The organism is Marvinbryantia sp. (genome assembly GCF_047017445.1).
Taxonomy (GTDB): domain Bacteria; phylum Bacillota; class Clostridia; order Lachnospirales; family Lachnospiraceae; genus Marvinbryantia.
Genome location: NZ_JBKXTT010000008.1, coordinates 22,773 through 192,087 on the forward strand (window position 1 = coordinate 22,773; position 169,315 = coordinate 192,087).

155 protein-coding genes and 5 pseudogenes are annotated in these 169,315 nt (G+C 49.0%); 143 read left to right on the top strand and 17 right to left on the bottom strand.

Translation table 11 applies throughout. From position 1 onward, the window contains the following. Nucleotides 1-275 precede the first annotated feature (275 nt). The 24 genes and pseudogenes from ACLU9Q_RS10695 (at nt 276) to ACLU9Q_RS10810 (ending at nt 21,140) form a co-directional block, all read left to right on the top strand. Complete coding sequence (locus tag ACLU9Q_RS10695; RefSeq protein ID WP_412625224.1) at nt 276-710, top strand: RNA polymerase sigma factor; 435 nt, start codon at nt 276-278, stop codon at nt 708-710. Further along, a complete protein-coding gene (locus ACLU9Q_RS10700; protein ID WP_412625225.1) occupies nt 697-945 on the top strand; it encodes a helix-turn-helix domain-containing protein in 249 nt (82 codons plus the stop codon). The genes ACLU9Q_RS10695 and ACLU9Q_RS10700 overlap by 14 nt, the downstream gene beginning before the upstream one ends. Further along, nucleotides 923-1,732 carry a DUF3825 domain-containing protein gene (locus ACLU9Q_RS10705; protein ID WP_412625226.1) on the top strand — a complete coding sequence of 270 codons (810 nt, stop codon included), beginning with the start codon at nt 923-925 and terminating at the stop codon, nt 1,730-1,732. Before ACLU9Q_RS10700 ends, ACLU9Q_RS10705 begins: the two co-directional genes overlap by 23 nt. Before the next feature lie 543 nt (nt 1,733-2,275). After that, the gene (locus tag ACLU9Q_RS10710; protein ID WP_412625227.1) at nt 2,276-2,917 is read left to right on the top strand and encodes a sigma-70 family RNA polymerase sigma factor; all 642 of its coding nucleotides are present in this window, start codon (nt 2,276-2,278) and stop codon (nt 2,915-2,917) included. A 109-nt stretch (nt 2,918-3,026) separates the two neighbouring features. Continuing rightward, the gene (locus tag ACLU9Q_RS10715) at nt 3,027-3,242 is read left to right on the top strand and encodes a hypothetical protein (protein WP_343840031.1); all 216 of its coding nucleotides are present in this window, start codon (nt 3,027-3,029) and stop codon (nt 3,240-3,242) included. After that, nucleotides 3,232-3,714 carry a hypothetical protein gene (locus tag ACLU9Q_RS10720; protein ID WP_412625229.1) on the top strand — a complete coding sequence of 161 codons (483 nt, stop codon included), beginning with the start codon at nt 3,232-3,234 and terminating at the stop codon, nt 3,712-3,714. The genes ACLU9Q_RS10715 and ACLU9Q_RS10720 overlap by 11 nt, the downstream gene beginning before the upstream one ends. Continuing rightward, entirely contained in the window at nt 3,707-4,228 is a 522-nt protein-coding gene (locus tag ACLU9Q_RS10725; RefSeq protein WP_412625230.1) for a hypothetical protein, read from the top strand. Before ACLU9Q_RS10720 ends, ACLU9Q_RS10725 begins: the two co-directional genes overlap by 8 nt. Further along, a complete protein-coding gene (locus tag ACLU9Q_RS10730; RefSeq protein ID WP_412625231.1) occupies nt 4,209-4,706 on the top strand; it encodes a hypothetical protein in 498 nt (165 codons plus the stop codon). Before ACLU9Q_RS10725 ends, ACLU9Q_RS10730 begins: the two co-directional genes overlap by 20 nt. 12 nt (nt 4,707-4,718) lie before the next feature. Beyond that, nucleotides 4,719-5,942 (top strand): DUF2800 domain-containing protein, encoded by a 1,224-nt coding sequence (locus ACLU9Q_RS10735; protein ID WP_412625232.1) that lies wholly within the window; start codon nt 4,719-4,721, stop codon nt 5,940-5,942. Between the two features lie 35 nt (nt 5,943-5,977). Then, complete coding sequence (locus ACLU9Q_RS10740; RefSeq protein WP_412625233.1) at nt 5,978-6,553, top strand: DUF2815 family protein; 576 nt, start codon at nt 5,978-5,980, stop codon at nt 6,551-6,553. 796 nt (nt 6,554-7,349) lie between these two features. Further along, a pseudogene (locus ACLU9Q_RS10745) lies at nt 7,350-8,012 on the top strand (DNA polymerase); the annotation flags it as partial. Between the two features lie 2,094 nt (nt 8,013-10,106). Then, nucleotides 10,107-10,445: a hypothetical protein gene (locus tag ACLU9Q_RS10750; protein ID WP_412625235.1), complete on the top strand. Its 339-nt coding sequence runs from the start codon at nt 10,107-10,109 to the stop codon at nt 10,443-10,445. An 18-nt stretch (nt 10,446-10,463) separates the two neighbouring features. Beyond that, nucleotides 10,464-11,567 (top strand): DUF932 domain-containing protein, encoded by a 1,104-nt coding sequence (locus ACLU9Q_RS10755; protein ID WP_412625236.1) that lies wholly within the window; start codon nt 10,464-10,466, stop codon nt 11,565-11,567. A gap of 213 nt (nt 11,568-11,780) precedes the next feature. Next, complete coding sequence (locus ACLU9Q_RS10760) at nt 11,781-12,149, top strand: VRR-NUC domain-containing protein (RefSeq protein WP_412625237.1); 369 nt, start codon at nt 11,781-11,783, stop codon at nt 12,147-12,149. After that, nucleotides 12,146-13,528: pseudogene (locus ACLU9Q_RS10765) on the top strand (SNF2-related protein). The gene ACLU9Q_RS10760 and the pseudogene ACLU9Q_RS10765 overlap by 4 nt, the downstream one beginning before the upstream one ends. A gap of 56 nt (nt 13,529-13,584) precedes the next feature. Next, on the top strand, nt 13,585-14,148 hold the full coding sequence (locus ACLU9Q_RS10770) for a hypothetical protein (RefSeq protein ID WP_412625238.1): 564 nt from the start codon (nt 13,585-13,587) through the stop codon (nt 14,146-14,148). Between the two features lie 5 nt (nt 14,149-14,153). Next, a complete protein-coding gene (locus ACLU9Q_RS10775; protein WP_343840010.1) occupies nt 14,154-14,642 on the top strand; it encodes a hypothetical protein in 489 nt (162 codons plus the stop codon). A gap of 36 nt (nt 14,643-14,678) precedes the next feature. Beyond that, nucleotides 14,679-15,017, top strand: a complete 339-nt coding sequence (locus ACLU9Q_RS10780; RefSeq protein ID WP_412625240.1) for a hypothetical protein — start codon at nt 14,679-14,681, stop codon at nt 15,015-15,017. After that, nucleotides 14,965-15,387 (top strand): type II toxin-antitoxin system PemK/MazF family toxin, encoded by a 423-nt coding sequence (locus ACLU9Q_RS10785; protein ID WP_412625241.1) that lies wholly within the window; start codon nt 14,965-14,967, stop codon nt 15,385-15,387. The genes ACLU9Q_RS10780 and ACLU9Q_RS10785 overlap by 53 nt, the downstream gene beginning before the upstream one ends. 67 nt (nt 15,388-15,454) lie before the next feature. After that, nucleotides 15,455-17,896, top strand: coding sequence for a phage/plasmid primase, P4 family (locus ACLU9Q_RS10790; RefSeq protein WP_412625242.1), 2,442 nt, complete (start codon nt 15,455-15,457; stop codon nt 17,894-17,896). A 508-nt stretch (nt 17,897-18,404) separates the two neighbouring features. Then, nucleotides 18,405-19,481, top strand: coding sequence for a methionine adenosyltransferase (gene metK / locus ACLU9Q_RS10795; RefSeq protein ID WP_412625243.1), 1,077 nt, complete (start codon nt 18,405-18,407; stop codon nt 19,479-19,481). Between the two features lie 75 nt (nt 19,482-19,556). Continuing rightward, nucleotides 19,557-19,799 (top strand): type II toxin-antitoxin system Phd/YefM family antitoxin, encoded by a 243-nt coding sequence (locus tag ACLU9Q_RS10800; RefSeq protein ID WP_412625244.1) that lies wholly within the window; start codon nt 19,557-19,559, stop codon nt 19,797-19,799. Next, nucleotides 19,783-20,190 carry a type II toxin-antitoxin system VapC family toxin gene (locus ACLU9Q_RS10805; protein ID WP_412625245.1) on the top strand — a complete coding sequence of 136 codons (408 nt, stop codon included), beginning with the start codon at nt 19,783-19,785 and terminating at the stop codon, nt 20,188-20,190. Before ACLU9Q_RS10800 ends, ACLU9Q_RS10805 begins: the two co-directional genes overlap by 17 nt. Nucleotides 20,191-20,774: 584 nt before the next feature. Continuing rightward, nucleotides 20,775-21,140 carry an HNH endonuclease gene (locus tag ACLU9Q_RS10810; RefSeq protein ID WP_158370136.1) on the top strand — a complete coding sequence of 122 codons (366 nt, stop codon included), beginning with the start codon at nt 20,775-20,777 and terminating at the stop codon, nt 21,138-21,140. Here ACLU9Q_RS10810 and ACLU9Q_RS10815 read toward each other — a convergent pair. Then, nucleotides 21,134-21,319, bottom strand: coding sequence for a SymE family type I addiction module toxin (locus tag ACLU9Q_RS10815; protein WP_158370134.1), 186 nt, complete (start codon nt 21,317-21,319; stop codon nt 21,134-21,136). The genes ACLU9Q_RS10810 and ACLU9Q_RS10815 overlap by 7 nt on opposite strands. 546 nt (nt 21,320-21,865) lie before the next feature. On the opposite strand from ACLU9Q_RS10815, the gene ACLU9Q_RS10820 reads away from it, so the two are divergent. The 38 genes from ACLU9Q_RS10820 (at nt 21,866) to ACLU9Q_RS11005 (ending at nt 58,470) form a co-directional block, all read left to right on the top strand. Further along, complete coding sequence (locus tag ACLU9Q_RS10820; protein WP_158370132.1) at nt 21,866-22,177, top strand: hypothetical protein; 312 nt, start codon at nt 21,866-21,868, stop codon at nt 22,175-22,177. After that, the gene (locus ACLU9Q_RS10825) at nt 22,167-22,394 is read left to right on the top strand and encodes a hypothetical protein (protein ID WP_158370130.1); all 228 of its coding nucleotides are present in this window, start codon (nt 22,167-22,169) and stop codon (nt 22,392-22,394) included. The genes ACLU9Q_RS10820 and ACLU9Q_RS10825 overlap by 11 nt, the downstream gene beginning before the upstream one ends. Nucleotides 22,395-22,412: 18 nt before the next feature. After that, nucleotides 22,413-23,750 (top strand): site-specific DNA-methyltransferase, encoded by a 1,338-nt coding sequence (locus tag ACLU9Q_RS10830; protein ID WP_158370128.1) that lies wholly within the window; start codon nt 22,413-22,415, stop codon nt 23,748-23,750. Next, nucleotides 23,692-24,648, top strand: a complete 957-nt coding sequence (locus tag ACLU9Q_RS10835) for a hypothetical protein (protein WP_262575299.1) — start codon at nt 23,692-23,694, stop codon at nt 24,646-24,648. The genes ACLU9Q_RS10830 and ACLU9Q_RS10835 overlap by 59 nt, the downstream gene beginning before the upstream one ends. Before the next feature lie 9 nt (nt 24,649-24,657). Beyond that, nucleotides 24,658-26,874, top strand: a complete 2,217-nt coding sequence (locus ACLU9Q_RS10840; protein WP_158370124.1) for a DNA cytosine methyltransferase — start codon at nt 24,658-24,660, stop codon at nt 26,872-26,874. A gap of 86 nt (nt 26,875-26,960) precedes the next feature. Next, nucleotides 26,961-27,134 (top strand): hypothetical protein, encoded by a 174-nt coding sequence (locus ACLU9Q_RS10845; protein ID WP_178670045.1) that lies wholly within the window; start codon nt 26,961-26,963, stop codon nt 27,132-27,134. A gap of 149 nt (nt 27,135-27,283) precedes the next feature. Next, entirely contained in the window at nt 27,284-28,327 is a 1,044-nt protein-coding gene (locus ACLU9Q_RS10850) for a hypothetical protein (protein ID WP_178670042.1), read from the top strand. A gap of 253 nt (nt 28,328-28,580) precedes the next feature. Further along, entirely contained in the window at nt 28,581-29,516 is a 936-nt protein-coding gene (locus ACLU9Q_RS10855; protein WP_412625246.1) for an amidoligase family protein, read from the top strand. Next, the gene (locus ACLU9Q_RS10860; RefSeq protein WP_412625247.1) at nt 29,503-29,856 is read left to right on the top strand and encodes a hypothetical protein; all 354 of its coding nucleotides are present in this window, start codon (nt 29,503-29,505) and stop codon (nt 29,854-29,856) included. Before ACLU9Q_RS10855 ends, ACLU9Q_RS10860 begins: the two co-directional genes overlap by 14 nt. Nucleotides 29,857-29,858: 2 nt before the next feature. Then, nucleotides 29,859-30,407: a gamma-glutamylcyclotransferase family protein gene (locus tag ACLU9Q_RS10865; protein WP_262575297.1), complete on the top strand. Its 549-nt coding sequence runs from the start codon at nt 29,859-29,861 to the stop codon at nt 30,405-30,407. A gap of 124 nt (nt 30,408-30,531) precedes the next feature. After that, complete coding sequence (locus ACLU9Q_RS10870) at nt 30,532-31,026, top strand: gamma-glutamylcyclotransferase (RefSeq protein WP_178670034.1); 495 nt, start codon at nt 30,532-30,534, stop codon at nt 31,024-31,026. A 3-nt stretch (nt 31,027-31,029) separates the two neighbouring features. Next, complete coding sequence (locus ACLU9Q_RS10875) at nt 31,030-31,665, top strand: hypothetical protein (protein ID WP_412625248.1); 636 nt, start codon at nt 31,030-31,032, stop codon at nt 31,663-31,665. A gap of 139 nt (nt 31,666-31,804) precedes the next feature. Beyond that, a complete protein-coding gene (locus ACLU9Q_RS10880) occupies nt 31,805-32,269 on the top strand; it encodes a hypothetical protein (RefSeq protein ID WP_412625249.1) in 465 nt (154 codons plus the stop codon). A 312-nt stretch (nt 32,270-32,581) separates the two neighbouring features. Further along, nucleotides 32,582-32,953, top strand: a complete 372-nt coding sequence (locus ACLU9Q_RS10885) for a hypothetical protein (RefSeq protein ID WP_412625250.1) — start codon at nt 32,582-32,584, stop codon at nt 32,951-32,953. A 137-nt stretch (nt 32,954-33,090) separates the two neighbouring features. After that, entirely contained in the window at nt 33,091-33,567 is a 477-nt protein-coding gene (locus tag ACLU9Q_RS10890; protein ID WP_412625252.1) for a phage terminase small subunit P27 family, read from the top strand. Next, nucleotides 33,567-36,224: a terminase TerL endonuclease subunit gene (locus ACLU9Q_RS10895; protein ID WP_412625253.1), complete on the top strand. Its 2,658-nt coding sequence runs from the start codon at nt 33,567-33,569 to the stop codon at nt 36,222-36,224. The genes ACLU9Q_RS10890 and ACLU9Q_RS10895 overlap by 1 nt, the downstream gene beginning before the upstream one ends. An 89-nt stretch (nt 36,225-36,313) precedes the next feature. Then, nucleotides 36,314-36,682: a hypothetical protein gene (locus ACLU9Q_RS10900; protein WP_178670025.1), complete on the top strand. Its 369-nt coding sequence runs from the start codon at nt 36,314-36,316 to the stop codon at nt 36,680-36,682. A gap of 104 nt (nt 36,683-36,786) precedes the next feature. Beyond that, nucleotides 36,787-38,211: a phage portal protein gene (locus ACLU9Q_RS10905; protein ID WP_412625254.1), complete on the top strand. Its 1,425-nt coding sequence runs from the start codon at nt 36,787-36,789 to the stop codon at nt 38,209-38,211. Beyond that, complete coding sequence (locus ACLU9Q_RS10910; RefSeq protein WP_412625255.1) at nt 38,208-39,047, top strand: head maturation protease, ClpP-related; 840 nt, start codon at nt 38,208-38,210, stop codon at nt 39,045-39,047. Before ACLU9Q_RS10905 ends, ACLU9Q_RS10910 begins: the two co-directional genes overlap by 4 nt. Nucleotides 39,048-39,119: 72 nt before the next feature. Further along, complete coding sequence (locus ACLU9Q_RS10915) at nt 39,120-40,340, top strand: phage major capsid protein (RefSeq protein ID WP_178670020.1); 1,221 nt, start codon at nt 39,120-39,122, stop codon at nt 40,338-40,340. A gap of 79 nt (nt 40,341-40,419) precedes the next feature. Further along, on the top strand, nt 40,420-40,755 hold the full coding sequence (locus tag ACLU9Q_RS10920; RefSeq protein ID WP_158370082.1) for a head-tail connector protein: 336 nt from the start codon (nt 40,420-40,422) through the stop codon (nt 40,753-40,755). Nucleotides 40,756-40,769: 14 nt separating this feature from the next. After that, the gene (locus ACLU9Q_RS10925) at nt 40,770-41,102 is read left to right on the top strand and encodes a phage head closure protein (protein WP_158370080.1); all 333 of its coding nucleotides are present in this window, start codon (nt 40,770-40,772) and stop codon (nt 41,100-41,102) included. 10 nt (nt 41,103-41,112) lie between these two features. Then, nucleotides 41,113-41,490, top strand: coding sequence for an HK97 gp10 family phage protein (locus ACLU9Q_RS10930; RefSeq protein ID WP_158370078.1), 378 nt, complete (start codon nt 41,113-41,115; stop codon nt 41,488-41,490). Then, nucleotides 41,490-41,807, top strand: a complete 318-nt coding sequence (locus ACLU9Q_RS10935) for a hypothetical protein (RefSeq protein ID WP_158370076.1) — start codon at nt 41,490-41,492, stop codon at nt 41,805-41,807. Before ACLU9Q_RS10930 ends, ACLU9Q_RS10935 begins: the two co-directional genes overlap by 1 nt. Before the next feature lie 5 nt (nt 41,808-41,812). Next, the gene (locus ACLU9Q_RS10940; RefSeq protein ID WP_158370074.1) at nt 41,813-42,406 is read left to right on the top strand and encodes a major tail protein; all 594 of its coding nucleotides are present in this window, start codon (nt 41,813-41,815) and stop codon (nt 42,404-42,406) included. A 3-nt stretch (nt 42,407-42,409) separates the two neighbouring features. After that, complete coding sequence (locus tag ACLU9Q_RS10945; protein ID WP_158370072.1) at nt 42,410-42,784, top strand: hypothetical protein; 375 nt, start codon at nt 42,410-42,412, stop codon at nt 42,782-42,784. After that, nucleotides 42,781-42,954, top strand: a complete 174-nt coding sequence (locus tag ACLU9Q_RS10950; protein WP_178670016.1) for a hypothetical protein — start codon at nt 42,781-42,783, stop codon at nt 42,952-42,954. The genes ACLU9Q_RS10945 and ACLU9Q_RS10950 overlap by 4 nt, the downstream gene beginning before the upstream one ends. A gap of 53 nt (nt 42,955-43,007) precedes the next feature. Then, nucleotides 43,008-46,160 carry a phage tail tape measure protein gene (locus ACLU9Q_RS10955; protein ID WP_178670014.1) on the top strand — a complete coding sequence of 1,051 codons (3,153 nt, stop codon included), beginning with the start codon at nt 43,008-43,010 and terminating at the stop codon, nt 46,158-46,160. After that, nucleotides 46,157-46,807, top strand: coding sequence for a hypothetical protein (locus ACLU9Q_RS10960; protein WP_158369673.1), 651 nt, complete (start codon nt 46,157-46,159; stop codon nt 46,805-46,807). The genes ACLU9Q_RS10955 and ACLU9Q_RS10960 overlap by 4 nt, the downstream gene beginning before the upstream one ends. Beyond that, nucleotides 46,804-48,261, top strand: coding sequence for a phage tail spike protein (locus tag ACLU9Q_RS10965; RefSeq protein ID WP_412625257.1), 1,458 nt, complete (start codon nt 46,804-46,806; stop codon nt 48,259-48,261). The genes ACLU9Q_RS10960 and ACLU9Q_RS10965 overlap by 4 nt, the downstream gene beginning before the upstream one ends. Before the next feature lie 18 nt (nt 48,262-48,279). Further along, the gene (locus ACLU9Q_RS10970) at nt 48,280-50,088 is read left to right on the top strand and encodes a hypothetical protein (protein WP_412625258.1); all 1,809 of its coding nucleotides are present in this window, start codon (nt 48,280-48,282) and stop codon (nt 50,086-50,088) included. 13 nt (nt 50,089-50,101) lie between these two features. Beyond that, nucleotides 50,102-50,659 carry a hypothetical protein gene (locus ACLU9Q_RS10975; protein ID WP_158369679.1) on the top strand — a complete coding sequence of 186 codons (558 nt, stop codon included), beginning with the start codon at nt 50,102-50,104 and terminating at the stop codon, nt 50,657-50,659. A gap of 39 nt (nt 50,660-50,698) precedes the next feature. Beyond that, nucleotides 50,699-52,612 carry a DUF859 family phage minor structural protein gene (locus ACLU9Q_RS10980; RefSeq protein WP_412625259.1) on the top strand — a complete coding sequence of 638 codons (1,914 nt, stop codon included), beginning with the start codon at nt 50,699-50,701 and terminating at the stop codon, nt 52,610-52,612. Between the two features lie 96 nt (nt 52,613-52,708). Beyond that, nucleotides 52,709-53,116, top strand: coding sequence for a holin family protein (locus ACLU9Q_RS10985; protein WP_158369683.1), 408 nt, complete (start codon nt 52,709-52,711; stop codon nt 53,114-53,116). A 47-nt stretch (nt 53,117-53,163) separates the two neighbouring features. Then, on the top strand, nt 53,164-54,690 hold the full coding sequence (locus ACLU9Q_RS10990) for a glucosaminidase domain-containing protein (protein ID WP_158369685.1): 1,527 nt from the start codon (nt 53,164-53,166) through the stop codon (nt 54,688-54,690). Nucleotides 54,691-54,774: 84 nt separating this feature from the next. Beyond that, a complete protein-coding gene (locus ACLU9Q_RS10995) occupies nt 54,775-55,173 on the top strand; it encodes an RNA polymerase subunit sigma-70 (RefSeq protein WP_373216963.1) in 399 nt (132 codons plus the stop codon). Nucleotides 55,174-55,391: 218 nt separating this feature from the next. Further along, nucleotides 55,392-56,897 (top strand): recombinase family protein, encoded by a 1,506-nt coding sequence (locus ACLU9Q_RS11000; protein ID WP_178670008.1) that lies wholly within the window; start codon nt 55,392-55,394, stop codon nt 56,895-56,897. After that, nucleotides 56,890-58,470: a recombinase family protein gene (locus tag ACLU9Q_RS11005; protein ID WP_373216966.1), complete on the top strand. Its 1,581-nt coding sequence runs from the start codon at nt 56,890-56,892 to the stop codon at nt 58,468-58,470. Before ACLU9Q_RS11000 ends, ACLU9Q_RS11005 begins: the two co-directional genes overlap by 8 nt. Nucleotides 58,471-58,545: 75 nt before the next feature. On the opposite strand, the gene ACLU9Q_RS11010 is transcribed toward ACLU9Q_RS11005, so the two are convergent. From ACLU9Q_RS11010 to ACLU9Q_RS11025, 4 genes are all read right to left on the bottom strand, one after another. Beyond that, nucleotides 58,546-59,184 carry a hypothetical protein gene (locus tag ACLU9Q_RS11010; RefSeq protein WP_158369692.1) on the bottom strand — a complete coding sequence of 213 codons (639 nt, stop codon included), beginning with the start codon at nt 59,182-59,184 and terminating at the stop codon, nt 58,546-58,548. 2 nt (nt 59,185-59,186) lie between these two features. Next, nucleotides 59,187-59,642: an RNA polymerase sigma factor gene (locus ACLU9Q_RS11015; RefSeq protein WP_262575231.1), complete on the bottom strand. Its 456-nt coding sequence runs from the start codon at nt 59,640-59,642 to the stop codon at nt 59,187-59,189. A gap of 350 nt (nt 59,643-59,992) precedes the next feature. Continuing rightward, entirely contained in the window at nt 59,993-60,172 is a 180-nt protein-coding gene (locus tag ACLU9Q_RS11020; RefSeq protein ID WP_158369694.1) for a hypothetical protein, read from the bottom strand. A gap of 129 nt (nt 60,173-60,301) precedes the next feature. Then, nucleotides 60,302-60,475 carry a hypothetical protein gene (locus ACLU9Q_RS11025; RefSeq protein ID WP_178670005.1) on the bottom strand — a complete coding sequence of 58 codons (174 nt, stop codon included), beginning with the start codon at nt 60,473-60,475 and terminating at the stop codon, nt 60,302-60,304. Nucleotides 60,476-60,633: 158 nt separating this feature from the next. On the opposite strand from ACLU9Q_RS11025, the gene ACLU9Q_RS11030 reads away from it, so the two are divergent. The 4 genes from ACLU9Q_RS11030 (at nt 60,634) to ACLU9Q_RS11045 (ending at nt 63,227) form a co-directional block, all read left to right on the top strand. Then, nucleotides 60,634-61,449, top strand: a complete 816-nt coding sequence (locus tag ACLU9Q_RS11030) for a hypothetical protein (protein WP_158369867.1) — start codon at nt 60,634-60,636, stop codon at nt 61,447-61,449. A 248-nt stretch (nt 61,450-61,697) separates the two neighbouring features. After that, nucleotides 61,698-62,174 (top strand): Hsp20/alpha crystallin family protein, encoded by a 477-nt coding sequence (locus tag ACLU9Q_RS11035; RefSeq protein ID WP_158369696.1) that lies wholly within the window; start codon nt 61,698-61,700, stop codon nt 62,172-62,174. A gap of 149 nt (nt 62,175-62,323) precedes the next feature. Further along, complete coding sequence (locus ACLU9Q_RS11040) at nt 62,324-62,743, top strand: DUF1810 domain-containing protein (RefSeq protein ID WP_373216969.1); 420 nt, start codon at nt 62,324-62,326, stop codon at nt 62,741-62,743. Nucleotides 62,744-62,798: 55 nt separating this feature from the next. Further along, nucleotides 62,799-63,227, top strand: a complete 429-nt coding sequence (locus tag ACLU9Q_RS11045; protein WP_373216970.1) for a DUF2500 domain-containing protein — start codon at nt 62,799-62,801, stop codon at nt 63,225-63,227. 391 nt (nt 63,228-63,618) lie between these two features. Here the strand turns inward: ACLU9Q_RS11045 and ACLU9Q_RS11050 are convergent, their stop codons facing one another. Continuing rightward, nucleotides 63,619-64,791, bottom strand: a complete 1,173-nt coding sequence (locus tag ACLU9Q_RS11050) for a M20 family metallopeptidase (RefSeq protein WP_343839908.1) — start codon at nt 64,789-64,791, stop codon at nt 63,619-63,621. A gap of 463 nt (nt 64,792-65,254) precedes the next feature. On the opposite strand from ACLU9Q_RS11050, the gene hcp reads away from it, so the two are divergent. The 8 genes and pseudogenes from hcp (at nt 65,255) to ACLU9Q_RS11090 (ending at nt 75,282) form a co-directional block, all read left to right on the top strand. Continuing rightward, nucleotides 65,255-66,928, top strand: coding sequence for a hydroxylamine reductase (hcp, locus tag ACLU9Q_RS11055; protein ID WP_373216971.1), 1,674 nt, complete (start codon nt 65,255-65,257; stop codon nt 66,926-66,928). A gap of 57 nt (nt 66,929-66,985) precedes the next feature. Then, nucleotides 66,986-67,201, top strand: a pseudogene (locus tag ACLU9Q_RS11060) (cupin domain-containing protein); the annotation flags it as partial. Between the two features lie 375 nt (nt 67,202-67,576). Then, nucleotides 67,577-67,822, top strand: a pseudogene (locus tag ACLU9Q_RS11065) (flavodoxin); the annotation flags it as partial. A 43-nt stretch (nt 67,823-67,865) separates the two neighbouring features. Further along, the gene (locus tag ACLU9Q_RS11070; RefSeq protein ID WP_296831900.1) at nt 67,866-68,564 is read left to right on the top strand and encodes a DUF4405 domain-containing protein; all 699 of its coding nucleotides are present in this window, start codon (nt 67,866-67,868) and stop codon (nt 68,562-68,564) included. Between the two features lie 133 nt (nt 68,565-68,697). Beyond that, nucleotides 68,698-70,041, top strand: a complete 1,344-nt coding sequence (locus tag ACLU9Q_RS11075) for an MATE family efflux transporter (RefSeq protein WP_296831902.1) — start codon at nt 68,698-68,700, stop codon at nt 70,039-70,041. Between the two features lie 137 nt (nt 70,042-70,178). Beyond that, a complete protein-coding gene (locus tag ACLU9Q_RS11080) occupies nt 70,179-70,886 on the top strand; it encodes a LytR/AlgR family response regulator transcription factor (protein WP_296831904.1) in 708 nt (235 codons plus the stop codon). Further along, nucleotides 70,886-72,193, top strand: coding sequence for a GHKL domain-containing protein (locus tag ACLU9Q_RS11085; protein WP_296831906.1), 1,308 nt, complete (start codon nt 70,886-70,888; stop codon nt 72,191-72,193). The genes ACLU9Q_RS11080 and ACLU9Q_RS11085 overlap by 1 nt, the downstream gene beginning before the upstream one ends. A 155-nt stretch (nt 72,194-72,348) precedes the next feature. Next, nucleotides 72,349-75,282, top strand: a complete 2,934-nt coding sequence (locus tag ACLU9Q_RS11090) for a beta-glucosidase (protein WP_296831908.1) — start codon at nt 72,349-72,351, stop codon at nt 75,280-75,282. 95 nt (nt 75,283-75,377) lie between these two features. Here the strand turns inward: ACLU9Q_RS11090 and ACLU9Q_RS11095 are convergent, their stop codons facing one another. Further along, a complete protein-coding gene (locus ACLU9Q_RS11095) occupies nt 75,378-75,776 on the bottom strand; it encodes a MerR family transcriptional regulator (protein ID WP_296831910.1) in 399 nt (132 codons plus the stop codon). Between the two features lie 218 nt (nt 75,777-75,994). On the opposite strand from ACLU9Q_RS11095, the gene ACLU9Q_RS11100 reads away from it, so the two are divergent. From ACLU9Q_RS11100 to ACLU9Q_RS11130, 7 genes are all read left to right on the top strand, one after another. After that, nucleotides 75,995-76,741: a carboxymuconolactone decarboxylase family protein gene (locus tag ACLU9Q_RS11100; RefSeq protein ID WP_296831912.1), complete on the top strand. Its 747-nt coding sequence runs from the start codon at nt 75,995-75,997 to the stop codon at nt 76,739-76,741. A gap of 72 nt (nt 76,742-76,813) precedes the next feature. Further along, nucleotides 76,814-77,959 (top strand): iron-containing alcohol dehydrogenase, encoded by a 1,146-nt coding sequence (locus ACLU9Q_RS11105; protein ID WP_296831914.1) that lies wholly within the window; start codon nt 76,814-76,816, stop codon nt 77,957-77,959. Nucleotides 77,960-77,973: 14 nt separating this feature from the next. Beyond that, nucleotides 77,974-78,684 carry a RibD family protein gene (locus ACLU9Q_RS11110; protein ID WP_296831916.1) on the top strand — a complete coding sequence of 237 codons (711 nt, stop codon included), beginning with the start codon at nt 77,974-77,976 and terminating at the stop codon, nt 78,682-78,684. A gap of 84 nt (nt 78,685-78,768) precedes the next feature. Continuing rightward, nucleotides 78,769-79,452, top strand: a complete 684-nt coding sequence (locus ACLU9Q_RS11115) for a flavodoxin (RefSeq protein WP_296831918.1) — start codon at nt 78,769-78,771, stop codon at nt 79,450-79,452. Nucleotides 79,453-79,465: 13 nt separating this feature from the next. Beyond that, on the top strand, nt 79,466-79,594 hold the full coding sequence (locus ACLU9Q_RS11120; RefSeq protein ID WP_296831920.1) for a hypothetical protein: 129 nt from the start codon (nt 79,466-79,468) through the stop codon (nt 79,592-79,594). A 14-nt stretch (nt 79,595-79,608) separates the two neighbouring features. Then, nucleotides 79,609-80,394: a flavodoxin gene (locus ACLU9Q_RS11125; RefSeq protein ID WP_296831922.1), complete on the top strand. Its 786-nt coding sequence runs from the start codon at nt 79,609-79,611 to the stop codon at nt 80,392-80,394. Nucleotides 80,395-80,523: 129 nt separating this feature from the next. Beyond that, complete coding sequence (locus ACLU9Q_RS11130) at nt 80,524-81,201, top strand: DUF4405 domain-containing protein (RefSeq protein WP_296831924.1); 678 nt, start codon at nt 80,524-80,526, stop codon at nt 81,199-81,201. A gap of 18 nt (nt 81,202-81,219) precedes the next feature. Here the strand turns inward: ACLU9Q_RS11130 and ACLU9Q_RS11135 are convergent, their stop codons facing one another. Beyond that, nucleotides 81,220-82,446, bottom strand: coding sequence for an ATP-binding protein (locus ACLU9Q_RS11135; protein WP_296831926.1), 1,227 nt, complete (start codon nt 82,444-82,446; stop codon nt 81,220-81,222). Nucleotides 82,447-82,676: 230 nt separating this feature from the next. On the opposite strand from ACLU9Q_RS11135, the gene ACLU9Q_RS11140 reads away from it, so the two are divergent. The 12 genes from ACLU9Q_RS11140 (at nt 82,677) to ACLU9Q_RS11195 (ending at nt 94,756) form a co-directional block, all read left to right on the top strand. Further along, entirely contained in the window at nt 82,677-83,354 is a 678-nt protein-coding gene (locus ACLU9Q_RS11140) for a response regulator transcription factor (protein WP_296831928.1), read from the top strand. Continuing rightward, nucleotides 83,347-84,381, top strand: a complete 1,035-nt coding sequence (locus ACLU9Q_RS11145; protein WP_296831930.1) for a sensor histidine kinase — start codon at nt 83,347-83,349, stop codon at nt 84,379-84,381. Before ACLU9Q_RS11140 ends, ACLU9Q_RS11145 begins: the two co-directional genes overlap by 8 nt. 82 nt (nt 84,382-84,463) lie before the next feature. Continuing rightward, entirely contained in the window at nt 84,464-85,207 is a 744-nt protein-coding gene (locus ACLU9Q_RS11150) for an EFR1 family ferrodoxin (protein WP_296831932.1), read from the top strand. Between the two features lie 187 nt (nt 85,208-85,394). Beyond that, complete coding sequence (locus ACLU9Q_RS11155) at nt 85,395-85,763, top strand: hypothetical protein (RefSeq protein WP_296831934.1); 369 nt, start codon at nt 85,395-85,397, stop codon at nt 85,761-85,763. Between the two features lie 136 nt (nt 85,764-85,899). Continuing rightward, entirely contained in the window at nt 85,900-86,793 is an 894-nt protein-coding gene (locus ACLU9Q_RS11160; protein WP_296831936.1) for a LysR family transcriptional regulator, read from the top strand. 259 nt (nt 86,794-87,052) lie between these two features. Further along, nucleotides 87,053-88,351, top strand: coding sequence for a phosphopyruvate hydratase (gene eno, locus ACLU9Q_RS11165; RefSeq protein WP_296831938.1), 1,299 nt, complete (start codon nt 87,053-87,055; stop codon nt 88,349-88,351). Nucleotides 88,352-88,378: 27 nt separating this feature from the next. Next, a complete protein-coding gene (ahpC, locus tag ACLU9Q_RS11170) occupies nt 88,379-88,942 on the top strand; it encodes an alkyl hydroperoxide reductase subunit C (protein WP_296831939.1) in 564 nt (187 codons plus the stop codon). Continuing rightward, complete coding sequence (locus ACLU9Q_RS11175; protein ID WP_296831941.1) at nt 88,942-90,627, top strand: FAD-dependent oxidoreductase; 1,686 nt, start codon at nt 88,942-88,944, stop codon at nt 90,625-90,627. Before ahpC ends, ACLU9Q_RS11175 begins: the two co-directional genes overlap by 1 nt. A 123-nt stretch (nt 90,628-90,750) precedes the next feature. Next, a complete protein-coding gene (locus tag ACLU9Q_RS11180) occupies nt 90,751-91,920 on the top strand; it encodes an iron-containing alcohol dehydrogenase (protein WP_296831943.1) in 1,170 nt (389 codons plus the stop codon). A gap of 245 nt (nt 91,921-92,165) precedes the next feature. Continuing rightward, nucleotides 92,166-93,167, top strand: a complete 1,002-nt coding sequence (locus tag ACLU9Q_RS11185; protein ID WP_296831945.1) for an aldo/keto reductase — start codon at nt 92,166-92,168, stop codon at nt 93,165-93,167. Between the two features lie 170 nt (nt 93,168-93,337). Then, nucleotides 93,338-93,724: a hypothetical protein gene (locus ACLU9Q_RS11190; RefSeq protein ID WP_296831947.1), complete on the top strand. Its 387-nt coding sequence runs from the start codon at nt 93,338-93,340 to the stop codon at nt 93,722-93,724. Between the two features lie 21 nt (nt 93,725-93,745). Continuing rightward, nucleotides 93,746-94,756, top strand: coding sequence for a Panacea domain-containing protein (locus ACLU9Q_RS11195; RefSeq protein ID WP_296831949.1), 1,011 nt, complete (start codon nt 93,746-93,748; stop codon nt 94,754-94,756). 331 nt (nt 94,757-95,087) lie between these two features. Here the strand turns inward: ACLU9Q_RS11195 and ACLU9Q_RS11200 are convergent, their stop codons facing one another. Genes ACLU9Q_RS11200 through ACLU9Q_RS11210 form a run of 3 tightly spaced genes read right to left on the bottom strand, consistent with a single transcriptional unit; the run spans nt 95,088 to nt 97,942 of the window. Continuing rightward, nucleotides 95,088-95,897, bottom strand: coding sequence for a hypothetical protein (locus ACLU9Q_RS11200; RefSeq protein ID WP_298512604.1), 810 nt, complete (start codon nt 95,895-95,897; stop codon nt 95,088-95,090). Nucleotides 95,898-95,919: 22 nt separating this feature from the next. Next, nucleotides 95,920-96,816 (bottom strand): hypothetical protein, encoded by an 897-nt coding sequence (locus tag ACLU9Q_RS11205; RefSeq protein ID WP_298512611.1) that lies wholly within the window; start codon nt 96,814-96,816, stop codon nt 95,920-95,922. 28 nt (nt 96,817-96,844) lie between these two features. Further along, nucleotides 96,845-97,942 (bottom strand): DUF5050 domain-containing protein, encoded by a 1,098-nt coding sequence (locus tag ACLU9Q_RS11210; RefSeq protein ID WP_296831956.1) that lies wholly within the window; start codon nt 97,940-97,942, stop codon nt 96,845-96,847. Nucleotides 97,943-98,089: 147 nt separating this feature from the next. On the opposite strand from ACLU9Q_RS11210, the gene ACLU9Q_RS11215 reads away from it, so the two are divergent. The 32 genes and pseudogenes from ACLU9Q_RS11215 to ACLU9Q_RS11370 all read left to right on the top strand — a co-directional run bounded on the left by ACLU9Q_RS11215 (nt 98,090) and on the right by ACLU9Q_RS11370 (nt 138,947). After that, nucleotides 98,090-98,320, top strand: coding sequence for a helix-turn-helix domain-containing protein (locus ACLU9Q_RS11215; protein WP_296831958.1), 231 nt, complete (start codon nt 98,090-98,092; stop codon nt 98,318-98,320). Nucleotides 98,321-98,322: 2 nt separating this feature from the next. Further along, nucleotides 98,323-98,574: a nucleotidyltransferase domain-containing protein gene (locus tag ACLU9Q_RS11220; protein WP_296831960.1), complete on the top strand. Its 252-nt coding sequence runs from the start codon at nt 98,323-98,325 to the stop codon at nt 98,572-98,574. A 690-nt stretch (nt 98,575-99,264) separates the two neighbouring features. Beyond that, a complete protein-coding gene (locus ACLU9Q_RS11225) occupies nt 99,265-99,549 on the top strand; it encodes an MATE family efflux transporter (protein ID WP_412625269.1) in 285 nt (94 codons plus the stop codon). A 39-nt stretch (nt 99,550-99,588) separates the two neighbouring features. Continuing rightward, entirely contained in the window at nt 99,589-100,635 is a 1,047-nt protein-coding gene (locus tag ACLU9Q_RS11230) for an alpha/beta hydrolase (protein ID WP_296831961.1), read from the top strand. Nucleotides 100,636-100,705: 70 nt separating this feature from the next. Next, the gene (locus ACLU9Q_RS11235) at nt 100,706-101,266 is read left to right on the top strand and encodes a flavodoxin family protein (protein WP_296831963.1); all 561 of its coding nucleotides are present in this window, start codon (nt 100,706-100,708) and stop codon (nt 101,264-101,266) included. Nucleotides 101,267-101,298: 32 nt separating this feature from the next. Next, the gene (locus tag ACLU9Q_RS11240; protein WP_296831965.1) at nt 101,299-102,144 is read left to right on the top strand and encodes an aldo/keto reductase; all 846 of its coding nucleotides are present in this window, start codon (nt 101,299-101,301) and stop codon (nt 102,142-102,144) included. A gap of 282 nt (nt 102,145-102,426) precedes the next feature. Beyond that, nucleotides 102,427-103,146, top strand: coding sequence for a LytR/AlgR family response regulator transcription factor (locus ACLU9Q_RS11245; protein ID WP_296907347.1), 720 nt, complete (start codon nt 102,427-102,429; stop codon nt 103,144-103,146). After that, nucleotides 103,122-104,471 (top strand): GHKL domain-containing protein, encoded by a 1,350-nt coding sequence (locus ACLU9Q_RS11250; RefSeq protein WP_296831967.1) that lies wholly within the window; start codon nt 103,122-103,124, stop codon nt 104,469-104,471. The genes ACLU9Q_RS11245 and ACLU9Q_RS11250 overlap by 25 nt, the downstream gene beginning before the upstream one ends. A gap of 109 nt (nt 104,472-104,580) precedes the next feature. Next, nucleotides 104,581-107,469 (top strand): glycoside hydrolase family 3 C-terminal domain-containing protein, encoded by a 2,889-nt coding sequence (locus tag ACLU9Q_RS11255; protein WP_296831969.1) that lies wholly within the window; start codon nt 104,581-104,583, stop codon nt 107,467-107,469. A gap of 72 nt (nt 107,470-107,541) precedes the next feature. Then, nucleotides 107,542-109,971, top strand: coding sequence for a beta-glucosidase family protein (locus tag ACLU9Q_RS11260; protein ID WP_298512804.1), 2,430 nt, complete (start codon nt 107,542-107,544; stop codon nt 109,969-109,971). A gap of 25 nt (nt 109,972-109,996) precedes the next feature. Next, on the top strand, nt 109,997-110,617 hold the full coding sequence (locus ACLU9Q_RS11265) for a hypothetical protein (RefSeq protein WP_296831972.1): 621 nt from the start codon (nt 109,997-109,999) through the stop codon (nt 110,615-110,617). Between the two features lie 53 nt (nt 110,618-110,670). Continuing rightward, a complete protein-coding gene (locus ACLU9Q_RS11270) occupies nt 110,671-112,257 on the top strand; it encodes a carboxylesterase/lipase family protein (protein ID WP_302227266.1) in 1,587 nt (528 codons plus the stop codon). Between the two features lie 453 nt (nt 112,258-112,710). Beyond that, nucleotides 112,711-112,983, top strand: coding sequence for a hypothetical protein (locus ACLU9Q_RS11275; RefSeq protein ID WP_296831976.1), 273 nt, complete (start codon nt 112,711-112,713; stop codon nt 112,981-112,983). A 30-nt stretch (nt 112,984-113,013) separates the two neighbouring features. Continuing rightward, nucleotides 113,014-113,448 (top strand): hypothetical protein, encoded by a 435-nt coding sequence (locus ACLU9Q_RS11280; RefSeq protein WP_296831978.1) that lies wholly within the window; start codon nt 113,014-113,016, stop codon nt 113,446-113,448. Nucleotides 113,449-113,983: 535 nt separating this feature from the next. Further along, nucleotides 113,984-115,906: pseudogene (locus tag ACLU9Q_RS11285) on the top strand (endo-beta-N-acetylglucosaminidase); the annotation flags it as partial. Next, nucleotides 115,907-116,653, top strand: coding sequence for a discoidin domain-containing protein (locus ACLU9Q_RS11290; RefSeq protein ID WP_412625270.1), 747 nt, complete (start codon nt 115,907-115,909; stop codon nt 116,651-116,653). Nucleotides 116,654-116,705: 52 nt separating this feature from the next. Next, nucleotides 116,706-118,013, top strand: a complete 1,308-nt coding sequence (locus ACLU9Q_RS11295; protein ID WP_412625260.1) for a glycoside hydrolase family 125 protein — start codon at nt 116,706-116,708, stop codon at nt 118,011-118,013. A gap of 18 nt (nt 118,014-118,031) precedes the next feature. Continuing rightward, nucleotides 118,032-121,151: an alpha-mannosidase gene (locus ACLU9Q_RS11300; protein ID WP_412625261.1), complete on the top strand. Its 3,120-nt coding sequence runs from the start codon at nt 118,032-118,034 to the stop codon at nt 121,149-121,151. 167 nt (nt 121,152-121,318) lie between these two features. Beyond that, nucleotides 121,319-123,073, top strand: coding sequence for a sensor histidine kinase (locus tag ACLU9Q_RS11305; protein WP_412625262.1), 1,755 nt, complete (start codon nt 121,319-121,321; stop codon nt 123,071-123,073). After that, entirely contained in the window at nt 123,045-124,562 is a 1,518-nt protein-coding gene (locus ACLU9Q_RS11310) for a response regulator (protein ID WP_296835316.1), read from the top strand. Before ACLU9Q_RS11305 ends, ACLU9Q_RS11310 begins: the two co-directional genes overlap by 29 nt. A 354-nt stretch (nt 124,563-124,916) precedes the next feature. Next, the gene (locus tag ACLU9Q_RS11315; protein WP_296835318.1) at nt 124,917-126,404 is read left to right on the top strand and encodes an ABC transporter substrate-binding protein; all 1,488 of its coding nucleotides are present in this window, start codon (nt 124,917-124,919) and stop codon (nt 126,402-126,404) included. A 49-nt stretch (nt 126,405-126,453) separates the two neighbouring features. Then, a complete protein-coding gene (locus tag ACLU9Q_RS11320; protein WP_296835320.1) occupies nt 126,454-127,425 on the top strand; it encodes an ABC transporter permease in 972 nt (323 codons plus the stop codon). An 18-nt stretch (nt 127,426-127,443) separates the two neighbouring features. Continuing rightward, nucleotides 127,444-128,370, top strand: a complete 927-nt coding sequence (locus ACLU9Q_RS11325; protein ID WP_296835323.1) for a carbohydrate ABC transporter permease — start codon at nt 127,444-127,446, stop codon at nt 128,368-128,370. A gap of 58 nt (nt 128,371-128,428) precedes the next feature. Further along, nucleotides 128,429-130,072 carry an ABC transporter substrate-binding protein gene (locus tag ACLU9Q_RS11330; protein ID WP_296835325.1) on the top strand — a complete coding sequence of 548 codons (1,644 nt, stop codon included), beginning with the start codon at nt 128,429-128,431 and terminating at the stop codon, nt 130,070-130,072. A gap of 82 nt (nt 130,073-130,154) precedes the next feature. After that, on the top strand, nt 130,155-132,461 hold the full coding sequence (locus tag ACLU9Q_RS11335; RefSeq protein WP_296835327.1) for a hypothetical protein: 2,307 nt from the start codon (nt 130,155-130,157) through the stop codon (nt 132,459-132,461). Nucleotides 132,462-132,481: 20 nt separating this feature from the next. After that, entirely contained in the window at nt 132,482-134,917 is a 2,436-nt protein-coding gene (locus ACLU9Q_RS11340; protein ID WP_296835329.1) for a beta-mannosidase, read from the top strand. A 994-nt stretch (nt 134,918-135,911) separates the two neighbouring features. Beyond that, nucleotides 135,912-136,103 carry a hypothetical protein gene (locus tag ACLU9Q_RS11345; protein WP_296907366.1) on the top strand — a complete coding sequence of 64 codons (192 nt, stop codon included), beginning with the start codon at nt 135,912-135,914 and terminating at the stop codon, nt 136,101-136,103. Between the two features lie 140 nt (nt 136,104-136,243). Beyond that, nucleotides 136,244-136,552, top strand: coding sequence for a hypothetical protein (locus ACLU9Q_RS11350; RefSeq protein ID WP_296835333.1), 309 nt, complete (start codon nt 136,244-136,246; stop codon nt 136,550-136,552). 315 nt (nt 136,553-136,867) lie between these two features. Then, nucleotides 136,868-137,836: an alpha/beta hydrolase gene (locus ACLU9Q_RS11355; protein ID WP_296835336.1), complete on the top strand. Its 969-nt coding sequence runs from the start codon at nt 136,868-136,870 to the stop codon at nt 137,834-137,836. A gap of 146 nt (nt 137,837-137,982) precedes the next feature. Further along, a complete protein-coding gene (locus ACLU9Q_RS11360; RefSeq protein WP_330490515.1) occupies nt 137,983-138,270 on the top strand; it encodes a metallophosphoesterase in 288 nt (95 codons plus the stop codon). A 42-nt stretch (nt 138,271-138,312) separates the two neighbouring features. Continuing rightward, nucleotides 138,313-138,621 carry a hypothetical protein gene (locus ACLU9Q_RS11365; protein ID WP_330490516.1) on the top strand — a complete coding sequence of 103 codons (309 nt, stop codon included), beginning with the start codon at nt 138,313-138,315 and terminating at the stop codon, nt 138,619-138,621. Between the two features lie 68 nt (nt 138,622-138,689). Then, entirely contained in the window at nt 138,690-138,947 is a 258-nt protein-coding gene (locus ACLU9Q_RS11370) for an AbrB/MazE/SpoVT family DNA-binding domain-containing protein (protein ID WP_412625263.1), read from the top strand. Between the two features lie 335 nt (nt 138,948-139,282). Here ACLU9Q_RS11370 and ACLU9Q_RS11375 read toward each other — a convergent pair whose 3' ends face one another. Next, on the bottom strand, nt 139,283-139,585 hold the full coding sequence (locus ACLU9Q_RS11375; protein ID WP_296928017.1) for a hypothetical protein: 303 nt from the start codon (nt 139,583-139,585) through the stop codon (nt 139,283-139,285). After that, nucleotides 139,575-140,813 carry an IS110 family transposase gene (locus ACLU9Q_RS11380; RefSeq protein WP_412624635.1) on the bottom strand — a complete coding sequence of 413 codons (1,239 nt, stop codon included), beginning with the start codon at nt 140,811-140,813 and terminating at the stop codon, nt 139,575-139,577. The genes ACLU9Q_RS11375 and ACLU9Q_RS11380 overlap by 11 nt, the downstream gene beginning before the upstream one ends. Before the next feature lie 353 nt (nt 140,814-141,166). Between ACLU9Q_RS11380 and ACLU9Q_RS11385 the strand changes: the two genes are divergently transcribed. The 15 genes from ACLU9Q_RS11385 (at nt 141,167) to ACLU9Q_RS11455 (ending at nt 161,625) form a co-directional block, all read left to right on the top strand. Beyond that, the gene (locus ACLU9Q_RS11385) at nt 141,167-141,550 is read left to right on the top strand and encodes a hypothetical protein (RefSeq protein WP_296837795.1); all 384 of its coding nucleotides are present in this window, start codon (nt 141,167-141,169) and stop codon (nt 141,548-141,550) included. Nucleotides 141,551-141,572: 22 nt separating this feature from the next. Further along, complete coding sequence (locus tag ACLU9Q_RS11390; protein ID WP_296837792.1) at nt 141,573-143,345, top strand: sensor histidine kinase; 1,773 nt, start codon at nt 141,573-141,575, stop codon at nt 143,343-143,345. Further along, nucleotides 143,338-144,888, top strand: coding sequence for a response regulator transcription factor (locus ACLU9Q_RS11395; protein WP_296837789.1), 1,551 nt, complete (start codon nt 143,338-143,340; stop codon nt 144,886-144,888). Before ACLU9Q_RS11390 ends, ACLU9Q_RS11395 begins: the two co-directional genes overlap by 8 nt. Nucleotides 144,889-144,970: 82 nt before the next feature. After that, complete coding sequence (locus ACLU9Q_RS11400; RefSeq protein WP_412625264.1) at nt 144,971-146,209, top strand: ABC transporter substrate-binding protein; 1,239 nt, start codon at nt 144,971-144,973, stop codon at nt 146,207-146,209. 205 nt (nt 146,210-146,414) lie between these two features. Continuing rightward, on the top strand, nt 146,415-147,035 hold the full coding sequence (locus ACLU9Q_RS11405) for a carbohydrate ABC transporter permease (protein ID WP_412625271.1): 621 nt from the start codon (nt 146,415-146,417) through the stop codon (nt 147,033-147,035). A 5-nt stretch (nt 147,036-147,040) separates the two neighbouring features. Beyond that, the gene (locus ACLU9Q_RS11410; RefSeq protein WP_157200770.1) at nt 147,041-147,865 is read left to right on the top strand and encodes a carbohydrate ABC transporter permease; all 825 of its coding nucleotides are present in this window, start codon (nt 147,041-147,043) and stop codon (nt 147,863-147,865) included. Nucleotides 147,866-147,891: 26 nt separating this feature from the next. Next, nucleotides 147,892-149,484, top strand: a complete 1,593-nt coding sequence (locus ACLU9Q_RS11415; protein ID WP_296837774.1) for a hypothetical protein — start codon at nt 147,892-147,894, stop codon at nt 149,482-149,484. Nucleotides 149,485-149,743: 259 nt separating this feature from the next. Next, on the top strand, nt 149,744-151,882 hold the full coding sequence (locus ACLU9Q_RS11420; protein ID WP_296837771.1) for a hypothetical protein: 2,139 nt from the start codon (nt 149,744-149,746) through the stop codon (nt 151,880-151,882). Nucleotides 151,883-151,969: 87 nt separating this feature from the next. Further along, on the top strand, nt 151,970-153,805 hold the full coding sequence (locus ACLU9Q_RS11425; RefSeq protein ID WP_296837767.1) for a glycoside hydrolase family 43 protein: 1,836 nt from the start codon (nt 151,970-151,972) through the stop codon (nt 153,803-153,805). A gap of 180 nt (nt 153,806-153,985) precedes the next feature. Further along, nucleotides 153,986-155,284, top strand: coding sequence for an ABC transporter substrate-binding protein (locus ACLU9Q_RS11430; RefSeq protein ID WP_296837764.1), 1,299 nt, complete (start codon nt 153,986-153,988; stop codon nt 155,282-155,284). Nucleotides 155,285-155,372: 88 nt separating this feature from the next. Next, nucleotides 155,373-156,260 (top strand): carbohydrate ABC transporter permease, encoded by an 888-nt coding sequence (locus ACLU9Q_RS11435; RefSeq protein ID WP_296837759.1) that lies wholly within the window; start codon nt 155,373-155,375, stop codon nt 156,258-156,260. Then, nucleotides 156,260-157,099, top strand: coding sequence for a carbohydrate ABC transporter permease (locus tag ACLU9Q_RS11440; RefSeq protein ID WP_296908437.1), 840 nt, complete (start codon nt 156,260-156,262; stop codon nt 157,097-157,099). Before ACLU9Q_RS11435 ends, ACLU9Q_RS11440 begins: the two co-directional genes overlap by 1 nt. Nucleotides 157,100-157,160: 61 nt before the next feature. Beyond that, on the top strand, nt 157,161-159,005 hold the full coding sequence (locus ACLU9Q_RS11445; protein WP_296831877.1) for a sensor histidine kinase: 1,845 nt from the start codon (nt 157,161-157,163) through the stop codon (nt 159,003-159,005). Next, complete coding sequence (locus ACLU9Q_RS11450; protein ID WP_296831875.1) at nt 158,983-160,428, top strand: response regulator transcription factor; 1,446 nt, start codon at nt 158,983-158,985, stop codon at nt 160,426-160,428. The genes ACLU9Q_RS11445 and ACLU9Q_RS11450 overlap by 23 nt, the downstream gene beginning before the upstream one ends. Nucleotides 160,429-160,470: 42 nt before the next feature. After that, nucleotides 160,471-161,625 (top strand): glycoside hydrolase family 88 protein, encoded by a 1,155-nt coding sequence (locus ACLU9Q_RS11455; RefSeq protein ID WP_296831873.1) that lies wholly within the window; start codon nt 160,471-160,473, stop codon nt 161,623-161,625. 80 nt (nt 161,626-161,705) lie between these two features. Here ACLU9Q_RS11455 and ACLU9Q_RS11460 read toward each other — a convergent pair whose 3' ends face one another. The 3 genes from ACLU9Q_RS11460 to ACLU9Q_RS11470 are packed head-to-tail and all read right to left on the bottom strand — an operon-like array spanning nt 161,706 to nt 164,486. Next, nucleotides 161,706-162,902: an ATP-grasp domain-containing protein gene (locus ACLU9Q_RS11460; RefSeq protein ID WP_296831871.1), complete on the bottom strand. Its 1,197-nt coding sequence runs from the start codon at nt 162,900-162,902 to the stop codon at nt 161,706-161,708. Between the two features lie 15 nt (nt 162,903-162,917). Next, the gene (locus tag ACLU9Q_RS11465) at nt 162,918-163,697 is read right to left on the bottom strand and encodes an esterase family protein (protein WP_296831869.1); all 780 of its coding nucleotides are present in this window, start codon (nt 163,695-163,697) and stop codon (nt 162,918-162,920) included. Beyond that, nucleotides 163,698-164,486 carry an alpha/beta hydrolase gene (locus tag ACLU9Q_RS11470; RefSeq protein WP_296831867.1) on the bottom strand — a complete coding sequence of 263 codons (789 nt, stop codon included), beginning with the start codon at nt 164,484-164,486 and terminating at the stop codon, nt 163,698-163,700. It abuts the gene before it with no gap. A gap of 442 nt (nt 164,487-164,928) precedes the next feature. On the opposite strand from ACLU9Q_RS11470, the gene ACLU9Q_RS11475 reads away from it, so the two are divergent. Both ACLU9Q_RS11475 and ACLU9Q_RS11480 read left to right on the top strand, forming a co-directional pair. Next, complete coding sequence (locus ACLU9Q_RS11475; protein WP_296831866.1) at nt 164,929-166,728, top strand: D-alanyl-D-alanine carboxypeptidase family protein; 1,800 nt, start codon at nt 164,929-164,931, stop codon at nt 166,726-166,728. Nucleotides 166,729-166,775: 47 nt separating this feature from the next. Next, complete coding sequence (locus tag ACLU9Q_RS11480) at nt 166,776-167,513, top strand: tyrosine-type recombinase/integrase (RefSeq protein WP_296831864.1); 738 nt, start codon at nt 166,776-166,778, stop codon at nt 167,511-167,513. Nucleotides 167,514-167,647: 134 nt separating this feature from the next. Here ACLU9Q_RS11480 and ACLU9Q_RS11485 read toward each other — a convergent pair whose 3' ends face one another. Beyond that, the gene (locus ACLU9Q_RS11485; RefSeq protein ID WP_296831862.1) at nt 167,648-168,589 is read right to left on the bottom strand and encodes a 3'-5' exonuclease; all 942 of its coding nucleotides are present in this window, start codon (nt 168,587-168,589) and stop codon (nt 167,648-167,650) included. 279 nt (nt 168,590-168,868) lie between these two features. Here ACLU9Q_RS11485 and ACLU9Q_RS11490 point away from each other — a divergent pair. After that, nucleotides 168,869-169,315 (top strand): ABC transporter ATP-binding protein (locus ACLU9Q_RS11490; RefSeq protein WP_412625265.1); only part of this gene is annotated, 447 nt, incomplete at its 3' end.

Consider the following 169,315-nt stretch of genomic DNA (forward strand, 5'->3'; position numbering starts at 1 on the left):
GGGTGGGCAGATCTGTCTTAGTAGTTAAAGGGGACAAAAGGACAGTTCTGCCACTCGGAAAAATTTTTTGAAAAAATTTTGAAAAACCTTTCCGGTTTGGGGTGGGCAGATCTGTCTTAGTAGTTAAAGGGGACAAAAGGACAGTTCTGCCACTTGGAAAAATTTTTTGAGAAATTCTGAAAAATCTTTCCGGTTTTGCATGGGCAGATTCGTCTTAGTAGTTCAAAGGAGGCGATAAGGACCACTCAAAACTGCATAAGAAAGGGGGAACGATCATGTCGGCTCCCTTAAAAGACAAGGACTGCATCATTGCCATATTTGACAGTTTTGCCAAGACTGTGATGAAGAACGAGTGCAGGAATGCAGTGGATGAAGAAAAAAGAAAACGAGAAAGAGAACAGGCGGTAACAGAGAAGCTGCAGTATCTGTTTGAAACACAGGTGCAGGATGATGTCTATCCGTCCGAGCATCTGGTTCTGCAGGGGAAATCCCACATCTGTGTGATTACCAGCGAATGGCTTTACAATGCCATGCTGAAATTATCAGAAACACAGAGGGAGGTGTTGATCCTGGATTTCTGGTATGGGTACACAGATATTGAAATAGCTGCACAGTTTGCTGTTACGCCAAGGACAATCTACAACTGGCGGCAGAAAGCGTTTGCTGCCATACGAAACTATCATGAAAGGAACCATTATGAAAGAAAATGAACTTACATATGAGCTGATCTGTGCCGCTGTAAAAGGCGACCGGGAGGCTCTCGATCAAATTTTAATTTACTATGATGATTATGTCAACACATTAGCGACAGTGAAGGCCGAGGACGCGCAGGGCAATGAGTACCAGTATGTTGACGGCGATCTAAAGACACGGATTCAGATGAAACTGGTTGATGCGATACCGAAGTGGAGGGGATTAAGAAATGTTGACGACAGATTTATTTAGTTTTGCCTTTGTGCCGGACTGGTACGGGCAGTTGGATGAATTAGCGCAAATGGCCCTCCCGGAGCCGTGGCGGTTCAGGAAACCAACCAATGTGACGAAGAACCAGGACACACCTATTCTGGAACGCTATATACATATGATTTTTCGCAAACAATGCATTGAGTTTAATTCAGCAGAAGATGCCAGAAAAGCAGCACAGTTTTTCCATGTGGAGAACGAGAGGGCCTGTTTCCATACCGGGCTTTACAACAGCCGGTATAAGGGGATTTACGCTTTCTTTGACCGGAACCACAAGAAGGACTCCATGCTGGAATGGTATTTCCGGGGGTTCTGTGACGAGCTGTCACCATGGCTGAGATACATACAGCCCCTTCCTTTGAAACCTTCCTACTACACAGCGAAACGGGGAGCAGGATTTAATCCGGACTGGCCGATCAGGGTAAACGTAGAACACATATTAGGGGATACAGAAAATCTGGAGAGGATTCCGGCGAAAATCCGCAAGGCGAAGAACCTGCCGCTTTTATTTGAAACAGCGGTGGAGCTTGGCAGACGGCGGGCCGTGGTGGAACCGGGGCTTGTTGTTCCGCAGGGATACCAGGGGAAGATACAGTACCTTCTCCCGGTTTATCTGACGAACATGAAAAAGCCAGACCTCGTGATGACGCTGGAAGTGATGGATGGATATTACATGGGACACACCTGCCTGACTCTGGAGATGGCTTACCTAAACGCTAGAGTGGTTGCAAGGCCGTTAGTCCCGTGGCTGACAGAACTTGTGAAATAGGGATAAAAGAATAAAGATAGAGAGACGCCCGACAAAGAAATGCACATGGATTGTGCCTTGTCGGGTGTTTCTGCCCTATAGGGGCTGTGACAGGGTTCGGGGATTTATAACATTTCTCGCTGTGGCGGCAGGGTATCTTGCATATAAATAAAATAAGCCTGTCGAAAGACGGCTTGGAAAGGAGGTGGTGCGTATCCATGCGGCTCCGGCTGTGCCGCATGGAACAGGGGAACAGCCAGCATCCCTGCAGATAGCAGGGGCAACGAAAAATACATATATCAAATGCCTGGTTCGCGAGAAGGCAAAGGATATTTCATAAGGCGGTTTTACAGATGTTCCGGCAGCGTGTCGGAAGGTATCGAAAAAAATCGCTGTGAAGTACCCTATGGTCTTGCTGCGCTTTTTTCAGGCATCCGGGCGGATTTGGGTGTACTTCCGGCACTCAGGTCCGCCTTTTTCTATGTCTTTTGCCGCCCGCTATGGCTATCACAGCCTGTCTGTGAATAACCACAGCATCTCGTGTCCGGGCGGAAAGGACACGACATGGAAAGAAAAAAAGAAAAGTCCGGGCTTACGTTCCGGCAGTTACGGGAGATAGTTGGAAACGGTGCAGGGTATAAAACTCCGACCGCAAGGCAGTTAAGGGAATCCGGGGAAGAACCTGTGGCGGTCCGGGAGATCGGGCCGGACGGGAGCCTGAGTGTGTATCCGGGTGGTTATGCTGTCTACTCCAATGGCAGCGGCACCACCGTGGTCAGTATTGGTGAGTGCGGTGAGTATACATACCAGTTCCACGACGGGGAGGATGGTCTGCCCACAGAGAGCAGACTCCTTCTGGATGGAGATGACTGGAGCATAGCGGTGGCCTTAAAAGGAGAGGAGCAGATCGAGGCGAACCTTATGAACCGGAAAGGTGACCGTAAGGGGAGCAGGCAGTATGAGGATGATTGGGAGCATATCCGGGTGGAAGAGGAAGTGCCGGATGTGCTGGATGCGATCATTCAGATGGACATGCTGTCTGAATTGTTAGCTTGTCTGACTGAGCGGCAGCGTGAAGTTGTTACGGCATACTTTTTTGATGGACTTACACAGCAGCAGATTGCGGACAAGCTGGGAGTCAGTCATCAGGCAGTAGACAACATCCTGAAGCAAGCTCTGAAAAAAATTAAAAAAAATTTTGCATGATGGTTGCAAAACCCTTTCTCCCACGACAACAGGTGAAGGGGTTCATAGAAAACTCCTTCCCGGAGGCACAGCCGCCGGAAACAGATTTGACTGGAAGGAGGATAAGTCAATGGATGCAGCAAAGAGATTCACGATGGACATCGGCACCAGAGATATGGGCAGGCCCATCTGTGACGTACACAAAAGGGGAATCCGTAACCGGGTTCTGGATGCGCTCTTTGGCAGGGAGAACCGTGTGCTGATCATCATGCCCAGTGGATGTGTGGACAGCGTTTCATTCCACCCCGTGGAAGCGCCTGCAGAGGAGGACACTGATGGGAGTTAAAGTTACAGAAAGCACGGCAAAGACCATTTACGTTTGTTCCCCGTATAAGGCAGCTTCCCTTTCAGAAGCGGACCGGGAGTGGGAAATGAAAGAGAACGTAAAAAGGGCAAAACTGGCCTGCCGGATATTAGTGAAGCTGGGGTATCTGCCTCTTGCACCGCATCTGTATTTTACTCAGTTCCTTGAGGATGGTGATGAAAAGGAACGGGAGGAAGGTATAGCGCTTGGGATGCGGTGGCTGGCAGTTTCAGACGAACTGTGGGTATTCGGGGAGCGGATCTCTGACGGCATGAGCCGGGAGATCAGTTATGCCAGGGAACTTGGCATCCCGGTACGGTGCCTGCCGGGACCGGGCAGGCTGATCGAGTGCATCGTGAATGCGTGGAAACAGAGACAGGAAGAACACACGGAGAGCTGCCGGGAGCAGGGCAGCCGAGATCAGGAAGAAAGTGAGGACACGAACCATGAGTAAAAAGGATATGAAAAAAGAAGCAGTCATTTTGAGAGTGAGAAATCTGCACATCCATTTGGACGAGCATATGGAGACCACGAATCATTTTGAAAAGGAAGATACACCATGCTGCTGTGGATGCCAGGGAGAAGATGTGGAAATCGATCTGGATGAGCTGGCAGCGGAGATTGCCGGGGAGACCGATATCGAGATGAGCATCGTGAAAGAGGTGCTGGAGGCAGAAGAACGCATCCTGGAGAAGATGGGCGTTGTTGAGGTTGTGGAAGAAGAAACCACAGAGGATGATCCGCAGGAGGCCGGCAGTGCAGCACAGGAGGAGCATATGGCACAGGAGAGCCGTAAGCCGGAAGGCAGTGCATCTGATTTCCTGGAGAACGAGTTCCCTGAGATGTTGGGGCAGCTTCTGGGCGGGGCTATCCTCATGGGTATTATGGAGTCCGTGCTGCCGGAGGGAATGCGTCCGGGAAAGAAATCTGAAACAGGAGGGTTAGGCCATGGCAAAGACCGAAAGTAAAGGAAAGGCAGCAGGCAGCGCTCTGCTTCCGGCAGTCAGCCCGGAGAAGATCGTGAAAGGCATGACTACCATCTTTCAGGGGTTCTCCATTATGTTTGATGGAATGGCAGAGCAGATGCGGCAGATGGAAGGGCTGGCAGAGCAGATCGGGAACGGTCAGCAGATTTCTGAGGAATACCGGGATGAAAAATCGGCCGGGAAGAATGAAGCATCTACCGAAACGGAATCAAAGAGCGTAGATACAGCAGACAGCGGCAACTCAGAAGATGCGCCGCCATGGGAGGAAGAAGATGGAAAGAAAGCACCAGCCGCAATTACCGTGGATGACCTTTTAAAAGTTGCAGCACAGAAGATCACTACGAACCGGAAGAACAGCCCGAAGATAAAGGCATTGCTTACTTCCTATGGCTGCGGCGCAATCAGTGAACTTCCAGAAGATAGGCGGGAGGCGTTCTTAAACGACCTCGCACAGCTGTGATAGTGGATGCCTATGGGAGTACACGCATTATTATCCGCATCCAGTTCCAAGCGTTGGCTGAACTGCCCGCCATCCGCAAGGCTGGAGGAGAACTTCCCGAATGAGAGTTCCTCTTATGCAGAGGAAGGGACGTGGGCGCATGAACTGTGTGAGTACAAGGTAAAGAAGTATCTGCACCGGCGGATGAAACGTCCGCAGTCAGAGTATCTGACCGAGGAGATTGAAAATATCACAGACATTTATGCGGAGTTTGTGATCTCCACGATTGAGGAGCTGAAGGCACAGGGACTTTCTGTGCTGGCACTGGTGGAAGAAAAACTGGATTACAGCCATATTGCACCGAGCGGTTTTGGTACCGGGGATATGGTGATCCTGGCTCCCGGCCTGCTCCATGTCTGTGATTTCAAGACAGGTTCCGGTGTGTTCGTTGATGCAGACCACAATACGCAGATGATGCTGTATGCACTTGGTGCACTGCATGCCTATGACTATCTGTTTGACATCCAGACTGTTTCCATGACCATCATCCAGCCACGGCTTGAGAATATCAGTACGTTTACCTGTACGAAACAGGAACTTCTGGATTGGGCTGAGAGCATCCGGCCGGTGGCAAAGATGGCATTTGAGGGAAAAGGCGAGCAGAAACCGGGTGACTGGTGCAGGTTCTGTCGGGCAAAAGCTATGTGCCGCGCAAGGGCAGAGGAAGCCCTGGCACTGGCGAGAGAGGAATTTCTTGACCTGGATCATGGGGCGCTGGCGGATGAAGTGGAACTGACCGATGCCACGGCACCTTACAGCCCGGACACAGAAGCCCCCACCTTCAAGTCTCCGGCCTTGGTCTCCCAACAGGAGATTGAAGCCATCCTTCCGACACTGAACCGCATATCCGAGTGGATCACCGTCGTATTTGCTTATGTTTCCAGCGAGGCGATCAACCACGGTGTTGTCTGGTCCGGCTATAAGGTAGTGGAGGGCAGGAGCAAGCGGCAGTTTACAGACACAAAGGCAGTAGTGGATGCCGCAGCGAAGGAAGGCTTTACGGATGTGTATAAGCAGGAGCTTATCTCGCTTACGGAATTTGAGAAGATGATGGGCAAAAAACGGTTTGCACAGATACTGGGTGAGTTTGTGGTCAAGCCGCCCGGTAAGCTGGCGCTGGTACCGGAAACAGACCCTCGTCCGGCAGTGGACTTAAACGGGACTGCCGAAGATGAATTTGAAGTGCTGGATCAGTGATCCAGTTAAGAAATGAATATAGGAGGACAACGACTATGGCAACTAATACAAACCCTACGAAAGTGATCATTCCCTGCCGGATTTCCTTTGCAAACATCTGGGAGCCGAAGGCAATCAATGGCGGTGATGAGAAATATTCCGTTTCCTGTGTCATTCCAAAGAGTGACAAGAAAACCCTGGCCCGTATCCAGAAAGCAGTGGAGGCGGCAAAAGAGGATGGCAAGACACGCAAGTGGAGCGGAAAAATCCCGCCGAACCTGAAGCTGCCCCTGCGTGACGGGGATATCGACCGTCCGGATGATGAGACCTATCAGGACTGCATGTTCGTCAATGCCACATCGAAAGATGCACCGGGTATTGTTGACCGCCGGGTACAGCCTGTGACTGACCCGATGCTGGTTTATTCCGGGTGTTACTGCAACGTCAGCGTAAATTTCTATCCGTTCAATGCCAATGGCAACCGCGGTGTGGCGGCCGGACTTTCCAATATCCAGTTCGTGAAAGACGGGGAACGTCTATCCGGCAGGGCATCTGCGGAAAGCGAATTTGATGCACTGGAAACGGAAGAGGAAGAGGTTCTGGGCGAAGATATGCCGGATTTCCTGAAATAAAGCAACACAGCAATGAAATGATGGGAGCCGGGAAGGAGGCGGATGCCTTCTCCCGGAGTTCCCATTACATGGGGTGATGAACATGAATGAGATTTATACAGACAGCAGACCGCCGGACAGTCCGCAGGTGCTTTCCATTGACCTGGAGACCTACAGCAGTGCAGACCTTTCCAAGTGTGGTGTGTACCGGTATGTGGAGGCAGATGATTTTGAAATCCTGCTGCTGGCATACGCCTTTGACGAGGATGAAGTGCGGATTGTGGATATGGCATGTGGGGAAAGTGTGCCGCAGGAGATATGGGATGCCATTGACAATCCCGGCATTATCAAAGCGGCATGGAACGCACAGTTTGAGCGTACCTGCATCGGACATTACCTGGGGCGGGTACTCTCCCCGGACGGCTGGCAGTGTTCCATGATACACGCGGCATCCCTTTCCCTTCCACTTGCACTGAGGAATGCAGCATTGGTGTTAAAGACCGGGGAGCAGAAAGATCGGGCGGGGGAGAACTTAATCAAATATTTTTCTGTGCCGTGTAAGCCGACAAAATCAAATGGAGGGCGCACACGGAACCTTCCGCAGCATGATCCGGAAGGGTGGCGGAAGTTTAAGGATTACTGCCTGCAGGATGTCCGTACTGAGCGGGATATCCGCAAACGGTTAGAGGCATTCCCGATGCCGGAGGCTGAATGGAACTACTATCACATGGATCAGCGGATCAATGACCGGGGTGTCAGGATCGACACGGTACTGGTGGAGCAGGCGATTGCCTGTGACCTGATGCTGTCGGATGAGATGACAAAAAAAGCCTATGAACTGACTGGCCTTGAGAACCCGAACAGCGTCAGCCAGCTAAAACAGTGGCTGGAGGAAAAAGGCATCCCGATGGAGAGTCTTGGTAAAAAGGATGTGGCGGCAATGATCGCAGAACTGGATAAGAACGGATGTGACCAGGAAGCACTGGATATGCTGAAACTCCGGTTGCAGATGGCGAAAAGTTCTGTGAAGAAATACCAGGCGGCGGAGCGGTATGTCAATCAGGATGGCAGGGCAAAGGGATTGTTCCAGTTCTACGGGGCCAACCGCACGGGCCGCTTCTCAGGCAGGGGGATTCAATTGCAAAATCTTCCCCAGAACCACATTTCCACACTGGATGAAGCAAGGGAACTTGTGAAGATGGGATGTTTTGAAGAGGTGGAAATGCTCTACGGCAATACGCCGGATGTGCTGTCCCAGCTGATCCGTACTATGCTGGTTCCAAAAGAAGGCTGTGAGTTTATTGTTGCGGACTTCTCAGCGATTGAAGCCAGAGTACTTGCATGGGAAGCGGACGAACAGTGGCGGCTGGATGCATTTGAAAAGGGGGCAGACATCTACTGTGAGTCTGCCAGCCAGATGTTCCATGTGCCGGTAGTAAAACATGGCGTGAATGGTGACCTCCGGCAGAAGGGTAAAGTAGCGGAATTAGCCTGCATTGCGCGTAACAGCATGGTGCTGACGAGTCAGGGGCTTGTTCCTATTCAGGAGGTAACTATAGGGCATCTGGTATGGGATGGTGTGGAATGGGTACACCACCAGGGACTGATTTTGAAAGGTCAACGGCCAATCCTACATTATGATGGCTTATCAGCTACCCCGGAACATCTAGTGTATGTTGAAGGTAAAGATAAACCGGTACCTTTTTCTTACGCAGCGGTGCAGCATCTCCCGCTTCAGCGGATAGACAGGCACGGTTATTCCGAAGATGTGTACTACGGATTTACGGTTGTTTATGACCTCCTTAATGCAGGTCCCCGGCATCGGTTCACTGTAGACGGCTGTCTGGTGCATAACTGTGGTTACGGCGGCTCCGTGGGCGCACTGATTTCCATGGGTGCGTTGGATATGGGGCTGAAAGAATCAGAGCTGCCGGACCTGATCCAGAACTGGCGAGAGGCAAACCCGAAAATCGTGCAGTATTGGTGGGACGTGGAGAAAGCGGCGGTGGAAACCGTAAAAACCCATGAAGAACACAGTATCAAGAGAATCCGTTTCCAGTATTATTCCGGTACGCTGTGGATGGTGCTGCCATCGGGCAGGAAACTGGCATATCTCCAGCCGAAGCTCCAGCCGAACCGGTTCGGGCGGATGAGCCTGACTTTCTGTGGGACAGGGGCAAATAACAAGTGGCAGAGGCAGGAGACGTATTCTGGAAAACTCGTGGAGAACTGTATTGCCGCAGGGACGGAAGTTCTAACGGATAGAGGGGTTATCGCTATTGAGAAAGTTATGCCGGGTGACCTGCTGTGGGATGGTGTGGAATGGGTGCCGCATGAGGGGCTGATTGATAAAGGAATGCAGGAAACAGTAATTGTCAGTACCGGATGTGGCAGCGGACTGCATATGACGGCCGGACACAAAATCCTGACGGAGAAAGGATGGTGCGAATGTGGGAAAAGTGATGGACTTAGTTGGGCAGAAGTTTGGACGCCTCACTGTATTGGAAAGGGCAGAAAACGACAGGCACCACAAAACACGCTGGCTGTGCCAGTGCGAATGCGGAAACCAGAAGGTCATTTCCGGGGATTTATTACGGAATGGAAAAACCACTTCCTGCGGATGTTTCCGTTTCCACGATTTAACAGGGCAGACCTTTCATTTCCTGACGGTATTGAAACGGGCAGAGAACACAAAGCAGGGGAAAACGCAATGGCTGTGCAGATGTGTATGCGGAAAAGAAACCATTGTTCCGGCGGGCGATCTGACCAGAAAAAAATATCCAACAAAGTCATGCGGCTGTATGTCAAAGCACCTGATCTCAGAGCATCAAAAGACACATGGGATGAGCAGCCATCCAGCATGGGCGGTTTGGCATTCGATGAAACAGCGGTGCCTGGACCCGAACCATCCTGCTTATCACAATTACGGCGGGCGTGGAATTACAGTGTGCCGGGAGTGGCAGGACAGTTTCGAGCGTTTCTGGGCAGATATGGGTTCTTCATATCATCCCGGATTGGAAATCGACCGGATAGACAACAGCAGGGGATATTGTGCGGAAAACTGCCGATGGACAACCAGAAAGATCAATTCCAGAAACAAGAGGACCAATCGTGTGATCGATACGCCATATGGAAAAATGACCGTAGCAGCACTGGCGGAACTGACAGGAATCGGGGTAACGACTCTGCTGTACCGTCTGGATCACGGCTGGCCGGCAGAATATCTGTGCGTCCCTCCGGATTTCAAGAACGAGTATACGACATCAGGAATTGCGGTCCGAGGCACAGATTTTGTGTATTTGACAGAGGAACAGGAAAGCTGCGTATCGTGAGCAACTGCACACAGGCAATCGCCAGGGATATCCTGACGGAAGCGATGTGGCGGCTTGAGAAAGCCGGATTTGAGATCGTGGGCCATGTGCATGACGAAGTCATTATTGAAGCACCCATCGGGAAGTACACACCGGAAGATATCTGTAAGATCATGGCGGCTAATCCCCGCTGGTGTATGGACTTACCGCTGGCGGCGGCCGGGTATCGCGGCGATTATTATTTTAAGGATTGAGGTGGCAGCATGGCTCATGTGATGGAAATGAAAGACGGAAAAACAGCCACGATATTTGGATTTAGGGATGTGCTGGAGATGATCGAAGAATATGCCGGACCGGAACCAAGACGTTTTATTGAGGAGCATGTATCTGAGATTGAACAGGATGGGGTGGACTTTCAGGAACAGGAGAAATACTACGAGGACAGGATTGAGAGACTGGAAGACCACCAGAGGGCGCTTCTGAATGATGTGAAAGAAGAAGTGGAAGCTATGGAGCGGCTTTTGGATGCGCCGCGTTTAAACCGTGCAAAGCTGTATGCGGCTGTGAGAAACATCCAGAAGATGGTCTGTGCTGAACTTTAGGGGTACGGCATATACCAAATGGCATCGGAGGATGCGGAAAGCGAGGATTTTGATATGAAAACAGGCAGAAGTTTAAAAGAAGTCATGGCGGAACTGGACCGCCAGAGCAGGGCGAAGAGGGATTATATCGGGCCGGCGGAGGCATTCCTTCTCAGGGATGACGGCCGGACGTTTGAGATCAACCATGTGGTTTCCGGGCAGCAGGAAATTTTTGGTACCAGCCAGCTCTTCCACAGGCAGGTGGCATCGGCGCTTGGCATCCCGGCAAAGTATTATGACATGATGTCGGCGCGGAAACCGGAACTGCTGGCAGAAAATGTAAACGCATGGTTTGCGGATAAGACAGGCAGCTATATGATCCGCTCCATGGATTATGGCAGCGGTCCGGTGGCAAGGGCGCTCCTTTCAGAACGGTACCGCCGAATTGACAATATGGAGATCGCCACGGCAGTCCTTCCGTTATTTGCAGGACAGGAACAGTATGAAGTGGTTTCCTGCGAAGTGACGGAGAATCGGCTGTATTTAAAAATCGTGAATCATCGGCTGGAGATGGCCGTTGTTCCGGGAGACTATGTGCAGGCCGGCGTGGTGATCTCAAACTCAGAGGTCGGACTTGGCTCCGTTTCCGTACAGCCGCTGGTCTACCGACTTGTGTGTACGAATGGGATGGTCGTCAATGACATGGGTGAAAGGAAGAACCATGTAGGGAGGGCAGCCAGGGCATTAGAGGACAGCTTTCACATTTATTCGGATGAGACCATCGAAGCAGAGGACAAGGCATTTCTTCTGAAACTCCGGGATGTGACGGCTGCGGCGATTGAGGAGAGCCGTTTTGCACAGGTGGTCGGCAGATTAAAAGAGGCGGCTGGTGTGCCGATTACAGGAAAAGTGTCGGAGGTGGTGGAACTTACCGGCCGCAGCTATGGGCTGAACCAGGACGAGCAGGACAACATCCTGCAGTATCTGATTTCCGGCGGTGACCTTTCACAGTATGGTTTATCCAATGCCATCACGCGGGCAAGCCAGGATGTAGAGTCTTACGACCGGGCGACTGCGTTGGAGGCCATCGGCTGGCAGGTTGCTGCCATGGCGCGGCAGCAGTGGAAGGAGATGAATGGGTAATGCCAGAGAGAGATTTTGGCTTCCGTTGGGTGACACACTCATCTGAAACCACTGCCGGTCATTCGTCCAGGCATTCCCACTCTGATCCGACCGCAGACGCAGCTATTGGCAACCTTATGCGGGAGGAAAGAAAAAAGCATCCGTCCAACGGGCATGGGAAATCCAGGCGGAAGAAAAACAGCAGCCGGCGGATACCAGGAGGAGGAAGAAGAAGTGAGGGAAAATGAAGTAGAAAAGGCATTTGTGGATGCAGTCAAAGAGGCCGGAGGTAAAGCGGTGAAGTTTACCAGCCAGACGATGAACGGGGTGCCGGACAGACTGGTTCTGTTGCCCTGCGGCAAGTGCGCTTTTGTAGAGCTGAAAGCTCCCGGAAAACAGATGCGGAGGCTGCAAAGAAAACGGAGGGAGCAGTTACTGACGCTTGGATTTCCTGTGTTCTGCGTAGACCGACTAGAACAGATACAACCGGTCATGAAAGCGCTTGGGGAGTGGGAACCGGGAGAACCGGTCCCAACAGGAGTAGGGGCAGAAATCCCGGAACTGATAAATATGATACTGCCGGGAGGAGGTGATGCCGAATGAAGTTCATACCGCATGATTATCAGAGTTATTGCACGGAGTATATCAAAACCCATCCTGTTGCAGCTTTGTTTCTCGATATGGGCTTGGGTTGAGGTAAGACAGCCATCACTCTGACGGCTGTGAATGACTTAATGTTGGATACCTTTGACGTGAGCAAGGTGCTGGTAGTGGCTCCCCTCAGAGTAGCACGGGATACATGGCCGGCAGAAGTTGAAAAGTGGGAACATCTGAAGTTCCTTTCCATTTCTGTCATCGTTGGGGACGTAAAGACACGGATCGGGGCACTGAACCATCCGTCTCTGGTGTATGTCATCAACCGGGAGACGGTCAAATGGCTGGTGGAGTATTACGAGAAAAATGGTCTGCGGTGGGATTTTGATATGGTGGTGATTGATGAACTTTCCTCCTTCAAAAACCATCAAAGTCAGAGGTTCCGTTTCCTCCGGAAGATCCGTCCGTTTGTAAAGCGGTTTGTTGGCCTGACTGGTACGCCGACTTCCAACGGTCTTATGGACTTATGGGCAGAGATTGGGATTTTAGATGGAGGACAGCGTCTGGGGAAATTTATCGGTCGGTACCGGGAAGCCTACTTCAAAGCCGGCAGTATGAATCCGCAGACTGGTGTGGTGTTCCAGTATGTTCCAAGAGAGGGAGCAGAAGAACAGATCTACGAAAAGATTTCAGACATCACGATCTCAATGAAGGCCCTGGATTATCTCAACATGCCAGAGTGTGTGATGGCTTCCCATGAAGTGGAGATGAGCACGCAGGAAAAGAAACTCTACGATATGCTGGCAAAAGACCTGCTGATCCCGTTGGAAGATGGTGATATAGACGCTGTCAATGCCGCAGCTCTTTCCGGGAAACTCCTGCAGATGGCAAACGGCGCTGTGTATGATGAGAATGGCACGGTCCGCAGGATTCACAACCACAAGCTGGAAGCATTGGAGGATTTGATCGAAGCCGCCAATGGGCAGAGCGTTCTGGTAGCGTACTGGTTCAAGCATGATAAGAAACGTATTGAAGAACATCTCACAAAGATGGGATGCTCTCCGAGGGACATCAAGAACAGTGAGGATATCCGGGATTGGAATGCAGGGAATATCCCGGTTGCACTGATCCATCCGGCAAGTGCCGGACATGGTCTGAACATTCAGCAGGGAGGGCACATCCTGATCTGGTTCGGACTGACCTGGAGCCTGGAACTTTACCAGCAGACCAATGCCCGACTCTGGCGGCAGGGGCAGACAGATGTGGTGACAATCCATCACATCATTACGAAAGGCACAGTGGATGAAGATGTGATGGCGGCACTGGAAGAAAAGGACGTGACGCAGGAAAAGCTGATCGCTGCGGTCAAGGTCAGACTTGGCCGGTAAGGGCATAGTGCCCGTTAAGACAAAAACACACGATTCGGACGGAAGGAGGACGATTCATGGGACGACCGAAGAAAGAAAAATATGAAATAGAGGAGCGGTTCCTGACGGAAGCCCTCCTTCTGGCCGGATCATATTCGGATGCCGTAAAGGAAAAGAAACAGCTTCAGGATTTGATGACGGGGGAGTTTGAATATACCGAGGACATGGCAATCCAGGATTTGATCGGAGGAGGGCAGCAGGAAGGGGAGCGGGTACAGACCAGCAATATTTCCAATATCCCGGAAAGGGCGGCAATCCTGCTGGCGGATGGGTATGTGGAGAAACAGAAATACCGGATGCAAAAAGAAGCGCAGAGGAGGATGGATGAATACCGGAAACTCTGTGGGCAGGTGGAGATTGTGGAAACTGCCATGAATGAGCGGATGGATGACAGGACAAGGGCTGTATTTGTACAGTTCTATGTGGAGCATCGAAAGAAATGTCAAATTGTCGATGAATACAGTTGCCAGTTATACAGGTCACAGGTGGAACGTGCGATGTCAGATGCCATTGACAGTATTGCGGAAGAACTGGCATATCGTGAGTTTATTGATTCATGCGAGAGGGAAGAAGGAGTGTGAATGGGATGGGAAGGCCGAAGAAACCAGTATATACAGCAAGTGAAGATTATTTGTCATTCACTGAAGAACTGATACACAGTTATCCATCTATCAAGGAGTACTGCCTTCGTTATGAGCAATCACACAAAGGGCTGCTGGAAAAACTGAGCCTGCAGGAAGTCTATGCTTCAGAAAGATATGGGTATGATGAACCCTTCATTCAGTACAGTGCGGCGGAAGGAAGAGAGAAAGATGCACTGGAAGAATATCTTGACGCTAAGAAAAAAATATTTTTTCTGGAGCATCATATTGAAAATATGGAGGACGTCCAGATGAAAGCGGTAGCGTCTGTGTTATTTTTGGAGCAGGAACCACAGAAAAGTGCGGTCGTTTCAGTGGAGGGGCATGTTATTTCCCAACGGACTGTTTGCAGGGAAAAGCAGAGGGCGATTGCTTATATCGCGTGGTGTATCGAGGGGTATTCTAAGTGGGAAGCCAATGCACTGTTTGGATGAGATGATAAAAAACGGAGGCTCGGATGTCATTATTTGATGTCCGGGCTGATTTTGTGCGTTAAAATGAATTTTTTTGTATTTGGCATGACGGGTGCGGTATTTGGCATTTTCTTCTTCATAAATGGCGTTCAAACAGGGTGTTTTTGTTACGTTTTCTCTGGTATTATTTATAATGCCGAGAGGCGGAGGATAGAGATGTCCTCCAAACATAAAGCTGGAGCAGGAGCGATTCTGTTTCCAGCTTTTTCTTTTGCAGACACCACGGGAGGTGAGAGGGTTGGGCAGGAAAAACAGGAGGAAGGAATCAGCGTATTCCCGGAAGATGAGAAATCCGGAGAAACTGATATCCAAACCGCAAACAGACATCGTACATAACGGCGCGGCTCCGGTCAGAGGCGACATTTGGTTTGCAGAGCTTGGGAAGCATCCGGGGACGAGTGTCCAGGAAGGATGCCGACCGGTGTTTATTATGAGCAATGATACGGCAAACGGGCATTCCGGCACTGTGACAGTCGTGCCGATGACTTCCAAGAAGAAAAAAGCATATCTTCCAACGCATGTTTTGACGGGAGCATCTGACTGCCCCAATCTGGAACCTTCCATGGTGCTGGCGGAGCAGGTGACTACCATTGGCAAGTGCGCCCTCAAAAGTTTTGTAGGGCATGTTGGAGAGGACAGAATACATGAGATTGAAAAGGCTGTGGAAATACATCTCGGTCTGGGTGGAAAGATTCGGGATAAATGAGCGCAGTCTTTTATGTCCGGATTTTACATTCAGCAAGATTTCTAACCAGGATGGGAGATGATAAATTGTGGGAACTACCAGTAACGGCCGTGCGCCGGTGAATTTTGTAAACATCCCGGCGGATCTGAAAGCGTCCTGCCGGTTCTGTGTATGGAAGATGGAGAAAGGAAAAGGCAGGTCGGCAAGGCTTACCAAGGTACCCTATGACCCGGCAACCGGGAGAAAGGCGCAGAGCAATAACGCTGCAACATTCTCGGATTTCAACACAGTCATTAAAACTTATGCAATGGGCGGGTATGACGGCATCGGTATCCGGGTAGATAACGGCATCGGTGCTTTTGACATCGACCACTGTATCCGTGAGGACGGGAGCCTCAACGATGTGGCAGCTTCCGTGCTTGGAATCTTCAAAGAAGCTTATGTTGAACGATCCCCGTCCGGAACCGGCCTGCGCGGGTTCTTCCATGTGGATGTGGATTTTAATTTTGACAAAACCATTTATTACATCAATAACCGTACCCTTGGCTTGGAGGTTTATCTTGCCGGGGCGACAAACCGTTTCGTGACGGTGACAGGAAATAAGTACCGGGAAGGAACCGTCCCAACAGATATGCCTGCACTTCAGACTTTGCTGGATACGCTGATGAAACGAAAGAGCCAGGTGGTGAACACACACATTGAACCGTGTTCCTATCTGTCCGATCAGGAAGTGCTGGAACACGCAGGGAAGTCTGCCAATGGGGAACGCTTCATGGATTACTACGAGGGTAACTGGCAGAAATATTTTGATAACCAGTCTGATGCGGATATGGGTTTCCTTTCCATGCTGGCGTTCTGGTGCGGCTGTGACGAGGAGCAGATTGACCGTATTTTCCGTACCTCCGGCATGATGCGCCCCAAATGGGACCGGCAGCAGGCCGGCACTACTTATGGGGCAATCTCCATCCGGAATGCTGTGTCCACCTGCCGTGCGATCTATCTTCCGGTCGATCCGCAAGACATCACGGACGCAGGGGATGAGTTTCAGAACCTTGACGGGGAAGAGGTGGATTATAACCCGGACTTTTCCCAGATCAAGATCACTCTGGATGAGATGCAGCCGCAGTCCAATCCCCGCTATGGCCGGGATGAGATCGGAGTCGGAAATATGTTCGCAGACTACTTCAAAGGCGTGGCGCGTTATAACCGTGACCGGGGCATCTGGTATGTGTATGACGGGACGGTCTGGCGGGCAGACACGGGAGGGCTGAAAGTTGCGGAACTGGCAAAACTCTTAGCGGACCGACTTTTGACGTATGCGATCAAGATCAAGGAGGAGGATACCAGAAAGCGGTTCATCGACCGCATCCGCAAGCTACAGCAGAGGAAACACCGGGAAACCATGTTAAAAGATGCGAAATCCGTGTATCCTCTGGCGATGTCCTTTTTTGACCGGGACATTTACCTGTTCAACCTTGCCAATGGGACGCTGAATTTGAGAACACTGGAATTTAGGGAACACCGGGCGGAAGACTACCTGACGAAGATTTCCCCGGTCGTTTACGATCCGGAAGCAGACTGCCCGCGATGGACACAGTTCATGGAGGAGGTCATGCAGGGGGATGAAGAACGCATCCGGTATATCCGGAAGGCACTGGGATATGCACTGTCCGGTGATACAAGGATGGAGTGTCTGTTTATTCTCTACGGTGCGACTTCCCGTAACGGCAAAGGTACCATGATGGAGACGTTCCTGCGGATCATGGGCGACTACGGCCGCAACGCCGATCCCGCCCTTCTTGCCATGAAGTTCAACGCACAGAGCAACGGCCCTACAGAGGAAGTGGCGCGGCTTGCCGGCTCCCGGTTCGTGAACATCTCGGAGCCGGAAAAGAAGCTCACCATGGACGCAGCCTTTACCAAGCGTATGACGGGTAATGATTCCATCACGGCACGTTTCCTGCATGAGAACAGTTTTGAGTTCCGGCCGAATTTTAAGATATTCATCAACACGAACCATTTGCCGAACATCACAGACCTTACGTTGTTTGATTCCGGCCGTATCAAGATCATCCCGTTCAACCGTCATTTTGAGGAGGAAGAACAGGACAAGGGATTGAAGGCTTTTTTTGCAGAGGAAGAAAATATGTCCGGCATCTTTAACTGGCTACTGGAAGGGCACAGGCTTTTTGAAAGAGAGGGGCTTGCTATGCCAAAATCCGTGCTGGAGGCGACCGATGCTTACCACAAGGAATCAGACCGGATCAGCATGTTTTCAACGGAGTGCCTGGTTACTGAGTATGGGAATAAGCTGGCAAGTAAGGCGGTTTATACGAGGTATGTGGACTGGTGCCGGGATAACGGCTATAAGCCGGAAAATATGAAAAATTTCCGAAAGGGCATGGAAGTGCATTACACATACAACAACAGCGGAAGACCGACAGGCGGAGGAAATCCAACGACTGTTGTTGAGAATGTGAAATTTGCCACGGGTGAGGAACCGGAATTTGAGGTGATTCCGGATGCTTAAAGACGGTTGTTATTTCCACAATGTGAGGTTACTCAAATCCAAAAGAACAGTATTTTGTAGGAATAACGTTTTTTTCATCTCCTACAACCTCCTACAATTCTTGGGACGTGAGATTCAAGAAAACCCTTATTTTACGCTACTTTTTAGCACCTCAAGATGGGATGTAGGAAATGTAGGAAGAAAATAGGTTATTATTTTTTATTGTTTCTTTTATAGAGGATTTATATTTTATCTCCTACATCTCCTACAAAAGAGTAAAAACAGAAAAAGAAAATCAGGAAAATGGCTTGTTTTCAAGGAAAATCGGGGTTTGAAGATTGTAGGAGATGCGGATTTTTGGATGCGTTCATCTCCTACAATCTCCTACATTAGGCTTCATTGTGGCAGATAATAAATCATATCAGGCATCTTTTGCGCCAGCTTACTTTGTGGGAATCCCCTACAGGGTGAGCAGCGGCAAAGGGTGCCTGCTTTGATACATAAACCAAACGAGAGGAGAATTAAAACTATGAGCAGGATTTTAACATGCGAACAGGTGTCAGACGGGCATCCCGATAAAATCTGTGACCAGGTTGCGGATGCCATTGTGACGGACTGTCTGGTACATGACAAGGAAAGCAGGGTAGCGATTGAGTGTCTGTTAAAGGACAGCCGCCTGATCATTGCCGGGGAACTGACCAGTAAGCACCAGCCGGATTACCGGAAACTGGTGGATGATGTGCTGGATCGTATCGGGAAGGGAAAGACGGAATACGGCAGGATGGAGATCGTCAGTCCGCTGGATGTTGCCCTTATGGTAAGGGAGCAGTCCCCGGACATCGCCCTTGGTGTGGATAAGGGCGGAGCCGGAGACCAGGGCATCATGTTCGGGTATGCCACCAATGAAACACCGGAGCTCCTTCCGGTTCCGTTTGCTGTGGCGACCAAGTTCCTGCGGCTTCTGAAGAACCACCCGTCAAAGATGTTCCGGGCGGATGCCAAGGCGCAGGTCAGTTTTGATTACAGCAGCGGACGGATCACCGCTTTCCTCTGCTCCGTGCAGCACAGCCCGGATGTGGAGGTCAGCGATTTCCGCCACATCATCGAGGGAATGATGGTGCTGGCTGCCTGTGAGTACGGGCTGAATGGTGACTTCGTGAAACTGGTCAATCCGACCGGACGGTTTGTGGTCGGCGGCTCGTTTGCTGACTGCGGCGTGACAGGAAGGAAACTTGCCTGTGATACCTATGGCGGCATCGGCAGGCTTGGCGGTGGTGCGCTGTCCGGGAAAGATCCAAGTAAGGTAGACCGCTCGGCAGCGTATATGGCACGGAAGATTGCCCGTGACATTGTGCAGGCCGGATATGCGGAGCAGTGTGAGGTACAGATTGCTTATGCCATCGGGATGGAACATCCGGTGTCAGTCAATGTGGACTGTTTCGGTACAGAGTTCCAGCCGCTGGATTTTATCCAGGCTTATGTGGGTGACAGTTATGATCTGACACCGAGGGGGATTATTAAATGGTTGGGGTTGTTAGATGTGGACTATAACCTGGTATCCGCCTACGGGCACTTCGGGAAGCCCGGACTTCCATGGGAGGAATAACAATAAAAATTGTAACACCTATTGATAAAATGGCTAATATTTGATATACTAAAATTAGCTAAAGGAGGTGTTGATATGATTACTGCAACCGCAACTGCAACAGAAATGCAGAACAATTTTGGAAGATACCTGAATCTTGTTATGTCCGGGCAGGAAATTATTGTAACGAAGAATGGTCGGGAGGTAGGGCGTTTTATTCCGAAGGATGCTGCTGTATCGTACCTGACAGACTCATTGACCGGCATTCTGAAAGGGAACTATGACCTTGATGAAGTAAAGGCAGAAAGGTTGAAGGAAAAGTATGAAGCTATTGATTGATGCGAACATTCTGTTGGATGTCCTTCAGAACCGTGAGCCGCATGTTCAGGCTTCCTCTGTTGTCTGGAAATTGTGTGAAACAGAAAAGGCAAAAGGTTATGTTTCAGCATTAACATTTGCTAATCTGGTTTATATTATGCGGAAAGAACTTGACCCGAAGAAGATAGAGGAGACTTTAAAGGCGTTGTCATTGATCTTTGAATTTGCTGATTTCAATGTTTCAGACCTTACCCATGCTGCAGAGTTGGAATGGGATGATTTTGAGGATGCTGTTCAGAGCGTGACGGCCGAACGTGTACACGCAGATTATATTATTACGAGAAATGTAAGGGATTTTGCGAAGAGCAAAGTGGTGGCATTTACTCCGTCTGAGCTGATCGTACGGATTTAAAACCAACAGAATAAAAGTGGAAGAGCCGAGGTGTTTTATTCGCCCCGGCTTTTCTTATACATGGATATTAGCCTATTTATCTAGTGATACACAATAAAAAACTGACTGGTTAAAGTCAGTTTTCAGACCATTACTTCGCCCGGTCAATTATTATTTTACCGATGTGTCAGAACCGTCACACATCATCTTCGCTCGGTCAGTTTTTATATTACCGACGAGTCAGAACCGTCACTCGTCATCATTTAGTGAAGTTTGAATACAAGTAAGCGATATTCTACGCTTTGCAGCACCCCGTCGCTTGCGGAAGCTAAACACATACGTTCATGATATTCTTGCCGTCATGAACGGAATCTGTTAAGCAATGTTTCTGTGCCGCACATTGCGAAGCGTTTTTGTAAAAACAGTGGATGAGATGCACACTGTAAAGAATGTCGAGCATCTAACTCATTGTTATTATAAAGAGCAAGGAACGAAATGGCAATAGTTTAGTTGCTTATTTGTTTAAAAATGGAATCGTCCAGTTTGAAAGAAAAAATGGACGAAAAAAGAAAAAAGTGGACGATTTTTGATTGGAGGTGATAATAATGCCATATAGACCAAACACACCGTGCAGACATCCCGGATGTGCGGCTCTTGTCCCCTACGGACAGAAATATTGTGAAAAGCACAAAGCACTGCACCCGGAAGAAGTGCGGTCAGCTGCAAAGCGCGGGTACGGAAAGAGATGGCAGAAAGCCAGCAGGGAATACCTGCAGGCGCATCCGCTGTGTGTGCTGTGTATGAAGAAACAGCCGCCACGGTATGTGAAGGCGACAGTGGTTGACCACATCACCCCACACCGTGGCGACCAAAAGCTGTTCTGGGACCGGAGCAACTGGAGGAGTTTATGTAAGCAGTGTCATGATAAAAAGACGCGGGCGGAAGACAACAACCCGACCTACACCTATTGAGCAGTGTCTTTCTTAATCACCAGCCGTCCTTCCTCACACTGGATGGACACGAAGCTGCCGGCTGTGAAGCCAAGCTGCTCCAGCCACTTCCCTTCCAGACGTATTTGTGGAGAAAGGTTCCTGCCCTGGTAAGTGTAATAGACTTTCCTGCGGCGGTTCCTTTTCTGTTTCTCTTTCAAAGGTTCATGCCTCCTTTCTTTGCGGTACGGTCATGTTACCTCTGAAAGCAGAATATATCCAGCAAATCCGAGGCCATAATCTACACAGATTTTCGTGGTTTTTCTTGTGTACATTATGGCAGAAAGGGCCCGCCGGGGGCCGGGTTTACTTCTCTGTGGTGAAGTGCCACGGAGACCGCCGCCCCCTCAAACGTAAAAAACCGCGAATTTGATAGGCCGGGGGTCTGGCAGTTACGGCGCAAAATGAAACCAGCAGACGAAGAGGCACGGCAGCACTGCCAGCCCCCATCTTATAAATATCCGAAATGAACCAAAACACATGAAATCCCTTGATAGAATGGGAACTTTTGTGTGTTTTTGTTTGTTCCGGTGGAACATGAAAATCTGGAATGAAACAGGAACGACCCATGCGGCATCCATGCTGACAGGAGGAAAATTTACCTCACTGTTTTTTATGTGTTTTTTGGGATTTTTCCGCAAAATGGGCGGGGTTACGGCGCAGCATGGAAACGGTGCAGCATGAACCACATAGGAGGAGGGGCAACGATGGAAGCAAATACAGAAGCACAGATGCTGGAGGATATGGCGAAACGGTTCTGCCCCAACTGCGGTGCGGCGGTCACGCCAAACGGCAGAGGCCGTCCAAGGATATTCTGCTCGGAACCCTGCAGGTATGCGTGGAAGAACAGAAACCCGCACCCGGAAAACTGGAAATCCACCCGGACGGCTATTTGCCCGGAGTGCGGAAAACCATTTCTGGCAAGCCGGGAGTATGGGAGAGTGAGGAAATATTGCAGCCATGCCTGTGCCAACAGAGGACGGGCGAAACGAAGGGAGCGTGAGGGAAATGAAGGATAAGATTGAAACCATCGGTGTGTACTGCGTCTGCAATACGATGGGTATCTGCGTACATGAGATTGACTACTGTGAGGACAGGGTGCTTGCATCCGCAAATGGAGAAAACCTGCAGTGGTGTCCCATGAATGAACAGACGCCGGAGGGCGGAAAAGAGGCGGAGCCGGGATTCTTATTCGGCTCTTTTTTCGTGCCGTTCTCAGAGGTCATGCGCGTCTGAGTAAAGGAGGACGCATGGATGCAGAAAACTGCACAACTTAAAGTGCTGCCGGTGGGCGTACTCAGGCCGGCCGCATACAATCCCCGTAAGAAACTGAAACCGGGGGATAAGGAGTACGAGAAGATCAAAAATTCCATTATGGAGTTTGGCTTTGCAGACCCGCTTGTGGTCAATTCCGATATGACAATCGTGGGAGGGCACCAGAGATTGGCTGTTGCCATGGAACTTGGCTATACGGAAGTACCGTGTGCGGTGGTTGATGTCGATAAAGTCCGGGAGAAGGCGCTGAACATTGCCCTCAATAAGATCACGGGTGCGTGGGACGATTCCCTGCTGGCTGATCTGCTGAAGGATTTGGAAGACAGCGAATTTGATCTGGGAAAGACAGGATTCGAGCCGCCGGAGATTTCTGAAATCTTCAATAATGTACATGACAAAAATGTGCAGGAAGATGATTTTGATACGGAAAAGGCGGCAGAAGCAGAGGCTTTTGTGGAACCGGGGGATATCTGGATTCTTGGACGGCACCGGCTGATGTGCGGCGACTCCACAAAACCGGAGGACGTAGCGGTTCTGATGGATGGGAAGAAAGCAAACCTGTGTATCACGGACCCGCCGTATAACTGTTCTTATGAGGGTGGTACTGGAATGACCATCATGAATGACCAGTGGACAGATGGTGAGAAGTTCTACCAATTCCTGCTGGATGCGTTCAGAAATGTGTATGAGAACCTGACGGACGGCGGGGCGGTTTATATTTTCCATTCGGATGCGGAGAAGGTGAATTTCTTCAATGCTACGGTTGCGGCAGGCTTCCATTATTCTACAACCTGTATCTGGGTGAAAAATGCGCTGGTGATCGGACGGATGGATTATCAGATGCGCCATGAGCCGGTAATCTATGCGTTTAAGGATACCGCACGGCATAATTTTTACGGTGACCGTAAACAGACCACTATCTGGGAGTTTGACCGGCCAACGAAATCCAAGCTGCATCCGACCAGCAAGCCCCTTCCCTTGATCGCATATCCAATGAGGAATTCATCCCAGGCAAACGGAATTGTACTGGATCTGTTCGGTGGTTCCGGTTCCACCCTTATGGCGGCGGAGCAGCTTGACCGCATTGCCTGTCTGATGGAGCTTGATCCAAAGTATGCATCTGCGATTGTCCGCAGGTATGCAGCGTATAAAGGAGAAACAGTGGATATCACGGTAATCCGCAACGGGCAGAAACTCCGGTGCGATGAAATTTATATCCTGGAGAATGAAGATTTTTCCTTTAAAGAAGGCAGCGTGGATGAGAAACAAAAGGGCTGTAAGAAGAAAGCGGGTAGGGAAAATGGAGCATCCGTCTAATTTTGTGGATTTGACAGGGAGAAAATTCCAGTCATGGACAGTGGAAAGCCTATCTCATACAAAAGGCTGGCGGCTCTATTGGAACTGCCGGTGCGATTGTGGAAACCAAAAAGTGATGCGCGGCGACAGTATCCAGAAAATACAAGTACCTTATTGCAGCCAGTGCAAGCCGAGGAATGCCGTGCTGGACATTGACGCAATCCCCGATGGTGTAGCAGCGCAGGTGAGGGAACGTAAGAGCGGAATATTTCAGAATACCTTTATCGTGGACGGACCGGTTGTGTATGGTTATACGTCCAATGCTGAGTGCTTTTTGTTTGATACGGCTGATATTGAGAAGACAAAGAAGCACACATGGAGCAGGAAGCATATGCGGGATGGCTGGTATGTGTATACGGTCGTTAAACAGAAATTCACTTATTTTCACACTTTGATTCTGGATAATCTGGAGTGCAGGAAAAGAATAGACCATATCAATAGGGATAAACTTGACAACCGCAGGGAAAACCTGCGGTTTTGCTGTGACCAGCAGAATGCATTTAATCAGGGGATGCCAAAGACGAATACACTTGGGTACAAAGGTCTGGCGAAACATACAAGCGGAAGATGGAACGCTGTCATTACTTTTTGCCAAAAGAAGATCAGTCTTGGCCTTTATGACACAAAGGTTGAAGCGGCAGCAGTATATGACGCGGCGGCAGAGCTGCTTTTTGGTGAATTTTGCAGGCTGAACAGGGAGTGTGTTGCCGGCGTCCCTCACGCGACACCGGATCAGAGATCTTATGTGGTATACCGTTGTCTGAAAAGGCTGGAAGGAATCCAATGGGCGCAAAATCCGGAACTTTTGGATGCCGCGTTTAGACGTTTGCACCGGGAACAGGAGGGGCTGGCAGCATAGGAGGAAATCATGATAAAAAATAAAAATGAACTGACTCTCGGCAGCCTGTTTGACGGTTCCGGGGGTTTTCCACTGGCCGGCATCCTTGCCGGGGTGACGCCTCTGTGGGCATCCGAGATTGAGCCATTTGCTGTACGTGTAACTACTGCAAGGCTTCCGCAGATGAAACACTATGGAGATGTTTCGGGTATCAGCGGGGCAGACCTCCCGCCTGTAGATATCATCACTTTTGGGAGTCCGTGCCAGGATATGTCTATCGCCGGGAAAAGGGACGGTCTGGACGGCTCACGTTCCAGCCTGTTTTATGAGGCGATCCGGATCGTGAAAGAAATGAGGGAGAAGACCAATGGAGAGAAACCAAGATTTATCTGCTGGGAGAATGTCCCCGGCGCTTTCTCCAGCAACAAAGGAGAAGATTTCAGGGCGGTCCTTGAAGCCGTCATCGGCATTAAAGAACCGTCCGCCCAGGTGCCTGCGCCTGGTAAAAAAGGCTGGCCCTACGCCGACTATTATGTGGGAGACGGATGGTCAGCCGCATACAGAGTCCTTGATGCACAGTGGTGGGGAGTGCCCCAGAGAAGAAAACGTATCTTCCTTGTCGCAGATTTTGCAGGGGAACGTGCCCCGGAGATATTATTTGAGTCCGAAGGCGTGTCGGGGTATTCTGCGGAGGGCTTCCGTGCGTGGCAAAGAGCTGCCGGAGATCTTGCGGATCGCGCTGGAGAGGCAGGCTGCGGAGGAACCGGAAGGATCGTCCTGAATGACCAGGGCGGGAGCCGTATGGATGTGACCGAGGAGGTCGCCTGTACCCTGCGGGCCGAGGCACACCATCCCCCATGCGTGATGGAGGCGGCCGGGTTCTGTACGGAGCATTCCGCACAGTCGGGGGGCATCGGGTATGAAGAAGAAACCTCCCCAACGCTCCGGGCCGGAGTCGTCCCGGCGGCGGTCGCATTGGAGAACCATCCGGCGGACAGCCGTGTGAAGATTTCTGAGGACGATAAGGTACAGACACTGACTGGCCGGATGGGGACTGGCGGCGGGAACGTGCCGCTGGTCATGGCTGAGTCAGGGAAACCGCCAGAAGCCGTGATGTATGAGAACCACTCACAGGATACCCGGTATAAAGGACCGCTGGACACAGCACCTACGGTCAATGCCGCTTATGGCATGGGCGGCAATAACCAGCCTTTTATAGTTGAAAAACCAAAGACAATGAAAATCCGCAGCGGATGTGACGGTGGGGGAAAAGGCATTTTATTACAGGATGATAAATCAGCAACCCTCGGATGCAACAACGACCAGACTGTATTCGTGCCTTTCTGCAAAGGGATGCGCCCGCATTCATCTGAGGAAGGCCAGGTCTGGAAAGAAGGGGATGTAGCAAATACGCTGAATACTTTTGATGTCGGGGAAACCCGGTGCAGCGAACTGGTGGTAGGTGCGTTCGGCATCTGTTCCAAGGACAGCAACGCCATGAAATCCGATAATCCGAAGGCAGGGTTTTATGAAGCGCAGACCAGCCGGACACTGGATGCCAATGGCGGGAATCCGGGATGCAACCAGGGTGGGATCGCCATTGTTGCTTTCACGCAGAACCAGAGGGACGAGGTACGGGCGCTTGGAGATAAGTCCGGCGCACTTGCGGCGGAACCGGGAATGAAACAGCAGACCTATGTCCTGCAGGGCAGCATGATCGGCAGGGAGGATAAGAACGGACCGCAGGGCAGCGGTATCAATGAGGATGTGTCCTTTACGCTGGATGCGGCCGACCGCCATGCTGTGGCTTATTGCATGACTACCGGGGAATATTCCCAGGTGGTAAAGGAAAAAGCACCGACTTTGATGGCGAGGGATTATAAAGACCCGCCAGTGGTAAACGATAAGCCTGCACCCGAACCGTACTATATTGTGCGCCGCCTGACTCCGACCGAGTGTGCAAGGCTCCAGGGTTTCCCGGACTGGTGGTGTGCCGGCCTGGGAATCGAGGAACCGACCGCAGAGGAAATAGCGTTCTGGACGGAAGTGTGGGAAACACACCGGAAGGTCATGGGGACATCGAAAAAGCCGAAGACGGAGAAACAGATCCGGAAATGGCTGGCAGATCCATACTCGGACTCCGCTGAGTATAAACTTTGGGGGAATGGGATCGCGCTGCCGTGCGCTTATTTCGTACTGGCCGGTATTGCCTGGGCTGCACAGAACGGGGCGGAAACAGAGGAATGAACGATGGCAGAGGATGCCTTTGCTTCTGATGGGAGACCATAAGGAGCAGGGCAGGCCCCTGCCATAGTACATAGGAGGGATGCTTTATGGGATGGCTGATTGCTATCGGAGCCATTGTTTTTCTTGCGGCCGCATTTTTCGCTGCGTTTTCACTCTGTATGGCTGCCGGGGACGAGGACGATGATGCGGAGCAGATGAAATGGATACAGGATATGGAAGAAAAGCGCAGAAAACGGGAGGATGACCGGAACTTACATTAATGCACAATTCCTTCCCCTGGATTTGTGCATTAGGTCAATTCTGCACATTTGCGTGGATATCCGTTGACTTATACCGGCTTTAGAGTGATTAATACCATACGCCAAAGAATACCGGTGAAAGAACCGGAAAAGGAAAGGAGCAGCAGGTTATGATGAGATTTAAGTTGAACATAGCAGACAGGAAAGAGCTGGTAAAAAGGCTTGGGGAACTTACGGGGACTGCCCCGCATTACACAAGGATGCCAAGATGTGCCTATGAGATTGGAGTTTATACGGTGGAGCGTGACGGCAGCCTTACGGTCGGAGAGGAAGCGGCAGAGCCTGGAATCCTGACCACGTTAAAAGACGAGGGGCTGATCAGGGATGCAGAGGGAATCCTCGAAGCGGCAGCGGAACAACCAGAGCAGGCAGAGACAGAGCCCATCCCGGACAGCGAATACGAGTCAGAGGTGCGGGAAGAGGCAGCAGGTCAGGAAGAAACAGCCGCCCAGGAAGGAATGGAACCGTTGGATCTGGCACTCAGCTTTCCGATGGGAGAACATACAGGAGTTTCCCTAAGAAACCTTGTGAACATGGTCTACAGCAGGGGCCCGCTTCTTAGCAAAGCATCCGGCGGGAACTTCCGTGTGGAAAAGGAGCTGGCAGAGAGACTGCGGGATGATGCCTGCACTGCCACAGTCCAGACCTTTTTGAAAGCGCTGGCAGATTACATGGAAGCACATGGCGGTATGGAGGGGCTTCAGATCACAGAACAGCAGATTTCTTTCACAGGATTTCCAGTTCCGGCAGACCAGCCACACGCTGATGCATTCCTCCAGCTTGCAGCCATGATGAATGCCATGGCGCTTTCCCAGAAACGCATTCAGGCAAAAGAGGTCAGCACGGATAATGAAAAATACGCATTCCGCATCTGGCTCCTCCGGCTTGGGATGAACGGGGATGCCTACAAATCTACCAGAAAGGTGCTGATGGAGAACCTCGGCGGCCACGCCGCATTCCGGACACCGGAGGAAGCGGAAAAGGCAAAAGCGAAAAATAAAGCGAAGCGTGAGGCAAAGAAAATAGAACTTGCGGAGCTGGAAGCAGATACCCGTCCGAATGCGGAATTGAATGGTCTGGATGAGGCACAGACGGAGGAGGCTGTGGCGGATGCCGCCTACATTGCCGCAGTCAACGCCAGCTTTGAGGAATAAGCCTTTACTCCCGGTCAGTAACCGGGGCCGGGAAATGATAAGGCGCCTTCTCCATTGTAAGTGATATTACCTCTGAAAATGTGCATTATCAAGCATTTCCCCCGCCATAAAATACACACATTTTTCCTTTGATCTTTGGTACATTTATGCCCGTTATCAACTTGCTATTATCTGCGTTCAGAGTGATATATAGACACAACAAAAGAGCAGAAAACACCGCAGACAGGCGGCTTTAGCAAAGGAGATAACGAACATGAACGAAAAGACAAGGGCACAGATTGAGGCAATGAAAAATCAGACCATCGGGGTTGAGGTAGAAATGAACAACATCACCAGAGAAAAGGCAGCGAAGAAAGCGGCAGAATTCTTTGGAACCGGAAGGTATGAATACACAGCAGGCCGGAACGGATACTGCACCTGGTCGGCATGGGACGCACAGGGAAGGGAATGGAAATTCCAGAGGGATGTGAGCATCGAGGGATCGGACAGCGAAAAATGCGAGATGGTCACCCCGGTCCTTACATACGGCGACATCGGGATGCTCCAGCAGCTTATCCGGGTTCTCCGCAGGGCAGGGGGACGCAGTTCGGCAAGCCGGGGCTGCGGAGTCCACATCCATATCTCAGGGCAGGGACATACTCCCCAAACCATCCGGAACCTGGTCAACATCATGGCGGCTCATGAGGAACAGCTGACACAGGCGGTCCGGATTGACCGCTGGAGGCAGAGCCGGTATTGCCGGACGGTAGACCCGGCTTTTCTGGAGCGTTTGAACCGGAATAAACCGAAGACTATGGAGGCACTCAGCTGGTGCTGGTACAACGGGGCGAGGGACACTTCACACTATTCGTCAACCCGGTACAGAATGCTCAATCTCCACAGCTTTTTCAATCGCTACCATACCATCGAATTCCGGCTTTTCCAGTTTGATGAACCGGGAGACGGCAGACAGGGAGGGCTTCATGCGGGCCAGCTGAAATCCATGATCCAGCTCTGCCTTGCGATGAGCGAACTTGCGAAAGAACTGCGGTACGCAAGCCCGAAGAAACAGCAGGACGAAAACGTGGCCTATGCCTTACGGTGCTGGATGCTCCGGCTGGGATTCATCGGGGACGAGTTCAAAACCGCAAGGGAGTATTTCATGCGGAACGCAGAAGGAAACTGCGCATGGAGGCATGGCAGACCGTAAAAAACCGGGCACGGCATACACAGGCACTTCCGGGCGGGAAACCGCCCTTGGGGTGGTAGAAGGAGGCGAAGATATCATGAAAAACGAAAACAGGGTGAAACATATGGATGCTGCCCCAAGAGGCAGGGCATTTAAGGTGACGGTGTCGGAACTTTACCAGAGGGAGATCACCGTGTACGAATCAGAAATGAAGGAGGCAACACCGGAGGAAGCACTCCGCATGGTGGAGAACTGGTGGCAGGACAGCCAGATCGATTTAAACGAAGCGGATTTCCAGGGCGTGGACTATTCCCTGACCGGAATAATGGATGCACCGGAAGAAATGGAAGGCGGTGAGTGACAATGGCAGGAATGTTCTCCCTGGGGCTTAGCACAGGGGCAGCGAGGAAACCGAACCGTTTTTATCTGGCCTACGGTTCCAACCTTTCCCTAGAGCGGATGAAAAGCCGCTGCCCGGATGCCGTGGCGCTTGGCACAGCTGTCATTCCCGGCTACCGTCTCCTGTTCAAAAAGAGCAAGACCGGAAGCTACGCAACCATTGAGCAGGATGCCAACTGCTGTGTACCCGCGTTGGTCTACAGGATTTCAGAACTGGATGAAGCCCTGCTTGACCGGTATGAAGGGTATCCCCGGTATTATTATAAGCGGAATTTCCGGCTTTCTGTCACGAGGCTGGATTCCGGCAGGCGGATGAAAGAAAGGAAATGGTGCATGGCTTATGTGATGCACGAGGAACGCACCCTTGGGGAACCGGACATGGAGTATTTCCGGCTCTTGGATGAAGGGTACGGTGAGTGGAATTTTGATACCGATATTCTGGATAAGGGGCTGGCGGACAGTATCGGGATCAGGGCTGCGGGAGAATACATAGAACGCTGCCAGCGAGGGTAAAGTACACAATCTGCGGCCGGTACATTTGGTAAGTTTATAGCGCAGAAACTGCTTGCTATTACCGGCAAAAAGAGTGATTAATACCATACCGCCGGAGAATGGCGGAAGAAAGGAGAGAAAGTAAATGGGCAGGAAAAAATACTACATAGCATACGGGAGCAACTTATCGGTGGAACAGATGGTCTGCCGCTGCCCGGATGCGAAAGTCATCGGGACTGCGGTCATTGAGGATTACGCGCTGCTTTTTAAGGGCTGCGCCACCATTGAACAGAGGAAAGGAAAAAAGGTGCCAGTACTCATCTGGGAGATTTCCCCCAGTGACGAAAAAAACCTTGACCGCTATGAGGGCTATCCCAACTTTTACTACAAAAAGGATTTGACATTGACAGTCCAAATGACCGGAACGGATGCCAGCCAGGAACTGACCGCAATGGTCTATATCATGGATGAACGCCGCCGCCTCGCCAGTCCAACAGGCTATTACTACAAGGTGCTGGCAGACGGTTATGAGGACTTCGGGTTTGATAAAGCAATCCTGGAGCAGGCACTTGTGGACAGCGTTGGGAAACGCACAGCCAGAGTATTTTTGAACGGATATCAGGACGATTGCAGGGGGTAGCAGATGGGGAAAAAGAATTTGAATATCAGACTGCCGGAGCCCTTACTGGATGAACTGGAAACCATCCGGAAAGAGCGGAGCCGGCAGGAAGGGTGCAGGGTTTCCAGAAACAGCCTGATCGAAGAAGCAATAGAAAAATACGTTACGGCGGCGGAGGAATACCTGGAGGGATTGTTTCAGGAAGGAAATTTAAAGCCGGATCAGCCATACCAGATTTCCGTGCGGGAGTTCCTTGGCAGGCACACGGATGACAGGATATCCATGATGACACCGGGAGGGTATGTGGATTTGGATAAAGCGCAGACAGAACTGCTTCTTTCCGGCCAGACGGTAAAAGCCCATCCCGGATGCAGGGAGGATTTCAGAGACATCCCTTCGGAGGAACTGCTACCGCAGAGCGTCCTGTCGGCGCATTTCCGGGATGGGGTATGGCGGCTTCTGACAGACACCGAACGTGGTACAGAGACGATTCGAACCGTTTGCTACGATACAGAGGATATCTGGAAAAGCCGTTATCAGGCAAAGCAGTTCTTCCTGCGGGCAATGGCAGCCTGTGAGGGCAGTGAGAAAGAACGCTACACAAATATTTACATGAAACTGATGATGGGAATGACAGACTGTGATGATTCGGAGGTGTGAGCATGGGATAAAATGCACAGTTTTTCTTTGAAATGATTGTGTACATTATAGTTCAGATATAAGTTGCCATTATCTGTACCTGACGGTAATATGTGTCACACCAAAGGGGAACACCCAAAAGTCAAGGAGGACACAGAACATGAAGAAAAATAATTTTGCAGAAGAATACGCACGGGAGGCGGCAATCAAAGCACAGTACCATGAGGCTGAAAAGGCAGGCAGCAAGGAAGGGCAGGAAGCTTCGCGGGATGCTTACCATGAACTGGAGGAGCAGATCGCGGCAAAGGGAAATTCCTACGCAAGAATCTACCGGCTATACAGCGAGGCACAGGATCGGGGCAATGAGTATATTGATTTAAACGATACCATTTGGGATGAACAGGTAAAGCCGCTGATCGGCAGCCTCCGGGAATACGGCATTGAAAAATTCACCTTTTCCTCCACCTGGTCTTCCGCAGTGGAAACCGCATGGCTTTTCACACAGAACGGATGCGGGCTGGAGGGACTGGTGGAGATTAACAGCCGGCACAAAGCATTTATGAGTGAGGAATACGAGAAAGCCCATGGCTACCTTTTTTCCATCGGGGATGCGGAAGAGAAATAAAGAAAAGCGTAATCGGCCGGGAGAGGGGCGGTAAGCCCCTCAAAAGCCGTTCGCCGGGTTTTGTCCGGCCTTCTGGGAAAAAGGCGGACATGGCCGGCTGTGGCGGCACTGTAGGCGTATTAGTCAAACAGAAAAGTGCAGCATTGGCAGGCGCTCCACGGGCAGATATAAGAGGGGCGAAGGAATAAAATGAACAATTTTCCCACCGTATCTTTGGTACATTCATGGCCCAGAATTGACTGGATAATGTGCAAAACCAGAGGTAATATGCTACTACCGAAAGGGAAAACAGAGAAAGCGGAGGAAACAGCGATGACAAGATTTCAAAAGGAACTGAGCGGGGAACTTGGAGCATATTGGGAAAAGGAAGCACAGAAAGAACTGGAGAGGGTGAAAGCAGACCTGCAGGCCGGCAAGATTACCATTGATGAAAACGGGGTTGCCCGCAACTGCATCGGCAGGGTGCTGATGAGCGACATGCTGGAGAAGCTGGCGATGGTCACTGACAAGGTCAGTGTGGAGGCAACCACAGCGGCCAGGGACAAAGAGGTTTCTGAATCCCTCGCGGAATACCGGAAAAGCGTAAGGCCAGCAACCGGAGAGGAGCGCATGGAGATGCAGGCTGCTTTTGGAAAAGGAACCACAGTGGTCAACATCCTGACCGGAGAAAAAACTAAACTTTAAAATTACAACGAAGCTACAGGCATACCCCCCCAAAGGGGCTGTGTCTCGTTATCCCCGATTTTATATAGATTGATTTTACTTGAGGACTTCTTTGGAGGTCCTTTTTGTTTGCCTTTTGAGGAAAGGAGGGATGCCGGATGGCGACAAGGGGAAGAAAACCGACACCTACAGCAGTGAAAGAGCTGGAGGGGAATCCGGGCAAGCGTCCATTGAATGCGAAAGAACCGAAACCAGCCAAGAAGGCTCCGTCCTGCCCGAAGTGGCTGGAGCCGGAGGCAAAGAAGGAGTGGCGGCGTTTGGCAAAGCAGATGGAGCAGATCGGCATCCTGACGGAAGTAGATATGGCCGCTTTTGCCGGATATTGTCAGGCGTATGCCCGGTGGAAAGAGGCGGAGGAATTCATCACGCAGCATGGCTCTATCGTAAAGACTCCATCTGGTTACTGGCAGCAGGTGCCGCAGGTAAGCATTGCCCAGACCTATCTGAAAATCATGAACCGCTTTGCCGAGCAGTTTGGTCTGACGCCTTCCTCCCGGAGCCGGATCATTGCGGATACAGACAGCCGGGGTGGTGCTGTGGATGAAATGGAGGAACTGTTGGGAGGTGGAAGCTGATGGCAGAGACAAGACCAAAGGATTACCCCAAACTCAAAAACTATCAGCCGACAAAATTTATGCTGCCGGATTCCCATTATGAGAAAGTGAAAGCAGACCGGGCAGTGAAGTTCATAGAAAACTTAAGACACACCAAAGGAAAATGGGCAGGGAAACGCTTCTGGCTGCTACCTTGGCAGGAGCAGATCATCCGTGACGTTTTTGGTGTGGTGAAAGAGGACGGGAACCGGCAGTTTCTGACTGCTTTTGTTGAAATCGGAAAAAAGAATGGAAAAGAACTGGCGCTTGATACTCCAATTCCAACACCGGAGGGTTTCACTTCGATGGGGGACCTGCAGGTTGGGGATATTGTCTTTGACGAAATGGGGAAGCCGTGCCATGTGGTCGCAAAAAGCGAGGTCGATGACAAGGAACAGGCATACCGGATCACATTTAAGGATGGAAGTTCGATTGTTGCGGGGGAAAGGCATCTGTGGAATGCAGAATATATTTATGGGAAGCGGAAAGCCGTGCAGTGGACAACGGGTGAAATTTACAAAAGGACGATGCGATACCGGCAGAGGTTTTCTGACCGGCCGGAGGCACAGCGGGAATCGCTGATACGCATTCCGGTGTGTGGCGCGCTTCAAACGCAGGAGGCAGAAATTCCGGTTGATCCGTATCTATATGGCTATTGGCTTGGGAATGGCAGTGCGAACCGGCCGGAAATAACGGTACGGAACTGTGATGTAGATGACTTAATCGCATTTATTCCATACCAGCTGCACAACAGGTATCCCCAAGTTTGTGGGGGAAGTGAGAGACTGGTGTATTTTGAGCTTAAGAAGATACTTGTCCCGAGTTTCCGGGATAAAGTCATCCGGCCGGAATACCTCCGTGCGTCGGAAACACAGCGGTGGGAATTGCTGCAGGGACTTATGGATTCGGATGGGTGCATCGGAGATAGGAAAGCACAGAGTGTATATGTCAGTACGATCCGGCAGCTTGCGGAATCTGTCCGGGAACTGTTATGGAGTCTTGGTATTAAAAATGCCATGACGACCACGCCTTCGACCAGAAGAGGGGTTCCGACAGGGGAAACTTTGTATCAGATCCGATTTACCACATTTGATGACCAGCCAACATCAAGATTAAGACGAAAGAGTGAAAGAAGCAGGGAACGTGTCAAACGAACGCGTTCCTGTTTTCATTATCTGGAAGATATACAGCCACTCAGCCGTCCGGTGAAGATGCAGTGTATCCAGGTAGACAGCCCAAGCCACCAGTACCTTGCAGGACGGAGCATGGTTCCTACCCATAACAGTGAACTTGCAGCGGCGGTTGCCCTTTACCTTCTGTATGCGGATAATGAGCCGTCAGCGGAGGTTTATGGGGCAGCAGCAGACCGTCAGCAGGCATCCATTGTCTTTGACGTGGCAAACCAGATGGTACGGATGACGCCTGCGCTGATGAAGCGGAGCAAGATCATGGGAGCCACCAAGCGGATCGTGAATTATGCGAATGCCGGGTTCTATCAAGTGCTTTCCGCAGAGGTCGGCACCAAGCATGGCTTGAATGTGAGCGGGCTGGTGCTGGATGAAGTGCATGCTCAACCGAACCGGAAATTATATGATGTCCTGACAAAAGGCTCCGGCGATGCCAGGGAACAGCCTTTGTTCTTTCTGATCACCACGGCCGGGACGGAAAAAAAATCCATCTGTTATGAACTGCACACGAAGGCTGTAGATATCCTTGCCGGCCGGAAGATCGATCCTACTTTCTACCCCGTGGTGTTCGGCTTGACAGATGAGGATGACTGGCATGATGAGAAAAACTGGTATAAGGCGAATCCATCCCTTGGACAGACAATCCAGATTGACCGTGTCCGGGAAGCATACCGGGAGGCACTGCAGAACCCGGCAGAGGAAAATGTGTTCAAACAGCTGCGTTTGAACATGTGGGTGTCCAGTCTGACTCGTTTTATTCCCGAACAGATTTTTGACCTGGGGAACATCCCAATCGATATGGAGGCATTGAAAGGACGTGATTGTTACGGCGGGCTGGATTTATCCAGCACCGGTGACATCACAGCATTTGTCCTGATATTCCCGCCGAGAAATGAGTACGAGAAATACATTCTGCTCCCGTTTTTCTGGATACCGGAGGAAACCATCCCCCTGCGTGTGCGGCGCGGCAGTGTTCCCTATGATGTCTGGCAGAAACAGGGATATCTTCTGGCAACGGAGGGGAATGTCATCCATTATGGGTTCATTGAGAAATTCATCGAGAAACTGGGGGAAACCTACCACATTTTAGAGATTGCCTTTGACCGTTGGGGAGCGGTGCAGATGGTACAGAACCTTGAAGGGATGGGATTTACAGTTGTTCCATTCGGCCAGGGGTTCAAAGACATGTCTCCCCCTACCAAGGAATTTTATAAGCTGCTGATGGAAGGGAAGATCATCCATGGCGGCAACCCGGTCCTGAGGTGGATGGCTGGCAATGTAGTGGTGGAAACAGACCCGGCAGAGAATATCAAGCCGACAAAGGTAAAATCACCGGAGAAGATCGATGGCATTGTTGCATCCATTATGGCCCTTGACCGCTGTATCCGTAACGCCGGAGAACAGCAGGGCAGCATCTATGATGATCCTGACCGAGGTCTGCTTGTTTTTTAGATGGTCTTCATAGGATGAAAATAAGAACTTGACTTTCCGCCCATCCAGAGTGATAGATAGGCTACCCTAAAGAGAAAGGAGCCTTTTAGATGGAAAATAACAGGGTAAAGCTAATCATGGAAACGATGTGGAACACGGAATGGCAGGGGGCAGACCGGGATACCGGGCTTCTGCAAAGTGCCATCCTGAGTCTTTGCGCCATCGGGAAGATCACCAAAGAGGAGGCGGTCTATGCGAGGGACACGCTGGAGGCGGAACTGCCGCATATAGGAAAAGAAATGAGGAAAGCGGTATTCGTAACAGCAACACCTGAACTTGCGGATGATACGGTGCTTTGGATGAGAAACAGCGCGGCGGAGGCAGAAGAACCATATGCCACGGTGATCCAGCAGGCGGCGGAATACCTGCACGATTTCTGGTCGGAGCTTATCGATGCACTGCCTGTGGAGGCGGAATAAGAACAATTTAGAATGAGAACAGTTTATTGACAGGAAATGCAGAAACACTCTGGTCCTTATGGACTGGGGTGTTTCTGCGTTTCCCGTATGGGAGGAATAATCCAATGGGATTTTTAGAATGGATGGGTTTTTCAAAACCCAGGGATGCGCCAGAGGAAGACAGACCGGAGGAGAACAGAACAAAGGAAAATCTGCCGGAGGTGACGGACAGCGTCCGTGATTCCGGGCAGATTTTTTCTTTTGGGACTGCAAGCAGCGGGGAAAAGGTGGATGAGCAGTCTGCCATGCAGATTTCCACGGTATATGCCTGTGTGAGAGTTCTGGCAGAAACAGTGGCAGCATTGCCGCTGCATCTGTACCGGTACACGGATGATGGGAAAGGCAAGGAAAGAGCCGCAGACCATCCGCTTTACCGGATTTTATACCGGCAGCCCAATGATGAGATGAGCAGCTTTACCTGGCGGGAAACGCTGATGACACATCTGCTTTTGTGGGGGAATGCTTACTGCCAGATCATCCGGGATGGCAGGAATCAGGTCCTTGGGCTGTATCCGCTGCTCCCGGAGAATGTGGAGGTAGACCGTGACGAACAGGGGCAGCTTTACTATATTTACCACGCTTACACGGATGAAGTGCCGGGGGAAAAGAACCAGGATATCTATTTTAGAAAAGATGAAATCCTACACATTCCCGGACTTGGGTTTAATGGACTCGTGGGATTTTCCCCGATTGCCATGATGAAGAACAGCCTCGGAACCACGCTGGCTGTAGAGAAGTATGGTTCCTCTTTCTTCAAAAACGGGGCACAGCCAAGCGGTGTGCTGGAGCATCCGGGTGTCTTAAAAGACCCGCAGAAGATCCGGGATAACTGGACATCGGTATATGGCGGTACAAATAACGCCCATAAGGTCGCTGTGCTCGAAGAGGGGATGCAGTATAAGTCTATTTCATTACCGCCAGAGGATAGCCAGTTCCTTTCCACCCGGCAGTTTGGCGTGGAAGAAATCTGCCGTATCTTCCGGGTGCCGCCGCATATGGTCCAGGACTTACAGAGAGCGACTTTCTCTAATATTGAGAACCAGTCACTGAATTTTGTGGTACACACACTGACTCCTTGGCTGGTGCGGTTCGAGCAGGCAATCATCAAAGACCTTCTACTTACCGAGGAACAGGATGTGCTGTTTCCTAAGTTTAACGTGGATGGATTGCTGCGTGGCGATTACCAGAGCAGGATGAACGGTTACGCCACCGGCATCAGTAACGGTTTCTTAAGCCCTAATGACATCCATCGCCTAGAGAATATGGACCTGATCCCGGCAGAAGAGGGAGGAGACGACTATTACCTGAACGGCGGTTATGTGAAACTACGGGACGCTGGAAAATATGCCCAGGTGAAGCAGGCAGCTGTGGAGCAGAACCGGCAGAAGGCCGAGCCAAAGGAACAGCCGGAGGAAGAGACACCTGACAGTGAGAACAGGCGGAGTGAGAGTACGCCGCAAAAACCGAAAGAAAGGAAACGGAAACGATGAAGAAATTCTGGAACTGGATTCATAATGAAGCCGGCGGCAGGGTGCTCCGTCTGGAAGGACCGATTGATGAGGAATCCTTCTGGGGGGATGAGGCAACACCAAAGGCATTCCGGGAGGAACTGGAATCAGGAGAGGGCGATATTACCATCTGGATCAACAGCCCCGGCGGAAATGTGTTCGCGGCAGCGGAGATTTATACGATGCTCCGGGACTATAAAGGCGCGGTTACCGTCAAGATTGACGCCATTGCCGCTTCTGCTGCCTCTGTGGTAGCGATGGCTGGAAGTAGAGTGCTGATGTCCCCTGTGGCAATGCTGATGCTCCATGATCCCAGCACCATCGCTTATGGCAATACCAAAGACATGGAGCGGGCAATTCATACGCTCAATGAAGTGAAGGAGAGTATCATTAACGCCTATGCTGCCAAGAGCGGATTGTCCCACAGCCGCATTTCCAACCTGATGTCCAATGAGACGTGGATGAATGCGAAAAAGGCAGTGGAACTGGGGTTCGCGGATGAAATCCTCTTTGATGCGGAAGAACCGGAAAAAGAGGAAGAAGGCGGGGAGGAAGAAACAGAGGAGGAAGAGGAAAAGCCGGGCATCCATCTGGAGGCACAGCTTTATTCCACCAGACAGATGGGGCTGACGATCCTGAACCGCCTCGGGGTGAACAGTGGGAAACCTCCTGAGAATTCGCCTGTGGATACACACCCGGAACCTCTGGGGCCGGAGGATGGGAAACCGCCCGCACCGGCTATCCGCATGGACGGTACAACGGAAGATGGCAGTGTGCCATACCTGATCTTAGAAAAACAGCTGGAGTGTTTGAAGTAAGGCAAAAGCCTGAAACAGACATATCCGGCTCTTTTTATACCCAAAATCACATTTTTTATGGAGGAAATGACAATGAGTAAGATTCTTGAACTGAGAAGCAAGCGCAATACCCTCTGGGAGCAGACCAAGGCATTCCTGGAGCAGCACCGCGGGGAGAACGGCCTTGTAGCCGCCGATGCGGTGGAGCAGTACAACAAAATGGCCCAGGAGGTCAAAGACCTGGGTGCGGAGATCGAGCGTCTGGAGCAGCAGGCGGAGTTTGACGCCAAGCTGTCGGCCCCGACCTCTAATCCGGTGCATGGAAATCCGAAGAACGGCAGCCCGAAGGATAAGAACACCAGCCCGACCGGGACGGAGGAGTATAAGAATGCATTCTGGGACATGATCCGCAACCGTGGCAACTACGGCGAGGTGCGCAACGCCCTGTCTGTCGGTGTCGATACGGAAGGCGGATACACCGTGCCGGATGAGTTTGAAAAGAAACTGGTGGAGGCACTGGAGGAGAATAACATCTTCCGAAGCATGGCGAATGTGATCCGTACCAGTTCCGGCACCCGTAAGATTCCGATTGCGGAGGACACCGGGGAGGCCAGCTGGATCGATGAAGGGGAGGAAATCCCGGAGAGTGACACCACGTTTGGACAGACCATGCTGTCGGCTTATAAGCTGGGCACCATGATCAAGGTTTCCAATGAGCTTCTGAACGATTCCGCGTTTGACCTTGCGACCTATATCGCCCGCCGTTTTGGTGTGCGTATGGGCAACGCGGAGGAGAAGGCATTCATTACCGGGGACGGTGTGGGCAAGCCGCTGGGCATCCTGGATGATGCCGGGGCGAAGGTGGGCGTAACCGCAGGAACGCAGACCAAGCTGACCTTTGATGAAATCTTCCAGCTGTACTATGCGCTGAAAGCACCATACCGCAAGAAAGCGGAGTTCCTGTGCAACGAGGCGGTGGTGCTGCAGCTGATGACCTTAAAAGACAACAATGGCAACTATATCTGGAAGCCGGGCCTTGAGATCGGCAAGCCGGATACACTCCTGAACCGTCCGCTGAAGACCTCTGCCTTTATGCCCGCCGTGGCAGCGGGAAACAAGGTGCTGGCCTTTGGCGATTACAGCTACTACTGGATCGCAGACCGCCAGAGCAGAACCTTCCGCCGCCTGAATGAGCTGTATGCCCGCACGGACCAGGTAGGTTTCCTTTCCACGCAGCGTGTGGACGGCAAGCTGATCCTGCCGGAAGCGGTGCAGGTGCTCCAGATGAAGGGCAGCGCATCCAGCGGTTCCTGATAAGGCGGAAAGATTATGGCAGATGGTGGTTATATGTATATGCCTGCCATCTGCTGATGAGAGAGAGGAGGATGCAGCCGTGGCATTGGTAACCTTGGAAGAAGCGAAGACCTATCTGCGTGTGGATTCATCGGATGAGGATGCCGTGGTCGGCATCCTCTTAACTTCTGCCGGGAAACTGTGTGCGGATGTGGCGAGGCTTACGGATGAACAGTGGGCAGCAGTAGATGCGGATGAAACAGAGGATACGGCATCGTACACGGAAGAAGAACTTTCCCGGATACGGGAAGTGATGAAAGTGGCGGTGCTGTATGCCCTCGCCTATCTGTATGAACACCGGGAGGAAGCGGACCATCATGGGCTTACCCTGACGCTCCGCTCCCTTTTGTTTTCCATCCGGGAAGGTGTTCTTTGAAAGGAGAGGCAGGCATGGAGATTTCAAAGCTGAATGAGCGGATAACGATTGAGAAGAATGCAGTCGTTACGGATGCCATTGGGAATCATAAGAACACATGGACCCACTACTTTTCCTGTTATGCCTATGCTTCCACCTATCAGGCAGAGGAGAAGGAAAGCGAGGTATCCAGCGAGGAGCGCTCCGTCACCTTTACGGTGCGCTGGTGCAGTGAGACCGCCGCTGTCACTTCCACAGGCTTCCGTGTGAGGTTCCGGGGAGAAGTTTATGACATTGAGTCGGTGGACCTGATGAATTACCGGAAGAAGGAGATCCGGTTCAAATGCCGGAGGGAACCAAGGCAGTGAGGAGGCAGCGATGGCAAAGAAAATATCGGTAGACCAGCTCTCCAGCGAGATCATGTCCGCATTGGATGAGTATAAAAAGGTCACGGATGAAGTGGTGAAAACCGCGGTGAATTCTGTATCAAAAGAGACGAAGGCAATGGCGCAGGCCGGCTCCCCGGTCAAGTCCGGCGGTTATCAAAAGGGATGGGCGGTCAAAAAGACCTCGGAGAAAACCGGGCAGGTCAGTATCACGGTCTATAACCGTACCAAGCCGGGGCTGACACACCTTCTGGAAAAGGGCCATGCCAAGCGCGGCGGCGGCCGGGTGGCGGGAAAACCACATATCGCCCCGGCAGAGGAATATGCCGTGAATGAACTGGAAGCAGCGATTAAAAGGGGGCTTTCGTGATGGATTATGAAGAGATTGCAAACATGTTAGGCGGCACGGGGCTGCCCTTCGCATACCACCATTTTGCGGAAGGGGAGTCACCACAGCCGCCTTTTATCTGCTACCTGACACCCGGCAGCAACAACTTTGCGGCAGACGGGAAGGTCTACTTCAAAGCAAAGCAGCTGGATGTAGAGCTGTATACGGACGAGAAGGCACCGGAATTGGAAGAACGGCTGGAAGCCGCCTTTGATGCTTACGGGCTGTTCTATGAGAAATCGGAAACCTACATCGAGTCCGAGAAACTGTATGAAGTGATTTATGAAATGGAGGTATGAAGGCTATGGGAAACAAAGTCAAATATAACCTGAAAAATGTCCATGCCGCAAAGCTGACAGAAACTGTGGCAGACGGCGTGACCGCATTTACCTATGCCGCACCGAAGGCGATCCCCGGAGCGGTGAGTATCAGCCTGGATGCGGAGGGCGAATCCAGCCCGTTCTATGCGGATGGTATTGTATATTTCCGTTCCGTGACCAACAACGGATACAGCGGTGATCTGGAAATCGCATTGATCCCGGAGTGGTTCCGCACGGAGATTTTGCAGGAGGAACTGGATGGCAAGGGTGTCCTGGTGGAAAACAGCGGGGTTGGCGAGAGCGTGAAGTTTGCCCTGCTCTTTGAGTTTGACGGGGATGTGAATGCCATCCGCCATGTGCTGTATAACTGTTCGGCATCCCGTCCGTCCATTGAATCGGAGACGAAAGAGGACACCATTGAGCCTGGAACGGAAACCCTGTCGATCACGGCAGACCCCCGCTCGGATGGGCTTGTAAAAGCCAGGACGGGCGATAGCACGGACAAGGAGGCATATACGAACTGGTATAAATCGGTGTATCTGCCGACGGAAAAAGAGTCAGGGCAGGAAGGAGCGTAAAAAATGCTGAAACGTGAGATTGAAATCTGTGGGAAAAAGGTGGCGTTCCGTTCCTCGGCCACCATTCCCCGACTGTACCGGGCGAAGTTTAAGAGGGACATCTTCAAAGACCTCTCCAAGCTGGAGAAATCCTATAAAGGCAAGACCGAGGACGGGGAGGAATTCCAGATCGAGGACTTGGAGATATTCGAGAACGTGGCTTATATCATGGCTTATCATGCGGACAATTCCATTCCTCCGACCATTGAGGAATGGCTGGACCAGTTTGATATGTTCTCCATCTATGAGGTCCTGCCGCAGATTCTGGAACTGTGGGGACAGAACATGATGGTGGAGGTGCAGGCAAAAAAAGAGTTGGCAGGAGTACAAGGGAAATGACCACGCCCCTGTTCCTCCTGCGTTGTGTGGAGCTTGGCATTGCGATCTCTGACCTGGATCTTCTTACGATTGGTCTCGTCATTGATATGTGGACGGAAAAAGGAAACGATGATGTGAAATACAAAAAAGTGGCCCGTGAAGCCACGCAGGAAGATTTCGATAAATTTTAGCTTTGGCGCATCCGGTTCGGGTGCGCCATTTACATGCTTGGAGGTGAGGAACAGTGGCGAGCAGGATCAAAGGCATCACGATTGAGATTGGCGGCGATACCACAGGCTTAGACAAGGCCCTGAAAAGTGTCAATTCTTCTATCACGCATACGCAGAGTGCCCTAAAAGATGTCAATAAGCTGCTGAAGCTGGACCCCGCCAACACAGAACTTCTCACACAGAAACAGAAGTTACTGAAGGATGCGATTTCATCCACAAAGGAAAAGCTGGATGCCTTAAAACAGGCGCAGGCACAGGCAAAGGAGCAGCTGGAGAACGGTGACTTGGGGCAGGACAAATACGATGCCCTCCAGCGTGAGATCATCGAAACTGAGCAGGAATTAAAGCGGCTCCAGCAGGAGGCTGCAACCACCAGTACAGCCCTTGCCAAGATCGACGAGATCGGCGGCAAGATGGAGAACCTGGGAAACTCTATCGCCGGTGTCGGAAAAACGATTATGCCGATCTCCACGGCAGTCGGCGGCCTGGGCATTGCGGCGGTGAAAACGGCTGCGGACTTTGACTCTGCCATGAGCCAGGTGGCAGCGGTATCCGGCGCGACCGGGAACGACCTGCAGTCTCTCCGGGATAAGGCCCGCGAGATGGGTGAGAAAACGAAGTTCTCCGCATCCGAGGCAGCGCAGGCCATGAATTACATGGCCATGGCCGGATGGAAGTCAAAAGACATGATCTCCGGTATTGACGGTATCATGAACCTCGCTGCTGCCAGTGGTGAAGACCTGGCGACCACATCGGACATTGTAACGGATGCCTTGACTGCCTTTGGACTGTCGGCTGCGGATTCCGGGCATTTTGCGGATATTCTGGCGGCGGCATCCTCTAATGCCAATACGAATGTCAGCATGATGGGCGAGACGTTCAAATACTGTGCGCCGATTGCAGGAGCACTTGGTTTCTCCGCGGAGGATACGGCGGAAGCCATCGGCCTGATGGCGAATGCGGGTATCAAGTCCTCCCAGGCAGGTACGGCACTTCGTACTATCATGAACAATCTTGCCGGGGAAGTGAAGATCAGCGGGCAGGCCATCGGGGATGTGACGATTGCCACAACAAATGCGGATGGCAGCATGAGAAGCCTGTCGGATATCCTTGCAGACTGCCGGGTTGCGTTTGGAGGATTGACCGAATCTGAGAAGGCGCAGGCGGCAGAATCCCTTGTGGGCAAGAATGCCATGAGCGGTTTCCTTGCTTTGATGAATGCCGCCCCTGCGGATATTGAAAAGTTAAGCGGTGCTATTGATAACTGTGACGGAACTGCGGAAAAGATGGCTGCCACCATGCAGGATAACCTGATGGGGCAGCTTACCATCTTAAAGAGCCAGCTGGAGGAGCTCGCTATTTCCTTTGGTGAGATGCTGATGCCTGCCATCCGTAACATTGTGACGAAAATCCAGGAGTTCGTGGATAAGTTAAACGGCATGGATGAGGGCACCCGTGAGATGGTCTTAAAGATCGGCCTTTTGGTAGCGGCGCTTGGGCCGTTCCTGGTGATCCTCGGAACCACGATAGCCAAGATCGGCACGGCTATGAAAGGGTTTGTACAGCTGGTGAACGGCTTTAACAAACTGAAAGTGGCGGTGCAGGGCGGCACAGGGCTGTTTGGAAAAATGGGAGCTGCCATTGGCGGTATCTCTGCCCCTGTTGTGGCGGTGGTGGCAGTCATCGGGACACTGGTGGCTGCATTTTTGCATCTGTGGAATACCAATGAGGGATTCCGGGAGGCCATCATTGGGACGTGGAATACCATCAAAGAGACCGTCAGTACCTTCTGCCAGGGAATCGTTGACCGGCTGAATGCTTTGGGATTTAGTTTCCAGGACATCACACAGGTGCTCTCGGCAGTGTGGAACGGTTTCTGTTCCCTGCTTGCCCCGGTCTTTGAAGGTGCGTTTCAGGCGATTGCTGCGGTACTCTCTACGGTGCTGAACGTGCTCACTGGCATTCTGGATGTATTTATCGGACTGTTTACCGGAAACTGGTCGCAGATGTGGTCTGGCATCCAGACAATCTTCTCCGGGGTATGGGAGGGAATCAAGGGTGTCCTTTCGGCAGCGGTCGGCATCATCCAGGGCATTGTCGACGTGTTCCTCGGCTGGTTCGGCACGAGCTGGAGTGAGGTCTGGACGAATATCAAGACTTTCTTCGAGGGTATCTGGAACGGCATTGTAGCTTTCTTCTCTGGTATTTGGGAGACCATCACAAATGTGGTGCAGACAGGAATCATGCTGATCGGCTCCATTTTAAGTGCTGCCTTCGACATTATCACGCTGCCTTTCCAGTTTATCTGGGAGAACTGTAAGGAAATCATTATATCTGCCTGGAACGCCATTAAATCGGTGGTATCTTCCGCAATCGGTGCGGTTTCCAGCGTGATCTCGTCCGTAATGTCCGTGATCCAGAATGTCATTTCGGCTATCTGGACGGCGATCAGCACGAAAATTTCAACGGTGCTGAACACGATAAAATCCGTGGTGACTACCGTATTCAATGCCATTAAGTCGGTGGCGTCCAGTGTCTGGAACGGAATCAAATCCGCCATTTCGACCGTGGTGGATGGCATCAAGAGCAAAGTTTCCTCTGTATTTAACTCGGTCAAGAGTACGGTGACTTCCGTATTTAATGGCATCAAGAGTACCACCACTTCCGTCTGGAACGGCATCAAGACTGCCATTATTACTCCGATTGAGGCAGCGAAAAACACCATCAAGGGTATTGTGGATAAGATCACCGGATTCTTCTCCAGCATGAAGATTTCCCTGCCGCACATCAAGCTGCCGCATTTCAGGATTTCCGGCAGCCTGTCTATTGCACCGCCGAGCGTGCCTCACCTGTCTATTGACTGGTACAAAGAGGGCGGTATCATGACACGCCCGACTCTGTTTGGGATGAACGGTACGAACCTGATGGCAGGCGGAGAAGCTGGGGCAGAAGCGATCCTGCCATTGAAAGGTTTCTACAGTCAGCTGGAGAGTATCCTTTCAAACCGGATGGATACCAGCACGATGGAACGCTATCTGTCTGTCATTGCGGCAAACAGCAGCAAGGGCATTTATCTGGAGGACGGAACTTTGGTAGGGCATCTGCTTCCGGCCATTGACAGTAAGCTGGGGCAGATGCAGAAGTTGAACAGGAGGTTGAGTTTATGAGGCCGGATATAAAACTGGATAGCGTGTGGATGTCTGGCCTTGGGTGGCTGCGGGAGAGCATCAGCTTTCCGACGCCCCAGTCACAGACCAATACCATTGTAGTGCCGGGACGGAATTCCCCCATCCGGTACACGGAAGCATTGGGGCGGGTATCCTACCAGCCCAGGAGTTTTGAAATCATACTTTCCATGCTTGGAACCAGGGAGCAGTTTAATCAAAAGGTCAGTGCGGTGGTGAACCCGTTTGCAGGGCATCTGGTGAAAGTGGTTTGCAGTGAGGAACCGGGGCTGTATGCCATCGGCACACTGGAAATGTCCCCGGCTTATGATCCGCTAACGAGGAAGGGGCAGCTTACCGTTTCCTGCTCCGATGGGGATTCCTACCGCTACCATGTGAATGAAACGGTGGTGACAGTTACGGGCGGAGGGAATGTCATTCTGGATAATGATTATATGCCTGTGGTCCCGGTCATCACAGCCACGGCGGAAACGGCACTGGGCTGGCAGATCGGCACAGACACCTTCCAAAAATCTGTCAGCCCCGGTACTTGGGAATTTCCTGAAATGGAATTGCAGGCCGGAAGAAATGTAGTGTCCGTCACTGGAAATGGAACCGTGACCTTCCGGTACCGGGAGGGATGCCTATGAGATTATTCCGTATCTATGTGGACGGGGCATTGTTTTACCATCCGCAGTTATCGAAACTGGCAGTCACGGAGGCGAAGGTGGAAGAGGATGCGGAGAACATTGACAGCCTGACGCTGTCGGCTCCCTATAACCACCCCTATCTAAATGCAATTAAGCCAATGGCTTCTGTGATCGTTTGCAAGAAAGGAAATGAAACGGTCTTTGAGGGGCGGGCGCTGGATGACGGCAGTGATTTTTATAACACCCACACATGGACCTGTGAATCGGCTCTTTCCTATTTAAAAGACAGCCAGCAGCCGCCCTATAACTACAAAGGGAGCTTAAGAGGGCTTTTCGAGTATTTCATAACCGAACACAACAAAACCGTGGAGGAGCAGAAGCAGTTCACGGTGGGGGAAGTAACGGTAGCCGATAACAATGATTATGTGGCTTACAGCTGTTCTGAGTATTCCATGACGATGGATGCCATTAAGGATAAGCTCATGAAAACACACGGAGGGTATCTGCGGCTCCGGTATACAGCCGATGGAAAAGTCTTGGACTACCTGGCGGACTTTACAGAGGCGTCACTTCAAAAAGTGGAGTACGGGAAAAACCTGACCGATGTAAAAATCAACCAGGATCATACGGAACGGGTGACAGCACTCATTCCCCTTGGGGCAAAGGTCAAGACCACGGATGAGGAAGGCAATGAGGTGGAAACGGATGAGCGCGTCACCATTGAAGCTGCCAACGACGGGAAGAATTATGTGTTCGATGAAGATGCGGTCAAGGAGATCGGCTGGATATGGGCAACGGAAGTGTGGGAGGATGTAACGCTTTCTTCCAACCTTCTCAGGAAGGCGAAAGCGAGGATTTCTGAACTGGCGAAGGGCATCACCAGCATGGAGCTGACTATCGTGGATGAATCCGATACCGGGGCAGATATCGCGGATATCCATGCAAGGCAGTATGTGTACTGTTCTTCCCCGCCCCATGGGATCGACGGAAGGTATCTGTGCATCCAGAGGACGCGGGATTATCTGAATCCTTCCGGCAACACCATTAGCATCGGGGCAAGCGGTATCCGGCTGACTGCCATCAGTGCGAAGCAGAACCAGAACTTAAGCACACTGGAACAGGATATCCTGGGGCAGACGGAGAAGATCGAGAACATCTTCGGGAAAGTCGAGGATATCACCACAGCGAAAATGTACCGGACAGAACTGGTGGTGGAAGGCACGAGCATCTTCCGGGATAAGGGGCAGATGAGCAGGCTTTCCTGTAGGGTGCTATCCTGGGACAAGGATATCACAGATACCCTTCCCAAATCTTCTTTTAACTGGCACCGGAAGTCCGGCAATGTGGAAACGGATGCCGATTGGGATGGGTTGCATAAAGGAATGAAAAGCGTAACCATATCAACCGAGGACGTGTTCGATAATGCGTCCTTTTATTGTGAAGTCACCATTTAATTTGAAGGAGGAACACAAATGCCTACTATCTTAACATCCAGCCAGCAGACTTTCGTGGACATCACAGATCAGCGGAAACTGTCGGCTTATATCACATCCAATTTACCGAAGACGCAGAGTGAGGACCCGAACACCCTGCCCCACGCCTATGCGCCGAACTGGGAAACATCCCATCTGGTGCTGACCCCGGTGATCTTCTTAGACCAGACCAACGTGGCGCTGGACGCATCCGGGCTGACCATTTCATGGAAACGCAAAGACGGAACGGGGGCAGAGAGCGCCCTGTCATCGGGAGAAACGGTGTCCGGCGGCATCCTGACGGTCAGCCAGAACAAGCTCTCCGCATCTTCCTCCGGGATGATCACTTATATCTGCTATATCAGTTACTATGATTCGGAAACGAAGAATACGGTCAATATTTCTTCTGACATTACCTATACGTTGGTAAAGAATGCGGAGAACGCAAAACTGGCCTATGTGACGGCGGATACCTATGTGTTCAAATACAATACCAGTTCTGCATTGGTAGGGGCAACGCAGGCGACTTTGTCTGCACAGGTCCAGGGGGTAACGGTCAGCAAGTGGCAGTATCTGAACAGTTCCGGTGTGTGGACGGATTATCCGACCACTTCGGACAATACCAGTATTACCGGCGGGACGCTGGTAGTAAAGCCCGCACACGCAGTGTTCTTCAACAACGTGGCGCAGATCAAGCTGGTGACCGATGATGCGGATGTGTTCGACACCATTTCCATCACGAAGATGTATGACGGGGAGCAGGGACAGCCGGGGCAGGCAGGCGCGGGAGGTTTGTCCGTCATCCTTGGAAATGAGGCGCAGAACATTGCCTGCACCACGGGAGGTGCGGTACAGGCTGCCGTGGATGTGACGATTCCCTTTACCGGGTATGTAGGCATTACGCAGACCCCATGTACCTGTACAGTGGGAACCCTGCCCACCGGAGTGACCGTAAAATCCAATACGGCAGCCACGGCGTCTGCTTCAGGTTCCGTAGTGCTTACCTTTGCCGCCAATGCCACCCTGGGCGGGGCATCGGTGCTGACTGGAACCATTGACCTGACCTTTACGATTTCAGGAAAGAGCGTGGTGAAGAAGTTTGCCTGGACGAAATCCAATAAGGGAAGCAACGGGGCCAGTGCGGTGGTGTTCTCTGTTTACGCACCAAACGGGACTATCGTACAAAACCAGTCCGGTTCCCTGGTACTGGCAACATCCGCCTACAGCGGCACAACGGAGATCACCACAGGTGCGACTTACCAGTGGTCGAAATACACAGCCGGAAAATGGACAGATATCAGCGGGGCAACGTCTGATACGCTGATGGTTTCCGGCGCGGATATCGTGAATATCCAGTCTTACCGGTGCACCATGAATTATGGCGGCAAGTCCTATGTGGATGTGATCACGGTGGAGGATAAGTCGGATCCCTATGTATCGGAGATGCTCTCCATCGGCGGCTTTACCGTAAAAAATAACCTGGGCGGTCTGGTTCCCTATGTGATCGTCCGTACCAACCAGAAGGAAGTGGATGCACTGCTCGGCAATATCAGCGAGACAGCCCCTTCCACGCCTACAAACGGGATGTTCTGGTACAAGATCGACCATACAGCGAAAACAGTCACGCTGATGAAGTATAACGGGACTACGTGGGCAGCGGCAACAGAAAAGCAGAGTCTTACCTACACCTGGTATAAGCAGGATAAGGACGGCAGGGAGGCTGCCTTTGGAAAGACTGGAAAAGTCATTTATTTATCTGCGGATGACATTGACAGCATCGCCACCCTACAGTGTGATGTGTCTAATTAGGGGGGTGGCGGGCATGGCGCTTTTAACGGTCTGCCAGCATACGTTCCAGAACGTGCAGGCGTATGACGACGCGGTGGAGGGCGTGGAAGCCTTAAAGGTCAACGTGCGGGAGTGCTACTCGGAGATCACAAAGACCTCCGAGCAGATTCAGAGTTCTGTCCGGGAGATGTACCTGTCAAAGTCTGAGCTGGAAAGCATCCAGCAGGACTTCCAGGCGAGCATCACCCAGAACAGCAGCGAGATCCGCATGGATTTTACCGCTATCACCAATGAGATCATCAACAATGTGTCTGCAAACCAGACGCTTCTGGAGGAGTATATCCGGTTTAAAGGGGCGCTGATCGAGCTTGGGAAGGTCGGGAATGCGTTCACGGCGGAGCTTTCCAACGAGGAGCTGGCCTTTAAGGAGAACGGACAGAAGATTGCCTACATTTCCAATCAGAGCCTTGTGATCACCAATGCGGAGATACGGAACAAGCTGTCCCTGGGTAATGAGAGCCGGGGATGGTTTGATTTTATCCCAAGAGCCAACGGGAACCTGTCTATCAAATGGCGTGACCCGGCGGGATAACAGCAGTTTTTATTTTTGTGGGGAAGGAGGAAAAGCAAAATGGCATCCAGCGGCAGCTTTTCCGGTTCCATCCACAGCGGGCATTATGTGCTGCGGGTGGACTGGACGCAGACAAAAAATATATCTGCCAATACCAGCACGGTCACAGCGAAAGCCTATCTGGTCAATGACTGGAGTCTGTCTATTTATGGCCGTTCGGACAATTCCATAACGATCAACGGAACCGCACAGATTTATGAGTCACCAGCAGTCAACGGTACAGGCACGCACCTTCTGGGAACTGTAACACAGACCGTGAACCATAACAGTGACGGCACAAAAAGCCTGACCATGAGCGCGGTGTTCTATATCCGGGCGACGTTAAGCGGGACGTATTATGAGTCGATTACCGCAAGCGCCAATATTACGCTGGATTCCATTGCAAGGGCGTCCAGTGTTTCTACCCCTAATGCAACGATGGGGTCTGCTACGGCCATTGCCATCAGCCGTGCCTCTTCTTCCTTTACCCACACGCTGACCTATACCTTCGGCACGGCTGCCGGGACGATAGCCACAAAGACCACGTCCACATCGGTATCCTGGACACCGCCCCTTTCACTGGCAAGCCAGATACCCAAAGCGGTGACCGGAACCTGCACGGTCACCTGTACGACTTATAACGGCAGTACGAAGATTGGAAGTAAGACGTGTACGCTGACACTGACCGTCCCGGCTTCAATAAAACCTACCATTACCAGTTTGACTGCTGCCAGGGTGGACGGGGCGGTGCCGGGTACCTGGGGGATCTATGTGCAGACGAAGTCCAAAGCAACGCTTACCATTAACGGGGCGGCGGGAAGCTACGGCTCCACGATTTCTTCCTATTCCATTACGGGCGGCGGCTACACCAGTACGGCGTCCAGTTTTACAACGGGGTTCCTGAATACTTCCGGCATGGTTACTTTTACGGCGACGGTGACGGATTCCAGGGGGCGGGTGTCAGCAGCGGCCACGGTGAGCATTTCGGTGGTGGCCTATTCCCCGCCGTCCTTTGCCAGCTACCTCTCACAGCGGTGCTTAAGCAATGGAACTGTTAATGATGACGGGACGTATATCCGGGGACTGGTTTCCTACAGTTATGCGTCATGCAGCAGTAAAAACACCATTACCCGCGCCACCTATTACAAAAAGGCATCGGATACCGCGTGGACGAATGCCAATGCCGCTTTCAGTTCCGGTACGGCGTTTACTTTTGGCGGCGGAAACATCTCCACGGAGACCTCCTATGACATCAAATATACGCTGACAGATGCCTTTACCACCATTGCTATCCAGGACATCGTTTCTACGGCAGCCGTGGTCATGGATTTTAAGAGAGGCGGTAAGGGAGTGGCTGTTGGGAAGGTATCGGAGAAGGATAATACCTTCGAGGTTGCGGAGGATTGGGATGTCCGGGTGTATGGGAAACTTTTAAAAGATTATATCCAGTCCTTCATTAAGACGCTGTATCCGGTGGGCAGTATCTATATGAGCGTCAATGCCACTAACCCGTCCGCTTACTTTGGCGGAACATGGGTAGCCTGGGGCGCAGGGCGGGTACCTGTGGGTATCAATACCGCAGACGGGAATTTCAATACAGTGGAAAAGACCGGTGGTGCGGCAACGGTTACACTGACAACTGCACAGATGCCTGCACATACCCATACGTTTACCGGAAGTTCCGCTACTACAAGCAGCAAAGGGGCGCATACCCACAATGTCGGTCGTGACGGGGATGGTGCATCAGGCTCAAGCACGTATACTGTCCACAGCGCGGGAGTGTCCGGCGCAGGGGGAACATCCCCAACAAACAGCGCGGGCGCGCATACCCATACACTTACCGCGAAAGGCACGAATGCCAATACGGGAGGCGGTGGGGCGCATTCAAACCTTCAGCCGTATATCGTCTGCTATATGTGGAAACGGACGGCTTAATATAAAAAAATAAAACGAATGTGGAAAACAGGCAGTTCATCCTTCGGGACGGCTGCCTTTTTCAATACAAAAATCAAAGAAAGAGAGGAACGGAGCATGAAAAATTTTATTGAAGCGGCACAGTACGCATTCGCGGCACTTGGAGGGGCGGTGGGCGCTGTCATGGGAGGTTTTGACGGATTCCTGTACGCCCTGATTGTGTTCGTGGTGGTGGACTACCTGACGGGCGTCATGGCTGCGGTTCTGAATAAGAAGCTGTCCAGCGAGGTGGGTTTCCACGGGATTTTTAAGAAAGTGGTTATCTTCGCACTGGTGGCGGTGGGGCATATCGTGGATGCCTATGTCATTCAAAACGGGAGCGTCATCCGTACGGCGGTGATTTTCTTTTATTTATCCAATGAAGGGATCAGCATCCTGGAGAACGCATCGGTCCTTGGGCTACCCGTGCCGCAGAAGTTAAAGGATGTATTGGAACAGTTGAAAGATGGGAAAGAGGGAGAGTAAGCATCGGGTTTCCGGTGCTTTTTCCTTTGGAAAGAGAGGACAGGATTATGAAATTAGTACAGAGTATTTTGACTAAAAACCCCTGTTATACGGCAGGGAGAAAGATCACGGTCAAGGGGCTGATGCTCCATTCCGTAGGATGCCCGCAGCCCAAGGCATCGGTGTTTATCAATTCGTGGAACAGCCCGTCTTATAATAATGCCTGTGTGCATGGTTTTATTGACGGCAACGACGGCACGGTGTATCAGACGCTTCCATGGAATCATCGTGGCTGGCACTGTGGTTCCGGCAGTAAGGGAAGCGGAAACAATACCCATATCGGAGTGGAAATGTGCGAACCGGCGTGCATCAAGTACACATCGGGCAGTAACTTTACCTGCTCGGATAAAGCAACGGCAAAGGCTGTGGCAAAGAGAACGTATGAGGCGGCGGTGGAACTGTTTGCTATGCTTTGTAAGCAGTACAACTTAAACCCGACCGCTGATGGCGTCATCATCAGCCACAGGGAGGGGCACAGCCGGGGCATTGCTTCTAACCACGGAGACCCGGAGCATCTGTGGAATGGACTCGGCATGGGCTACACCATGGATGGATTCCGCAAAGCAGTAAAGGCGAAGATGAATGGCTCTGGCAGTTCTGGCAGCAGCACTGGAACTTCCGGCCTGCAGGCGTCTGCCCTTAAAAATCTCTCTGAGGCAGATGTGATCGCCAAGGTGGGGCCGCTGTTTACCGCAGACCAGAAGACAAGCGGTATTCTGGCATCGGTATCCCTGGCACAGTTTATTCTGGAGAGCGGATACGGGAAGAGTGAACTGGCACAGAACGCCAACAACTGCTTTGGCATGAAGAAGTCCCTGTCCGGGAATACCTGGAGTGGTTCCACCTGGGACGGCACTTCCATCTACACCAAGAAAACACAGGAATACGAGAATGGTGCATATATGACGGTAACGGCAGATTTCCGCAAATATCCGTCCGTGGAGAAATCCATTGCAGACCATTCCGCGTATCTTTTGGGAGCGAAGAATGGTGCGAAACTGCGTTATGATGGCTTGAAAGGCTGCACGGACTATAAGAAAGCGGTGCAGATCATCAAGGATGGCGGATATGCAACTTCCCCGACCTATGTGGAGAACCTCTGCTCCATCATTGAGAAGTGGAAGCTGACACAGTATGACGTGGCAAATGCCGGAACTGCGGAAGTCTGGTACCGTGTGCGTAAAACCTGGGCAGACGCAGCATCCCAGAAAGGCGCATTCCACAGCCTTGCCAATGCGAAGAAGTGTGCAGATGAGAATGCGGGGTATTCCGTGTTCGATGAATCCGGCAGGAATATCTATACCGGAAAACAGGCTGCCTTTCAGCCGTATCTGGTGAAGGTGTCAGCCTCTGACCTGCGTATTCGCAAAGGCCCCGGCATCGATAAGGCCAAGACCGGGAAGTACACGGGAAAGGGTATCTTTACGATTGTAGAGGAAGCGGACGGCCCCGGCGCATCCAAGTGGGGGCTTTTGAAAGCGTACCAGAAGAACCGTGATGGCTGGATTTCGCTGGACCATGCACAGAAGGTATAAGTAAAAAGTAATAAAAACGGTGCCCACTGAGGAAGATTTCCTTAGCGGGCATCATTTTTACATGGGCTTTTGTAGTGGAGGGGTATGATGAAGAACCAGGATATTATAAAACTGAATGATTTGAGACAGCAGGGCAAGGGCGCGGCGGAAATCGCGGAAACGCTAAACTTGCCATTGAACACAGTAAAATCTTATCTGCGCCGGCACCCGGAAGCAGACACCTCCCGTGTCTGCCCGCAGTGTGGGAAACCAGTGGTGCAGAAGGAAGGGCGGAAGGAGAAGAAGTTCTGTTCGGATAAATGCCGTAACCAATGGTGGAACAGCCACCAGTCGGAGATCAAAAAAGAGGCATATTACACGCTGGTGTGCCAGTTTTGCGGAAAGGAGTTTGAGAGCTATGGGAATCAGAGAAGGAAGTTCTGCAGCAGGAAATGTTACGGAAACCACAGAAAAAAACTCGCAGGAAAAGTATTCAGCGGATAACCTGATGGTCTACCGGGTGTCCCTTTCCCTGATTGACAGCCTGTATTCGGGCGGGCATCTTACGGCAGCAGACCGGAGGAAAGCATACACAATCATTGCCAGACGCCACGGCTTATCTTTGGATAGTATTTTCGCGGAAACCGCTTGATATATCTCCGCTTTAGAGTGATGAATATGGTACGCCAAAGATGGCGGAAATTGATACAAGGAGGGATAACATGGGCAGAAAAGTGACACGGGTGGCTTTTAACGTACCGGAGATTCCAAAAAAGAAAAACGTGGCGGCTTACTGCCGTGTGTCATCCGGAAAGGACGCCATGCTCCATTCGCTGGCGGCGCAGGTCAGTTATTACAGTGAGCTGATCCAGAGCCATGGGGAATGGGAATATGCCGGGGTCTATGCGGATGAGGCAAAAACCGGAACCAAGGACACCAGGGAAAATTTTGTGCGGCTGCTTTCCGACTGCCGTGCGGGGAAGATTGACTTGATACTGACCAAGTCGATTTCCCGGTTTGCCAGAAATACGGTAACGCTGCTGGAGACGGTGCGGGAGCTGAAGCTGATGGGCGTAGATGTTTACTTTGAAGAGCAGAACATCCATTCCATGAGCACAGACGGGGAGTTCATGCTGACCATCCTGGCATCCTATGCACAGGAGGAGAGCCGGTCGGCAAGCGAGAACCAGAAATGGCGCATCAAGAAGAATTTTGAGGAAGGGAAGCCATGGAGCAGTACGCTTCTTGGTTACCGCAACGTGAACGGGCGCTTTGAGATCGTGCCGGAAGAAGCACAAACCGTGCGGATGATTTTTGACTGGTATCTGGAGGGGCTTGGGGCAACCGCTATCCGGGACCGGCTGAATGCCATGGGAATCAAGACGAGGCTGGGGAATCAGTGGAACAGGAGCCCGATCTTAAAGCTGCTCCGTAATTACACCTATACCGGAAACCTTCTCCAGCAGAGGACCTACCGTGAGAACCACATCACGAAAAAGTGCATCATCAACCAGGGTGAAAAACCGATGTACCTTGCGGAAGGCACCCATGAGGCGATCATTGACATGGATACCTTCAACCAGGTGCAGGAAGAGATCAAACGCAGAGCGGAGAGATATAAAAGCCCGGAAGGAAAAAAGTGTGAGACATATCCCTTCACTGGCATGGTCCGGTGCGGCTGCTGCGGGAAAAATTATGTGAGGTCAGGTACACAAAGTTACCGGACATGGACCTGCAGGACCCGGAGAAAAGAGGGGCTGAAACATTGTGACGCAGAGATCATCCCGGAGGAAGAACTGATACGGCTTACCGCAGAGATACTCAGTGGGGAAGTTACTGAGGATGCCGTCAGGGATAAAATAACGGTTATCCGGGCAGAGAAAGACCGCACCCTGGTATTCTGTTTCAAGAATGGCAAGGAAACCGTTAAACAGTGGCGGGAGCATGAAACCGTGCATGTCTGCACAGAGGAGCAGAAGAGGCAGATCAGCCGGAAAAATTCTGGCAGGAAACGGACAGAGGAACAGCGCAGGCAGCAAAGTGAGCGGATGAAGGAATACTGGAAAGACCGCGAGTTCCCGGAGGAGCAGCGCAGACGGCAGAGTGAGCAGATGAAAGCATATTGGAATGACCGGGAAGCATCAGAGGGGCACAGGCAGACGGTGAGCCGCCTGATGAAAGAAATGCGGGCAAAGGAAACAGGAAAGGGGGCGCAGAACGATGGCTAATGTGACAGTGATCCCGGCAACCAGGAATTTCCACACCGGAATAAGGAAAGATGCCGTGGTCCAGAAAAAGACCGCCGGATATGCCCGTGTCAGCACGGACAGTGAGGAGCAGCAGACCAGCTACGAGGCGCAGGTGGATTATTACACTAACTACATTAAAAATAACCCGGAATGGGAGTTTGTCGGCGTGTATACCGATGAGGGTATCAGCGCAACCGGCACCAAGCACCGGGACGGCTTTAACCAGATGATACAGGATGCGCTGGACGGAAAGATCGATTTGATCGTCACCAAGTCGGTATCCCGGTTTGCAAGGAACACGGTGGACAGCCTTACCACGGTGCGGAAACTAAAGGAAAAGGGCGTGGAGGTGTACTTCCAGAAAGAAAACATTTACACTCTGGACTCCAAAGGGGAACTGCTGATCACCATCATGTCCTCCCTGGCGCAGGAAGAATCCCGGTCCATTTCAGAGAATGTGACCTGGGGCCAGAGAAAGCGGTTTGCAGACGGCAAAGTCAGCATCGCCTACAGCTCTTTCCTCGGCTACCAGAAAGGGGAGGACGGGCAGATGGAGATCGTGCCGGAGGAGGCAGAAATTGTAAGGCTTATTTACCGGATGTTCATGCAGGGAAAGACGCCTTACGCCATTGCAAAGTACCTGATGGAAAAGAAGGTCCCCACACCGACCGGGAAACAGCGGTGGCAGCACCGGACGATTGAGAACATACTGACCAATGAAAAGTACAAGGGCGATGCCAGGCTCCAGAAGTGCTATACGGTGGACTTCCTTTCCAAGAAGCGGAAAGTGAATGAGGGCGAGGTTCCGCAGTATTATGTGGAAGGCAGCCATGACGCCATCATCGCACCTGCAGAGTGGCAGATGGTACAGCTGGAGATGGAACGCAGGAGGAACATGGGGCGGAGCCATAACTGCTGCGGAACGTTTTCTGCAAAGCTGAAATGCGGAGACTGCGGGGAATTCTTCGGTTCCAAGGTCTGGCACTCTAACAGCAAGTATAAACGCACCATCTGGCAGTGCAACGCCAAGTTTAAGGGAGAGAGCAAGTGTACTACGCCGCATCTGTACGAACAGCGGATACAGGAGTTATTTCTGGAGGCGCTGGGGCGGCTACTGGAAAACCGGGAGACGGTCATGGATGACTGCCGTGCAGTGATGGATGTACTTGGGGATTGCAGCACCATTGAGAAGGAACTGGAATCCGTCAGTAGCGAGATGGAGGTAGTCACCGGGCTGATCCAGAAGCTGATTGTGGAAAACGCAACCCGGAAACTGGATCAGAACGATTACCGCAGGAAGTATGAGGGATATGTGAATAAGTACGCAGCTTTAGAGAGCCGGATGGACAGCCTGAAAAAAGACCGGGAGAGCCGGGAAATCAAGTTTGACATTTTCAGCGGGTTCCTGTTTGAACTGAGTGAACTGGAGGAACTGCCGCTGGAATTCGAAGTGAAGCTGTTCCACAGCCTGGTGGATTATGCAACAGTGTACCATGACGGGAGGGTGGTGTTTGCCTTTCGGAATGGCGCGGAGGTTGAGACAAGAATATAGGAAAAGAGGGATGCCCCGGAATTCAGTGTGGAGATGCTGGTTCCGGGGCTTATTTTTGTTAATGTATAGCACAGTTTATTCTGTTTTCAGTTCTGGATAACTTACCAAGCTAAGAATTTCTCCCTTTCCTACCCCATCTATTTCACGGAGTGAAACGGTCATCTGAAACTGCAAGCTGTCACGTTCATTATATACACAATAAGTAATGGTTGCTGTTTGATCTGAAACTGAAAACAAATCCTGCGGATCTAATATATTTCCTTCTGCATCGTAAATCCTCATATCCTTATTTTTCCAATAATCAGGAATCCAGTATATATAATCTTCGTCTGAAAAAATCTGTTCTAAGCCATCGTCTGAGTCATTACAGATGGTTTCACAATAATAACCGTCGTTTGCCGATATATAGAGAGAATATCCTTCACCTAAAGGCGTTTGTATTTTTTCAAGCGTAAATGTTTTATCCGGTATTAAGTCAATCTCGCTGGCTCCGGATAGATCCTGGGCATATACTTTAATCGGATACTCATCCATTATCCCGTAATGCCCATTCGCAAAAAATCCTGTTATTCCAATGATAAGCAATAAAAAAACAGCACTGCAATAACGCAATTTTAATGCCTTCTTCCTTTGCTTGGCAATTTGGTGTGCATTTTCAATAATCTGGACTTTTTTCTTTTCACTTAGCATGATTTCAGTTTTCAATTCATTCATTGTCATTCTCCTATTTTTAATTTTAATTGCTCACGAGCCCGCTGTAGCCGTTTTTTTACCGCAGCATCAGATATTTTTAATATGTTTGAAATTTCCTTTACCGAATAACCTTCTATGGAATGTAAAATGATAACGGATTTATATTTTGTGGGTAATAAGGAAATCTCCCTCAAAATTTCCTGTTCACCTAAAGTGGTTTCAGATATATCCGTTTCACTAATAGGGGAAGAAGGATGACGTTTCCAGTATCGGATTTGGTTTTTGCATATATTGATGCAGACGCGCATTAACCACGCTTTTGCATGCTCTTCATCTTTCAACTTTGGTTTTTTTAATAAATATCTCACATAGGTTTCCTGAACGGCATCTTCAGCGTCATGGGTATTTGATAGCATGAATAGCGCCATTCGATAAAGAAGATCCATATGCTCAGTAAATAATGTTTCTGCTCTCATCATCTTTACCTCTTTATATAGAACACACCATAGAGCTTAATGCGGTGACATTATTATTTTATAAAATTTCAAATAGCTGAACTATAAATTGAAATGCCGTCTTGTTTATTATTATCGATAAAGGAATATGTGTCCATATGAAAATGTGGAAAGGGGCTGGAGAAGGTGGCAGTTGATTAGCCAGATACTCAGAAAAATGGGAAATGAATAAATACAACATAAAGACCGTTGGTGGGTACGGATATAGTTTTGAAACGTGAAAAAACCGGCAGTTGCAACTATGAAGTAACTGCCAGTTTTTTTTCAATAAAAATAACCAGGTATATCAAACTGACCTGGTTATCTTAATTTTGTTATTGTATCTGGTCTGTCTTGATCTCCCCGCGTTCTTTTTCTATCTGCTCCAGATGCTGGATCAGTACATATTCAATGTAATTCGTCATAGAGCGGTGTTCATCTGTAGCAAGAATCCCGATTTTGTCAAACACTTCGTCCGACAGACGCAGAGTAAATACACGCTTGTTGGTTGCCATTTCCCTTGCCCTCCGTTCCGGGTATGAATTTATGGTATACCAATATGCGGTAAATTTATACGTTCACTAGACAGCTAAGTGATAGCACTTTACATCAAAAAGTGAAAAAGTAGACACAGATGGCAGTCTTTATTCTTCCATTTTAATTTCTCCATGCTCTTTTTCCACATCTTCTAAATGTTTGATCAGTATGTATTCAATATAGTTGGTTAAGGAGCGGTGTTCGCTGGTAGCCAGAATGCCGATTTTATCGAATACTTCATCTGACAAACGTAAAGTAAATACTCTTTTATTGGTTGCCATATTCCCTGTCCTCCAATTTTAGTATAGGTAAATGGTAATCGAAATTGGATGTGAAATATACAGTCACTTGATAGGTAAGTGATAGCACTTTATATTGTAAGAGTAGTGAAAACAAAAGAAAGAGTGATAAGAGTGAAGAAAGTGATAAGGTGTGGAGTATGAAAAGGTTGTGCCAATGGATAAAGGCAAAATGGAGGAAATTCTGGAGGGATGATGAGTATGATCCTTATGTGAAGCATTTGAGCCAGTCGGATAAAAGGGAACTGTGGTATGGAGCTTTTATGGTCTGCATGTCCGTGGTCGCCCTTTGCAGTTTTTCGATTGCGTTCAGTAACATCCGGGTGAGCCGCCAGAACAGCGAAGATATGGAAGAACTTATGGAAATGGTAGCCACATATATGGGTTCTGCCACGAAGGATGAATATGAGGAGATTGCAAAGACCATACGGCATGATCTGGTGTTTTCTGAATATGGGCAGGAAATAGAGAACTATATCCGTTATATTCCCAATACGGCAGACATCTGCCGGACATGCGGAGAAGGGTTCCCGTCACAGGTGTACCTTGTGTGTACCAATACGGGAGAACTGTATGACCTAGATTTATTTGAAAAAGGGGCGAATCCGGACGCTGGCGAATATGGTTACATGAGCATGAGCTTTGGATATGATGAGGTAAGCCAGACAAGTCTGCATATCACAAAAACTCCGGAGAATAAGGAAGGAACTGTGACAGTGCAGAGGGGACGAGGGATTGTCAGCGTCCAGAGAATGAAATCGTTATTTTGTGATGACTGTATCCGGGAGATGTTAGAAACAGTTGAAAACCAGCTGGTAGAAGAATTCGTGATCTTTGACGCAGAAGGACAGAAGTTTTACGCTGTGGATGACGGAAGTGTGCAGATCGGGGATTATGAACTGCAGGTGGAGTATGACGAGGGAGATTATGAAATAGAAGTGCGGTATGCGAAATAGGTGGGAAAAAGCATGGATATAAAAGCAGATAGTTTTTGGGTTAATTACATACGTGTGAATAACAGTTCACAGAAAATTCACAAAAATTATTAGCACTCACTCTTGACGAGCGCTAATAAAAGTGTTATAACACAGATAGAACAAAGGAGAAGGAAAGAAAGGAACCAGAAAAGGGTTCCGGTTTCTTCCCAATCATCCCCAGTTCCAATTAACAAGATGTTTTTAATTAGGAAAAGGAGCGATGACTTATGATGACACCTAGTATTTTTGGAGAGAACTTATTTGACGATTTCTTTGATGACTTTTTTGATTTCCCGTCCTTTGACGATAAGGCGATGCGTAAAGCGGAGCGGAAACTGTATGGACGCCATGCGGCGAATATGATGAAGACCGATGTGCAGGAACATGACGACCACTATGAGGTGGACATTGATCTGCCAGGCTTTAAGAAAGACGAACTTTCCCTGGAGCTGAAAGATGGCTATCTGGTAATCAGCGCGGCGAAGGGGCTTGACAAGGACGAGAAGGAAAAGAAAACAGGCAGATTTGTCCGCCGGGAGCGTTATGCAGGCAGCATGAGCCGGTCTTTCTATGTCGGGGAGGATGTAAAGCAGGAAGATATTCATGCGAAATATGAAAGCGGGGTATTGAAACTGAGCATTCCGAAGGCAGAAACAAGGAAGCCGGAGGTTGAAGAAAAGAAATATATTGCCATCGAGGGATAACGGCACCTCTTAATATAAATTAAAACCAGGCAGCCCGGAGTTCGGCGCGGTGTGTGTGAAACCGTCCGGCTCCGGGCTTTTTTTTGTTTGTGGTAGGAAAAAAGCCTGACCTGTGGTAGAATAATGGCAAACAGAGGAGGCAACAGAGAATGGATAACAATTTAGAGCGATTTTTAATCGCACAGCAGACTTATTATCAAACTGCCTTGCAGGAGATAAAATCCGGGAAGAAGCGCAGCCATTGGATGTGGTTTATTTTTCCGCAGATAGCGGGGCTTGGCTACAGTGAGACTGCCCGGTATTATGCTATTAAGAATATGGAAGAAGCGAAAGCATATATGGAAGATTACACGCTTGGAACGAATCTGATTGAAATATCTCAGGCACTTCTGGAGATAAAATCCAATGATGCGGACGAAGTGATGGGCCGGCCGGATAACTTGAAACTGAAATCTTCCATGACCTTATTTGCTCTGGCAAAACCGGAATGTGAAGTATTCCAGAAGGTATTGGACAAGTTCTTCCATGGGGAACGGGATCAGAGAACTGTGGAGATTTTGAGAGGATAATTTTTGAAACTAATAAATGTGTATGGTTTCCAGATACAAATAGGGAGGAACTGAAATGAGATTTGGTTATGGCGGATTTGACATGGGTTTCGGTGCATTTGAAATCATGTTTACTATAGTATTTGTAATCGTCATTGGAACCTTTATTGTAACGGCTGTGAAAGGAATCAGTACGTGGAATAAAAATAATCAGTCTCCGCATTTGTCTGTATCGGCAGTGATTGTATCCAAACGAACAGAGGTTACGCACCACAGTCATGCAAATGCTGGTGATGCGACGGGAGTGCATGGATATAGTACATCTTCTTCTACGTGGTACTATGTGACATTTCAGGTTGAAAGTGGAGACCGGATGGAGTTTTCTGTTAACAGCTCAGAGTATGGTATGTTAGCGGAGGGAGATTGTGGAAAGCTGTCCTTGCAGGGGACAAGGTATTTATCTTTTGAACGTAATGAAGGATGTGATTTTAGCAAAATTCGATGAGGAAGATGTTATTTAGATCTTATTTGTGTCAAAGAAACATTCAATTTCTATAAAAAATGAGTATCTGCATATGGTAATACGTTGCCCCGACTATTGTGAAGTCTGGTGATATGGAAATCACTTTTTAGATTCACATTTGTGCATACTGAATTATAATTTCTACGAGAATATTCGTAAAGGCTGCTGCGTACCGCAGATGCGGCAAGGCCTTGACGAATATTCTCATAGAAACGAACACGTAATCAAGCACAAAAAGGCGATTTCCGAGTACTGGAACTCTGATTTCCAAATTTCCAGATTCGAGATTTCGAGCCGCAAGAATATTCATCTCGGTCGCATATTCAGGATATTCGGAAAAATACCAGTCTTCAACAGGATGTCCTTATCTTATTTATTGGTGTTCTTCCAGCCAGCGGACTGCACAGTGCGCCAAACAAGCGGAGCCGATTGGACAAACATCCTCATTGAACCGAACTTTCGGATTGTGTGCAGGAGCATCTCCCCGTTCATCCATATATCCTGCCGAAAGATACATGTATACGCTGGGGACTCTCTCTGCAATATTCGCAAAGTCCTCAGAAGCACTGGCTGATGTGTCAGGAACAGGAGTCAGACCAGGGATTGGCAGTTCTTTCATATAGTCCACTATTTCGTTCGTCATATCAGGATCACATACTAACGGCGGCACCTCAGAAATCATCTCAATCTCTGCCGATCCTCCAAATACCTCCGCAGTCTTGTGAACAACCTCCTTCAGCCGCCGAAGCAGTTTCTCGCGGCTGGCACTGTCATTGGTGCGCAAGGTTCCTTGGAGGACGGCAGTATCCGGGATGATGTTGGGTGCTGAACCTGCGGAAAAATTGCCGATGGTTAGCACACAGGATTTGCTGGGATCTGCTTCCCGCGCAATCAACGATTCAAAGGCAAGGTACATATGAACACCGATATTGATTGGATCGATGGAACTGTGCGGATATGCGCCGTGAGCACCCCGTCCATGGATTGTGATTCGGAAACCATCCACAGAGTACATCATGGTTCCGCCGCTGTTGTACATGAATAAGCCCACAGGCATCCTGCCAGAACCGACATGATAGGCTAGAGCTGCATCCACACCCTCCAGTATCCCATGCGCCAGCATATCTTTCGCACCCTCAAAGGTTTCTTCCGCAGGCTGGAACATAAACCGGACCCTGCCAGCCAGCATGGATTCATTTTCTTTCAGCATCTTTGCCGCTGTCAGCAGCATGGCTGCATGGAAATCATGGCCGCAGGTATGAGCCTCTGTGCCGGTTGGACAGGAAAAGGGTTCGCCGCTTTCCTCCGGCATAGGCAGTGCATCCATATCCGCTCGGAGCAGGATTGTTCTGCCCCCTTCCTTGCCCAACTCCGCAGTCACTCCATGCCCGCAGGGATGTGGAGCCAATCCATGTCCTCTCAACTGATCCATAATATAGGCTTGTCCTTTTGGCATATGAAGGCCCACTTCTGCGTTGCGGTGCAGCCAACGGCGGTGAGAGATAGTTTCTTCACGCAGTGCCAGCGCCCGTTTATAAAAATCCATAATCATACCTCCTTAATTTGCTGCGAAAAATTAATAAACATATATTGAGAAAATTATAGCAATCGGCGTTGATAACGTCAACAATGTTTATAGTTTGCCCACTATTTACAAAAAAGACGCATCTGGGCATCACAAAAGTTTTAGCAAGCCGCATGGGTAGACGTAACAAAAGCCGGTGTTACATGGAATGGGGATGCTTCAGAATGGTGTGTTGAGCCATATAACACAGTAGTATAGCATACAGACCTTGGGGAAAGTCTATAAACACTACTGTTTTATAATACGGGGGATGTTTTATTTCTGGCGGAGCGAAATTATGTTGCGTGTATGGGCTGTTCTACAAGAGATAAAGCCCGGGCAGAAGAGAGAGTTGCTATATGGGAAGTTTTTCCTGTGATAAGTATATTTTTTTTATGCTGGCTAATACTATATCACAAAAATGAATGATAAGGAAGGTCAGTATATGAGCAATAACATGGATTTAGGTTATGAGATGTTTTGTTATCAGTGTGAACAGACAGCGAATGGAAAGGGCTGTACAAAGTTAGGCGTTTGTGGAAAAACACCGGAAATTGCCAATCTGCAGGATTTATTGATTTTTCAGATCAAAGGGATCAGCTGTTTTGGAAAATCACTGGCGGCAGCTGGACAGGAGATTGAAAAAAGCGTGATAAGTTTTATTGAAAACATTCTTTTCACCACGCTTACAAATGTCAATTTTGATGCTAAGGAACATGTGAAATTGCTGAGAAAATCACAGGAAATCAAAGAAAATTTAAGGGAAAGGGCAGGGGAGATTAAAAATCATACTGCCCATGCTTCTTATGATCTTCCGGAAACAAAGACGGAGATGTTAAAGGATGCGCATCTGGCAGGAATTATGTATGATAAATCCTTAGATCCGGATATTCGTTCTTTGAGGCAAACGATTTTATACGGACTAAAAGGTATCAGCGCATACGGGCATCAGGCGAGAGAACTGGGCTATTACAGTGACCAGGTAGATGATTTTTATATTCAGGCATTGGAGGCTCTCACAGACGATAGCCTTACAGTAGAAGAACTGATCCGGATGACCATGCGTACCGGAGAAATGGCAATTGCGGTCATGAAAAAACTGGATGAAGCAAATACGGAGGTTTACGGAAATCCAGCTCCGCACAAGGTCAATATCCATATGAAGAAGGGGCCTTTTATTATTGTTTCAGGTCATGATCTCAAGGATCTGGAAATGCTGCTGGAACAGACAAAGGGGAAAGGAGTCAATATTTATACGCATGGAGAAATGCTGCCATGTCATGGGTATGAGGGATTAAAAAAATATCCTCATCTTGTGGGAAATTTCGGAGGGGCATGGCAGGATCAGCAAAAGCAGTTTGACAACCTTCCGGGATGTATTTTGATGACCACGAACTGCCTGATGCGGCCAAGGGAGAGTTATAAAGACCGGATCTACAGCACGAATGTGGTAGGATGGGAAGGAGTAAAGCACATCGGCAGAAAAGAAAACGGGGACAAGGATTTTAGTGAAATCATTCAACAGGCAATAGAACTGGGCGGTTATCCGGAAGATCAGGAGCCGCAGGAGATATTGGTTGGATTTGGGCATCATGCCGCATTAAGTTATGCTGAAAAAATCGTGGAGGCTGTAAAGGCGGGAAAAATCAGGCATTTCTTTCTGATTGGCGGTTGTGACGGAGCAAGACCCGGACGAAATTATTATACAGAGTTTGCAAAGCTGGTTCCGGAAGACTGCATGATTTTAACGCTGGCATGTGGAAAATACAGATTTAATAAACTGGAATTTGGAGAAGTAGCGGGCTTGCCCAGGCTTCTGGATGTCGGGCAGTGCAATGATGTATATTCTGCAATACAGATTGCGACAGCCCTGGCAGATGCTTTTGATACCGATGTAAATGGGCTGCCGCTGTCATTGATCTTATCCTGGTATGAGCAAAAGGCAGTTGCTGATTTGCTGGCGCTACTGAGTCTGGGAATAAAAGGTATTTATCTGGGTCCAACCCTGCCGGCATTTTTGAGTCCGAATGTGCTGCAGTATCTGGTGGACACTTTTGATTTGCGGCTGATCAGTAATGCGGAGGATGATATTAAGAACTGCCTGAAACAGAATATTTAAGGAATTTGCATCAGGGGGTGAGGGCTGCCTCTCCAGCCGTTTATGATGGTATAGGAGATAACGCTGTTTTCCTTCGATAAAGGAGAAGAAATTTCCACCCATGCATCCGGTGGGGATGCGATGGTAACTGTGCTGGAAGGCATAGGGAAATTCACCGTAGGGGGCAAAATATTTATTCTTAATGAGGGAGAAACGCTCATTATGCCTAAGGATGTTCCGCATGCAGTGTACGGAGAGGAACGGTTCAAAATGCAATTGACGGTTTCTTTTTGAATATCCTGTCAGGTTGATAATTTAACAATAGGGAAATTTTCAGGTAAAAGGCTCAAATTTAACGATAGCAGACATGAAAAGGCGCTATCGTTAAATTTTTATATAGGCAGTCGCAAAAAAGGAACAATATCTACTCAAAAAACGATAGGGTGCATTTTCAAACCCAAGGGTGCAAATTTAACGATTCCTACTCAGAAAACGATAGTATCGTTAAATTATACCCTCAAGGCTCACGAAAAAGATACAATCCCTACTCGAAAAACGATAACAGCACCTACGAGGGTGCATCCGACATTACAGAAAACGCCCTAACCATGGGCGTTTTCGTATACTCAAAAAACGATAGCTCCGATTTTGGAATTGTATCAATTTGATTACGCAATATGGTGGGGAGAGGCACCGAGAATCGTCAGCACCTTTATGGAAAGCTATGATTTTTCCGGTAAGACCATTGTTCCTTTCTGCACTTCCGGCGGCAGCGGCATTGGCTCCAGCGCTTCCAATCTGGAACAGCTTACCAGTGGCGCCACATGGCTGGAAGGAAGACGTCTGAATGGCAGCGATTCCCAGGATACCGTCATGGAATGGGTAAACGGTCTTGGTCTGAATCTGGGAGAATAATCAGATAAAGAAATTTTAAGTGATGTGAAAGGATGAATGACTCATGAAACCCAAAATGAAAATCAAGATGGGAATTGATCTCCTGATGACAGCGCTGCTGCTCTGCCTGATGGCATATCAAATCATCGGGGAAGCGCTTCATGAGTGGTTTGGCGCCGGGATGCTGCTTTTGTTTATCGCACATCATATCCTCAATATCCGGTGGTATGGCAATCTGTTCAAGGGGAAATACAAGCCTCTGCGCATGGTACAGACAATCGTTAATTTCAGTGTGCTCATTTCTATGATTTGCCTTGGATATAGCGGAATCGTCATGTCCCGCCATGTGTTTGCAGCGCTTCCTATAAGCGGGCCGATGGCGACTGCAAGAAGTATGCACATGGCAGCCGCCTACTGGGGGATTGTGCTGATGAGCATCCATTTGGGAATGCACTGGGGAATGATCGTGGGAATGTTTAAGAGGCTCCTGAAAGGCAGGAAATTGCCGGGTACGGCGGTGTGGGGGCTGCGGCTGGCCGCCGCCGTAATTGCCGGATATGGGCTGTTCTGCTTTATCCAAAAGGACATTGTTTCTTATATGCTCCTGAAAAATCAGTTTGTATTTTTTGATTTTGAACAGAGCGCAATATCCGTATTCGCAGAGTACATTGCGATGATGGGATTCTGGATTTTTGTCAGCTTTTATATAGTCCGGGGAATTGGAAGGATTTCCGGCAAACACTCGAAAGACCGGATGCCCTGATGGGAGAAGCATTATCGGTACATTACTCAGGTGGAGACAGCCTGCCTGATGATATAACAAAATGGCTGGAAACAAATCAAATTTTGCCGGCAGATGAAGGCAGGGATTTTCTTATATAGAGGGAGGAAACAGCATGAATCAGCAGACGGAGCTATTTTCAAATAAAGCATTAAAGGATATGATTATCCCGCTATTTTTAGAGCAGCTGCTGGTTATGCTTGTGGGCATGGCGGATACCCTGGTCGTCAGCTATGCCGGAGAAGCGGCGGTTTCCGGCGTTTCTCTGGTAAATCAGTTTAACACGATTTTTATTTATCTGTTTACGGCGCTGGCATCCGGTGGAGCGGTGGTAATCAGCCAGTACATTGGCAGAAAGAGGGCGGATGCTGCAGGGGAATCTGCGAGCCAGCTCCTGTTGTTCTCTGTGATTTTTTCCGCATTGGTTTCGGCACTTGTGCTGATTGGGAATGAGGGAATGCTCCGTCTGATGTTTGGAAAAGTAGAAGACGATGTAATGCAGGCGTGTATTACCTACCTGCGTATTTCCGCCTATTCTTATCCGGCTCTGGCGGTTTATAATTCCGGCGCAGCTCTTTTTAGGAGTATTGGGAAAACAAGCGTAACCATGTATTTGTCCGTAGTTTCTAATATCATCAATGTGATTGGGAATCTGATCGGAGTGTTTGTGCTTCACGCAGGTGTTGCAGGCGTTGCGTATCCGTCTCTGATCTCCCGGACATTCTCTGCCGTTGCAATCACATTTCTTTGTTTTCAAAGGAAGAATGGCGTCACCTATGCACGGAGATGGATTTTTCAGTGGAACGTGGAGCTTATGCGGAATATTTTAAAGATTGCCATTCCAAATGGGCTGGAAAACGGCGTTTTCCAGTTGGTAAAGGTGGCTTTAAGCAGTATTGTGGCGCTTTTTGGTACTTATCAGATTGCCGCAAACGGCGTGGCGCAAAGTATCTGGTCTTTGGCTGCACTGGCCGGTGTTGCTATGGGGCCGGTGTTTATCACCGTCATTGGACAGTGTATGGGAAACCGGGATATACAGGCCGCAGAAATTTATTTTAAGAAATTGACAAAGATCACGCTGTTGCTTTCGTCGGTATGGAATTTTCTGATTTTCCTGTTGACCCCCTTATTTATGAGATTCTATGCGTTGGAGCCGGATACAAAGCAGCTTGTGATCTGGCTGGTTCTGATCCACAATCTGTTCAACGCCATCGCCTATCCCTTTTCCGGTGCGCTCAGCAACGGACTGCGGGCTGCAGGTGATGTGAAGTTCACCATGTATGTTTCGGTCATATCCACCATAGCAGTGCGTTTGCTGCTGTCCTGGCTTTTAGGGGTTGTCCTGCAAATGGGCGTCATAGGAATTGCGATTGCAATGGTCAGTGACTGGGTCGTCCGGGCGGTTATTTTCTTCTGGAGACAGAAGTCCGGGAAGTGGAAAACTTTTCAGGTAATATAACTATATTGATAAAATGGTTGACCGGTTCATACTAACGTTTGATATAATCTATATATGGAGGGAAAAAGAATATCCAGAATAAAAATGGATCTTTTAGAAATTCGATATTTTCTAAAGTGTCAGGGGGAGGAAGGAGCATGATCAGGATCGCGTTAGTAGACGATGACCGGGAGCATCTGAAATTAATGAAATCTTATCTGGAAAGGTATGCGGCAGAGGAGCATATTCCGGTTTCTGCAAAGGAATTTTGTAATGGGCTGAATTTTGTGGAGGATTATGATGGGAGCTTTGACGTCGTATTTCTGGATATTGAAATGCCGCATCTGGATGGGCTGGAAGCAGCACGCCGTATCAGGCGGATCGATCAGTCGGTTGGGATTATTTTTGTAACGAATATGGCACAGTATGCGATAAAAGGGTATGAGGTGAATGCAATAGATTTCATTGTTAAACCAGTGAAATACTACATATTTACAGACAAACTTAAAAAAGCGATACGCTTTTCGCAGAAGAATACGGAAAAGGAAATCGTTATTGATACAGGAGACACGGTTATTAAGCTCAGAACATCTATGATCACTTATATAGAAAAAGATAAAAATTATCTTGTATATCATACAAAAGGCGAATCATTCCGGATAAGGGGGACTTTGGCAGATGCAGAGGATGTATTGAAAGGGGAAGGCTTTTCAAAAAGTATCAGCGGATGCCTTGTGAACCTGAAATATGTAACAAGGGCTTCCAAAGATACGGTATGGCTGGAAGATGTGCAGCTTCCGATCAGCAGGCAGAGAAGAAAAGAATTTAAAGAGGAGCTTATGAAATACATGGGAGGAATGTACTAATGGAAGGAATGCATTTTATATCCTGTGTCCGGTTTTCAATGCAGCTTATCATGGCGGAGGCTTTTTTTGAACGGGCATGGAAACGGAAGAAAAATTTTCCGATAAGGATAATATTTGGAATCGCCGGTTATTTTTTCGCGGCATGGCTGGCGTTTCAGCTATTTACCAGTATTCCGGGCAGCAATCCGGTCGTATATACCATTTATTATATTAGCCTGTTCTGCCTTTCTTTAGTACTGATGTGGGGGATCTTTCAGGTTTCAAAGAAAGAAATCCTTTTTGCAGGTGTATGCGGGTATGCATCACAGCATATCGGGTTTGCGGTATCCATGATTTTTCAGGAACTGACGGGACTGGAGTTTGGAAATCTGGGGGATTTTATTTTCATTCGTTTTTTACCGTATCTGCTGGTTGATCTGCTGGTTTATTTTATTCTGATCAAACGGTATGAGGGAAAAAGCGAACTGAAAGACAGGGATATCCGCATGGAGATGGTGGCACTGGTAATTTTGCTGACGGTTGTATTTTTAAGCGTGCTGGTAGACAGCCAGATGTTCCGCGAAGCGCCGGGGCTGCTGCGCAATGTATTATGCAAGTTATATGCGATCTTTTGCTGCGCTCTTTCCATGTTTGTTGCATTCAGCCTGTCAAGGGAGAACCGGATCCTGCATGAGAACGAGATAATGGAAAATATGCTGCACAGTCTTAAAGAACAGCAGAAGCTTTCACAGGAGAATATTAATATCATCAATATTAAATGCCACGACTTGAAATACCGGATTTCCAAAATATCGCGCATAGAAGATTCGAAAGATCAAAAAGAATATATTGAAAGTATAAAAAATGCAGTGGCAATTTATGACAACATTTATCAGACGGGAAATGACGCATTGGATCTGGTGCTTACGGAGAAAAGCCTGCTGTGTGATGAGTACAATATTAAACTGAGCAGTATGATAGACGGAGCTGCCCTGGACTTTATGAACACAACCGATGTATATGCGCTTTTTGGAAATCTTCTTGATAATGCCATTGAAAGTGTTATGAAGGAGCCGGATGAAGAAAAACGAATCATCAGCGTCCAGATGGCCAAAAAAGTTCAGGGATATCATATTCATATAGATAATTATTGCAGTGCCAGAGTTGTCTTCGAGGATGGACTTCCGGTCACGACAAAGGATGATAAAGCATATCATGGTTTTGGTGTGCGGAGCATCCGGTATATTGTTGACAAATATAAAGGCGATATGTTGATGCGCGCGGAAGAACAGAGCTTCCAGGTGGATATCTTATTTTATACATCTTAACAGCTGAACCGGCAGACGAAAAAAGTCTGCCGGTTTTTTACCAGTTTTACCTCGTACAAAACCAAATATACCAGAAAAATTTTTCGACCTTCTTTTATGCTATTGTTTTTTTACAAGATAAAAACACTCAGAGAAAGAGAATGGAGGAAAAGAGTATGGGAAATGTGGAAGTTGCATATGAGGACGTCATCAGTGTCATCCAACTGGTGAGAAATCATATCATTGTGATTGCGGCGGCGCTGGTCGTCATGATCGCAGTGATGATTTTCGCACGGAAATTCAAAAAACCGGCAAAGGGATTTATCAGATGGCAGTCACTGATCGCATTTGTGGTAGTGACGGCGCTGACAGTGAACAATATGTTATCCGGCGCATTGTATAATACGATCAATGTAGTGCTGGCGGATAAAGGGGAACTGTCACAGGAGAATGCAGACAATTCCAGGCAGATTATCGAGGAAATCACCAATGAAGGCATTGTAATGACCAAAAATGAGGATAGTTTTCTGCCGATCGCACCGGAAAAAATCAACGTGTTTGGCTGGGCGTCCACCAATCCGATCTACGGCGGAACCGGTTCGGGAACCGTAGATGCAAGTACGGCAGTTGGTATCCTGGAAGGATTGGAAAATGCCGGATTTGAGACGAACAAAGAATTATCTGATATGTATGTGGAATACCGGGCGGACCGTCCGCTGATCAGCATCAACGACGGACAGGACTGGACGCTGCCGGAGGTGCCGGTTGCACAGTATTCCGAAGAAATGATTGAGAATGCAAAAGCGTTTTCCGATACGGCGGTTATTGTGATTGCGCGTACCGGCGGCGAGGGAGCGGACCTTCCCCATGATATGGGAAGTGTGATGGATGGCTCCACACTGGAAATCGGAACAAAGTATGTGAGGGGAACCTACACAAATAATGGGGACTATGACGATTTTGAGGATGGGCAGTCTTATCTGGAGCTGAGTCGCACAGAGGCGGATCTGGTAGAGATGGTCTGCAGTGAGTTTGACAATGTCATTGTCGTATATAACGGCGCAAATGCGCTGGAGCTTGGCTGGACAGAGGATTATGAGCAGATTAAGAGCGTCCTGCTCTGTGCAGGCGCCGGAGCGACAGGATTTAATGCACTTGGAAATATTATTTCCGGCGAAGTGAATCCGTCCGGAAAGACGGCGGATACCTGGGTAAAGGATCTTCACCAGACACCGTATATCAATAATATCGGACATTTTGCTTATACCAATACGCAGGAAGTATCAGACGCAGCGCTGGCGGCATGGGAAAGAGCAGACGGCATTGTATCTTTTGTAAACTATACGGAGGGAATTTATACCGGATATCGTTTCTATGAGACAGCGGCAGAAGAAGAACTGATTGATTATGATGAGCTTGTTATGTATCCGTTCGGGTATGGATTAAGCTACACGACCTTCGAGCAGGAAATGGGAGAGCTGGAGGTTACGGATGATACCATCAGTGTGGATGTTACGGTTACAAACACCGGCAGCGTGGCAGGTAAAGAAGTTGCAGAGCTTTATTATAATCCGCCGTATACAAACGGAGGAATTGAAAAATCCAGCGTAAATCTGGCGGCATTTGATAAGACGGACCTGCTGGAGCCGGGACAGTCGCAGACGCTGACACTTGCGTTTAATATTGAGGATATGGCTTCCTATGATACGTATGGCAATGGCGCATGGGTACTGGAGGAAGGAACATATGAGATCAGTCTCCGTTCTGACAGCCACACGGTGATTGATACAAAGGAATACGAGCTTGCGGATGAGATTGTATATGATGAATCCAATCCTCATGCAGGCGATGTGACTGCGGCGGCAAATAAACTGGATTTTGCGGAAGGAAATGTTACATATCTTTCAAGAGCAGATGGATTTGCAAATTATGAGGACGCTGTAAAGGGACCGGAAAGCTACGAGCTGGACGGCGAGGTCAAAGGAAATGGAACCTGGAATCCGGAGGATTACAATAATCCGGAAGATGAAATGCCTGTGACAGGCGCAGATAATGGACTGGAGCTCTATGATCTGCGGGGAGCAGCGTACGACGACCCGCGCTGGGAGGAGCTGCTGGATGAAGTAACCATAGATGAGATGGTGGAGCTTATCGCGTATGGCGGACATCAGACGGCATCCGTGGAGTCGGTAAATAAACTCCGGACGCTGGATACAGATGGACCTGCCGGGCTTAATTCCAGAACGATCAATGCCTTTGGTACCGGCTATTGCTCTGAGATTCTGATTGCGCAGACCTGGAATGAAGACCTGGCTGCAAAAGCGGGCGAAGGAATCTGCAGGGAATTTACAGATTTTCATATTGTGGGATGGTATGCGCCGTCCATGAACCTGCACAGAAGTGCGTTCGGCGGACGTAATTTTGAATACTATTCAGAGGACAGCCTGCTGAGCAGCAGGATGGCACTGGCAGAAGTAACGGCAGCAGTGGAGCAGGGAGTTTATCCGTATATCAAGCATCTGGTGATGAATGAGCAGGAAACCAACCGGAACGCGCTTCTGTGCACCTGGTTTACGGAACAGAGCGCAAGAGAGCTTTATCTGAAACCGTTTGAATACTGTGTAAAGAATACCCCAAGCGGAAAACTGGCAGTGATGTCTTCTTATAACTTCCTTGGTACAGAATGGGCAGGCGGATGCTCCGCACTTCTGAAAGATATTCTGAGGGAAGAATGGGGATTTGAAGGAATGGTAATCTCCGATTACTTTGGAAATTATGGATATATGGACGCAGACCGGGCAGTCAGAGGCGGAACAGATATGATGCTGGGAACCTCCGGAAACGAAGCAATTATGACCGATTTGAGTGCAACCTCCGTAATTGCAATGAGAGAAGCCACGAAAAATATTTTCTACGTAGTAGTAAACAGCAACGCATATGAGGAGTATGTGCCGGGTGCAATTCCATCCTGGATGCAGATTGTATACATTGTAGATGCAGTGATTGCGGCATTGCTTATCCTGGCAGAGGTTTTACTGATCAGAAGATATTTAAAGAAGAAAAAATGCATGATCACTTTAGAGAATGTAACTCCGGAAGACAGAAAATAATAGGAAAAGATGAAGATTTTGCTGTTGACGATGTAAGAAATTAATTGAAAAATAACCGTGTATCATGGATGCTTACCATAGATACACGGTTGTTTTTAGTCCTCTGTCCTGATTAAATTGCTGACATAAGGCCGTTTGCCGGAAAGTACCTCATCGTAGAAATTCTGCTTCCAGTCGATGTAGGCGAGACTATCCTCCAATTCCTGAATGGAAGTACGCAAAGCTTCCTGCTTTCGGGCGAGCATTTCTTTCCTTTTTGGAATCGTGGACTCACCCTGCAGGCAAAGAGCCAGGTAGTCCTTCATTTCCTGGATGCTCATGTCGCATTTTTTCAGACAGGTAAGATCTTTGATCCATTTTACATCTTTTTCATCAAAAATTCGTCGGTTGTTGGCGTCTCTTTTGACGTTGGGGATCAGTCCCTCATTGCAATAGTATTTTAAGGTCTGGTAGGTCATATCCAGTTCCCGGCAGACCTGCATCATCGTATACATCTTGATTGCCTCCTCTGCTGTTCACAAATAATTCACGAAAAATTTGCAAATCAGTATTGACCGGTAGTAACTACCGTAATCTATAATCGGTTATGACAATCGGTTCAAACAAACGTATCTTAGCACAAAAACAGTAAAATTGCAAGGGTAAGGAGTGATACATCCTAACAATGAAAAAGTTTTGACAAATTTTACAAGATAGGGAGGTTTTGAGTAATATGGATACAGAAAAAAGAATGCAAAAATTATTTGCAGGAGTCTCATCAGATTTAAGAAAGACAGATCCCGAATTTGCAGAGATCATTGCAAATTTCTCTCAGGGAGAAGTAGCAGAGAAAAACAAACTAACGGAAAGGGAGCAGATGCTTTGCATCCTGTCCGCATTGCTCGGCTGCCAGGGAATGGGAGAATTTCGGAATATGCTCCATGCGGCGCTGAGTGCAGGAATTGATCCTGTTGCGATAAAAGAGGTTATCTATCAGGCGACAGCCTATCTTGGAATTGGACGTACTTATGATTTCCTTCTGGCGGCAAACCAGATTATGGAGCAGCATGGGATCGATCTGCCGCTCGCACCGCAGGGGACTACAAACGAAAAGACCAGATTCGGAGACGGGCTTACAAAACAGATGGCGCTATTTGGGGAGGGTATGGCGAAACGGCAGACGGATGGACCTGTTCTTCGCCGGAATATCAACCGATGGCTGGCGGATAACTGTTTCGGTGATTACTATACCCGGAACGGCCTGAACGATCAGGAGCGCGAAATGATCACATTCTGCTTTATCCTCGCACAGGGCGGCTGTGAAAACCAGCTTCGCGGACATACGGCGGGAAATTTTGGAGTGGGCAATGATAAAGAAAAGCTTTACAGTGTTGTGGAGCAGTGTATGCCGTATATTGGCTATCCCCGCAGCCTGAACGCTATGAACATAATAGATGAAGTATCAAAATCTGCTGACTGATAGCAACAACCGAAAAATATAAGCGGTTATAACAAGCGTATAAAAGATTGAAATCATAGGAGGCATTTTACGATGAACAAATTTACATTTTCTTACCCCACAAAAGTTTATTTTGGAGAAAGGAGCGCCATGCAGGCACTTCAGGCAGAGCTTGGAAAAGTTGGCGAAAACGTGATGCTGGCGTATGGCGGCGGTTCCATAAAAAAGAACGGAGTTTACGATGAGATGCGAGCTCTGCTTACCCAGGCGGGCAAAAAGGTGGTGGACTTCTCTGGAATTATGTCAAATCCAACCTATACAAAGGTGCAGGAAGGTGCTGCGCTGGTTAGGGAACAGCATGTGGACTTTATTCTGGCTGTCGGCGGAGGCAGCGTGATTGACTGCTGCAAGGTGATTTCCGCACAGGCGGTACTGGATGAAGATATCTGGGACATGGAGTATGGCAAGGGAAAATTTCCGACAGCGGGGATTCCGATGGGTGCGGTTGTGACGGCATCCGGAACCGGTGCGGAAATGAACGCAGGAGCAGTCATCACTTACGAAGAAAAGAAATGGAAAGGCCCCATCTTTGGAACTGCAGCATCCTTTGCCGTTCTTGATCCGGCGTATACCATGTCGGTTCCGGCTATGCAGGTAATTTCCGGTGCTTTTGATACGTTGAGTCATGCAATGGAAACCTATCTGGGCACTTCCGATGAAGATAATGTATCGGACGATCTGGCGCTGGCGGTTATGAAAAATACGGTAGTCAATATGCGTCGTTTGCTGAAGGATATTAATGATCGTCAGGCAAGAAGCAATCTGATGTGGGATTCGGCGATGGCAGAAAACGGGATTTTAAAATGTGGACGCCTGACTGATTTTCAGGCACATCAGATCGAACACCAGCTTGGAGCCTATACGGACTGCAATCACGGGCAGGGACTTGCGGTGATCCAGCCAGTCTATTACCGGCATATCGTGAAAGATGCACCGGAAAAATTCACCCGGTTTGCAAAAGTGGTATTTGGTGTGGATACCCCGGAGGCCGGTGTGGATGCTCTGGAAAACTTTATTAAAGAGTGTGGCCTTCCTGTGAAAATGAATCAGTTGAAATCCACGGTTGAAATTACTCCGGAGGTGCTGCGTCAGGTGGCGGATACCTGCAACATTATTAAATGTAATCCACGTCAGCTTGAACGGGAAGAGGTTTATCAGATTCTCCTGGAATGTATGTAAGGGAGGGAAAACAGATGGAAAGACCATACACCATATGTCATATATTAAGTGCACTGGATGGAAAAATTACCGGGGCATTTATGGGAACAGAAGCTGCCGGAACGGTAAGCGGGGAATATGCCCGTATCCGTTCCGAATATCAGGCGGATGCATGGCTTTACGGAACGGTAACAACAAAGGAATTTACAGGAAACCGTAAACCGGAGCCTGATCCGGGGGAAAAGGTTCCTGACGGTGATTTTGTGGCAGAAGATCATGCTGCACTCTACTATGTTTCAGTGGATACACAGGGAGAGATCGGTTGGGAATCGGGGACCTTTTGTAAACCGGGGAGACCGGATGCTCATGTGATTGAAGTCCTGACGGAGCAGACACCGGCAGCTTACAGAGCTTATCTTCGCAGGCACGGCGTATCCTATATTCTGGCCGGTTCGAAAATGCTGGATGGCAGACTGGCTTTGGAAAAGTTATATCAGTTATTCGGGATCGGCACGCTGCTGATCTGCGGCGGAGGCACGATTAACTGGACATTCCTGCAGCAGGGTGTGGTGGATGAACTGAGTCTTTTGCTTGCCCCCGTTGCGGATGGAAATCCGGATTCTGTTACCGTATTTGAAAAATCGGCGCTGCTTCCGCCCGGTGAACCGGCTGCTTTCCGTCTGAAAAATATAGAACGGCTGAAAGGCGATGGAGTCCGGCTGGTATATACGGTAACTGGCAGGTAACAGGAGGAAGAAAACTACCAGAAAGCGTTACAGCCCGGATTTTTTGGTATTGTATTAATATAGAACAAACGAGGAGGAAATACAATGAAAGCAAAAAGAATGTTTGGAATAGTTGTGGTGATAGCGCTGCTTATGTTTGCATTAACAGCTTGCGGCAACAGCAGTACTTCTGCAAGCAACTTATCTGCTGAAAAGGAAACGGAAACGTCTGCAGAGACGTCGCAGATGGAACAGGCAGAAGAAGCATCCGGAACGGAAATGGCAGAAACATCGGAGAAAGCAGCGGAATCGGGTATAGAAAATGCGGCTGTGGACGGCAGAAAGATTCTGGTCGCATATTTTTCTCATACGGGAAATACGGAGGAAGTAGCACAGATAATCGCAGATTATACAGGCGGTGATTTGGCAGAAATTCAGAGAGCAGAGGAATATGGCGATTTAGAGGAAGAGGCTGAAGCAGAAATTCTGAATGGCGTACAACCGGAGATTACCGTATCTGTGGACAGCATTGCGGAGTATGATACCGTGTTTGTGGGGTATCCCATCTGGTGGGATGAAGCACCGGCTATGATTGCCACCTTCCTTGCAGACAATGATTTTTCCGGCAAAACAATCATTCCTTTCTGCACCAGTGCAAGCGATGACATAGGAAACAGCCTTCATATTTTCAGTGAGCTTTGCCCGGATGCGGAGATTGCGGAGGGACTAACCGCAAATGATCTGGATGATATTGAACCCTGGATACAGAGACTTGGGATCATGGAATAGAAGGAGAAGACTTATGCAAAGGAAATGTTTTCGGGCAGGACTGCTGTTGCTCATGGCGGCTGCTCTGACAGGATGCGGGACTGGCAGGCAGCTTACCAGATGGGGAAAAGCGTCTGTTGACATAGATCACGATAAAAAGTAAAGGAGCGAAATTCTATGAAAAAAATAACAGCCATACTTCTTTCCGCGCTGCTGGTTCTTTCTCTGGCGGGCTGTGGAAATAATAGTCAGAATACAGCAGGGGATGTATCGACGGAGACAGAAACGGCGGCTTTGGCAATGGAATCCGGTGACGGCGGTACAAAAGAAAGCACAGAGGAATCAGCGGATGCTGAAACAACAAACAATGGAACGGAGAATACTGAAGCTCCGGGGACAGCGGATGCCGGAAACGGTAATATTCTGATCGCGTATTTTTCCGTTATGGAAACGGACGGTGTGGATACCGTAGCCAGTGCGAGCCGTGTGGCAGTGGAAGGCGAGGTTTTGGGAAATAACCAGTACATTGCTCAGATCATTCAGCGTGAAACGGGCGGCGATCTGTTTTCCATCGAAACAGTGCAGGATTATCCGACAACGCATGATCCTCTCCTGGAGTTTGCTTATAATGAAAAAGCAGATAACGCAAGACCGGAGCTTGCGACGAAGATTGAAAATCCCGACAGCTATGATGTGATTTTCCTGGGTTATCCGAACTGGAACGCTGATCTGCCAATGCCGCTCTACACATTCCTTGAGGAATATGATTTCAGCGGAAAAACCATTATTCCGTTTACTACCCACGGCGGAAGCGGATTTTCCAGAACCATTCAGACGATTTCGGAATTGCAGCCGAACGCAACGGTTATTTCTGATGGGCTTTCTATTTCCCGAAACAGTGTCGCGGGAGCAGAAAACGAGGTTGTAAATTGGGTCAATGGGCTGAATTTGAACGCGGAATGAGATTCTGCGTTCATGAGAAAGTAGCAAAGCGGATTCCGAATATCCGCTGATTGAGTAACAATAACAGGTAAGGGCCTGCCCGTGGGTTAACAGGCAGGCGCTTATCTGTAAATGGGAGGAATGTTTCTGATGAAGAAAAAATTTATATGTAAAATCGTCATTGATATGATTATGACAGTATTGTTGCTGTTTTTAATGGCGCGGCAGCTCACCGGAGATTCCGCCCATGAATGGCTTGGTGCAGCTATGCTGATCTTGTGGATTGCCCATCATATTTTGAACCGGAGCTGGTACAGCCATCTTTTCAAAGGAAAATATACGCCTGTACGCATTTTTCAGACCGTGATAAACTTTGCTGTGTTACTTTCCATGCTCGGTTTAATGGTAAGCGGGATCATACTTTCCAGAGAAGTTTTTGCTTTCCTGCCGATTCACGGAGGGATCGCTCTGGCAAGGCAATTACATGTGCTTTCCGCATTTTGGGGATTTGTGCTGATGGCTCTGCATCTCGGCCTGCACTGGAATATGATCCTGGGCATGGTGCGCAAAGCTGCCGGACCGGTTTCTTCCAAACCGCTGCGAATACTTCTGCGTATTGCTGCGGTCCTGGTTGCCGGATATGGGTTTTATGCTTTCCTGAAAAATCAATTTCTATCCTATATGTTTTTGACATCTTCCTTTGTGTTCTTTGATTTTGAAAGACCCGTTCTGCTCTTTTTTACAGAGTATCTCGCTATCATGGGCCTGTTTATTTTTCTGGCACATTATGCTTCCAGGGGAATTCAAAAGCTGACCGGAAGGAGATGAACACATACCTTATCTTTTTCAGATTAAGTTACAGGGAATGAAACAGTTTTTGGCATCGATCGGAATGACTTCCTCACACATGCAGATAATACCACCGCTCCCGCGTTCCAGATTTACCTTGTCAAGCAGTTCATATTTTTTGACTTCCCGCCGGTCAGGGTTTGCGGATTTTTTGATTTCCAGCGGATGGATCACGCCATTTTGCTCCACAAACACGTCAATCTCTTTTGCATTGGAATCCCGGTAATAGGTCAGGTTGGCTTTAGTGGGCGCATAAGCAAAATTTTTGACCAGTTCAATTACTACATAGTTTTCAAAGTAATGTCCGCTGGCCGCCCCGTTCATCAAAGTGTCCCTGGTAAGCCACATGGACAGATACGCGCACAAGCCCGTATCGCAAAAATACAGCTTTGGTGTTTTGGTAAGACGTTTCAGTTCGTTGTTGGCATAAGGCGGCAGCAGATAGATAATACCTAATCCTTGCAGAAGACGTAACCATTCTTTTGCTGTTGGCTGTGATATTTCCGCTGCATCTGCCAGAGTCTTATAATTAACCTGTTCTGCTACCAGGGCAGCACAGGCATTCAGAAATTTACGGAAGCGGATTGTATCCGTAATGCCACCTTCTTCGGAAACATCCCGCATGAGATAGGTTTCAATATAGGAATTAAAATATTCCTGCCTTTGCTCCGCATCTGCCAGTAACGCATCCGGCATACCTCCGCGCCAGATATGTTCAAATACATCTACAATGTCATTCTTTTTTGTGAGAGACTGTCTTTGCAGAAAACAGGGGAGTGAAAAATCCAGCTCATTAGGAAAAACCAGTCCTTCCACCTCATTTTTTGACAGGCTGTAAAGTTCCAGAATCCCAATTCTTCCTGCCAGCGTTTCACGAATATTTTTCATCGTCTTGTATTGCTGCGATCCGGTCAGCCAGAACAATCCCCGTTCTTCGCTTTCGTCACACATGATCTTGATCTGCCCGAACAGCTCTGGCGCCTTTTGTATTTCGTCAATAATAATCGGCGGTTTATAGGTCTGAAAAAACAACACAGGGTCAGATTTTGCAAGTGCCCGCGCCATTGTGTTGTCCATAGAAACATAAGTGCGCTTTTGCTCCGCGGCCAGGTGCTTTAGCATAGTTGTCTTTCCAACCTGTCTTGCGCCTGTTACAAGAACCGCCTTAAAAAAAGAGCTCATGTGTAAAAATTTGCGCTCCAATGCGCGTTCCAGGTATTTCATTACGCATCCCTCTTTTATGAAAATATAAAGTATACTTTATTTTATCCTAAATATTAGCATCGGTCAACCATCCTGAAAAAAATTTTTAATAGTAATATATACCTGAAAGCACCCTCCTATACAGACAGAGAGACAAATTTTTTGCCGCAGTTTATCCTGGCGTGATTTATTGCTGTTATACTGAATCATATATGATACAATGTTGTTATTGGATTTTAGGAGGTAGAAATATGTTTAATATCCTCATTGTAGAAGATAACGCCGATATGCGGGAACTTTTTTGTACGGTTTTGTCTGACAGCGGTTATCACTGCATCCCGGCTGCAGACGGTCTGGATGCCCTGGAGATCATGGACAAGGAATATATTGATCTGATCGTGGCGGATATCATGATGCCGGGAATGGACGGTTATGAACTGACCAAAACACTGCGGGACGCCAAATGTGAAATTCCCATTCTAATGGTGACTGCCAAAGATCAGTTTGACGATATGCAGCGGGGATTTCGGGCCGGAACGGATGACTACATGATCAAGCCCATCAATGTCAAAGAAATGGTGCTGCGGGTCGAAGCACTGCTGCGCCGGGCAAAAATCTCGATCGACAAAAGAATCGTGGTTGGCTCCACGGTATTGGATTATGATGCTCTGACAGTAACGATCCACGGACAGGAAACAATCCTGCCCCAGAAAGAGTTTTATTTACTTTACAAGCTTCTTTCCTATCCAAATAAAATTTTCACCCGACCCCAGCTTATGGATGAAATCTGGGGTATGCTCTCAGAAACGGATGAGCGAACGGTGAATACTCACATCAACCGGCTGCGGGATCGTTTTGCAGACTGCGACGATTTTGAGATCGTGACGGTACGGGGACTTGGCTATAAGGCGGTGAAGAAAGTTGAGTAAAAAGAAGCATTCAAAGCTTTGGCTGTATTTCGCCGGAATTATCTTTGCAACGATTTTTGCTGTCTTTGTTTTAATTACAATCGTATTGTTTGCGTTGTATTGGATCAATCTGATTCAGATTGATCCCACAGCCAGACCTGTACCGATTGTTGTGTTTTTACTGGGCAGCATCCTGCTGGGAACAATTATTGCGCTGTTTGTCGGAAAATCGATGATCCGGCCAATTCAGAATATGTGTGATGCGTTTGACGAGCTTTCTAAGGGGAATTTTTCCGTCAAAATCCCGACAGACGCAAAAATTGCGGAGATCCGGGAAATGGCAGGGCGTTTTAATGCGATGACCCATGACCTGTCCCATATGGAAACCATGCGAAGCGATTTTGTGGCCAATGTATCCCACGAGTTCAAAACGCCTATTGCGGTCATTGAAGGGTATGCGACCTTGCTGCAAAATCCAAACCTGACACGGGAAAAACACGACCATTACGTAGAGATTATTTTGGATAATTCCCGGCGTCTTTCCAATATGTCTGCCAATATTCTGACATTATCCAAACTGGAAAATCAGGAAATGATTGTAGATAACCGGGAGTTCCGGCTGGATGAGCAGATCAGAAAATCCATTCTGCTATTGGAAGGAAAGTGGTCTGCCAAAAACATAGAATTTGATATGGATCTGCCCAAACAGATGTATTATGGAAGTGAACCGCTGCTGGCCCAGGTATGGAGCAATATCCTGGACAATGCCATCAAGCATGCCCCGGCAGACAGTGTGATCCATGTAAATATTCAGGAGGCGGACAAAAGGCTTACTGTCTCCATTACTGATCACGGAGACGGCATGACAGAGGAAGTTCAGAAGCATATTTTTGAAAAATTCTATCAGGGCGACAATTCCCGCAAGGCAGAAGGAAATGGGCTGGGTCTGTCATTGGTGAAGCGAATTGTTGAGCTTTGCAACGGCACCGTCTCTGTTCAAAGTATGCCTGGTCAGGGCGCAGCATTTTCCGTCACTTTGCCGTTGTAGTTTACCGTGAGTTGTCCTAACTGTGCTATATTTCTCCTAAAAGCATAATACAAGGTGCTTTCAATAACAGGAGGTCAATGCTATGGTTTTATATTTCAGCGGAACAGGCAACAGCCGGTATGTTGCCCAAAAAATTGCAGAAATATCCTGCGATGATGTTATTTCCATCAACCAGCGGCTCAAGGCCCAGGACTATGGTAGGATTTCTTCGGATAAACCGTTGGTTTTTGTCGGACCGGTCTACGCCGGAAGACTGCCCCGCGTCATGGACGAATACATCAAGAAGGTAAATTTCACGGGAACGAAATGCGCTTATTTCATCGGAACATGCGCGCAAACCCCATGGATGACAGTAGAGTATGTGGAAAAGCTATGCAAAGAGAAAGCGTTTTCGCTGCTTGGATTCAATTCTGTTGTTATGCCCCAGGGTTATATTGCCGGCGGCGGCACGAAACCCAAAGAAGTCAATGATAAGATTCTGAAAGAAGCAGAGCCAAAGATCATAAAGATTGCGGAAACGATTCGGGATATGAAGATGCTGCCAAAGGAACAGCCTGGCAAGGCTATGATGTCCAAAATTCTGAATCCCATGATGTATGCCATGATGATCAGCGCAAAAGGTTTTACTGCGACAGATAAATGCATCGGCTGCGGCAAATGCGAGACTCGCTGCCCGTTAAACAATGTGAAGCTGGTCAACGGGAAACCTACATGGGGGAAGGAGTGCACCCACTGTATGGCCTGTATCGCAGGATGTCCCGCAGAAGCCATTGAATACGGGAAAAAAACGCAGGGAAAGCCAAGATATTTTCTGGGAGAAAAGTAAAATAAAAAATAAAAACGGCGGTAGGAAAAATTCTTCTTACCGCCGTTTTTATTGTTCTGAAAGGAGGATTTCAGACTGTACTGTAAAATTAATAATTTTCAAATAATTCTCAAACACAGTATAAATAAATCAGTAATATAATGCCTGCATAAAAAATAATTAATATCAGATCAGGAGGATTAGAGTAATGAAAAAAAGCAGTTTTGTAGCAACGATTTTGGGAACGATCAGTGTCATTTTCTTTGCACTGGGAATGTGCATGGCAATGGTTGAAGAGTGGAACGCCTTTAAACCGGGAATTGTTGTAGGATGTGTCGGGCTGGTCTTTGCGCTGATCACTGTTTTTGTCTGGAGAAAAATGGAGCATAAAGCTCCGATCAAAATCACAGGAAAAGCAGTGCTGACGGCAGTAATAGGCATAGTGGGAGCGCTTGCTTTAGGTGTTGGAATGTGCTTCTGCATGGTGTGGAACAACATGATCCTTGGAATTGTTATCGGACTGGCAGGTATTGTGATTTTGCTGTGCCTGATCCCCTTATGTAAGGGATTAAAATAAGATTGTCTGTGACTGGATATTTTATGAAAGGAAAACAGTAAATGCATAAAAACTTTGGTACCGCTTATCTTGCGTTTATTTGGATATCCACGTATAATAAAAGCGTAAGATCTGATAAGGAAGAGAGGCGATATTGGTGTACAATCATCAACTTGAAACATTTCTTCGGGTAGCGGATGCCGGAAGTTTTAACAAAGCTGCGGAGCAATCCTTTATTACACCTACGGCAGTGATCAAACAGATTAATCTTCTGGAGGCGGATCTGGATGTAAAGCTCTTTGAGCGTACTCATCGCGGGCTAACGCTGACAAAAGCCGGGATGTCTCTGTATAATGACGCAAAATATGTGATCCAATATTGCAAGGATTCTGTCATTCGGGCAAAGAATGCCATGCAGGAGGGAGAGAATGTGATCCGCATTGGTACATCCCCTATGACTCCTGCCGGGGTTTTGGTGGAACTTTGGCCCAAAATCCATGAATTATGCCCGGAGATTAAATTCCAGCTTATCCCCTATGAAAACACGCCGGAGAATGCCAGGGAAATTTTGAAAAATCTGGGGCAGAACATTGACGTAGTTGCAGGGATTTTTGATGACACGATGCTGAATCTGCGAAGCTGTGCAGGATTTGAAATTTCCAGACAGCCGATCTGCTGCGCGGTATCCATCCATCATCGTCTTGCCGGTAAAAACCGGTTGACTGTTCAGGATCTGTATGGCGAGCGGCTGATGCTGATGCACCGGAACTGGAGTCATTATGTGGATGTGCTTCGGGATGACATCTGGCAGAATCATAATCAGATCCAGATCGTGGATTTTGACTTTTACAGTGTGGATGTGTTTAACCGCTGCGAAAACAGTAATGATGTGCTGATGGCAGTTCAGGCATGGGACAATGTGCATCCTTTATTAAAAGTCATCCCTGTGGAATGGAATCATTCGATTCCCTATGGTCTGCTCCATTCCCATACGCCATCGGAAACGGTAAAACGCTTCCTGTCGGCAATTCAGATGGTATTGCACCAATAGAATATATAGAACCTTTAGACGAAGGAATCGAGACTTCTGTGGAGGCCTCGATTTTTTTATACGATAGCGGCGAAGAATAAGGAATTAATCTCTTGACTTTTGCGATGCGTTATGTTAGTCTGACTGTAGTTAGTTAAAACTAACTAAGCGCGAATAAATCATGCAGACTCCTCAGAGAATAAAAGAAGCTCTGTTTCCCCGGAAATACTGCTGACTTTCCGGGGAGGATGTTCTGCAAAGCAAGAAAGGGGACATATCTATGGATTATTTAGAGATTGAAAAAGTGACAGGCAGGGAGATTCTGGATTCCAGAGGAAATCCCACCGTTGAGGCGGAGGTTACATTAGCGGATGGAACAGTCGGAAGAGGAATGGCTCCCAGCGGCGCTTCTACCGGTGAGTTTGAGGCCCTGGAGCTGCGGGATGGCGACAAGGCAAGATATCTTGGTAAAGGCGTGCAGAAGGCTGTTGAGAATATAAACACAAAAATCAGCGAGGTTCTCCTGGGAATGGATGCCTCGGACACCTATGCAGTGGATAAGGCGATGATCGACGCAGACGGAACCAGGGACAAATCCAATTTTGGCGCAAACGCCATCCTGGCAGTTTCCATCGCTGCGGCAAGAGCTGCTGCAGATTCGCTGGGCGTACCTCTTTATCGTTTCCTGGGCGGTGTTTCCGGAAACCGTTTGCCGGTTCCTATGATGAACATTGTAAACGGCGGCTGCCATGCCCTGTCCTCCGGTCTGGATGTGCAGGAATTTATGGTGATGCCGGTGGGAGCTCCCTCTTTTAAAGAAGGGCTTCGCTGGTGTGCGGAAGTGTTCCATGCCCTGGCTGCAATTTTAAAATCCAGAGGACTGGCAACCTCTGTAGGTGATGAGGGCGGTTTTGCACCGGCTCTGGCATCGGACGAGGAAGCTATTGAAACCATTCTGGAGGCGGTAAAGAACGCAGGTTATGAGCCGGGCAGGGATTTTATGATCGCCATGGACGCGGCATCTTCCGAATGGAAGACCGGCAAAACCGGCGAGTACAAGCTGCCGAAGGCAGGAACGGTCTACACCTCCGAGGAGCTGATCGCCCACTGGAAAAAACTTGTGGAGAAATATCCCATCATTTCCATTGAGGATGCTCTGGACGAGGAAGACTGGGAAGGCTGGAAAAAGCTGACTGCAGAGCTGGGCGATAAGGTGCAGCTTGTGGGAGACGACCTGTTTGTGACAAACACGGAACGTCTGTCCAAGGGAATTGCACAGGGATGCGGCAACTCCATTCTCATTAAACTGAATCAGATCGGCTCCGTTTCTGAGACGCTGGAGGCGATCAAGATGGCCCATAAGGCAGGCTACACAGCCGTGACTTCCCATCGTTCCGGAGAGACGGAGGATACCACCATTGCGGATCTTGCCGTAGCTCTCAACACCTGCCAGATCAAGACGGGAGCGCCCAGCCGGACCGAGCGGGTGGCAAAATACAATCAGCTTCTCCGAATTGAGGAGGAACTGGGTGCAAGCGCCATTTATCCGGGAATGAATGCCTTTAACGTATCAAGATAAGTAAAAATCAAGAAGGAGGGATGTATTATGTCTATGATTCATAAAGAAGTGGCAGATTTTTCTGTCCAGGCTTACCAGAACGGAGAATTTAAGACCGTGACAAAAGAGGATATCCTTGGAAAATGGAGCGTATTCTTCTTCTATCCGGCAGATTTTACCTTTGTGTGCCCCACAGAGCTGGAAGATCTTCAGAACAAATATGCGGATTTCCAGGCGGCGGGCTGCGAAGTATATTCCGTGTCTACGGATACCCATTTTGTTCACAAAGCATGGCACGATGCTTCCGAGCGCGTCGGAAAGATCACATATCCCATGCTTGCCGATCCCACCCATGCGCTGTGCAGGGATTTTGAAGTGCTGATTGAAAGCGACGGACTGGCGGAGCGGGGAAGCTTTATTGTGAACCCGGAAGGAAAGATTGTGGTGTATGAGGTAAATGCAGGCAATGTGGGCCGCAATGCCGACGAGCTTTTCCGCCGCCTCCAGGCAAGCCAGTTTGTGGCGGAGCACGGCGATCAGGTTTGCCCGGCCAAGTGGCAGCCAGGAGCGGAAACGCTGAAACCCAGCCTGGATCTTGTGGGTATGCTGTGATGGACCGGGAGCGGTTTTATGATGTGATTGTAATCGGAGGAGGGCCGGCCGGATTAACGGCGGCCCTTTATCTGTCCAGAGCCTGCTACAGGACCCTTGTCATTGAAAAAGAGCAGTTTGGCGGACAGATTACGATCACGGAGGAAGTTGTGAATTATCCCGGAGTGAATAAGACCAGCGGACGGGCGCTGACGGAGACTATGCGAAAACAGGCGGAAGGGTTTGGCGCCGAGTTTTTGCTGGCGGAGGTGACGGAAGTTTTCCTGGACGAGGATATCAAAGAGATCCGTACGGAAAAAGGGACTTACAGTTGCTTTGGCGTGGTCCTTGCCACCGGAGCTCATCCCAGAATGGTGGGTTTCCCCGGCGAGGCGGAATTTCGCGGACGGGGCGTGGCCTACTGCGCCACCTGCGACGGAGAGTTCTTTACCGGGAAAGAGGTTTTTGTTGTGGGAGGCGGCTTTGTGGCGGCGGAAGAGAGCGTGTTCCTGACGAAATACGCCAGCCACGTGACCATTTTGATTCGTGGAGAAGATTTTTCCTGTGCTGAAGCGGTGGCGCAGGCGGCCAGAAACCATCCGAAGATTACTGTGCGGACAAATACCCAGGTGCTGGAGGTGACGGGAGAGAACGCTCTTAGAAGCATCCGGTACCAGAACACGAAAACCGGGGAAGAATCGGTGTTTGCTCCGGAAGGGGATACCTTCGGCGTGTTTGTATTTGCAGGCTATGCTCCGGATACGGAGCTGGTAAAGGGAAAGATCGAACTGGACGAAAGAGGATATGTGTGTACGGACCGGAACCGGAAAACGAATCTTCCGGGGGTTTATGCCGCCGGAGACGTATGCCAGAAGAACCTGCGTCAGGTAGTGACGGCAGTGGGCGACGGGGCAACGGCAGCAACGGAACTGGAAAAATATGCTTCCGTTATGCAGGAGAAGACGGGAATTCGTCCGCAGCGACCCAGTAAAAAGGACAACGGACAGACAGGCGTGCAGGCGGAAGGAAACGGAAAGGCGGAAACGGCGCAGGCAGCGGAAGAGCAGCAAAGGTCGGGTGGCTTGTTTCCAAAGGAAATGCTGGCGCAGCTTTCGACAGTTTTTACCAGAATGGAGGCGCCTTTGATCCTCTCTCTGCACCTGGATGAAAGGCCTGTATCTCAGGAACTAAAATATTATATGGAGGAGCTGGCGAAACAGACGGACAAGCTTTCGGTAAGTCTTTCGGAGGAGGGCGGCAGCCATCTTCCTTTTGTGGAGGTGCTTCGCGGGGATGGAACAAAAACCGGACTGAGATTTCACGGCGTACCGGGAGGCCACGAGTTTACCTCTTTCGTGCTGGGATTGTATAACGCCGCCGGCCCCGGGCAGCCTCTGGATGAGGAGACAAAGCAAAGCATCCGCAAGCTGGATGTTCCGGTGCGTATGCAGATTTTCGTATCTCTTTCCTGCACCATGTGTCCGGAGCTTGTAACTGCCGCCCAGCGGATTGCTTCACTGAATCCGGACGTGGAAGCGGAGGTATACGATCTGAATCATTTTCCGGAATTAAAGGAGCAGTATCATGTAATGAGTGTTCCCTGTCTGGTGCTGAATGAAGAAAAGACGCTGTTTGGAAAGAAAAACATCAGTCGGCTTTTGGAAGAGATCAAAAATATGGGATCTCCTGATTTTGCCCGGAGATGAAATTTCAGCTTGTCACCTTTGGGTTTAAACTGATGAACGAATCGAGACTTCTGCGGAAGCCTCGATTTTTTTATACTATAGATAACAAAAACAACCGAAGCGAAGACATAAAGGAGAACAAAGATGAACAACTTTATTTTTGAAAACGCAACGAAGGTCTATTTCGGAAAGGGCTGTGTTAAGGAGTACCTGGCCTGCCTTTGCGGTCAATACGGACAGACCGTCATGCTTTGCTTTGGCGGCGGGTCTGTTAAGAAAAACGGCATCTATGACGAGGTAACGGCCTGTCTGCAAAAAGCCGGTCAGACCATCGTGGAATTTTCCGGTATCGGGGCAAATCCCACCTATGCCAAGGTGCTGGAGGGCGCGAAGCTGGCACGGGAAAACCATGCAGATCTGATCCTTGCTGTGGGCGGAGGCAGCGTTATGGACTGCTGCAAGGCTGTCTCCATGGCGGCGGTGTATGACGGCGACATCTGGACGGACTTCTGGGCAAGACCGGGCGTCATTGATTTTGAGCCGCTTCCCCTGGGCGTTATCGTCACGGTGGCAGGAACCGGCAGTGAGATGAACGGAGGAGCAGTCATTACCAACGAGAAACTGAAAATTAAGACCGGACGGGACTATCCGAAATGCAATGCCAGATTTGCTCTGCTGGATCCCACTTATACTTACAGCGTTCCGAAAAAGCAGATGGTGTCAGGCGGATTCGACATTTTATCCCACATCATGGAGACTTATTTCAGTGAGCCGGACGGGGACAATGTGTCTGATGACATTTCGGAGGCGCTTATGCGAGGCGTCATCCGGGATCTGCGGGCAGCAATTCAAAACCCGGAGGACTATACCGCCCGGAGCAATCTGATGTGGGAGTCCACCATGGCGGAAAACCGCATCATCAAGCTGGGCAAGCGGATGGATTTTGAGTGCCACCAGATGGAACATCAGCTTGGAGCTTATACCAACTGTAATCACGGCGCGGGGCTGGCGGTGCTGCATCCTGTTTATTACCGGCATATCTACAGGGACGGGCTTGCGAAATTCCAGAAGTTTGCCGTGAATGTATGGGGAATTTCCCCAGAGGGCAAAACAGGGGAAGAACTGGCCCGTGCCGGCGTGGAGGCACTGGCGGACTTCATCAGGGAGATCGGCCTGCCCACTACGCTGCGGGAACTGGGTGTGAATGAATCCACTGACCTGAAAGCAATTGCAGATTCCTGTAACCTGGCTCCCGGCAGCTATAAGAAAATGACCCATGAAGAGATCCTGAAGATTTTCCAGGAATGCTATTAATTACTGTTCACGCCAGCCTCAAACACCTGCTGTTTGAGGCGTGAGAACGTGATTCAGGCGTGAGCAAATCCCATTCGCGAAGCGAATTTTAAATGGATTTGCGAAGGTGACTGTGAACGGAGTGAACAGTTACTGCTATTAAGAAATACTGCAAGGGGATACCATGATGTCTTGAAAAGACAGATAAAAATTAGGAAAGGACAACAGGCAGGAAGAGCTGGGACTGTAAAGAAAGGAAGAATTTTATGAACACAAGAATTCTGGGAAAAGATTTGAAAGTATCTGCTGTCGGATTAGGCTGCATGGGTATGACACATGCCTACGGAGCGCCGGCAGACAAACGGGAGATGACAGAGCTGATTGCACAGGCCGTGGATCAGGGCTGCACCTTTTTTGACACGGCGGAAACCTATGGGACAAGGGAGTGTCCCCATGACAATGAGGAACTGGTGGGAGCGGCTCTGAAGCCCTACCGGGATAAGGTGATCATTGCCACCAAGTTTGGCATTCACTTTGATTGGAGCAGCGATGCGGTCAATCTGCCGGTCGTGGCGGATTCCCGTCCGGAAGTGATTCGCTCTTCGGTAGAGGGTTCCCTGAAGCGGCTGCAGACAGACCACATTGACCTTTACTATCAGCACAGGCCTGACCCGAAGATTCCCATTGAGGAAGTGGCTGGGGTCATGGCAGAACTGATCCGGGAGGGAAAAATCATCCATTGGGGTCTGTCCGAGGCGAAAGAAGATACCATCCGTCGCGCGCACGCCGTTTGCCCTGTGACTGCGATTCAGAACCGGTATTCCATGATGGCAAGATGGTATGAAGAACTGTTCCCGGTGCTGGAGGAACTGGGGATCGGCTACGTGGCCTTCTCCCCTATGGCAAACGGTCTTCTCAGCGGAAAGTACGGAAAGGATACGGTATTTGGCGGTCATGAGGATTACCGCAGCGTAATGCCCCAGTATCAGCCGGAAAATATCGAACGCAACCGGGAGCTTTTGGAACTGCTGCGGAATACGGCGGCGGCAAAGAATGCTACGCCTGCGCAGATCTCGCTGGCGTGGATGCTGTGCAAAAAACCTTACATTGTACCGATTCCCGGTACCCGCAAGCCGGAGCGCCTGACGGAGAATCTGGGAGCCGCAAATGTAGAATTGACCGACGCAGAGGTAGCTGCGCTGGATGCCGCACTGGATCGGATCCCCATGTCTGCGGTATATGGCGGCGCTCCTGTAATGCAGAAGTAACCACTTCATCAATGAGTTTTCTTTTTACTACAAATGTTATGCTTCTATTCCTCAACAGAGAAAAAACTGCTGTCCCAGATGATTGGATATTGACAAAAAGCAATCATGGGAGTTATACTAATGATGGAAAATAAAAAAAATACATCATAGAATCTGCAGAGGATGAAGTATTGAATATAGAGAAAAAACATATAGAGCAGTATCTTTCCGAAGTAAAGGAAGCCGTTGGGAATGATAGATACCGGCTTGACAGGAATGCGAAACGGCAGGATAATATCAATCTGTTTCTGGATTATATTATTGATGAAGCAAAAGCAAAGGATATCATAATGGGCCTGACTGTAATGGATTTTTCAGAGATTCTGCAGAATAAACATAAAGGCTTTGAGCATGAAAGACTGTATGTATTTGGTAAGGATGTTACTCTTTTGGAGAGAAATGGAACAGAAGAAAAAATAGTATCTCTTTATATCAAATTCAACAAGCTGGAGAACTGTTTTGTGATTGTGATTTCGTTCCATGAGCAAAAACATCCGCTTACATACTATTTCAAATAATCAGAAAAAGAGGTGGCCATTATGACAGAGAAGGGAAGAAGAGACTTTTGCATAGAGTGCAGGAAAGAGACAGAGTACCTTTTACAGAAGAAGGATATCATAAAAACTATAAGGGATAAGGCTTACACATTTGGCATCACCGTGGCTGTATGTGCAGAATGTGGAGAGGAAATGAGTATACCCGGACTCATTGATAAGAACATTCAGGAAATAGATGAGCAGTATAGAGCAGAGGAAGGTCTTGTATCGATCGAAGATATTGAAAGACTTATGAAGATTTATAAGATTGGCAAGGCACCGCTTTCCCTTGCGCTTGGATTCGGAGAGGTGACAATACCGAGATATCTGGAAGGACAGGTGCCATCTAAGGAGTATTCCGATATTGTTAAAGCAGCATTGGCTTCCCCTGCGTATATGAAGGAGAAACTTATTGAAAACCGGGATAAGCTGACAGATGCGGCATATAAAAAAGCGATGACTGCAGCAGACAGCATAGAAAGCCTTTTTTCCGTCTCAGATAAGATGCTCAGGGTGATCGCATATGTCTTTGAAAAACTGGAAGAGGTAACTCCGCTCATGCTGCAGAAATTGCTATACTTTATTCAGGGTGTTTATTCTGCATTGTATGGAAAGCCTGTCTTTGTGGAAGATTGCAGGGCGTGGATACATGGTCCGGTTTATCCGGAGGTATATGAGCTGTTCAGAGACTTTAAGTATAATCCGATCGATGATGCACGCTTCGCACTTCTGGAAGGAAATGAAGATGCGCTGACAGATGATGAGAAGAAGGTAATTGATCTTGTCGTAAATACATTTGGAATGTATGGAGGGAAAGTACTGGAGAAAATTACCCATAATGAAGATCCATGGATGGAGGCCAGGAAAGGATATGGGGACAGTATTCCATCCAGTGAGCTTCTGCCGAAGGACAGGATAATGAAATACTATATTATGGTAAATCAGAAGTATGGTATAGATACGGAAGCTGGCTTGCGGACATATATCCATGATATGCTTATTAAAGCATCATGATCTAAGACAACTAAGCTTAACTTATAAGCACAGAGTATATATAGGACTCGGAAGATTTTATTCTTTCGGGTCTTTTTTTCGAAAAAGGGGGTTTAAAATGCTCTTCTTTCTTTACACCATCATAAATTGGTCATAATTTCAGAATTCTGTCAGAACACATCCAAACGAAACAATTTGGTAATCACTTTTAACACCCGAATCTTCATAATGAAAAAAGACAGCTCTGCAGCGACGAATGTTTTAAAAAAGCCCGTACTCTACAAAACTGTCTTATTATTTTACTGTAAACCCCAGGATTCTGCCTGGCACAAAATCTTCCCAAATCAACTACTCACGATTCTTCCTCAATTTCCTGTGCCTGGTCTTTTTGAAGCCGTTCTCCTAATCTCAACTGATAAGGCCCGCATCCGGTTTCCGTATATATTGTTGTCATATCAATATAATACGTCCCTGCATCCAGTGTTTTTTCATAAACATATGTCTTTTTTTCTGCAAACGCAACGCCATCATACACTTCATCCAAGAGAATCATATCTTCATTATATAGTTTTAAATGGGTTTTGGAGCTATCTTCAACGCTTACTGTCAATTTTACATCTTTTTTCTTATCCACAACAAACTGATAAAAATCATGCTCATCATTTTTTGTTTGAATTCCCTTGATCTCTTCCCCTTCCTGAATGATTTGTGCCGACTGATAATCGTTATTTGGTTCTTCTTCCGTAGATTCTATCTCTTCAAAGTTAGCCTTTAATCTATAGGCTCCTTCTCTTTGCGCTTCCCCTGTACAGCGAATATAATAAACGCCTTTTTCCAAATAAAACTCAAAGTCAACCGTTTTAGGATCGCCGGCCGTTCCATTTATGTATTGCTCCGTTGCAAAGGATACTAAGTCTTCATCCAGAATATCCACTCTGAAATAATCAAAAAAAGTCTGCGCTCTAACATTTAACTTACCGGTTCCGGTCAGCTCCATGGGATAGTAATGATACTCGTCTATTCTCAATTCCCCATCCACCCATGTGTCCGTAGTTGGAAGCATGTCAAAATCTATACGGACAGAGTCATCTGCGCTTACCGTACTTCCGCAAATCATTATGATCATCAATAAACAACATATCCAGCCCAAGCTTTTTTTCATCTTCTCCCACCTCTTACTACGATTAGTTGTCATATACTGTCAATGATAATTCATACGGCGTTTCATTATCCCCGTAACCTTTCCAGTCAAACAAATAATATATTTTTGTATCTCCGTACGGTTGATAAACAGATTTTACATCCGACATTGTCTCTATTGATTCATTTTGTGAATCACAGTATTCCCGCCTCACACTCGTGCATTGAATGCCGACAGGTTCCAATTTTTCTCCAAGATGACAATACAATTCATCCGCTGCTTTTTTAGTTTCTTCCACCGCATCTCCTTCTCTGTCAAAAGTAACTTCAAAATCTTCGCTTGCGTAATACCGTTGTCCGCAAAGGAATCCATCCAATTCAATACCCCCACTATAATATCCAATAGTCAGCCGAATATTTAAACTCGCCAAAATGTCTTCATCTTCCACATCATCCTGCTCAAAAGAGTGAAGTTCGAGCTCATCTGTCCAACTGCCATCATTTGCTTTATCCCCGGAATCCACTGCAAAAGTAACCTTCTCTCCGTTGTCTGCAAAAAAACATCCCAAATGTTTTATCCCAACATTTTCACCGAAAAACCCTATAGAAAGCGCTCCATCATCTGTAAAAATCACTTCCCCCTTTGAACTGATTTCATAAGTCCATACATCGAACCATTCATTGCTATAATAAAAAACCCACAGCTCCGGCATTTCATCCTTATTTGTATCCAACATGATATGCGTTACAATCCCTGATTCCCCTTCCAGAGAGGTCAGGTTTTCCACCGGAAGTTCTCCCTCTTTTGGCACTAATACCGTATTGTAATATTCTTCCAGTTTTTCTTCCGGTGTTGTTTCCGCAAAACAGATGCTATTCATACCGAAGCAGAGCATCCCTGCAGAAATAATAGCCAGCAGTAATTTCCCTGTCTTTTTCATCACTCTTTTCCCCCGTCTCTTCTGCTCATTACAAGTCTTCTTCACCCGCATAACAAATTGCCCGCAACTCTTTATCAATAAGCTCATACAATAGTTGTTCCTGCCCGGTTTCTATATCTACAGTATACAAATATCGTATGTCATCCTGCTTTCTCATATAATACGGTCTTGTAGCTTCCGGTATATCACACAATTCATACAGCGTTCCGTCATCCTCTACCAATAAATTATTTTCCCCGGTGTCCATATTATATGTCCAAAGGCCTTCTCCACTTTGATACAAAAGTTGATTATCAAACATTACACCGCCCATTTCTTTAAAGTCCGCTAATTCCAGTTCACTTGTTTCTCCGTTAAGGCAGTCAAAGCATCTGAAAGATACACTATCCAACCGTTTTCCATTTTCGTAGGAATAATAGATTTTATTATCCCGCATTCCAATCCAGCTTCCGGGAATGCCGTCCCTGTTTAAAATCTCCTGATCGGTTCCGTCCATATTCATTCGATATAAAGTGTTATCCTGATATTCTCTAAAATAAATAGATTCCTCACAAATATCATAGATGTCAACCCATCCCCACTCAGTATCTGTCAATTCTGAATTGCCATCCACCTTGCCGCAGAATGTGCTATACGCATATTCTATATAAATATAGAGCAAACCATTGTAAAAACAGATATTGCTCAAAGTATCTCCCAGTAAAAACCTACACCCGTCTTGACCATTCAGATTATATTGTGCTATCCAATCCACACGATTTCCAAATTTCACATAAAGATATTGTTCCGTAACAATAATTCCTTCGATATATTCCCCCTCAGCATCAACGATCGTTTGTCTGTCGCTCCCGTCGTAGTTAATCGTATTTACCGTATTTTTTTCATCATCAACATAGTAAAACTTATCCCCCGCATCCACAAACGTATCTAGCTTAAAGAATCCTTCTGTCGTATCCTGGCGCAAGTTTTCCGATATCCAAAGATAGCTTCCATCCGACCGCCAAGCCAGATCCCATTCCTCTTCGCTTGGCGGAGCAAGCTGTTCCTGTGCTCTTACGGTATCAGTACTTTCAAAAATCTTCAAAACCAACATGCCGATTAACAATAGATATACGATCTTTTTCATCTTCTCTTTACCACCCTTCTCCGTCGCTGTTTTGCACCTATATAGGTGCAAAATAATTATATCCCACTTTTAAAATGAAGTCAACAAAATGCTGCACTCAAATAGGTGCATCATATTTTACTTTTTCTGAAATGGGAGATTGATGATATGAATACAGAATATGAAAAACGGCTTGGCGCTCGAATACGTCAGATACGCGAGCAGCGCAATCTAACTCAGGAGCAATTATCTGCCAAGCTTCAATTATGCGGATGCGATATCACCAGAAGCGCTTTAGCAAAGATCGAAGTCGGCCAGCGGCATGTTTACCCTGATGAAATTAAGCTTATCAAAGAAATATTGCGCGTCACTTTCGATGAATTATTTCCGCCCATCTGATTATGCCGAAACGGATCTATCTGTTCGGTTCCTTTGCAAAAGATGCCTATGATGAGGACAATGATTATGACTTTTATGTTGTTGTTCCTGATGATGCTGGGAATAAAATTGAACTGTCCCAGAAAGCATATAAATCCCTCTGCGGGGTACGTAAACGTCCGGTAGACATTGCTGTGGGTTATGAATCGTCTTTTGATGAAAGGGCGAAGGAAAAGGTTGTAAAGCAGGAGGGTGTGCTGTTATACGAAAAATGAAAAAATTTTGAAGGAGTTTGCCAAGATGGATTTTCTTACGGCTAAACATCTGTATGAGCATATGTATCCAAAACCGTTATGTGATAGTAAAAGCCGGATTGTATTTTCATAAATCTCCTTAATAAAAATCCCCACCACGAAGGTGGGGATAAGATGTTCATACCGAATAATTTATAATCGCACCATCGGTAAGCGAAAACATTTAACGCACTGAATAATTTATACCCCGCACCATCAGTAAGCGGCAACATTTTCTGTACTTTTATTATATGCAATATCCCCAAAAAGTACAATAGGAATTTTGTTAAAAATTGGTGAAAAAATTATTGGCGGTTTTAAGCTGTTACATAACACTTGTCATAGCGGCAGGTGTTTTTTCATGTTGTACGGGAGCCAGAGATGGATCTTTTTTTCGTGGGAGAAAGGCAGGTTGTTTCATCCGCATGGAGTGGTCTCTTTTAAGAGGCAGTCAAGTATCAAAGGTTGCTTAGACACCGCCTATAGGCGGCACCGAAAAGTGCCATGATTTTTTTCTTTGACTGGGACATGTAAGGGAGAGAGTGGAAATTAAAATAGAGTAAGCACCTTTGGGTATATACTGCATAACAAAGTGAGACTTCATTCGGGGTCTTGCCTGACTTATAATAAAAGGAAAAGAGAATCACATAGAAATATTTACAGCGGCTCTGCCTGGCCGCTGGGATGATTGGGGCAATACTGGTTAGCTTTGGCTTTATCCTCACACGCAATACTGTAATCCGTATTTTTACAGTTAACCCTGCAGAAATCGAGTATGCCATGGCAAGGTTACGGTACGCTATTCCCTTCCTGTTTTTGATAAGCACTTATGAAGTGGTTGGCTCTGCTTTAAGAGGAATGGGAAGGTCAACGCTTCCGGCAATCGTTATTTATTATTTTTTGCAGCGGAGAAAGCTGTTTGGAAAGGATTCGGAAAGATCAGCTCTGCCAGGATAACCCGGAGTATGGGAGGAAAATATAAGGAGGCATGAGACTATGAAAAAGCACAGGATGCCGGCAATAATGCTGGCGTTGACGTTCATATTGGCAGGGGGTAATTCCAATAAGGCCGTGGGCAGTGCCGGTGAAATACCGGAAACCGGAGTGGAAGAAACCTCTGCTGACACAGAGATAACAGAAAGGGATGAGAAAACCGTGACAACGGCCACGCTTCCAAAAGAACTGGTACAGATACCGGAGGACTATTTTGAAGAATCTGATTATCCGGGCACGCTGGTGGAGCTGGAATACGATACCTATGAATCCATGGCATATGAAGAGCAGAGCCAAATGCTGCATAAGCGAGCAATCGTATATCTGCCTTATGACTATTCAGAGGAAGAAAAGTATAACGTATTCTATCTGATGCACGGAGGCTGGAGCGATGAGACGGTGTATCTTGGAACACCAGATCGTCCTGCTGCATTTAAGAATGTTCTGGACAATGGGATGGCAGATGGAGCGATTCAGCCCATGATCGTAGTGTGTCCTACCTACAATAATACCAGCCCGGATGACAGCGGAGATTACAGTTTGGCAATTCGGCTGACAGAGAATTATCACAGGGAGCTGATGAATGATCTGATACCAGCAGTTGAGGGAACTTACAGCACCTATGCGGAGGATACGACGCCGGAAGGGATTCGGGCTTCAAGAGATCACCGTGCTTTTGCCGGATTTTCCATGGGATCGGTGGCAACCTGGAGAACCTTTCAATATTGTCTGGACTATTTCCGTTATTTTATGCCGTCCAGCGGAAATCTGACATCTGATGGAGAATATATGGCGTCCCTGGTAACGGATTCCGGGCATACATGGAGCGATTTCTTTATCTTTGCAGCATCCGGTACGGATGATTTTGCCTACGCCTCTTTCAAATATCAGATCGAAGCGATGGCCGATGTGAGTGACGGTACCTTTCGCTATGCCGATAATGAAAGAGATGGAAACCTGTATTTTTTGGAGCAGGAGGGCGGCACTCACAGTGGAGAGTACGCAATGGAATATTTCTACAATGGGCTGCTTTGGATATGGCAGTCATAAAAAATAAAAAGCGTACCTGGAAAGGAACGGCACATTTCTGCTGATTCAGAAATTGAGAGGGGGAAAAGAAATGAAGAACATATTATTTCTGACAACAACGCCAACTGTGGGAGGGAATGGGGATGCTTTAATCAGCGCAGCGATGGAGGAAGCAAAGTCCAACGGAGCGGATGTACATATCGTTCATATCAGGGAAAAGCAGATTGGATTTTGCCAGGCCTGTTACGGTTGCGCGAAAACCGGTGTCTGCGTGCAGAAGGACGATTTCATGGACATTCTGCATCTGGCTCACGAAGCGGATGCCATTATTGCGGAAGCCCCGATATATTATAACTGTATGGCGGCACAGATGATGACCGTCATCAACCGGCTGTGCTGTACCTTCGCCTGCAAGACTTACCAGACCGGGCCGAAAAAGCGGGTCGGCATCTTCCTGACCTGCACCGGCTCGGAACCGGAGGAAATGAAGCGCCATGTACGCAATATTCTGACTTTGCCCAGCGTCAGCCGTGCAATTTCAGAATATCGGACGGAAGTATTTACCCAGTGTGTTTCGGATTCGACCTGCCATGACCGGGCAGATTATCTGGAACGGGCAAAAGAAATTTCCTGTTGGGCAGCAGGGGTGTAGATAATCAAAAATAAAAGAATGGAGGAATCACTATGCAGTATGTAACTTTGAACAATGGAATAAAAATGCCAATGGCAGGGATCGGGACCTTCCAGCTCAGCCCGGATGAAGCGGAGGCTTCCGTAACCAGTGCTCTGCAATGCGGTTATCGACTGATCGACACGGCAAATGCCTATGTGAATGAAAAAGCGGTTGGCCGCGCAATCAAGAAATCCGGCGTTGACCGCAAAGAGATTTTTCTGGAAACGAAGCTGTGGCCGTCCTTCTATGAACAGGCGGATGCAGTGGAAAAGACGCTGGAGCGTCTGGATACTGATTACATTGATCTGCTGTTGATCCACCAGCCGGCCGGTAATTATGTGGCTGGGTATAAGATGATGGAGAAAGCCTGCAAGGAAGGCAAAGTCCGGGCAATCGGTTTGTCCAATTTCACAGCCGCTCAGATTCAGGAGATCTTAGATATTTGCGAAGTGAGGCCTGCTATTTTGCAGACGGAGGTGCATCCTTATTCTCAGGAGCAGGAACTGAAAAAATTTCTGGAAAAAGAAAATATGGTCATTCAGGCGTGGTATCCCCTGGGGCATGGAGATAAGGCGTTGATGGAGGAACCGGTATTCTCCAGACTGGCCAGGAAATATGGAAAGAGCAACGCGCAGATCATTCTGCGCTGGCACATTCAGGCCGGAAATGTGGTCATTCCGGGGTCAAAGAATCCGGATCATATCCGTGCGAATTTCGATCTGTTTGATTTCAGCCTGGATGATGCGGAGATGGCGGAAATCGCAGCGCTGAACAAAAATAAGCGCTACTATAAAAATTCCTGGCTCAAGCTGCAGGCTTATGCCAGAATGCGCCCGCCGGTAGACGAGCAGAAATAAAAGCAGGATGCCTGAAAAACCAGATATTGCCCGCTGCCCGGTTCTTGTAACTTTGGACGGCGGGTATTTTATATAAAATTCTGAAACTCTCCCACGGACATTTGATGAAGTAACCGCCTGCTCATACAGTATGCATATAGATTATACTATATTGCCGTTTCGGTATTGTACTTTTTTTTCTTCCCGTTTTACAATAAATATGAAAACAAGGAGCAAATTTCTGTGAGACAGTGGAAGTAATACCTGCAGCGGGGCTTTGATTTACGGAGAATATCAGAAAAAATGGGGGAAATGGAAATGAAGCTGGCGATTGTTGAGGATGAAAAAGTATATGTGGACAAGCTGAGAGAATACCTGAATAAATATCAAAGGGAGTCCGCTGTTGAAGTGCGATCGGTCTGGTTTAGCGACGGCAGTGAGATAGCAGAGGATTACTCCGGTGACTATGATATTATTCTGATGGATATCCAGATGAAATTTATGGATGGAATATCTGCAGCCAGAAAGATCAGAGAAATGGACCAGGAAGTGATCATCATATTCATTACCAATATGACAAACTATGCGATCCGGGGCTATGAAGTAGATGCGATGGACTATATTGTAAAACCGGTGGAATATTTTGCTTTTTCCCATAAGCTTGACAGAGCGGTAAAAAGAATCCGGAAAAAAGAGAAGCATTATATATCCATACCGATGGAAAATGGCGTGCGGAAAATGGACATCGCGGGGATCTATTACATTGAGAGCCATGGACATATGCTGCAGTACAAGACCGATGAAGGTGCATGGGAGTGCAGGGGAACGCTGCAGCAGATGGAAAGCCTGCTGATGCCATATGGTTTTTTCAGAAACAGTAAAAGCTATCTTGTGAATATACAGCATGTAGATGCGATCCGGGAAAACGAATGTATGGTGCAGGGAGAACGGCTTCCTGTCGGCAGGGCAAAGAAGAAGGAATTTATGCAGAAAATGCTATGCTATATGAGCGGGGAAATGTGATGATGGCGGCTGTCTATGCGGATATTCCAAGAATCCATACGGCATTGGCAGAATGGGCTGCCTGTATGGTCTATGTGCTGATCCTGGAGAAACGATTTTCAAAAAAACAGACGATTTTACTCAGTATGGGAGCATTGCTGTGCCAGATACTGGTGCTTGCGGCAACGGATGACGTACCTCTGATGTTCTGGATTCCCTGTATGCTTATAGCGGCCGGAGCTATGTATTTATTTTTATACTGCTGCTGCAGGATCACAATGTTTCAGGCAGCATATTGCTGTACAGCAGCTTTTATCATTGCGGAGTTTGAAGCATCCCTGGAGTGGCAGCTTTTCGCTTATCTGGACCTGGCAGGTGTCGGATTTTTGGGAATGGGAAGCTGTATCCTGATACTTACCTATAGTGTGGTTTTTACTGCAGCGGTTCGATTAGAACAAGGGATATTAAAAAAAGAATACCTGGAGCATCTGTCGAAATGGGAACTGATTTCTACGGTTGCGCTTGTGGTACTGACCTTTGCGGCCAGCAATGTCCGTTTCCTTCTGTCAGATGCAGAGGCCGATGTTTCAGTGTGTCTTGACATTTTAAAGATGCGTACTCTGATCGATTTTTCCGGGCTGGCTGTTCTGTATGCGTTTCAAAGCAGGGTCAGTGAATATTTGTCAGAAAAAGAAATAGAAGCTATCCGAACCATGCTGAAAAGCCAGTATGACCAATATCGGAGCTATCAGGAGAGCATCGAATTGCTCCGTATTCAAAGACATGATCTGAAGCATCACATTGCAGTCCTCAGAGCTGAAACAAATGCAGAAAAACGTGAGGAATGGCTGGACCGGCTGGAGGAAGAGCTGAATGCAAGTGAGATCGCAGCGCCTACCGGAAACAGGGTGCTGGATATTATGCTGACAGTGAAGCAGGGAGTGATAAAAAAGAACGGGATTCATTTTACCTGGGTGGCAGACGGTACGCTGCTTGATTTTATGCACGTGACGGATATCTGCACAATTTTGGGAAATGCCCTGGATAACGCGATAGAAAACGTTGTTATTCTGGATGATCCGAAAAAACGTCTGATACATTTATCCATATCTTTGAAAAAGGATTTTGTTTTTATCCAGATGCGTAATTACTGTGAACGGGAGCCTGACTGGGATGGGAAAGGAAGCATCCGCACCACAAAAGCGGATAAAGAAAATCACGGTTATGGGATCAGGAGCATTCGATATACAGTAGAAAAGTATGGAGGGAGTACCCAGGTCAGCTGGAAGGATGAATGGTTTGAACTGGGGCTGCTGATTCCCAGACCTGCAGGTTGGGACAAATAGCTGCATGTTGTGCCAAAAACGAGCACCGTAAAATAATTATGATACAATGATAATACAAAGAAATGAAACGGCCGTACATTTAGAAAATTGAGAAAAGGGAGAAGAAAAAATGCTGGAATTAAACTGGAGTGATGTGATAAGCACACTCACACAGATCAGGGGATACCTGATCGCGATAGGCGCTATTATTGCTGTGGCAGTCATTGTAATGATTGCCTGCCTGAAGCTCGCCGCACATAAGAAATATGTGATACGTACCCAGGCATTCGTTGCCATGATCGTGGGAATTGCCATTGTTGCAAACTTAATCTGCACCGGCCCGATGTACACAATTCTGTCACTGGCATCCGGTACGGGCACGCTTACGGAGGAAAGCATTGCAGGGGCAGAGGAGCTGGCACAGCAGATCGCGGAAGAAGGAATCGTTCTGCTGCAGAATGATGACCAGACGCTTCCGCTGGCAGATAATAAAAACATTAATGTGTTCGGATGGGCATCTACAGCGCCCTGCTACGGCGGAACCGGTTCCGGAGCACTCAATGACAGCTACCACATTGTAGACCTGCTGGAGGGTCTTTCCAACGCAGGATTTAACACGAACACCGAGCTTTCTGATTTTTACAGGGCATATGCGCAGAGCAGACCGGAAATCGGCATGTTTGCGCAGGACTGGACACTTCCGGAGCCGCCGGCAGAAACCTACTCAGATGAGATGATGGAAAATGCCAGAGAGTTCTCTGAAAATGCAATGATCGTTCTCACGCGTGCAGGCGGAGAGCAGACAGACCTGCCGAGAACGCTGACAGGAGTTACATACAACAACAATTCGGAAGATTATGAAGATTTCCCGGAAGGCACGCATTATCTGGAGCCAAGCCAGAGCGAGCGCAACATGATCGATCTTGTATGCAGGAATTTTGATAACGTTATTCTGGTATACAACGGCGCCAATACAATGGAGCTGCAGATCGCGGATGAATATGAGCAGATCAAGAGTGTGCTCTGGGTTCCCGGAACCGGTCAGAACGGTTTTAACGCTCTGGGAGAAATTCTTTCCGGCGAGGTGAATCCATCTGCAAAGACAGCCGATACGTTTGTAAGGGATCTGACAGCGACTCCGAACTGGAACAATTTTGGAGATTATGAGTATGACAATATGGATGAATTCGTCATTTCCGAAAGTGATCCGTATGTTCCGGGAGCATTACCACATTTTGTAAATTATACAGATGGGATCTACGTTGGATATAAGTTCTATGAAACAGCGGCGGAGGAAGGGCTGATCGATTACGAAGAGCTTGTTCAGTACCCGTTCGGCTATGGCCTGAGCTATACAGACTTTACGCAGGAAATGGGCGAGATGGTTACGGGTGAGGACGGAACGATCAGTTTTGATGTGACCGTTACCAACACAGGAGATGTGGCAGGCAAGGATGTGGTGGAGGTTTACTATAATCCGCCCTATACCAACGGAGGAATCGAAAAAGCATCTGCAAACCTGATCGCATACGATAAGACGGATATGCTGGAGCCGGGCGCTTCCCAGACATTGAGCATTTCAATATCCGCGGAGGATATGGCATCCTATGATGACGAGGAGAACGGCTGCTACGTACTGGAAGAGGGCGAATATGTGATTTCCATCAATTCGGATTCCCACACGGTCATCGACTCCCAGACATATGAAGTGGAGAGCACGATTGTTTACGATGAAAACAATGCAAGAAGCACCGACCTGGTGGCAGCGCAGAACCAGTTTGACTTTGCAAAAGGCGAGCTGACCTACCTGTCAAGGGAAAACGGATTTGAAAACTATGAAGAAGCAGTGGCTGCGCCGGCAACCTACAGTATGCCGGAGGCGGACAAAGCCGGATTTGTAAACAATTCCAATTTTGAACCGGAGGAGGACCCGGATGCCCAGATGCCGACGACCGGGGCAAAAAATAATATTTCGATCCTGGATCTCAGGGGAGCGGATTACGATGATGAGAAATGGGAAATGCTCCTTGATAATCTGACCATTGACGAAATGGTGGAAATGATCGCCCTGGGCGGTTATCAGACAGCTCCGGCAAAAAGTATCGACAAGATCGCAACCACGGACTGTGACGGTCCGGCGGCGCTGAATAATAACTTTACCGGCGTTGGCTCTATCGGATTCCCGGCAGGGGTGATGCTTGCAAACTGCTGGAACGAAGACCTGGCGTACGCCTTTGGTGAAAATATCGGCCTGATGGCAGACGATATGAATGTATCCGGCTGGTATGCACCGGCGATGAATATTCACCGCTCCGCTTTTGCAGGACGTAACTTTGAGTATTATTCCGAAGATGCCCTCCTTTCCGGAAAATGTGCGGTAAATGCCGTATCCGGGGCATGGAGCCAGGGCGTATATGCTTACATCAAGCATTTTGCGCTGAATGACCAGGAGACAAACCGTTGGGAAATGCTCTGTGTGTGGGCTGATGAACAGGCTATCCGTGAGATTTATCTGAAGCCGTTTGAGATGTGCGTAAAGGATGGAGATGCGACAGCAGTCATGTCCTCCTACAACTACATTGGCAACCAGTGGGCAGGCGCATGCAGTCCGTTGCTGATCAATGTACTCAGAAACGAATGGGGCTTCAGGGGTTCGGTACTGACGGACTACTTTGCAGACTTCGGCTATATGGATGCAGAGCGCGCGATTTATAACGGCGGTTCCACCTGCCTGATTAACAGGGATGTAAATACAAACTACATCAAAAATACCGATAATCCGACGACCGTTCAGCATATGAGAGAAGCGTGCCACGATGTCCTTTATACGGCTGTCAACAGCAGAGGATTTGAGGAAGAAAATCTGTCCGCAGGTCTGATGACATGGCAGATCATTATGATCGCAGCGGATGTTGTGATCGCAGTCCTTCTGCTTGCATTTGAGTTCTTTATTGTGCGCAAAGGTTATCAGAAGCGGAAAAAGAACGCTGTAAAAATTGAAACGGTAAAAGAAGAATAACAAAGATCATGTAAGAGGGGCTGAGGGCTGTCTGGTCCGCAGCTCCTCATCTTATACAGGGAGCGTAATTTTATGAAACATAAAGATATCATTGATAAGATGACAATAGAAGAAAAAGCGGCGCTTCTGAGCGGTAAAGGAGAATGGCAGACATGGGATTTTGAACGGCTGGGAATCCCATCCATTTTCTGCTCCGACGGACCGCACGGAATCCGCAAGCAGGCAGGAGCAGGTGATCATCTGGGGCTGAATCCGTCGCTGCCGGCGACCTGTTTTCCTACGGCAGCGACTATGGCAAACAGCTGGGATCCTGTCCTGGGAGAAGAGATCGGCAGGGCGCTTGGAGAGGAAGCGGCGGTGCAGGGTGTGGATATCGTTCTGGGACCGGGACTGAATATCAAAAGAAGTCCTCTGTGCGGAAGAAACTTTGAGTATTTTTCAGAGGATCCCTATCTTGCAGGAAAGATGGCGGCGGGCTATGTGCGCGGGATCCAGAGCAGCGGACGGTATGCCTGCCCGAAACACTTTGCGGTAAACAGCCAGGAGCTTCGCAGGATGGCGATGAACGCGGTAGTGGATGAAAGGACCCTCAGGGAGATCTATCTGACAGGGTTTGAAATTGTTGTAAAAGAGGGCAAAGCAAAGGCGCTTATGACCAGCTACAATCAGGTAAACGGTACATATGCGAATGAAAATACACATTTACTCAAAGAGATACTGAGAGAGGAATGGGGATACAACGGCATCGTGATCACGGACTGGGGCGGCTCCAACGACCATATCAGGGGCGTGGCAGCAGGTTCGGATCTGGAAATGCCTACGCCGGGCATGGATTCTGCGCGGCAGCTTGTGAAAGCAATGCAGGATGGAAAGCTTTCCGAAGAGGCGGCAGACGCCTGCGTGGACCGGATGCTGGAAGCAGTGACGGCGCTGACAAAACACGCTGACGGAGGGTCAAAGCCGGAGGATTTTGACAAAGAAGCCCATCATGCACTGGCAAAGAAAGCGGCGGCGGAGAGCGCGGTGCTTCTGAAAAACGAGGAGAAGATCCTTCCGCTGAAGACGGGAACTCATGTGGCGCTGATCGGAGATTTTGCATTTGATCCAAGATACCAGGGAGCCGGCTCTTCCATGGTGAATACAATAAAACTGGATAAGATGTCAGAACGGATCGGAGAATACGACCTGACGGTTGTCGGGATGGCAAGGGGGTATAAACGGGACGGCACGGCAGATGCAGTGATGGAAAAAGAAGCGGTGGATCTTGCGCGGTCCGCAGACGTAGTGCTGTACTGCTTTGGGCTGGATGAAATGAGTGAATCCGAGGGGATTGACCGTACCCATATGAGGATCCCGCAAAACCAGATCACGCTCCTGGAGTCCATTGCACGGGTAAATGAAAATATCGTTGGTATTTTAAGTGCCGGTGCCGCCGTGGAAATGCCCTGGCATGTCAGTTTAAAAGCACTGCTTCACGGATATCTGTACGGACAGGCAGGGGCAGGCGCTATGCTGGATATCATTACCGGAAAGGTAAATCCGTCCGGCAGGCTGAATGAGACGTATCCCATCAGCTATGAGGACACCCCGGCGTTTAAATATTTCCCGAGTGAGGAAAGAAACTCCGAATATCGGGAAGCGCTGTATGTGGGATATCGTTACTATGACACGGCGGGGATGCCGGTGCTGTATCCTTTCGGGTTCGGGCTGTCCTATACAGAATTTAAATACAGAGATCTGACGATAGACCGGGATGGTGCAGAATTTACCCTGCAGAATGCTGGAAAACAGGATGGCGCAGAAGTAGTGCAGCTATATGTTGCCATGAAGGAGGGCAGAGTATTCCGTCCTGCGAAAGAACTGAAAGGATTTCAGAAGATATATCTAAAAGCAGGAGAAAGCAGAAGGGTACGTATTCCCTTTGATGATAAAACCTTCCGCTATTGGAATGTCCGCACAAACTGCTGGGAAGTTGAGGGCGGCATATATACGATTATGATCGGCGCGAACTGTCAGGATATCCGGCTCAGCGCAGAAACAAAGGTGGCGGGAACAACGGAAACCTATCCTTACTATACGAACCGGATGCCTTCTTATTATTCCGGTTATATCAGCCAGGTAGAAGATAAGGAGTTTGAAGAACTCTTAGGATATCCGATCCCGAGCGGGAAGTGGAGAGGAGATCTGACCGTGAATGATGCTATCTGCCAGATGTATTATGCGAAGAGTCCGATTGCGCGGTTTGCCTATCATAAGCTGACAAACATGAAAAAGAAAAGTGAGGATGCGGGAAAACCGGATCTGAATATTCTCTTCATTTATAACATGCCGTTCCGCGCCATTGCGAAGATGACCGGCGGCATGGTAAGCATGGAGATGGCAGAGGGAATTGTGACTATGGTAAACGGACATTTCTTCCGGGGTTTGGGGCGTACGATTTCAGGCTTCTTCCGGAATAAGAGGCAGAACCGGAAGTATTTAAAGCAGATCACCGGGAAGTAAAGCTATTTTAGGAGGGAAAATTTGTATGGCAGATGTAAATACAGAAACAGGAAATACAGGCTGGGCGAAAGTATGGGGCGGCTTTGAAAAGAATCATCCGAAGCTGGCGAAATGGCTCTATCAGATTTTTTACTTTTTTGTGTTCAGCATGGGTGTAACGATTATACAGTATCTTTTCTTTACGTTCCTTCCGGGAATTCTTGGAGAAGGGCTGGCAGGAACGGAATTCATGTGGCCGCAGGTACATATGAGTTTATTTGGCGTAGAGTTTACCTGGAGCCTTCTGGGTTATAATGTCCTCTATGATGCGGCGGGAGAGGTTGTCATTGGCGGAGGCCTGGGATACTTTATCAGCTATGAAGTTGGTTCTTTTGTAGCGCAGTGCATTAATTTTCCATTGCAGAGGAACATCACGTTCAAGAGTCATGGAAATCCTGTTTATCAGGCGATGTGGTACCTGATCGCATGGATCGTGATCTCCCTGATCTGCAATGGCTTCAATAATCTGTGGATGCCGATTGCAGCGGCATATGTGGCGCCGGCAATTTATAATATCCTTGTGACATTCATCACGGGCGGCGTATCCATGATCATCTTCTTCTTCGTATTTAAGATTATTTTCCCGGAAGGGGAAGCAAAGAAATAAGAGAAGGAAAGAATTAAGCATAAAAACAATCCGCATTGATGAGGAGGCAGAAAATGAAAAGAGAACCGAAGAAGAAACGGAGAAAAAAATATATATTGGTGATCCTGTTGATTCTGGCAGTTATTCTGGTGGCTGCATTTTTGATGATCCGTAACTTTTTTCATCGCCCGCAGATCGCACCTGCAACACCCTCTGACAGTGCGGTGGTGGAAACGGCAAAGGGAAGGATAAGGGGGAGCGAGGAGAACGGAATATATCAGTATCTGGGTGTACCCTATGCGCAGGCGGAGGAGCGGTTTGTACCGGCAGTGGAAGTACAGGAATGGGAAGGCATTCTGGATGCATCGGAGGTAGGACCGATGTCGCCTCAGAGCTCCATGCTCGGCATGTCTGGCGGCGGGCAGGAAGGAACGGATAATAACTGCCAGAACCTGAATATCTGGACGCCGGGAACAAACGATGGAGAAAAACGTGCGGTGATGGTATGGCTCCACGGCGGAGGTTTTTCTACCGGATCTGCCAACGATGCGGATTATAACGGAGCAGATTTAAGCAGGAGCGGCGATGTGGTGGTCGTTTCCATCAATCATCGCCTGGGAGTATCTGGTTTTCTGGATCTCTCTGCATATGGAGAGAAATACGAATATTCTGCAAATGTCGGTCTGACGGATATTGTCAGTGCGCTGCAGTGGATACAGGAGAATATCGAATCTTTTGGAGGAGATCCCGACAACGTGACATTGTTCGGGCAGTCCGGCGGCGGAGCGAAGGTTCTCGCCCTGATGACCACTCCTTATGCAAAGGGATTGTTTCGGAGGGGAATCGTCCAGAGCGGCGCAACGGAGACTATGGGAGTAACCTTTACCAGTCAGGAGGCAAGCACAAGCCTGACGGAACGGATCCTGGAACGGTTGGGGATCACGGCGGATCATATCGAGGATATCCAGAATGTGTCCCTGGAAGATCTGGAAAAGGCGTCTGAGGAGGCACTGCAGGAAACGGCAGAAGAGTATCGGATTCCGGCTCCACTATCGGACGGGTATGCGATGGAATGGGGCCCGGTCGTTGATGGGGATTATATGCCGACCGATCCTGTGACGGAAGATTCTTTTGCGGAGAACGGGAAGGGAATCGATCTGCTGATCGGCAGTAATCTCAACGAATGGACGATGCTGATGGGAGGAGATCAGGGGGAACTGACGGAAGAGGAAACGGCAGCTTTTGCAGCGGCATACCCGAATGAGGATGTGGGAAAAGCGAATAAAGTGGACACCCTGATCCGGCTTCCCATGCTGAAGATCATGTCTCACAAAGCGGATCAGAATGATGGGAATGTGTATGCGTATGTATTTACCTGGGACGAATCCCGGATGGGTGCTTACCATGGGGCGGAAATTCCGTTTGTGTTCGCCCATGAGCAGAATGGAGAAACAGCACAGAAACTGATGGAGCAGGTAAGTCAGGCATGGATCAGTTTCGCAAAAAGCGGCGTGCCTTCTGCGGAGGGACTGCCTGTATGGGAAGCCTACGATAACGATAAGGGTGCGACGATGATCCTGGATGCAGAGTCCAGTCTTGCGTATGGACATGACCGGGAGCTGATGAAGCTGCTGGAACCGGATATGTCAGCACAGTTTTAGAAAAGATATTTGCACAAATAACTGCGATTTTCATTTTGAATCCCTCCTGATATGTTGGATAATTGTTTATTTATTTTAGCTGCCCCTCGGAGCGGCCGTTCTCCGTGAGCTTTGTCTATAGTATACGCAGGCAAATTTCAACTGTAAAGTAAGCACAATATTGTGCCGTAGTTACCCAGAGAGAACTATGTTACTGTGGGGCTGTTTTTAAAAATGGAATATAGTAACCGGTGGAGATCCTCCAAAATCTGTTAAGGTTCGGAACGTATACTGAAATAAGCCTGCCGCAATCCCACCGATTTTAGGCAGTGTGTTAAGGTAGCCAAAAGCAGAGGTTTGTGCTATACTTGCGTTATGGGAACATGGAAATTTTAGGAATGGAAATATCAGCATGGATTTTGATGACGGGAAAATATGCAAGAGCTGCTTTAGGAGGTGTGGGTGTAGAAAGAGATGGCATCGGAGAGAACGAAAGAATTATATAAGGTTTTATTGAGCAAAGGCTATCCGAAGGAATTTTGTGCGGAGATTGCGTACAAATATATGAATACGGATTATGCCGCTACCCGGATGTTGGGCTATCTGTACCGGGTGTCAGACCCGAAGCTGGAGGATCTGGCGGATGAAATGGTGGCGATATTAAGCGACAGAGACCGGATCATCCAGAAGAAAGAGGCGGAGCACGCACAGGCAGCGATCAGCGAAATGTACAGGAATGGACTATAGAGAAATACAGAAAGAGAGGAGGTCTGCGATATGAAATATAATTTCTGGGGCTGGGAGCAGGCGGATGCTCCGGCGATCACAGAGCAATATAAAGGAATACATACGCCGATTGATTTGTATGACGCGCTTTCAAAAATCTGGTGTGAGGATACCTGTGCGCCGCGGATGCGGAAGAACTGGACGCCGGAAAACAAAACGCTGGGGCAGTGCTCTATCACGGCATTTCTGGCGCAGGATATTTTCGGAGGAAAGGTGTATGGCGTCCCGCGTCCGGATGGCAATTATCACTGCTACAATGTGATCGGGGACTGCCGGTTTGATCTCACGAGCGAACAATTCGGGGATGAGGTGTTGTCGTATGAGGATAATCCGGAACAATTTCGCGAGATTCATTTTGCAAAAGAAGAGAAGCGGCTGAGATATGAATATCTGAAGAGAAAACTGGGTGAGATAAATTGTGGGTAACGTGACGGCGATCACGCTGGAGGGCAAAAAGGCAAAGAAAAAAAGCAGGTCATCATCAGAGGGAAGGTACTAGAATTTGTACACCGATTCTAGTACCTTTCCACTTTTTTTCTCCGGCGATTTTTATTTATACTAGAGGTACATAGAATACATAAAAATCCAGAGAAAGGGAGAAGAGATGAAAAGAAAAGAGTTGTTAAGAAGGGCTTCGGCAGCAGGTCTGGCAGCGATCGTGGCAGTGGGTACAAGTGCGTGCCAGCAGACGAAGAAGGAAACCGGGGCGCCGACGGAAGCAGTGACGGAGGCGGCGGCAACCGATGCAGCGCAGACGGAAACCGAAGCCAGGGAAACGGAAACCGCGGCGGAAACGGAGACGGCAGCCGAAGCGGTGGCAGCGGCGGAAGAGACGGCAAACGAAGCAGAGGCGGCGGAAGAGACAGCATCCGAAGCGGCAGAAGAAGCGAAAACTGACGCGGACGGCGCTGCAGCGAGCCGCTACCAGGTAACGGAAGAAAACCAGAACAAGGAGCTGGTGATGAACGACCAGCCGGAATCCTCCTACTGGTTCCCGGAGCAGCTTCTTGAGTGGAATGCAGAAGAGGACGAGGATCTGGAGTATAATGTCAGCACGGTTCCGCTGGCAAAGCGTGTGGATAAGGAAAATCTGACTCCGGTAAACAGCACGCAGAACACGGACACGAAGGTGATGGCGATCTCCATCATGAACTCCAGCACGAGCGGAAATGCGCCCCACGGTCTCAATTCGGCTAACTGCAACATCTTTACTTACTGGCAGTATGTGGATGAACTGGTATACTGGGGTGGCTCTTCGGGCGAAGGTCTGATCGTTCCGCCAAGCCCGGATGTGACAGATTTAGGACACAAGAACGGTGTTCCGGTAATTGGTACTGTATTCTTCCCGCAGGGCGTTGCAGGCGGCAGGATGGAGTGACTGAACACTTTCCTTGCGCAGGCTGAGGATGGAAGCTTCCCGATGGCGGACAAGCTGATCGAGGTGGCGCAGACCTATGGCTTTGACGGCTGGTTCATCAACCAGGAGACGGAGGGCACCGAGGAGGAGCCGCTGACGAAGGAGCATGCGGATGCGATGCAGCTCTTTATAAAATACTTTAAGGAAAAAGCGCCGGAGCTTCGTCTGGTTTACTACGATTCCATGACGGTCGACGGCGAGATGGACTGGCAGAATGCGCTGACCGACGCAAACGCAGCATACCTTGTGGACGGGGAGGGCAATGCGGTTGCAGACGAAATGTTCTTAAACTTCTGGTGGACAGATGAGGAACTGGCGGATGAAAAGCTGCTGGAGGCATCTGCAGAAAAGGCAGCAGAGCTTGCTATCGATCCGTATGATCTTTATGCGGGCATTGACGTGCAGGCAAACGGCTACAACACACCGATCCGCTGGGATCTGTTTGCAGACGGGGACGGAGCTTCTCATACCTCCCTCGGCATTTACTGTCCGAGCTGGGCGTACTTCTCCGCCTCCACGCTGGATGATTTCCACAAGAACGAAAATACCTTCTGGGTAAACAGCAAGCGCGATCCGTCTGTGGATGTGGAATATACCTCTGCGGATCAGTGGCACGGTGTTGCGACATACGTAGTTGAAAAATCGGCGATCACGGAGCTTCCGTTTATCACGAACTTCAACACAGGCAGCGGCTACAGCTTCTACAAAGAGGGCGAGCAGATTTCCACGCTTGACTGGAACAACCGCAGCATCGGCGATATTCTGCCGACCTACCGCTGGATGATCGACCAGGAAGAAAATAATCTGACTGCAGCATTCGACGTTGGAAATGCATGGTACGGCGGCACTTCTCTGAAGCTGTACGGCAAGACGGCGGCGGGCGCGTCCTCTGTGATCCACATGTACAGCGCAGATCTGCCGGTTGAGGAAGCAACGGTATTTACAACGACCGTAAAGGCAGATGCTGAGACGGATCTGAATGCGATCCTCACCTTTGACGACGGGACCACAGAGATCGTAAACGCCGATGCAAAGGCAGGCGAGGGCTGGACGACCATCGGCTTTGATATCTCCGAATATGCAGGAAAGAAAATCCGTGAGATCTCTTATGAGATTATCCCGGCGACGGAAAACAGCTTTTACCAGATCAATTTTGGAAACATTACGATCACAAACGAGACGGAGAAGGAAAACGCAGAGATCAGCAATCTTACGGTGGACGGTACGGAGTTTGACGAGGACGGTATGTACGCGGGCGTCCGCCTTTCCTGGGAGAGCACGCTGGAGGATTCCTGTTATGAGGTATATCGTGTGAACGATGACAAGACAATTTCTCTGCTCGGCGTATCGAACACGACCTGCTTCTATGTAAATACCCTTCCGCGCACGGGAGAAACAAACAAATCAGACTTTATGGTAATTCCGGTAAACGAGCTGCTCGCGGAGGGCGAGGGTGTGACCGTATCTATGGACTGGCCGGACAACAGTCTGCCGAAAGCAGCGCTGACCGCATCACAGACGCTTGTCGGACCGGGCAGCAAGGTAACCTTTACCAGTGCGTGCTCCCAGAACACGGAGAACGTTTCCTGGTTGATGCCGGGCGCAAGCGAAGAGACGGCAGAGGGCGAGAGTGTAAGCGTTACTTATGAGAACGAGGGCGTTTATGACGTAACGGTAACGGCAAAGAATTCCTCCGGCGAGGCGGAGCAGACCTATAACGGACTGATCGTTGTTTCCTCTGCGGTGGAAAAGGACGGCGCGCTGACACTGCTGTCCCAAGGCAGGGAAGTGGAAGCGACGGCTTATGTAAACGATAACGAGGCGCCGCCTTTCGCAGTGGACGGCGACGTGACAAAGAAATGGTGCGCAACCGGCACACCGCCTCATGAGATCACGATTGATCTCGGTGAGGAAGCGGCAGTCAGCCAGGTGAAGATTTCCCACGCGGAGGCAGGCGGCGAGGGCGCTGACATGAACACGAAGGCATACACCATTCTGGTAAGCAGCGACGGACTTTCCTTCACACCGGTGGCATCCGTCACAAAGAACACCAGCGGCGAAACGCTTGATACCTTCGCGCCGGTAAATGCAAGATATGTGAAGCTGTCGGTAGTGAAGCCGACGCAGGGGTCCGACACGGCGGCGCGTATTTACGAAATCGAAGTGTACGGCACAGAAACAGCGCTTGACGCGGAGGCGGAGACCGTGTCATGATAACAAGGGGCTGATCCCCGCATAAATGTGAAAAAGGACGGAGGGCCTGAACATGGCAGCAGAATTAAAGAACAGACAGATTCCGGAGTCGATCTGTCGCATACTGGATACCGTAAAGGAAGTATTTGCGCAGGAGCCGCAGGTATATGAGACATTTAAAAACTGCTACACAAATACCTTAAATACTGCCGTTCATCATATGGAGGACAATACGGTTTACATTGTCACGGGCGACATCCCGGCTATGTGGCTGCGAGACTCGGCGGCCTCCCTCCGTCCCTATCTGATTCCGGCAAAAGAGGACAAAAAGATCGCCGATATCCTGGTGGGCGCGGCGCAGCGCCAGGCAGAGTATATCTGCATTGATTCTTATGCGAACGCCTTCAACGCGGAGGCGAACGGAAACTGCTGGGAGAAGGACGAAACGGAAATGAACGACTGGCTGTGGGAGCGGAAGTACGAGATCGACTCGCTCTGCTATCCGATCCAGTTTGCGTATCTTATCTGGAAAAACACCGGCAGAACCGATCAGTTCACCCGCGCCTTTGCGGAAGCGGCGTGGAAGATTCTCACGGTGTTCCGGGTAGAGCAGTATCACGAGGAAAAATCGACCTACCGGTTTACAAGAAAAAATACCTACTACACGGACACTCTTTCCAGAGACGGCAGGGGGCCGCTGGTAAAACAGGGCATTGGAATGACCTGGTCGGGCTTCCGTCCGAGCGATGACGCCTGCACCTACGGCTATCTGATCCCGTCCAATATGTTTGCGGTCGTGGCGCTCGGCTATCTGGAGGAGATTGCCCGCGAGGTGCTGAAGCTCCCGGAGATGGCGCGGGAGGCGGCAGTGCTGAAGGAAGAAATTTACGAGGGCATTGAAAAATACGGCATCACCCGCAGGGAGGGCTTCGGCGAGGTGTATGCATACGAGGCGGACGGCTTTGGCGAATTTAATCTGATGGATGACGCCAACGTGCCAAGCCTTTTATCCATGGATTATATCGGATATAAAGGACGCAGCCGCGAGGTGGCGGAGAATACGAGAAAACTGATTTTAAGTGAGACAAATCCTTTCTACTACAAAGGAGAGAAGGCAGCGGGGATCGGAAGTCCCCACACGCCGGCCGGATATATCTGGCATATTGCATTATGTATGCAGGGGCTTACCGCACAGACGGCGGAGGAAAAACGGCGGATGATCATGCTGGCAGTCTCCACAGACGGCGGCAAAAAACTGATGCACGAGGGCTTCTGCGCGGACGATGACACACAGTATACAAGGGAATGGTTTGCCTGGGCAAATGCAATGTTCAGCGAACTTGTGATGGATTATTGCGGATATAAAGTGAAGTTTATATGATAAAACGAGGAGGCAGCTATGTTTTTAACGGACAGAAAACTGGAGAGACGGATTACGGAACTGCAGGAGTATCGCTACCGCGACATTATCCGTCTGGAAGAATTTGCAGTAAAGGAAGACACCGAGGGCGTGGTAAACCCGGCGCTTCCGACATCCTTTGAGGGGTGGGATACCCTGCGCACAGGCGATACCTGGAAGGGACGCGACCGTTTCCTGTGGATGCATAAGGAAATCCCGGTTCCGGCAGAGTGGAAGGGCAGAAAGATTGTCGGAATTTTTGATTTTGGAAACACCGGCGCGGGAAACAACTCCGGTTTTGAGTCCATGCTGTACTTAAACGGCAGCATGTATCAGGGCGTGGATGTAAATCATAAAGAAGCATTTTTTGAGGATATAAACTGCGGAAGGGTGATGGATGTCACTTTCCGTCTCTGGTCCGGGCTGGAGGGCGGCGGCGTGCCGACCGAGCAGGAGCACCGCATTGCGCGCGCAGATCTGGCGTGGCTGGACGAGCAGGTGGACGACTTCTATTACATGGCGCAGATGGTATGGGAGACGCTTGGACAGTTAAATGAGTTTGACCCGATCCAGCACGACCTGCGCAGAGCGCTCGACGAGGCGTGCCACTGCATCGACTGGTCTTATCCGGGGAGCGATGCATTCTACGAGAGCGTTCACGAGGCGGATGTTCTCTTAAATGAAGCAATCGATGGCATGAACAAAAACAGCTCCGTGAACGTGAGCTGCGTGGGACACACGCACATCGACATGGCGTGGCTGTGGCGTCTGAAGCACACCAGAGAAAAAGGCTCACGCTCCTTCTCAACGGTACTTCGCCTGATGAAGCAGTACCCGGAATACATTTTCCTGCAGACACAGCCGCAGATCTATGAATATATGAAGGAAGATTTTCCGGAGATTTACGCGCAGATCAAGGAGCGCGTGGCGGAAGGACGCTGGGAAGCGGACGGCGCAATGTGGGTGGAGGCGGACTGCAACCTCACCAGCGGCGAGTCGCTCACCAGACAGATTCTGCTCGGAAGTAAATTTATCAAGGATGAATTTGGTAAAGAGGTGGAATACCTCTGGCTTCCGGATGTGTTCGGCTATTCCTGGGCGCTGCCGCAGATTCTGAAAAAAGCGGGCATCAACACCTTTATGACGACAAAGATCAGCTGGAATCAGTATAACCGTATGCCGCACGACACCTTTATGTGGAAGGGCATCGACGGCAGCGAGGTGCTGACGCACTTTATCACGACGCCGGACCCGTGGAGCGAGCCGGGTTCCTGGTTCTACACCTACAACGGCAAGCTGACGCCGAAGACGGTAAAGGGCACCTGGGAGGCATACAGCGAGAAGCAGATGAATAAGGATCTGCTGATCTCCTTCGGCTACGGCGACGGAGGCGGCGGCGTAAACCGTGATATGCTGGAGAATCGCAGAAGGATCGACAAAATTCCGGGATTGCCGAATCTGAAGATTACAACGGCGGCGGAATACTTCCGCAAGCTGCATGAGACGGTGGAGGAGACGGACCAGTATGTGCACACCTGGGACGGAGAGCTGTATCTGGAATACCACAGAGGCACCTACACCAGCCAGGGCTACAATAAACGTATGAACCGCAAAATGGAGCTTCTTTACCGGAGAGCGGAGTGGCTGACTGCGATGGACGCTGTGAATAAGGGCAGTATCGCAGAGGCAAAACAGGAGGAGCTGACGAAGGGCTGGAAGCACATCCTCACAGACCAGTTCCACGACATTATTCCGGGCTCCTCCATCCACGAGGTATATGAGGACTCCAGGAAGGATTACGAATACATTGAAAGCGTTGCGCAGGGTGTATGCCAGGGAGCGCTGGCGGATCTGCTTGAAGAAAAGCCGGATTCCTACACGGTATTTAACGCTTCCGCATGGACGAGAGGCGAGATCGTAATGGTTCCGAATGACCGGGCGGGTGTTTACTGTGATGCAGACGGCAATGAATTGACCGCGCAGCAGGCGGGAGACGTCACCTACGTGGAGGTGAAGGACGTTCCGGCGATGGGTACGGCAGCGATTTTCTTTAAGGAGCAGGCTCCGGCGGAGACAAAGGCAGCCTTCACCATCAACGGAAGAGATATTGAGACACCGTACTACAGCATTTCCCTGAACGGCTATGGACAGATCACACGGCTGTTTGACAAGACCTTCGGGCGCGAGGTGCTTCCGAAGGGCGAGCGTGCGAACGTGCTGCAGATGTTCGAGGATAAGCCGCTCGACAACGACGCCTGGGATATCGACATTTTTTATCAGCAGAAGATGCGCGAGATCACCGATCTGACAAAGTTTGAGGTAACGGAGTGCGGCGCGCTGCAGATGAAGATTCATATGGAGTGGAATTACATGAGCTCCCTCATCGCACAGGATATGGTGCTCTACAGCGACAACAGAAGAATCGACTTTAAGACGTTCGTGGATTACCATGAGCAGCATCAGCTCATGAAAGCAGCATTCCCGGTAGACATCCGCTCTACTTACGGAACATATGATGTGCAGTATGGCAATGTGAGACGTCCGAACCACTGGAATACAAGCTGGGATCAGGCGCGGTTTGAGAGCGTGGCGCACCGCTGGGCGGATCTGTCCGAGAGAAATTACGGCGTCAGTCTCCTAAACGATTGCAAGTACGGTCATGACATCAAAGACAATGTGATACGTATCAGTCTGCTGAAGGCAGGCACGCACCCGGATCACCTGCAGGATCAGGGACAGCACGTATTCACCTACGCGCTCCTTCCGCACAGCGGAGATTTCGTGGAAGGAAACGTGGTGCAGGAGGCGTATGCGCTGAACGATCCGATGCAGACGGCGGAGGGTGTTTGCACCTTTGGAGCGGAAAGCTTTGTAACCTTCGACAACGATCAGGTGGAGCTGGACGCGGTGAAGAAATCGGAGGACGGAAAATATCTCGTTATCCGCTTCCACGAGTTTGCAGGCTCCGCGCAGAAGGTGACGGTGCGTCCGGGCTTTGCCTTCCGGGAATGGACAGAGTGCGATCTGCGCGAGCGTCCGCTCGGCGAATGGTCGCGGGATAAGGAGATCGCGCTTGACCTTCACGCTTATGAAATAAAGACGATTCTGATCTCACTGTAAAAGGAAACGTTTGCGCATTTATTGCGCGGACCGTGACAGAGCCGGGCACGATCCTGGCTCTTTTTCTTGTGAAAATAGTTTGTTTTTGCTGTAGCTATTTGATGATTTTAGTGGATTTGCACAAAGAAACCTGCTATAATGGTTGTGTATTTTGCCGGAGGACAGGTATGGAGAAGACAGAGAAGAAAAGTCCAAAACAACTATATAACAAGCTTCTTTTTATTTATACGGCAGTCATTGCGTGCGTGGTGCTGGCGCTGATGATTTATTTTACCACCAGCATGAGACGGCGCTACCTGGAAAATAATCTGGAATTTCTGCAGATGGCGCACGAGGAGGCGGTCGCGTATGTGGAAAACTGCTCCAATGCTGCCGATTACCTGCACGAGGAGCTTTACAATTCTAATATGGAGCTGAAGGATGTGCTGCATTATCTCTCGGACAGCACGGAGGAATATCAGAAATACCGGCTGGATTCCTTTTCACAGTATTACCTGCTGGATTATCACGGGATAGAGGATTTCTCAGCGAGCGCGTTCGAGATGTATCCGTCGCTTATCCGGCTGGCGTTCGTCAGCTATGAAAAGGGCGATCTGACGGCGTATACCGGCGGGCAGGGCGTTTACCACACAGATGATGGCAAAGAGACGCTTGAAAATATCAGGAGCGGAGATCTGGCGCAGGAGGGGGAATTTTCGTTTTTGAAAGAGGTTCGCGACCCGAATACCATGCAGAGCATGGGCGCTATGATCGTGACGTTCGGGGCGGATCGCTTTCGGACGATCCGAAGCAGCTATGAGCTGTCAGAACTGGTGGTCTATAACGAGAACGGTACGATGATCTACGATTCCGCCGGGGAGCTTCCGGCAGAAGAGCTGGAGACGGCGCGCGGGGCGCATCAGCTTGAGACGAAGCTCAAAGCATATGTGCAGACGTCAAACCCGGATAAATTAAATGTCATCAGCTATCTGAAAAAGATAGAGGCTGCGCGGATGCCGTTTGGAAGATGGGTGATGATCTTTGCGGTCGGCGTCGCGGCATTTTTTGTCAGCGAATGTCTGGTAAACTGGTATTTAAGGCGTGTTTCCACACGTCTCGACCGCATCCTGGACGGCATGACGAAGGTTATGGGAGGAGATCTGACGGCGCGCCTTGATGCGCCAAATAACGGGGACGAGCTGGACGTGATCGCGCTTCACTTTAACGAGATGTGCGAAAAGCTCGATCTGCATATCCAGAAGAGCTACCTTGCCGAGATCGAGCAGAAAAATGCGGAGATGGCGGCGCTGCAGAGCCAGATCAATCCGCATTTCCTTTACAATACCCTGGAAGCGATCCGCATGAAGGCGATCTGCAACGGCGACCAGGAGGTCGGGAAAATGCTCTACAGCATGGCAGTGACGTTCCGCAGCCAGCTCAAGGAGGCGGATGTGATCACGCTCGCGCAGGAGCTGCATTACAGCAAAAAATACATGGAGCTTTTTGAGTACCGCTATCCGAAGCAGTTTCAGTCCGGTGTGGATTGCCCGCTGGAATATATGCAGGTGCCGATCATCAAGTTCGTTTTGCAGCCGATCATCGAGAATTATTTTATTCACGGCATCCGGATGCGCGACAATGACAATTTCATTAGGATTATGGTAGAAAAGCGGGGCGGGGATTTTGCGATCATCGTCGAGGATAACGGCCGGGGAATGACGGAAGAGGAGATCGCGGAGAAAAACAGGCAGCTTCGGGAAAATAAAATGGATAAGACAAAGTCCATAGGGATCGCGAACGTAAACCGGCGGATCAAGGCGGTATACGGGAGCCGCTACGGGCTTGAGCTGGAAAATGTAAAAACAGGCGGACTGCGGGTAATTTTAACGTATCGGCCGCAGGAGGGAGAGAGTGATGAGGAAAGTAATGATCGTGGAAGATGAGGAATGGATCCTGCAGGGAATCAAAAGCATTATACGCTGGGAGGAGCTTGGGCTTTCCCTGGTCCACATGGCGTATAACGGCGTGGAGGCGCTGGAGCTGTGGGAGAAGGAGCCGGTGGACATTATCATCACGGACATTGAGATGCCGGAGATGAACGGTCTGGAGCTTTTAAAGGAAATCCGCAGCAGGGAAGAGCGCGTCCGCTTCATCATTCTGACGGGCTTCGATGAATTTGAGTACGCAAGAGAAGCGATCCGCCTGGAGGTGGAGGATTATATTTTAAAGCCGATCAATGAGGAGGAGCTGGAGAATAAGCTGAAGGAGGCGGTTCTGCGGCTCGAAGAGCTGGAAAAGAAAAAGATCCGGTATATTGATGAAAAAACGGAGTGGCTGCAGTTTCTCTCAGGGAAAACAGCCGCCCAGGACAGCGCGTATCACTGCGAGCGTCTAAAGCTTTCTTCGGACGGAAGCCCCGTATGGGCGGCGGTGATGAAATGGAGCACAGGAAGCGTGAAGGAGAACCGGATTACGGATATGATCCTTGCGCTCAATAAGGAGCAGCAGGATCTTCGTATCGTGCATCTGCCGCCGGACAGCCTGCTGATGCTGCTTACGGGCAGGGAGGACGCACAGGAGGTGAAGGAGTATTTTCAGATGCTTCAGAATCAGATTGAGAGTCAGTTTGACATCCTCACCTTTGTAGGCATCGGACCGGTGTTTTATGATTATAAAGACCTTCCGGAGAGCTACCAGCAGGCGCGGAAACTCCAGAAATATCTGGTGGTGGAGGGCTACGGAAGCTGCCTGAATGAGGCGGATATCCAGACGCGCAAGAGCGAGGATATTGCGATCGACGCCGCGCAGCTCGGTAAGCTGATCCTGAAAAAGGAGAACGCGGGCGCGCTCGATTATATCGAGGACCTCTTTATCAATAATGTAAAGAAGGGCGTTTCCATTGATTCCATTTATCAGATGGCGCTCCGCATCGGTATGCTTCTGCAGGAGATCAAGAAGGAATATAAACTGGAGGATTTAAGTACGCTGCATGACCTGCCGGAGCTTCTGGAAAACGTGTACCGGGCGGACGATATCTTTGAGATCAAGGCGCTGTTTATCTCTGAGGTAAATGAGATCATCCGCTACATGCATGAAGAAAATTCCCAGTATACGCCGGTAGTGCGGCAGATCCTGGAGGAAGTGCAGAAAAATTATCGCGACGATATGAACCTTAAAACGCTGGCGTACAAGTATCACATGAACGCTTCCTATCTGGGACAGATCTTTCAGAAGGAGGTGGGCTGCTCCTTTACCCAATATCTGAGCAGCAAGAAAATAGAAATTGCAAAAGACTTAATACTGAACACGAACATGAAGATCAACGACATTGCGAAAGAAGTTGGATATCCCGATACCAGTTACTTTTACCGGAAGTTTAAGCAGCATTACGGAGTGGCGCCAGCGTCTTTGCGGGAAATGAAAAAGTATTAAGAGAAGGGCTGTCCTGAAAAGGGGGCAGCTTTTTTGCGCCGCCTGCCTGGACCCTGTTTTGCTCATACAGCCATGACGTCCACCACGAATAAAGCCCACGGATTGCTCCATGCTGACGCATTCCCGCAATCCTACCCGCATTCGCAAATCGGTCCCTCGCTTTTGGCTCGGTACCTGTTTTGCTCATACGGGTTAGCGTCGCGCATGTAGGAACGCATATGTGAGCAAGCTCACACAGCGTTCTTACATGGCGACTGGGCTTTATTACTAGAATTTGTCCAAGGAATCTAAAAGTTTTCAAGTTTTATAAAAAATTTAGAAATGGTATAGTTATTTTACACAAAGGGGAAAGCGATGAGAAAAGAATTTGCAGAAAAATGTAGAATACTTGCGGTTGCCGGAATAATTGCTTCCGGTATTTTGACCGGGTGCGGGAAAGCGCAGGAGAGCGAGACCGGAAGGGAGACGGTAGAGCTTGTCTGGTATCAGCTTGGGGAAACGCAGAAGGATGCCGACCTGGTACTCAGAAAGGTAAATGAGTACACCGTCGACAAGCTTGGTGTGAGCCTGCAGATCATAAGTATTCCCGGCGGCGATTACACGCAGAAGATGCAGACGGTGATCAATACGGGAAGTACCTGGGATCTCTGCTTCACCTGCTCGTGGGCGAACGATTATCTGCAGAATGCAAATAAAGGAGTTTTTCTCGCGCTTGACGAACTGCTCGAAGATACGGAGATGTATCAGAATATCGACGAGAGATTCTGGAAGGCGGCGCAGGTGCAGGGAAGCATCTACGGTGTGCCGAGCGAGAAGGAGCTTGGCAACATGCCGATGTGGGTGTTCACAAAAGAATATGTGGACAAATACGACATTCCGTATGAGGAGCTGCATGAGCTGGAGGATCTGGAGCCGTGGCTGGAAGTGATTAAGGAGAACGAGCCGGATGTGGTTCCGCTTTACATCACAAAGGATTACACAGCGCCGACGTACATGGATAAGATTCTCGATCCGGTCGGCATTGAGTACGGGGACGACACGCTGACGGTGAAAAACGTCTTCGAGACAGAGCGGATGAAGGAAACCCTGCGGACCATGCGAAAATATTATCAGGCGGGCTATATCAATCAGGATGCAGCGATAGCATCGGACGATAAAGCAGTAAAACGCTTTGTGACGAAAGGAGATGGACAACCATACGCAGAAATGATCTGGGGAAAGGACCTTGGCTATGAGGTGGTAACGTCCCCGATCATGGACACCAGTATTACAAACTCATCGGCGCGGGGAGCGCTGACCGCGGTGAACGCGCAGAGCAGTCATCCGGAGGAGGCAGTAGCGCTTTTGAATCTGATCAATACGGATGAGTATCTGAGAAACCTTTTAAATTATGGCATCGAGGGCGTTCACTGGGAACGGGTTGCGGTATCGGAGGCGGAAGCTGAGAAAGCCAAGGGCAAGCCGTACATATACGATACCAGAGTGAAGCTGATCGAAGGAGCTTCCAGAAACTACTCCGTCGCATACTGGGTGCAGGGCGGTCTGTTCAACACCTATGTGCTGGAAAATGAACCGCTGGACAAATGGGCGGTATTCAAGGAATTCAACGATGCCTCTGAGGAGGCGCCGTCCTTTGGATTCGACTTCGATGTGGAGCCGGTCAGCACACAGGCAGCAGGCTTCCGGACGGTGCTGGATGAATTTGGAAAGGCGCTCTACACGGGAAGTGTGGATCCTGACGAATATCTTCCAAAGCTGCAGGAAAAGCTGGAGACCACCGGGATCCAGAAGGTGATCGACGAGATGCAGCGCCAGGTCGATGAGTGGAAAGAAACAAGATGAGATGGGCTTTTGCCCCAACATCATAACAGGAAAGGGAGGTTCAAAAAGAATGGGAACCAGGAAAACAACAGCTCCCGCGAAAAAGAGGGACAGAAAGAGATGGACGAAGGATGATACAGAGCTGACGCTGTTATCACTGCCGACCGTGCTCTGGTATTTGATTTTTTCGTATCTGCCGATGTTCGGTGTTGTCATTGCTTTTAAGGAGTACAAGCTGGCGCCGGGCGGACACGGATTTCTGTACAACCTGTTTGCAAGTGACTGGGTGGGAATTAAAAACTTCAAGTTTTTCTTTACGTCAAACGCTTTCACCATGTTGCTGAGAAACACCATCCTCTACAACATCGCGTTCATTATCATCAGCGCGACGGTTGCTGTAGGCGGAGCGTTGATTCTGAGCAATATGAGGAACAAGACGGGCTCGAAGATTTACCAGACCATGATGTTCCTGCCGTACTTCATGTCATGGGTAGTGATCAGCTACTTCGTGTACGCGCTGCTCACTCCGGAGAGAGGTTACATAAACGGCATCATCACCGCTCTCGGCGGCGAGAAGATCATGTGGTACCAGGAAAGCAAATACTGGCCGTTCATCCTGATCATCTTAAATACCTGGAAGGGTATGGGATACGGCATGGTAATGTATCTGGCAAGTATTACAAGTATCGACCAGTCTCTGTATGAGGCGGCGGTTATGGACGGAGCGACCAAGTGGCAGCAGATGAAGCACATCACGCTTCCGGGAATCAAGCCGGTATTCGTTATGATGCTGATCCTCGACTGCGGTAAGATCTTCAACTCCGATTTCGGTCTGTTCTATCAGGTAACAGGAGGGATCCCTGCATCCCTGTACACCACAGTATCGACGTTTGATACCTTTATTTACAACTCTATCCAGTCGACAGCACCGATCGGGCAGACAGCGGCAGCGTCCTTCTTCCAGGCGATCTGCAGCTGCGGTACCATCCTGTTTGCAAACTGGGTAGTAAGTAAGATCGATAACGAGAACAGAATTATTTAAGGAAAGGAAGTGTGCAAAGTGGCGAAAAAGAATAAAGTAGTGGAGCAGCAGTCTTCCTTTAACCAGATCAAGCCGTCAACAAATGTGTTATTCAACATAATCTTTTTGATACTGGGATTAATGTGTATCTTCCCGCTGCTGTTTGTATTTTCTATCTCGATCACAAGCGAGGAAGCGCTCCGCGTAGGCGGATATCAGATCATCCCGCAGGAGCTTTCCAACTCGGCATACATGTTCCTCTGGAACGAGCGCGGCACGATCCTGAGAGCGTTCTTCATGTCCGTGCTGGTAACTGTGATAGGTACGATTATCACAATTTGTTTAACAACCTCTATGGGATATGTTGCATCGAGAAGAAACTACAAGCTGAAAAAGCTGTACACCTGGATGATCTTCATCCCGATGGTTTTCAACGGCGGTATGCTGGCATCTTATGTAGTTGTAAATAACATTCTGAATTTGAGAAACACCATCTGGGCGCTGATCCTGCCTCTGGCATGTTCCTCGTTCAGTGTAACGATCTGCCGGACATTCTTCCGGACGACGGTGCCGGATGCGCTGATCGAGGCGGCGAAGATCGACGGAGCCGGACAGTTCCGCATCTGGTCAAGCATCGTGCTTCCGATCTCCAAGCCGGTTATGGCGACGATCGGCATGTTTGCAGCGTTCGGTTACTGGAACGACTGGTTCCAGGCATCCCTGTACATTCAGGACAAGAACCTGCAGACCTTACAGTCCTTGCTGAATAACATTCAGAAAAACATCGAATACATCGCGAACAATCCATACGGCGGTTTGTCACTGCAGCAGTACAAGATGAATATGCCGACAGAGTCCGTGCGAATGGCGATCGCGATCATCATTATCGTTCCGATTGCATGTACCTATCCGTTCTTCCAGAAATACTTTATCTCTGGTCTGACGATCGGTTCTGTAAAAGAATGATGAAAAGTGTAGTGCAGGTGGAAACTATTAATAACAAAAAAAGGAGGAAAACAAGATTATGAAAGCAAAGAAAATTGCAGCACTTGGTATGGCTGCTGTTATGACGGCAGGCGCACTGGCTGGCTGCGGCTCCAAAAAGGAAGAGCCGGCAAAGACAACGGAAGCAGCAGAGGCAGCGACGGAAGCGGAAAAGACAGACGACGCACAAACGGATGACGCTGCTGCGGCTGAAGAAACGGAAAAGCAGGAGGAAGCGGCGGCGACTTCTGCGGATGAGATCGTAAATCTGAAGTGGATCACCATCGGCAACGGTATGCCGACAAACTATGATACCTGGATCGCAAAAGTAAATGATTACATCGGAGAGAAGATCGGCGTAAATCTGGAGATGGAGGTTATTCCGTGGGGCGACTGGGACAACCGCAGAAACATTATCATCAGTACAAACGAGCCGTATGATATCATCTTCGGAAACGGCAATAACTATACGGCGGACATCAAGCTCGGCGCATATGCGGATATCACCGATATGCTCGACGCAAACATGGCGGAGTTCAATGAGCTGATGCCGGAGAAATACTGGGAAGCAGTACGTGTGGACGGCAGGATCTACGGCGTGCCTTCCTATAAGGACAGCTCCATTTCCAACTATGCGATCTGGGATAAAGAGTTGGTTGAGAAGTATGATATCGACTACAAGAATCTGACAAATCTGGAGGATCTTACGCCGGTATTTGAAAAGCTCAAAGCGGAGGAGAATGATTACCCGGTATACATCAAGAACGACGGTGTTTATTCCATCTTCGACCCGTATGATCAGCTTGGCGCAGGCACACAGATCCTTGGCGTAAGATATGACGACCAGAGCGGTAAGGTCTGCTACACACTGGAGGAGCCGGATGTTTACTCCGCACTGGAGACCTTTTATGACTGGTATCAGAAGGGCATCATCAACCCGGATGCTTCTACTCTGACAGAGGGACGTGTTTACAATATGTGGCGTATCGCACAGGGCTGGGAGTCTGCAGCTACCACCTCCTGGGGTCCGCAGATGGGCAAAGAGGTTGTTGTGGCAAAGGTTGGCGACACCATCCTCTCCAACGAAACGGTTCGCGGTTCTCTGAACATGGTTTCCACGAACTCCAAATATCCGGAGAAATGCTTACAGCTTCTGAATCTTGTAAACGTAGACACGAAACTGAGAGATATGTTCTTCTACGGGGAGGAAGGCGTAAACTTCGAATACATTGATGTAGACGGCAAGACAATGGTACACAAGATCAATGAGGACTGGGCAATGGCCGGCTATACGCAGGGTACCTTCTTCACAGTTACTCCGATCGAGACCGATACAAACGATCAGTGGGGCGAGGTTAAGGCGCTGAACGAGCAGGCAGTTTCCTCTGTAATGCTTGGATTCACCTTTGATACCACCGAGATCGCTGACCAGCTTGCAAACTGCCGTGAAATCTGGCTGCGCTATAAGAGCGAGGTAATGACCGGCGTGCAGGATCCGGCAGTGGTTGTTCCGAAGATCAAGGAAGAACTGATGGCGGCAGGCTTCCAGGATATACTGGATGCGGCGCAGGCACAGGTCGATGCATTCCTGGCGGAAAAAGGAACAGCGGCAGAAGAAACAACCGAGGGAACCACGGATGCGGCGGCAGAAGAGGTAACTGAGGCGGCAACAGAAGCAGAATAAAATAGAAAGAGAAAAAGAGCTGGCGCATGGCATAGATTACTGTGCGTCAGCTTTTTCCGACCGCAGGCAGGAGGCAGAAGTGATGCGACTGACGAGCAGGACGGACAACCGTCCATATATGAATGTGATTTTCGGGAATTTTTACAGCCCGGCGTTTGACGATGAACAATTTATAGACGAGACGATGGCGCTGATTAAGAAGCTTGGCTACAACAGCGTGATGTTTGACACTAAGGCGTGGGAGGATTTTAAGGAGCGCTGCGAGGGCGGCGACGCCAGTCAATATGTGAAAATGCAGGAGTATATGGGACGCTCGGCGCACCGGCATGGACTGGCATACAATTTTCTCTTATTGTATCTGAACGGCGATAATCTCTATCCGCATATCCGGTTTAGCCCGCCGATCTTTGGAGAGGAGATTTCGTATCTGGACGGCACGCCGGGGCGCTGGTACAAATACTGGTCACCGAAGGCGCAGGGGTCCATGAAGGAGCATGTGGAGCGGATCATGGATCGCTATGGGGACGGCTGCGAGCGGTGTATGCTGGGGGATGATGGGTGCGAAAGTCGGAGTGAGGCAATCGGGGATGATGGGTGCGAAAGCCGGAGCGAAAAAATCGGGGATGATGGGTATGAAAGTTCGAATAGAGCGTGCGAGGTGGTTCCGGTGTGCAGCATGTGGGATCCGGTGGTCGCGGTAAGCTTTGACGATGAGGGACGTGCGCGCTATCTTTCCTTCCTGCGCGGGCTGTACCACGGCGATATCGGCGAGCTGAACCGCCGCTATGAAATTTGCGCGGAAAATTTTGCGGATTTATCCCCACAGGAATACTGGTATGGTGTAAGATATTCAGAGACTCCTTTTTATACCGAGGAGGATGTGAAGAACCGCACGGCGCGGTTTTACGTCTGGCGGGACAACGCGCTCTGGAAAATTCAGGAGATAACGCTCTACTTTGAAAAGATCGGTCCGATGCTGAAAGAGAAGCACCCGGAGCTGTTTCTCTGCCCGGATATGACGCAGTGGGGATATTTTCTTAATATCTACGGAAGATCGCAGCAGGATATCGACAACGAGTTCAGCGATCTCTGGGACACGGCGGTTCGCGGAATTGATATTTATGCGCTGGCGCCCTATGTGGATTCCTGTCATTTTATCACGGTTCCGGTGACGCCGGACGGATTGCCGGATGCCTACGTGGTTTCCTGCCAGCACAGCATGATGCGCGTAATGAATGAGGGAAAGCCGCTTATTGGCGGCATTTACTGGGGAAGGTATATCTACAATGATATTTATGCGCATCTTTCTCCGGCGGAGATTATCGGAAGCATGACTGCCTGCGGCATGGACGGCTACAACTGCTACGGCATGAACGGGCTGGACGACGGCGGCGTGATGAACCGCATGGACGACTGCTTCCTGGAATCGCTGCGCAGGGCGAATGACTGGTGCGCAGAGGTGATCCCGCTGCGCGGCGGCGTGCGCAAAAAGGAAATCGCGATTCTGTTTCCGTCGGAGATGGCGCATCTGGAGCCGTTCGAGGTGGGAAATAATAAGATACGCAGGCTTGATCTGCTCGGCTGGTACCGGATCTGCTGCGACCTCGGCTATCAGGCGGACGTCATCAGCAATCATGAGATCGGGCGCGGTCTGCTAAAGGAATACAAGGTGCTGATCGTTCCGGCAAACGACTGCTATTTTGCAGCGGAGCACGAAGCGATGGAGGAAACAATCAGAGCGTGGGTGCGCGCGGGCGGCGCGCTGCTGCACGGACCGGGCGATCAGCTTGCCCAAAACTGCTTTGGCATCCGTGGAATAGAATGTGAGAAAAAGCCCTATCGTTATGGGAAAACGATCATCCCGCAGGGCGAGACATTCTGCCGCTATGAGGGCGGGCAGGAGCGTGCGCCTTACGTGGACGGCGGCGGATGCTGCGTGGCGGTGTATGAGGGGACGGTTTACTCCTTCGGCGTACAGATCGGCGCGTCGTATGCCTCGAAAAATATCCCGCATGTGCCGTATGCGCAGGGCAACAGGGAGATGTATCCGCTTGCGCTCTCGCGCACGACGCTGATAAAGGATATTCTCGCGCGTCATGTTACCCCGGCGAGCGGTATCTGCGAGCGCGGCATTGAGACGGGGGTTTTTGAAAACGGCATGGTGATCGTCAACCACCGCCCGACGCCTTACAGGCTGCCGAAAAGGTACCGAACGGAGATCTATACCAATGGGGAGCGCCGGAGGATGGATCGTGCCGGAAGCAGAGAATGTTGCGGGCATATCGGCGGCAATATGGAATGCGGCGTGCAGGAGAGCACAGGTGTGAATGCGGAATGCGGCGTGCTGGGCGCGCACGAAGCCGTGTGGGTGAGCGGCGAACAAATATAAGAAAACAGGTGGGAAAAATAATGTTACAGCAATTTTTAACAGAAGGATGGCAGTTTAGAAAAGCGGGGGAGGAGTTTCAGCCCGCGGTGGTTCCGGGAACAGTGTACACGGACCTGCTCCGCAACGGAAATATGGAGGATCCGTTCTGGAAGGATAACGAAATCCGCGCTCTTGCGCTGATGGATTTCGACTATGAATATCAGGCGGTGTTCGACTGTGATGCACAGATGCTGAAAAAAGACCGGGTTCTGCTGCATTTTGACGGGATCGACACAATTGCAGATATTTATGTAAACGAAACGCAGGTGGGAAGTGCATACAATATGCACCGCGTCTGGGAGTATGACGTGAAAGCGCTTCTGAAGGAGACGGGCAACGCGCTGCGCGTGGTGCTGCACTCCCCAACGAAGTATATTCAGGAAGAATTTAAAAAATGCCGCACGCTCGGCTCGGAGGATGCGATGGACGGATTTGTACATCTCCGCAAAGCACACTGCATGTTTGGCTGGGACTGGGGTGCGCATCTGCCGGACGCCGGAATCTTCCGCAAGGTATCGCTGATCGGGATCGACCGGGCGCGCATTGATAATGTATATGTTGCGCAGAAGCATGAAAACGGCCAGGTTACGCTGGAATTTAAGGTGGAGACGGAAACGGCTGCTGCCGGCGCAAAGCTTCATTATGCGGTGGAGATCACGGCTCCTTCCGGTGAGGTGCTCCGGGCGGAAAATTCCCCGAAGGAGCTGCTGATCACGGAGCCGGAGCTTTGGTGGCCGAACGGATACGGCAGTCAGCCGCTGTATGGCGTGAAGGTGACGCTTTTCTCAGGCGATGAAGCACTGGACATCTGGGAGCGCCGGATCGGTCTGCGCACGCTGACGATGCATATTGAAAAAGATCAGTGGGGCGAGAGCTTTGCGCATGAGGTGAACGGCATCACCGTTTTTGCGATGGGCGCCGACTATATCCCGGAGGATCACCTTCTGGGGCGCGTGACGCCGGAGACGACGAAAAAGCTGCTCCTGCAGTGCAAGGCTGCCAATTTCAACACGATCCGCGTGTGGGGCGGCGGCTACTATCCGGAGGACTGGTTCTTCGACCTCTGCGATGAGCTTGGGCTGATGGTGTGGCAGGATTTCATGTTTGCCTGCGCGGTGTATGAGCTTACGCCGGAATTTAAGGCAAATATCCGCCAGGAATTTATTGATAATGTGAAACGTATCCGTCATCACGCTTCGCTGGGATTGTGGTGCGGAAACAATGAGATGGAAATGTTCGTCGGGGAAAATCATCACTGGGTGACGAAAAAGACCGAGGTGCGCGATTATCTGATCATGTACGAGGAGCTGATCCCGGATGTACTGAAAGAGTATGATCCGCAGACCTTCTACTGGCCCGCAAGCCCATCGTCCGGCGGTTCCTTTGACGAGCCGAACAGCCCGGACCGGGGCGATGTACATTACTGGACAGTCTGGCACGGAAACAAGCCGTTTTCCGAGTACCGCAAATATTTCTTCCGCTATGCGTCGGAGTTCGGCTTCCAGTCGTTCCCGAGCAAAAAGACGGTGGAGACATTTACAGACGATCCGAGGGATATGAATATTTTTTCCTATATTATGGAGAAGCACCAGCGGCAGTACGGCGCGAACGGAAAGATTATGAATTACATGCAGCAGACCTACCTGTATCCGTCCGGATTTGAGCTGGCAATCTACGCGTCGCAGCTTCTGCAGGCGGACGCGATCCGCTACGGCGTGGAGCATTTCCGCCGCAACCGCGGACGCTGCATGGGCGCGATCTACTGGCAGCTAAACGACTGCTGGCCGGTAGTATCGTGGGCGTCTATCGATTACTGCGGACGTTTGAAGGCGCTGCAGTATTACGCGAAACGCTTTTTTGCGCCGCTGATGATTTCCTGTCAGGAGGAGGGCATGATGTCGCAGGAGGCGGATATGAATCGCCAGCACTTTGTGTTTGAGAAATCCATCCGTCTGAATGTGGCGAACGAGACACGCCGGGCGGAGAAGGTGCATGTGAGATGGGCGCTGCGCAGCGCGGATGCATCGGTGGTGTCGCAGTGGGAGGAAGACGTGGAGGTTCCGGCGCTTACCAGTGTGTGGCTTGACAAAATGGAGCTGCCGGAGGCGGATATCTTCTCTCAATATGTGAGCTATGAAATGGAAAAGGACGGAAAAATTATTTCCAGCGGAACCGTGATTTTCTCCTATCCGAAATATTTCCGCTACGAGGACCCGAAGCTTTCTTATGAGATCGACGGCGATGAAATTATTGTGAGAGCGCACGCCTACGCAAAGAGCGTGGAAATCTTAAATGAAAACGAGGATCTGATACTGGAGGATAACTATTTTGACATGAATGCGGGCGAAAAGCGTGTGAAGATGCTTTCCGGAGATATTGAAAAGCTGCGTTTGCGCAGTGTGTATGATATTCGGTAGAGGTATTTATGGAGTATATTTTAGAGGCATGTGTGGATTCCGCAGAATCCGCGCTGGCGGCATAGCGGAGCGGGGCATCCATACCATTCTCACTTCTGGGCAGAGAAACCGCTGCCTGGAAGGAAAAGAGGCTACGCAGACAGATTTTCATAATCTTTTCGTTAAAACGAAAAGAAGAAGAGAGACAAAACATAACTACGTTTTCGCCTCTCTTCTTATAATATATAGACTCGCTCATATAATATGTTGACAAACAAGAGACCTTGTGATAATATGATTTTATCTATAATTCAAAGCAGTTCTGCTGAACATTTTCCGGAAGAAAGTGACGAAAAAAGTTATATGAGGGGGTTACTATTTGTCTGATTCAATTAATTGGCATGATTTTTTCATGTCCGGCTTACAGATCCAGTTGGAATCCTACAGGGATATTCTGACGTTTGAATCGGAGTTTGTTTTAAACAGACAGTCCAGGCGTATCGATTGTCTTATCACAAAGAAACCAGGCGCGCCACCGATTGATGCCGCAATTGCCCGGAACTTCCGGCAATATAATCTGATTGATTATAAAGGTCCTGGTGAAAGTATGAGCATTATCAATTATTACAAGGTATTATCGTATGCATACAGTCTCCCAGAGCATATGGGGTCTTCCAGCGTACTGGATCAATTATTCATAATGCTGGTTACACATTATTACCCGCGCAATCTCATAAAGCATATTCAAAAAAAGTTGCCTTTTGCTATTGAAAAAATTGCTCCGGGGATGTATGATATACATACAGAACCAATGCCGGTACAGCTTGTCGTCCTGCCGCAGCTTTCAGCGGACGAATATATGTGGCTGCGGTGTCTTACAAATGAGCTGACGCCGGGGATTCCGTTACAGAAACTTGCAGATTCATATGCATTACATAAAGAGGAATCACTGTATCAGAAATTTATGAATGCATTCATCAGGGCAAACCGGATAGAGAAGGGAGCTGAAATATCTATGTGTGAAGCATTATATGAATTGTTTGCAGATGAGCTGATCAGGCGGGAGATAAAAGGAAAAAATGAGGGCATGAGGAGACTTTCGGAACTGAACCTTAAATTAATATCAGAAAACCGTATTCCGGAGCTTGCCAAAGCAGCGTCTGATCCGGCATACCGCGAGGAACTTCTGCTGCAGTACCAGTTATAAGAAGAAAAATGTCTAAAGATTGCGAAATTTTTTATGTGAAAGTTGTATCTCAAGTTTGGAAGTGAAAATATAAAATTTTTATAAACTTTTGAATTTTAGTAATACAGCATCTTGCATATCTGCAGGCGTTTTCTGTACTTATGGTTCAGTTCTGTATGGAACAGGTCTCCGCATGCTTCGTAGATACAATTAAGCCAAATGAGGAAAAAGTATATGCAAAGCGAATCGATAGGGCGGAGTATGCGAAAGAAGCGGAGGCGGCTTATCAACAGATCAACGATCTGATCGAACGCTTCCAGAAAATTGACGCTGCGATCGTGGATTCTAATGCGAAGACAGAAGTTAAGACTTCCTACGGCACTTTTATAGTTGCGGGTGCAATCTCACTCAGAAGCAGGCTTCGAGGCATGGATTCTTATGATGGGGAGGCAGATTTCGAAGGCAAATAATGTTTTAAGTAAATGAATAACTTTCCTTCAGGCATAGAAATGTGCTGAAATCCATGAAGCAGGTATAGGTGAGAAACTGATTGACCGGGGAAAAGCCTCATGGCTGTAATGCAGGCAATATCATAAATTGGAGCTGTGGCGAAAGCTACAGCTTCTGTCGTTGTTATGTATCCGTGGGTATCTGGCGCAATCTGCCGGTGGAAGAACGATAGAGAGGAAAGCAAGGTGGGAAAAACATATTAAAGCTTCAGAAATCTCTTAAAGTGTGTTATACTGGTTAAGATTTTGTATCATATTAATCAGAGGAGATTGTTTATGAAGAAAAAATTTTGGCTGAAGCTGCTGCTGATTTTGGTGGTATTAGCGGCAGCGGTACTGTTGTTCGCCGGAAATTATCTGGTGGATTTTGCGATCGTGCGCGAGGAGAATGTGGAAAAAGACGTCGCGCCGCCCACGGAGATTTCGGAAGAGGCGGGAAATGTCATAGCGGAAAATCTTGCCGCGATAAATGCGCAGAAGGAGGCGTGGCTGGCGGGCACGACCGTGGAGGAAGTTTCGATTACGTCGGAGGACGGTCTGACTTTGAAGGGCGATCTGTTTGCAGGCGACGAAGACAGTCACCGGTGGCTGCTTGGGATTCACGGGTACACGGGGCAGCGGTCGGATACGCAGAATATTGCCAGCTTTTATGGAGAGCAGGGATATCATGTGCTGACGCCGGATATGCGTGCTCATGGAGAGAGCGAGGGAAAATATATTGGTATGGGCTGGCTGGACCGCAAGGACGTCCTGCAGTGGATCGATTTTATCATTGCACGTGATCCGCAGGCGGAAATTATCCTGCACGGCGTTTCGATGGGTGGCGCGACTGTGATGATGGTGTCCGGCGAGGAGCTGCCGGAGAATGTGAAGGGAATCGTGGAGGACTGCGGCTATACCTCCGTATGGGATATCTTTGCGGATGAGCTGGCATATCTGTTCCACCTGCCGACGTTTCCAATGCTGGATGCGGCAAATCTGATGTCGAAGATCCGGGCGGGCTACGATTTCAGGGAGGCATCCGCGGTGAAGCAGGTTGCAAAGAGCACGGTGCCGATGGTATTTATCCATGGATCCGAGGACAATTTTGTGCATACGGATATGGTTTATGAGGTCTACGAAGCGTGCCAGACGCCGAAGGAGCTGCTGGTAGTGGAGGGCGCAGGACACGGGCAGGCGTATCAGATGGACCCGGAGCTGTATTTTACAACCGTATTTGATTTTCTGGACAGAGAGTGTTTTTAATGACGGCATAAAAGAGAGCGGACAGCGGCGCGAAGAAATTCTGATGACACGCCAGAGTCCGGATATAGACGCGGCAAAAGCCGCCGGACGTCTGCCACAGATTAATGAGAGACAAATCATGAAATTACAAGTGACCGGAGAATGATATGAGATATTATATTGCGGACTCCCATTTTTTCCACGGAGCGCTGAACACAAAGATGGATCATCGCGGTTTCGTGGATGTGGAAGAAATGAATGCATATATGTTGAAAAAGTGGAATGACAGGGTGCGGAAAAATGACGATGTGATCATTCTCGGCGACCTGTCCTGGGGGAAAGCGGAGGAGACGAACGAGCTTTTAGAAAAGCTGAACGGTCGGCTGTTCCTCATCCAGGGAAATCACGACCGTTTCCTGAAAAACAAGAAATACAACGCCGACCGGTTTGTGTAGATCAAGCCTTACGAGGAGCTGCATGACAGCAAGCGGAAGGTGGTGCTCTGCCACTATCCCATCATGTGCTATAACGGGCAATACCGCGTGGATTCCAAAGGGAATCCGCTGGTGTATATGCTGCACGGGCATGTGCACGACACGGTGGACCAGCGTCTGCTGGAGCAGTTCTCCGACATCACACAAAATACTGTGCGCGAGGTGCAGGATGGCAGCGTCCGCGCAATTCCATGCAACATGATAAATTGTTTCTGTATGTACTCTGATTACACGCCGCTCACGCTCGACGAGTGGATTGCCTGTGACCGGACGCGGCGCGCCCATTTTTCTTTTACTCCGTTTACTTTCTAACGTGAATTGGATATAATAAAATTAACCTCAAGTTTTCTTTAGATTTCAAGAATAGAAAGGATGATTTTATGAACCTTGCAAAAATTTCTTCAAACGGTCAGATTACAGTTCCGGTTGAAATCCGCCGTCTGCTCGGTCTAAAATCTGGTGATAAAATTCTGTTTCTGCAGAAGCCAAATGGTGAAATTGTAGTCAGCAATGCTTCCGCCCGGGCAATCCGCAAAGCACAGGCTGCCTTTTCCGGTGTCGCTGAGGAAATGGGTGTCTATAATGAAGATGATATTCAGGCACTTGTGGATGAAATACGGTACGGAAAGGAAAGATAATATACAAACAATGAAGAAGCTTTCTGAACAGGGGAGGATTATTCGCGAAGGCGGAAAGTGTTTTGGATACAGGGGAAGATGTTTGTCTTTTTGCGACGGCATCTTCCCATTTTTTATGGAATCAAAGAAACAGGAAAAACGGCACTTTTTTGATAAAAAATGGACTGTGCATTCCCTGGATAATTGAATATAATAAAAATATTTAGTCTGCAAATAAAAAGTCAAGCAGAAATTGATGAACTTTGAAAATTTTATACAGGTTGAAATTAGGGCATAAACGTTAAGCCACCGGTTTACGCTGGCTTAAGAAAAAAGGAAGCCATATATTGTGCCACCTATAAGGGATGTTCACATTTTAATTTTTGAACATAGCCTACAGAACATCGGAATTCCCGGGCAATACGACGCATGGGAATTCCTTGTGCGATACATTCTCTGATAGCATCTTTCTCGCGGTCAGAGAATTTCGGTATCCTTCCGGCATTGCGTGGATTTTCGTTCGCTTTTATGACGGTTCCTCCAATGGACAGGGCATAATCCGCCGCGTCTTTCTCGGAGAAAAAACCAGCCACAACAGGCACGCCTTTGAGGACGAGATATCTGAAATTTACCTCGCAGGGATATGTTTTATATTCCATCCTTCTCCGCCTCCGTGTCGGATGTCTGGGGCAGTGAGGCAAGATATTCCTTTACCCGCCCGTAATAAATACGGAGAAATTTGTTCGCACCAGCGGTCATGTAGACGTAATAAGGTTTGCCCTGCGCCCGTTTTTTATCCATAAAGGCGTAAACGGGATCGTCAGCAGGGGAACGTTTGATGAGCCCGTCCATGATCTGGAACAGGGTTTTGCGCAGATACGGCGAGCCTTTCTTTGTGGTAGGCACACTTTTACGGATGCGCTGCCCGGAATCATCCTTTCCGGGGTCAACGCCGGCAAAAGCAGTCAGAGCCCCGCGGTGTGTAAACCGTGTCACATCCCCGATCTCAGACATGAGCTGGGGACCGAGGGTAGGCCCGACACCATCCATAGCCAGAACAACCGGATATTCCGGCAGCGCGGAAGCAGCCTTATCCATTTCCAGACGGAGGGATTCTACTGTCCGGGAAGCAGTATTAAGCATTGCCACAGCCTGCCAGATGAGCATTTTTGTGTTGTCATCTTTTGGAAATACGGCGATCAGGTCAGAAGAGGCATGGTAGATATTTTCCGCTTTCTGTGCGCTGAAATTATAACCTTTGCGTTTGCACCAGTTCTGGTAATGCTTTTTGAAGGCTTCCGGCGACCTGGAGCGGACACAGTCCACATGCCAGTAGGTATGGACAAAATCCACCCATTTCTGGCTGCCATCGCTGCGCGCAGGGCTGTCAAAGAAGTCATTAGCACCCGGATAAGTCTGGTCAAGCAGGGCAATAAGATTGTTTTTCATGGCAGTTTTCTGTGCCATATAGAAGCCGAACTGTCGGTTCATGGTTTTTAATTGGTTGCGTGTTTTATCCATGATTCCATATTGCTTCAGTTTTGCCCAGCGGTCAAGAGTATAGCGTGCGATTTTTTTGGAATCCGCTTTGTCGGTCTTTGGAGTGCGCAGGGAATCATCCCCGAAGTTCCTGATGAGAATGGGGTTTACGGCGCTAACAAAGATACCGGCGTCAGAAAGCCACATGGCGACCGGCTCGTAGTACCTTCCGGTGTGCTCCATGCAGACCTTCGTCTCCCCGTCAAGCTCCTTTATCTGCCCGATCAGTCCGTTGATAGCGGACTGTGTATGGGGAATGTCGCGGGGAGGCATCAGGACAACGTCGCCAGGCCTGCGGATGGTAACAGTGCTCTTGCCTTTGGAAACATCAATACCAACAGCGTTCATAATGGATACTCCTTTACAATGAATCAGCAATGGTCAATACCAGATTTACTCATTGCCTGTTCAATCTACTGGGTATCACACGAACGCCTGTGGGTTCAACCTGCGTAAAACGAATGCTGCGAATGAGGGCTGGTTGGCTGACTAAATTACGGACGTAAAGTCCTAGTAGAAGGTGGCCAGACCTATTGCCTTACTCATTCTAACAGCTTAAGCAACAAGATGGGTAATTCCTTACTGGCTGTAAGGGGTATTAACCATAAATACATTGTAGTAGCAGAAGGAGGAAAATGCAGTGAAGCAGATTTATCGTTCATATAAGGTAAATAATATGGTTCTTTTGTATCTTCTGGACAGTGAAACACAGACGATGGGATTTACTGTGCTGCCGGAAGATATGGGCGCTGATAGAAGAAGCAATCGCTCTTTACAGAAAATGTACGCCGATTATCAGAAATGCAAGAGTGAGCCGCAGCGGATCCGTGGTACGTTCTTATGCAAAGCCGGAGGGGTATCAGATCGTTGAATTGCTCAGCGAAGAAGGAGCACTTCTGGTCGTACACAGCTTTCAGCATGAGGGGATAATTGCAGGGTATCAGAAAAATCTGAGAGGTTATCATATCAGCAGCATGTTTGCAGACAACGCAATCAGTGCCTCTCTGGGAGAGGACGGATATCTGCAGATCGAAGCTATGCACGCGTTTGACGGAGCTGTTTTTCACTGCCTGCGGGCAGAATAATTTCCTGGGAGGGGATCCGGCCGTGAAAAATTTTCATTCTCTGAGAGTAAAGATAGCAGCAGTATTTTGTGTCTGTGTCATTATTCCTCTGCTAGGCGTAAACCTGGTAGTGTTCAAGTGGTATCAGCAAAACCTGGAGGAAAGCACAGTACGGGTATATGATATGGTCAGCGACCAGATTGAAACGAACCTTGATACATATCTGACTGCCGTAAAACGAATTTCACTGTATCCATATTACAACAATCAGATACAGGAAATCCTTTATGATATATCCATACATGGAGACCGGAGTGTAATGACCAGGGAAAACAATGATATTATGAATGATTTTCTGTTTAATATGCTGATTCAGGATCAGGAAATCCAGTCGGTGTTTATTACAGACCTGGATGGAAATGTGGTTTATAATAAGAGCAACGGAGGATATTATCGCGATACGGATTACTTCAAAAGCTATATTGCATCTATGGATGAGGAATTTCTGATAATTCCCACGCATCCCCAGAGCTATGTGAACCGTACCCGCAAAAATGTTTTCAGCTATGTGCGGGTAATTAAAGAAGTAAATACAAATACACCGATCGGCTATGCAATTCTGGAAATGGACAGCGGGCTGATTATGGAAATGACAGAAAAAAACAGTGACGTCTCAGATGCGTATATTGCGGTTACACTGCAGGATGGCTCCATGCTGAACGGAACGATACCGGAAGAGCAGTTGGAAGCTTTTTCAGAGTATTTTTCTGAGACCGGCAAGGATGACAGCGAAGGAAGCGTAATAATTGATGGGGATCGTTACCTGCTCAGTGTATCTGCAAAAAGTGACAATGACCTGGTGACCTGGATATTTCAGAAGGAAGAGGTAGTCATGTCGGGGATGAATCAGATGGCCAGGCTGACGACGCTTATCCTGATTCTGGTCAGTGCGGCAGTTCTGGCAGCAACGGTAGTGGCTTCACGGCAGCTGACAGCTTCGCTGGTGCATCTTCGCGACGCAATGATGCAGGTAAAGCATGGAAACTTTAAGGCGAAGGTAAAAGAAGCCGGAGGCAGGGATGAGGTAGGAGAGCTGACAGACTGCTTTAACTCTATGCTGGATGCGATCGACGATTTGATCACAAGGGAATATAAGCTGAAGCTCCAGGAAAGAGACGCAAATCTTCAGGCACTGCAGAACCAGATTAATCCGCATTTTCTGTATAATACGCTGGAGAGCATTACGATGATGGCGGAAATTAACGACGATACGGATGTGGCGGAGATGGTGACGGATCTGGGCAAGTTTATGCGGTTTACACTTACGACCAGAGATGCAATGGTACGCCTGAGCGAGGAGCTGGCCTGTGTAGAGAATTATGTACAGATCCAGAATGTCCGGTATGACCATTGTATATCTCTGAGTGTGGATTGTCCGGAGAAGTTGGCAGATAACCGGATCGTAAAGCTGAGCATCCAGCCGGTTGTCGAGAACGCTATCTTACATGGCACAGGAGGAGCCGGGAGCGGAATCCATCTTCGAATCAGAGTGCGGGAGGAAAATTCTGATATGGAAATTCTTATCGCGGATGATGGGCAAGGGATGGATCCGGAAACGCTGGCGGGCGTTATAAAAAATCTGGAGCAGGGAGAGGAGACGGAACGGCCCGGGCAGAGTATCGGTCTGAAAAATGTGCATCAGCGGATAAAGCTGAGGTATGGAGAAAAATACGGATTAAAAATAACAAGCAAACCGGGAAAAGGGACGGAGGTTCGACTGCTGCTGCCGTGCAGCCGGGAGGAAAGTCATGCTTAGAATTATGGTTGTGGATGATGAACCCATTATATTAAAAGGGATAAAGAGTATCATTAAGAGACGGGCACAGGATTATGTGGTAGCGGGAGAAGCAAAAAGCCTGGAGGAGGCGGTAAATACGGCGCTTGCGTGCCGGCCGGATGTCATTATCACAGATATTCGTATGCCGGACGGAACAGGGCTGGAAATGATCGAACGGCTGCTGGATAAGCTGCCAGATACGAAATATGTGGTACTGAGCGGATACGGAGAATTTGAGTATGCGCAGGAGGCACTGCGGCTGGGAGTTTCTGATTATATATTGAAACCGGTAAACAGCAGAGAAATTTATTCTGTGCTGGAGAAAATGGCGGCGCTGTTTCAGGAAAAAAGGCAGAGCCTTTCAAGGAAAAATGCGGAAAGAATCAGAGACGCTCTTTATCAGTTTTTTTACCGGAATAACAGGGGAGAAGAGGGAGTGCTGCGGCAGAGTCTGAAAGAAAGCTGTTTTTTCACAGTAGTGTTACTCCAGCTCCCGGCGATATGCGGAAGCGAAATACGGCAGCAGGGAATCCGGGCAGCAGAGGGCTGGCTGGAAAAAAATCAGACGGGTTTTGTGACAGCAGATGGCAATGAAATATGTATTCTGCTGCAGACGGAGAAGGTATCGGATATTCATTTTATAAATCATTTTCTTCTGGAGCAGATGAAGGAGCTGGGGATAGAGGGAAGCTGCCTTTATGTCAGCGACACTGTGTCGGATACGGACAGTCTGTCCGGGCTTTTTAGGCAGGCAAAGCAGTGCCAGGGAATGAGCTTTTACAGAACGAAGAAGCAGCAGATACAAAGATGGAGCGGAGAGGAAATGGTTCCGTTTACCATTGATTTACTTCAGAATCACGTGGAATCTGAGCTGTGCGCTCTGCTTGAACAGAGAAAAGCGGAAGAAGCGGAAGAAAAGCTGCGCGGTCAGATGACATGGTGTGCCCGGAATATGATTATCCCGCAGGATGTAGCGCGGTATTTCCAAGGACTGCTTCGTCTGGCGATTGCCCAGATGAGGACGGACGGTTTTTTACCGCCGGTTCTTGACGACATCCTGAATGAACAGATTTTCAGTGTAAATGACTGCAGCAGCAGCGAAGAGCTTCTGGAAAAAGTAAAGGTTATATTGCAGGAACTGACAAGGGAGGATCAAAGAACCGGTGAGACAGGCTCCTCGCGGATCGTTCAGGAAATCAAAAGATATATTCAGGAGCATTATGCGGAAAATATTAATTTAAATGCGCTGGCGGATCAGGTTTATTTAAGCCCCAAATATCTCAGCGATTTGTTCAAACGGGAAACAGGAGAAAATTATACCAGTTATCTTCTGTACGTGCGCATGGAGCATGCAAAAAAATATCTGATGCAGTTTGATCTGAAAATATATGAAGTAGCGGAACTGACCGGATATGCAAGTCCGAAACAGTTTATCAGGGTATTTAAAAAGGAAGTGGGAGTTACTCCGGGTGAGTATCGGAATCAGGTGGGAAATGGAAAACAGGCACCTTTTCGGGAATAGGAGCGCTTTTTTGCATGCACGGGAAAGTTTATAATAACACCATCAAAAAAAGTGCAGTGCACACGAAAGGAGAAGCATGGACATGAAAAAATGGGGAAAACGGTTGTTTGCAGTATCTGCATTAGCGGCAATGTGCGCAGGAGGAACTGCTTTTGCAGAAGAGGAAATTACACTGACTTATATGGGATGGCTGGACAATAATGAAGACGGCCTCCGGGCAGTGGCGGATCTGTATGAAGAGGCGAATCCAAATGTAAAGATCGAAATCGAGCTTCTGGAATCGGATCAGTATGATACAGTCTATATGGCGAGAATGGCTTCCGGTGAAGCGGCGGATCTGATGTCCATCCGTTATCAGGAGGACAATAAAAAGAATTATGCTTCCGGAGACTATGTGGCGGATCTGACCGGTCAGCCGGCGGTAGGATATCTCAAGGAGGGACTTGACCAGGTATCTGCGTATGAAGGAGAGATTCAGGGAATCCCGGTGGCAGCTGATTGCTGGGGACTGTGGTACAATGCAGATATGCTGGAGAAGCTTGGCCTGGAGGTCCCGACTACTATCGGCGAATTCAGAAACTGCTGCGAAACTGCCAAGGAGGCCGGATATGTGCCGATTGCAAATGGTCTGCAGGATGGATGGACGGCGTGGATGACGCTCTGGACGCTGTGGGGCAAGGCAGGAGAGGCGGACCCGACGCTGTTTGACAGGTTCCAGATTGGGGAAGCAACGCTTTCTGATGTAGAGGAGGTCAGATGGGCATTTGATACGGCGAAAGAATACTATGACGCAGGTTATTACCCGGAAAATGTGCTTGGGACATCACAGGACAGCGCCGTGCAGCTCTGGTACAACCAGGAAGCCCTGTTCTGCCCGAACGGAAGCTTTTTCCTTACGGAAGTAGAGGCGGCAGATCCGGATTTTACATATGGGTTCTGTAAGCAGCCTTATAATGAAGAGCCGCAGGAGGATATCTGTGCGCAGGGCGGATATACATTCAGTATGGCGGCATATAAGCAGGGGGAACATGTGGATCAGGCAATTGATTTTATCAATTTCTTCTTCACGCCGGAAAATTACAGTGTGTATGTGGAAAAAGCGGCAGTGATCGGCACTACGGTTGAGGGCGTTACAGGAGGCGATTCCGGAGCGGCAAAGCAGATTGGAGAATGTATCACGCCGATGAATACGAATCTTCATCCGGGGGCTGCCCGGGATGCGGCTACTGATGGGCTGGCGGCTGTGTTTGCGGGAGTGAAGACTTCGGATGAGGTCGTAGCGGAGATGGACCAGATGCTGCAGGATTCTTTAACAAAATAGGCTGATTTATGGGGGCTGGGGGAAAACTCCCGGCTCTTTTTCTGCCAGAAAGGAGAAAATATGAAGCAAAAAAACCGAAAAAAGCAGCTGGAACCCTATTTGCTTATCTTGCCACATTAATATATTTACCAATGATAAAAAATTCTGGGCTTCCATTGTCAATAATATAAAGCTGGTTCTCTGTTACAATACCATTGGCCTTTTTATTTCGGTTTCGCTTGCGCTTGTCCTGAATAAAATACGGTTTAAAAATTTTTACCGGGCCTGCTTTTTTATTCCTGTCGTGATGAGCACAGTTGCGATCGGATATACCTGGAGCTTTATGTTTGATCCGACAAATGGAATTTTCAGCGGTATTTCAAAGCTGCTGGGACTTCCGGTGGTGGATTTCCTGGGAAATTATAAGCTGGCGCTGTATGCGGTGATTTTTGTAGATATCTGGAAAGGGCAGGGAAATAATATGATCATTCTCCTGGCGGGGCTGCAGTCTATTCCGGCGGATGTGTACGAGAGCGCCAGGATCGACGGTGCGACTACATGGCAGCAGATACGTTACATTACGCTGCCGCTGCTGAAGCCGACGATTTCCGTTGTAATATTGCTGACGACGATCGGCTGCATCAAGGCCTTTGACCTGACCTACGTTATGACAAAGGGAGGACCGTTTAACAGCTCTGAGCTGATGACCGTGCGTATTTTTAATGAGGCATTCGGAGGTTCAGCCCATTATTATGGATATGCATCGGCGGAATCGACGATTCTGTTTGTGCTGGTACTGATTGTTTCACTGATTCAGCTGAAAGTTACGCGTGAAAAGGAGGCATGAAAAATATGCGGAAAAAAGCTCTGAGCATATGCGGCTATAGTCTGATTACGGTGCTGGCGCTGCTGTATATGTATCCTGTGTTTATGGTTTTGATGAATTCTTTCAAGACCTCTGCGGAAATACGCACATCCGGATTATCCATGCCGGAGAGTCTTTACCTTGGCAATTACGTGACTGCCTGGGTAAAAGGAAACTTTGGACGTTCCCTTATTAACAGTATTATTGTGACCGGGGGAAGTCTGGTGGCAATTTACTTTCTGAACATCATTACAGCGTATCCGTTTGCAAGAATGAAATTTGCCGGAAAAGGCGCCCTGTTTATGCTTCTGCTCAGCGGAATTATGTTTCCGATACAGATGGCGATTATTCCGCTGTTCGGAATGATTACGAGGCTGGGACTGGTGAATAACCCGCTGGGGCTGATTTTTGTGTATACCGCCTTTTCTATTCCGATGGGGGTACTGTTGATTTCGAATTTTATAAAGGGGCTGCCGGTTGAGATTGAAGAGGCCGCGAGTATTGACGGGTGCGGGACGGTCCGCATGATGTTTCAGATTGTCAGACCGCTGATTAAACCAGTCATGAGTACATTGATCATTATTAATGCGATTAATATATGGAATGATTTGCTGCTCCCGATTATTGTCCTCACTACAAAGGATTCCAAAACGATGCCGGCGGGACTGATGTATTTTTCCGGTCAGTATAATACACAGTGGGAGTATGTAACGGCGGCGGTAATAATTATCAGTCTGCCGATGATTATTTTCTATATCCTGATGCAAAAGGATATTGTAAACGGACTGGCGTCCGGGGCGGTAAAATCGTAAATACAGATTTGAGAGAGGAGATTGAAATGAAGCTGACACCCAAAATTGTAGGAATTATTGGAAAAAGAAATGAATGGTATTTTTACGGAGACGACCTCCGGCCGGAAGAAATACAGTTTTCCGCGTCAAAATTACTGAGTGACATTACGGTGGAAGCCTGCGCGCACGGAATCCGCATGAGCGCAATGTGCGTGGGGAAGGGCAGAGGAATTGCGGCTGTGCGGATAAGAGAAAAACAGTACCGGATTCCGTGTGTGGTTTTTGGAGAGAAGGAATTTTTTCTCTGTATGGTAATCAGCAGCAATTTTCATTATGGGTATGATCCTTCTGCATACGAGGATTCGGATATTACGAAAAAACATGATGCTGCCGGAAACGGGTTTGACAAAGCGGCAAAGGAGCTTCTGCCAGTATACCGCAGGCATGATATTCCGGTGACGTGGCTGATTGACCCTGTTACAGGTTTCTTTAAAAAAGAGCAGATGATTCGCTGGCATGAGGCATTTGGTGATGATTATGGCATTATGCCTACATCAAACTTTTTTAAAAATACGGACAATTACAATACCAGGCATACACAGGAGGAGACGGATGAGTTTTTCGGAAAAATGAAGGCGATGACCGAACATCACTTCCCCTATTACACGCAGATCGCCGGAATTGATCAGTGGGTCGGAAGCGTCGGAAGTCATTTTGTGAAAAGCTGTGAAAAATATGGGATCCGGGGATTATGGGGGCTGGGGTATGACCACGGAACCTGCGACACCAGCATGTATCACAGAGGCTGTCCCTGGGACGTATACAAAATGGATACGGAAAATTTCAGAAGACCGGACCCGGACAGTGAAATATGGGGATACCAGTGGACCGTCCGCGATATCCTGAATACGGTGCACTGCCCGGAGGGGATAAGCGGAGCGGCTGTATTCAGCACGGATGCAGACGATATCTTTTTTCATAACATTCTGCAGACGGAAAAAGAATACTATAAACGGATGCTGGAAGAATATAAGAAAAATATGGAGCACAACGAATACTTTGTATTTCTGGTGCATCAGGAGGACCATGATACACATCACATACAGTGCAACGAATATTATGAGCAGTTCCTGGATTCTGTACTTCCGGATGAGGAAGTTACCCTGGCAACGATGCAGGAAATTACGATGTGGCTGGATCTGAAATATGGAAAAGGAAAGCATCCCTCGCAGATGATCGCAATGGAGGATATTCTGGAAGACCCGTCCCATGTGGTTTTTGAGGATGAATCCTATGAGGTGTGCGGAAAAATTAAACAACCAAAGGACTGGGGCAGGTATCGGCCGATCCGGGCATATTATGATGAAAAGATTCAGGCAATTTATGAATGCGGGGAGGACGGAAAGCCGAAGGTATTTCCGTACCGGGTATACGATTACCGGAAAGAATATCCGTTTGCGGAGGAGGGCGAATGGCCGCAGGAAGACTATTCCGGTATCAAAGAGGTAAAACAGTCGGAAAATGAAGTGATTATTATCAGCGGGAAAGAATACGGATCCGTGCCGCTTCTCCTGGAGGAGAAAATCAGGTATTGCAGGATCAAAGAGGGAGAAAACCGGATCTGCATTTCACATACATAAGCGATAAAGCGGCATCTCGAAAACTGCAGTTTCTAAAAAAACTGCAGTTTTTGCTTTAAATTCCACATTTTGTAAAAGAGAAATATACGGTATGATTTGAAAAACACAGAGAGCCAGGTGTTTCAAAGACACGGCGGGCAGTAACAGTTCGGACAGGCGGTCCTGTTACGACGGGCTCCATATGTACGGAGACTGTAAATGACAGGTTACTGTGAGCAGAGTGAACAGCAATAATGGCAGGGAGGATTTGGAGTAAAGTATGATAATAGACAAAAAAACAGGAGAACCGTACATCAATATCTGGTTTGGCAATTTTTACCGTCCGGCATATGATGACAAAAAATTTGTGAAAGAAAATATTGCGCTCTTGAAGAATTTGGGATTCAACAGTGTCATGCTGGACACAAAGGCATGGGAAGACTTTAAAGAACGCTATGAAGGAAAGGAAGCAAGTCAGTTTGTCGCCATGCATGAGTATATGCAGCGGGAACTGAAGAATATGGGAATGTCCCATGAATTTCTGGCGCTTTATCTCAACGGAGATAATCTCTATCCCAACATCCGGTTCAGTCCTCCGATTTACGGCGAATCGGTCATCGATAAAGATGGAAACGATGGAAAATGGTACCGTTACTGGTCTGATAAAGCGAAAGCTTCTATGGAGGAACATGTGGCAAGAGTGTTGGAATCCTATGGGGAGAATTATGTGGCAGTTACGGTAAACGGAAGAGAGAGAAAACCAATCTGCAGTATGTGGGATCCAATTGTAGCTCCAAGCTTTGACGAAGAAGGAAGAAAGCGTTACCTTCATTGGCTTGAAAATGAGTATCAGGGGGATATCGGACTTTTTAACCGGGCTTATGGTGTGGAAAAGACAAGCTTTGATACATTGGAGAAGGAAGATTACTGGTTCGAGTGCAGATATCCGGATTGTCTTACATTTTCAGAAGAGGATGTAAGGAATCAGACTCCGAAGGCAAGGATGCTGATGGATAACCGGAAATGGCAGTGCGAAGAGCTGTGTCTTTATTTTCAGGATATGAAGGAGCGGCTGCACAGGATTGATGAGTCTCTTTATCTGTGTCCGGATATGGCACAGTGGGGGTATTTTCTGAATGTGGATGGATCCATGCTGGCAGGTGTAGGATTTGCTGATCTCTGGGATACGGCGGCAAGAGGAATCGATATCTATCGTCTTGCGGAATATGTGGATTGTGCACATTTTCTTTCTGTTCCGGTAACGCCTGACGGAGATCCGGAAGCTTATGTAACTTCCTGTCATCACAGCATGATGCGCAGCATGAACAGTGGAAGAGAATTTATAGGCGGAATTTACTGGGGGAGGTATCTGTACAATGATATCTATACAGTGCTGACTCCATGTGAGATTGTAGCCTCCATCGTGGCAAGCGGTGCGTCAGGCTATACTTCTTACGGCATGTGCGGTTTGGATGACGGCGGATTGCTTCATCGGATGGAAGGGTACTTCAATGATTCCCTGGGGCGCGCGAATGAATGGGCGAAAGAAGTAATCCCGCAGCTTGGAGCAAAAAAGAAATCGAATGTCGCGATTTTGTTTCCTTCTGCAATGGCGGCTTATGAAACAATGCGCACGGAGGGAAACAAGGAGCGGCGGCTGGATCTGCTGGGATGGTACAAGGCGTGCCGGGATCTGGGAGCAGAAGCAGATGTGACAGACAGCAAAAACTTGTGTAAAGAACATTTTCTCGACAGTTATCGGGTATTGATTATTCCGGACAATGACTGCTATGAGATGAATCCGGATCCGGAGTTTGAAGAGACGCTTCGGGCATGGTGTGAGCATGGGGGTATTGTACTCTATGGTCCGGACAGTGCGCTGGCAAAGAATTGCTTTGGCGTGGAAGCATACAGGCATCAGCCGGACGCAATTCGTTATCAGGAGGCAGGCATGGTAAAGAGCAGAAATTTCTGCACTTATTCCGGCGGGAAATGCGTTGCGGCATATCTGTCTGATGGGGCATCCTGCGTTACACAGTATCAGACAGAGAATGGTTATCAGTATGCATTTGGCTTTAGCTATGGATATGCTTACAACACAAAGTTCATCCCTCATGTTCCGGTGGAACAGAAGAATAATGAGCTGTATCCTCTGGAGATGATGAAGGGAAATATTCTTGCAGATATTCTAAAGGATACGGCAGGGATGGAAACAAAGCTGCAGAAGAATATAGAACGGGCGTATTTCGCAAATGGGCAGATTATCATCAACCATACATCTTACCCATTTTACGTGGAGCAGGAGGGGGAAAAACAATACCAGTATCCGGTGAATGAAACGCTTCTTCTTCCCCATTCGGCTGTGTTTGTAAAATCTGATAACCATGAAATTGAGATGCCAAAGCATAATTCACAATGAAAGGACAGAAGGAATATGGAGAGCCAATATGTATACGGTGGAAGCATTTCTGGCGGCGGCAGATGCAGCGGGAAGGAGAAAATAATCATGCAGGCTAAAAATCCGATACTGAGAGGCTTTCACCCGGACCCTTCAATTATAAGGGTCGGGGTGGATTATTATATTGCCACCTCTACCTTTGAATGGTGGCCGGGGATACAGATCAACCATTCCAGGGATCTTGTCCACTGGGAAATCTGTACCTATGCGCTGCAGGACGCCGGACTGGTAAATCTGCAGGGAATCGGACCGTCGCAGGGAATCTGGGCCCCCTGTCTTACGTATGATAAGGGCATTTTCTATCTGGCGTATACGGTGGTGAATTCTTTTTACTGCAATATGTATGATACGAGAAATTATCTGATTACGGCGGAGAATATCATGGGACCGTGGTCGGAGCCGGTGCCGCTGCACAATATGGGATTTGACCCTTCGCTGTTCCATGATACGGATGGAAAGAAATACATGGTCAGCATGGTGACGGACCATCGGGTTCCGAAAAAATATGCCGGGCGGATCGTCCTGCAGGAATACGACCCGGTGAGAAAAACGCTGGTGGGAGAAATCCGGGAGATCTATGCTGCTTCCGATATTTTTCTGGAGGGACCGCACATATTAAAACATGACGGCTGGTATTATCTGGTGGCGGCGGATACTGGAACGGGAGAGGGGCACGGACAGAGTATTCTGCGCTCCCGAAGTATCTGGGGACCCTATGAGATGTATAAAAGCCCAAAGTGCGTCCGCACACGCGAGGGAGAGGCGTGGTCGATCATGACGACGCGGCACAGCCCGGAGTATCCGCTTCAGAAAGCGGGGCACGCGGATTTTGTGGAGACGCCGGACGGGCAATGGTATGCTGTGTATCTTTGCAGCCGCGCGCTGGAAAACAGAAATCCGGCGGATGCGAAAAAATTTCCCGGAGTGCGCAGATATCCGCTTGGACGGGAGACGGCGATCCAGAAGGTACACTGGACGGAGGACGGCTGGCTGGAGATAGACAGCGAAAGCGTCCTGCCGGATTTGGTGACGGAGATAGCCGGAGCGGAAGCTGTCCGGACGAAGTTTCAGCCAAGGATAACGGACACTGCGGAAAACAATTCAGCTGTGCAGGCAACCCCGGAGCAGGAGGCAGCGGACACGGCGGAAAACAAGCCGGTTGAGCAAGCTTCGGAGCCGGGAGCCGTGGATGCAGCAGAAAAAATACCAGCTGCCGGGAAGTGCCCGGAGCGGGAGACAGGCATTACAGCGGAAATTTACTGCGAGCGGGAGGATTTTGACGGCGCGGATATCAGCCCGGAATTTCAATCTCTTCGCATTCCAATGACAGAGGAATATGTATCCCTGACAGCGCGTCCGGGCTGGCTGCGTATGTACGGACGCGAAGGACTGGCGTCGTTGTTCCGTCAGAGTCTGATCGCCAGGAGGCGGACGGAATTTGTCTGCTCCTGCTCCTGTAAGGTGGAGTTTGAGCCGCAGAATTTTAAGCAGATGGCAGGCTTGATCTGCATGTACGATACAGAAAATTATATGTACCTGCATATCAGCAGGGATGAGGACTGCGGGAAATGCATCACATTGCTGCGCGCAGAAAATAAAGTTTACACCTATCCGGTAGAACCGGTGCCGCTGCCGGAGGATGTGCCTGTTTTTTTAAAAGCTGAAATCCATTATGACAGGATTCAGTTTTATTATGCAGCAGGCATAGAGGATTATCAGAAAATCGGACCGGAGGACGACTGCAGCTACATGTCGGACGAGGCATGCAGCCAGGGATGGTTTACCGGCAGTATGCTTGGAATATGTTGCCAGGATCTGACGGGCGCCGGACAATATGCGGATTTTGATTTCTTTATATACAGTACGGAAGAAAAAAATGTGTAAAATCGCAGCTGCCCAGAACAAGTTGAAGCGAAGGTGCCAAATAGTTATGTAAAATCTTAAAAATCCGAAGCTTGTGCTAAAAAAATCCGGTTTTTTTGCACAAAAAAATTTGCTATATTGATATCACAGAAAACGGAAGGCCAACCGGAATCAGAAAAAACATAAAGGGAGGATTTATTAATGAAGAAGAGATTAGCAATGCTTGGCACGGCTGCGATTGCGGCATCCATGCTGGCAGGAATGAGCGTAAATGCAGAGTCTATCGTGACGGAGCCGACAGAGCTGACATTTATTTTTGCAGACGGAGATGAGGGCGCAAAGTCTTCCATGAACGAGATCGTGAACCGTTTCAACGAAGCATACCCGGATATCACAGTTACTATTGAACCGGGCAACGGCGGAGCTTACAGCGAGTTTATCAAGACAAAGGACAGCGTTGGCGAGTTCCCGGATGTTATGGAGATGAGAGATACCGCGCTTTATGTGCGTGCAGGCAAGCTGGAAGCGCTGCCGGAGGATATTGTAAGCCTGTTTAAGACCACGACTGATTTCGACGGAAGCGTTTATGCGGTGCCGCTGGCAGGCGAAAACACGAACGGAATCATTTACAATAAGAAATATTTTGACGAAAACGGCTTTACGGAACCGACGACTTACGACGAATTCATCGCACTCTGCGAGGCAATTAAGGAAAAAGGCGATATGGCGCCGCTGGTAGTTGGCGGACAGGACATCTGGCACATGGGCTTCTGGTTCCACAAGGTATATAACGACCAGGTGCTCAGCCAGGACCCGGATTTCATCGAGCACTGCTACGAGGGCACGAAGGATTTCAGCGATCCGACCTTTAAGGCGGCACTGGAAGAGCTTCAGACGATCATGAGCTACGCACAGGACGGCTGGGTTTCCACGCCGGACGCGCAGATCACGACCTTCCTGGTAAACGATATGGCGGCAATGATGTACTCCGGAACCCATATGTTCTCACAGATCGCGTCGGCGAACCCGGAATTTGAGATGGGATGGTTTGCAGTGCCGAGTCCGGATGGGAAGATCCGTCTGGTTGGCGGAGGCGGAGTCGGCGGTCTGGCAATTTCCGCTGAGGCGGCAGAAGATCCGAACAAGAAAGCAGCAGCGGAGGAATTCCTCAGATTCTTCTATCAGCCGGAGAATTATAAAGTATACTGTGAGACGCTGAGCGCGATTCCGGCAACCGTGGAACAGCCGGATCTGGATGTCATTGATGTTCTCCAGGAAGTTATCGACGCGACAAATACCGCAGACGACCTGGCACCGATGTGGAACGGACGCGTGGGCAACAATGAGCTCCCGCCTGATTTCCGTAACTTCACCTACAAGACAGCGATCGAGGTGCTCCAGGGTACCAGAGATATTGATTCTGCATGCGAGGAGCTGAACAAAACCTGGCAGGTTGGTATGCAGAGCTTTAACCCGCTGACAGGTGTGGGTATTGAGTAAAGATAAGAGCGTAACTGCATAAAAGCAACATAAAAAACTGCCCGGCATGAATTCATGACCGGGCAGTAATAAAAAAGGGAAGAAGATTATGAATATAAAGAAAAAAGGATTTGATAAGGTTGCGTTCATGTTCATTGCGCCGGCATTTATTTTCTTCACGCTGTTTCTGATCGTCCCGACGATATCCAGTGTATATTACAGCTTTACCTCCTGGGACGGAATTAACCCCAATGTAAAGTTTATCGGTCTGGCAAACTATAAGGAAATATTCACCAGCGCACGCTTTGGAAATGCCTTGAAAAATACGGTTATTTTAACAGTTTTTATATCATTGTTTGAAAACTTTTTTGCGCTGGTGCTGGCGCTGATGGTTGACCACATCCGCTGGGGAAAAAATTTCTTTCGGAGTGCATTTTACATCCCGGTGCTGATCAGCGGCATTGTTTCCGGTTTTATCTGGAAGATCATGTACAACTATAATTTTGGAAGCATCAACTCCATCTTAAACAGCATCGGACTGGGACAGTTCAGGCAGGACTGGCTGGGAAATACAAGTCTCACATTGATCATGATCGGAGTGGTGCTGGTGTGGAAGGGCGCCGGTTACTATATGATCATTTATCTGGCATCCCTGCAGAGCGTTTCCACAGATCTGATCGAAGCGGCCGAAATTGATGGGGCGAGCGCATGGCAGCGCTTTAAATCCATTACGGTTCCGATGATCTCCGGCGCGTTTACGATTAACTTTACGTTATCGCTGATAAACGGGCTGAAGGTATTTGACCAGATTAATGTCATGACGGACGGAGGACCGGGCTTTACGTCGGAGACGCTGGTTTATCTGCTCTACAAGGTTGGATTTAACGAAGGACGCCAGGGCTTCGGCACGGCGGTAGGTCTTATGCTGCTGTTCATTATTATCATATTAAATACGCTGCAGCAGAGGTTTTTGAGAAGCAGGGAGGTGCAGATGTAATGGAACGTGGAAGAAGAAAACTGAAGGCGACGGATATTTTACTTCTGATTGCGGCGGTGATCCTGGCGGTTTTGTTTTTGTACCCGGTATTTTTTGCACTGATTTCCGCGTTTAAGAGCAACGGCGATATCCTGAAAAATCCGTCCGCGCTGCCGACCTCTTTCTACATACAGAATTTTAAGGATTTGTTTTCGCAGTCCGATTTTGCAACGGCAATCGTGCATTCCGTGATCCTCACGGTGGTTTCCGAGGCGCTGATCGTCTGCATTGTACCGATGGCGGCATACGGGATTGAACGCAGAAAAAGCAAGGTTACTGCTTTTATGTACACCTATTTTCTTGCCGGAATGATGATACCGTTTCATCTGTATATGTTCCCGCTGTTCCGGGAACTGCGGATCTTTCATCTTTTCGGAAATATGGCGGGGCCGGTTGTTGTGTATATTTCCGGTTCGATCGCGTTTGGATGTCTGCTGTACTGCAGCTTTTTAAAGGGGATTCCGCTGGAGATCGAGGAGGCGGCGATGATCGACGGCTGCACACCGTTTCAGACCTTCTGGAAGGTGACGTTTCCACTGCTCGGACCCTGCACCGGCTCAATGGTAATTTTAAACGGACTGAATATCTGGAATGATTATCTGATGCCGTATCTGGTGCTGCCGAGCGGCAAGGCAAAGACCATCACGGTAGAAATCGCCGCTTTTGTTGGACAGTATACGGCAAGATGGGATATCGTATTTGCAGGCACGGTGATTTCCATCGTTCCCGCGCTCTGTATTTTCTGCGCATTCCAGAAATATTTTGTGAAGGGAATCACAGCGGGTGCGGCAAAAGGCTGACAGGAGAAAGAAGTTTATGTTATAATTTCAGGAGAGGATTCTTTGTGCGGAGGGCGGCGGTATGAAAACATGGTTCCGGAAACTGAGCTTATACCATAAATTTGCAATTACGATTATTTTGGTCGGGCTTGTCCCAATGCTGATACTGGCAACGGTTATTCTGAACAGCATGATTTCTGATTACCGGCTGGCACTGCAGGCGCAGTACACGCAGGCAGCAGAGTATGTGGGAAACAGTCTGGAGGAGGTGCTGGACACCTACAATACGATATCCAAGATGCCGTACAGTTACAATAATTCACAGGACGAGTACGCCAGAAGAGATTATCTGACCTTTGATAATTTCCGGCAGATGCTGTACGGCGAGGGATACGACCCGGAGACGATGGAGGAAGACCGGGCGTCCGAGATGCACGAATTTTTGAAATATCTGGACGGGGTGGACCAGTATATGCAGGGCGCGCACTTCGTGGCGCCGGACTTAAATGGGGAAAAGCTGGCGTTTCACTACAGCCGCTACAGCACCTTTTTTAAAGATGCGGCATTATTTGAAAATGTGATGGATTTTGAAAATCTTGACAGACAGAGCAGACAGCTGATCCTGATCCCAACGCACGCGACCGGGTATTTCAGCGGCTTGAACAACCCGGTGTTTACGGTGGCGCGGAACTATTATGATCTTCGGGGCGAGATTGGGAATACGCCCTATGTGGGGACGCTGTTTCTCGACGTTGACATAAGAAGGATCGCGCAGATTTTCACAAGTGTAAAATTCAGCGGAAATGAAGATTTTTATGTGACAGATGAAAGCGGAAATTGTCTGTACAGCAGCGACAGCGCCTGCATCGGGAAGAAGCTGGATATGACATTTGAAAATACACAAAAGCAATTTGTGGTAAGATCCAGAGAAAATGAATATGGGCTGCAGGTGATCGCAGTGATGGATGCAGCCGTTGCCTTCTCCCAGATCTACAATGTACAGAAAATCATTTATCTGTTTGTCGGCGCGTCGATCGCCGCGCTGCTTGCGGCGTCTGTTTACTTTTCAAAACGGCTGACGAAGCCGATGCAGGCGATGATGCAGGAAATGGAAAAGATTGAGAAGGGGGATTTTAACATTCAGCTTCCGGTGCATTCGGAGGATGAGATCGGCATTCTCTCACAGCGCTTTAATCAGATGAGCGCCGCCTTAAAGAAACATATTGATCAGGTGTATGTGTTCCGGCTCAGGCAGAAGGAGGCGGAGCTGACGGCGCTGAAGTCGCAGATATATCCGCACTTTTTGTATAACACGCTGGAGATTATCCGTATGACGGCGCTGGAGGAGGGCAACCAGAACGTGCCGGAAATGATCGAGGCGCTCTCAGAACAGATCCACTATCTGATCGGACCGGTGACCGATATGGTTCCCCTGGAAAAGGAGCTTGGCATTATCAAAAAATATATTTACCTTCTGAACTGCCGGATCACCGGAAAGATTCAGCTCAGAACGCAGGAGGAAGGTCTGGACGGAATTATGGTGCCGAGGCTGATCCTGCAGCCGATCGTTGAAAATGCCTACGTTCACGGAATCAGACCACGGAACGGAAAGGGCAGCATCAGCGTAGAGGCTTATGTGGAGGACGGGGAGCTTTGCATCAGTGTGATGGATACCGGCGTCGGGATGGACGCACAGGCGCTTGACGGACTGCGGCAGCTCCTGGAGGGCGATGCTCCGGGGGTTAAGGATGAGTATAACTGGCAGAGCATCGGCTTAAAAAATGTACATGACAGGATACGTTTGCTGTACGGGGAAAAATATGGTATTACGGTGACAAGCACGGTGGGGATCGGGACGATGGTCCAGGTAATGATGCCGGTGATTTTCGGGGAGGATGCAGAGGATGAGAATGATATTGGCGGATGATGAGCCGGTGATTATCCGGGGAATCCAGAAGCTGCTTGATTTTGAACAGCTCGGTATTGAGATCGTGGGGGAATACACAGACGGAAAAAGCGCTATGAAAGGGATTCTGGAGCTGAAGCCGGAGCTTGCGCTGCTGGATATTTCCATGCCGGAAATGACAGGCGTCGATATACTGAAAACATGCCGCAGAATGGGGCTGGATACAAAGGTGATCTTTATCAGCGGATTCCAGGAGTTTGAGTATGCGAGGGCAGCCGTGCAGTATGGAGCGGTGGAGTACTTACTGAAGCCGGTAATCCGGGAGGAGCTTTTGCGGGCGCTGGAAAAATGTACTCATATTGCAAAAGATCACACAGAAAATTTCCAGCCTGCGCAGAGCGGGGAGCGGCCAGAAGCCGGAGACCTTATGGAAGGAACTACAGTCTATGTGAAGATATTCTGGCAGGACGACGGGAATGACCAGATGCGGCGGCTGATGGAGTTTTCCCTGCAGAGCTTTCTGGAGGAATATCTGTCGGAGCAAGGCATTGGAGAGATGATTTATCGCGGGAAGCAGACGGTTCTTCGATTAAAGACGACAGATGAAGAGGAATGCCGCGATATTTTAAAGAAGCTGGAGCTGCTGGTGCAGGAGAGATATCATCAGAAGCTTGGATTTCTGGTGGGAAACACAGAAGGAGCGGAGGGCTATCTGTTCTTTGTGGAGCCGTCGGAGGATCCGGTCTGTTTTCTTAAGGAGGAGAGCGAGGAAGAGTGGAAGCGGTTTATGCAGCTTCGTGAGCGCATGATCGATTCCGTGGTTGCCCAGAATGAACCGATGCTGGAAAAACAATATGAGCAGTATACAAGGCTGCTGGCCCGGATTGCCAGAGGGAAAAAGGAGGATGCCTATTTTTATCTCTGCACGTTGATTCGTATGCTGGAGGAGCGGTTTCACAATCTGGGGCTTCCGGGAAGAAATCCCGATATGCGGGGGCTTCTGGAGAAGGGCAGGGCGTGTGAGACCTACCGCGAAATGAAGGCGGTATATTTTGAACTGGCAGCAGGGTATATCCATCAGCTTCAGAGTACGGTGGTGGGCGTTGAAAACCAGGACTTTCTGAAGGCGAAGGCTTATATTGAGAATCACTACGACGAAAATCTGACACTGCAGGTGCTGGCGGATGTGGTGCACATGAACCAGTATTATTTCAGCAGTTTTTTTAAGAAAAATGCCGGGGAGAATTTTAAGGAGTATTTAAACCGCGTCCGTCTGCAGCACTCTATGGCGCTGCTCATGAAAACGGATATGAAGGCTTACGAAATTGCCGCGCGGGTAGGCTTTAAGGATGCACGCAATTTTTCAGAAAACTTTCAGCGCTATTATCATGAAACGCCGAATGAATTCCGCAAGAGGCGGCGCGACGCGGCGGAGGAATCTTAAAGCAGCATGTTTGATCATAATAAGAGAGGATGAGCGTTACAATTGGAAGAGACGAAATGGGCAAGAGAGATGGCAGCGCGGATCACAGAGAAGATGCGCTGGGTGAGCGAGAAAAATAAAGAAAAGATACCGTATACGACAGACGAAAACGGGGATTACGATGACCGTTCGGACAAAAGCAGAAGCTGGAATGCGGATGACGGGCTGAGCTGGTGGACGAACGGATTCTGGGGCGGCATGATGTGGCTGCTGTATCTGTACACGAAAGAGGAACGCTATGCAGAGATCGCGCGCATTTCTGAGGATAAAATGACGGAGTGCTTTCAGACCTTTCTGGGATTGCATCATGACGTCGGATTTATGTTTCAGCCGACGGCTGTCGCAGACTACCGGATTACCGGGCGCAGCCAGGCAAAAACGACGGCGCTTCATGCCGCTGCGCTTCTGGCGGGGAGGTTTAATCCGGCGGGAAATTATATCCGGGCATGGAATGATATTCCAGGAAGCACAGATGATACCAGAGGCTGGGCGATTATCGACTGCATGTTTAATATTTCCCTGCTTTACTGGGCGTCGGAGGAGACGAAGGACCCGCGCTTTCGTCATATTGCAATGATGCACGCTGACACCGTGCGGAAAAATTTTGTGCGGGATGACGGATCCGTCTGCCACATTGTGGAATTTAATCCGGAAACCGGAGAAATGGTAAAGAGCTATGGCGGGCAGGGCTATGCGGAGGGCTCCGCGTGGACGAGAGGACAGGGCTGGGCGGTCTATGGTTTTATGATCAGCTACCGGCACACCGGAAAGAAAGAGTATCTGGAGACGGCAAAGAAAGTGGCGGAATACTGCATCGCGCATATTCCGGAGAGCGGCATTATTCCGGTGGACTTTTGCCAGCCAGAGGAACCGGCGTGGGAGGATTCCTGCGGCGCGTGCGTGATCGCAGGCGGTCTCATTGAGCTGGCAGAGCAGGCGGAGGGTGCCGAAAAGGAGCGTTATCTTAAATATGCCCGGAGGATTCTGCAGACGATTGCCGAAACGCGCGCCGACTGGGGAACGGACTGTGATGCGATCGTGCAGAACTGTTCGGCTTCCTATCATGATAAGAGACATCATTTTACGATGAGCTATGCGGACTATTTCTTTATGGAGGCTGTATTCCGGCTGGCGGGAATGGAATTTAAGATGTGGTAAAAAGAAAAGACCGTGCGGTTCCCTGGTTTGGGAAAACACGGTCTTTTTAAACCTGTGCACATTAGCAGCCGCACAGATTCTTATTCGTTGCACTTCAGAATATCGTTATAGAACTCGTCCATCTCTTTGCGTGAATTGAACACGGCTACATACATCTGGTTGCCCATCGCGCCGGAGAGCACGTCGGGGATGCGCTCCATCATTTTCATGTTGCCTTTGTATTTTTCTGCGATGTCGGCGTGGCTTAAGGCAAAATCCTTGCCGTCGCGTCTGCCTGCAAATGCGCAGTAGGCGTGCGTGCCGACCGGCATGGTGGAGCGGTCAAAGGCAATCATATCCGCCCAGATCTTGTACACGTCGGTGCTGTGGGCAAAGTCGATCATATCCGGGGTGACGCCGCCGCTCGGACGCATGTTGACTTCGAGAGCCACCAGATCGCCTTTTTTGCCCAGTCCTTCCTGATCTTTCAGCAGGCGGAAAAATTCAAAGTGTACAAAGCGGCTTTTTACACCGAAGCTCTTCACGGTAGCGCGCCCTGCCTCGCGGGTGTCGTCCGGGAGACTCTTTAAGATGTAAAAAATGGAATTGTCATTTTTGTTGACAATATCCATGATAGACATCGGTGTGATATTGCCCGTCTCAAACATCGGCTGCCCGTGGGAGTCGATAATCGCGTCGTAAGAGTTCACCTCGCCGTTCACAAATTCTTCCATAATATAGGCAGTATCCGGCCACTTCAGCTCGAAAAACTGCTTCATCTGCTCTTCATCCTCGATTTTGAAGGTGTGGGATGCGCCGACGCCGTTGTCAGGCTTTGCAACCACGGGGTAATGCACCTGTGCGGCAAAATTCAGGCAGTTTTCCAGCGTATCTACCATGTGGTAGCGCGCGGTGGGGATGCCTGCGGCGGCGTAGTATGCCTTCATCTGTGACTTAAACTTTATGTGAGGAATATCGGACGCCTGGAAGCCCGTGGTGATATTAAAGTCGGTGCGCAGACGCGCGTCGCGCTCCAGCCAGTATTCATTGTTGGACTCCAGCCAGTCGATGCGGCCGTGTTTGTAAATGAGAAACGCAACGGCGCGGTACACCTCATCGTCATTCTCCAGGTTGCTCACTTTATAATATTCGTTCAGGCTGTCCTTCAGATCGGTCGTCAGCTCGTCGTAGGGCTGGTCGCCGATACCGAGCACATTCAGCCCGTTTTTCTTCAGCTCGCGGCAAAACATCCAGTAGTTTGCCGGGAAGTTTGGTGAAATAAAGATAAAATTTTTCATAATATGTGTCCTCCCTCATGATTCTCTTACGGCGCCGCCGGAACTTTCAAGCAGATATGGAACAAAATATTCCACCTGACGGTACCACCAGTACCAGTCGTGGGAGCAGTCGAAGCCCCAGTAATCTACCCAGGCGTCGATGCCCTTGCTCTTTAGAATGCCGTCCAGCTCACGGGTGGAATCCGGCAGCTCCCACGGTCCCTGCCCCACGCAGATGATCGCTTTCTTTTTGTTATACAACGTAATGTACGGGTGATCCGCCGGCATGTTTGCCAGGTAGTGAACCGGTGAATTATTGTAGACCAGATCATCCATATAGGAACCGAAGCCGTATGCGGCGGTGTAAATGCCGCTCAGCGCAAGCAGTCCGTCGAACAGATCGGGGCGGCGGAAATAGAGATTCGCCGCGTGGGTGGCGCCAAGGCTGCAGCCAAAGACAATGACGTCGGGATAGCCCCTCCAGCCATTGCGCTCATTTACCATATTGCGCATGAATGGAACCATTTCGTCGGTGATATAGGCAATCCACTGCTCATAACGGCAGATGCGCCAGCGGGGATCGCCCTGGCTGTTGGACCAGGTCTCCCCGTCAACGGTGTCGATGGAAAAGACCATCACCTTGCCTGCGTCGATAAACGGCGCCCAGACATCGATCATTTTAAAGTTTTCGAAGTCGAAAAAGCGTCCGTCCTGACAGGGAATAAAGAGGACAGGGCGTCCGGCGTGACCATAGACCTTCCACTCCATGTCACGGTTTAATTTGTGACTGTACTGTTTGTAATATTGGATCTCCATTTATTCCTGTCCTTCCCTGCTGGTTTCAGGATATGTGATGGTGTTCATAAAGAACGGAATCTGCTTTTCCCAGCATGCCTCACAATGAGTTCCGCCCGGAACGATACGGCTTACAAGCAATACGGAACGTTCGAGCAGGCGCGCGGCAATGTTTTTAAAGTGACGCTCCATGCCGGGGCGCATTTTCATCTCATGCTCTCCGTAATCCATGTAGACGATCGTATCCGGCAGAAGCTGCGCTTCGCGGATGAGCTTTTCCAGCTTGCCCGGCGCTACCCAGATGGACGGCGAGAGCGCCGCTGCGCGCGAGAACGTCTGATTATATTCCATGACGGCATAAAGGCTCATCAGCCCGCCCATGGAGCTTCCTGCGATATAGGTGTGGTCGCGGTCCGGCAGCGTGCGGAACCGGTGGTCGATCTCCTGTTTAAAGGTATGTATCATCCATTCCATGGTCTGGTCGCCGTATCCGGTGATTTTTCCAAAGCTCGGTTCGGTAAAATTGTAGGGCGAATATTCCTTCAGACGCCCGTGATCCGGGCTGTGGTTGCATTCCACGGCGGCAATGATCATCTGGGTGCCGGTGGATTCCATGTATTCCTTCATGCCCCAGCATTTCCCATAGGTGGCGTCGGAATCAAAGAAGACATTGTGTCCGTCGAACATATATAAGACCGGATAACGTGTGTCCTCATTGCCGTTGTAGTAGGATTCCGGCAGGTAAATATAAGCGTTTCTCTCTTCATTTCCGGTAAGTATCGGAACGGTTACTTTCCATTTTTCTATCATAGTCTGACCTCCCTGTTAAAAAGTGGTTACTGTTCACGTCGTTCACAGTAATATTCGCAAATCCATTTAAAATTCGCTCTGCGAATGGGATCTGCTCACACCTGTATTACTTTCTTACGGACTTTGCCCACAGGACTAGCTGCGCGTCGCAGCGGATGCAAAGTCCTGACCTGAACAGTAACAAAAAGTGCCTTTTAGCAGCGGGATGCTGCACCCCGCTGCCGGCGGGTTGAAACAGCTTTAGATGCTTCAACCGCACAGGTAGAATTGTTTCTTATGAGTAAATATAGCACAAACCGTAAAAAACCGCAACCGCTTCGGGAATTACGCCGGAAGTCACGAAAAAATTTTTGAGAAATATAAATTTCTTCTTGTAAAATGGGGAAGGATTTGTTATAATATGTGATGTAATTTTTGAAAATGCGAATCTGGGAGATAAATGATGAAAAAGGGGAAAAATTTTCTGCCGTTGCTTTTGTCTTTTCTGCTGATTTTCAGTATGTTTCCGCTACACGGCTTCGCAGAGGATTCCGCAGGGGAGGAATATGCGGAGGAAACGGAAGCAGAAACGGAGCATCTGGCGGCTTATTATGAAGAAATCCAGTCAAACAATATCCCGAACTGGCCGCAGGGAGATGCGGTAAATGCAGAGACGGCTATTTTGATGGACGCCGATACCGGAGCGATTCTCTATGCGAAGAGTATTGAGAAGCAGGAGTATCCGGCGAGTATCACCAAAATCATGACGGCACTTATTGCGTTGGAGAAGGGAAATTTAAGTGATGTTGTTAAATTTTCTGAGAATGCGGTTTACAGCATCGAATACGGAAGCTCTCATCTCGGGCTGACTGCCGGTGAGGAGCTGACGCTGGAGCAGTGTCTGTACGGGATCCTGCTCGCTTCGGCGAACGAGATTTCCAATGCTGTTGCGGAGCATATCGGCGGAGATATCGAAACCTATGTCGGCATGATGAATGATAGGGCGGCGGAGCTTGGCTGCACCCATACACATTTTGTAAATGTGCACGGACTTCACGACGAGAATCATTATACGTGTGCGAAGGACATGGCACTGATCATGCAGGCGGCGCTGAAGAACGAGAAGTTCCGCGAAATCATAGGAACCGTCGAATACAATTACCCGGAGACAAATCTGGTAGATGAGGTCCGGTACTTTATCAATCATCACAAAATGATTTCCGAGGAAGGAATGCTGTACGACGGCTGTATCGGCGGAAAGAATGGCTATACCGACGAAGCCTGGAATACTCTGGTCACAGCGGCGGAGCGCGATGGGATGACGATCATCAGCGTGGTGCTGCGTTGCCCCGGACAATATGTCTCATATGATGATACGAAGGTGCTGCTCGATTATGGATTTGCCAATTTCCATGATGAGCAGATCGCGAATACGGGCGGCGCAGGGCTGGAGATTACCGGCATTGAGGACGCCGATGAGCAGGAGAGAATTAAGAGTGCGGACTTTTCCGAAGCGCCGTTTGAGATGGCAGCGGAGACGAAGGTCACGCTTCCGGCGGGCGTGGAGGCTTCCGCATTGAAAAAGACCATGGATTTTGGCACGCATACCCTGTCTTATTCGTATGAAGGACAGGTTCTCGGAAGTGTTCCGTTCACGTACACCGGGCAATGGGAGACAGAAGCGCCTACCGAGGTTTTAACAGAAGCAGTCACCGAGACGGAAGCTGTTAAGGAATCCGGTGGAGTGGCCGGTACGGTCGGCGGCGTTCTGGGAACGATCGCAGGCGGAGCGCTGACGCTCTACGGAAAAATGGATGCGTTTATTGAAGAAAATACGGTGATCGCTGCGATCATCGGGGCAGTTCTTCTGCTGATTTTTGTACCGCTTCTTCTGGTTGCCGTAAACCGCAAGCGGAAATATATGAAAATTATGGAGCTGCGCGAAGAAGATATGAAGATCCGCCGAATGCTGGAAGAAGAGATTGAGCGCAAATCTGCAGCCCAGGTGGAGGCGGAGCTTCGCGCAGAGCAGCTTCGGCAGGAACTTGCAGAAGAAAAAGAGAAGCGCCGTCAGCAGGAAAAAGAGCTGGAGGAAATGGAAAATAGCCCGGATTTTTATTTCGATGAGGAGAGCGACGGCGAAAAACAGGAAGAGCCCCCGCAGGAAGCTTCCGGTCAGAAGTCACAGAAGAATTTTGATGACGAACCGGAGGATGAGTATATCGAGGTTCCGCTGGAGGATGACGATGAACCGTTGGATTAGTTAAACCAAGCATAAAAGCTTAAATAATTAAAAAGGGAGGAAAAACAATGAATTGGGTATCACCGATCAAAGACGAGGAGACACTGAAGAAATTTAAAGAGGCATTGCGAGAGGTGGATGACAAATATTACATTTTGTTTGAAATCGGCGTAGGAACCGGAATGCAGCTCCAGGAGATTCTGAAATTTAAAAATAAAGATATTCGCGGCAAGGATAAGATTGAGGCATCCATCGGGACGAAGAATATCAAACGTACCTTCACCATCCCGAAGGATTTAAAGGAAATCATCAATAATTATACAGAAGGAAAGGATCCGGACGCGTATTTGATCCAGGGTCATGCAAGCTCCTCCGCACCGCTTTCCCGAGAACAGGCGTACCGCGTATTTAAGAGCGTCGGCAAGGAAATGGGACTGAATTCCATCGGCGCGCAGACCATGCGCAAGACCTTCGCATGGAGATATTACAAGAGCACAAACGATATTTACTATCTGCAGAACCTGCTCAACCATGCGTCGCCGTCCATCACTTACCGTTACATCGGTGAGAAGCCGAACGTAGAGGTCGTTCTCAAAAAGATGACGCCGGAGGAAAATGAGAGAAGCCGTTACATGCTCTACAAAGACGGAAACGGAAAGAAACGTATGAAAGCGATCGTGGATCTGTTTAAGGGTCTGGAGGCAGAGCTGGACAATCCGACAAACAACGATGCTTTCTATGGAAAGCTTGACTGCCTGCTCACAGAGGTAGAACAGCTTGTTGACAATTTCAAGAGCACAAAATAAAAAGGGAGTAAAAACAGCCTCACGGTTTGCGCGTCTGAGAGGACGCGGCAGCGCGGGGCTGTTTTTGTAAGTTGCCATGCATACGGCAAAAACGTCCGGTGGACGTTTTTTAGTAAAAGGTTTGCCGGGGGATTTTATAAGTCCCTCTTTTTTTCCGTGCGCTCTTTATAGCGCGTGATAATTTCCTGAGCGCGCTCTTCGCTGATGAGCTTGAGTGTTTTTACACAGAAATAACTTTTGTCGTCCTCTGTTTTTTTTATGCGGATTTTTCCCTTTAACCAGCCGTGCTCCTCGCAGTAGGAGAGGCAGCGGTAGTTTTTGCTCCCGCCGGTAAACCAGGGGATTTTTTTCACCGCTTTTTTGCCGCAGACATAGCAGGTGGTGGAGCGGACGACGCGATCCTTCATGACGGCAGTCCGCGACGGAAATTTTTTAGAGACATACTTTGAATAATTTTCGAATGTCTCATAAATTTCTTCATTGCGCCGCTGGGGGATCCGGAAATAGTCGATCGAATAATAGGAGAGCAGCGTATCCTCCGGCAGAAAGCGCATTACGGCTGCGGTGTAGTAGGCGTCGGAGAGCGCTTCGTGGAAGGGAACGTTTTTCTTAATATGCAGCATATCCACGGCGTGCTCCAGCGTGCGGCGGCTTTTTCCGTCCTCAAAGGTGAGGCTGAAAATTTTCTGGATGTCATAAAATTTCAGCGGGAAGGGAAAAAAGCCTGGCAGCTTATGGTAGCGGATGTTTCTCTGAAGCTCCAGGAGATCCAGCGAACCCCAGGTACAGTAGTGTGCGTCCGGGCCGCACCATTTCCGGAATCTTTCAAGAACTGCCGGAAAGAAATCGGCACTTTCAAGCGTCTCCGGATCGATATGCACGATTTCCTGCGTTTTACTGTGCAAACGCAAATAGACCGTCGGCCTGATATACTCATGAAAACGGTCTGTCTCAATTTTCTCACTATTCAGCTTTATGGCGCCGATCTCCAATATCTCAAAAGGAAGATCGCGCAGCTCGTGTTCCTTGCCGTCCGGGCACTGGTTCCATTCCAAATCAAATACAATGTAATTCATGAGCCTATTATACATACGTCGCGAGGGGATGTCAAATGGTGATATTGTCCTGTAAAACCTTGTTTTCGTGCATTGTGTATAAAATTTAAAAGTACTTTCGTCAAACTGCCTGTTGTCAAAAAACGGTCTGTTGCACATGAGCAGATGTGACAAGCCATTTAAAAAAAATTTGTTTATTAGTGGTATAGCGCTTTTCGGGAAAATAAGCTATACTCTTTTCATAGGCAAACAAAGGGTTTGCGTGACAACTTGATAAAAATTCTAGGAGGAAAGTAAAAAATGGCAAGTTTATCTTTGGAGCACATTTACAAAAGATACCCGAACGGATTTGAAGCGGTTAAAGATTTCAATCTTGAGATTGAAGATAAAGAATTCATCATCTTTGTAGGTCCGTCCGGATGTGGTAAGTCCACAACTCTTCGTATGATCGCTGGTCTGGAAGAGATTTCAGAGGGTACTCTGAAAATCGGCGACAGAGTTGTAAACGATGTAGAGCCGAAGGACAGAGATATCGCGATGGTATTCCAGAACTACGCTCTGTATCCGCATATGACTGTTTATGATAACATGGCATTTGGTCTGAAACTGAGAAAGGTTCCGAAGGATCAGATCGACAAGATGGTTAGAGAAGCTGCAAAGATCCTCGACCTTGACAAACTGTTAGACCGTAAGCCGAAGGCTCTTTCCGGTGGTCAGAGACAGCGTGTTGCTATGGGACGTGCTATC

Coding starts and splice junctions, on each gene's coding strand:
- ACLU9Q_RS10695 (WP_412625224.1), top strand. CDS start 276: ATGTCGGCTCCCTTAAAAGACAAGGACTGCATCATTGCCATATTTGAC.
- ACLU9Q_RS10700 (WP_412625225.1), top strand. CDS start 697: ATGAAAGAAAATGAACTTACATATGAGCTGATCTGTGCCGCTGTAAAA.
- ACLU9Q_RS10705 (WP_412625226.1), top strand. CDS start 923: ATGTTGACGACAGATTTATTTAGTTTTGCCTTTGTGCCGGACTGGTAC.
- ACLU9Q_RS10710 (WP_412625227.1), top strand. CDS start 2,276: ATGGAAAGAAAAAAAGAAAAGTCCGGGCTTACGTTCCGGCAGTTACGG.
- ACLU9Q_RS10715 (WP_343840031.1), top strand. CDS start 3,027: ATGGATGCAGCAAAGAGATTCACGATGGACATCGGCACCAGAGATATG.
- ACLU9Q_RS10720 (WP_412625229.1), top strand. CDS start 3,232: ATGGGAGTTAAAGTTACAGAAAGCACGGCAAAGACCATTTACGTTTGT.
- ACLU9Q_RS10725 (WP_412625230.1), top strand. CDS start 3,707: ATGAGTAAAAAGGATATGAAAAAAGAAGCAGTCATTTTGAGAGTGAGA.
- ACLU9Q_RS10730 (WP_412625231.1), top strand. CDS start 4,209: ATGGCAAAGACCGAAAGTAAAGGAAAGGCAGCAGGCAGCGCTCTGCTT.
- ACLU9Q_RS10735 (WP_412625232.1), top strand. CDS start 4,719: ATGGGAGTACACGCATTATTATCCGCATCCAGTTCCAAGCGTTGGCTG.
- ACLU9Q_RS10740 (WP_412625233.1), top strand. CDS start 5,978: ATGGCAACTAATACAAACCCTACGAAAGTGATCATTCCCTGCCGGATT.
- ACLU9Q_RS10750 (WP_412625235.1), top strand. CDS start 10,107: ATGGCTCATGTGATGGAAATGAAAGACGGAAAAACAGCCACGATATTT.
- ACLU9Q_RS10755 (WP_412625236.1), top strand. CDS start 10,464: ATGGCATCGGAGGATGCGGAAAGCGAGGATTTTGATATGAAAACAGGC.
- ACLU9Q_RS10770 (WP_412625238.1), top strand. CDS start 13,585: ATGGGACGACCGAAGAAAGAAAAATATGAAATAGAGGAGCGGTTCCTG.
- ACLU9Q_RS10775 (WP_343840010.1), top strand. CDS start 14,154: ATGGGAAGGCCGAAGAAACCAGTATATACAGCAAGTGAAGATTATTTG.
- ACLU9Q_RS10780 (WP_412625240.1), top strand. CDS start 14,679: ATGTCCGGGCTGATTTTGTGCGTTAAAATGAATTTTTTTGTATTTGGC.
- ACLU9Q_RS10785 (WP_412625241.1), top strand. CDS start 14,965: ATGAGAAATCCGGAGAAACTGATATCCAAACCGCAAACAGACATCGTA.
- metK (WP_412625243.1), top strand. CDS start 18,405: ATGAGCAGGATTTTAACATGCGAACAGGTGTCAGACGGGCATCCCGAT.
- ACLU9Q_RS10800 (WP_412625244.1), top strand. CDS start 19,557: ATGATTACTGCAACCGCAACTGCAACAGAAATGCAGAACAATTTTGGA.
- ACLU9Q_RS10805 (WP_412625245.1), top strand. CDS start 19,783: ATGAAGCTATTGATTGATGCGAACATTCTGTTGGATGTCCTTCAGAAC.
- ACLU9Q_RS10810 (WP_158370136.1), top strand. CDS start 20,775: ATGCCATATAGACCAAACACACCGTGCAGACATCCCGGATGTGCGGCT.
- ACLU9Q_RS10820 (WP_158370132.1), top strand. CDS start 21,866: ATGGAAGCAAATACAGAAGCACAGATGCTGGAGGATATGGCGAAACGG.
- ACLU9Q_RS10825 (WP_158370130.1), top strand. CDS start 22,167: ATGAAGGATAAGATTGAAACCATCGGTGTGTACTGCGTCTGCAATACG.
- ACLU9Q_RS10830 (WP_158370128.1), top strand. CDS start 22,413: ATGCAGAAAACTGCACAACTTAAAGTGCTGCCGGTGGGCGTACTCAGG.
- ACLU9Q_RS10835 (WP_262575299.1), top strand. CDS start 23,692: ATGAGAAACAAAAGGGCTGTAAGAAGAAAGCGGGTAGGGAAAATGGAG.
- ACLU9Q_RS10840 (WP_158370124.1), top strand. CDS start 24,658: ATGATAAAAAATAAAAATGAACTGACTCTCGGCAGCCTGTTTGACGGT.
- ACLU9Q_RS10845 (WP_178670045.1), top strand. CDS start 26,961: ATGGGATGGCTGATTGCTATCGGAGCCATTGTTTTTCTTGCGGCCGCA.
- ACLU9Q_RS10850 (WP_178670042.1), top strand. CDS start 27,284: ATGATGAGATTTAAGTTGAACATAGCAGACAGGAAAGAGCTGGTAAAA.
- ACLU9Q_RS10855 (WP_412625246.1), top strand. CDS start 28,581: ATGAACGAAAAGACAAGGGCACAGATTGAGGCAATGAAAAATCAGACC.
- ACLU9Q_RS10860 (WP_412625247.1), top strand. CDS start 29,503: ATGGCAGACCGTAAAAAACCGGGCACGGCATACACAGGCACTTCCGGG.
- ACLU9Q_RS10865 (WP_262575297.1), top strand. CDS start 29,859: ATGGCAGGAATGTTCTCCCTGGGGCTTAGCACAGGGGCAGCGAGGAAA.
- ACLU9Q_RS10870 (WP_178670034.1), top strand. CDS start 30,532: ATGGGCAGGAAAAAATACTACATAGCATACGGGAGCAACTTATCGGTG.
- ACLU9Q_RS10875 (WP_412625248.1), top strand. CDS start 31,030: ATGGGGAAAAAGAATTTGAATATCAGACTGCCGGAGCCCTTACTGGAT.
- ACLU9Q_RS10880 (WP_412625249.1), top strand. CDS start 31,805: ATGAAGAAAAATAATTTTGCAGAAGAATACGCACGGGAGGCGGCAATC.
- ACLU9Q_RS10885 (WP_412625250.1), top strand. CDS start 32,582: ATGACAAGATTTCAAAAGGAACTGAGCGGGGAACTTGGAGCATATTGG.
- ACLU9Q_RS10890 (WP_412625252.1), top strand. CDS start 33,091: ATGGCGACAAGGGGAAGAAAACCGACACCTACAGCAGTGAAAGAGCTG.
- ACLU9Q_RS10895 (WP_412625253.1), top strand. CDS start 33,567: ATGGCAGAGACAAGACCAAAGGATTACCCCAAACTCAAAAACTATCAG.
- ACLU9Q_RS10900 (WP_178670025.1), top strand. CDS start 36,314: ATGGAAAATAACAGGGTAAAGCTAATCATGGAAACGATGTGGAACACG.
- ACLU9Q_RS10905 (WP_412625254.1), top strand. CDS start 36,787: ATGGGATTTTTAGAATGGATGGGTTTTTCAAAACCCAGGGATGCGCCA.
- ACLU9Q_RS10910 (WP_412625255.1), top strand. CDS start 38,208: ATGAAGAAATTCTGGAACTGGATTCATAATGAAGCCGGCGGCAGGGTG.
- ACLU9Q_RS10915 (WP_178670020.1), top strand. CDS start 39,120: ATGAGTAAGATTCTTGAACTGAGAAGCAAGCGCAATACCCTCTGGGAG.
- ACLU9Q_RS10925 (WP_158370080.1), top strand. CDS start 40,770: ATGGAGATTTCAAAGCTGAATGAGCGGATAACGATTGAGAAGAATGCA.
- ACLU9Q_RS10930 (WP_158370078.1), top strand. CDS start 41,113: ATGGCAAAGAAAATATCGGTAGACCAGCTCTCCAGCGAGATCATGTCC.
- ACLU9Q_RS10935 (WP_158370076.1), top strand. CDS start 41,490: ATGGATTATGAAGAGATTGCAAACATGTTAGGCGGCACGGGGCTGCCC.
- ACLU9Q_RS10940 (WP_158370074.1), top strand. CDS start 41,813: ATGGGAAACAAAGTCAAATATAACCTGAAAAATGTCCATGCCGCAAAG.
- ACLU9Q_RS10945 (WP_158370072.1), top strand. CDS start 42,410: ATGCTGAAACGTGAGATTGAAATCTGTGGGAAAAAGGTGGCGTTCCGT.
- ACLU9Q_RS10950 (WP_178670016.1), top strand. CDS start 42,781: ATGACCACGCCCCTGTTCCTCCTGCGTTGTGTGGAGCTTGGCATTGCG.
- ACLU9Q_RS10960 (WP_158369673.1), top strand. CDS start 46,157: ATGAGGCCGGATATAAAACTGGATAGCGTGTGGATGTCTGGCCTTGGG.
- ACLU9Q_RS10965 (WP_412625257.1), top strand. CDS start 46,804: ATGAGATTATTCCGTATCTATGTGGACGGGGCATTGTTTTACCATCCG.
- ACLU9Q_RS10970 (WP_412625258.1), top strand. CDS start 48,280: ATGCCTACTATCTTAACATCCAGCCAGCAGACTTTCGTGGACATCACA.
- ACLU9Q_RS10975 (WP_158369679.1), top strand. CDS start 50,102: ATGGCGCTTTTAACGGTCTGCCAGCATACGTTCCAGAACGTGCAGGCG.
- ACLU9Q_RS10980 (WP_412625259.1), top strand. CDS start 50,699: ATGGCATCCAGCGGCAGCTTTTCCGGTTCCATCCACAGCGGGCATTAT.
- ACLU9Q_RS10985 (WP_158369683.1), top strand. CDS start 52,709: ATGAAAAATTTTATTGAAGCGGCACAGTACGCATTCGCGGCACTTGGA.
- ACLU9Q_RS10990 (WP_158369685.1), top strand. CDS start 53,164: ATGAAATTAGTACAGAGTATTTTGACTAAAAACCCCTGTTATACGGCA.
- ACLU9Q_RS10995 (WP_373216963.1), top strand. CDS start 54,775: ATGATGAAGAACCAGGATATTATAAAACTGAATGATTTGAGACAGCAG.
- ACLU9Q_RS11000 (WP_178670008.1), top strand. CDS start 55,392: ATGGGCAGAAAAGTGACACGGGTGGCTTTTAACGTACCGGAGATTCCA.
- ACLU9Q_RS11005 (WP_373216966.1), top strand. CDS start 56,890: ATGGCTAATGTGACAGTGATCCCGGCAACCAGGAATTTCCACACCGGA.
- ACLU9Q_RS11010 (WP_158369692.1), bottom strand. CDS start 59,184: ATGAATGAATTGAAAACTGAAATCATGCTAAGTGAAAAGAAAAAAGTC.
- ACLU9Q_RS11015 (WP_262575231.1), bottom strand. CDS start 59,642: ATGATGAGAGCAGAAACATTATTTACTGAGCATATGGATCTTCTTTAT.
- ACLU9Q_RS11020 (WP_158369694.1), bottom strand. CDS start 60,172: ATGGCAACCAACAAGCGTGTATTTACTCTGCGTCTGTCGGACGAAGTG.
- ACLU9Q_RS11025 (WP_178670005.1), bottom strand. CDS start 60,475: ATGGCAACCAATAAAAGAGTATTTACTTTACGTTTGTCAGATGAAGTA.
- ACLU9Q_RS11030 (WP_158369867.1), top strand. CDS start 60,634: ATGAAAAGGTTGTGCCAATGGATAAAGGCAAAATGGAGGAAATTCTGG.
- ACLU9Q_RS11035 (WP_158369696.1), top strand. CDS start 61,698: ATGATGACACCTAGTATTTTTGGAGAGAACTTATTTGACGATTTCTTT.
- ACLU9Q_RS11040 (WP_373216969.1), top strand. CDS start 62,324: ATGGATAACAATTTAGAGCGATTTTTAATCGCACAGCAGACTTATTAT.
- ACLU9Q_RS11045 (WP_373216970.1), top strand. CDS start 62,799: ATGAGATTTGGTTATGGCGGATTTGACATGGGTTTCGGTGCATTTGAA.
- ACLU9Q_RS11050 (WP_343839908.1), bottom strand. CDS start 64,791: ATGGATTTTTATAAACGGGCGCTGGCACTGCGTGAAGAAACTATCTCT.
- hcp (WP_373216971.1), top strand. CDS start 65,255: ATGAGCAATAACATGGATTTAGGTTATGAGATGTTTTGTTATCAGTGT.
- ACLU9Q_RS11070 (WP_296831900.1), top strand. CDS start 67,866: ATGAAACCCAAAATGAAAATCAAGATGGGAATTGATCTCCTGATGACA.
- ACLU9Q_RS11075 (WP_296831902.1), top strand. CDS start 68,698: ATGAATCAGCAGACGGAGCTATTTTCAAATAAAGCATTAAAGGATATG.
- ACLU9Q_RS11080 (WP_296831904.1), top strand. CDS start 70,179: ATGATCAGGATCGCGTTAGTAGACGATGACCGGGAGCATCTGAAATTA.
- ACLU9Q_RS11085 (WP_296831906.1), top strand. CDS start 70,886: ATGGAAGGAATGCATTTTATATCCTGTGTCCGGTTTTCAATGCAGCTT.
- ACLU9Q_RS11090 (WP_296831908.1), top strand. CDS start 72,349: ATGGGAAATGTGGAAGTTGCATATGAGGACGTCATCAGTGTCATCCAA.
- ACLU9Q_RS11095 (WP_296831910.1), bottom strand. CDS start 75,776: ATGTATACGATGATGCAGGTCTGCCGGGAACTGGATATGACCTACCAG.
- ACLU9Q_RS11100 (WP_296831912.1), top strand. CDS start 75,995: ATGGATACAGAAAAAAGAATGCAAAAATTATTTGCAGGAGTCTCATCA.
- ACLU9Q_RS11105 (WP_296831914.1), top strand. CDS start 76,814: ATGAACAAATTTACATTTTCTTACCCCACAAAAGTTTATTTTGGAGAA.
- ACLU9Q_RS11110 (WP_296831916.1), top strand. CDS start 77,974: ATGGAAAGACCATACACCATATGTCATATATTAAGTGCACTGGATGGA.
- ACLU9Q_RS11115 (WP_296831918.1), top strand. CDS start 78,769: ATGAAAGCAAAAAGAATGTTTGGAATAGTTGTGGTGATAGCGCTGCTT.
- ACLU9Q_RS11120 (WP_296831920.1), top strand. CDS start 79,466: ATGCAAAGGAAATGTTTTCGGGCAGGACTGCTGTTGCTCATGGCGGCT.
- ACLU9Q_RS11125 (WP_296831922.1), top strand. CDS start 79,609: ATGAAAAAAATAACAGCCATACTTCTTTCCGCGCTGCTGGTTCTTTCT.
- ACLU9Q_RS11130 (WP_296831924.1), top strand. CDS start 80,524: ATGAAGAAAAAATTTATATGTAAAATCGTCATTGATATGATTATGACA.
- ACLU9Q_RS11135 (WP_296831926.1), bottom strand. CDS start 82,446: ATGAAATACCTGGAACGCGCATTGGAGCGCAAATTTTTACACATGAGC.
- ACLU9Q_RS11140 (WP_296831928.1), top strand. CDS start 82,677: ATGTTTAATATCCTCATTGTAGAAGATAACGCCGATATGCGGGAACTT.
- ACLU9Q_RS11150 (WP_296831932.1), top strand. CDS start 84,464: ATGGTTTTATATTTCAGCGGAACAGGCAACAGCCGGTATGTTGCCCAA.
- ACLU9Q_RS11155 (WP_296831934.1), top strand. CDS start 85,395: ATGAAAAAAAGCAGTTTTGTAGCAACGATTTTGGGAACGATCAGTGTC.
- eno (WP_296831938.1), top strand. CDS start 87,053: ATGGATTATTTAGAGATTGAAAAAGTGACAGGCAGGGAGATTCTGGAT.
- ahpC (WP_296831939.1), top strand. CDS start 88,379: ATGTCTATGATTCATAAAGAAGTGGCAGATTTTTCTGTCCAGGCTTAC.
- ACLU9Q_RS11175 (WP_296831941.1), top strand. CDS start 88,942: ATGGACCGGGAGCGGTTTTATGATGTGATTGTAATCGGAGGAGGGCCG.
- ACLU9Q_RS11180 (WP_296831943.1), top strand. CDS start 90,751: ATGAACAACTTTATTTTTGAAAACGCAACGAAGGTCTATTTCGGAAAG.
- ACLU9Q_RS11185 (WP_296831945.1), top strand. CDS start 92,166: ATGAACACAAGAATTCTGGGAAAAGATTTGAAAGTATCTGCTGTCGGA.
- ACLU9Q_RS11195 (WP_296831949.1), top strand. CDS start 93,746: ATGACAGAGAAGGGAAGAAGAGACTTTTGCATAGAGTGCAGGAAAGAG.
- ACLU9Q_RS11200 (WP_298512604.1), bottom strand. CDS start 95,897: ATGAAAAAAAGCTTGGGCTGGATATGTTGTTTATTGATGATCATAATG.
- ACLU9Q_RS11205 (WP_298512611.1), bottom strand. CDS start 96,816: ATGAAAAAGACAGGGAAATTACTGCTGGCTATTATTTCTGCAGGGATG.
- ACLU9Q_RS11210 (WP_296831956.1), bottom strand. CDS start 97,942: ATGAAAAAGATCGTATATCTATTGTTAATCGGCATGTTGGTTTTGAAG.
- ACLU9Q_RS11215 (WP_296831958.1), top strand. CDS start 98,090: ATGAATACAGAATATGAAAAACGGCTTGGCGCTCGAATACGTCAGATA.
- ACLU9Q_RS11220 (WP_296831960.1), top strand. CDS start 98,323: ATGCCGAAACGGATCTATCTGTTCGGTTCCTTTGCAAAAGATGCCTAT.
- ACLU9Q_RS11230 (WP_296831961.1), top strand. CDS start 99,589: ATGAAAAAGCACAGGATGCCGGCAATAATGCTGGCGTTGACGTTCATA.
- ACLU9Q_RS11235 (WP_296831963.1), top strand. CDS start 100,706: ATGAAGAACATATTATTTCTGACAACAACGCCAACTGTGGGAGGGAAT.
- ACLU9Q_RS11240 (WP_296831965.1), top strand. CDS start 101,299: ATGCAGTATGTAACTTTGAACAATGGAATAAAAATGCCAATGGCAGGG.
- ACLU9Q_RS11245 (WP_296907347.1), top strand. CDS start 102,427: ATGGGGGAAATGGAAATGAAGCTGGCGATTGTTGAGGATGAAAAAGTA.
- ACLU9Q_RS11250 (WP_296831967.1), top strand. CDS start 103,122: ATGCTATATGAGCGGGGAAATGTGATGATGGCGGCTGTCTATGCGGAT.
- ACLU9Q_RS11255 (WP_296831969.1), top strand. CDS start 104,581: ATGCTGGAATTAAACTGGAGTGATGTGATAAGCACACTCACACAGATC.
- ACLU9Q_RS11260 (WP_298512804.1), top strand. CDS start 107,542: ATGAAACATAAAGATATCATTGATAAGATGACAATAGAAGAAAAAGCG.
- ACLU9Q_RS11265 (WP_296831972.1), top strand. CDS start 109,997: ATGGCAGATGTAAATACAGAAACAGGAAATACAGGCTGGGCGAAAGTA.
- ACLU9Q_RS11270 (WP_302227266.1), top strand. CDS start 110,671: ATGAAAAGAGAACCGAAGAAGAAACGGAGAAAAAAATATATATTGGTG.
- ACLU9Q_RS11275 (WP_296831976.1), top strand. CDS start 112,711: ATGGCATCGGAGAGAACGAAAGAATTATATAAGGTTTTATTGAGCAAA.
- ACLU9Q_RS11280 (WP_296831978.1), top strand. CDS start 113,014: ATGAAATATAATTTCTGGGGCTGGGAGCAGGCGGATGCTCCGGCGATC.
- ACLU9Q_RS11290 (WP_412625270.1), top strand. CDS start 115,907: ATGGACTGGCCGGACAACAGTCTGCCGAAAGCAGCGCTGACCGCATCA.
- ACLU9Q_RS11295 (WP_412625260.1), top strand. CDS start 116,706: ATGGCAGCAGAATTAAAGAACAGACAGATTCCGGAGTCGATCTGTCGC.
- ACLU9Q_RS11300 (WP_412625261.1), top strand. CDS start 118,032: ATGTTTTTAACGGACAGAAAACTGGAGAGACGGATTACGGAACTGCAG.
- ACLU9Q_RS11305 (WP_412625262.1), top strand. CDS start 121,319: ATGGAGAAGACAGAGAAGAAAAGTCCAAAACAACTATATAACAAGCTT.
- ACLU9Q_RS11310 (WP_296835316.1), top strand. CDS start 123,045: ATGAGGAAAGTAATGATCGTGGAAGATGAGGAATGGATCCTGCAGGGA.
- ACLU9Q_RS11315 (WP_296835318.1), top strand. CDS start 124,917: ATGAGAAAAGAATTTGCAGAAAAATGTAGAATACTTGCGGTTGCCGGA.
- ACLU9Q_RS11320 (WP_296835320.1), top strand. CDS start 126,454: ATGGGAACCAGGAAAACAACAGCTCCCGCGAAAAAGAGGGACAGAAAG.
- ACLU9Q_RS11330 (WP_296835325.1), top strand. CDS start 128,429: ATGAAAGCAAAGAAAATTGCAGCACTTGGTATGGCTGCTGTTATGACG.
- ACLU9Q_RS11335 (WP_296835327.1), top strand. CDS start 130,155: ATGCGACTGACGAGCAGGACGGACAACCGTCCATATATGAATGTGATT.
- ACLU9Q_RS11340 (WP_296835329.1), top strand. CDS start 132,482: ATGTTACAGCAATTTTTAACAGAAGGATGGCAGTTTAGAAAAGCGGGG.
- ACLU9Q_RS11345 (WP_296907366.1), top strand. CDS start 135,912: ATGTGTGAAGCATTATATGAATTGTTTGCAGATGAGCTGATCAGGCGG.
- ACLU9Q_RS11350 (WP_296835333.1), top strand. CDS start 136,244: ATGGTTCAGTTCTGTATGGAACAGGTCTCCGCATGCTTCGTAGATACA.
- ACLU9Q_RS11355 (WP_296835336.1), top strand. CDS start 136,868: ATGAAGAAAAAATTTTGGCTGAAGCTGCTGCTGATTTTGGTGGTATTA.
- ACLU9Q_RS11360 (WP_330490515.1), top strand. CDS start 137,983: ATGAGATATTATATTGCGGACTCCCATTTTTTCCACGGAGCGCTGAAC.
- ACLU9Q_RS11370 (WP_412625263.1), top strand. CDS start 138,690: ATGAACCTTGCAAAAATTTCTTCAAACGGTCAGATTACAGTTCCGGTT.
- ACLU9Q_RS11375 (WP_296928017.1), bottom strand. CDS start 139,585: ATGGAATATAAAACATATCCCTGCGAGGTAAATTTCAGATATCTCGTC.
- ACLU9Q_RS11380 (WP_412624635.1), bottom strand. CDS start 140,813: ATGAACGCTGTTGGTATTGATGTTTCCAAAGGCAAGAGCACTGTTACC.
- ACLU9Q_RS11395 (WP_296837789.1), top strand. CDS start 143,338: ATGCTTAGAATTATGGTTGTGGATGATGAACCCATTATATTAAAAGGG.
- ACLU9Q_RS11400 (WP_412625264.1), top strand. CDS start 144,971: ATGAAAAAATGGGGAAAACGGTTGTTTGCAGTATCTGCATTAGCGGCA.
- ACLU9Q_RS11410 (WP_157200770.1), top strand. CDS start 147,041: ATGCGGAAAAAAGCTCTGAGCATATGCGGCTATAGTCTGATTACGGTG.
- ACLU9Q_RS11415 (WP_296837774.1), top strand. CDS start 147,892: ATGAAGCTGACACCCAAAATTGTAGGAATTATTGGAAAAAGAAATGAA.
- ACLU9Q_RS11420 (WP_296837771.1), top strand. CDS start 149,744: ATGATAATAGACAAAAAAACAGGAGAACCGTACATCAATATCTGGTTT.
- ACLU9Q_RS11425 (WP_296837767.1), top strand. CDS start 151,970: ATGCAGGCTAAAAATCCGATACTGAGAGGCTTTCACCCGGACCCTTCA.
- ACLU9Q_RS11430 (WP_296837764.1), top strand. CDS start 153,986: ATGAAGAAGAGATTAGCAATGCTTGGCACGGCTGCGATTGCGGCATCC.
- ACLU9Q_RS11435 (WP_296837759.1), top strand. CDS start 155,373: ATGAATATAAAGAAAAAAGGATTTGATAAGGTTGCGTTCATGTTCATT.
- ACLU9Q_RS11440 (WP_296908437.1), top strand. CDS start 156,260: ATGGAACGTGGAAGAAGAAAACTGAAGGCGACGGATATTTTACTTCTG.
- ACLU9Q_RS11445 (WP_296831877.1), top strand. CDS start 157,161: ATGAAAACATGGTTCCGGAAACTGAGCTTATACCATAAATTTGCAATT.
- ACLU9Q_RS11450 (WP_296831875.1), top strand. CDS start 158,983: ATGAGAATGATATTGGCGGATGATGAGCCGGTGATTATCCGGGGAATC.
- ACLU9Q_RS11460 (WP_296831871.1), bottom strand. CDS start 162,902: ATGAAAAATTTTATCTTTATTTCACCAAACTTCCCGGCAAACTACTGG.
- ACLU9Q_RS11465 (WP_296831869.1), bottom strand. CDS start 163,697: ATGGAGATCCAATATTACAAACAGTACAGTCACAAATTAAACCGTGAC.
- ACLU9Q_RS11470 (WP_296831867.1), bottom strand. CDS start 164,486: ATGATAGAAAAATGGAAAGTAACCGTTCCGATACTTACCGGAAATGAA.
- ACLU9Q_RS11475 (WP_296831866.1), top strand. CDS start 164,929: ATGAAAAAGGGGAAAAATTTTCTGCCGTTGCTTTTGTCTTTTCTGCTG.
- ACLU9Q_RS11480 (WP_296831864.1), top strand. CDS start 166,776: ATGAATTGGGTATCACCGATCAAAGACGAGGAGACACTGAAGAAATTT.
- ACLU9Q_RS11485 (WP_296831862.1), bottom strand. CDS start 168,589: ATGAATTACATTGTATTTGATTTGGAATGGAACCAGTGCCCGGACGGC.